This window comes from Streptomyces sp. NPDC042259 (genome assembly GCF_055582085.1).
In genome coordinates this window covers 169,901-369,324 of record NZ_JBVJDW010000007.1, presented here as the reverse complement: position 1 = coordinate 369,324, position 199,424 = coordinate 169,901, and the positions used below count along the sequence as shown (strand labels likewise).

Genomic DNA, 199,424 nt, shown 5'->3' with positions numbered 1-199,424 from the left:
CTCCTGGTGCGCCGCTACCTCCACGACCCCGTCGTCCACTCCGTCGACCCCTCCGCAGGTGCGGTCACCACGATGGAACACCACGTCCTGCACGTCCACGGGGCCGACAAGTACGCCACCACCACCGAGATCGCCGCCCGCGACGGCCGCGTGATCCTCTTCCTGGACACCAAGCACGCCGTGGACCAGCTCACCACCCACCTCCTCAACAGCGGTGTCCGCGCCGCCGCCCTGCACGGCGGCAAGTCCCAGCCCCAGCGCACCCGCACCCTGGCCCAGTTCAAAACCGGGCACGTCACCGCCCTGGTCGCCACCAACATCGCCGCACGCGGTATCCACGTCGACAACCTCGACCTCGTCGTCAACGTCGACCCGCCCAGCGACCACAAGGACTACCTCCACCGCGGCGGCCGCACCGCCCGCGCCGGAGAATCCGGCAGCGTCGTCACCCTCGTCCTGCCCAACCAACGCCGCGACATGACCCGCCTCATGGCCGACGCCGGCATCACCCCGCAGTCGGCGCAGGTGCGGTCCGGTGAAGCGGAACTGTCCCGGATCACCGGTGCGCAGGCGCCGTCCGGCATCCCGGTGACGATCTCCGCGCCGGTGGCCGAGCGCTCCAAGCGCCGGGGCTCCTCCTCGCGGGGCCAGCGCAGCCGGCCCGCCCAGGCCCGTCGCAGCGCCGCTTCCGCTTCCGTGCGGGAACGGTCCGGCGGCGCCCACCGGACGCCTCCGGTGAGCAACGCCGCGTAACAGCGGTCCCGCTCGGCCGTCCGTTCTTCCCTCGAACCCGAAGGTGCCCCTTGACCCTGATGCCGGTGGAACCGATGCCGACGGACAGAAGTGTTTTGACGGCGGGTGACGCCATGTCCTCACCCGGCCCGCAGGTCGGTGACGACATGGTCGTCGACCTGGCTCTGTCCGTCCTCGTCGGCGCCGGGGTCGGGCACCTCCTGGTCTGGGACGAGGACGGCCGGTGCGCCGGTCTCGTCACCCGGGCCCAGCTCGCCGCCCACCGCAGCGGCTCCTGGTACACCGAAAGCACCCGCCTGCGGGACGTCGGCTACGACCGGGGCCCCTTCACCGCCTCGGACGCGCCGCTGCCCCACGCGGAACGCGCACTGCGGGACCGGGCGCTCGACGCCTCACCCGTGATCGACGGGGACGGCCGCGCGCTCGGCATCCTCACCCTCGCGCACTGATCCGCTCGCGCGAGACCCTCTCTCCTCCCGGAGGCACCATGCGTTGTGTCATCGCCCGTTTCCCCTTCGATCTCCTCAAAAGCGATGTGCAGGCATCGATGAAGGGCATCAAGCCCGAACCCGTCACGGGTGACTCCGTCCGGATCGGCCGCCGCGCCTACCCCGTCAAGCAGGTCGGCGAAGTGATCACCCGACAGGACCGCCGCGACTTCACCGCCGGAGAGGTCACCCGGGCGCTCACCCGCCTCGGCTTCACCTGCGACGTGGCCGCCCCGCCCGCACCGGTGCGCGTGCTCACGCCCTTCCAGACCGCGTCCGCCCTGCTGGGAGCGCCGGCCGCCGCCTAGGCCGTATCCGGCGGATCTCCGGCTACCGACCGGCTTCGCCGCCTCTCGCCTGGCCGGCGTCTTTTTCGGCTGCGGGCCGTCGTGGCCGCCTACGGCGGCGGGGCGCCCTGCGGGCGCGTCCTCAATCGGCGGACGGGCTTAATTCGTGGCCGCTCGTGGGTAGCCGACCTTCAAGGGGAAAGCGACTTCGAAGGTGGTGGCCATGGGACGTCACAGCGACCGTTCGCAGCGGCCCGGCCGCACCCGCCGGGCCTGGTACGCCAGGTACGCGACGGCCTTGCGGCGCACGCCCGTCACCGCGTGGGACGACAACCTCACCGACTGGGCCGCCGCGCTGACGTACTACACCGTGCTGGCCCTGTTCCCGGTGATGCTCGTCGTCCTGTCGGTCTTCAGCCTCTCCCAGCCGGCCTCCACCACCGGACTGATCGACGACATCACCGACCTCGTCCCCGCCCAGAGCCGTGAGCTGCTGCGCTCCACGCTGCTGGAAATGGCCGGGCAGGACTCGGCGGCCTGGCTGCTGACGACCTTCGGCGCGATCGGCGCCCTGTGGTCGGGAAGCAGCTACCTGAGCGTCTTCCGCCGCGCCGTCTACGCCATGGAACGCACCGACAGCGACCGGCCGGTGCTGCGCACTGCGCCGCGCATCGTCCTGACGGCCCTGGTGCTGGTGGTGCTGCTCGTCATCAGCGCCCTGGCGCTCGTCCTCTCCGGCGGGCTCGCCCGCCGGATCGGCCGGATACTGCACCTCGGCGCCGGGCCGGTCACCGTCTGGGACGCCCTGCGGTGGCCCGTCCTCGTGATCATCGGCGTGACCCTGGTGCTGGTGCTCTACCGCTCCGGCCCCGCCCAGGCCCGGCCCGTGCGGCGCATGGCCCCCGGCGGGGCGCTGGCCGTCCTGCTCTGGCTGGCCTCCTCGGCCGGCTTCGCCCTCTACGTCTCGCACGCCGGGACCTACCCCCGCCTGTACGGCTCGCTGGCGGGGATGGTGGTGTTCCTGGTCTGGCTGTGGATCGCCAACCTGGTACTGCTGCTCGGGGCCCAGTTCAACGCCGAGCTGGCCAAACAGGCCGGGCACGACGGCGAACCGGGCCCCGAGGGCGTCGGGCGTCCCCCGGAGACGCCTGACGCCCTCCCGACGCCTGGAGCCCTCCCGGAGACGCCTGGCGCCCTCCCGGAGACGCCTGGCGCCCTCCCGGAGACGCCTGGCGCCCTCCCGGAGACGCCTGGCGCCCTCCCGGGGACGCTTGACGCCTGACGTCAGGAAGCGGGGATCGGCCCCGAGATCTGCTCGCTGATCCACTGGATGGGCCCGAGGCCCAGGTTCGGCGCGTACGAGGCGCCGTCGTGCCTGCCGCCCTGGATCGGACGCAGATAGGTGTGGACCTTGCCCTTGCCGGACTGGGCCATGAAGTCCTTCACCCCCTTCATGGTCGCCGCGCCCTCCCGCGTACCGACCTGGAAGGCGAGATAGACGTCCGGGCCCTTGGTGTCGTTCAGCCGCTTGGCCAGCACCGCCGGGGTGTTCTCCCGCTGCTCCTTCTCGTGCCCGCGCCAGAGCGGGGAGTCGGGGACGAAGTCCGGGCCGTTGGCGATCGCGGCCTTGAACTTGTCCGGGTGCTTCAGCACGGCCTTGAGACCCGCGAAACCGCCGGTGGACGAGCCCATGAACGCCCAGCCGTCACGCGACTTGATCGTGCGGAAATTGGCCTTCATCAGGTCCGGGACGTCCTCGGTCAGCCAGGTGCCCATCTTCGGCTGCCCCGGGATGTCACTGCCGTCCCAGTAGATGCCCTTGTCATCGGGGCCGGGGTTCAGGACCGGCATGGCGAGGAGGAAGGGCTTGCTCTTGCCCTCCTTGTACCACTTGGCCATGTTCTCCTGGAACTTGAACCCCGCCCACCAGTAGTTGGTGCCGAAGCCGGGGCCGCCGGGCAGGGCGATCATCACGGGGAAACCGCTCTTCGCGTACTTCGGGTCGTCCGTGTACTCCTTGGGCGCCCAGACCCAGACCTTGCCCTTGAAGCCGGACTTCTTGCCGTCCAGGGTGACGAGGCTGACGTGCGTGCCGTCGTCGAGGGTCCGGGCGTTCTTGAAGTTCGCCTGCGGGCCGGTCGGCATCAGGACCTTGGAGTCGACGACCTCCGGACTGCCGGTGTCGCCCGGGGTCTGCGGCTGCACGTCGCCGTAGCTGACGGGGTCGCCCTTGTCGGTGAAGGGGGGTATCTCGTAGTAGGTCATGACGGGCCAGGCGATCAGCCCGAGCGTGACCACGGACGCCACGACGATGATCCACCGCTTGGCACGGGACGGCCGGCGCCGCTCCTGCCTCGGGTAGGGGCCAGAGGGTGAATGTGTCATCGCGTCGCTCCGCATGCATGGTTCGGCTGCCCCACGGGGCCACATGACAACCTGCTGTGCCCTTGGGGATGTGCCCTTGTGGATGTCCCAAACGGGCCTCCGCGTTCCCGATGCATGCCATGAAAATTTCCACCGGCATACAAACCAACCCAAAAGGGGAGCCCGTCGCCTGCCCTTCCGTCCTCCGGACGGTGGTTTTCGCGGCCATGCGTGCCGGGCTGCCGGCTTCCGGGGCGACGCCCCAGGTCAGGGGCGCACCGGTGGGGTGGGCCCGGCCCACCGGCAACGTCGTCCGGGGCCGATTCGCCGATTCCAGGTTGCGGGGCGCCGACGGCCACCGCACGTTGATCAGACAGTCACCCATCAGACAGTCACGCACAACGAACCGATGAGGAGCGCCCAGCATGCGCATCAAGCTCGCATCCACCGCCCTGGCCGCCGTCTGCGGCTCGCTCGCCCTTGCCGCGCCGGCGTTGGCCACGCCCGCCCCGGCCTCGGCGCCGGAGCCCGGCCACACGGCCGTGGCCCCCACGCGGCCGGGCAAGGACCCGTCACCCCTCGACGATCTCAAGCAGGCACTGGACAAGCTGGTCAAGGACGTCAGCAAGATCGCCGGTGACGCGTCGAAGAAGAACCCGGGCGGGGGGACCGATGCGGGGGAGCTGGCCGCTGTGGAGCCGGTTGTCGTGACCGAATGACATCGTGGGCTACCGCCCGGTGGTGCCGCCTGCGGCGGCAGAGCGCCCTGCGGGCGCGTCCTCAAACTCCCCCAGCTACCGCTGGGAGGTACCCCCAGGGGCTGGATTTGGCTGGGCTCAGCCACAACCGCGCAGCGGGGGGCCACCTGCGGCGGTGAGGCGCCCTGCGGAGGCGGGGCGCCGACCGGTTCCCTGGCCGGGACACTGGTCGGGATTACGCCGATGATCCAGGGGGACACCGTGAACCGTGCCACGGAAGAGACCAACCGCCGCATGCTCCGGGCCCGGGACGCGATGGACCGCGCCTACGCCCAGCCACTGGACGTCCCGGCCCTGGCCCGCATCGCCCATGTGTCCCCGGCGCACTTCGCCCGCACCTTCCGGAACACGTTCGGCGAAACCCCGCACCGCTACCTCCAGCGCCGCCGCGTCGAACGCGCGATGTTCCTGCTGCGGGAGACCGACCGCAGCGTGACCGACATCTGCTTCGAAGTCGGCTTCGGCAGCCTGGGCACGTTCAGCCGCACGTTCAGTGACATCGTCGGCCGGTCACCGAGGACGTACCGCAAGGAAGCGGTACCGGCGGGCGTACCGACGTGCTTCACGATGGCGTGGACGCGGCCGAACGCCTGACGTCTCCGTCTCGGTACTGAGCCTTGGTACTGAGCAGTTTTAGATAAGTTTCCGTCCGGCGCACGCCGTAGCGTGATGCGCATGTTCAACGCCATCACGCACTCGCAGATATACGTCCTCGACCAGGACGAGGCCTTCGACTTCTACGTCAACAAGCTCGGTCTGGAGGTCGCCGCCGACATCGACATGGGCTTCATGCGCTGGCTGGCCGTCAGCGTTCCCGGCGACAGCGGCCGCCAGATCCTGCTGGAGAAGCCGGGCGCCCCGGCCATGTCCGAGGAAACGGCACAGCAGGTACGTGAGCTGGTCACCAAGGGGGCGATGGGCGGCTGGCTCATCTTCACCACGGACGACTGCCGCAAGACATACGAAACGCTGCTGGCCCGGGGCGTGGAATTCACCGAAGAGCCGACTGAGCGGCCGTACGGGACGGACTGCGGCTTGCGGGACCCGTTCGGGAACCGTATCCGCTTCACTCAGCCGAGGGTCTGACCGACGGTTGGCCGGCTACCGGGCTGTCTTCCTCTCGCCTGGCCGGCGGTCATTCGGCTACCGGCCGGTGGTGCCGCCTGCGGCGGCGGGGCGCCCTGCGGGCGCGTCCTCAAACGCCGGACGGGCTTGATTTGGCTGGGCTCAGCCGCAACCAGGCCGTCCAGGCTGATGGGGACGGGCTCAGCCACTCCAGCCCGTCCGGCGATTGAGGACACCACCGCGCAGCGGGGGTGCAGGCCACGGCCGGGCTCCGCCGCCGTGATCAGGTGCCGGCGCCAGCGTCCCAGGCCGCGCGGGACGCGGCGATCGCCGGGCGGTGGGCGATCGACCAGTCGGCCAGGGTCTTCACGAGGTGGGTGAGGCTGTGGCCCATCTCCGTCAGCTCGTACTCGACCTGCGGCGGAACCGTGGGGTACACCGTCCGTTCCACCAGGCCGTCGCGCTCCAGGCGGCGGACGGTGAAGGTGAGCATGCGTTGGGAGATGTCGCCGGGGATCGCGCGCTGCAATTCCTTGAACCGCTTGAGTCCGGAGGCGAGTTCGACCACGACGTAGACGGACCACTTGTCGCCCAGCCGGTCCAGCACGTCCCGGACCCCGCACTCGTCCTGAGGCGTCTCGCAGACGATCACGGGTTCGGTCGGCACGGGGGTGGTTACCGCCGTGTGCCCTACTGACATCAATGTGCCTCCTTACGCGATCGGAACTCGCTTCCGATGATGGAAACACACAGCTCAGCAGGGAGATCGCAATGATTTTGATCACCGGTTCCGGCGGCGCGCTCGGACAGCTCGTCGTCGGCGAACTGGCCGGGCGGGACGACGTCGTGCTCGGCACCCGCACACCCCGCTCCACCGCCGAACGGCGCGTCGACTTCGACGACCCGTCCTCGCTCGACTTCACCGGCGTGGACACGATGCTGCTCATCTCCGCCGGGTACGGCGAGGACGACGTCGTCATCGCCCGGCACGACGCGGCGATATCGGCGGCCGAGAAGGCGGGGGTGCGGCACGTCGTCTACACCAGCCTCAGCAGCGACGGCGACCACCTGACGTACGCGCTGGCCCACCGCTGGACCGAACGCCGCCTCGCGCGTGGCCCGCTGGCGTGGACCATCCTGCGCAACGGGCTCTACGCCGAGTTCCTCGCCGGCATCGCCGCCCCGGGCCCCGACGGGACGATCGCGGCACCGCTGGGCACGGGCCGCCTGGCCGCCGTCGCCCGCGCCGACCTCGCCGCCGTGGCGGCCCGCGTGGCGGCCGAGCCGGAACGGCACGCGGGGCGCGTGTACGAACTCGTCGGCGAACGGGCCCTGGGCGGTGCCGAACTGGCCGCCGCGATCGGAGGCTCGTACGAGCCCGGCACGCTCGGTGCCGCCCGCGCGGCGATCACGGAGGCCGGCCAGGCATTGCCCTACCAGGTGCCGATGCTGCTGAGCACGTACTCGGCGATCGCAGGAGGCTTCCTGGACGGCGGCGCGATCGAGGACAACGCCCTGCGCACGCTCCTCGGCCGCGCGCCCCGGCCCGCCCTGGACGCGTACAAGGCCGCGGTCACCGGCTGAGCCGCCCTCCCGCCGTCCGCGAAAACTTTTTGGGTCCACACCGCTGGAGCCGTCACATTCCCCCGATGCCATCCGTCAGGGCAGTGACAGCAACGCGAACAGCGATGCAAACAGCGATGCGAAACCCAAGGAGACAACAATGAACGCGCGTTCGATCACCGCAGAGGTCCTGATGACGCCGCGGCTCACCCAGGACCCCACGGAACTCGTTCCGGAGCTGGAGGAGGTCTCGGCGGCACTCTTCAAGGCCGTCGGCAACCACTCGGTGCCGCGCAGCACGATCAGCCTGGTCCACCTGCGGGCCGGCCAGATCGCCGCGAACACCTACCTGACCGTCCTGCACACGGGCTTCCTGCGCAAGGCCGGGGAGTCGGAGGAGCGCATCACCTCGGTGGCGTCCTGGCAGGACTCGCCCTACTTCACCCCCGCCGAGCGCGCCGCGCTGGCCCTGGTCGAAGCGGCGCTCCAGCCCTCCGCCCACGGTGAGCGCGTCTCCGACCAGCTCTACGCCGAGGTGGCCGAGCACTACGACCCCAAGGCGCTCACCACCCTGATGATCGCGATCGGGCAGGTCAACTTCTTCACGTCCATCGCCCTCATAGCCAAGCCCGTCCCCGGCCGGTCCTTCTCGGACCCGTGGAACTGATCCCTCCCGCTTTGCCGACCCGGCCCTGAAGGTCGTGGTGCCCTTCCCGGCACCCACGGCCGGCAGGGCCGGACTCATATCAATCCGTACGCACAGCGAAGTATTTTTCTTCGCGACATGCCCGGCAGAGGTAGCTTGCTGGGCGATCGCCCTTGACGAACAAGTAAGGCGTGCTTATAAGATAGGCTTCGTTCGTGGACGACAACCGACACACCACCGACCTGGCCCGGCAGACCCGCGACAGCGTGTCCGCACTGGCACGGCGCATGCGGAAAGAACGCCCCGCGCACGGTCTCGGGCTCACCGGCACCTCGGTGCTGAGCCGACTCGACCGCACCGGGGCCCTCAGCCCGAAGGAGCTGGCCGCGGCGGAAGGCGTCCTGCCGCAGTCGCTCACCCGTCAGCTCGCCTCCCTGGAGGAGCAGGGCCTCGTCACGCGCCGGCCGCACGACCGCGACGGCCGTCAGGTCCTCATGGAGATCACCGACGCGGGCCGCCACCTGGTGGAGGACGACCGGCGGACGCGCGACGCGTGGCTCGCCCAGGCGATCACCGAGCGCCTGACACCGGTCGAGCGGGAGGTCCTCGCCGCCGCGAACAAACTGCTGGACCTCTTGTCCGAAACCTAGGAGACCCCGAGGGGGCGCCGTGCCGTCACCGACCGCGCAGACCGCGACTCGAACGGCTTCCCCACCCCGTATCCCCCTCGGCTTCCTCACCCCGATCGTCCTGGGCACCCTGCTCAACGCCCTCAACTCCTCGATGATCGCGGTGGCGCTGCTCTCCATCCAGAAGGCGTTCGACGCCGGGGCGGAGGTCATCTGGCTGGTCTCCGGCCTCTACCTGGCCACCGCCGTCGCCCAGCCCACCATGGGCCGCCTCGCGGACGCCCTCGGCGCCCGCCGGGTCTTCGCCTTTGGCCTGGTGCTGGTCCTGGTGTCGGCGGCCGCCGCGCCCTTCGCCCCGACGCTCGGGTGGCTCATCGCCGCCCGCGTCGTGCTCGGCATCGGCACCTCGGCCGCGTATCCGGCCGGCATGTCGATGATGCGCGCCTGGGCCGCCGCCCACAGCGGTACGGGCTCCACACCCACCGGCGGGCTCGGCGCCATCTCCGCCACGTCCCAGGCCGCCGTCGCCCTCGGGCCGCCGCTCGGCGGCGTGCTCGTCCAACTCGCGGGCTGGCGCGCCATCTTCTGGGTCAACGTCCCCCTCGCCCTGACGGCCATGGCCATGACTTTTCTCTGCCTGCCCGCCGACGAACCGGCCCGCGGCGCCGCCGCCACCCTGCGCGAACTCGACTTCGTGGGCATGGCGCTGTTCACCGGTGAGCTGTGCGGTCTCATGCTCTTCCTGCTCTCGCTGCCCGACGACCCGTGGTGGTGGGCCCTGGCCGCCTTCGTCGTGCTGACCGCCGCGCTGATTTGGCACGAACTGCGCGCGCACCGGCCCTTCGTGGACCTCCGCATGATCGCCCGCAATGGGCCGCTCGCCGCGACGTACCTGCGCTGCATGGCCACGTACGTGGTCTTCTACTCCATCACCTACGCCCTGCCCCAGTGGCTCCAACAGGGCCGCGGGCTGTCCGAGTCCGCGTCCGGACTGGTCATGCTGCCGGTGGCCGCCCTCGGCTTCGCCACCACCATGTGGGCCACCCGGCTCGTCGAACGCGGTCTGCGCACCGTTCTGATCACCGGCTCCGCCGCCCTGTGCCTGGGCAGCGGCGCACTGGCCCTGTTCGGGGCGAGCGTGCCGATCTGGGAAGTCCTCGTCATCGCCGCGGTCCTCGGCCTGCCCAACGGCTTCAACAGCCTGGGCAACCAGACCCTGATGTACCGCACCGCGCCCCCGGACCAGATCGGCACCGCCTCCGGGCTCTACCGCACCGCCCAGTACATCGGCGCCAACCTCGCCTCGGCCCTCGTCGGCATCGCGGTCGGCCGCGACGCCGACGACTCGGGTCTGCACCTGCTGGCCGCCGTGATCACCGGCGTCAGCCTCGTCCTGCTCCTGAACGCCGCCACCACCCGGCACCTGCGCGGCACCGGCGAACGCGGCTGAGCCCGCCCCCGGTACGCGCGCTTCATCGGATCGGAAAGGAACACACCCATGCCCGTCGTGGAACTCGGCCCCAAGGCCGCCCTCGTCGTCCTCGACCTACAGGAGGGCATCCTCGGCTTCCCGCTGCAACCCCACCCGGCCGAACAGGTCGTGGCGAACAGCGCCCGGCTCGCCCACGCCTTCCGCGCGGCCGGCCTGCCCGTCGTCCTCGTCACCGTGGCCCACGGCCCCGATGGCGGCGCCACCCTCGCCCCCCGCGCCGACGTGCCCACCAACCCGCCCGCCCTGCACCCCGAGTACTCCCGGCTCGCGCCCGAACTCGGCCCGCAGCCGGGCGATCTGCTCATCACCAAGCGCCAGTGGGGTGCCTTCACCGGCACGGAACTCGACCTCCAGATGCGCCGCCGAGGAGTCGACGAACTCGTCCTCACCGGTGTCGCCACCAACCTCGCCGTGGAGTCCACGGCCCGCTCCGCCTACGAACACGGCTACCACGTGGTCGTCGCCGAGGACGCGACCAGCACGTTCTCCGCCGAACACCAGGAGTTCACCATCAAACGGATCCTGCCGCTGATCGCCCGCGTCGACACCACCGACGCCGTGCTCGCGGCGCTGGAAGCCGCTCGGAAGTAAGGGGAGGCCCGCCCACGCGGATGGGGTGCTCCCGGTATCGGGAGCACCCCATCTCGGCCGGCCTGACGGCCGAACGGCGGAGAGTGTGGGATTTGAACCCACGGTGACATCGCTGCCACGACGGTTTTCAAGACCGTTCCCTTAGGCCGCTCGGGCAACTCTCCCCTCGCCGCCCACAGGGCGACGCGGTGGACAGCCTACCGGGTCGGCGAATCCGCCGTGCGGCCCTGGTCCGGGGGGCGGGGCCGGCAGGCGTTCCGGGCGAGGCGCGCACGCCTCTCGCACTGTTCGAACGCGCGCCCATCCACGCATGAGGTGCCGCTGCCGGCGCTACCAGAACCGGGACAGTGCGCCTTCCTTGAACGCATCGGGGCTGACGCTGATGTCACCGGCGAACGGCCTGTCGAGGACCACTACAAGCAGAAGGCTGAAGCCGATGAGCGCGGCGACCGAGCCGGCGAACACCAGCCGGACGCCCCCGTTCTTGTTGCCGTACAGGAAGGTGAGCGGGACCATCACGAGCGCGCCGCCGTATACCAGGCACCGGAGGAGAAGAGGCAGCTGCTGCCGGGATTGCGTGATGCGGGCCCGTCGTTGTGCGACCACGTCGTTGAGGCGCTCGATGGTCTGGCCGTAGAAGGCCTTCTGGCTTTCCGTCTTCGGCTCGTAGGCCTGGAGGACTGTGTAGATTTTGTCGATTTGTCTCTGGCTGGCGGCGTAGTCGGCCCGGCCTTCCCGCATGAGGGGCCACTGCACCTCGACCACGGTGTGGGCGTAGGCGCCGACGGCGGTCTCTATCCGGTGCTGCTGGTCAGGTGGCAGCGCTCGGACGTTCCGGACGATCTGTGCCAGGTCGGATGCCTCGGTGGCGACCACCCCGTCGGCTACCTGGAGTTGGGTCCACAGCGTCACGACGACGAAGGCAAGGATGATGCCGTAAATGGCGCCGAACATACCGAGCACCACCCCCACCATGTCGTTGTGCTCACCTTCGGCCAAGGAGGGGAAGCGGCGATGGACCAGCACGTTGCCGGCCAGGGTCAGGACGACGAGGCCGCCGACCAGAACAGTCGCGGTAGACAAGGTCGACAGGTTGTTCAGCAACCACAGTTCCACGGCCACCTCGCGGCTCGGTTACAGCTCGTAGTCAAAGAGTCTCCAGATGAACCGGGCATGCGAATCCCCGCTGGTATGTAAACCACTCCATGGGATGGACACCGAAGGTCGTTCCGCGCGGCGTGTGACCGCAGTGGAACGGATCGCGCCGGATCTCGATCTACCCCGGTGCGCACCCCCACGCGGTGCGTCCGGGCGAGGAAGTCCGGTACGGGGTCCGGCAGAAAGTTCCTGAACCATGGGAATGACGAGTACCAATGTCGTGGTGTTGTCCGTGCTCGGCACGGTGCTGTTGTTCGCGCTCACCATCTGGTGCTGGCCACGCCTGGCCCGGCGGGGCTGGGGGGTGATCCTGGGCCGGGTGGGGCTGGTCTGCGCGGTTCAGGCGCTGCTGTTCTCCTCGGTGGGTCTCGCGGTGAACAAGGAAATGCTCATCTACGGGTCCTGGGACGAGCTGTTCGGCTGGGAGAAGGGCGTGGACTTCGACGGGAAGTCCGCCGGGGGCTCGGGCGTGCAGCTGGTCGGGAAGCAGAAACCCGATGTGCCGGGCACCAAGAAACCCCCCATCAGTGGCGAGATACAGAAAATCAACGTGCTGGGAGAGCGGTCCCGGATCGCCACCCCGGCCTATGTCTATCTGCCGCCGGAGTACTTCCAGAAGGGGAACGAGAAGAAGACGTTTCCCGCCGCCGTGGTGCTGACCGGTTTCCCGGGGACCGCGGAAAACCTGCTCAAGGGCCTGCGGTATCCCAAGACGGCGTGGACGCAGGCCAAGCAGAAGAAGATGCAGCCGATGATCCTGGTCATGATGCGGCCCACCGTCGCACCGCCGCGCAACACCCAGTGCGTCGACATTCCCGGCGGGCCGCAGACGGAGACGTTCTTCGCCAAGGACCTGACGAAGGCGCTCTCCGGCACCTACCGCACCGGCACCGAGCCGCGTAACTGGGGAATCATCGGTGACTCCACCGGCGGTTACTGCGCGCTGAAGGTCGGCCTCGAGCACCCGGAGACCTACGCGGCGAGCGTGGGCCTCTCGGCGGACTACAAACCGGAAATAGACAAGGACTCCGGCGACCTCTTCCACGGGAACAAGCGCGAGGAAAAGCGGGCCGACCTGCTGTGGAGCCTGGACCACCTGCCGCAGGGCAACTCGTCCTTCCTGGTCACCACGTCCAAGCAGGGCGAGTCCAATCTCAAGGCCACCCAGCGGTTCATCTCGAAGGTGAAAGCCCCCGCACGCGTCTCGTCGATCACGCTCGACAGCGGCGGCCACAACTTCAAGACCTGGAACCGGGAAATACCGCCCTCACTGAGGTGGCTCAGCAGCCGGCTCTCCGCGGGGTGAGCCGCACGCCTCCCCGCGCCGCCCGTTCGGGGCGACGCGGGGAGAACGGCCCGTAGCGGCCGGGCCGCCCGCTTCGGCGTCAGTTGTCGCCGTCGCGCTCGCCCAGGGTGATCTCCACCGTGGACGACTTGCCGTCGCGGGTGTAGGTGAGCTGGACCTTGTCGCCCGGCTTGTGCGTCCAGATCTCGCTGATCAGCGTCGGGCCGCTGTCGATCGTCGTGTCGTCGAGCTTGGTGATCACGTCGCCCGGCTTGAGGCCCGCCTTGTCGGCCGGGCCGTCGGGGGTGACGGCCGGGGTGTTCTTCGCGCCCGTGGGCGCGATCTTGGCGCCCGCGCCGGTGTCCTTCATGTTCACCGTGGCGGCGATCACCGGGTAGACCGGCTTGCCGGTCTTGATGAGCGTGTCCGCGACGTTCTTGGCCTGGTTGATCGGGATCGCGAAGCCCAGTCCGATGCTGCCGGACTGCTGCTGGCCGCCGCCGAAGCCACCGCCGGAACCGGCGGACTGAATGGCGGAGTTGATGCCGATCACCGCGCCCTGGGCGTTGAGCAACGGGCCACCGGAGTTGCCCGGGTTGATCGACGCGTCCGTCTGGAGCGCGCTCATGTACGACGCGTTTCCGCTGCCGCCGCCGTCGCTGGAGGCCACCGGGCGCTTCTTGGCGCTCACGATGCCCGTGGTGACCGTGCCGGACAGCCCGAAGGGCGCGCCGATCGCGACCGTCGCGTCACCCACCGCCGCCCTCTCGGAATCCCCCAGGGGCAGGGGCTTGAGCGAACCGGCGGGCGCGTCCTTCAGCTTGAGGACCGCGACGTCGTAGCCCTGGGCCCGGCCGATCACCTCGGCCTCGTACTTCTTGCCGTTCGAGAACGTGGCACGGAGCTTGCCGCCCTCGGCCGCCGACGCGACGACGTGGTTGTTGGTGAGGATGTGGCCTTCCTTGTCGTACACGAAGCCGGTGCCCGTGCCGCCCTCGCCGCTGGTGCTCTGCGCCTCGATGGTGACGACGCTCGGCAGGGCCTTGTTGGCGATGGCCGCCACGGAACCCGGGGAACGGCTCTCCACCTTCGGGTCGCCGGACGCGGAGATCGTCGTCGAGTCACCCGACTCGTTGCGGTCGGCGGCCCAGTAGCCGATACCGCCGCCGACACCGCCCGCGACGAGCGCCGCCGCGAGCACGGCCGCGACGAGGCCGCCGGAGCGCTTGCGCGCCGGCGGGGGCGGCGGGGCGCCCCACGCCATGCCCGGCCCCACCGGGCCGCCGCCACCGGGTCCGCCGTACGGCTGCTGGGGCGCGCCGGCACCGCCGGCACCGCCGTACCAGCCGCCACCGCCCTGGCCCGCGGCTCCCGCTTGCGCGTACATGGGGTGGGGGTGCTGTTGCGGCTGTTGTGGCTGCTGCTGGGGGTGCTGGGGGTGTGCCTGATGTGCGGCGGCGTCCTGTGCGGCGGGCGCCGTCGGTGCCGCCGCCGGCTCCACGGCCGGGAGCTGCGACGTCTGCTCGGCTTCCGCCGCCGCGGGCGGCTTGGTGGGGGCGGGCGGAACCGGAGGAGCCTCGGCGGGAGCGGCCGGAGTGGGGCGCTCCGCTTCGGCGGCCGGTGTCGAAGACTCCGTACCCCGCCCAGCCGCAGGCGGAACGGCGGCGCCCTCGTTCTCGGTGCTCACAGCTGTCTCCTCAATCAATTACAGAAAGTTTTCCGCTAACAGCTTTTCCCATGGCACGTCAGACCGCCGTAAGCGGAGACTGTGCCCTCGCCCATCGTCCTTTACTCCGGACAAATTGGACCGCATGCGCGATTGTGCCAGGCGGTGGCACGATAACGCGGTGACCCATGCACACCCGGCCCGGGACTTCCCTTCCGAACGGCGGCCACCGTCCGTCATCGCCCACCGCGGGGCCTCCGAAGACGCCCCGGAACACACCCTGGCCGCCTACCGCAAAGCGATCGAGGACGGCGCCGACGCGCTGGAATGCGATGTGCGGCTGACCGCCGACGGGCATCTGGTCTGCGTCCACGACCGCCGCGTCAATCGCACCTCCAACGGACGCGGGGCCGTCTCCACGATGGAGCTGTCCGACCTCTCCGCCCTCGACTTCGGATCGTGGAAGGGCCAGGCCACCGACGCGGAGGCGCCCGACCGCGACAGCACGTCCGTCCTCACCCTGGAGCGGCTCCTCGAACTCGTCGCCGACGCCGGCCGCCGGGTCGAGCTGGCCATCGAGACCAAACACCCGACCCGCTGGGCGGGCCAGGTCGAGGAACGGCTGCTCGACCTCCTCGGCCGCTTCGGGCTCGCCGCGCCGCCCCTGGGGCAGCCCTCGCCCGTACGAGTGATGAGCTTCTCCGCCCGCTCCCTGCACCGGGTGCGGGCGGCGGCGCCCGCCATTCCGACCGTCTACCTGATGCAGTTCGTCTCGCCCCGCCACCGCGACGGACGCATGCCACCGGGGGTGGGCATCGCGGGGCCGAGCATCCGCATCATCCGCAACAACCCCGGCTATGTGGCACGGCTCCACCGCGCGGGGCATCAGGTGCACGTCTGGACCGTGAACGAACGAGCCGACGTCGAGCTGTGCGCCGAGCTGGGGGTCGACGCGGTGATCACGAACCGGCCCAGGGCGGTGCTTTCGCAACTGGGCCGGGCGTAGATCTTTGCCGGCGGCTCTTCGGCCACCGGCCTGTCTCGCCGCCTACGCCTCTGCGCGGCGGGCGCGGTGGCCTCCGGCGGATCTACCGGCTACCGGTCGTCTCGCAGCCTGCGGCGGCATTGCGCCCTGCGGGCGCGTCCTCAATCGCCGGACGGGCTTGATTGAGCTGGGCTCTTCCGAAACCGGCCCGGACGGGCCGGAAGTGGCTGGGTCAGCCGACGCCAGCCCGATCAAGCCCGTCCGGCGATTGAGGACAACCACCGCGCAGCGGTGGCCTCCGGTGGTTCTCCGGCTGCCGGCCCGTCTCGCCGCCTGCGGCGGCATTGCGCCCTGCGGGCGCGTCCTCAATCGCCGGACGGGCTTGATTGAGCAGGGCTCTTCCGAAACCGGCCCGGACGGGCCGGAAGTGGCTGGGCTCAGCCGACACCCCAGGGGCTGGAGGTGGCTTGCCCATTACAAGGAGTGCACCGGCGCGTTCGGTGCGTATTCGGCCGCCACAAGTGCCTCACCCCGTGCAGGATGGCCGGTTTCCGGTCCAGGCCATTGGGGCATCCATCCCCTGACGTGGGGCAAAGGAGGTCTCGGGGGTGGCGTTGATGGTGGCACAGGAGGTGGCCACGTCGTCGATCATGGCCGTACCCCATGGTCCCGCCGGCGTGGGTGAGGCGAGACACCGGATGCGCAGGGATCTGCGCATCAGCGGGGTGGCGGACACGGTCATCGACGACGCGGTGCTGGTGCTCTCGGAATTGCTCAGCAACGCCTACCGGCACGGGCGCCCGTTGAGCCTGCCGGGCGGCGACTGCGACGGAGCGGAGAACGGCGGCATACGCGCCGCCTGGCACATGGACGGGCGCGGCCGGCTGACCGTGGAGGTCACGGACGGCGGCGGACCCACCCGGCCGTTTCCGGCCACTCCGTCGGTGACGGCGCGCGGCGGCCGGGGTTTGAACATCATCAGTGCGGTCTCCCAGGACTGGGGCGTCCGGGACGCCGGTGGCACCGGCGAGGTGACCGTCTGGGCCGCGCTCTCGTCGCGAGCCGACTTCGCCCCTTCGCGGGTCCCTCTCGACCCGGAGCTGACTTTCTCCGATATCGACGGTCTGATGTAGAAATGCGACGCGCGTAGACGGCGTTGCCCGCCTCGGACAGGCCCACCGCCGGGCGGCGGAGCCGCGCGCACGCTGCCGCGGGGCGCCAGTGCCCCCGCGCTAGGCTCGCGCCCGTACGAGCCGGCCCGTACGAGCCGGTAGGACCGATACGGGAGATACGCACGCCATGGCCAAGAAGCGCCGCCCCCAGACCAAGGCCGCCACGCCGCAGGCCGGCGACGGCACCGTCCCCGTCGTCGGTGCCCGTGAGCCCTGCCCCTGCGGGTCGGGGCGTCGTTACAAGGCCTGCCACGGGCGCGAGGCCTCGCACGCCGTCGTCGAGCTGGTGCAGCGGCCCTTCGAGGGGCTGCCCGGGGAGGCCGACTGGGTCGCGCTGCGCGAGCTGGTGCCCGCCGCGACCGTGGAACTCACGCTCAAGGGCGGGCTGCCCGAGGGCGTCCCGTCGGTGACGCTGGCCACCGTGCTGCCGATGGCCTGGCCGGCGCTGCGCCGTGACAACGGCGCCGTGCTGCTGGGCCTGCAGAACGACACCCCGTCGGGCGACCTGAGCCGCGACCTCGCGGCCACGCTCCAGCGCGCCCTGGAGGCCGCTCCCGGCAGCCCCGTCGCCGCCGAGCGCACCGCGGCCGAGGGGCCGCGCCTGCAGGACCTGCTGGACCCGGCGGGGCCGTTCGAGCCGGCCGTCCACACGGGCTTCGAGTTCTGGGTCGAGAACGCCGAGAACGCCACCGGTGACGTCGCCGCGTCCCTGGAGCGGGCCAACGCCGCCGCGATCCCCACGGTCCGGCTGTCCGGGGTCGACGCCGCGTACTGGTGCGAGGTGCCGGAGAAGAACCACCTGCGCTGGGTCATGACCCACCCGGAGGAGAAGCTGCTGGACGCCCTCGCCCGGCTGCACGTCACCGACGGGACCTCGCTCGGCGAGGGCACCCGGCTGGTCGGGTCGTTCCGCGCGCACGGGCTGATCGTCCCCGTCTGGGACCTGCCCGGCGAGATGAGCGCCCAGGACGTCGAGAAGCCGGCGGCGGCCTTCGCGGAGCGACTGGCCGGGGCGCTCGCCGACGAGTCGCCGCTGACCGCCGAGGAGCGGCGGGCGCGCGGTGGCCTCACCAGCCGTCAGGTGACCTTGAACTGACGGCTTCGGGCCCGTGTCACCGGACGGGCGGGCTGGTGCGGCCGGACCCGGCCGCATCAGCCCGTCCGGCGTTTGAGGACACCGCACAGCCGTCCGGCGCTTGAGGACGCCGTCGCGCAGCGGTGATCGCCCCCGCCGGGACTCCGGAGGCGTTCGGCCGACCGGCCGAACCGCTTCCGGAGGGCGTCATTCACGTGACTCCTGTCACAACTCCCGCTGTCAGCCCGGAAATCGGCGTCCGGAAATCCGCGATCGAATTTGCGAACCGCCAATCTCTTGTTACGGTTCTAGGAGCCCGGTCGCTGGTGCATCCCCCGTCGCCAGCGACCGGGCGTTTCCATGCCCGGATTCCGGCCCGTCCAGCGGTCGGCTCCCCGGCCCGGCCGTCGAGTGGCCGCACCGCCTCCCACGTGCCTGTTCACACGGCCCGCCCTGACGCCTTCCAGGCCCCGCGAGGGCCTTCGCCGTCGTGCCGGGCGGCCCGGGAGCGCCCGTAGGGGCGCGGCCCGTTAATCCTCTTCGGCTACCGGCGAGTTGCTCCCGGACCGGAGCATGAGGTTCCCCTTGGGCGCGGCGATCTCCGCGACCGCCGTATACGAGCCATGTCCGCGAACCGTCGGTTCACGGGGCGATTCGCAGGCGTCGGGATCGTCCGAGGCGCTCAGCCGGCAGTGCACCTCGACCGTCCGGCCGTCCGGGGCCATGAGGGTCAGCACGGTCGTCAAGGGCTTGCCCGTGGTGTTGCGGTAGTACGTGCGCGCCCAGGTCTCGCCGCCCTGCGTCAGGACGCAGGTCTGGGCCTCGGCGCCTTCGGGCGAGGAGAGTTCGGGGCCGCACCGGGCGGAACTGCGGGCCGGCAGGACGGCCACCCCGCCGTCGGGGGCACCGGCCGGCGCTCCGCGCTCCGGACGTCCGTCGCGCGGTTTGGCGTCGCCGTTCTCCGGAACCACGGAATTCCCGGCAGCCTCGCCGGCCCCATGCCCCTCAGAGGGCTCACCCGCTACCGAAGTCCCCTCCGCCTCACCGGCACCGCGGGCCGCGTCCCGGGTCATGTCCTGGGCCTTGTCCGGGCCCGGGGCGGCCCCGCTGCCCGCCGGGCCCGCCGTCGCGGCGGCCAGGGGCAGGACGACGGCCAGGGCCACCGCGCTGGCGAGCGCGACCATCCGCAGATTCGCCGCCCGTTGCCGAGCCGCGCTGGGCTCTGCGGGCAGACGGGACGCACGCTCCATGGGACCACCTGCAACTCGCCGCGGACGCTGGATCGCGGGGGCGGATTTCGACCCACACCCCCGCCGGACCGACGGCGCCCGGCACGGCATCCGACGCAGGCCCTCACCCGAAAGATAGCGGGCACGGTAGGGCGCGCAGGGTGTCCGCGCGGCCGTTCCCGGGGTTCTCCTGTCGGCTTTCACTCCAAGGAGTGAGAGCGCGTGCGTCTCCCGTCCGTACGCGCTCTCGTCCGCCTACAGGAACCTCACCTTTCGCCCCCGGACCCGGTCCACGAGGCGAGCGGATCAGTACGCGAGTTTGCTGCCGCCCCCGGGCGTGCCCGCGCTCTCCTCCACCAGGACGTCGACCACCGTGGCCACGTCGGGCAGCCACGGCCGCGCCGCCGGCTGCCCGGTCGTCCGGCCCACGCGGAGCGCCACGGCCGCACCGACCCGGCCGCCACGGGACGCGCCCCGGCCCTCCGGGTCCGCCGCCGGCGGTCGTTCCCAGCGGACCCGGCCCGTGCCGGCGGCCGAGGGCGGCAGGAGGACGTAGCCGCCCTCGCCGTGGAAGCGCAGCGACCCGGGCACCCAGTCCTGGCTGTGCAGCAGTTCACCGAGGACTTCGAGGGAGTACGGGGCCACCAGCAGGGACCAGCGGGTGGGGGTGGCGACCACGGGGCCGACCCGCACGCCCGCCCGGTCGAACGCCGCCAGCGCCCGCGCCCCGGCGACCGCCGGCAGGCTCACCGCGCACGGCGCCCGGCCACCCGTGGCGAGCACGACGGGGGCGTCGGGCCGGTTGGTCCACCACCAGCGGACCATCCGCGCGTCCGTGGTCGCGGCCAGCAGCCCGGGGTCGAAGGGGTGGGCGCCGGGGACCGGGCAGTCGGGCTGCGGGCAGCCGCAGGCGCGCGGCCGGCCGCCGCCCGGACGCGGTCCGACGCCGGGGAGTACGGGCCATTGCCATTCCGTGGCGTAGGCCAGGGCCGCGGTGAGTACCGCCGACCGGCCACCGCGCCGAAGCGAGAGCTTGCGTCGCCTTCCGAGGATCTCGCGCATGAGCGCTCGTTCCTTTCCGTAAACGCCGAAGGTGGGGCCCCGGTCCTGGACCGGGGCCGTATCGCACTACTTCATGGGACTACATGGCACTACGGGCACTGCGTGGCGCGTCGTACGACGCGCCGTGGCCCTTGCGAGGCCTGCACACCACATGGATCACGAGTCACTGCGCGTACGACGCAGCGCATCACGCCGCGGGCCGAGCGTGAAACCTGGCGAGGGGTGGCGCGCGCATGGCGCTTCGTACTGGGCTGTGCGCCCCTCGCCGCACCCCGCGCCCGCGGCGTGGGTTGCCCCGCGCCATTCGGGACGGGCGTGACCGTTGACGGTAAAGACGCCGGGGCCCGCCGCCGGGTTGCGGGGCGGCCCCAACTACCCCTGGCCTTCTCCGAGTACGTACCCGCCGCGGTCGGGCTGACGCACTGTCGAGCGACGCCAGTCGACCGCAAATCAAAGGCCTCAGGACTATTTTCCGGCCAACTTGGAAACCTCCCAGACACCACCAATCCCACTGGTCCAATGCTGGACATCCCCTTACTCAGGCGTGTACATGTGGAGGCACTGATAGCGCGCAACACGACAGGGGGTTTGCGATGCTATTGAGCAGCACGCACAGGCCGCTGGGCTGGTCACGATGGCTTGGCCGGGTGCCCCGAACCGTCCCCCGTCGCCCCTTCTCTCGCACTGGCGTACGCCGTGCACCGGGCAGCAGAGCATGACTGCCTCCCACCTGCCGAAAGTGGCCGGAATCGACTCTCCGGTCCCCGTACCGGCGCACACTTCCGCCTCTGGCGCGCCCTCGGCCCTCACCGGTGGGCCCGTCGGCCCGGCCCCCACGCCGACGGCCCTCCCCGCGCCCGCCACCGGCCCGCCGGAGGAGTCCCCGCTCTCCCCCCTCGCGCTGAACGCCCTCGTCCAGGACCGCCTCGCCGGCTGGATCTACGACCTGACCACGCTCCAGGAGCTGACCGAGCGGCTCGCCCGCACCGGCACGCTCGACGACGCCCTGCGCGAACTGCTGCGCGCCGGATCCACGCTCGTCGGCGCCCGCCGCGGCCTGGTCACCCTGCGCCCCGACGACGGGCTCGACCCGCCCCGCACCGTGGGCCTCGGCCTCGGCCGCTCCGACCTCGGCCACATCGAGACGATCCCCCGGCACCCCTCCTCGGCGCCTCCCTCCCCCGGCACGTCCCCGTCGTACGGGCAGTTGCTCGACGACCTCCCGCCCGTGGGCGACCGGTCCGGCACCGCCCACCCCGACATCGCGGGCGAGGAGGGCCTCGACCCGCGCCACCGCGAGGTCGCCGCCCGGCTGGGTTACGCCGCCAGCTACGCGGTGCCCCTGGAACCCGACCCGCCGGGCACCACCCCGGGCGCCCCGGAACGGCCCGCCCCGGACACCACCGGCAGACTCGGCGCGGCCGTCTGGCTCTACGACGAACCGGCCGAACCCACCGAGCGCCAGCGGCATCTGATCGGTCTCTACTGCGGTTACGCCGCCGAGCACCTCGCCCGCCTCGTCGAGCTGGACCGCGCCCGCGAGACCATCGCCGCCCTGCACGAAGAGCTGCTCCCCAGCCGGCTGCCCCAGGTCACCGGGGTGCGTCTCGCCGTCCGCCACCGCACCGGTCCGCGCGGCGGCGGTGCCTGGTACGACGCGCTGCCGCTGCCCGAGGGCGCGCTCGGTCTCGCGGTGGGCGCGATCACCGGTTCCGGTCCGGGCGCCGTCGCCGCGATGGGCCGGCTGCGCGCCTCCCTGCGCGCGTACGCGGTCATGGAGGGCGAGGACCCGGTCGCCGTCCTCTCCGACCTCGAACTGCTGCTGCGGCTGACCGAACCGGCCCGGGCCGCCACCGCGCTCTTCGCCTACTGCGAGACCGCCACGGACCCCCTCACCGGGAACCGGGCGCACAAGATGGTCCTGGCCGGGGCCGGGCACTGCCCGCCGCTGATCATCGGCGCGCACCGCGCCGAGTACGTGGAGACGTCGCTGTCCGCGCCGCTGGGCATGCTCGCCTGCTGGGAGGCCCCCAGCGTCGAGATCGAGCCCGCGCCGGGCGAAACGCTCCTCTTCTACAGCGACGGGCTGCTCAACCGCACCGGCGAGGCGATGGACCGGGCCTTCACCCGGCTGCACAAGGCGGCGGCGAGCGTGCCGCAGGCCCTGCGGCACGACCCGGACGCCATCGCCGACCACGTCCTGCGGGCCGTACTGCCGCCGGAGGGGCCCGCGCCGGACCCCGGGGCCGACGCGGAGCACGACCGGGCCGCCGGGGCCCTGACCGCCGCCGCGGCGGCGACGGGCGGGGACAGCGGCGAGGACGTGATCCTGCTCGTCGCGCACTTCGAGTGACGCCGTCCGAAAACCACTGATCCGTACCGCTGGTCCCCACCCCCGAACCGCACGGCTGATCCATATGACAGTCGGTACGGCCTTCCTTCCGACGTAACCTTCTCCGCCGCTTTCCTCCGCACTTACGATGGGTAGCGGCCCCGTCCGAGGAGGAATGCAGTGACCGAGCAGCAGCCCGCGCCCGAGAACCCCGAGGGTGACGAGCCGATCAAGCAGCGGAAGAACGGTCTGTATCCGGCCGTCTCCGATGAGCTTGCCGAGAACATGAAGTCCGGCTGGGCCGACACCGAGCTGCGCGATCTGCGGCCGATAGCCCAGGCGCCGGACACCGCACGCCGCCGCACGGACCTCTCCGCGCGCTTCCCCGGGGAACGTCTGGTGATCCCGGCGGGCAATCTCAAGACCCGCTCGAACGACACCGAGTACGCCTTCCGCGCCTCCACCGAGTACGTCTACCTCACCGGCGACCAGACCCAGGACGGCGTCCTGGTCTTGGAGCCCGCCGCCGGGGGACACGAGGCGACGCTCTACCTGCTGCCGCGCTCCGACCGGGAGAACGGCGAGTTCTGGCTCGACGGCATGGGCGAGCTGTGGGTCGGCCGCCGCCACAGCCTCTCCGAGGCCGAGCGGCTCTACGGCATGCCCTGCCGGGACGTCCGCGAGCTGGCCGAGGCCCTCCGCGAGGCCACCGGCCCGGTCCGCGTCGTCCGCGGCCACGACGCCGGCATCGAGGCGGCCCTGACCGACAAGGTCACCGCCGAGCGCGACGAGGAGCTGCGCGTCTTCATCAGCGAGCAGCGGCTCGTGAAGGACGCCTTCGAAATAGCCGAGCTGCAGAAGGCGGTGGACTCCACGGTCCGCGGCTTCGAGGACGTCGTGAAGGTCCTCGACAAGGCCGAGGCCACCTCGGAGCGGTACATCGAAGGAACGTTCTTCCTGCGGGCCCGGGTCGAGGGCAACGACATCGGCTACGGCTCGATCTGCGCCGCCGGCCCGCACGCCACCACCCTGCACTGGGTGCGCAACGACGGTCCGGTCCGCTCCGGCGAGCTGCTGCTGCTGGACGCCGGTGTCGAGACGCACACCCTCTACACCGCGGACGTCACCCGTACGCTGCCGATCAACGGCACGTACACCGACCTCCAGCGCAAGATCTACGACGCGGTGTACGAGGCCCAGGAGGCCGGTATCGCGGCGGTGCGGCCCGGCGCGAAGTACCGCGACTTCCATGACGCCGCCCAGCGCGTCCTCGCGGAGCGGCTCGTCGAGTGGGGTCTGGTCGAGGGCCCGGTCGAGCGCGTCCTGGAACTCGGCCTCCAGCGCCGCTGGACCCTGCACGGCACCGGCCACATGCTCGGCCTGGACGTCCACGACTGCGCGGTGGCCCGCACGGAGACCTACGTCGACGGCGTGCTGGAGCCCGGCATGGTGCTGACCGTCGAGCCCGGCCTGTACTTCCAGGCCGACGACGTGTCCGTGCCCGAGGAGTACCGGGGCATCGGCGTCCGGATCGAGGACGACATCCTCGTCACCGAGGACGGCAACCGGAACCTGTCCGACGGGCTGCCCCGTACGTCCGCCGACGTCGAGGCGTGGATGGCGAGCCTCAAGAGCTGACGCCTTCCGGGCGACCGCCCGGCCGAAGAGCCGCGTCCCGCACGAAGCCGGACGCGGCTCTTCGGCGTTCCGGCCGGGCTTTCGTCCGTCGGGCTTTCGTCCCGGGGCGCCGTCCGTGCGCGGCCGGCGGCGGGCGTTTCACGAGGCGCGGAGCAGGGCCGCGCCCTCTCTCCACTTGAGGATCTTGTCGAAGCTGACCACCGCGCCCTGCCGGCCCGGCCGGTTGCGGACGCGCACGTGGTCGGTGAGGGATTCGATCAGGAAGAGACCCCGTCCGTGCTCCTCGTGAGCCGATGCCGGGGTCTTCGCCTGCGGTGGGGGGAGCTGCCGCTTGGTGCGGCGCGGTTCGCGAGAGCGGTCGGCGAAGCCGGGGCCCGAATCGGTCACCTCGATGCGGCAGGTGTCGCCGTCGATGAAGGCGGTGACGCGGTAGTCCGCGGAAGCGTCACCGCCGTGCTCGACGGCGTTCGCACACGCTTCGCTCAGGGCCACCGAGAGGTCGTACGAGATGTCGGGGTCGACCCCGGCCGTCTCCATGGTGCCGATCAGGAGCCGCCGGGCGAGCGGGACGCTCGCAGCTTCGCGCCGCAAGTGGAGTGACCACCAAATGCTCATGCTCAGCCTCCTGGCTGCGGCTCGACATACCGATACGTATAGCCAGGGGCGGCGGCTCGTAAGCCTCCGGAGCATGGGAGTCCGCTCATTCGGACGACGCGGCGTGGCGGTGTACCGGTGTATATGAGACGTACACCGGCGCACTCCGGCGCGCCTTCTCGGCGCGAAAAGCCGGACCCCTGCCGTGGGTAGGGGGTGAGGACGGTGGGATGATGGCGCGGCCATGCCTCATCCCGTCGCGCGCGTCGGCGCCGATCTGCGACTGCTCCGGGCCGCGGTGTTCACCGCGGTCTGTGTTCTGCTGTCCGCGGGCGGGCATGTGCTGGCCTCCTGCGCGGGCGTCCCGCTGTGGACGCTGGGCGCGGGTTTCCTCCTCGTCCTCGCGATCGCCGTGCCGCTGGCCGGGCGGGAGCGTTCGCTGCCGGGCATCGCGACCGGGCTGGCCGTCGGCCAGCTCGCGCTGCACACCCTCTTCGCGCTCGGGCAGCGGTTCGGGCAGCCGGAAGCGGCGGTCACGCCCGCGCAGGCGCGGGGCGAGGGGCGGCTGATCAGCTTCGCCGCGCAGCTGGTCTGCGGCCGGTCCCACCAGCTGTCCGGCGCCGCCGCGCGCCGCGTCGTCTCGGACGCCGGGTTCGACCCCGCCGTCCACCCCGCGCGGATGGCCATGCCGATGCCGGACGCCCCGGCCGCCGGGGCGTCCCCGGTGGCGCACCTGCTGCCCTCGACGCCGATGCTGCTGGGACACCTGCTCGCGGCGCTCGCCGCGGGCTGGCTGCTGCGCCGGGGCGACCAGGCGCTGTGGCGCCTGGTGCGGCTGTCGCAGCGGTCGGCGCGCGGGGTCGCGGAGGCCACGCTCGTGCGGGCGTTGCGCGCCGCGTTCACGCTCGTCCGGGCCATGGGCGCCCAGCCGGGCCGGCCGCCGGTGACGGCGGTCCGCCGGGCGGCGGCACAAGAGGAGCGTCCGGCCACGGAGCCGGTGCTCCAGCACTTCGTGATCAGGCGGGGACCGCCGCGCTTCGACCTCGCGGCCTGACCACGCGACGCACTCCGGCATTCGGACGGGAGGGCGGTCGTGTTGTCACCGCACGCGCGCCATCACCCTCTCCGTCCCTCCTGCCTGTGGAGTACCCCCATGAACATCAAAAGCACTCGCCTCCGCCGTCTCTCCCTTGCCGGTTCCCTCGCCACCGGCACCGTCCTGCTGCTGGCCGGTCCCGCCTCCGCGCACGTGAGCATCCCGGGCACCGCCGAGAAGGGCGGCTACGGCACCATCGCCCTCAAGGTGCCGAACGAGAAGGACGACGCCTCGACGGTGAAGCTGGAGGTCACCCTCGACGCGAAGCACCCGCTGTCGTCCGTGATGCCGCAGCCCGTCCCGGGCTGGGAGGTGAAGGTCGAGAAGTCCAAGCTCGACAAGCCGCTCCAGACGCACGGCAAGACGATCACCGAGGCCGTCACCAAGATCACCTGGACGGGCGGAAAGATCGAGCCGGGCCAGTTCCAGCAGTTCCCGCTGTCGGTCGGCCAGCTGCCCACCGACACCGACGAGCTGGTCTTCAAGGCCCTCCAGACCTACTCCGACGACGACGTCGTGCGCTGGATCGACCCCTCCAAGCCCGGTGGCCACGAGGCCGAGCACCCGGCGCCGACCCTCAAGCTCGTCGAGAAGGCGGCCGCGAAGGGCGGCGACGCCAAGGGCGACAAGGCCCCCGCCGCAGACCCGGCGGCGAAGACCTCCGAGTCCGCCGGCTCCGACGACAAGGACGCCTCCGACACCACCGCCCGGGTGCTCGGCGTCGCCGGCATCGTCGTCGGCGTGGCCGGTGTCGCCTTCGGCATCGTCGCCGGGCGCCGTCGTAGCGCCTGAGCCAGGACCGCCCCTCACGTGACCGTCTGACGGAAACGACCGGGGCGGCGGCCCGCACGGCCGTCGCCCCGCATCCCGGACCGACCCCGGAGAAGAACTCCATGCGCACCAAGATCCTGAGCGCGGCACTGGCGACCGCCGCCGCGCTCACCCTGACCGCCTGCGCGGGCGGCGGGGGCTCCGACAAGAACGACGACGCCGTGGCCGACGTATCGGCGAGCCCCAAGAAGGCCGCCATCGTCCTCGACACCCCCAAGCCCAAGCCGGACCTGGTCCTCGACGACACGGCGGGCAAGAAATACGAGCTGCTCAAGGAGACCAAGGGCAGGCCCGTACTCCTCTACTTCGGCTACACCTACTGCCCCGACGTCTGCTCGACCGTGGTCGCCGACATCGCCACCGCCGAGAAGAAGCTGCCCAAGGCCGACCAGGACAAGCTGCAGGTCGTCTTCGTCACCACCGACCCCGAACGGGACACCCCCGAGCGGATGCGCAAGTGGCTCGACGCGCAGGGCGGGCAGGACATCGTCGGTCTGACCGGCGACTTCGACACCATCCAGGCGGCGGCCAAGCCGCTCGGCATCCTGGTGGAGAAGCCGCGGAAGGAGAAGGACGGCTCCGTCACCGTCAACCACGGCGCCTCCGTCACCGGCTTCTCGCCGAAGGACGACGCGGCCCACTGGGTCTACACCGCCACGACCACCGCCGCCGAATACACCAAGGATCTTCCCAAGATCGTCAAGGGGGAGAACCCGTGATCACCAAGTCCACCGCCGTCACCGCCGCCGCCCTGCCCCTCGTGCTCGCCGGGGGTCTGCTGCTGGTCACCGGCTGCCAGTCGGAGAAGAACGCCCTGGCCCGCGACAGGCCCGAGCTGACCGTCACCGGTGCCTACATCCCGCAGCCCGCCATGACGGACATGGCCGCCGCCTACCTCACCGTCACCAACGACGGCGGCAAGGCCGACCAGCTCACCTCCGTCACCAGCCCGCTCTCCCGCGACATCACCATGCACACCACCGAGGGCACGGCGATGAAGCACGCGGCGAAGCTGGATGTGCCCGCAGGCGGCAAGCTGACGCTCTCCCGCGGCGGCACCCACCTCATGCTCGGCAAGCTCGACCACAAGCCCAAGGTGGGCGAGCGGATCGAATTCACCCTGCACTTCGCCACGTCGGCACCCGTCAAGATCAAGGTGCCGGTCGAGACCGCGACCTTCCGTCCCAAGGACTGACGTGCGATGACGACCCCGACCGCCCTGCCCGCACCGGCCACCGGGCGGGTCCTGCCCGTCCTCGGCACCCTGCTCGCCGCCCTGCTGTGCGCGCTGACCCTCGGCGCCACCCCCGCGTCGGCGCACGCCGCGCTCACCTCCACCGACCCCGCCAACGGATCGGTGGTCCCGACGGCCCCGCAGCGGATCACGCTCCGCTTCTCCGAGGGAGTGCTGCTCAACGCCGACTCGATACGGGTCCTCGACCCCGGCGGCGAGCGGGTCGAGCAGGGCGGTCCCACCCACGTGGACGGAAAGTCCGACTCCGCGGCCGTCGCGCTGCGCGCCGGGCTCGCGAGAGGCACGTACACGGTGGCGTGGCAGGCCGTCTCGGCGGACAGCCACCCGGTGGCCGGGGCCTTCACCTTCTCCATCGGAGCACCGTCGAAGACGACGGTGAAGGCCACGGCCACCGTCACCGAGGTCGATCCGGCGGTCGAGATCCTCTACGGCACGGGCCGCTACGCGGCCTACGCCGGGTTCGTGCTGCTCGTCGGCGGCTGCGTCTTCGCGGGCGTGTGCCGCTCCGCGCGGTCCGTGCAGCGGATCGCGGTCGGCGGCTGGATCACCCTCTTCGCCTCCACCGCCGCGCTGTTGCTGCTGCGCGGCGCGTACACGAGCGGCAAGGGGGCGGGGGCCGTCCTCGATCTCGCGCTGCTCGGCGACGTGCTGGCCACCAAGCCGGGGGCGGCGCTGCTGTCGCGGCTGCTGCTGCTGAGCGCCGCGGCCGTGTTCCTCGCCGTCCTCTTCGGTTCGTACGCCCGCGAGGGCGACGGCCGCTCCCGCGGCGAACGCCGGGACGTCGCCTACGGGCTCGGCATCGGCGGCAGTGTCGTCGCCGTCGGCCTGGCGGCGACGTGGGCGATGGCCGAGCACGCGTCGGTCGGCATCCAGGCGTGGCTCGCCATGCCCGTCGACGTGTTGCACCTGGTGGCGGTCGCGGTGTGGCTCGGCGGGCTGGCCGCGCTGCTGGCCGCCCTGCGCTCCGACGAACACCTGCCGCGCGCGGCCGTGACCCGCTTCTCCCGGCTGGCGTTCGCGTCGGTGTGCGCGCTGGTCGCCACCGGGCTCTACCAGTCCTGGCGGCAGGTCGGCTCGTGGGACGCCCTCACCGGCACCTCCTACGGACGGTGGCTGCTGCTCAAGGCCGCACTGGTGATCGTCCTGGTCGGCCTCGCGTACGTCTCGCGGCGCTGGACCGGACGGCTCACGGACGGCCCGGAGCCGAAGAAGACCAAGCCGGCCGCACGGAAGGTGCCGGCCGCCGCCCAGGGCGGCGGCTCCGACTCCCCCGAGCGGACCGCCCAGCTCGCCCGGCAGCGGGCCGCGCTGGAGAAGGCCGCCGGGAAGCGGCGGCGCGACGCCGACGAGAACCGCAGCGGACTGCGGCGCTCGGTCGGCGCCGAGGCCGCCGTGGCCGTGGTGCTGCTGGCCGTCACCACCCTGCTCACCGGCACCCAGCCCGGCCGCGCCGAGGCCGAACAGCGGCGGGCCGCCCCGGGCGGGACGGCCCCGGCCGCGACCGGACCGGCCGAGGTACGCGTCGCCTACGACACCGGCGGGACGAACGGGCGCGGCACCGCCCGCATCACCCTCGACCCCGGGCGCTCCGGCCGCAACACCCTCGACGTCGCCGTCACCGGCCCCACCGGGCGGCCCGTGGACGTGCCCGAGCTGGAGGTGTCCTTCACGGAGAAGGCGAAGAAGATCGGCCCGCTGCGCGCCACTCTCGAGCGCCGCCCCGGCGGCCACTGGCGGGCCGACGGCTTCCAGCTGCCCATGGCGGGCGCGTGGCAGCTGTCCCTGACCGTACGGACCTCCGACATCGACCAGGTCACCGAGATCGAGAACGTGAAGATCAACTGATGGCTGAACAGACCAAGCGGACCGACCCGACCGACGCGACCGACCCGGCCGGCCGTGACGGCATCAGCCGCCGCCGGCTGCTGGGCACCGCCGGGGCCGCGGGCGCGGCCGGGCTCGTCGCGGGCGGCGCGGCCGGCGCGTTCGGCGCCGAGGCCGTCCGGGAGACGCCCGCCACGCTGGCCGGCGTCGGTTCCGCCGGCGTGCCCTTCCACGGCGCCCACCAGGCCGGCATCGTCGAGCCCGCGCAGGCGCACGGCCACCTCGTCGCCTTCGACCTCGCCCCGGGCGGCGACCGCAAGGCCGCCGCCGCGCTGCTGCGCCGCTGGTCGGCGACGGCGGCGGAACTGACGGCGGGCCAGGCGCCGAAGGGCGACGACACCGGCATCGCCCTGGACGCGGGCCCCTCCTCCCTGACCGTCACCTTCGGCTTCGGCCGCACCTTCTTCGACCGCACCGGTCTGACCGCGAAACGGCCGGCCGCCCTGGAGCCGCTGCCCGACTTCACCGCCGACGCGCTCGACCGCAAGCGCAGCGACGGCGACCTGTGGGTACAGATCGGCGCCGACGACTCGCTCGTGGCCTTCCACGCACTGCGCCTGCTCCAGAAGCAGGCCGCCGGCACGGCGCGCGTGCGCTGGCAGATGAACGGCTTCAACCGGGCGCCGGGGGCGACCGCGCGCCCGCTGACCGGCCGCAACCTGATGGGCCAGATCGACGGCACCAACAACCCGAAGCCGTCGGACGCCGACTTCGCCGCCCGCGTCTTCGTGCCCGACCGGGAGGGCGACTGGATGGCGGGCGGCTCGTACGCCGTCGTCCGGCGCATCCGCATGCTGCTCGACAGCTGGGACCACCTGTCGCTGGAACGCCAGGAGAAGGTCATCGGCCGCCGTAAATCGGACGGCGCCCCGCTGTCCGGCGGCACGGAGACGACTCCGGCCGACCTGAACAAGGTCGAGGAGAACGGCGCGCTCGCCATCGCGGGCGACGCGCACATCCGCGTCGCGGCACCGGAGTCCAACCGGGGCGCGGCCATGCTGCGCCGGGCGTTCTCCTACCACGACGGTTACCTGGACGACGGCGCACCGGACGCGGGCCTGCTGTTCGTGGCCTGGCAGGCGGATCCCCTGCGGGGCTTCGTCCCGGTACAGCGGAAGCTGGACCGGGGGGACGGGCTGTCCCGCTTCCTGCGGCACGAGTCGAGTGCGCTCTTCGCCGTGCCGGGGGGCTGCGCGCCCGGCGAGTATGTGGGGCAGCGGTTGCTGGAGGGTTGACGTTCGCGATGTCGGCGGCGTCGGAAGCGGTTCGGGCGCGCGCCCGGCCGGCTTCGCTGTCCTCAATCGCCGGACGGGCTGATTTTCAGCCCGTCCGGCGATTGAGGACAAGGCACAGCCAGCCCGTCCGGCGATTGAGGACCGGGGTCCGGGGCGGAGCCCCGGGACGACCAGCCCTCACCGCGGCCGGAAGATATCGTGACGACGCTGCCACCGAACCACCCGCGAGGAGCGCGAATGTCCCCCAGTCGCTATACCTACCTCGGCCCCGAAGGCACCTTCACCGAGGCCGCGCTCCGTACGCTCCCCGAGGCCGCGACCCGCGAACTCGTGCCCATGGTCTCCGTGCCGACGGCGCTCGACGCCGTGCGCAACGGCGAGGCCGCGGCCGCGCTCGTGCCGATCGAGAACTCCGTGGAGGGCGGCGTCACGGCGACGCTCGACGAACTCGCCACCGGCTCACCGCTGATGATCTACCGCGAGGTGCTGCTCCAGATCGCCTTCGCCCTGCTCGTACGCCCCGGTACCCGGCTTTCGGACATCAAGACCGTCACCGGTCACCCCGTCGCTCAGCCGCAGGTGCGCAACTGGCTGTCGCGGCACCTGCCGGAGGCGCTGTGGGAGTCGGCGGCGTCCAACGCCGACGGTGCGCGGCTGGTGCGGGAGGGGCGCTACGACGCCGCGTTCGCCGGGGAGTTCGCGGCGGCGACGTACGGGCTGGAGGCGCTGTACACCGACATCCACGACGCGCAGAACGCGCAGACCCGCTTCGTGCTGGCCGGCCGTCCGGCGCGGCCCGCGTCGCGCACGGGTGCCGACCGGACGTCGTTCGTCGTGTGGCTGCGCGACAACCACCCGGGCGCGCTGCTGGAGCTGCTGCAGGAGTTCGCCTCGCGCGGGGTGAACCTGATGCGGATCGAGTCGCGGCCCACGGGCGAGGGCATGGGGCAGTACTGCTTCTCCATCGACTGTGAGGGGCACATCACCGACCGCCGGGTGGGCGAGGCGCTGATGGGGCTGAAGCGGACGTGTCCGCAGGTGCGGTTCCTCGGCTCGTACCCGCAGGCGGGGGTGGACGCCGGGGTGCCGCCCCGGCCGGGGACGTCGGACGACGACTTCGTGGCCGCCGCGGACTGGCTGGCGCGCTGCCAGGACGGCCGGGCCTGACGGACCGCGACCGCGGCGGGCCCCGGACTGCGGCGTGGCGTTCGGCACAGCCGGTGATGTGGACAGTGGGCGAAGTTATCCACAGGGTGGAACTCGACCTGGGGATAAGTCGACACAGTAGCCCGTATCGACATCCGACGAATCGGTCAAGGTCGACAAATCTCTCTAGCTACGAGGCGACCGTCCACAGGTCGGGCCGCCGCCCTCATCGCCGTCTCGACACGCCTTCGTCACCCGACCGCCTTCGAATAACCCTTTAGGGCGAGCAATTACCACCCGAATGAGGATCTGCGCGACGTTTAACCGAAGAAACTCCGGCGTAGGACAGAAAAAACGGAACCATCCCTTCCGGCATCCACAGATTCCACGCACAGCCTGTGGACAAAGGAATCGGGCCTCCCACCCCCTGTGGACAAGAGGCGGTCAACTCCCGCCCGCCGCACGGTACGTCGAGGCACCGAGCCGCCCCTATGCCCCTTTTCAGCAAATGCGCGCGAATTCCCCGGGGCCCGCCCGCCCACCTTATTCACCGTCTTTTCCACCCACCGCAATACAGGACATACCGACACGAAGAGGAATATCGAGTGCGGCGGGCGCAGCCCGCAACGGTAGCCTGGAGGGGTGATTGACCTTCGCCTGCTTCGTGAGGACCCCGACCGTGTGCGCGCCTCCCAGCGCGCCCGTGGAGAGGACGTCGACATTGTCGACGCGCTGCTCTCCGCCGACGAACGACGCAGGTCGTCCAGCGTCCGCTTCGACGAACTCCGCTCCGAGCAGAAGGCGCTCGGCAAGCTCATCCCCAAGGCCTCCGGTGACGAGAAGGCCGAGCTGCTGAAGAAGGCGGGCGAGCTGTCCGCCGCCGTCAAGGCCGCCGACGCCGAGCAGGACGAGGCCGCGGCCGAGACGCAGCGCCTGCTGCTCCAGGTCGGCAACCTCGTCCACCCGGACGTGCCGCGCGGCGGCGAGGACGACTTCGTCGTCCTGGAGACCGTCGGCACCCCCCGTGACTTCGCCGCCGAGGGCTTCGAGCCCAAGGACCACCTGGAGCTGGGCCAGTCGCTCGGCGCGATCGACGTCGAGCGCGGCGCCAAGGTCTCCGGCTCCCGCTTCTACTACCTGACGGGTGTCGGCGCCCTGCTCGAGCTCGCGCTCGTCAACGCCGCCATCGGCCAGGCCACCGCCGCCGGCTTCGTCCCGATGCTCACGCCCGCACTGGTCAAGCCGCGCGCCATGGAGGGCACCGGCTTCCTCGGCCAGGCCGCCCAGGACGTCTACCACCTGGAGAAGGACGACTTCTACCTGGTCGGCACGTCCGAGGTGCCGCTCGCCGCGTACCACATGGACGAGATCATCGAGGCGGAGAAGCTGCCGCTGCGCTACGCGGGCTTCTCGCCCTGCTTCCGCCGCGAGGCCGGTACGTACGGCAAGGACACCCGGGGCATCTTCCGCGTCCACCAGTTCGACAAGGTGGAGATGTTCTCCTACGTCGACCCGGAGGACGCCGAGGCCGAGCACGCGCGTCTCCTGGAGTGGGAGAAGCAGTGGCTGACCAGCCTGGAGCTGCCCTACCAGGTCATCGACGTGGCCACGGGCGACCTCGGTTCGTCCGCCTCGCGCAAGTTCGACTGCGAGGCGTGGATCCCCACCCAGGGCAAGTACCGCGAGCTGACCTCCACCTCGAACTGCGACGAGTTCCAGTCCCGCCGCCTCTCGGTGCGGATGCGCGACGGCAAGCACGTGAAGCCGCTGGCGACGCTCAACGGCACGCTGTGCGCGGTGCCGCGCACCATCGTGGCGCTGCTGGAGAACCACCAGCAGGCCGACGGCACCGTGCGCGTCCCCGAGGTGCTGCGCCCGTACCTGGGCGGTCGCGAGTTCCTGGAGCCGGTCGCCAAGTGAGGCGTACGGGCGGCTCGCGCGCGGCCTCGCCGTCGCCGCGCGGGCTGCCCACGACCACCCTGTCCGCGCCGCCACGGTGCCGCGCGGGCGGAGAAACGAAGAGGAAGACGCCGTGAGCGCCGCCCCGCCGCCGTACCGCCTTGTCGCGACCGACCTCGACGGCACGCTGCTGCGCCCCGACGACACCGTCTCGGAGCGCACCCGCGCCGCCCTCGCCCGGGCCACGGCGGCCGGTGCCGCGCACATCATCGTCACCGGCCGGTCCGTCCCCTGGACGCGGGCGATACTCGACGCCCTGGACTACCGGGGCCTCGCGGTCTGCGGCCAGGGCGCGCAGGTCTACCACGCGGGCGAGCACCGGCTGCTGACGTCGGTGACGCTGGACCGGCAGCTCGCCGCGCTGGCCGTCGCCAAGGTCGAGGCCGAGGTCGGCCCCCTCTACCTCGCCGCCAGCCGGGACGGCATGGACGGTGACGTACTGATCGGCCCCGGCTACCGCATCCAGGACGGCCCGCTGCCGGCCGTCCCGATCACGGACCCGGCCGAGCTGTGGCTCACCCCCCTCAACAAGCTCTACCTCCAGCACCCGGAGCTGGGCGACGACGAGCTGGTCGAGGTGGCCCGGCGGGTCGCCGGTGACCTGGTGGGCGTGACGATGGCGGGCGCCGGGATCGTCGAGCTGCTGCCGCTGGGCCTGAGCAAGGCCACGGGCCTCTCGCTGGCCGCGCGCCGGCTGGGCGTGAAGGCCGTCGACACCATCGCCTTCGGTGACATGCCCAACGACATACCGATGTTCGGCTGGGCCGCGCACGGGGTGGCGATGGCCAACGCGCATCCGGAGCTGCGGGCCGTCGCGGACGAGATCACGGACTCGAACGAGAACGACGGGATCGCGGTCGTTCTGGAGCGGCTGTTCGGCTGACGCCGGGGGGCCGCCGGGCCGGCCGGTGTCCGGCCGGCCACCGCACCGGCCCCCAAGGGGTCCGGCCGCGCGTCAGCGGCCAGCAGGCCAGCCCCACGGCCACCGAGATCGCGTGCCCGAGGTCGGTGTACGTCCCCCCGGTGGCGAGCGGCAGCCCGAAGAACAGCGTGACCGCCGGGACATAGCCCCAGCGCCAGGGCCGGGGCAGCCGGTAGGCCAGCACCCCGGCGGACGCGGCGAGGCCGTAGGAGACCCCTATGTCGACCACGTGCTTCATCGACCGGGGCACGGAGTGCTCCTCGATCGACAGCAGCAGCACCTCCTGGCTGATGAGCGTCGCCGCCACGTGCGCCACGGCCACCACGCACAGCCAGCGCGGCGTGCCGAGCCAGCGTTCGACGTTGGCGTGGAAGACCTCGAAGAGCACGGCGTAGAGCAGGAACGACGACGGGCTCTCGATCCAGAAACCGCTGATGAGCAGCGACTGCAACGGGTGCTTGGTGAGGGCGTGGATGTTGCTGCTGGTGCGGTGGAGAAGGAACGTCTCCAGCCCCTCGCTGGCCGCCGCGATGACCAGGCTGGTGATGCCGATGATCAGCAGCCAGATGTGCGTACCGGGTGACGAACGGACCCAGCGGGATACCCGGTCGGCGGCTGTCACCATTCGAAGGTAGCCGGGCACCGGGAACTCCGCGCGCCGGCCGGGCCGAGCCGTGCGCATCCATGGGAGTCGGGGGCGAAGCCGGAGTCGTGGGCGGGCGGAGGCAAAGTCAGAGGCGGGGCCTCCGGAGAATGACACCGGGTGGCGCCATGTAGCGCCATCGCGCGCCATCCGGTGCCACGATTGACCCTCAGAGCGGCGTGGGTACGCGTGGTGCCACCATGACGCAGGCCATTCCTAGCAGGTTTCCGCAGGTCAGAGGCGGTCTCGCAAACCCCGGGCGCCACGTGACGCCAATCGGGGTTGCGCATGGCGTCACAGTGGTGCCATGATGGCGTTATGGACCTCACCCCGTATGTCGACACTCTCCGCCGCGAACTCGCGGTGGCCGCCGAAGCCGGCGGCGACGAAGCCCGCGAGCTGGCCGAGCGGCTCACCGCTCCGCTGGAGTCGGCGACCCGGCTGACCCTGCTCAACGTGCTCTCCGCCGCGATGGACGAGATCACCCGCGAACTCGCCCCCGGCTCGGTCGACGTACGGCTGCGCGGGCTGGACCCCGACTTCGTGGTGACACCGCCGCCCACCGACAGCGGCACCCACGCGGAGCCGGCCGCGCCCGCCGAACCGTTCACGGCCCCCGCCCCGGCCGAGGGCGACGACGGCGGCACCGCCCGCGTCAATCTCCGCCTGCCGGCCCACCTCAAGGCCCGCGCCGAGGAGGCCGCGACCCGCGAGGGCCTGTCGGTCAACGCGTGGCTCGTGCGCGCCGTGTCGGCCGCGCTCGACGGCGGCACCCGGCCGCAGCCCACGAAGACCCAGACCCTGGGGCAGAGCTTCACGGGCTGGGTGCGCTGACCGCGCTCCGCACCCGCGTCCCTTCGATCCACGCCCCTTCACCTCCCTTCACCGCCTTTCACCCACACCACGTCCCACCAGCGGGGACGCCCGGAAGACCCATGAGGACGGGACAGCCATGCCTTCTTTCGACACTCCCGAACCGATCTCGGCCACGGCACACGTGGAGGCCGGTTCCCTCCAGTTCATCGCGGGTGACCGCACCGACACCGTCGTCGGGGTTCGGCCCCGCAACCCGAAGAAGGACCGGGACGTGCGGACGGCCGACCAGACGGAGGTCAGCTACGCCGGCGGTGCGCTGACCGTCAGGACGCCCAAGTCCGGCCCGTTCGGCCGCACCGGCATCGTGGACGTGACGGTCGAACTGCCCACGGGCTCGCGCGTCGAGATGACCGGCGCCTGGACCCAGATGCTCGGCGAGGGCCGGCTCGGCGAGGTCCGGGTGAAGACCTCGTCCGGCGACGTCCGCCTCGACGCGACCGGTCCGCTGAACCTGACCGCCTCCCACGGCTCGATCACCGTGGACCGCGTCGAGGGCACGGCCGAGATCACCACCAGCTCCGGCAGCCTGCGCGTCGGCCTCGTCGACGGCCCCGCCGTCCTGAAGAACTCGCACGGCACCACGACCGTCGGCGCCGCGACCGGCGAACTGCGGGTGAGCGGCGCCAACGGCGACATCGAGATCCGGCGCGCCGAGGGTTCGGTCACCGCCACCACCGCCCACGGCACCCTTCGCGTGGGCGAGGTGGCCCGTGGCACCGTCCAGCTGGAGACCGCCTACGGCGCCATCGAGGTCGGCGTCCGCGAAGGCACGGCCGCCTGGCTCGACGCCGGCTCGGGCTCCGGCCAGGTGCGCAACGCGCTCACCGCCTCCGAGACCCCTGGGGAGAGCGAGGACACCGTCAAGATCCGCGCCCGCACCCGGTACGGCAACATCGACATCCGCCGCGCCACGGTCTGAGCCGCGCCCGTCCGGCCCGGCCTCTCCCTCCCCCTCACTCCCCCCTTACTCCAGCCTTCGAACGGAGGGCCTCATGCCTTCTTCTGTCATGCCCATGACCAATCGATCGGACGGTCGCGCGTCCCCGGTCGCCGTCTCCGCCGTCGGGCTGCGCAAGTCCTACGGTGACAAGACCGTCCTCGACGGCATCGACCTGCGCATCCCGGCCGGGTCCGTGTTCGCGCTGCTCGGCCCGAACGGGGCCGGCAAGACCACCGCCGTGAAGATCCTGTCCACCCTCGTCACCGCCGACGGCGGGCAGGCGCGGGTCGCGGGCCACGACGTCGCCACGGCACCGGACGGGGTGCGGGCCGCGATCGGCGTCACCGGGCAGTTCTCCGCCGTCGACGGGCTGATCACCGGCGAGGAGAACATGCTCCTCATGGCGGACCTGCACCACCTGCCCCGGCACGAGGGGCGGCGCGTCGCCGCCGAGCTGCTGGAGCGCTTCGATCTGACCGGGGCGGCGAAGAAGCCCGCCTCCACCTACTCCGGCGGCATGAAGCGCCGCCTGGACATCGCCATGACCCTCGTCGGCGACCCGCGGATCATCTTCCTCGACGAGCCGACCACCGGCCTCGACCCGCGCTCCCGGCACAACATGTGGCAGATCATCCGCGAGCTCGTCGCCGGCGGCGTCACCGTCTTCCTCACCACCCAGTACCTGGACGAGGCCGACGAACTCGCCGACCGCGTCGCCGTGCTCAACGACGGCAGGATCGCCGCCGAGGGCACCCCCGAGGAGCTGAAGCGGCTGATCCCCGGCGGACACATCCGGCTGCGCTTCACCGACCCGGCCGCGTACCGGAGCGCCGCCCTCGCCCTGCGCGAGACCACCAGGGACGACGAGGCGCTGTCACTGCGGATCCCCAGCGACGGCAGCCAGCGCGAGCTGCGTTCCGTCCTCGACTGGCTGGACGCCGCCGGCATCGAGGCGGACGAACTGACCGTGCACACCCCCGACCTCGACGACGTGTTCTTCGCCCTGACCGGCGACACCGAGCGGTCGACCCAGCCGATTCAGCCGACTCAGCCGACTCAGCCCAAGGAGGCTGTCCGATGAACTCCCTCTCCCTCGCCGTGCGCGACTCGTCCACGATGCTGCGGCGCAACCTCCTGCACGCGCGACGCTACCCGTCCATGACGCTGAACCTGCTGCTCACCCCGATCATGCTCTTGCTGCTCTTCGTCTACGTCTTCGGCGACGTGATGAGCGCGGGCATCGGCGGCGGTGCGGACCGCTCCGCCTACCTCGCGTACCTGGTGCCGGGCATCCTGCTGATGACCATCGGCGGCACCGTGGTCGGCACCGCGGTGTCCGTCTCCAACGACATGACCGAGGGCATCATCGCCCGCTTCCGCACGATGGCGATCCACCGCGGCTCGGTGCTCGTCGGGCACGTCGTCGCCAGCGTGCTGCAATCGATCGCGAGCGTGGTCCTCGTGGGCGCCGTCGCCGTGGCCATCGGCTTCCGGTCCACCGACGCGACCGTCCTGGAATGGCTGGCGGCGTTCGGGCTGCTCGTGCTCTTCGCCACGGCGCTCACCTGGATCGCGGTCGGCATGGGCCTGATCAGCCCGAACGCCGAGGCCGCCAGCAACAACGCGCTGCCGATGATCCTGCTGCCGCTGCTCTCCAGCGCCTTCGTCCCCCTCGACGCGATGCCGGGCTGGTTCCGGCCGGTCGCCGAGTACCAGCCGTTCACCCCCGCCATCGAGACTCTGCGCGGGCTGCTGCTCGGTGACGGGATCGGCCACAACGGGTGGCTCGCCGTCGCCTGGTGCCTGGGCCTGACCGTGCTCGGCTACTTCTGGTCGACGGCGAAGTACGGCCACGACCCGAAGTAAAACGCGAGGCAGTTGTAGGATGACTGGGCAACCGGGCAAGCACCAGCCCATTCCCCCTCACCGCCGGAGGACGACATGACCCTGCGAGCAGCCGGACGCCAGTCCCTCGTGGACACCGTCGTCGACCAGCTCCGCGCGCAGGTCACCGCCGGCGAATGGCCCGTGGGCGGCCGCATCCCGACCGAGCACGCGCTCGCCGAGCAGCTGCGGGTCGGACGCAACACGGTCCGCGAGGCCGTCCGCGTCCTCGTCCACGCCGGAATGCTGCGCTCCAGGCAGGGCGAGGGCACCTTCGTGGTCTCCACGGCCGACCCCGGCGCGATCATGCGGGGGCTGCGGCGTGCCGGGGTGCGGGACGTACTGGAGCTGCGCATCGCGCTGGAGGCGGAGGCCGCACGGCTCGCGGCGCTCCGCCACGAGCCCGCCGACCTGGAGCGGATGCGGGCGGCGCTGGACGCGCAGACGGCGTTCGAGGACCCCGACGGCCAGCCCGACTCCGGGAACCTGGAGCTGTACGCCGATCACGACATCGCGTTCCACCAGGCCGTCGTCGAAGCCGCGCACAACACCGCGCTGACCGCCACCTACACCTGGTTCAGCAGCTCGGTGCGCGAGTCGCTGGTCACCGCGCTCGGCGACCGCGAGATGCCGCGCATCGCCCACGGCGACCACCACGCGCTCATGGAGGCCATCGCCTCCAAGGACCCCGACGCCGCCGCGCACGCCGCCCGGACGCTGCTCGAACGCCCGAAACAGGCCGTCGAGTCCCTGCTCGCCGACCACTGAGCGGCCGCCCCGCTCACCCCGCACCACCTTCGGAAAGGCACCACCCATGTCGGAGACGAGGTCCGAAGCACCACTGATCGACGCGGAGGAGGCCCTGGCGCCCACCGCGCCCGTCGCCGCCGCGAGACGGCGGCTGCGCGCCCACCCCGCGCTCGTGATGCTCGGCATCGTCCTCGCCTCCCTCAACATGCGGGCCGCGCTCGCCGGAGTCTCACCGCTCCTCGGCGAGATCGGCGACCACTTCCACCTGGCCGCCGCCGCGAGCAGCCTGGTGACGACCATTCCGCTCGTCTTCATGGGCCTCGGCTCGATCTTCGCGCCGAAGCTCGCCCGGCGCTGGGGCACCGAAGCCGTGCTCTGCGGCGCGCTCGCGCTGCTGTGCGGCGGCATCGTGCTGCGCGTCGCGCCGCCCGTGGTGGCGCTGTTCGTCGGCTGCGCGCTCGTCGGTACCGCGATAGCCCTGCTCAACGTCCTCATGCCGGGACTGATCAAGCGGGACTTCCCGGACCGGGCCGCGAGCATGACCGCGCTCTACTCCACCGCGATGATCCTCGGCGCCACCGTCTCCGCCGCCTCCGCCGTACCGCTGGAGAACGCCCTCGGCGGCTGGCAGGGCTCCCTCGCCTCCTGGGCGCTGCTCGCGGCGCTCGCCGCGGCGGTATGGATCCCGCAGGTGGTCATCTCCCGCCGGGGCACCGGGCACGGCGCCCCCGCCGCGACACCCGTCGCCAAGGGCGGCACCAACCTCGTCCGCACGCCGCTGGCCTGGCAGGTCACCCTCTTCATGGGTTCACAGTCGCTCGTGGCGTACGTCTGCATCGCCTGGCTGCCGACGATCTTCACGGACCACGGCATGAGCAAGGCCGAGGCCGGACTCGTCTTCGCGTTCAGCACCCTGGTGCAGATGGCCGGATCGTTCGTCGTGCCGATGCTGGCCGGGCGGATGCGCTCGCAGCGCCTGCTGGCGGTCGTCGTGGTGCTGCTCATGGCGGCGGGCATCACCGGGCTGCTCGTCGCGCCGGTCGCCGGAGCGTGGCTGTGGGCGGTGCTGCTCGGCATCGGCCAGGGCGGTGCGCTGGGCCTCGCGCTGACGATGATGGTGCTGCGCACCCGCGACGCCCACACCGCCGCCCGGCTCTCCGGCATGGCGCAGACGTGGGGTTATCTGCTGGCGGCGGTCGGACCGTTCGCGCTGGGCGCCGTCCACCAGGCGACCGGTGGCTGGAACATACCCATCGTGCTGCTGCTGGTGGTGTGCGCGGGTCTGGTGATGCTCGGCCTCGGTGCCGGGCGCGATCGGAAGATCTGAGACGTTGAACGGGGTGGTGGCTCCCCCCACGACCGGGAGCCACCACCCCGTCCCGCGCCCGAGCCGAGGAGACCGACCGCCCCGTGACCGACGCTTCCGAGATCGTCGTCCCCGCCGCACTGGCGGAGTTCCACGCGTCGTACGACGACGAGGAGGGCCGCGCCTGGGTCGCCGGGCTGCCCGCCCTGGCCGCCGGTTTCCTGGACCGCTGGCAGCTGCGGCCCGACGGGCCCCCGGCGCACGGCGCGGTGGCGCTCGTCCTGCCCGTGCGCCGTACGGACGGCACCCCGGGCGTGCTCAAACTCCAGCCGGTCGACGAGGAGACCGAGGGCGAGCCGGCCGCGCTGCGCGCGTGGGGCGGTGACGGCGCGGTCCGGCTCCTCGACCACGACGCCGCCTCCGGCACGATGCTGCTGGAACGGCTGGACGCCGGCCGCTCACTGGCCTCGGTGCAAGACCACGAGGCCGCGCTGCTGACACTCGCCGAACTCCTGGCCCGCCTGGTCGCGGCGCCCGCCCCGGCCGGTCTGCGGACGCTCACCGACCTCGCGGACGGCCTGCTCGCCGAGACCCCGGACGCCCTCCCGGCCCTGGCCGACCCGGCCGAACGCGCCCTGCTGCGCTCCTGCGCGGCCGCCGTACAGGACGTGGCCGGCGAGGCGGGCGACCGGCTGCTGCACTGGGACCTGCACTACGAGAACGTGCTGGCACCGCTGCCGGGCGCCGACCGCGCTCCCTGGCTCGCCATCGACCCCAAACCACTCGCGGGCGACCCCGGCTTCGAACTGCTGCCCGCGCTCCGCAACCGCTGGGACGACGCCGTCGCCACCGGTGATGTGGAACGCGCGGTCCGCCGCCGCTTCGATCTGATGACCGACGTCATGGGTTTGGACCGCGGCCGCGCGGTGAACTGGACGCTGGCCCGCGTCCTCCAGAACGCCCTGTGGGACCTGGAGGACTGCGAAGAGGGCACGGAAACGCTTGATCCCGAACAGGTGGTGATCGCCCGGACGTTGCTGCCCTTGCGCCGTCCGGCGGTTCTTTGACCATCGGCCCGTCGCCCCCTGCGGCGGCAGGCGCCCTGCGGGCGCGTCCTCAATCTCCCCCAGCTACCGCTGGGGGGACCCCCAGCGGGCTTAATTCGAGCCCGTCCGGCGATTGAGGACACAGCACAGCAGCCCGTCCGGCGATTGAGGACGACCGCCGCGCAGCGGTGGTGCGGGTGCCGGAAGGCGAGAGGCGCGGGCCGCAGGCCAGGCGTCATTCCTCCCCGGCGAGCGTAAGCGCCCGAAGGCGGCGCCCCGCGCCCCACGTCGCTGCCACCGTGACGCCGATGAGCAGGACGAGCGCCAGGGACAGGCCGACGTCCGAGTCGATGGCGCCCTCGGCGCCGATCTTCTGGGCGAGGGCCAGGGACCACTGCTGGACGCTGAGCGTACGGGCGCCCGGGATGAGGCTGCCGAAGAGCGTCTCCCACACCAGGGCGTAGACGAGGCCGGCGACGACCGCGTGCCGGGTGACCGTGCCCAGCAGCAGGAAGACCGCGCTGTAGGCGATCGAGGCGACGGCGGCGGCAACCGCGTAGGCCACGGCGATCTGCTGGCTGTTGCCGTTGAGGATAAAGCCGGCGACGAGTGTGGGGATCGCCGAGAAGGCGACCGTCACCCCGATCGCGACGATCAGCTTGGTGAAGACGATCGTGGGCCGCTTGATCGGCTTGGCCAGGAGGTAGACCACCGAGCCGTCGTCGATCTCCGGGCCGATCGCCCCCGTACCGGCGACGACGCCGATGAGCGGGACCATCGTGGCGAGCGCGAAGCCGCCGAGGACGCTGGTGGCCGTCTCGTCGTCGGCGCCGGTCATCACGCGGATCACCGCGGAGATGATCAGCAGCAGGGCCGGCAGCGCGAAGAGGATCGCGGCCCGGCGGCGGCCGAGGAGGGCCCGGTAGGTGAGCCGGGCGACGGTGGGGTGGTACAGCCCGGAGGACGCTGACATCGCTGAGGGCTCCTTTCAGGCCGCGACGAGGTAGGAGAAGACCGATTCCAGCGACTCGTCGGAGGGCGAGACCGTCAGGAGGCGGATGCCCTGCGCGCGGGCGACGCGCGGCAGAAGCTCGGTGAAGCGGCCGAAGTCGACGGCCTGGACGCGCAGGGCGCCCTCCTGGACGTCCACTTCGATGCCCGACGTGGACGGGTCCGCGATGAGGGCGGCGGCGAGGGCCCGGTCGTCGCTGGAGCGCACGAGATAGCGGTGCGGGCGGTCCGTCATCAGCCGGCGGATCTTGCGGAAGTCACCCGACGCGGCGTGCCGGCCCGCGACGACGACCTCGATATGCGCCGCGAGCTGCTCGACCTCCTCCAGGATGTGCGAGGAGAACAGCACCGTGCGGCCCTCCGCGCCCATCCGCCGCAGCAGTTCCATCAATTGCATGCGCTGCCGGGGGTCCATGCCGTTGAACGGCTCGTCGAGGAGGAGCACCGACGGGTCGTGCACGAGGGCGGAGGCCATCTTCACGCGCTGGCGCATGCCCTTGCTGTACGTGGCGATCTTGCGGTCCTGCGCGTACTCCATCTCGACCGTGGCGAGCGCCTTCTGTGCCTCCTTCGCCCCCAGGCCGTGCAACTCGGCGTTGGCGCGCACGAATTCCTGCCCGGTCAGGAAGTCGTACATGGCTTCCCGCTCGGGGACGAGGCCGATGTGGCGGTAGATCTGCTCGTTGCGCCAGATCGTCGTCCCGTCGAGGGTGACCGTGCCGGTGGAGGGGGGCAGGAAGCCGCCCATCATGTTGATCAGGGTGGACTTCCCGGCGCCGTTGGGGCCGAGGAGACCGGTGACACCGGGGCCGATGACCATGGAGACGTCGTTGACGGCCACCACGTTGCCGAACCAGCGCGAGACGTTGTCGATGTGGAGGGAGCTCACAGCCCGACCTTTCGGTAGCGGCGCATCAGCATCCCGTAGGAGCCGGCGACCAGGGCGAGAAGGACGAGGAGATAGACCACGCCGGCGCCGGTGGAGGGGCCGTGGCCTTCGGGGAAGGCGGAGGTGGCGGAGAGGAACGCCGTCTGCACCCCGTCGACGAGGGTGATCGGCGAGAAGAGACCGAGCCAGCCGACCGCTTCGGGGTTGTCCTGGGACAGCGCGATGCCCTGGACGGTGGTCACGGCACCGTACGAGATCGTCAGCACGGCGATGACGGCGGCCACGCCGAAGCCCCGGCGCGGGGTGAGGGCCGCGACCACCAGGCCGATTCCGGCGAAGAGGAGGGAGAGCAGGGTCACGGATACGAGTCCTTGCGCGAAGCCCTTCGTCTGGTCGGCGAAGTCGAGCTTGGCGAGCAGGGCGCCCACGTACAGCAGCAGCAGGGGCGTGGCGGTCAGGACGAACAGTGCGGACGCCATCGCCGCGAACTTCGCGGCCACGTAGTCGACGCGCTCGATGGGGCGGGAGAAGTACAGCGGAACCGTCTTGAAGCGCAGGTCGCGCGAGACGGACTGCGGTGCCTGCGAGGCGAGGAAGAGACCGATGACGGCCTGGAGGAGGATCGCGTACCGCGTGTACTCCAGCGGCAGCTTGTCCATCTTCGTCGCCACGCTGACCGCCACGATGATCGCGGCGGGCAGCACCATGACTCCGAACAGGATCATCGGCAGGACCTTGGACTTCGCCGAACGCCCGAGGCCGTACGCGCCCCGCAGGCTCTGCGAGTACAGCGCGCGGCGGGCATAGGCGCGGCCGAGCCGGGGGCCCGTGTAATCGCGGTAGCCGATGTTGTGAATGACGTCCTGCGCCGGGGCGGTGGTCTCAGGCGGCATCGGGGGCGCCTCCGTTCTGCTCGTCGCGGAAGACCTCCGCGATGCGGTGGCGCCGCTGTTCCATGCGGACCAGGCCGAGGCCGAGTTCGGCGACCGCGTCGCGGACCGTGTCGTACGTGCCCTCGTCGACGACGTCCACGAGGAGCACCCGCCCGGAGGCGGGCGAACCGTCCGGGGCCCGGCCCGCGGGCTGCACCGTCAGCCGCGCCCCGGTGAGGGCGGCGCGCAGCGCGGCCACGCCGTCCGGGCAGGCGTCGGTGTCCGTGACCTCCACGGCCAGGGAACCCGTGGCCTGGGTGAAGTCGCTGGTGGAGGAGGACCGCAGCAGCGTGCCGCCGTCGATGACCACCACGTGGTCGCAGGTGCGCTCCAGCTCGCCGAGCAGGTGCGAGGTGACCAGCACCGAGATGCCGAAGTCGGTGTGGACCCGCCGGATCAGGCCGAGCATCTCGTCGCGGCCGACGGGGTCGAGGCCGTTGGTCGGCTCGTCCAGCAGGACCAGCTGGGGGTCGTGGACGAGCGCCTGGGCCAGCTTGACCCGCTGCTTCATGCCCGTCGAATAGCCGCCCATGGGGCGGTACCGCTCCTCGTAGAGCCCCACGTGGCGCAGGGTGTCGGCGGTGCGCTCGCGGGCGGCGGTGGCCGGCAGGCCCGACATGCGCGCCATGTGGACGACGAACTCGGTCGCCGACACGTCGGGCGGCAGACAGTCGTGCTCGGGCATGTAGCCGACCCGCTCGCGGATCGCGCTGCCCTCGGTCGCGACGTCGAGGCCGAGCACGGCGGCGCGGCCCTCGGTGGCCGGGGAGAGCCCGAGCAGGATCTTGATCAGCGTGGACTTGCCGGCTCCGTTGGCGCCCACCAGGCCGGTCACTCCCGGGGCGATGTCGACGGAGAGCCGGTCAAGAGCGGTCACCCGGGGGAACCGCTTGCTGAGGCTTTCGGTGGCGATCACAGTCACGTGTCCGACGGTAGTGGCGTGGGCCACAGGAGTCGTCAGACCTGAGGCTGGATCCGCCTAGTCCTCGGGTCTGACGTGCCCGTAGGGGAGCGGTACCCCCGGAGGGGCGCGGTCTGCGGGGTGACGGGACGGGCCGGTGGGGCGCCCGGGACGGACGCGACACGCATCGGGCGGGTTTTCCACAGGTACGGACGAACCCTTGACGCAGCCGCCGGACATTGTCACATTCATCATTGTCAACTTTCGCACGTGGTCAACTCGCGGGCACGTCCCCGGATTTCACCGTCCGGGGCCGCGCCCCGCACAGGGACGGACGGGTGGGCATGGCGGCTGTCGTGGCGGGACGGGTCGAGGGGCGAGGCCGGGGCCGTGACCCCGGGCGGCCGGCGGGCACCGGGGCCGCGGAGCTGCGCGGGTTCCGGGCGGTGCAGCGCCTGGCGTACGCGTGCGCGGAGGAGGTGGCCGCCCAGCTCAGACCGGGGACGACCGAGCGGGACGCCGCGCGGATGCAGCGGGAGTGGCTGCGCGGGCACGGCGTGCGGGACTGGTTCCATCTGCCGTTCGCGTGGTTCGGCGACCGCACGGCGTTCACCGGCTTCCGGGTGCCGCTCCAGTTCTTCCCCACCGGGCGGAGGCTGGAGCCGGGAATGCCCTTCATCCTCGACATGGCGCCGGTCCACCAAGGCTTCACCGCCGACATCGGCTACTCGGGCTGCCTCGGCCCCGACCCGCTGCACGACCGGCTGATGGCGGACCTCGAGGCCCACCGCGAGCTGATCCTGCGCGAGGTGCGCGAACGGCGCCCGCTCCGCGAGATCTACGAGGACGTGGACCGGCTCATGGCCCGCCAGGGCCACGCCAACCGGCACCGCGCGTATCCCTTCGGGGTGATCGCGCACAAGGTGGGCCGGGTGCGGGAGCGCCGGTGGTCGCCGCGGCTGCTCGGCTTCGGCACCCAGTCGCTCAAGGGGCTGGCGTCCGACGCCGTCCACGGACACCGCGAGGGCTGGTCACCGCTGTGGAGCCCGTACCGCTTCTCCGACCACCCGCCCACGCCCGGCCTGTGGGCGGTCGAACCCCACCTCGGATTCCGGGGCACGGGCGTGAAGTTCGAGGAGCTGCTCGTGGTCACCGATTCCCGGGACCCCGAGGAGAGCGCCTTCTGGCTCGACGACGATCTGCCGCACGTGCGGCGCTGGCAGGAGGAGAAGGCCGCATGAGCAGCAGCACCGACGGCACGGCAGGCGCGGGACTCGACGGCGCGCGCGAGCGATGGGTGCGGACGGGTGGCGTCGAGCTGTGCGTGGTGGAGCTGGGCGACACCGCCCGGCCCACGGTCGTGCTGGTGCACGGCTACCCGGACAGCAAGGAGGTCTGGGCCGAGGTGGCCGGCCGGCTGCGCGACCGCTTCCACGTGGTGCTGTACGACGTGCGCGGCCACGGCCGGTCCACCGCGCCGACGCCGCTGCGGGGCGGCTTCACCCTGGAGAAGCTCACCGACGACTTCCTCGCGGTCGCCGACGCGGTGAGCCCGGCCGCGCCGGTGCACCTCGTGGGGCACGACTGGGGGTCCGTACAGGGCTGGGAGTTCGTGACCGTCCCGCGCGCCGAGGGCCGCGTCGCCTCCTTCACCACCATCTCCGGGCCGTCGCTGGACCACTTCGCCCACTGGATCAACGACCGCGTCACCCGGCCCACCCCGCGCCGGGTGGCCCAACTCCTCGGCCAGGGCACCCGGTCCTGGTACGTGGGGGCGCTGCACACCCCGGCGCTGCCCGAGGCGCTGTGGCGCGGCCCGCTCGGCAAACACTGGCCGAAACTGCTGGCGCGGTCGGAGAAGCTGCCGGCCGGCGGCTACCCCACGGCCTCGCTGCCGACCGACGCGGCCCACGGCGCCTGGCTCTACCGCGACAACGTCCGCGCCCGGCTGCGCCACCCCCGCGCCGACGCCTTCGCCCATGTGCCGGTGCAGCTGATCACCCCGACCGGTGACGCCTATCTGTCCGAGCGGCTCTACGACGATCTGGAGCGCTGGGCACCACGGCTCGTGCGGCACACCCTGGCCGCCAAGCACTGGGTGCCGCGCACCCGGCCCGACCAGGTGTCCTCCTGGATCGCCGAGTTCGTCACCGCCCAGGAGGGCGGCGCCCCGGCCCGCCGCTCCGCGCCCAGCGGGCCGTACGCGCAGCGCTTCGGCGGGCATCTGGTGCTGGTGACGGGCGCGGCCAGCGGCATCGGCCGGGCCACGGCCTTCGCGTTCGCGGAGGCGGGCGCCCGGGTCGTCGCGGTCGACCGGGACGCGGCGGGTGCCGCCCGGACGGCGGAGATGGCGCGCCTGATCGGCGCGGCCGAGGCGTGGAGCGAGGTCGTCGACGTCTCGGACGAACAGGCGATGGAGAAGCTGGCCGCGAAGGTCGCCGCCGAGTACGGCGTGGTGGACGTGCTGGTCAACAACGCCGGGATCGGCCTGTCCGGCTCCTTCATGGACACCACCACCGAGGACTGGCGGAAGGTCCTCGACGTCAATCTGTGGGGCGTCATCCACGGCTGCCGCCTCTTCGGCCGGCAGATGGCCGAGCGCGGCCAGGGCGGCCACATCGTCAACACCGCCTCCGCGGCCGCCTTCCAGCCCTCCCGGGCCCTGCCCGCCTACAGCACCTCCAAGGCCGCCGTCCTGATGCTCAGCGAATGCCTGCGCGCCGAGCTGGCCGGGCGGGGCATCGGGGTCTCCGCGATCTGCCCCGGGATCGTCAACACCAACATCGCCGCGACGGCCCGCTTCGCCGGTGTGCCGGAGGAGGAGCAGCGGCGGCGCCGGGCCAAGGCCGCGCGGGCCTACGGACGGCGCGACTACCCCCCGGAGAAGGTCGCCGACGCCATCCTGCGGGCCGTCTTCCACGACCGGGCCGTGGTGGCGGTCACCCCCGAGGCCCGGGGCCTGCGGGTGCTGTCCCGGCTTTCGCCCCGGATGCTGCGCGCCCTCGCCCGGATCGAGCCCCGGCTGTGAACGGGCACCGGCTGTGAACGGGCCGCGTTCCCGGCCGGGGCCCCGGCAAGGGGCGCGGCAAAGGGCACCGCAAAGAGCGTGGCAGAGGCCGCGGTCGGGCCCCAGGAGAGGAGAAGGACCGAGATGACCCACCCCCACCAGGCCGGCAGCCATCGGATAGCCCCCAGACGGGTCTCGTTCGACTGGCGGGAGACCCCGCTGCACTGGATACCGGACGAGCCCACCGCCACCCACGTCATGAACGTCCTGCACCTTTTGCTCCCCGCGGGCGAGCGGTGGTTCGTCAAGGTCTTCAAGGAGGCCCTGCCGCTCGTCCGGGACGAAGCGCTGCTGAGGGACGTCAAGGGCTTCATGGGCCAGGAGGCCACGCACAGCGTCCAGCACGCGTACGTCCTGGAGCACCTCGCCGAACAGGGCCTGGACACCACCCCCTACACCCGTCACATCGACTTCTTCTTCGACTCGCTGCTCGGGGACACCCCGCCCTTCGGCCTGCCGGTCTCAGCACGGGAGTGGCTGCGCTTCCGGCTGTCGCTGATCGCGGCGATAGAGCAGTTCACGGCGGTCATGGGCAACTGGATCCTGCACGCCGAGGGGCTCGACCGGGCCTGCCCGGACCCGGTGATGCTGGACCTGCTGCGCTGGCACGGCGCGGAGGAGGTCGAGCACCGCGCGGTCGCCTTCGACATGTACGAGCACTGTGGCGGCGAGGGCGCCGGCCGCTACGCCCGGCGGGTGCTGGGCATGGCGGTCACCGCACCCGTGCTGTTCTATCTGTGGGGGTGGGGCACCCGCTATCTCATACGCAACGACCCGCCGCTCGCGGGTCGGCTGCGGTACATGCTCCGCCACCACAACCGTGCTGTGGCCAAAGGCCTGTTGCCGAGTTGGGGCGAGCTGGTCTCGGCCGTCCCCCGCTACCTCAGACGGTCGTACCATCCCTCGAAGGAGGGGTCGCTGCGCAAGGCCGTCGACTATCTGGCGACCTCACCCGCGGCACGGGCCGCGGCGGGCGCGATCGGGCGCTCCGCCCTGGCCTGAGGAGTTCGTAAGGAGCCAGCCCCCTTGAGCAAGCAGCCCCAACAGCCCCACCGGTCCGAGCGACCCGCCCGCCCGGCCGCTCCGGAACCACCCGTGCCACAGGGGCCTTCCGGACCGCCGGAGCGTTCAGCGCCACCGGAGCGGTCCGGGCCGCCGGCCGCCGAGTACCGCATCGAGGACCTGGCCCGGCACAGCGGCGCCACGGTCCGCACCATCCGCGGTTACCAGGACCGCGGGCTGCTGCCGAGGCCGGAGCGGAGGGGCCGGGCGAACGTCTACCGGGACACCCATCTGGCGCGGCTCCGCCAGATCGCCGGCCTCCTCGACCGCGGCTACACCCTGGCCAGCATCAAGGAGCTGCTGGAGGCCTGGGACGCGGGCCGGGGGCTCGGCGGCGTCCTGGGCCTGGTCGCCGAGATAGACCGCCCCTGGTCCGACGAGGAAGCCGGACGGATGACCCGGGCGGAGCTGGAGGCGACGTTCGGCGGCATACGGGACGACGCGGCCGTGGAGGACGCCGTGGAGCTCGGCGTGCTGGTCCGGGTGCCGCGGACGCCGGACGAGTTCCTCGTCCCCAGCCCGCAGGAGCTGGCCGTCGCCGCCGAGCTGCACGCCGCCGGGGTGCCGCTGCTCGCCATCTCCGGCCATCTGCGGGAGCTGCGCGCACAGGTCGAGCACATCGCCGGCCGGTTCCTCGACTTCACCACCGAGTACGTCTTCCAGCAGTACCTCGACCACCCCCCGACCGACGCGGAGGCCACGGAGGCCGCCTCGCTGGTGCGCCGGCTGCGGCCCCTCGCCCAGCAGACCGTCGACGCCGAACTCGCCCGCGCCATGCGCTCCCTGGCCACCAGCTATCTCCGCCGGCACCTGGGAGAAGCGGCGCCCGACACGACCGCGGCCCCCGCCCCGGACCCTGCTCCCGACCCCGATCCCGCCTCCGACCCCGCTCCCGAACCAGAGCCCCAGCCCGAGCCCGACACCACCGCAGAGGCCGTGCGGCTGCCGGCCGCGACCGTGGACGCCGTCCGTGAGCTGGTCGGCGCGGAGCACACCGCCGCGTTCATCGCCGCGGCCGCCGAACGCGAGGTACGGGCCCGCACCATGGACGCACTCGCCGCACGCCGCTGACCAGCACGTTCCCCTACCCGTCCGCACCAGCCGCTCTTACAGCCCGGGCGCGCCCCAGACCGGGAACCAGCGGCTCAGGTCCGCCTCGATCCGCAGGTCGTCGCCCAGCAGTGCCCGCGCCCGCAACTCCAGGGCGGTGTCCCGCCGTTCCACCCCGCCCGGCAGCGGCGCGAAGGGATAGAACGTCCCCCGCTTGTAGAGGTAGACGAGCGCGAGCGGCTGCTGCCGCGCGTCCCGGAAACCGAGCAGCGAACAGAGCAACTGCGGGCCGAAGCCGCCCTCCTGGAGAAGCGTATTGACCGCGTGCAGGTCGTTGACGAGGGCGGCGATGCCCTCCTGCCCCTCCTCCTGCCGCGCGAGCAGCCAGGTGTAGCCGTAGCCGTCCTGACGGAACTCCACCGGCACCCCACCACGCCCGGTATCGGCGTCCAGCAGGGCCCGTACGTCCTGCCTCAGCCGCTCGAAGGCGCCGCCCTCCACGCTCGCGAAGCACACCGAGCCCAGCCCGGTCGGGGTGAACCCGGCGCCCGCCTGGAGGGTGACGGCGGCGGACGGCAGGGCGAAGAGCCGGTCGAGATCGGGGCGGACCGGTTTACTGCGGCCGAGGAGGGCGTCCAGGAAACCCACCGGCACTCCTTCCGGACGGATCGAGGCTGTCAGGGCCGGCCGAGCCCGGCGGAGATCCGGCCGAGCTGTTCCAGTCGCTGTTCCAGCGTCGGGTGGCTGGACAGCAGACGGCTCACCGAGTCCTTCGAGAAGGCGGGCGCGAAATAGAAGGCGTTGAAGGGCTCGGCCTTGCGCAGGTCCCGCGTCGGGATCCGGGCCATCTGCCCGGTGACCTTGGTGAGCGCCGAGGCGAGCGCGGAGGGGCGGCCCGTCAGCAGCGCGGCCGCGCGGTCGGCGGACAGCTCGCGGTAGCGGGACAGCATCCGGGTGAGCAGATAACTGAGGGCGTAGACGACGGCGCTGACCAGCGGAATCAGCACGACGACCAGGGCGGCGCTGCTGTCCCGGCCGCCGGACTGGCGGAAGCCGCCCCACAGCCCGATACGGGTCACGAGACCGGCCAGTACACCGAGGAAGGAGGCGATGGTCATGACGGCCACGTCCCGGTGCGCGACGTGGGACAGCTCGTGCGCCAGGACGCCCTCCAGCTCCTCCGGCTCGAGTCTGCGCAGCAGCCCGGTCGTGGCGCACACCAGCGCGTTCTTCTGGTTGCGGCCGGTGGCGAAGGCGTTCGGCACATCGCTGTCCGCTATGGCCACCCGGGGCTTGGGCATGTCCGCGAGGGCGCACAGCCGGTCCACCGCGCCGTGCAGCCCGGGAGCCTGCTCCGGGGTGACCTCGCGGGCCCCCATGCCGAAGGCGGCGATCCGGTCGCTGAACCAGAACTGCGCGACGAACAGACCACCGGCCAGGAGCAGGATGACCGGCCACGCCCCGCGCACCAGCGCCAGCAGCACGCCGACGAAGACCACGTAGAGCAGCCCGATCAGGAACATCGTGCTCACCATGCGGGTGGTCAGCCCCCGGTCGGGGGCGAATCGGGTGCCTGGCATGGGACCTCCAAGGCTCTGCGGACGACGTCCCGGAAAGCGCCTCTGCCCCGATTCTCCCTCCTCGACCACCCATAACGGGATAAACACCTCTGCGATCGGCAAGACAAAGGGCGCCCGGAGCGGGTCGAGGACCCTGCCCCGGACGCCCGTGCGCCCGTCCGGCCCGTCAGCCCAGCTGGGCGAGGCCCTCGGTGGCGATCTTCTCGAAGACGTCGACGTCCGCCGCGAACACCGAGTCCGCGATCGGCCAGTGCACCACGATCTCGTCGAAGCCCAGCTCGGCGTGCGAGCCCGCGAAGTCGACGAAGGCGTCCACGGAGGCCAGCGGCCGGTCCGGGGTGAAGCCCGTGAGCAGCACCTTCTCCAGCTCCGCGACGTCCCGGCCCTCGGCCGCGCAGGCCGTGCCGAGCTTCTCGATCTGCCCGGCGATGGCCTCCCGGGACTGGGCGGGGGTGCCCGTCTCGGAGATCTTCGGGTCACCCGTGGTCACCCACGCCTGACCGTGCCGGGCGGCGAGCCTGAGCCCGCGCGGGCCGGTCGCGGCGACCGCGAAGGGCAGCCGGGGCCGCTGCACACAGCCGGGGATGTTGCGGACCTCGAAGGCGGAGTAGTGCTCGCCCGGGGCCGTGACGACGTCCTCGGTCAGCAGCCGGTCCAGCAGCGGCACGAACTCCGCGAAGCGGTCGGCGCGCTCCCGGGGCGTCCAGGCGCCCCCGCCGTCCTTCGACAGGGCCGTGGCGTCGAAGCCGGAGCCGCCCGCGCCGATCCCGAGCGTGATACGGCCGCCCGAGATGTCGTCCAGGGAGATCAGCTCCTTGGCGAGCGTCACCGGGTGCCGGAAGTTCGGGGAGGTGACGAGCGTCCCCAGGCGCAGCCGCGAGGTCGCGGCCGCGGCGGCCGTCAGGGTCGGTATCGCACCGAACCAGGGCCCGTCACGGAACGTGCGCCAGGACAGGTGGTCGTAGGTGTAAGCGGTGTGGAAGCCCAGTTCCTCGGCTCGCTGCCAGGTATCGCGGCCGCCCTCGGACCAGCGGCGGTCGGGAAGGATCACGGTGCTCAGTCGCATGGAACCGAGCCTACGGCCTGGCCGGCCGGCCTTGGATGTGGGGCTTGCCACCGTTTTCCCCCGGGGCACGCGCTGACGCGGCCCGCCGGGCCAAAGGCACACTTGTGCGCCATCGCGCCCGTCTGTCAACGAGAATGGGAGCGTGACTTCAGCGACCGAGCAGCCCGAGACCCCGGCCCTCCGCCGGCCAGCCGCCACGCCCCGGCTGATCGCCACCGACCTCGACGGCACCCTGCTGCGCGACGACAAGACGGTCTCCGACCGGACCGTCGCCGCCCTGGCCGCCGCCGAGGCGGCGGGCATCGACGTCTTCTTCGTCACCGGCCGCCCGGCCCGCTGGATGGACGTCGTCAGCGACCATGTGCACGGCCACGGCCTGGCCATCTGCGCGAACGGCGCCGCGGTCGTCGACCTGCACGACGGGGGCCGCTTCGTCGAGGTGCGCCCGCTGGCGCGGTCCGAGGCCCTGGCCGCGGTGGAAAGCGTGCGCGCCGCCGTCCCCGGCGTCTCCTTCGCCGTGGAGCACACCACCGGCATCCGCTACGAGACCCGGTACCCGCCCTTCTACCTCGACCCGGGCTCGGTCATCGACTCCGCCGAGCACCTGCTGGCGAACGGGTCCTCCGACGACGCCCCGACCGGTCCGATCCTGAAACTGCTCGCCCACCACCCCGACCTCGGCCCCGACGACTTCCTCGCCCGGGCCCGGGCGGCGGGCGGCGCGCACGGCTCGTTCACCCGCTCCAGCCCCACCGCCCTGCTGGAGATCAGCGGCCTCGGCGTCAGCAAGGCCAGCACCCTGGCCCAGTGCTGCGCCGCGCGCGGCATAGCCCCCGAGGAGGTCGTGGCGTTCGGTGACATGCCGAACGACCTGGAGATGCTCGGCTGGGCGGGCACGTCGTACGCCATGGCCAACGCCCACCCGGAGGTCCTCGCGGCCACCACGGGCCATACGGCCGCCAACACGGAGGACGGCGTCGCGGCCGTCATCGAGCAGATCCTGCGGGGTCTCCCCTAGGCAGGCCCGCACCACCGCTGCGCGGCGGTGTCCTCAATCGCCGGACGGGCTGGTTTTGGCTGAGGTCAGCCACATCAAGCCCGTCCGGCGCTTGAGGACGCGCCCGCAGGGCGCCCTGCCGCCGCAGGCGGCAGGGGACGGCCCGCACGCAGCCGAGCATCCGCCGGCCAGGCGAGAGGCGCCCCGCCGCCGCAGGCGGTACACACGTGCCTACAACCGCACGCCCCGGGCCCGCAGCCACGCCACCGGGTCGACGGCCGAGCCGAATTCCGGCTTGGTGCGGATCTCGAAGTGCAGGTGCGGGCCGGTCGAGTTTCCGGTGGTTCCGGACAGCCCGATCCACTCGCCCGTGCGCACCGGCTGCCCCGGGGCCGCGAACAGCGCCGACAGGTGGGCGTACTGCGAGTACCAGCCGCCGGAGTGGCGGATCACCAGGCTGATGCCGAACGGGCCGCCGCAGCCGGTGGAGACCACCGTCCCGGCACCGACCGAGCGCACCGGGGTGCCGGTGGGGACCGCGAAGTCCTGCCCGGTGTGCCCGTTCGCCCAGTTGCCGCCCGAACGGCCGTAGCCGGCCGACAGTTCGTAGGACACCACCGGGCGCGCCCACTCCGCGTCCTCGGCCGCCCCCGCGGTGTCCACGGCGGCCGGGCCGTAGGCGCCCGCCGCGGTGGTGAACCGCTCGCGGTCGACCGGCTCGCACCGCCCACGGGCGACGGCGCCGCGCGCCGTGGCGTTCAGTTCGCCGCGCGCCGCCGTCAGCCGCCGGTCGGCCACCCGGCGCTTCGCGCGCAGCCGCGCGACGTCCTCCTCGGCGGCGGGCCAGGAGGCCGCCGCCGCCCGCTCGGCGGCCGCCAGCTCCCGGCTCCTGCGGTCGGTCTCCCCCAGCGACGCCGCCAGCAGCTGCCGGCGGCGCCCGGCGGGCGACTGGCGGTCCAGCAGCTCCATCGGTCCGCCCGAGGCCGCCGCGGGGGCACCGGCGGCCGTGAAACCGCCCGTGCGGTACTGCGCCCGCGCCGCCGCCCCGGCGTCCTCGCGCAGCGCCGACGACACGATCTGCTGCTGTCGCAGCTGCCGGGTGAGCCTCCGGACGTCCGCCGACTGCTCCTTCGCCTCCCGCACCCCCCTCTCGTACCGCTGCCGCGCCCGCCCCGCCTCCTCCGCCAGCCGGAACACCGTGGAACTGACGCGGACGAGCCGGTCCGGCGGCCGGCCGGCGGCGGCGGAGGAATCCGGGACCCCCAGCGGCCAGACCACCACACCGAGCACACACCACACGGCGACACGATGTCGGTGGGACCAGCGAGACCAGCGGGAAAAACGGTACGGACTTCGCATGAACGCGATCGTTTCCCGCCCGCCACCGACACGCCCCCGCTCAAGCCCGTTCGGGGGAGCCGGTACCGCTACAAGAGCGGCCGACGGCCCGCCGGCGCCCTCCGGACGGCCTACAGGGGCGCCTCCCACACCACCCGCGTGCCGCTCCCGTCCGCACCGATCCCCGGCCCGTACGTACTGGAGCCGCCCAGCGACTCGGCCCGTTTCGCGAGATTGCGCAGCCCGCTGCGCCGGCCGCCCTCCGGGATGCCGACCCCGTCGTCGGCGACGGTCAGCCGGACCGCCTCCCGCCCGTCCGGCAGGGTGACCGTCGCGTCGACGACCACCTCGATACGCGAGGCCCGGGCGTGCCGGAAGGCATTGGAGAGGGCCTCGCGCAGGGCCGCGATGAGGTTCTTGCCGGTCAGCTCGCCGACCTTCGCGTCGACCGGGCCGACGAAGTTCGCGGACGGCTGGAAGCCGAGCGGCACGGCCGCCGTGCCGATCTCCCGCAGCACCCGGGTGCGCAGCCCGGCGGGCGCCTCCCCGGGGCCCTGCTGCAGGGCGAAGATCGCGGTGCGGATCTCCTGGATGGTCACGTCCAGCTCGTCCACCGCCTGCCCGATCCGCTCCCGCACCTCCGGGACGACGGCCTTGCGGGCGGCGCCCTCCAGCATCAGCCCGGTGGCGAACAGCCGTTGGATGACCAGGTCGTGCAGGTCCCGGGCGATCCGGTCGCGGTCCTCGAAGACGGCGAGCCGTTCCCGGTCGCGCTGGGCCTCGGCCATGACGAGCGCGAGGGCCGCCTGCGCGGCGAACTGTCCGGCCAGGGTGCGTTCGGCGTCGGTGAACTTCCGCGCGCCACGCGCGCGGGGCGTCGCGAGCGTGCCGAGGACCCGGTCGCCGCTCTTGAGCGGCAGCAGCATGCTCGGCCCGAACCGGGGCGCCACCTCGGTGATCATGCGTGGGTCGGTCGCCGAGTCGTCGATGAACACCGGCTCCCCCGCGAGAAGCCGGGAGACCACCGGGCTGTGCGGCGGTATCACCGTGCCCAGCAGCCCGGCCGGCTCGTCGGCGGAGACCGCCACCATCTCCAGCCCGCCCTCGCCGTCGGGCAGCAGCACGATGCCCGCCGCCGAGTCCGCGAGCCGCCGGGCCTGTTCCGCGACGACCGCGAGCGCGTCCTCGGCGTCGTTGCCCGCCAGCAGGGCCGTGGTGACGGCCACCGAACCGTCGATCCAGCGCATCCGCTGACGGCCCTGTTCGTACACGCGCGCGTTGCCGATCGCGATGCCCGCCTCGGTCGCCAGGATCTTCACCATGTGCAGGTCCGCGATGCTGAACTCGCGGCCACCGCGCTTCTCGGTGAGATAGAGGTTGCCGAAGATCTCGTCCTCGACACGGATCGGCACGCCCAGGAAGTTGCGCATCGGCGGATGCTCCGGCGGGAAACCGGACGACCGCGGGTCGTTGGCCAGGTCCTGGAGCATGACGGGCGCGGGCTGGTGGATGAGCGCGCCGAGCAGCCCGTGGTGGCCGTCGGGCAGGGCACCGATGCGCCGGTGCTGCTCCTCGGTGACCCCGTAGGTGATGAAGTCGGCCAGCCCCTCGCCGCTGGAGTCGATGACCCCGATGGCGGCGTACTCGGCGTCGGCGAGATCGGCGGCGGTCGCGGCGATCCGGTCGAGGACGCTGTGCAGCTCCAGCCCGGTGCCCACCGAGCGCATGGCCTCCAGCAGCTGCGGCACCCGTGCGCTCAGCTCCGTGGACATGCCCTGGAGGCTGCGGGTGGCCTCCGTGGCGATCTCCAGGGGGTCCATGCGCCGCGGCGCCTCCCGACCGCCGGGGGTGCCCGCGGCGTCCGCGGGGGGTTCTTCCGTCGCTGCCATGCCCCAGAGCCTAGTAAGTACCATTTGTCAGGGAAAGAGCGTTACGGCCGGTGTCCGCCACCAGTTCCCGTTCCAGCATCCGCCGGAACGGGCCGTCCGCCGCCGCCAGCTCCTCGTACGCACCCCGCTGCACCGCCCGTCCCCGCTCCAGCACGATCACCTCGTCGACCGCCGCCAGCCCGGCCAGCCGGTGGGTGATCAGCACCGTCGTCCGGCCCTCGGTGGCCGCCAGCAGATCGGCGGTCAGCGCGTCGGCGGTCGGCAGGTCGAGGTGCTCGGCGGGCTCGTCCAGCACCAGCACGGGGAAGTCCGCGAGCAGCGCCCGGGCCAGCGCGAGCCGCTGCCGCTGCCCGCCGGACATCCGCGCCCCGTGCTCGCCGACCAGAGTGTCGAGCCCGCGCGGCAGGCCGTCCACCCACTCCAGCAGCCGTGCGGTCCGCAGCACCGCGCGCAGCTCCTCCTCGTGGGCGTCCGGCCGCGCGAGCCGCAGGTTCTCCCGCACCGAGCTGTCGAAGAGATGCGCGTCCTGCGCGCACAGCCCCACCAGCCGCCGCACCGCGTCGCCGTCCATGGCGGCGGCGTCCTCCCCGGCCAGTGTGTACGCCCCGGACTCGGCGTCCAGGAAACGCAACAGCACCTGCGCGAGCGTGGTCTTGCCCGAACCGGACCGGCCCACGACCGCCACCCGGCGTCCCGGCACCAGCTCCAACGACAGCCCGTCCAGGGCCGGCACTTCCTGGCCCGGGTAGCGGGCGGTCAACTCCTTGACGCGCAGCGGGAACGGGGAATCCGGTGCGGGCCGCGAGCCGTCCCGCACCGGCAGGGGGGCGTCCAGCACCTCGTGCACCCGCTCGGCGGAACGGCACACGCGCTGCCGGTAACGGACCGCGAGCGGCAGCGCCGACACCGCCTCGAAGGCCGCCAGTGGCATCAGCACGACGACCGCGAGCCACAGCCCGCCGAGCCGGCCGTCGTGCACGGCCCCCACCCCCGCCCAGGCGGCGGCGGCCACGGTCAGCCCACAAGCCAGGGCGGACAGCCCGGCGCCGAGCGCCCCCGCCGCCGAGGCGCGCCGGGCGATACCGGTGAGCACCCCGTCGGCGTGCCGCACCCCGGCCAGCCGGGCGGGCAGCGCGCCCGCCGCCGTCAACTCCGGTGCCCCGGCCAGCAGATCCACCACCCGGGTCGCCAGCACGCCCCGCGCGGGTGACAGCCGGCGCTCGGCGCGCCGGGCGACCGCGGCCGACAGCGCGGGCACGGCCACCCCGGCGGCCAGCAGACCGACGGCGAGCACCGCGCCCGCCTCCGGCAGCAGCCACGCGGTGAACCCCACCGAGGCGACACCGACGACGACGGCCGTACCGAGCGGCAGCAGCCAGCGCAGGAAGTAGTCCTGCAGCGCGTCCACGTCCGCGACGAGCCGGGACAGCAGATCACCGCGGCGCGTCTCCCGCAGCCCGGCCGGGGCCAGCCGCTCCAGCCGCCGGTACACCTCGACCCGCAGCCCCGCCAGGGCCCGCAGCACGGCGTCGTGCGAGACCAGGCGCTCCGCGTAACGGAAGACGGCCCGGCCGATCCCGAAGGCACGGGTCGCGGTGACGGCGACCATCAAATAGAGCACCGGCGGCTGTTGCGAGGCCCGTGAGATCAGCCACCCGGAGACCCCCATCAGCCCGACGGCGCTGCCGAGCGCGAGACTCCCGAGCACCAACGCGAGCCCGAACCGCCCCCACCAGGGCCGGCCGGCGGCCCGCACCCGGGCGAGGGCCCGGGCCCGCGGCCCGGGCCCGCCGGGCGCGGCTGCCCTTTCGGCGACGCCTGCCCGGGCATCGGCGGAGCGAGCCGCGCCACCGCCGTGGCCGGCCGGCACGGCCGGACCACCCGCGGCGGGCGCCCCGGGCGCGACCGGCCCCATGTCGACAGAACCACCGGCGAGGCGGCCATCCGATACGACCGAACCGCCCGGCCGGATACCGACCGCCTCGGAGTGCACAACCGGGCCGGAGGCCAACGGCAGGGGGACCACTCGGTCGGCTACAGCCAGCAACGCCGGGCGGTGGGTCGCCAGCAGCACCGTGCGGCCCTCGGCCAGTCGTCGGACGGCCGCCACCACGGCGGCCTCCGTCTCGCCGTCCAGGCTCGCCGTCGGCTCGTCGAGCAGCAGCACGGGGCGGTCCGCGAGGAACGCCCGGGCCAGCGCCAGGCGTTGGCGCTGGCCGGCGGAGAGCCCGGCGCCGTCCTCGCCGAGGCGGGTGTCAGTGCCGTGGTGCAGCACGGAGACGAAGTCGAGCGCACCGGCCGCACGCAGTGCGTCCCGCACCTGCGCGTCCGTGGCGTCCGGCCGTGCCAGCCGGACGTTCTCGGCGACCGTGCCGGCGAACAGACGAGGTCGTTGCGGGACCCAGGCCACCTGGTCCCGCCAGCTTTCGGGGGAGAGCGATGACAGGTCCGCACCGCCCACGCACACCCGCCCGGCCGTGGGCCGCGCGAAGCCCAGCAGCACGTTCAGCAGGGTCGTCTTGCCCGTGCCGCTCGGCCCCACGAGCGCGACCGTCTCCCCGGGCCGCACCTCGAAGGAGACCTCGGGCAGCGACGGTGCGGCCCGCCCCGGGTGCCGCACCACGAGCGCCTCGACGCTGAGCGCGGCGCTCCGCGCGTCCGGTGCGGGCCGGGTGCCGGCCGGGGCGGGCTCGGTCTCCAGGACGGCGAAGACCTCGTCGGCGGCGGCCAGCCCCTCCGCCGCCGCGTGGTACTGCGCGCCCACCTGCCGCAGCGGCAGATACGCCTCCGGCGCCAGGACCAGCACCATCAGGCCGGTGGAGAGGTCGAGTTCGCCGTGCACGAGCCGCATGCCGATGCCGACCGCGACGAGCGCGACCGACAGTGTGGCCAGCAGTTCCAGGGCGAAGGAGGAGAGGAAGGCCAGGCGCAGCGTGCGCAGCGTCGCGCGCCGGTAGTCGGCGGTGATGGAGCGGATCGACTCGGCCTGCGCCTTGGCCCGCCCGAAGACCTTCAGGGTGGGCAGCCCGGCGACGACGTCGAGGAAGTGCCCGGAGAGCCGGCTCAGCAGCCGCCACTGCTTGTCCATCCGGGACTGGGTGGCCCAGCCGATGAGGACCATGAAGAGAGGGATGAGCGGCAGGGTGAGGACGATGACGAGCGCCGAGACCCAGTCGGCGGTGACGATCCGGGCGAGGACCGCGACCGGCACCACGACCGCCAGGCCGAGCTGGGGCAGATAGCGGGCGAAGTAGTCGTCGAGCGCGTCCACTCCGCGCGTGGCGAGCGCGGTCAGCTCGCCGGTGCGCCGCGTGGCGAGCCAGGAGGGCCCCAGCCGTGTCGCGTGCGCGAGCAGCCGGGTCCGCAGCTCGGACTTGACCGCCGCGCTCGCGCGGTGCGCGGCCAGCTCGGTGAGCCAGGACACGGCCGCCCGCCCCACGGCGACGGCGGCCAGCAGGGCGAGCGGCGCGCCCAGATCACCGGTGGTGCGCCCGTGCTGGAACGCCCCGGTCACCACGTCGGCGATCAGCATCGCCTGGGCGATGACCAGGCCGGCCCCCGCCAGCCCGAGCACGACGGAGGCGACCAGGAAGAAGCGGGTCGCGGTGGCGTACCTGAGCAGTCGGGGGTCGACGGGCTTCATGCGCGATCAGTCCTCGGTCGAGGTCGAAGGTCCTGGCGGGAGGGCACGTGAGCGGACCGAATCCAGCCCGTCCGGCGTTTGAGGACGCCGCCGCGCAGCGGTGGTGCGGGACGACACGACACGGCCTAGTGGACGGTGCCGGCGGCAGCGGGAATGTGCTGGGTGCCGATCCGCTTGCGGAAGACCCAGTACGTCCACGCCTGATACCCGATGATCAGCGGAGTCATCGGCACCGCGACCCACGTCATGATCTTCAACGTGTAGGGGCTGGAGGCCGCGTCGGCCGCCGTGAGGTTCCAGGCCGGGTCGAGGGACGACGGCATGACGTCCGGGAAGAGGGCCAGGAAGACCAGGGCGAAGACGGCCGCGACGGTCACCCCGGAGAAGGCGAAGGTCCAGCCCTCGCGCCCGAAGTGGTTCATGGCCAGCGCCGCGACCAGGGCCGCCCCGGCGACGATCAGCGCCACGAGGCTGCGGCCGTTGCCGGACTCGATCTGCGTCCAGCCGAGGAAGGTCACGCCGAGGACGGCGGAGGTCATGCCGAGGACGGTCGCCCGGGACCGCGCCCGGTGACGGATGTCGCCGACCGTCTTCAGCGTCGCGAAGACCGCGCCGTGGAAGGTGAAGAGCACGAGCGTGAGGGCACCGCCCAGCAGGGCGTAGGGGTTCAGCAGATCGAGCACGTCACCGGCGAAGTTCTTGTCCCGCCCGATCGGCACCCCGCGCACGATGTTGGCGAAGACCAGGCCCCACACGAAGGCGGGCAGCAGCGAGCCCCAGAAGATCGCGTGCTCCCAGTTGCGCTGCCAGCGCTCCCCGGTCCGCTTGTGGCGGTACTCGAAGGCGACGCCGCGCAGGATCAGACAGACCAGGATGAGCAGGAACGGCAGGTAGAAGCCGCTGAAGAGGGTGGCGTACCAGTCGGGGAAGGCCGCGAAGGTCGCGCCGGCCGCGGTGATCAGCCAGACCTCGTTGCCGTCCCAGACGGGCCCGATGGTGTTGATCAGCACCCGGCGCTCCGCGCGGTCCCTGGCGAGGAGCTTGGTCAGGACGCCGATGCCGAAGTCGAAGCCTTCGAGGAAGAAGTAGCCCGTCCACAGGACGGCGATCAGCAGGAACCAGAGGTCGTGGAGGTGCATGGTCGGTGTCTCCGTTCCGCCGCGTCAGTACGCGAAGGTCATCGGCTTGTCGGCGTCCTCGGGCCCGTCGGCCCCCGGCGAGGGGAGCCGCAGCCTCGGGTCCTTCGTGGGCGGCTTCTCGTCGGTGTCCGGACCGGCCGTGGCGTACTTCACCAGCAGCTTCACCTCGACGACGGCGAGGATCCCGTACAGCAGCGTGAAGATGCCCATGGAGGTGAGGACTTCGGCCTGGCTGACGCCGGGTGAGACAGCGTTGCCGGTCTTCATCAGCCCGTAGACGGCCCAGGGCTGACGGCCCATCTCGGTGAAGATCCAGCCGAAGGAGTTGGCGATCAGCGGGAAGCCCATGGTGAGGATGCCGATGCGCCAGGACCAGGTGGTGAAGAACGGGCTCATCTCGCGGGTCCGCGTCAGCATCAGCCGCGGGACCTCGTTCTCGCCGGTGCGGAAGCGGGGGGCCAGCCAGAACTTCTTGCGCGTGGTCCACAGCCCGATGAGCGCGGCCACGAACGACGTCATCCCGAACCCGATCATGAGGCGGAAGCCCCAGAAGGTCATGAAGATGCTGGGGATGTAGTCCTCGGGCGCACCGCCGTAGCGGGCGGCCTCCCGTGCGGCGATGTCGTTGATGCCGGGGACGGCGTCGGTGAAGTTGCTGTGGGAGAGGAAGGACAGCACGCCGGGGATCTCTATCTCGACGCTGTTGTGCCCCTTGGAGACATCGCCCACCGCGAACACCGAGAACGGCGCCGGTGCCTTGGTCTCCCACAGCGCCTCGGCGGCGGCCATCTTCATCGGCTGCTGCTCGAACATCACCTTGCCGAGGCTGTCGCCGCTGATCGCGGTGCCGAGCCCGGCGATGACCGCGACGACGAGCCCGACGCGCAGCGAGGTCCGCATCGCCCCGACCTGGTGCCGCTGCTTCTCGCCCAGCTCCTCGCCGCGCAGTTGCCTGCGCTTGGCGCGCCACAGGTGCAGGGAGGCGATGCCGACCACGAACGCGCCGCCGGTGAGGAAGGCCGCGGTGATGGTGTGGAAGACCACGACCAGGGTGGTGTTCTGCGTCAGCACCGCCCAGATGTCGGTGAGCCGGGCCTTGCCGGTCGCCTTGTCGATGGCGTAGCCGACGGGGTGCTGCATCCAGGAGTTCGCGGCCAGGATGAAGTAGGAGGAGAGGATCGTGCCGACGGCGACGATCCAGATGCACGCGCAGTGAATCTTCTTGGGCAGCTTGTCCCAGCCGAAGATCCACAGCCCGATGAAGGTCGACTCGAAGAAGAAGGCGAGCAGGGCCTCCATCGCGAGCGGCGCCCCGAAGACATCACCGACGAACCGCGAGTAGTCCGACCAGTTCATGCCGAACTGGAACTCCTGCACGATGCCGGTGACCACGCCCATCGCGATGTTGATGAGGAAGAGCTTTCCCCAGAACTTCGTGGCGTGAAAGTACTTGGCCTTGCCGGTGCGCACCCAGGCCGTCTCCAGCCCGGCGGTGATGGCCGCCAGGCTGATCGTGAGCGGCACGAAGAGGAAGTGGTAGACGGTGGTGATGCCGAATTGCCAGCGCGCCAGCGTCTCCGGCGCCAGAGCCAGGTTCACGTGGTCTCTCCTTGCCTCTCGCGTCACCGGCGGCTTCCGCCCCGATGGTTTTGCACCTCTTTGCCCCAGTGAAAGCGGGGCATAAAAGACGAGCTTGTGAACGCGTTCACATTCACAAGCATTATGGCGCACCGGTTTTTCGGACAATCACCGGGGGGTACCGTTTGGCCCTTGCGGGTCCGGGGGGCGGCTGTGCGGTGCCCTCTGACGCCGGACCTCCGCCGGCCAGGCGCCCGCACCACCGCTGCGCGGCGGTGTCCTCAAGCTCCGGACGGGCTGCCGTGCTCTGTCCTCAAGCGCCGGACGGGCTCAATCAAGCCCGTCCGGCGCTTGAGGACGCGCCCGCAGGGCGCTCGCCGCCGCAGGCGGCCAAGACGGCCCGCAGCCGAGCATCCGCCGGGCCAGGCAAGACGCGCCCCGCCGCCGCAGGCGGCACGGCACGGCCCGGCCCGTAAGGCGAAGGTCCCGCCGGGAGGGCTAAAGCTCCTTGCGGAACGTCTCAGCCGTCCGTACGAAGAGATCGTTCGCCTCGGTCTCGCCGATCGTCACCCGGACGCCCTCCGGGAACGGGCGTACGACCACGCCCGCCCGCTCGCACGCGGCCGCGAAGTCCTGCGAGCGCTCCCCCAGCGGCAGCCAGACGAAGTTGGCCTGCGACTCCGGCAGGTCCCAGCCCTGCGCGGCCAGCGCGTCGGCCACCCGGGCCCGCTCCGCCACCAGCGCGTCCACCCGTACGCGCAGCGCGTCCTCGTTGCGGAGCGAGGCGACCGCCGCGTCCTGCGCGAGCTGCGTCACGCCGAACGGCACGGCCGTCTTGCGCAGCGCCGCCGCGACCGGCTCGTGCGCGATCGCGAAACCGACCCGCAGCCCGGCCAGCCCGTACGCCTTGGAGAAGGTACGCAGCACACAGACGTTCGGCCGGTCGCGGTAGAGGTCGATGCCGTTGGGGACGTGCTCGTCGCGGATGAACTCGATGTACGCCTCGTCGAGCACCACCAGCACGTCGGACGGCACCCGGTCCAGGAAGGATTCCAGCTCAGCCCGTCGCAGGACCGTGCCGGTGGGGTTGTTGGGGTTGCAGACGAAGATCAGCCGGGTCCGGTCGGTGATCGCGGCGAGCATCGCCTCCAGATCGTGCACATGGCCGTCGGTCAGCGGCACCGGTACGGGCGTGGCACCCGAGACCCGCGTGATGATCGGGTACGCCTCGAAGGAGCGCCAGGCGTAGATGACCTCGTCACCGGGGCCCGCCGTCGACTGGATCAACTGCTGCGCGACGCCGACCGATCCGGTACCGGTGGCGATGTGCGTGACGGGCACCCCGAAACGTTCCGCCAGCTCCGCCATCAGGCCCGTACAGGCCATGTCGGGGTAGCGGTTGAAGGAGCCCGCGGCCTCGATCGCGGTCTCCAGCACCCCGGGCAGCGGCGGATAGGGGTTCTCGTTGGAGGACAGCTTGTACGCGACGGGGCCGTCGGCGGCGGCCGGCTTGCCCGGCTTGTAGGTGGGAACGCCGTCCAGCGCGGCGCGCAGCTTCGGGGTCTTCTCGGTCACCGCAGGTCCTCCTCGACATCCCGTGCGCGCGGGCGCCGCACGGGGAAAGCGCACACGAATAGCGGACATGAATACTGCACACCTTAAGAGGATTGCCCCGGGCGGCGTCCAGCATCGAGTGCGGCGGGCGTACGCGCGGCCAGGGCCCGCCGTATCCGTACGGCACGGCTTCCCGCGCCGGGGGAGCGCTCCCATTTTCCCCGCGCGCCGGTGGCGGGCGCCGTGGCGCGCATCCCTCGTGAAGGTGAGTTGAGACCTCTTCGAGACCTGAACCATTCACGAGACGCGGATATGCCAGAGGCGCGTGGGCCCTTATGACGTCCCCCAACTGTCTTTGTTTCCATGGTCATTACGGGGACGCGACCGTGCAGAAACGTTGCTGTCAACAGCGAAAACCGGATCCCCGCCAACGGACCAACCGAGCCCTACTATCGGCTCGCCATGACAGCAGCAGGGAAGCACCAGGTGAGCCGGACCGACCTCTCCCGCAGAGGCAGCCGGCAGGGCCGTGCGGGTATCCGGGACGTGGCCGCCGCCGCCGGGGTGTCGATCACGACGGTCTCCGACGCGCTCAACGGCAAGGGCCGGCTACCGGACGCCACCCGCCGCCATGTCCGCGAGGTCGCCGACCGGCTGGGCTACCGCCCGTCGGCCGCCGCCCGCACCCTCCGCACGGGCAAGTCGGGGCTCATCGGCCTGACCGTGACCACGTACGGGGATGAACCTTTCACCTTCACCGAGTTCGCGTACTTCGCCGAGATGGCCAGGGCCGCCACCTCCGCCGCCCTCGCCCGCGGCTACGCCCTGGTCATCCTCCCCGCGACCTCCCGACACGACGTGTGGTCCAACGTCGCCCTCGACGGCACCGTCGTCGTCGACCCCTCCGACCACGACCCCGTGGTCTCCGATCTGGTCCGCCAGGGCATCCCCGTCGTCTCCGACGGCCGCCCCGCCGGCACCCTCCCCGTCACCGCCTGGGTGGACAACGACCACGAGGCGGCCGTGCTCGGCATCCTCGACCACCTCGCCGCCGCCGGCGCCCGGCGCATCGGGCTGCTGACCGGGACCACCACCGACACCTACACCCGGCTCTCCACCACCGCCTATCTGCACTGGTGCGAGCGGGTGGGCCAGGACCCGGTCTACGAGGAGTACCCCGCCCACGACCCCTGCGCCGGGGCGGTGGCCGCCGACCGGCTGCTCGCCCGCCCCGACCGGCCCGACGCCGTGTACGGCCTGTTCGACCCCAACGGCACCGACCTGCTCGCCGCCGCCCGGCGCTACGGCCTGCGGGTGCCGGAGGACCTGCTGCTCGTCTGCTGCAGCGAGTCCACGGTCTACGCCACCACCGAGCCGCCCGTCACCACCCTCTCGCTCAAGCCGCGGCGCATCGGCACGGCCGTCGTCCAGCTCCTCATCGACGCCATCGAGGGACTCGACACCGGGCAGCCGGTGGAGCAGGTCATACCGACGGAGCTGATCGTGCGCACCTCCTCCGAGCGCCGCCCGCCCCGCACCACCATCAGTCCGCCGCGCGGCCCCGCCACGCCCTGACCGCAGCCGGTCAACCCACCACACGAGCCGGTCACCCGAAGCCCTGAACGGTCAACCCGAGCACTGGGCCGAAGAACCGGAGACCGCACCCCGACGGAACCCGCGGACCGAGCGGACCGAGCGAAGACCGAGCGGAAACGCCGTGACAACGGCGTATATCGGCCACGGCAGGGATCCGTCGGCCACAGGAGAGGTCCGTCACCAACCCCCCGGACGGCTTCTCCAGGCCCCCGCCAAGGGGAGCGAACGACCCAATTGGGGAGAAATGACCGGCGACCTCGGCCGTCCTCCTCGATTGGCAGCCCCTGGTGCGTGCACAAGCCACGACGGTCATTCCTATGATGGGCGCACGACACCACGGACCGCCGTCGACCAGGCAAGGTCCACAAGGTGCACGGCGGCGCGATGGTGGAGGGGTCGATGACTCAGGGGGCCGGTCAGGGACCCGTACGGACCACGGCGGCGGTGCCGCCCTTCCCCGGGTACGCCGCGCCGCCTCCCATGCCCGGGTACGCCCACGCGGCCCCGCCCGTGGAGCCGCCCTCGGAGTACCCCCCGGGCTACACCCCGACCGCCCGTGACCTGCCGGTCATCGGCCCGGGTGCCGCCCCTCGCGACCTGCCGACGGTCAAGCTGACGCCGCTCACCGACCCCCAGGCACCGGCCGTGCCCGGCGGCCCCGGCCCGCTGTTCGTCGTCGGCGACGTCCACGGCTACCTCGACGAGCTCTACGAGGCGCTCGCCGCCCAGGGGCTCATCGACGCGAACGGCCAGTGGGCCGCGGGCAACGCCCGGCTGTGGTTCCTCGGCGACTTCACCGACCGCGGCCCGGACGGCGTCGGGGTCATCGACCTCGTCATGCGGCTGTCCGCCGAGGCCGCGGCCGCCGGCGGCTACTGCAAGGCCCTCATGGGCAACCACGAGCTGCTGCTCATCGGCGCCAAGCGGTTCGCCGACACCCCCGTCCAGTCCGGTGCGGGCACCGCCTCCTTCCAGGCGGCCTGGCTGCTCAACGGCGGCCAGCGCACCGACATGGAGCGGCTCGAGGACCACCACATGCAGTGGATGTCCCGGCTCGACGCGATGGCCGAGGAGGACGGGCACCTGCTCGTGCACTCCGACACCACCGCCTACCTCGACTACGGCGACTCCATCGAGGCCGTCAACGACGCCGTCACCGAGGCCCTGCAGCGCAACGACCCGGACGAGGTCTGGGACCTGTTCCGCAAGTTCACCAAGCGGTTCGCCTTCCGCGACGACGAGGCCGGCCCGCTGGCCGTGCGGGAGCTGCTGGAGACGTACGGCGGCGGTCGCATCGTGCACGGCCACAGCCCCATCCCGTACCTCACGGGCGAGGTCGGCACCGAGGACGCCGACGGCGAGGAGGGCGGCGGCCCGCTCGTCGACGGCCCGCACCTGTACGCCGACGGGCTCGCGGTCGCGATGGACGGCGGGGTCACAATGGCCGGAAAGCTACTGGTGGTGCAACTTCCGCTGGGGGCCTGAGGATTCAGCGAACCGGCGCACGGGCAGGTACGGGGTTCCACTGGCGCGGGGTGATTCGGCAAACTCTCTGTCACCTCGCGACAGAACGGCTCTACCATCGGCTTATCCGTAGCAGGCTCTCCTCCGTTTCCGCCCACTGCCGGTGCAAGCCGGTGACAAGGCCCTACGGAGCATCGGGGGATGCACATGAACAGCGCTCCGCACCTGCTGGCCGAGGACCGCCCGGAATTCGAGCGCGTCCTCGACCAGGCGTTGCGTACCGCAGACCATGACCCGGAAATGGCCGCCGCGATAGGACAGCGGCTCGACGCAGAACAACTCCGCACGATGGCGCGGGACGCCATGGCCGCCATCGCGGCCTGTGCGGCGAACGAATACCAGAGCTTTCTGAAGGCGCGCGAAGAACTGCGCGCGCCCTCCAATGCCGCACTGCCCCAGCCGGTCGGCGGCGGCGCCCGCGAGGGGGACAGCGGTGGCGGGGTCGCCGCGCCGCTCACCGTCGTCGGCGACGTCTCCGAGGCGGCCGGCGCGGGCGCCGGCGCGGTGCTCGCCGTACTCGCCCCGGTCCTCGCCGGGATCGCGGCGCTCCTCTTCCTCCTCGTCGGCTACGTCCTGCGCACGGTCGCGTCCAACGAGGCGGTGGCGGACCCGATGATCACGGTCGGCTGGTGGTTCGCCGGCCTCACGGTCGCCGGGGTGTTCGTCGCCATGGCCGGCATGCTGGTCACCGCCCTGCGCAACGGCTCGGGTCTGGCGCAGGACGCGCGCGGCCTGCGGCTGGGCGAGGACACCGAGCGGGCCCGCGAGGTCTGGCGGCAGGCGCTGCTGGAGCGCGGCATGCTGCCGTTCCTGCGCGAGTCCCTCGCCAACGCCCCGGTGACACCGCGCACACCGCCCGCCCCCTCGCCCCCTCCGCCCACGCCCCCGCCCAGAATCCGCGACCCCCACAGCCGCACCCCGAACCTCGGCTACTCCCGCCCCGGCTTCTCCAGCCCGGACGACGAGTCCTCCCCCAGCCCCCGCCCGGGCTACTCCCGCCCCGACTTCACCAGCCCCGACTACGGCGGCCCGGACCACCGGCCCGACTAGGACCTGTCCGGCGGCCGATGCGGGCGGGCGGCGGTGTCCTCAAGCGCCGGACGGGCTTGATTGAGCCCGTCCGGCGGTTGAGGACAGAGCACAGCAGCCCGTCCGGCGCTTGAGGACGCGCCCGCGGGGCGCCCGCCGCCGCAGGCGGCCAGGACGGCCGGCAACCGAAGATCCGCCGGACACCGAAGGCCGAAGCCCGTGGACGTGCGGGCTCAGTCGGCCAGCGGCAGATAGACCCGGTTGCCGCTCGCCGCGAACTCCTTGGACTTCTCCGCCATGCCCGCCTCCGGGTCGACGGCCAGGTCCCCGCCGTGCTCACGCCGGATGTCCTGCGAGATCTTCATCGAGCAGAACTTCGGCCCGCACATGGAACAGAAGTGCGCGGTCTTCGCCGGCTCCGCCGGAAGCGTCTCGTCGTGGAAGGCGCGCGCGGTGTCCGGGTCGAGGGCCAGGTTGAACTGGTCCTCCCAGCGGAACTCGAAGCGCGCGTCGGACAGCGCGTCGTCCCACTCCTGCGCGCCCGGGTGCCCCTTGGCGAGGTCCGCCGCATGCGCGGCGATCTTGTACGTGATGACACCGGTCTTCACGTCGTCGCGGTCCGGCAGGCCCAGGTGCTCCTTCGGCGTGACGTAGCAGAGCATCGCCGTGCCCCACCACGCGATCATCGCCGCGCCGATCCCCGAGGTGATGTGGTCGTACGCGGGCGCGACATCGGTCGTCAGCGGGCCGAGCGTGTAGAACGGCGCCTCCTCGCAGATCTCCTGCTGGAGGTCGATGTTCTCCTTGATCTTGTGCATCGGGACATGGCCCGGGCCCTCGATCATCGTCTGGACGTTGTGCCGCTTGGCGATCGTGTTCAGCTCGCCGAGCGTCCTCAGCTCGGCGAACTGCGCCTCGTCGTTGGCGTCCGCGATCGAACCGGGGCGCAGCCCGTCGCCGAGGGAGTACGTGACGTCGTAGGAGGCGAGGATCTCGCACAGCTCCTCGAAGTTCTCGTACAGGAACGACTCCTTGTGGTGCGCCAGGCACCACGCCGCCATGATCGAGCCACCGCGCGAGACGATGCCGGTCTTGCGGCGCGCGGTCAGCGGTACGTAGCGCAGCAGCACGCCCGCGTGGACGGTCATGTAGTCGACGCCCTGCTCGGCCTGCTCGATGACCGTGTCCTTGTAGATCTCCCAGGTCAGTTCCTCGGCCTTGCCGTCGACCTTTTCCAGCGCCTGGTAGAGCGGCACGGTGCCGATCGGCACGGGGGAGTTGCGCAGCACCCACTCGCGCGTGGTGTGGATGTTGCGGCCGGTGGAGAGGTCCATGACCGTGTCGGCGCCCCAGCGGGTCGCCCAGGTCATCTTCTCGACCTCCTCCTCGATGGATGAGGTGACGGCGGAGTTGCCGATATTGGCGTTGACCTTCACCAGGAACTTCTTGCCGATGATCATCGGCTCGATCTCCGGGTGGTTCACATTGGCCGGGAGCACGGCCCGGCCCGCCGCGATCTCCTCGCGGACCGTCTCGGGAGAAACGTTCTCCCGGAGCGCCACGTACTCCATCTCCTCGGTGATCTCACCGCGGCGGGCGTACGCGAGCTGTGTCACGGCCGTGCCGGACCGGCCCCGGCGGGGCAGCCGGGGGCGGCCGGGGAAGACCGCGTCGAGGTTCTTCAGGCCCCCGCGCGGCGAGGTGTGCTTGAGCCCGTCGTCCTCCGGCCGCATCGGGCGGCCCGCGTACTCCTCGGTGTCGCCCCGGCCGACGATCCAGTTCTCCCGCAGTGGCAGGAGACCGCGCCGGACATCGGTCTCGACGGCCGGGTCGGTGTACGGGCCGGACGTGTCGTACAGCCGTACGTCCTGGCCGTTGGTGAGGTGGACCCGCCGTACCGGAACCCGAAGGTCCGGACGCGAGCCGGTCACGTAGTCCTTGTGCCAGCCGATCTGGCCGGTTTCGGACGTGCGTGCATCCTGCGAGGTCATGAGACCAGACTCCCTACGCCGGCATTACCCGGTAACAGGTTCGGCGGTCGGCGCAGCGGCTTCCGCACGGCGTACGTACGGAGGTCAGCGCCCTCTCAGCCCGGTGCTCCGAGCTCCCGCGATTGCAAAGGTGGCACCACGCTAGCGCTTCCCCCGTCCGGAGGACCAGTGGGGCTTGCGATGATGCGGGGCGTGACCAGCTCAGACCGCAGTCCCCAGTCCCGCGCGCACTCCCCCACGCATTCCCACTCGCACAGCCACGGCCCGGCCGCCCCCGTCTCCGCGAAACTGCGGAAGGTGATCGCGGCGGTGCTGATCCCGTTCGCCGCCGCGGTGGTCACCGGGCTGATCGTGCTCTGGCCCGACGGCGCGCCCGCGCACAAGCCCAGCGGGCTGGGCCTCGATCAGCAGACCCGGGCGGGCCGGGTCGTCAAGATCGAGGAGGTCGATTGCGCCAAGGTGGGCGCGCTGCCGCAGCAGGGGCGGCCCGGTGGCCAGGGCGGTTCCGGTCCGCCGGAGCCTCCTCCGGGGTCGTGCGAGACCGCGACCATCGAGGTCGCCGAGGGCCCCGACAAGGGCAAGACCTTCACCGAGATCCTGCGCCCGGACTCCTCCCGCCGCTACTCCGTGGGCCAGAAGGTGGTGCTCGCCCACGCGCCGAAGGCCCCGGAGAATCTGCGCTATTCGGTCACGGACGTGGACCGGACGATGCCGATGGCCCTCCTCGCCGCGCTGTTCGCACTCGCGGTCGTGGTCGTCGGCCGGCTGCGCGGCCTCTTCGCGTTGATCGCCCTGGTGATCAGCTTCGGCGTGCTGACGATGTTCATCCTCCCGGCGATCCTCCAGGGCTCGAACCCGCTGCTGGTCGCCGTGGTCGGCGGCAGCGCGATCATGCTCATCGCGCTCTACATGTGCCACGGCCTCACCGCCCGGACGTCCGTGGCGGTCCTGGGGACGCTGACGTCGCTGGTGGTCATCGGTCTGCTCGGCTCGCTGTTCATGGACTGGGCGCATCTGACGGGCAACACGGACGACCAGACGGCCCTGGTGCACGGGCTCTACCCGCGGATCGAGATCCAGGGCCTGCTGCTGGCGGGGATCATCATCGGTTCGCTGGGTGTCCTCGACGATGTGACGGTGACGCAGACGTCGGCGGTGTGGGAGCTGAAGGAGGCCGACCCGGGAGCGAGTTGGCGCAAACTGTATGGATCCGCCATGCGGATCGGCCGGGACCACATCGCGTCGGTGGTCAATACGCTGGTGCTGGCGTACGCGGGCGCCTCGCTGCCCCTGATGCTGCTGTTCACCATCGCGGACGCGGGAGTGGGCACCGTCGCGACCAGTGAGCTGGTCGCGGAGGAGATCGTACGGACGCTGGTGGGCAGCATCGGGCTGGTGGCCTCGGTGCCGGTGACGACGGCCCTGGCGGCGCTGGTCGTCAGCGCCGACCGCGGCCCGGCGAAGGGCCAGGGCAAGGGGAGGCCCGGCGCGCGCTCCGGGGGCAAGGGCGGCCGACGCCGCCGCGCGAAGTGACCCCCTGGCGAACGGCCTGAGCACGGACGCCGGCCGGGCGACGGCACGGGGACCGGGCCCCGGCGCGTGCTCGCGTTCGGGGTCGGCCGGGGAGGCGGCGGGAGTGCGCCCATGACGGCGGCGGGGAGGGCGCCGGCGGGATCGCGGCCCGGGGCGCGGACGGGAGGCCGATGGGGCGCCGACGGGGGCGCGGACGGGAGTGCCGGCGGGGGGCGAGGTCGCGTCGGGGCTCGCGCCGATGGGCGCGGCGCCGCGTCCCGGGTGGGCCCCCGTCACCGGGGGAAGTCCCGGCCATCGGGCCGAACCCGATGACCTGCTCGGTCCCACCGGAGGGGAACAAGCCCGCCGGGAGGGCGACCGGCCGGGAGGCGACCGGCCAGGAGGGCGACCGGCCGTTAACCGGCGTTCTGCCCCTCGGGGTTGCCGGCGAGGATGCTGTCGAGCGCGGCGGCCAGCTCGTAGTCGAAGTCGGCGACGGATCGCTCCTCACCGAGCGGGGCGATGCGGTCGGTCCGGTCGAGGAAGGCCACCAGGGCGGCGGCCCCGGCCCGGAACAGCGCACCTTCGCCGCCCACTTGCAGCCGGATGAAGACATCGGACAGGTGCTCGGCGGAGGCGGGCGAGATGTGCACATCGCCTTCACCGGACGGCTGGCTCAGCCCGTCGAGCAGCAACTCCCGTGCGAACGCCCAGGTCACAGGCGCGTCGCCGGGAAGGTGGAAGGTGAACTTCACCGCGTAGGGGTCGCTGCTGTCGTAATCCAGCGCCACCGGGATCCGGAAGGACAGCTCCTCGGAGACGAGGAACGTCATGATCACTTCCGCCTGAACTGTTTCGCGCATCGCCCAATGTCCCGTCTATGTCGGTTTTGGCCGGGATTGGATCCCCATGAACCTATTGGCGCCATAGTCTGACAACAACGCCTACCAGACCACAAGGAGTGATTTTTCAGATACTGATAGAGATCGTGAGTGAGCATACGAGCTTCCTGACTCTGGAGCGTAGCGACTCGACTACAGGGAGGAGTCGATCCGGGAGATTCGACGGTTGAGAAATCGCCAGAGTCGCCGGATCCATTGACGCCGAACCGGGACGGGTTCGGGTAGTCGGCAAAGGCGGCGGCAAGCGCGTGACGAGGGCGTATTCCCTTGCCTCGCGCTCCGGTTGACGTTACGGCGGGGTGGTCTCGCGGTGGAGCAGAGGGTACTTCTCCCCCACACTGTGCCGCATCAAGGGATATACCGGGAAGAGGGAGGGATGATCCCGCAAGTCCGCTTCGTCGAGTTGACTCCGTGTGACGGATGGGTCGCGTCGGGCGGAAGTCCCGAAGCGACACGCGGCAGATGGGCGTAAGCCAGAAAACGGAAAAACCCGCCTCGCGAGTTAATCGCGTGACGGGATTGCCGTGGGGCGGGACCGGGGCGGGCGCCCTGGGGCGCGACCGCAAGCGACGGGCGGGATGGTTTTGGCTGAGCCCGGTCACTCAGCCCGTCCGGTGCCCGGGGCCACCGCCGCGCAGCCGAGGTGCGCACGCCACGACCCGCCCGCCCGGCCCCCGGAGCCGGCCCCCCGGGGCGGGCCCGCCGCCGGCTACCAGTCGCCCTTCGAGGACGAGGAGGAGGTGAACTTCTTGACGACGAGGACCAGACCGCCGACCAGCGCCGCGAGCAGCAGCAGCTTGAAGGCGAAGGTGAGCACGAAACCGAGCACACTGACGATCAGGCTGCCGAACACGGCGAGCACCAGGACCGGCACGGCGATCCACTTCACCCACCAGGGCAGTCCTTCGAATATCCCCTTCTCGGCCATGTCGTCCCTGCTTTCCGCTCACGAGTCCGCACGGTTCACGCGTCCGTCCGGAGCCGGATGATCCGGCCTGTTTCCGATGCTAGGACGGACCGGTGGGTCCGTGGGGTGCCCACAGCCCCCGTCCATCCCTGAACGTCCCCCTACGGGTAGGCCGGGGGCGGGGTCAGCTCTCAGGCGGAGAGAAGACGACCACGACCCGGAGATCCTCGCTGATGTGGTGGAACTTGTGCGCCACCCCGGCCGGTACGTAGACGACGCTGCCCCGCGCGACCTCGGTGGTCTCCAGCCCCACCGTGATCGAGGCCCGGCCGCTGATCACCAGGTACACCTCGTCCTGGGCGTGCGGGCGCTGCGGGTCCGCGTCACCGGCGTCCAGCGCGTACAGCCCGACCGACATGTTCTTCTCGCGCAGGAACTGGAGATAAGCGCCCTCGTTGGCGGCCCGCTCCGCTTCCAGCTCGTCCAGCCGGAACGCCTTCATCCGTCGTTCACCCCTCGCAGTGCCGATCCTCACCGGGACGATCCCGTCTGCAACGATCTCATCATGAAGAATTTCGTAGTCAAGACGATCGCCAATGCGGCGGCCATGGCGGTCGCGATCTGGCTGCTCAAGGGCATCACGCTGTCCGGGGAGAACACCGCGCGCAAGGTGCTGACGCTGATCGCCGTCGCGCTCCTCTTCGGCGTGGTCAACTTCGTGGTGAAGCCGATCGTGAAGCTGCTGTCCCTGCCGCTCTTCATCCTCACGCTCGGCCTCATCACGTTGGTGATCAACGCGTTGATGCTGTTGCTGACCTCGTGGTTCGCGAAGCAACTGGACCTGGCCTTCCATGTCGAAGGCTTCTGGACGGCGCTGGTCGGTGGTCTGATCATCTCGATCGTGGCCTGGGCGATGCATGTGATCCTGCCGGACGAGCAGGACTGACGGGGGAACGCGCATGACCGGAGACGGGACGAGGGCCGTACGGGCGGGCCTGCCGGAGCCACGGGCGAACGAGCCGGCGCTGCCGGGCCCCTCCTTCGCCGCCCACTACCACCTGCCGGGCGAGGTCGCGGGCCCGTACACCTACGGCCGCGAGGGAAACCCGACGTGGACGGCGCTGGAGCGGGCGATCAGCGAGCTGGAACACCCGGCGGGCGATCCGCCGGGGGATCAGGCCGGGGGCCCGGCCGGCAGTCCGGCCGAGACGATCACCTTCCCGTCCGGCATGGCGGCGGTCTCGGCCGTGCTCCTCTCCCAGCTGCGCCCGGGCGACACGGCGGTCCTGCCCGATGACGGCTACCAGCTGCTGCCCGCCCTGCGCGCACGCCTGGAGTCCTTCGGGATCACGGTCCGCACCGCGCCGACCGCCGGTGACGCCCAACTGGGCGCCCTGGACGGCGCGCGTCTGCTGTGGATCGAGACGCCCTCGAACCCGGGGCTCGACGTCTGCGACATCCGCCGGCTCGCCGACGCCGCGCGCAGCCGCGGGGTCCTGGTCGCCGTCGACAACACCCTCGCCACGCCCCTCGCGCAGCGCCCGCTGGAGCTGGGCGCGGACTTCTCGGTCGCCAGCGGCACCAAGGCCCTCACGGGCCACGGTGATCTGCTCCTGGGCTATGTGACCACACTGGACCCCGAGCTGGCGGCGGCCGTACGGGCCTGGCGCAAGACCACGGGAGCCATCCCGGGCCCCATGGAGGCCTGGCTCGCCCACCGCTCCCTCGCCACCCTCCAGCTCCGCGTGGACCGGCAGGCGGCCAGTGCCCTCGCTCTCGCACGCGCCCTGCACGACCGGCGCGAAGTAACCGCCGTGCGCCACCCGGGCTTGCCGGACGACCCCGCGCACGCGGTGGCCCTGCGCCAGATGCACGGCGGCCGGTTCGGCTGCGTGGTCTCCTTCACCCTCCCGGACCGGGCCCACGCGGAGCGATTTCTGGCCGCGCTGCGACTTGTCGACGAAGCGACGAGCTTCGGCGGGGTGCGGTCGACGGCGGAACGCCGCGGCCGCTGGGGCGGTGACGCGGTCCCGGAAGGCTTCATCCGCTTCTCGGTGGGCGTCGAGGACACGCAGGATCTCGTCGACGACGTGCTGACCGCACTGAACCTCGCACAAGCGCCGGGAGCTTGAACGCCACGCGGAACGACGGCCCGCGCCACGGCTGGGGCCCGGCGGGGGGCGGGCCTGTCGGCACTGCGCGCCCGTGGTGCCGACACCACCGCCGCACAGGCGGTGTCCTCCCCGGAAGCCCCCGGCATGGGGACGGCTCGAGCCTCCCCCCTCTTGGCTCGAGCCGTCGCGGTTCCGACGCGCGAGGAACCGCGCGACCAAGGCTAGTTGACTCTGCGTCAGTGTCCAATCACGCTAGCGACACAGCCCTATCGACTTATTTATAGTTCCGATACGAGCGGTTGGCGGCGAGCCGGGGAGAAGACATGGATCTGGCCCTCTTACGCACGTTCGTCACGGTGCACCGGGCCGGGTCGTTCACCCGTGCCGCCGTGTTGCTCGGGCTGTCCCAGCCCGCCGTCACCGGTCAGATCCGGTCCCTGGAGAAGCAGTTGGGGCGGCCGTTGTTCGTCAGGCAGGCGCGGGGGGTGAGTCCCACGAGCATCGGGGACGAACTCGCCCACAAGATCGCGCCGCATGTCGACGCGCTGCTGGAGATCACCGAGACCGATCTCGACGAACAGTGGGCCAACCGCACATTGCACCTGGCCGGACCGCCGGAGTTCATCGCCGTGCGGGTGCTGCCCGCGCTCACGCCGCTCGTGGCGCAGGGACTGACCGTGCGGGCGGCGCAAGGCATCGCGGAGGACCTCTTCGAGCCGCTCGCGGCGGGCCACCACGATCTGGCGGTCACCACCTCACGACCACGCGGCCGGCTGCTGACGGCCACCCCGCTCTGCGACGAGGAGCACGTGCTGGTCGCGGCGCCGCGCTGGGCGGCCCGGCTCGGCGGGGCGGCCGTCGTGCGGGACAAAGGGGTACGGGCGCTGGAGCACCTGCCGGTGGTCGAGGTGCACGAGTCGCTGCCGTTCGTGGCGCGCTACTGGGCCGCCGTCTTCGACAGCGAGCCCATCACCGCCGGCACCGTCGTCGTGCCCGACCTCCGGGCCGTGCTCGCCTGCGTGGCCGCCGGGGCGGGGCTCGGCGTCCTGCCCAGGTATCTGTGCGCCGACGCCCTCGACACGGGCGAGATCGTGTCCCTGCTCGACCCGCCCGTACCCCCGCTGCGCACGTATTTCCTGGTCGTACGGACCGGCACGCTCGCCCACCCCCACCTGGCCCGGGTGCACGAGTGGCTGCTGCGCGCCGCCGTGTCCTGGTGAGCAGCCACCGGGCTCCGGTGCGAACTGGCGAGAAAGGGGTTGGCGGGAAAGGGTTTCGCCCGGGCTCTCGTGCGGCAGATGTCCCGTATGACCGAACGGCCAGTGGTCAAGCGCACCGCCCGTGCCATCCTGCTCGACGGCGACACCGGCACCACGCCCCACTCCGAACTTCAGATGATCCTCATCAAACGGACGAAGCCCGGCGAGGATCCGTATTGGATCACCCCGGGCGGCGGTGTGGAGCCGGAGGACGCGACCGTCGTCGCCGCGCTGCACCGCGAGGTCGACGAGGAGCTGGGCGCGAAGGTCTTCGACGTCGTCCCCGCCTTCGTCGACACCGTCTCGCACTCCCTCCACCACGCCGCGCACGGCGTGAAGGTGCAGCACTTCTTCGTCTGCCGACTCGCGACGATGGACCTCTCCCGGCGGCACGGCCCGGAGGTGGACGAGCCGTGCGGGACGTACGAGGTGGTGCGCATCCCCTTCACCAGGGAAGGCGTCACCTCCGTGGAGATGGTGCCGCCGTCGCTGCGCGCGTATCTGGAGGCGAACATCGAAGGCGTGCGGGCGCTGCTCGCGGACGACCTCGGCTGAGCGGTGTCCGGCCGCGCTCAGCCCGTCGGCGCCGTCATCGGCTCGTCGATCCCGTCGTGCCGTATTCGGTGGGACGGTATGCCGACGCCGACGAGGGTGTCGACACCGCTGCGGATCATGCCCGGCGGGCCGGACAGGTAGGCGTCGTAGGCGGGCCACGGCCCGTACTCGCGCACGATGTGGGTGAGCTGGCCGCTCAGGCGCCGCGTGGGGCCGTCGGAGACGACGGGGCGGACCGACAGCCACGGGTGGGACCGCTGGAGGCCGAGCATGGTGTCGATGTCGTAGAGGTCGTCGTCGTGCCGGGCGCCGTAGAAGACCTCGACCGGACGACGGCGGCCGTGTGCCGCGACGTCCTCCACGAGCGCCTTGATCGGTGCGATGCCGGTACCGCCTCCCAGGCACAACAGCCCGTTGTCGGTGGTGTGGTCGACAATCATGGAACCGGCGGGGGGCCCGAGGCGCAGGACGTCACCGGGGCGGGCGTGATGGACCAGGGCGTTGGACACCCAGCCGGCCGGTACGGCCTTCACATGGAAGGAGAGCAGACCGTCCGGGCGGGGGGCGGCCGAGAAGGAGTAGTTCCGCCAGACACGCGGCCACCAGGGCGTTTCCAGGGTGGTGTACTGCCCGGCGAGGAAAGGGTAGGGCTGCTCGGGCCGTACGGTCACGACGGCGATGTCCCGCGTGCGCAGCTCGTGGCCGACGACCTCGGCCTGCCACCAGGCGGGGGAGCTGCGCTCGTCCTCGGCGGCCGCGTCGATCATGATCTGGGAAACGGTCGTGTAGACGCGCACCCAGGCGGCCTCCGCGGCCTCGCTCCAGATGTCCGACGCGAAGCGGGTGAGGGCGGCGATCAGGCACTCGCCGACGGCCGGGTAGTGCTCGGGCAGCGTGCCGTATTTACGGTGTCCACGGCCGAGGTGGGAGAGGTAGGCGGTGAGCGTCGCGGTGTCGTCGGCGTGTTCGGCGGCGGTCAGCAGCGCCTTGAACAGACGGTCGCGCTGGACGTCCATCGCGACGGGGAACAGGGCCCGCAGATCGGGGTGGCGGACGAAGAGCAGCGCGTAGAAGTACGAAGTGGTCTTGTCGGCGACGGGCTCGATCGCGGCCAGGGTGCGGCGTATCAGCAGGGTGTCCGGCGAGGGCGCCGATCCGGTGGGACGGACCGGCAGTTGACCGGGTGGAGCATGTCGATCGGGCGGGGCCTGCCGTCCGGCGTGCGTCCGCTGCCCTGGCCGGTCCTGCGGATCGGGGCGGCCCTGTCGATGAGACGGTTCGGGCGGCGGCCCGGGCGGCTCCGCCCGAGCTGGTGAGGGGTACCCCGACCGGTACAGGGGCGCCCACCGACTCGAAGGCGCCACCGGGGGCGGTGGCGCCGGTCGCCATACCGCGCTGATCGGCGGGGCGGGGGCGTAGCCGGGGTCCCGCTCGCCCTCCGGCACCGCCGCGCGCGCCACGGGCTCCCACCCGGCCGGATGGTCCCCGGCCCCGTCGGATCGCTCGGGCGGCTCCCCCCGTGACGGCTCCGGCGCCGAGGCGTCCGGTACGGGACGCGGTGGGGTGAACCAGCCCCGCTCACCCGCGGTGCCGAACGAGCCTCCATCGGCCGACGTTGGGGTCGGAGCATCCATCAGTGCCTCGCCTCGAACATCTCTCGGTCGGTGTTCGCACTCCCGCCGGAGCCGGAAAGTGCCGCGATTCCCCGATTTGCCTCGGGCCGCTGTACCAGTCCGCGTAGCATGCCACCGTCTGACCCGACTACGGGCGATTAGCCGGAAGTCCCAGTGCCAGTGGGCCTGTTGGGGTTAAGCTGAAGCATTTCCCACCCTGCCGGCGGCCACGTGGCCGCCAAGTGACGGAGGGCCCGGCGGCGTTGACCCTACACGGCATGAGCCCTTCACAAGGCTGGCCTCGATGACGCCTGCCTTCGCACCAGTTCGTACGCCTCCCGGAGGTCGCGTCCGGTGTAGGCGTGCACGGCGACGTCCCGCACGTGGTGGTCCGCGTTGACGGCCACCGACACCGGGACCGCCTCGAACAGGCGCACATCCGACATCGAGTCCCCGTAGGCCACGCAGTCGCCCCGGCTCAGGCCGAACTTCGCACACAGCTCGTCCGCGATCCGCACCTTGGCCGCCGCGTCGAGGATGCCCGCCGGGTTCACCGGCTCGCTGAACGGCACCGCGGGCCAGAGCGAGCCGTGGGCCGCGTCGGCACCCCAGGTGAGCAGGCGCTCCACGAAGAAACCGGGCGAAAGGGAGATCACCGCGCAGCGTTCGCCCCGCGCCTGGATGTCCGCCCAGACCTCCCGGATGCCCGCGAGCCAGGGCGCGCCCTCGAACGCGGCCGCCACCTGCGCCTCGGTCAGGTCCGCCCACAGCTCGACGGCCAGCGCCGCGAACCGCGGGGGCATCAGCTTCCCCTCCGCGAACTCCCGCTCCAGCTCGGCGATCTCCCGCTCCACACCGAGCTGCCGGGATATCTCGATCGCCGCCGCCGATCCGTACATCAGCGTGCCGTCGAGGTCGAACACATGCAGTCTGGTCATGGGGCCGAGGATAGGCGGGGCCCGACGCCGGAAACGGCGCTGACCAGGCCGGTGCCCCGCCTGCCCCCGCCCTCCCCGGGGCCGACGATCAGTCGCCCAGCACGGACCCGATCGCCGACACCGCGAGGTGGTGATCCTGCTCGGGCGCACCGCCACCGACACCGATCGCGCCGACGAGCCGCCCGTCCCGGTGCAGGGGCACGCCCCCGGCGATGAAGAGGAGCGGACGGTCGAGAGCGGTCGGCAGGGTGTGGAAGGGGCCGCCGGGCTGGACGGCGTCGACCACATCGGCGGTCGGCGCGTCGAGCTGCAACGCGGTGAACGCCTTCCGCGTGCTCGTCTCCCCCGCGATCAGGACGGCCCGGTCGTCCCGGCGGAAGGCCAGCGGGTGACCGCCCGCGTCGAGGACGGTGACGGCGATCCGCAGGCCCTGCTCGTCGGCGGCCCGGCGCACGGCGGCGACGAGGGCGTCCGCGTCGTGGGTGGTGAGCGGTCGGACGGGGGCCGCGGCCTCGGTGTGGGTGACGGTCATGGGAAGTGCTCCTTGCGATGGTGCGGTGGGTGCGGTGGTGCAGTGGGTGCGGTGGGTGCGGCCGGGCGTTGAGGCCGGACGGTGGCCGCCTCAGCGCCCGGCCGTCACGGCCTCGCGCTCGGCGACGAGCCCGGCGGAACCGGCGGCGATACGACCGCCACGGGCACCGGTACGCCGCTCCAGCGAGGCCGACACGAGGGCCAAGACCAGGGCGGAGGCGGCCATCGCGGCGCCGACCCAGTTCGGCGCGGTGAAGCCGAAGCCGGCGGAGATGACGACGCCGCCGAGCCAGGCCGCGATCGCGTTGCCGAGGTTGAAGGCGCCGATGTTGACGGCGGAGGCCAGGGTCGGGGCGTCGGCGGTGTGGTCCAGGACCCGCTTCTGGAGGGGCGGCACGGACGCGAAGCCGAAGGCGCCGATCAGCGGGACGGCCACGGCGGCCGCGATCTTGTTGTGCGCGGCCAGCGGCAGCAGGGCGAGCACGATGGCGAGCGCGCTCAGCGTCACGTACAGCAGGGGCATCAGCGCCCGGTCCGCGTACCGCCCGCCGACCAGGTTGCCGACGACCATGCCCACGCCGAACAGGACGAGCAGCCAGGTGACGGACCCGGACGCGTAGCCCGCGACCTCCGTCATCATCGGCGTGAGGTAGGTGCTCATGGTGAAGACGCCACCGAAACCGAGGACGGTCATCGCCATCGCGAGCAGGACCTGCGGGTTGCGGAAGGCGGCCAACTCGCCGCCGATGCGGCCCGCTTCGGGCGTCGGCTGCCGTGGAACGAGCGCGGCGACACCGGCCAGGCCCAGGACGCCGAGTCCGGCGATGAGGAAGAAGGTGACGCGCCAGCCCGCGTGCTGTCCGACCAGCGTGGACATGGGCACGCCCACGACGGTGGCGGCGGTCAGTCCGGTGAACATCATCGCGATCGCGCCCGCCTTCTTCTCCGGCGCGACGAGCCCGGCGGCCACGATCGAGCCGATGCCGAAGAACGCCCCGTGCGCGAGCGAGGCGACGATCCGGCCCGCCAGCATCAGCCCGAAGACGGGGGCGACGGCGGACAGCAGATTGCCCGCGATGAACAGCCCCATCAGGACCATCAGCATCCGCTTGCGCGCGACACGCCTGCCGACGATGGCCAGCAGTGGGGCCCCGACGACGACGCCGAGGGCGTATCCGGTGGTCAGGAAGCCGGCCGTGGGGATGGAGACGCCGAAATCCGTGGCGATGTCGGGCAACAGGCCCGTGATCACGAATTCGGTGGTGCCGATACCGAAGGCGCCGATCGCGAGCGCCAGCAGTGCGAGAGGCATGACGGGGGTGTCCTTCAGCCAGGGGAGGTGGGGGGAGAGGGGGGTGGGCGCACTTCGTTGCATACGACCCTTACGAGCGCCCACAATAATTGCAGACGCATTTACTTGCAAACGCGGGCTATTGCGCGAGCGAGCTATCCTGGTCGGAACGAAGGCGAAGGAGGGAACGTCATGTCCCGCACCCCGGACCCCGCCCTGGTCGGCCTGGCGCAGGGCTGGTGCGCGCTCTCCGCGCTGCACGGCCGGATCGAGGCGCACATCGAGCGCGCGCTTCAGGCCGGGCACGGACTGAGCGTGCGCGAGTTCTCCGTGCTGGACGTCCTCAGCCGCCAGCACCACGGGGAGGGCGGCCACCTGCGGATGAACCAGGTCGCCGACGCGGTGGTCCTCAGCCAGAGCGCGACCACCCGGCTGGTCAACCGCCTGGAGGACCGGGGCCTGCTCACCCGCTACCTCTGCCTCACCGACCGCCGTGGCATCTACACCGACGTCACGGACGCCGGCCGCGCCCTCCTCGCCGAGGCCCGGCCGACCAATGACGCGGCGCTGAGCGAGGCACTGCGGGAAGCGTCGAAGCGCGCGGAGCTGGCACCCCTGGTCGCGGCCGTGGAGTCGCTGTCCCCCGCCGTGTAGGTCAATTGCCGGACGGGCTGGTTGGCCTGGCCCAGCCACATCCAACCCGTCCGGCCGTTCCTGATCGGAGATCACCGGCGCTAGGGTCCGGATCATGAGCGACATAGAGATCCGGCCCGCGACCGCCGATGACATTCCCGCCATCGTGGCACTGCTGGCCGACGACGCCCTCGGCGCGAAGCGCGAGTCCCCCGACGATCTGACGCCCTACCGCGCGGCCTTCGCCCGCCTCGTCGACGACCCCAACCAACACCTCGTCGTCGCCGTTCGCGACGGCCGGACGATCGGTACGCTCCAGCTCACGATCATCCCGGGGCTGTCCCGGCGCGGCGCGACGCGGTCCGTCATCGAAGGCGTCCGCGTCCACAGCGACGAGCGCGGCAGTGGACTCGGCACCCGCTTCATCGAGTGGGCCATCGACACATCACGCCGTGAGGGGTGCCACCTGGTGCAGCTCACCTCGGACGCCACCCGGATCGACGCCCACCGCTTCTACGAGCGGCTCGGCTTCGAGGCCTCGCACCTGGGCTTCAAGTACCAGCTCTGAATCAGGCGTCGGCACGGGCCCGGGCCCGCTCACGGTGCGCCCGCTGACGGCAGGCGCCCCCGCAGTACCGGGCGGGCCTGCCCGTACGCGCGGAAGGCACAGACGCGCCACAAACCGCGCATACCCCAGCAATACGGGTTTCGTTACGGCCGGAAGCGGCCGACGCCGGTAGTTTCGTTATATCCCGCCCCGGGCGGAGGCTGTCGCACACCAACGCCGTGATCCTCCCGGGAGGCCCGTCCGGGCCCCTGCGCAGCTCCATCGACAGACACCCGACGAGCAGCGTCATCACGTCATCGATCAGCACGTCTTTCCTTACCGCACGCGCTTTTTGAGCCCGCGTCAGCAGGACCGTCAGGGCCTCGCGGAAGTCCCGCTCCACACCCGGTGTCGGCGCGAAACGCCCCTCGGCGCTCGCCTCCAGCGCGTCACAGAGCGCCTTGTTGCGGGCCGACAGCCGTACGACCGACATCAGATAGCGAAAGAACACCACTCCGGGCTCGGGCGCATCCGCCAACTCCCTTGCCGTATCGGTGAAAAGCCGGATCCGGTCCACCACCGTCGCCCTGAACAGGGCTTCCTTGGACGGAAAATGCCGGTAGACGGTCCCGGCACCGACCCCCGCGCGACGGGCGATCTCATCGAGCGGCACCGCCAACCCGGCTTCCTCGAAGGCGGATCGGGCCGCTTCCAGAACGAGCGCCCTGTTGCGACGGGCATCCGCCCTGCGCCGCTGAGCGGGCAACACCGGTGGGGCCGGGGGCTGCCTGCGCTGTGCCATCTGGAAGCTCCGGGGGCGGAATGACGAAACGGGATCAGGGTTCCGATTGTATCCGTACGTCTGGACAAGGGGCTGTACGCCATCCCGGACGAACGCCGGGCGGGGCATGCGAAAGGCCGCCGTCGGCGCGAAAGCGCCGACGGCGGCCTGGGAAAGGGGCGCGGGGTCGCGGGGAGTACCCGAGTCGCGGGGAGTACCGGAAGAGCCTCAACCGCTACAAACAGGTCATATCAGATGAATCAGGCGGTGATCGTGGCGTCCCACGCCGCACCGGCGGCCGTCAGGGCCTCGTCCTCCGCCGTCACCTCGACGCCCAGCGCCCGCAGGCCCGCGCCCAGTGCCGCCAGCGAGGCCAGTACGACGGCGCGGTTCGCGGCGAGGCCGTAGTGGTTGACGCGGATCATCTCCTTGGCGAGCGTGCCGCCCGCCGCCTGCACGGGGACGGTGGCGTCGGCCAGGAGGGCCCGCGCGACGATCTCGCGGGCATCGACACCCTCGGGAGCGCGCAGCGTCGTGGCGGCCGGGGCGGCGTCCTGGTCCCGGACGACGTAGGGGGCAAGGGGGCTCAGTGCCCGGACGCCCGCGCGCGTGGCCGCGGCGGCGGCGCGGTGCCGGGCGATGACGGAGTCCAGGCCGTCCGCCTCGATGCGGTCGACGGCCTGTTCCAGCGCGAGCATTTCCAGCTGCGCGGGCGCGTGCGGCAGCACGGTCCGGCCGCCGTCGATCCACCGCTCCTTCCAGTCCAGGAGGGAGAGGTAGGAACGGCGGGGCGCCTGCTCGTTGGCGGCGATCCGCTCCCACGCACGAGCGCTGACCGACACGGCCGACACTCCGGCCGGTCCCGCCATCGCCTTCTGCGCGCCGATGACGCACAGGTCGACACCCCACTCGTCGGTGCGCAGCGGCTCGGCCGCGACGGACGCGACGGCGTCGAGCATCAGCAGCGCGCCGTGCTCCCGGACGACCGCCCCGATCTCGGCGACGGGGTTGGTGTTGCCGGTGGCCGCCTCCGCGTGGACGAGGCTGACGAAGTCGATGGCGGGGTGCGCGCGCAGCGCGGCGGCGACCTGCCCGGCCTCGACCGCACCGCTGAAGGGCGCGTCCACCGTGATCACCTCGGCGCCGCAGGAACGCAGCCAGCCGCCGAACGTCTCGCCGTACGGGCCGGTGATGATGTTCAGCGCGGTGCTGCCGGGGCGTACCGCCGAGCGGATGCACGCCTCCAACGGCAACAGGGCCTCGCCCTGCATCGCGACGACGCTCTCGCGCGTGCGCATCAGCGCGGCGACCTTGTCCTCGATACGCGCGAAGTGCCCGGCGCCGAGCGGCGCGAGGTCGAGCAGGACCGGTGCGGTGTTCGCAGTCACGGTGGCCTTCCGGGTTCTGTAGCGCCGTCTCCCGGCGCCCGCCAATCTCCCCACGACCCTACGTCCGCCGGTACGACCGCGCGGTGGCGAGCCCGCGCCACCGCCGCGCGGTGGCCGGCGGCCGAGGCCCGCCGGACGCGCCCTACCGCCAGCCACCCCCGGCCACGCCTCCCGGCACCGCGTCCCCCGGCTCATACGGCTCGCGCGTGAAGACGAACGTGCCGACGTCCACATGGCTCACCGCCCCGGTGTCCGTCCGGACGGCGCGCAGGGTCTCCCCCGCGTAGTACCCGTCGAGGCCCGTCCAGGTGCCGTCCGGCTCCGCGCGGAAGCGTGCCCCTCGGCCGCCGCCGCCGAGCGGCGACAGTTCCAGCCCGCGATCGCCGCGCAGCCGCAGCGCGAAGGGCGTCGCGCCCCAGTACCAGGGGCCGGTCAGCTCCAGCAGCCGCGGATCGGTCCCGTCCGCCGGCCGCCAGGGTGCCGGGATCCTGGGTTCGCGGTCGGCGACCGTGCCGACCAGGTCGGACGCCACGACGGGGACCTCGAAGCAGTTGGTGAGGTTGGCGAGCGCGACACCGGCCAGGGCCTCGTCCGGGCTCACCCACAGCGCCGACACGAAGCCCGGCATGGAGCCGCAGTGGCCAAAGAGGAATCGATCATTCTGGCGCGTCAGCTGCACTCCGAGCCCATAGCCCGTCACCCAGGCCGGGTCCTGCGGCCCGACCGCCGGCACCCGCATCTCCGCGAGCGTCCGCGCGCTCAGGACGGCCTCGTCACCGTTCAGCAGGAACGCCGCGAAGCCGCACAGATCCGCCGCCGTGGACCACAACTCTCCGGCGGGCGCCATCCGCCCGGTGGCCACGGCAGGCTCCGGAAGCAGCGCGTCCGCCCACGGGTGCACGGCCCGGCCCGACGCGTGCGGCATCTCGGGCGCGAGCGTCGTCCGGTCCATCCCGAGCGGCTCCAGCACCTCCCGGCGCAGCACCGCGCCCCAGCCGTCACCGCGCAGCCGCTCGACGAGCGCGCCGAGCAGCGCGTAGCCGGGATTGGAGTAGTGGAAGAGCCCGCCCGCCGGGTGACGCTGGGGGCGCTCGCCGAAGATATCGGCAAGCTCGGGGCGCAGTGCCCCGTCCGTGCGCTCCCACCACGGGCCGCGTGCCTCGGCGGCCAGCCCGGAGGTGTGGGCCAGGAGTTGGGCGATCGTGGCGTCACCGCCCTCGGGGGTGTCGAGGTACGTGCCCAGCCGGTCACCGAGATCGATCAGGCCCTCGTCGCGCAGCCGCAGGACGAGCACGGCGACGAACGTCTTGGTGATCGAGCCGATCCGGTACTGCGTATCCGCGCCCGGCACCTGCCCGTCGACCGCGCCATAGCCTTCGGCCCACACCATGCGCCCCTCACGCATCACCGCTCCCACCATGGAGGGGGCGCGGCCGTCGTTCTGACCGACGGCGAGGCGGTGCAGCAGGGCACGGCGGGTGGCGGGGAGCAGCTCGGCGAACCGCTCGTTCACCACGGGTACTTCGTACGGGGCTGTCATGCCCCGCACCCTAACCAGCGCCCGTGGAACGGCCGCGGGGGCGGGTGCGCCCCGCAGCCGCAGGCCGGTTCACGAACGCCCCGGCCGGCTCCTCACTCCTGGTCGGTGCCGTCCGTCTCAGGGGGAAGCAAGGGGAACAACCGGGTGATAAGGGCCACCGGCCGGGCGTCCTCGGGGCGGGCCAGGGGGCGTTGCTCGCGGTCCCGGTAGGGGGCGAGCGCCCGTCGGACGGCGTCCGCGACGCGGCTCATCTCCTCGGGGGTCAGGTAGGTGACGGCGCTGAAGGCCTCGTCGTGCCGCCATTCGGCCGGTGCCTGGTCGCGCCGGGCGAGCCAGCGCTGCCAGCTCTCGTCCTCCAGTCCCCGGGCCACGTCGCCGAATTGCTCCTCCGCCGGCGTCCCGACGGTGGCGTCCGGCTGCCGCAGACGCCACGGGCGGGCGCGGCCGCCGTTGTGCGGGGCCTCCTCGACGCGGCCGTGGCGCGCGAGCTGCCGGAGGTGGAACGAACAGAGCCCGGAGCTGTAGCCCAGCCGGGCGGCGGCCTCGGTCGCCGTGACGGTGCCGACGTCCGCCAGCAGGTCCAGCAGAGCCGTGCGGACCTCGTGCTCGCGCAGTTCGTCGCCCGTGTCCCGGGTCCGGCCGGGCCGGGGGGCGAGGTCATCTTCAGTCACTTTGCAAAGTCCGCTACTTTGCAAAGCTCTTGGCAAGGTGATCTTGCCGCAGGTGTCCAGGCCGCGTCCGCCCGCGGTCTGCGTGGCGTGCGTACGACTGGCGTGCGCGAAAGGGGAGACAGCGATGCCCGTTCGTCAGGACCGGTCCCGTCCCGTGGACCGGCGGGTCCGGCTCCAGGGCCGGCCCGTCGACTCCTATCCCGCTCTGCCACCGGAGGTGGCCCGGGGTTCGGTGCGCCGGGTCACCGTGGTGGGTGAGGAGATCCTGAGCCGCCCGTGCCGGGAGGTGACCGCGTTCGGCACCGCGGAACTCTCGGCGCTGATCGACGACATGTTCCTGACGATGCACGTGGCCGACGGCGCCGGTCTGGCCGCCAACCAGGTGGGCGTGGACCTGCGGCTGTTCGTGTACGACTGCCCGGACGACGACGGGATCCGGCATGTCGGTCACCTCGTCAACCCGGTCCTCGACCCGCCCGCTCCGGGCGCCCGCCGGCTCGTCGACGCGTCCGAGGGCTGTCTGTCCGTACCGGGCGCCACCATGACCGTCCCGCGTACCGACCGTGCCGTCGTTCGCGGATTCGACAAGGACGGCAACGCCCTCGTGGTCGAGGGGACGGGTTACTTCGCGCGCTGCCTGCAGCACGAGACCGACCACCTCTTGGGCCACACCTACCTCGACCGCCTGTCCAAGCGGGACCGCAAGGAGGCACTGCGACAGATGGCGGACCGCCGTGAGGAGGTCTTCGCGCGACGCGCGGCGAAGGCGGCCCGGCTGAGCCGGTGAGCCCCCGCGCCGCCCGCCCCTGAACGGCGCCCGTGCCGGGCCCCCGGCCGGATCAGACCCCGTCATCCGCCCGCCACGCGGGGTTCAGCCGGATCTCGATGTCGTCGGACACTGCCTCCCGCGCCGGGTCGGCGGTCACGCGGACCCGCACCGCCCGGCCGGTGCCGGTCTCGACGAACGACAAGGGCGGGCGGCCCTCCTGCAGATGCCGGTCGCCCCACTGCATCAGCGACAGGAACACCGGCAGCAGGTCCTCGCCGGCCTCGGTCAGCCGGTATTCGTCGCGGGCCCGCATGCCCGGCTCCCGGTAGGGGACGCGCGTGACGACCCGTGCGGACTCCAATTGTTTGAGCGCCCGGGACACCGCGGGCGCGGAGGTCCCGATCCGCGCCACGAAGTCCTCGAATCTGGTGGTGCCGTAGAAGCATTCGCGGACCACCAGGAACACCGTCTTGGTGCTCAGCAGGCCCAGCACCCGCTCCGCCGAACACCCGTCACCGATCGACCAGGCATCCCGGTCGCGCAGCCGCTCCTCGAACTCCATCGCCATCCCGCCATGATAGCCCGCGTGAATAACGCTTGCGTTACTCAGACCGCCATGCTTCCATCTCGCTAACGACAACGTTATTCAGAGGGAGGGTGCTGTGGTCGCGATAGCGGGCAAAGTGGCCGTGGTGACCGGTGGCCGGCGTGGGCTCGGCGCGGCGCTGGTGGATGAACTGCTGGCGCGCGGGGCGCGGAAGGTGTACTCCACCGCGCGCTCGGCGTACGCCGACGAGCGGCCGGAAGTGGTCACCGCCGAACTGGAGGTCCGCTCGGAACAGTCGGTCGCCGCCTTCGCGGGGATCGCCGCCGACGCCGAGATCGTCTTCAACAACGCCGGCGTCCTGCTGCCGGCCGCACTGCTGACGGGTGACCTGGAGAAGGCCACCGAGACCTTCGACGTCAACGTCTTCGGGCCGCTGCGGGTGGCACGGGCGTTCGCGCCGGTCCTGGCCGCCAACGGCGGGGGCGCACTCGTCAACATGCACTCCGTGCTGTCCTGGCTGGCCGGCGCCGGTGCCTACGGGGCGTCCAAGGCCGCGGCGTGGTCGGTCACGAACTCGCTCCGGCTCGAACTGGCGCCCCAGCACACCCACGTCGTCGGCGTGCACGCGGGATTCATCGACACCGACATGGTCTCCGCCCTCGAACGGCCGAAGGCCACGCCCGCCCGGATCGCCGCCCGGATCGTCGACGGCCTGGAGGCCGGGGAGACGGAGGTACTCGCCGACGACGTCTCCGTCACCGTCAAAGCGGCCCTTTCCGGCGCCGTCGAGCGGCTGACCTTCTCAGCCGCCGGCTGACCACCCGCCCCCATCTCAAGGAGGACCGCACCGCCATGCCCCTGTGGACCGTTCATCACACCCCCGGCATCTTCACCGCCGACGACAAGCACCGGCTCGCCTCCCGCATCGCCGACCACTACGAAAAGGTCGGGCTGCCGCGGTTCTACGTGGTCACGCTGTTCCACGAAACCCGGCCCGAGGACTTCTACGTCGGCGGGGAGCCCACCCCGGCCGGGGTCCGCATCACCATCGACCACATCGCCCGGCGCAACCCCGACCAGGAGGCCCGCCGCCGGACCGCCCAGTGGATCAAGGGCATGCTGCAGCCCCACCTCGAACAGCACGCGGGGCTGCACTGGGAGTTCCACGTCGACGAGACCAGCGAGGAACTCTGGATGATCAACGGACTCGTGCCGCCGCCGGGCGGCTCCGACGCCGAGAAGGCCTGGGCGGAGCACAACGCGGCGTCCCCCTACTGACCGCGCCGCCGGGGGCCCGGCGGCGCGAGCGTGCCGTTCGGCCGGCCGTCAGGCCCCCGCCATGTCCACGAAGCGGGAGTAGTGGCCCTGGAAGGCCACCGTGATCGTGGCCGTCGGACCGTTTCGGTGCTTGCCGACGATGATGTCCGCCTCGCCGGCGCGCGGTGACTCCTTCTCGTACGCGTCCTCGCGGTGGAGAAGGATGACCATGTCGGCGTCCTGTTCGATGGAGCCCGACTCACGGAGGTCGGAGACCATCGGCTTCTTGTCGGTGCGCTGCTCGGGGCCACGGTTCAGCTGCGACAGGGCGATGACCGGCAGCTCCAGCTCCTTGGCCAGCAGCTTGAGGTTTCGCGACATGTCCGAGACCTCTTGCTGACGGCTCTCGGCGCGCTTGGCGCCACCGGCCTGCATCAGCTGCAGATAGTCGATGATCACGAGCTTGATGCCGGCCCGCTGCTTGAGCCGGCGGCACTTGGCCCGGATCTCCATCATCGACAGGTTCGGCGAGTCGTCGATGAACAGCGGGGCCTCGGACACATCGGGCATCCGCCGCGCGAGCCGGGTCCAGTCCTCGTCGGTCATGGAGCCGGAGCGCATGTGGTGCAGGGCCACCCGGGCCTCCGCGGACAGCAGACGCATCGCGATCTCGTTGCGGCCCATTTCGAGCGAGAAGATCACGCTCGGCATCTTGTGCTTGATCGAACAGGCCCGGGCGAAGTCCAGCGCGAGGGTGGACTTACCCATGGCGGGACGGGCCGCGATGACGATCATCTGTCCGGGGTGCAGCCCGTTCGTCAGCGAGTCGAGGTCGGTGAAGCCCGTGGGGACACCGGTCATCTCACCGCTGCGCGAGCCGATGGCCTCGATCTCGTCGAGCGCGCCCTCCATGATGTCGCCCAGCGGCAGATAGTCCTCGCTGGTGCGCTGCTCGGTGACCGCGTAGACCTCGGCCTGGGCCTTGTTGACGATGTCGTCGACGTCGCCGTCGGCCGCGTATCCCATCTGCGTGATCCGCGTACCCGCCTCCACCAGGCGGCGCAGCACGGCCCGCTCGTGGACGATCTCGGCGTAGTACTCGGCGTTGGCCGCGGTCGGGACGGACTGGACCAGGGTGTGCAGATACGCGGCGCCGCCGACGCGGGCCAGCTCACCGCGCTTGGTCAGCTCGGCCGCGACGGTGATGGGGTCGGCGGGCTCACCCTTGGCGTAGAGGTCGAGGATGGCCTGGTAGACGGTCTCGTGCGCCGGGCGGTAGAAGTCGTTGCCCTTGAGGACCTCGACGACGTCGGCGATGGCGTCCTTGGAGAGCAGCATGCCGCCCAGGACGGACTGCTCGGCGTCGAGGTCCTGCGGGGGGACCCGCTCGAAGCCGCCCTGGGAGGACCACGAACCGCTGTCGTCACCGCCGCGGTCGTGCTGCGCGGCCTGGTCGCGGCGGCCACCGCCGTCACCGCGGCGAGGGCGGGAGACCGGGAGCCGGTCGCCGGGGCCGGCGTCCGCCCAGGGGTCGTCCATGGGCTCGGGGATGCTCAACCCCGCCACCTCCTCCCGTCCGCGACGCGGACCTCGCCGTGCCTGTCTTTCTTACGGCACGGCTCTGACAATTAGGACGCCCGACTCCGGTAATGAGGCGTCGAGTTCGTGCGGATCTCGCGAGGTTTCCGAGCCGGGAACGGACGGTGGGCGCCGGTCCACGGTAGGGCCGCGGGCACCGTCAGCCAATCTGGTTATCCACAGGGCATGTGGACGACGGGCCCCATCCTGTGGAGAAGTCCGTGGAACCTGTGCACGGCACGGGGGAAACCACTGTGGACAAACACACAATCACTTGGCGGGCACCCATCTGACCTGCGCTTTTGTCATCCACTGGCTGTTGAGGAGAAAAACTTTCCCGGCTGGCCGAAGATCACGACAAACGGCGCAGAGAAGATCACCCACAGCAGCGAACGGTAAGGGTCACAGATCAGTTGCACCGATTACCTGTGGAAGATTACTGTGCACCCATGACCCAGGCCCCCCTCCGCGAGCCACGCGGCCCCCGCCGGCACGACCGCGAGATCATCGCCCTGGCCGTGCCGGCCTTCGGCGCCCTCGTCGCGGAGCCCCTCTTCGTGATGGCCGACAGTGCCGTCGTGGGCCACCTGGGCACCCCGCAGCTCGCCGGGCTCGGCGTCGCCGCGGCGCTTCTGACGACGGCCGTCAGCGTCTTCGTCTTCCTCGCCTACGCCACCACCGCCGCCGTCGCCCGCCGCGTCGGCGCCGGGGACCTGCCCGCCGCCATCCGCCAGGGCATGGACGGCATCTGGCTCGCCCTCCTGCTCGGCCTCGCCGTCATCGCCGTCGTCCTGCCCACCGCCCCCGCGCTCGTGGACCTCTTCGGCGCCTCGCCCACGGCCGCCCCGCACGGCACCACCTATCTGCGGGTGAGCGCCCTCGGCATCCCCGCCATGCTCGTCGTGCTCGCCGCCACCGGAGTGCTGCGCGGCCTCCAGGACACCAGGACGCCGCTGTACGTCGCCGTCGGCGGCTTCACCGCCAACGCCGCGCTCAACGTCCTCCTCGTCTACGGCGCCGGGCTCGGCATCGCCGGATCCGCCTGGGGCACGGTCATCGCCCAGTGCGCCATGGCCGCCGTCTACCTCGCCGTCGTCGTACGCGGCGCCCGCCGCCACGGCGCCTCGCTGCGCCCCGACGCCGCCGGCATCCGGGCCTGCGCCCAGGCCGGAGTGCCGCTGCTCGTCCGCACCCTCTCGCTGCGCGCGGTCCTCCTGATCGCCACGGCGGTCGCGGCCCGGCTGGGCGACACCGACATCGCCGCCCACCAGATCGTGCTGACCCTGTGGAGCCTGCTCGCCTTCGCACTGGACGCCCTGGCCATCGCGGGGCAGGCCATCATCGGCCGCTACCTCGGGGCGGACGACCCCGACGGAGCGCGCGCCGTCTGCCGCCGCATGGTCCAGTGGGGCATCGGCGCCGGCGTGGTGCTGGGCCTGCTGGTCGTGGCCGCACGCCCCCTGTTCGTCCCCCTGTTCACCTCCGACCCGGCCGTACGGGACGCACTGCTCCCCGCACTCCTGGTCGTGGCGCTCGGCCAGCCCATCGCCGGCGTCGTCTTCATCCTGGACGGCGTGCTGATGGGCGCCGGTGACGGGCCCTACCTCGCCTGGGCGATGCTGCTCGTCCTCGCCGCCTTCGCGCCCGTCGCCCTGCTCGTCCCCACCTTCGGCGGCGGGCTGACCGCGCTGTGGTGGGCCATGACGCTGATGATGACCGTCCGCCTGCTGACCCTGTGGACCCGCACCCGCTCCGGCCGCTGGCTCGTCACGGGCGCGGTCCGCTCGTAACGCCCGGCCTTCCCTCCCGCCGCCCGTTCCTTCCGCCGCCCGTTCCTTCCGCCGCCGCGGGCCCGCGCCCGGGAACGGCGAAGGGCCGCACCCCCGAGGGGGTGCGGCCCTTCACATCGACTCAGCCGAGCGCAGCGATCAGGCGGCGACGACGTCGATGTTGATCTTGGCGACAACGTCGGCGTGCAGACGCACGGTCACCTGGTGCGAGCCCAGGGTCTTGATGGGCGAGCCCACCTCGACACGACGCTTGTCGACCTTCGGGCCACCCGAAGCCTCGATCGCCGCAGCGATGTCGGCCGGGGTGACGGAGCCGAACAGACGGCCGGCGTCGCCGGCGCGGGTGCCAAGGTTGACCTTGACGCCCTCGAGCTGGCCCTTGACCTCGTTGGCCTGCTCGATCGTCGCGATCTCGCGGATCTTGCGACCACGACGGATCTGCGCGACGTCCTTCTCGCCACCCTTGGTCCAGCGGATCGCGAAACCACGCGGGACCAGGTAGTTGCGAGCGTAGCCGTCCTTGACGTCCACGACGTCGCCGGCGGTACCGAGGCCGGAGACCTCGTGGGTGAGGATGATCTTCATTTTTCGGTCACCCTTCCCTTATCGCGCGGACGAGGTGTAGGGCAGCAGCGCCATCTCACGGCTGTTCTTCACGGCCGTGGCGACGTCACGCTGGTGCTGAGTGCAGTTACCGGTCACGCGACGGGCACGGATCTTGCCGCGGTCGGAAATGAACTTCCGCAGCATGTTCGTGTCCTTGTAGTCCACGTAAGCGGTCTTGTCCTTGCAGAACGCGCAGACCTTCTTCTTAGGCTTGCGCGGAGGCGGCTTCGCCATTGTCTCTCTCCTGTGTGATCAAGAAGTTTTTGTGCTGTCGCCCTCGGACCACCAGGGGTCCGGGCCCGTACGGGCCTAGAAGGGCGGCTCGTCCGAGTAGCCGCCGCCGGAGTTGCCGGAGCCGCCGCCCCAGCCACCGCCGCCGCCGCCCTGCTGGCTGCCGGACGGAGCACTGGTCGCCCACGGGTCGTCGGCGGGAGCCCCGCCGCCGCCCTGCTGGCCGCCGCCGGAGCTGTTGCCCCAGCCGCCGCCCTGCTGGCCACCACCGCCGCCGCCGCCGAAGCCACCCTGGCCACCGCGACCCGCGGTCTTGGTGACCTTCGCCGTGGCGTTCTTCAGGCTGGCGCCGACCTCTTCGACGTCGAGCTCGTAGACCGTGCGCTTGACGCCCTCGCGGTCCTCGTAGGACCGCTGCTTGAGCCGGCCCTGCACGATGACGCGCATGCCGCGCTGAAGCGACTCGGCGACGTTCTCCGCCGCCTGCCGCCACACCGAGCACGTGAGGAAGAGGCTCTCGCCGTCCTTCCACTCGTTGGTCTGGCGGTCGAAGGTGCGGGGAGTGGACGCGACGCGGAACTTCGCGACCGCCGCACCGGACGGGGTGAAGCGCAGCTCGGGGTCGTCGACGAGATTGCCGACGACCGTGATGACGGTCTCGCCTGCCATGGATGAACCTCTCGGCGGGTGTGCTGCTGGCTGCTTGCTACTCGTTGCGATGCAGCCCGATTACCTCTGAACCGCTGGGGTTCAGTGGGTCTCGGGACGGAGGACCTTGGTCCGGAGGACCGACTCGTTCAGGTTCATCTGGCGGTCGAGCTCCTTGACGACCGCAGGCGTGGCCTGCAGGTCGATGACCGAGTAGATGCCCTCGGGCTTCTTCTTGATCTCGTACGAGAGACGACGACGGCCCCAGGTGTCGACCTTCTCGACCTTTCCGTTGCCCTCACGGACGACGGAGAGGAAGTTCTCGATCAACGGGGAGACAGCGCGCTCCTCGAGATCGGGGTCGAGGATGACCATCACCTCGTAGTGACGCATGTGGAACCCACCTCCTTTGGACTCAGCGGCCACGGTCGTTCCGTGGCAGGAGGGTCGTGATGCGTGAACAACGGTATCGGCCGACACTGACAATCAGCGGAAGTCCCTGGGTCGCCCCTGGAGACCGAAGCTGGTCTGGGCAGACACCGGTGCAGACGGTACACAGTACCCGCACTCCGGCTTCCGGTTGAAATCCAGGCGTCCGGCACCGCAATCTGGACCCATCGGGTGTGACCGGCGCTACAGTGCGCCGCCTGCCTACAGGAGGTATCCCCATGGCACAGGATGCTCGACCGCAACAAGGCCCCCGCTCGCTGATCGGTTCCGTGCTGAACAGCGACGGCAAGGCCCACCCCGTCGAGAACACCTTGGCCGCCGCGACGGTCGTGCTCGGCGCGATCGCCATCATCTCGTCGGCCTTCCACCATCTGCACCTGCTCAGCTCCTGGACCGGTCTGGTCGGCATCCTCACCGGGGCCTGGGGGCAGTTCATCTCGGCCACGACGGGCGAGCGTTTCCTGCTGATCGTCGGACTCGGTGCCGCCGCCGTGGGCTTCTTCCTGGGCATGGCGCACGGCGGGCTCTTCGGCGGCGTCCTCGGGTAGCCATGGGGGCCGCCGGCCCCTGTGAGCCCCGCCCCGCCCGCCCCGCACTCCGGGTACAGGCGCGGGCGCACAGAGCCATGCGGCAGTACGCCCAACCGGGGCGCTCCCTGGTCGCAGTAGGCTTCGGCGCGAGAGCCGGAGCCCCGACCCTGGGGACACACCTGCCGAGGAGCGCCCCGCATGAGCCTGACCCTGAGGACCATTAGCCGTGAGCAGCATCTGGCGTACATCCAGAGCCTGCCCGCGGCCAGCCACATGCAGGTCCCGGCCTGGGCGGACGTAAAGGCGGAGTGGCGCTCGGAAAGCCTGGGCTGGTTCGACAAGACCGGCCAGCTCGTCGGCGCCGGTCTGGTCCTGTACCGCCAGCTGCCCAAGATCAAGCGATACCTGGCCTATCTGCCCGAGGGCCCGGTGATCAACTGGTTCTCCCCGCACCTCGACGACTGGCTGCGGCCCATGCTGGCCCACCTCAAGCAGCAGGGCGCCTTCTCCGTGAAGATGGGCCCGCCGGTCGTCATCCGGCGCTGGGACTCCAATGCCATCAAGTCCGGCATCGCCGATCCCGACGTCAAGCGCCTGCGGGACGTCGAGGCCACCCACATCGAGCCCCGGGCCTTCGAGGTCGCCGACCAGCTGCGCCGCATGGGCTGGCAGCAGGGCGAGGACGGCGGCGCCGGCTTCGGTGACGTGCAGCCGCGCTACGTCTTCCAGGTGCCGCTGGAGAACCGCTCGCTGGAGGACGTCCACAAGGGCTTCAACCAGCTGTGGCGACGCAACATCAAGAAGGCCGAGAAGGCCGGCGTCGAGGTCGTCCAGGGCGGTTACGAGGACCTGGCGACCTGGCAGCACCTGTACGAGATCACGGCGGAGCGCGACAAGTTCCGCCCGCGTCCGCTCAGTTACTTCCAGCGCATGTGGACCGCCCTCAACACCGAGGACCCCAACCGCATGCGGCTGTACTTCGCGGTGCACGAGGGCGAGGCGGTCGCCGCGGCGACGATGCTGATCGTCGGCGGCCACGTCTGGTACTCCTACGGCGCCTCGGCCAACCACAAGCGCGAGGTCCGCCCGTCGAACGCGATGCAGTGGCGCATGCTCCGCGACGCCTACGCCCTGGGGGCGAGCGTCTACGACCTGCGCGGCATCGGTGACTCCCTCGACGAGAGCGACCACCTCTTCGGCCTCATCCAGTTCAAGGTCGGCACCGGCGGCCAGGCGGCGGAGTACCTCGGCGAGTGGGACTTCCCGCTCAACAAGCTGCTGCACAAGGCCCTCGACATGTACATGTCCCGCCGCTGATCCGGGGGCCCGGCCGGGTGCCGGGCCACGGGGCAGCGCCGTCGGACACACGACCACGTCACACAGCAGATTCAGCGAAAGGTTCCGGGACCGGCCATGGCGCTCACGCTCTACGTCGACACCGCGCGTTGGCGGGCACACCAGCAGACCGTTCTGCAGCAGTTCCCGGGGATCGTCCCGGTCTGCAAGGGCAACGGCTACGGCTTCGGCCACGAGCGGCTGGCCGACGAGGCCACCCGCTTCGGCACGGACATCCTCGCCGTCGGCACGACCTACGAAGCGGCCCGCGTCAAGGACTTCTTCAGCGGTGATCTGCTCGTGCTGACGCCGTTCCGCCTCGGCGAGGAGCCGGTGCCGCTGCCCGACCGGGCCATCCGGTCGGTCTCCTCGGTCGACGGCGTACGGGGCCTCGTGGGCGCCCGTGTCGTGGTCGAGGTCATGAGCAGCATGAAGCGCCACGGCATCAGCGAGGAGGACCTCCCCAAGCTGCACGCCGCCATCGAGGACGTGCGCCTGGAAGGCTTCGCCATCCACCTCCCGCTGGACCGCACCGACGGCACCGACGCCGTCGGCGAGGTCGTGGGCTGGATGGAGCGGCTGCACCACGCCCGCCTGCCGCTGCACACCATGTTCGTCAGCCACCTCAAGGCCGATGAACTCGCCCATCTGCAGCAGCGGTTCCCGCAGACGCGCTTCCGCGCCCGGATCGGCACCCGGCTGTGGCTCGGCGACCACGACGCCACCCAGTACCGGGGCGCCGTCCTGGACGTCACCCCCGTCGCCAAGGGCGACCGCTTCGGCTACCGCCAGCAGAAGGCGGCCGGCGACGGCTACCTCGTCGTGGTGGCCGGCGGTACCTCGCACGGCGTCGGCCTGGAGGCCCCGAAGGCACTGCACGGCATGATGCCGCGCGCGAAGGGCGTCGCCAGGGCCGGACTCGCGACGATGAACCGCAACCTCTCGCCCTTCGTCTGGGCGGGCAAGCAGCGCTGGTTCGCGGAGCCCCCGCACATGCAGGTCTCCATCCTCTTCGTGCCCGGCGACGTCCCCGCCCCGCAGGTCGGCGACGAACTGGTGGCCCACCTGCGGCACACCACCACCCAGTTCGACCGGCTGCTCGATCACTGATCCACCCCCCTGACGCGGGGGCCGGAGCCGCGCGACTACGGTTCGCGGCTCGCGGCACCCCATTGGACGCGTGTGCCTTCGCGGGGCTCCGCGTGCCGTGCCCGGCACGCGGAGCCGAGGACGAATATGTCCGGAGCCCCGTCCAGCACCCCGCCCGAGGGGTCGTCCGAGCCGTCCCGCCGGACGACGTCACGCTCCGGCAGCAGGATGTCGCGCACGACGACCGCGCACAGGTACAGCGTGCCCAGCAGGTGCAGCACGATGGCCAGTTGGTAGCCCTCCACGGGGAGGCCCTGGTGCTTGTCACCGCTTCCCGTGTAGGCCAGGTAGAACCAGATGCCGAGGAAGTACAGGACCTCGCACGCCTGCCAGATGAGGAAGTCACGCCACTTCGGGCGGGCCAGCGCCGCGAGCGGGATGAGCCACAGCACGTACTGCGGCGAATAGACCTTGTTGGTCAGGATGAAGAGCGCCACCACCAGGAAGACCAGCTGCGCGAGGCGCGGCCGCCTGGGCGCGTACAGCCCGAGGGCCCCCAGGGCCAGACAGCCGAGGATCATCAGCAGCGTGGCGTAGGTGTTGGCGTCCTCCAGCGGGTTGCCGGTGCGCTGGGAGATCAAGAGCCAGACCGAGCCGAAGTCGACCGGCCGCTCCTGGCTGAAGGTGTAGAACTTCGCCCAGCCCTCGCGGATGTGGAAACCGCTCGCGTCGTGCGTCAGCATCACCGGCAGATTCACCACCAGCCACGCCACGACCGCACCGGCCACGGCCCTCAGGAACGCCCGGTGGCGCCCGGCCCGCCAGCACAGGATGAACAGCGGCCCGAGCAGCAGCGCCGGATACAGCTTCGCCGCGGCGGCCAGACCGATCAGGATGCCCGCCGCGAGGGTCCGCCCGCGTGACCACATGAGCATCGCGGCGGCCGTCAGGGCGACCGCGAACAGATCCCAGTTGATGGTGGCCGTGAGGGCGAAGGCCGGCGCGAGGGCGACCAACAGGGCGTCCCAGGGGCGACGGCGGTGCGTACGGGCCACGCACAGGGCGATGACCGCGGTGCAGACCATCAGCATGCCGGCGTTGACCAGCCAGTAGAGCTGCTCGCGGTGCTGGATGCTGCCGCCACCGGGGGTGAGCCGGGCGGCGGTCTCCATGAACAGCCCGGTCAGGACCGGGTACTCCAGATAGTCCATGCCCCCGGACACGGTCTGCGGGATCTTGTCGAAATACGGGATGAGCCCGAGATCGAAGCCGCGGCCGCTGTAGAGGTGGGGGATGTCGGAGTAGCAGGCGTGGGTGTACTGGGTGGTGGCGCCGTAGAACCAGCCGTAGTTGTAGCAGGGGAGCTTCTGCACCATCCCGAGCGCGAACATGCCGAGCGCGACCAGCGCGATCACCCGGACCGGCGTCCACCACCCCAGGCCGGTCAGGGCACGCCGCCCGGCCGGGCCGCCGATGAGCTCACTGCCCGCGGCGGCCACCTCGTCCTCGACGGTGGGCCGTACCTGCTCGTCGTCCCGCACGCTCCTCATGCGGACATCCTGCCGTAAGAGCCTGTCACCCGTCGGAGCCTGTGGATAACCTCGAGGGCCGCCCCGCGCGAACGCGGGACGGCCCTCGAAAAGGATCACCCCGGAGGGGTGTGGCGGCAGGCCCTAGGTGTGTTGTCCGGACACGGCCTAGTCCCCCGGGCCGCCGAACAGCCCGCCCGGCCGGCCCCGTGTCGGTTCCGGATCCGGGGACTCGCCGGGGCTCCCGGTGCCGCCGCCCGGGCCGCCGGGGCCGCCCGTCGTGCCTCCGTCACCGCCGCCGGGGCCACCGGTGCCCCCCGGCTTGCACCGCGGGTCGAGCGGATGACAGGTCCTGGTCGGCGTCGGGGACTTGCTCGGGCTCTTCGACGGGGTCGGCGAGGCGGACTTCGTCGGCTTCGGCGACGCGGACGCGCTCGGGGTCGGGCTGGGGGAGGGGCTCGCGCCGTCTCCGAAGATCTTCTTGCCGATCGGCTGGGCCTGCTCGAACTGCTCGATCGGCTTCCCCTTCAACGCCTTGCCCATGTAATCGGCCCAGATCTCGGCCGGGAACGAGGCACCGTGAATGGTCGGCTTGCCGCCCACACCGCGCATCGACAGGAATTCCTGCTTCTTCGCGTTGGGATTGACGCGGTACATGCCGATCGCCGTGGACAGCTGTGGGGTGTAGCCGGCGAACCAGGCCGAGCGGTTCTCGTCGGTCGTACCGGTCTTGCCCGCCACCGGGCGGTCACCGAGCTGCGCCGCGGTGCCCGTACCGTCCTGGACCACGGTCCTCAGCACGTCCGTGACGTTGTTCGCCACGTTCGCGTCGAAGGCCTGCGCGCTCTTCTCCTCGTGCTTGAAGAGCGGTTTGCCGTCCTTCTCCACCTTCTCGACCGAATAGGGGTCGATCTGCTTCCCGCTCGCGGCGAAGGTCGCGTAGGAGCCCGCCAGCCGGATCGCGCTGGGCGCCGACGTGCCGAGGGAGAAGGTCGGGGAGAGGGAGGCCAGCTGGTCCTCGTCCAGTCCCGCCTTGATCGCCGACTCCTTCACCAGGTCGGTGCCGATATCCATACCGAGCTGGATGAAGGGCGTATTCACCGAGTACTGCATCGCGGTACGCAGCGTGACGAGTCCCTTGTCCTCCCCGCCGTCGTTCTTCTGATGCCACTCGCTGCCGTTCTGGTCGTGCCAGACCTGACCGTTGTAATCCCGCAGCGTCAGCCCGTTGTCACCGTTGTAGACGCTCTCCGGCGAGACGACCGTGCGCTGGGCGTCGGTCTGGTGCGAGCCGAGCGCCGGATTGCGCTTGCCGTGCGTCATCGCGGCGGCCAGGACGAACGGCTTGAACGTCGATCCCACCTGGACGCCGGTGTAATCGGCGTTGTTGGTGAAATGCTCCAGCGCGTTCTCACCGCCGTAAATGGCGACGATCTTGCCGGTCTTGGGCTCCACCGAGGCCCCGCCGAACTGCACGTGCTTGTCGACCTCGCGCGCGTTCGGTTTGATGTTGGCCTTGCGGACGTCCGCCACCGACTTGGCCAGCGTGTTCACCTTTTTCTTGTCGAACGTGGTGTGGATCTGGAATCCACCCTTGTCCAACTGAGCCTTGCTGAGGTTGGAGTGGGCGACGATGTAATTGTCGGCGAGGCTGGTGAGATAACCGATCTGGCCGGCCCGGTTGGTCGCCGGCTTGGGCGGCTGGGGCTTCGGGAAACCCTTCGCGACCCACTTGTCACGGTCTTCCGGGGTCAGATACTTGTGATTGACCTCGACCTCTCGGTCCAGCGTCCACTTCCAGCGGTCCGTGGCCCGCTTCGTGTTCTTCTCCGGAGTCGCCGCGGGGCCCTGGCCGCCGTACGGGTCGTACAGGTTCGGGCCGTTCAACGTCGCCGCCAGGAACGCGCTCTCGCTCGGCGTCAGCTCCGTACAGTCCTTGTTGTAATACGCCCGAGCGGCGGCCTGGATGCCGTAGGCACCACGGCCGTAATAAGCGGTGTTGAGGTATCCCTCGAGGATCTTGTGCTTGTCCTCGGTCGCCCCCACCTTTATCGAGATCAGCAGCTCGGTGGCCTTACGCGTCAGCGTCTGGTCCTGGCTGAGATAGGTGTTCTTCACGAACTGCTGGGTGATGGTGGAACCACTCTGCGTCTCACCGCCCTGAGCCATCTTGACCACGGCTCGGGCGATGCCCATCGGGTCGACGCCCTTGTCGTCCCAGAACGTGGCGTTCTCGGCCGAGACCACCGCGTTCTGCATCGCCTCGGGAATCTTGGCGATCGGCACGATCTGACGGTTGAGTTCACCACCGCCGGCCACCACCATCTGATCGCCGTCGGCCCAGTAATAGACGTTCTTCTGGACGGTGGAAGCGGCCCGCGCCGTCGGCACCTGCACGATCAACAGCGCGATTCCGACGACACCGATGATCAACCCGAGGAATGCGACACACAACCCGGTGACCAGCTTCCACGACGGCAGCCAGCGCCGTGCCCCGACCTTGCCCGCACGCGGGTAGTCGATGAAACGCTTCTTGGCCGGGCGGCCGCCGTCCCGCCGCCCCCGGCCCGCTCCGGCGGACCCGGGGGCCGGGCGTCTGCGCCCGGCGCCGTCGCCCCGCCGGGCCCCGGACCTGCTGGTGTACTGCGACCCGGCCATACGGTCATGGCCGGGCTCGGCCGCGCCCCCCGGCGGTGCGGCGCGGCGGCCGGCACCCGGCTGCTGCGCCGCGCGCCGGGACGCGGCCCGTCCGCCGCCCTGGGACTGCGGCGGCTTGCGACGATGCTCGCTCATCGAACGACTACTCCTCGGGCAGGCACTATCGCCTGAAAGCGGCAGGTGGCTTCCGTTCCCCCCGATGCGCGATCCGGGCCCCCCTGAGCAACCGGGCGCACTGCATCCAGGACGAGGACGTCTGGCGACGTCACTCGGTTCCCGGTGGTCTGCATGGCGCACAGACTACGCACGGCCAAATCCCGCCCACTGGGGATGTTCACTCCAAATCAGGCGGGTTCTGTCCCACGAATCAGTGATGTGACCTCGTTCACCGTGCCCCCTCTTGTCGCAACAGGACGCTCGTTCTATCGTCTGGATGTATCGAGTCGATACATCAGCTCGGCATAAGGGACGTAGAGGACCAAGGAGGCGGGACATGAGCAGACGCTCGGGCATCCTTGAGTTCGCCGTCCTCGGCCTGCTCCGCGAGTCTCCGATGCACGGCTATGAGCTGCGCAAACGCCTCAACACCTCACTCGGGGTGTTCCGTGCGTTCAGCTACGGCAGCCTCTACCCCTGCCTCAAGACCCTGGTCGCCAACGGATGGTTGATCGAGGAACCCGGCAGCGCTCCGGAAGATGCCCTCGCGGCATCGCTGGCCGGCCGCCGGGCGAAGATCGTCTATCGGCTGACGGCGGAGGGCAAGGAGCACTTCGAAGAGCTCCTCGCCCACACCGGCCCGGACGCGTGGGAGGACGAGCACTTCGCCGCCCGTTTCGCGTTCTTCGGGCAGACCTCGCGGGACGTACGGATGCGGGTGCTGGAAGGCCGCCGCAGCCGGCTGGAGGAGCGCCTCGAGAAGATGCGCGCCTCCCTGGCCCGTACCCGCGAGCGGCTGGACGACTACACCCTCGAGCTCCAGCGTCACGGCATGGAGTCGGTGGAGCGTGAGGTCCGCTGGCTGAACGAGCTGATCGAGAGCGAGCGGGCCGGGCGCGACCAGCGCAACGGCACCGCCGCGCAGGACACAACCGGAGATACGGGCGGCCTGCCCCGGCACCGGGGTTCTTCCCGGCCGGATCCGTCCGATGACACCGCCAAGTGAGCTCTGCATTCCGCAGGGCTTTGTCGAGTACAAACAGGGAGCAACCGGAATGGGTTCGGTTCGCGTAGCCATCGTAGGCGTGGGCAACTGCGCCGCCTCGCTGGTTCAGGGCGTCGAGTACTACAAGGACGCCGACCCGAACAGCCGCGTGCCGGGTCTGATGCACGTGCAGTTCGGCGACTACCACGTGGGCGATGTGGAGTTCGTGGCCGCGTTCGACGTCGACGCGAAGAAGGTCGGCCTCGACCTCGCGGACGCCATCGGCGCCAGCGAGAACAACACCATCAAGATCTGCGACGTGCCGTCCTCGGGCGTCACGGTCCAGCGCGGCCACACCTACGACGGTCTGGGCAAGTACTACCGCCAGACCATCGAGGAGTCCGCCGAGGCCCCGGTCGACATCGTCCAGGTCCTCAAGGACAAGCAGGTCGACGTCCTGGTCTGCTATCTGCCGGTCGGCTCCGAGGACGCCGCGAAGTTCTACGCGCAGTGCGCCATCGACGCCAAGGTCGCCTTCGTCAACGCTCTGCCGGTCTTCATCGCCGGTACCAAGGAGTGGGCTGACAAGTTCACCGAGGCGGGCGTCCCGATCGTCGGTGACGACATCAAGTCGCAGGTCGGCGCCACGATCACGCACCGTGTGATGGCGAAGCTCTTCGAGGACCGCGGTGTCCGCCTCGAGCGCACCATGCAGCTGAACGTCGGCGGCAACATGGACTTCAAGAACATGCTCGAGCGTGACCGCCTGGAGTCCAAGAAGATCTCCAAGACGCAGTCCGTCACCTCGCAGATCCGCGACCGCGAGCTGGGCGACGACAACGTCCACATCGGCCCGTCGGACTACGTGGCCTGGCTGGACGACCGCAAGTGGGCGTACGTGCGTCTTGAGGGCCGTGCCTTCGGTGACGTCCCGCTGAACCTGGAGTACAAGCTCGAGGTGTGGGACTCCCCGAACTCCGCGGGTGTCATCATCGACGCCGTGCGCGCCGCGAAGATCGCCAAGGACCGCGGCATCGGCGGCCCGATCCTCTCCGCGTCCTCGTACTTCATGAAGTCCCCGCCGGTGCAGTACTTCGACGACGAGGCCCTGGAGAACGTCGAGAAGTTCATCAAGGGCGAGGTCGAGCGCTGAGCGAGGCCTGACGTGGCACGCTGAGCGCGCCGTGGCCACACTCCGCTTCCCCGCAGGCCCCCGGGTAATCCACCCGGGGGCCTGCGGGGTGTGTGAGGCTGTGGGCCATGCCTGTTGTGCGTGATCTGCGCGTCCTGCTGCGGCTGCGCGATTTCCGCCGTCTGCTGACCGTCCGGCTGCTGTCCCAGTCGGCCGACGGGGTCTACCAGGTCGCCCTCGCCGCGTACGTCGTCTTCGCACCCGAGAAGCAGGCCTCACCGGCGGCCATCGCCTCCGCCATGGCCGTGCTCCTGCTGCCCTATTCGCTGCTCGGCCCGTTCGCCGGTGTCCTGCTGGACCGCCGCCGCCGGCGCCAGGTGCTGCTGCACGGCAATCTCCTGCGCGCCGTGCTGGCCACGGGCACCGCACTGCTCATGGTCGCGCGCGTCCCCGACTGGCTCTTCTACGTCTCCGCGCTGTCGGTCACCGCCGTCAACCGCTTCGTCCTCGCCGGGCTCTCGGCCGCCCTGCCACGCGTCGTCGACTCCCGCCAACGCCTGGTCATGGCCAACTCCCTCTCCCCGACCGCCGGAACGCTCGCCGCCACCGCGGGCGGCGGACTCGCCTTCGTCGTCCGTCTGGCCTCCGCGGAAGGCCGCGCGTCCGACGCGCTGGTCGTCCTGCTGGGCGCCGCCCTGTACCTGTGCGCCGCGCTCTCCTCGCTTCGCATGCCCGTGAGCCTGCTGGGGCCGGATGGCGCACCGGCCCGGACCCCGCTGGGCACCACGGTGGCGGCCACCGTGACGGGGCTGATCGCGGGGCTGCGCCATCTGGCCGAGCGGCCCACCGCCGCCCGGGCGCTGGGCGCGATGACCCTCATGCGGTTCTGCTACGGGGCGTTGACGGTCACGTTGCTGATGCTCTGCCGGTACGCGTGGACCGATGACGACTCCGAAGGGCTCGCCCTGTTGGGACTGGCCGTCGCCGTGTCGGGCGCGGGATTCCTCGCCGCGGCCGTCCTCACCCCGTGGGCGGTCGCCCGGCTCGGCCCGCTCGGCTGGATCGTGGCCTGCGCCATGGCCGCGGCGCTTCTCGAACCCGCTCTGGGCCTGCCGTTCGAGCGGGTTCCGATGTTGATCGGTGCCTTCGTGCTGGGGCTCGTCACACAAGGTGCGAAGATCTCCACGGACACGGTGGTCCAGTCGTCCGTGGACGATGCCTTCCGGGGCCGGATCTTCTCGCTCTACGACGTCCTGTTCAACGTCGCTTTCGTGGGAGCGGCCGGAGTGGCCGCCCTGATGCTGCCGCCCGACGGCCGGTCGGCCGCGCTGGTGGTAACGGTGGCCGTGATCTACGCGGCGATTGCTGTGGCTATGACAGGTTTTCGTCGCCGATAAGTGTCACATCAAGGCTACAGCCGCCCTCTGAGCTGCGGAAATGTCCGAGTGGCCGGTTTCTTTACCTGTACCTTACGGGCTGCACTCCAACCGGATCAGGCTTCAGCCCGAGGGATTTCACGTGACCACTCCGCCGCCGCAGAACCAGAACCCGTTCGCCCAGCAGGGTGGAAACGCGTACGGCCAGCAGCCGCAGGCCCCGTACGGCCAGCCGCAGCAGAGCCCGTACGGTCAGCAGCCGGGCCCCTACGGCCAGCAGCCGATGCAGCCCTACCCGGGCACGCCCGAGCCGGCACCGCGTCGCTCCAAGCTCAAGATGCTTCGCAAGTTCGGCATACCGGTCGTCGTCATCATCATCGCGGTGGCCGGCTGGATCGCCTCGCGTGACGACGCGGACACCGCCGCCGTCGGCGACTGCGTCATGAACTCCGGCACCGCCACCAAGCCGGACGTCGAGGTCGTGGACTGCAAGGACGCCAAGGCCAAATACAAGGTCATCAAGAAGGTCGACGGGGCGAAGTCGGCCATGGCCACCTGCTCCGCCGTGGAAGGCGCCACGGGCGGATACGAGCAGTCGCGCGGAAGCGATTCCTTCGTCCTGTGCTTCAGCGACAACAAGGAAGCCGGCACCAAGTAGCCGCACATGACGGAGCCGGGTGACGTTTCACGTGAAACGTCACCCGGCTCCGTCATGTTTCACGTGAAACATGAGCGTCGGCTCAGGCCTCCTGCGCGGCCCACCAGTCCTTGAGCGCCGCGGCCGCCGCGTCGTGGCCCATCGGGCCGTGCTCCAGACGCAGCTCCAGCAGGTGCTTGTACGCCTTGCCGACCTGCGGACCAGGCCCGACGCCGAGGATCTCCATGATCTCGTTGCCGTCCAGGTCCGGCCGGATCGAATCCAGCTCTTCCTGCTCCTGCAGCCGGGCGATGCGCTCCTCGAGCCCGTCGTAGGCGCGCGACAGCGCGTTCGCCTTCCGCTTGTTCCGCGTCGTGCAGTCGGACCGCGTCAGCTTGTGCAGCCGGTCCAGCATCGGGCCGGCGTCACGGACGTAGCGGCGCACGGCCGAGTCGGTCCACTCGCCCGTTCCGTAGCCGTGGAAGCGCAGGTGCAGCTCGACGAGCTTGGAGACGTCCTTGATCAGCTCGTTGGAGTACTTGAGCTTCGTCATCCGGGCCTTGGTCATCTTCGCGCCGACCACCTCGTGGTGGTGGAAGGAGACCCGGCCGTCCTTCTCGAAGCGCCGGGTCCTCGGCTTGCCGATGTCGTGCAGCAGCGCGGCGAGGCGCAGCACCAGGTCGGGGCCGCCTCCGGGCTGGTCACGAGGAGCTTCGAGGTCGATCGCCTGCTCCAGGACGGTCAGCGAGTGCTCGTAGACGTCCTTGTGCCGGTGGTGCTCGTCGCTCTCCAGGCGCAGGGCCGGTAGCTCCGGCAGCACGAGATCGGCCATGCCCGTGTCGACCAGCAGGCGCAGGCCCTTGCGGGGGCAATCGGAGAGCAGCAGCTTGTTCAGCTCGTCCCGGACCCGCTCGGCGGAGACGATCTGCAGGCGGTCGGCCATGGCCGACATCGCCTCGATGACCTCGGGCGCGACCTCGAAGTCCAGCTGCGCGGCGAAACGGGCGGCCCGCATCATGCGCAGCGGGTCGTCGGAGAAGGACTCCTCGGGGGTGCCCGGGGTCCGCAGGACGCGCGCGGCCAGGTCCTCCAGGCCGTTGTGCGGGTCGATGAACTCCTTCTCCGGGAGCGCCACGGCCATCGCGTTGACGGTGAAGTCGCGGCGGACGAGGTCCTGCTCGATGGAGTCGCCGTAGGAGACCTCGGGCTTACGCGACGTGCGGTCGTACGCTTCCGACCGGTATGTCGTGACCTCAATCTCAAAGTCCGATTTGCGGCAGCCCACGGTGCCGAAGGCGATGCCCACCTCCCAGACCGCGTCGGCCCAGGGACGGACGATCTTCAGTACGTCCTCGGGGCGGGCGTCCGTCGTGAAGTCCAGGTCGTTGCCGAGCCGGCCGAGCAGCGCGTCCCGCACCGACCCGCCGACCAGGGCAAGAGTGAACCCGGCCTCCTGAAAACGGCGGGCGAGGTCGTCGGCTACGGGGGATACCCGCAACAGCTCGCTCACGGCACGTCGCTGCACCTGGCTGAGCTCGTTCGTCGACGGCGGGGTGAGGCTGTCATTGTTGGCATTCGACACAACAGAAGAGGGTACGTGGCCGCGCCCGCGAGGGCCTCTTCGTTCCCGGGCGCCCGTGGTCGGCCCCCGCAAACCAGGCGCAGCCAGGACATCGGGCCGCGACGGCGATCTTGTACAGCGGTCCGCAGCACTTCGTCACAGCGGGCCTCGTTACCATTCGTGGACGCACAACCGACGACCACTGACGACGACGAGGGACGGGCGAGCGCGTGGCCGAGGCGGCAGAGTTCCAGGGGACGAGGTCCGCTCCTGCCTGCCGGTGGTTCCGGCACCCCGCGACGCTGCTGCTGGGAGTGCTGCTGGTCCTCGGGCTGGTGCAGCTGCCCACGGCCCCCGCCGCGCACGCGGACACCGGTGGCTCCCGCACCGTCGGCGTGGCCGTGGACTCGATGACCCCCGTGGCCCCGAAGCAGGGCGACACGCTGACCATCTCCGGCACGGTGACCAACCACGGGAAGTCGACGATCTTCGGCGCCTATGTGGCCCTGCGGGTGGGGCCGCAGATCAGCGGCCGCAGTGACATCGACGATCTCGGCCAGCGGACCGGTTACGCGCCGGGCACCGACGGCAGCGAGGTCGGCGGCAACCACCGGCAGAAGATCGACAAGCTGCTCCCCGGGATCAGCCGTGACTTCACCCTCTCCGTTCCGGCGAAGGACCTGGATCTCGGCCACGACGGCGTCTATCAGCTCGGTGTCTCCGTCTCCGGGCAGACGGCCGACCAGCCCTCCGAACGGGTACTGGGCATACAGCGGACCGTGCTCCCCTGGCAGCCGTCCGCCACCGAGGGCAAGAAGACCCAGGTCACGTTCATGTGGCCGCTCATCTCCGCCACCCACCTCACCGCGCGGACCGAGTCGGACCAGCAGCAGACCCCCATCTTCCCCAACGACGACCTCGCGGCGGAGCTGGCGCCGGGCGGCCGGCTGTACCAGCTCGTCACCCTGGGCAAGAGCCTGCCGATCACCTGGGTGATCGACCCGGATCTGCTCGCCACGGTCGAGGCCATGACGAAGAGCTACGGGATCGACGGGCCGGAGGGCGAGAGTTCCGCCGGCAAGGGGCAGACGGTCGCCAAGCAGTGGCTCAACAAGCTCCAGGAGGCGGTGGCGGGCCACCAGGTGGTGGCGCTGCCCTTCGGTGACCCCGACCTCGCCTCGCTCGCCCATCGGGGCAAGGACGTCTCGGGCATCCTCAGCCACCTCCAGTCCGCCACCGAGCTGGCCTCGACCACCGTGGAGACCATCCTCGGTGTGAAGCCCCGTACGGACTTCGCCTGGCCCGTCGACGGCGCGGTCGACACCTCGATCGTCGATGTCGCCACCTCGGCCGGCGCACACAACGTCATCGCCCGCAGCGACAGCCTGCGCGACCCCGCCGGCAGCCCCTACACCCCCTCGGCCGCCCGCCAGATCGGCGGCGGCAACACGGCCGTCGTCGCGGACACGCGGCTCTCCACCGTCTTCCAGGGCGACATGCTCCGGGCCCACGACGCCTCGCTCGCCGTGCAGCGGTTCCTCGCCCAGAGCCTCCTGATCAACAAGCAGGCCCCGGACGACGAGCGCAGCATCGTCGTGGCCCCCCAGCGGATGCCCACCACCAGCCAGGCCCAGGCCATGGCCACCGCGATCGGTGCGCTGGCGGACGGCCGCTGGACGCAGCCCCGCGATCTGGGGGACGCCGCGAAGGCCAAGCCGGACGCGTCCGCGAACCAGGAGGTACCCGGCCCCGGCTCGTACCCGGGCTCGCTGCGCGCGCGGGAGATGTCCACCGAGGCGTTCCAGGAGATCCAGCGGACGCAGAACGCCCTGGACAGCTTCAAGGTGATCCTGACGTCCCAGGACCGGGTGGTCACCCCGTTCGGCAGCGCGATCATGCGGGAGATGTCCACATCCTGGCGCGGTGACCGGCGCGGCGCGGCTGACTTCCGCAACGCCGTGCAGTCCTATCTGGACCAGCTGACCCGCACGGTCAATCTCATCAGCAAGTCCGACATGACCCTCTCCGGACGCAGTGCGACCATCCCGGTGTCGGTCCACAACGGGCTGCTGCAACGGATCGACGGTCTGAATCTGGTCCTGCGGTCCAGCCAGCCGAATCGCCTCAAGGTCGACGAGTCACAGCCGGTCAAGATCGAAGGCGGGCGCAGCCAGACCGTCAAATTCGAGACGCGCGCGAACGCCAACGGTCCCGTCCAGGTCCGGGCCCAGCTCTACACGGACGACGGTGAGCCCTACGGCGAGCCGATGACCTTCACTGTGCATGTCACGTCCATCACCCCTATGGTGCTCCTGGTCATCGCCGGTGGTGTGCTCCTTCTGGTCCTCGCCGGGCTCCGTATCTACCTTCAGCGCAAGCGGTCGGCCGCTCGTGGCGGCGAAGGTGACGGGCCGGACGGCGAGGACGCGGGAGATACCGGGGACAGCGGGCCGGACGACGGCCGTCCCGAGCAGCCGGGTGACCCCGGTCCGGACACCGGATCACAGAACAGTGACCCATCCGGCTCAGGTGAGAAAGTGGACCGTTGACGTGTAGTGGGGCCGGACGGCCGCGGACGATGAGGTGGGGTAGCGATGAACGCGCCGTACGACGGTGACCGCGGTCAGGGCGCGGACGGTGCGCAGCGGGAGCCATACCCGCCGCGCCGGCCTGCCCCGAACCGCCAGGGGCGGCCGTACGCCCAGGACCCCTACCTCCAGGACGCGTATTCCTCCCATCCCTATCCGGAGCACGACCCGGCCGCGCAGGACCCGGTGACCGACGCGCTCTACGACCGGGCCGCGAACCCCCCGGCGCCCGGCCCCTACCAGCCCACCCAGCCGCTCCCCCCGCAGCCGCCCGCGGCCCATCAGGGCCCCGCCGCCCAGCCGTGGGCACCGGCGCAGCCGCACCGGCCGGAGGCCCCCGCCGTGCCGTACGGCGACGAGCCCACGGCCCAGTTCCCCGGGGTGGGCCCGCTCGCCGGCCAGGCCTCGGAGGAGCGCCCCGAACGGGACGCGTTCGCGCACCTGTACCGCGACCAGCAGCAGCCGTACGAGCCGCCGCGGCCCCCGTCGGGCCAGCAGGTGCCGCCCCCCGGCCAGTACCCCACGCCGCCCCCGCAGTCCCCCGCTCCGGACCCCGAGCCGGAACCGGTGGTGCCGCCCGCGGCCACGCCGAAGGGCGGCAAGGCCGCCAGCCTGCTCAAGTCGAGTGCGCTGATGGCGGCGGGCAGCCTGGTCTCCCGGATCCTCGGCTTCGTCCGCAACCTCGTCATGGCGGCCGCGATCGGCGTGGCCACCCTCAGCGACACCTACCAGGTCGCCAACACCCTGCCGACGATGATCTACATCCTCGTCGGCGGCGGCGCGCTGAACGCGGTCTTCATCCCGCAGCTCGTGCGGGCGATGAAGAACGACGAGGACGGCGGCGAGGCCTACGCCAACCGGCTCCTCACCCTGGTCGTGGTCCTCCTGGGCGCCGTGACCACCGTCTGTGTCCTCGGCGCACCGCTCTTCATCCGGATGATGTCGCCGAGCATCGCGTCCCACCCGGACCAGATGGACGTCGCCGTGGCGTTCGCCCGCTACTGCCTTCCGACCATGTTCTTCATGGGCCTGCACGTGGTCCTGGGCCAGATCCTCAACGCCCGCGGCCACTTCGGCGCGATGATGTGGACCCCGGTCCTCAACAACATCGTCATCATCGCCACCTTCGGCTCCTTCATCTGGGTCTTCGGTACCGCCTCCGCCAGTGGCGTCGGCACCGCCTCCATCACCCCCGAGGCCGTCCGGCTGATCGGCATCGGCACTCTGCTGGGGCTCGCCGTCCAGGCCCTGGCGATGGTCCCGTACCTGCGGGACGCGGGCTTCCGGATCCGGCCCCGCTTCGACTGGCGCGGCCACGGCCTCGGCAAGGCCGCCGGCCTCGCCAAGTGGACGTTCTTCTTCGTCCTGGCCAACCAGCTCGGCATGGTGGTCGTCACCCAGCTCGCCACCCGCGCCGGTGACCTCGCCGACAAGGCCGGCCACCCCGGTACCGGCATCACCGCGTACAACTTCGCCCTGCAGCTCTGGCAGATGCCGCAGGCCATCATCACGGTCTCGGTGATGACCGCGGTCCTGCCCCGGATCTCCCGGGCCGCGCAGGACGGGGAGGTCAGCGCCGTCCGCGACGACATCTCCTACGGCCTGCGCACCTCGGCCGTCGCGATCGTGCCCTGCGCGTTCGCGTTCCTCGCGCTCGGCCTCCCCATGGCCACGCTGATGTTCTCCGGCTCCGGATCCGATGGCGCCACCAACATCGGCTACGTGCTGATGGCCTTCGGCCTCGGCCTCATCCCGTACTCGATCCAGTACGTGATCCTGCGCGGCTTCTACGCCTACGAGGACACCCGGACCCCCTTCTACAACACGGTCATCGTCGCCGCCGTCAACGCCGCGGCCTCGACCCTCGCCTACTTCGTGCTGCCCGCCCGCTGGGCCGTGGCCGGCATGGCCGCCTCCTACGGGCTGGGCTACGCCATCGGCGTCGGTGTCGCCTGGCGCCGGCTGCGTACCCGGCTGGGCGGCGACCTCGACGGCTCGCACGTCGTCCGTACCTACGCCCGTCTCATCGGCGCGTGCGTCCCCGCCGCCCTGATCGGCGGAGCGGTCTCGTACGGAATCGGTCAGGTTCTCGGCAGCGGTGCTCTCGGATCGCTCGCCGCCTTGGCCGGTGGTGGTCTCATCCTGATCATCGTCTTCTACATCGCCGCGAAGCGGATGCGCATCGAGGAGCTGACTGCCATGGTCGGTATGGTCCGTGGACGGCTCGGCCGCTGACGGGAGCACAACCATCGCCCGCCGCCGCGTGTCGTGCATAGCGCCGGACTGTGGGCACAATTGTCGTGGCTGTGGACAGCGTGCAACGGATGGGGAGGCAGGAGCGACGGTGGCGGAACGGAGCACGGCTGCCGTCGACGTGGCTGACAACAGCGGTGACAAGCCGTTGGCCGCCAAGGCGGACCAGGCCACGACCGACGGGGTGGAGGCCGAGAACAAGGCCGGCACACACGAAGACACCGAGCGCGCGGAGCCCGAGGGCCCCGCGCGCGCCGCACAACCACCCGAGCTGCACAGCGGTCACAAGCTCGCCAAGCGGTACCGCTTGGAGGAGTGCGTCACCCGTCTGGAGGGATTCAGCAGCTGGCGCGCGGTCGACGAGAAGCTGCGCCGAGCCGTCGGCGTCCACCTGCTCCCGGCGGACCACCCGCGCGCCCGCCCGGTGCTCGCCGCGGCCCGGTCGGCCGCCCTGCTCGGTGACCCCCGCTTCGTCCAGGTCCTCGACGCCGTCGAGGAGAACGAGCTGGTCTACGTCGTCCACGAGTGGCTGCCCGACGCCACCGAACTGACTCCCCTCCTCGCCTCGGGCCCGATGGAGCCGCACGACGCCTACCAGCTCGTGAGCCAGGTGTCCCAGGCCATGGCGGCGGCCCACCGCGAAGGCCTCGCCCATCTGCGGCTCCACCCCGGCTCCGTCCTGCGTACCGAGTCCGGTCAGTACCGCATCCGCGGTCTCGCCGTCATGGCCGCCCTCCGCGGGATCACCTCCGAGCACCCCCAGCGCACCGACACCGAGGCCATCGGCGCGCTGCTGTACGCCGCCCTCACCCAGCGCTGGCCCTACGAGAGCAACGCCCACGGCCTGTCCGGCCTGCCCAAGGGCGTCGGTCTGATCGCTCCCGACCAGGTTCGCGCGGGCGTTCACCGCGGTCTCTCCGAGATCGCGATGCGGGCGCTCGTCAATGACGGGGCGACCGCGTCACGGCAGGAACAGCCGTGCACGACTCCGGAAGAGCTGGCCAAGGCGGTCGCCGCGATGCCGCGCATCCGGCCGCCGGAATCGGCCTTCGCCACTCCTCCGGCGTATCAGCGCACGAACTATCAGCGCGGCACCTACGGGAACCCCCCGCAGCACCCCGGCCGCGCCACCCAGCCCGTGGCCGTACCCCCGCCCCCGCTCCAGAGCCGCACGGGCAGGGCACTCAAGTGGAGCGTCTCGGCCCTCCTCATCGCGGCCCTCGGCCTCGGCAGCTGGCAGCTCGCGGACACACTCCTGAAGGACGGAAGCGAGTCGAAGGACGACCAGCACTCGCGGTCGGCGGGTGACGGTACGCCGAAGAAGGCGCCGCCCAAGCGGCTTCCGATCACCGCCGGCACGGAGTTCTCCCCCCTGACGGCTCCGTTCGCCGGGGAAAAAGCTCCCTTTGCTGTGGACAAGGACCCCAACACCGCGTGGGTCACGGGTGCTTTCTACAGTCACGCGAACTTCGGCAATCTGGGCAACCGCGCGGACGGCAGCGGCATCGTCGTCGACCTCGGTAGCGTCAAGGACGTCTCGCGTATCGAGGTGGCCATGTTCCGGCAGGGCCAGACCGCGGAGATCCTCGCGGCCGACCCCTCGGCGGACTCGGCTCCGACCAACCTCAGCGGCTTCCCGCAGCGTGTGACCAAGCTCGATACGGTCGGCCAGCAAATCAAGGTGGACATCAAGAAGCCCTTGAAGACACGCTACGTACTGATTCACATCACCGAACTGCCCCCGGACATCAACGGCAACGGATACCGCGGCGGCATTTCGGAGATCAAGGTCTCCGGGTAGCGCATTTCCGGGTGCCAGGGGGAGGGACTCGACGTTGGACGACGTCACACATGGCGGTGCGAGCGACGCCGATCTCCTCACCATGCACGTCAAAGGCGATCCGGACGCCTTCGGCGAGATAGTGCGGCGCCACCGCGACCGGCTCTGGGCGGTGGCACTGCGGACGCTCGGCGACCGGGAAGAGGCCGCCGACGCCGTCCAGGACGCACTGGTCTCCGCCTACCGGGCCGCTCATACCTTCCGTGGGCAGTCCGCCGTGACCACCTGGCTGCACCGCATCACCGTCAACGCCTGCCTGGACCGGGCCCGCAAGGCCGCCTCACGACGTACCTCGCCGCTCGCCGAGACCGAGCGGCTCGAGCAACTCCTCGAACCCCATGAGTCCGCCGCCGCCCCCGCGGAGCGCGGCGATCTGCACCGCGAACTGCTCCAGGCCCTGGCCACGCTGCCCCCCGAGCAGCGTGCCGCCCTCGTTCTCGTCGATATGCAGGGCTACCCCGTCGCGGAAGCGGCGAAGGTCCTGGGCGTCCCCACCGGCACGGTGAAAAGCAGATGCGCCCGAGGACGGGCCCGGTTGCTCCCGATGGTCACCCATCTGCGCCCCGAAGGCAGGGGTAGCCCACCCGTAGAGGGGGGAAGGAACCGGTCGCAGGGGACGTCCGTCCCACCACCGGCAGGACAGAACGACGCGGATCCAGTGAAGGACGGAGGTGGGCGAGCGTGACTTCAACGACCGGCACGGATGAGCACCCGGAGGTCGCGGAGATCTCCGCCCTCGCCGAGGGTGTCCTCTCCCCCTCACGAACCGCGGATGTGCGGGACCACTTGGCCGACTGCGAGCTGTGCGACGACGTACGGAACTCGCTGGATGAAATCCGGGGGCTGCTCGGAACCCTCCCCGGCCCGCTACGGATGCCGGCCGACGTCGTCGGCCGGATCGACGCGGCACTTGCCGCCGAAGCACTCCTCGCGGCCACCGCTCCCGCCACCACGTCCACCGTGGAGAGCGAAGAGAGCCCGGAAGACGTGGCGATCGCGGGAGCCCCCGTTTCACGTGAAACCACGCCGCGCGGTCCTGCGGCAAGCCATCTGCCGACGAGCGGCCCCATGGCGGTTTCACGTGAAACAGACGACCGCCCCCCGGCCCGGCCTCGCGCCACGACCGGCCCCGGCCGGCAGACGGCCACGTCGTCCGGCCCACGGGGCCGCCGGGCCCGCCGCTGGCCGAAGGTGCTGCTCGGCTCCGCCTGTGCCGCGGCCGTGCTCGGCGTGGGCAGCTTCTTCGCGCTGAACACCGACGGTGACGACCACCCGAACACCCCTCAGGCCGCGCCCTCCCCGACGGCTGTCGTCCTCGCCTCGGGTGAACTCACGAAACGGGTCCACGAACTTCTGGTCACACAGAAGGACCCCCAGACGCGGGGCATGAGTGCTCCGAACTCCTCCGGTACGACCCTGTTCGGTGCCGGCACCACCGCCCCGGCCTGTGTGCAGCAGGGCACCAAGCGCTCGGAGGCGATCCTGGCCGCGCACCCGGAGCGGTACAAGGGGGAGGAGGCATACCTCGTCGTCCTTCCGCACCCCGGGAACGAGACTCTCGTCGACGCTTATGTGGTCTCCGCCACCTGCGTCACCGCCTCCCCCTCGTCGCCCGGAAAGGTGCTGGCGAACCAGACCGTGCCGCGTGGTTGAACCGTTTCTCGCTGTGAGCTGTCAGCCGACGGGAATGCTCGCCCCGTAGGATCCGTTGGGTGGGGTGAACCCCTCAGGACCCCAGACAGCAGTCGGCAGAGACAAGGAAGACACCCGTGAGCGACGTCCGCAACGTGATCATCATCGGTTCCGGGCCTGCGGGCTATACGGCCGCGCTCTACACCGCCCGTGCCTCCCTGAAGCCGCTGGTCTTCGAGGGCGCCGTGACGGCCGGTGGCGCGCTGATGAACACGACCGATGTGGAGAACTTCCCCGGCTTCCGTGACGGCATCATGGGCCCCGACCTGATGGACAACATGCGGGCCCAGGCCGAGCGCTTCGGTGCCGAGCTGATCCCGGACGACGTCATCGCGGTCGACCTCAGCGACGAGATCAAGACGGTCACCGACTCCGCCGGCACCGTGCACCGCGCCAAGGCCGTGATCGTCACCACCGGCTCCCAGCACCGCAAGCTCGGTCTGCCCCGTGAGGACGAGCTTTCCGGCCGCGGTGTCTCGTGGTGCGCCACCTGTGACGGGTTCTTCTTCAAGGACCAGGACATCGCCGTCATCGGCGGCGGCGACACGGCGATGGAGGAGGCCACCTTCCTCTCCCGCTTCGCCAAGTCCGTCACCGTCGTGCACCGCCGTGACACCCTGCGCGCCAGCAAGGCGATGCAGGAGCGCGCCTTCGCCGACCCCAAGATCTCCTTCGTCTGGGACAGCGAGGTCGCGGAGATCCACGGTGAGAACAAGCTCTCCGGGCTGACTCTGCGCAACCTCAAGACCGGTGAGACCTCCGAGCTGCCGGTCACCGGACTGTTCATCGCGATCGGTCACGACCCGCGCACCGAGCTGTTCAAGGGCCAGCTGGACCTGGACGACGAGGGCTACCTCAAGGTCGCGGCCCCCTCGACGCGCACGAACGTCACCGGCGTCTTCGCCGCGGGCGACGTCGTGGACCACACATACCGCCAGGCGATCACCGCGGCCGGCACGGGCTGCTCCTCCGCCCTGGACGCCGAGCGCTACCTCGCCTCCCTCTCGGACAGCGACAGCGTCCGGGAGCCCGAGAAGACCGCCTGACCCGCCCCCTCCCCACCCCACGCAGAGAAGAAGTAAGGAGACCTCCGTGGCTCTCAAGACCGTTACCGACGCCAGCTTCGACGAGGACGTCCTCAAGAGCGACAAGCCCGTTCTCGTGGACTTCTGGGCCGAGTGGTGCGGCCCGTGCCGCCAGATCGCCCCGTCCCTGGAGGCGATTGCCGACGAGCACGGCGACAAGATCGAGATCGTCAAGCTGAACATCGACCAGAACCCGGCCACGGCCGCGAAGTACGGCGTCATGTCGATCCCGACGCTGAACGTGTACCAGGGTGGCGAGGTCGTCCAGACGATCGTCGGCGCCAAGCCGAAGGCTGCGCTCGAGCGCGAGCTCGACCCCTTCCTCAGCGTCAAGTAAGCAGCCGTTGTTTCACGTGAAACAGCGCGCGGCACGGCGATGGGCCCGCACCTCCTTCGAGGTGCGGGCCCATCGGCGTCTTCGCCGTCGTGGGCGATCCGCCACGGGGGATCTGTCGGTGGTCTGCTTAAAGCGGCCGCAACGCGGGTTCCTTTTGCACCGCCCCGAGCAGCCGGTCCAACGCCAGCTCGACGTCTTCCTTCCAGGAGAGCGCCGTTCGTAGCTCCAGCCGCAGCCGGGGGTAGCGCGGGTGCGGCCGGACCGTCTTGAAGCCCACAGCCAGCAGATGATCGGCGGGCATGACACACGCCGGTTCCGACCAGTGGGCGTCTCCGAACGCCTCGATCGCCTTGAAGCCACGCCTGAGCGCGTCCTTGGCCACGGTCTGCACCATCACCCGGCCCAGCCCCTGCCCCTGATAACCCGGCATCAGCCACGCGGTCATCAGCTGAACGGCGTCCGCCGCCACCGGGCTTGTGGGAAAGGCGGTCGACCGGGGCACATAGGCCGGCGGCGCGTAGAGAACGAAGCCGACGGCCACATCGTCGACGTACACCACCCGGCCGCAGGAACCCCACTCCAGGAGTACGGCGGAGACCCACGCCTCCTTCTCCAGCTCCGGGCGTCCCGCCCTCAGCGCGGCCTCGCCGCTGACCGGGTCCAGCTCCCAGAAAACACAGGAGCGACAGCGCTTGGGGAGATCCGGGAAATTGTCCAGCGTGAGCGGTACGAGCCGTCGCCCCATGGAGCCTGAACCTCACTTCCTTCGCGAGTCATAGCGCGGGCCGCCTGCAACACACCGCGTTCCCTGAGGAGACTGCCGACGAAGCCGCCGACCGCCCCCAGGCCCAATCCTGTTGCCACCAGTCCGGCCCGGTTCACCGTTCGCATGGCGCCGTCCCTCCGTGAACTGTGTCCAACGTGGATGTGCCATACCTCAACGCATGGTATCCACGCGGTCGTTGACCGGATAGCTGGACATGGCAAAGGGCGGGTCGTGTTCCACGTGAAACACGACCCGCCCCTCAAAGCGCCCGGTGAAGCACCGCCCGTCAGACGGGACTACTCCACGTCGTCGTCTTCCGCACCCGTGAGCTTCTGCTCCAGGACACGCCCCTCACCCGGGGCCAGCGTACCGAGGATCCGCTCCAGATCATCCATCGAGGCGAACTCGACGACGATCTTTCCCTTCTTCTGACCGAGGTCCACCTTCACCCGGGTCTCGAAGCGGTCCGACAGCCGGGAGGCAAGATCGGTCAGCGCCGGGGAGACCCGGCCCCCCGCCCGGGGGCCCTTCGCCTTTGTGGCGCCCTTCGACCGCGAACCCATCAGGGTCACGATCTCCTCGACCGCGCGCACCGACAATCCTTCGGCGACGATGCGATGGGCGAGCCGGTCCTGCTCCTCCGAGTCATCGACCGAGAGCAGCGCCCGGGCATGCCCGGCGGACAGCACCCCGGCCGCGACCCGACGCTGCACGGCCGGCGACAGCCGCAGCAGCCGCAGGGTGTTGGAGACCTGCGGACGCGACCGGCCGATCCGGTCCGCCAGCTGGTCATGAGTGCAGTTGAAGTCCTTCAGCAGCTGGTCGTAAGCAGCGGCCTCTTCCAGCGGGTTCAGCTGGGCCCGGTGCAGATTTTCCAGGAGGGCGTCCAGCAGCAGCTTCTCGTCATCGGTCGCCCGGATGATGGAAGGGATCTTCTCCAGCCCCGCCTCACGGCACGCCCGCCACCGGCGCTCACCCATGATGAGTTCATAGCGCTCCGGCGCCAGCTGCCGTACGACCACCGGCTGCAGGAGACCCACCTCGCGGATCGAGGTGACCAGTTCGGCGAGAGCGTCCTCGTCGAACACCTCCCGGGGCTGCCGGGGATTGGGCGTGATGGAGTCGAGGGGCAGCTCGGCGAAGTGCGCCCCCGCCGCTTCGCCCATCGTGGGCGCTTCGGCTGCCGCAGGGGCCCGAAGCTCCGTTTCACGTGAAACGGGCGCGCCCGGCGCGGCGGCACCGGAGACATCGTCCATCGGAAGCGTGGTCACCTTCGCGGCGGCCACCCCCCGCTCGGCCGTCAGGACCGGAACCGCGGTCGGCGACGTCGCACCGGGCACCACGGCCGGACCGCCGTTGTCCGATCCCTTCGGCGCCGGTGGAATCAAGGCACCGAGTCCTCGGCCCAGTCCCCTACGTCGCTCACTCACTGAAGCCCCTCCGACATGCTGTGCTGGTCTTGCTGATGTGGGCGGCCCGCCAGATGGGCCCTGCTGCCGTCGTAGTGCACGCCGATCCCCCGCAGCGCGATCTCCCGGGCCGCCTCCAGATAGGACAGCGCACCACTGGAACCCGGGTCGTACGTCAGAACCGTCTGCCCATAGCTGGGCGCCTCGGAGATACGGACCGAGCGCGGGATGCTCGTCCGCAACACCTCCTTGCCGAAGTGCGTCCGCACCTCGTCGGCCACCTGCGAGGCAAGCCTCGTCCGGCCGTCGTACATGGTGAGCAGGATCGTCGACACATGGAGCTTGGGGTTGAGATGCCCTCGCACCAGCTCGACGTTGCGCAGCAGCTGCCCCAGACCTTCCAGCGCGTAGTACTCGCACTGGATCGGGATCAGCACCTCGGCGCCGGCGACGAGCGCGTTGACCGTCAGCAGGCCCAGCGAGGGCGGGCAGTCGATGAGGATGTAGTCCAGCGGCTGCTCATAGGCCTTGATCGCCCGGTCCAGCCGGCTTTCCCGTGCGACGAGCGAGACAAGCTCGATCTCGGCACCGGCCAGGTCGATCGTGGCGGGCGCGCAGAACAGGCCCTCCACATCGGCGACCGGCTGCACCACATCGGAGAGAGCCTTGCTGTCCACCAGGACGTCATAGATCGAGGGCACATCGGCGTGGTGATCGATCCCCAGCGCTGTGGAGGCATTCCCCTGGGGGTCGAGGTCGACCACCAGCACCCGGTTGCCGTGCAGTGCCAGGGAGGCCGCCAGATTGACGGTGGTGGTGGTCTTACCGACCCCGCCCTTCTGGTTGGCGACCACCATCACCCGGGTCTGGTCCGGCCTGGGCATCGGGGGAGGCGGCGTTTCACGTGAAACGACCTCCCCGGAAGCCAGGTGTCCGGGGGCAGGCCCTAGCTCGGGGTCGGCGGGGCGGGGACCGGGGACCGGGTCGGCCATCGGCCCCGCGATGTTGGCGTCGGACCGCAAGGATTCACTCTCCTCGACATCAGGCTCGCAATGAACAGAGCCTGCCATGCTTTCGGGGCGGTGAACCAGCGAGGCCCGTTCTCCTGTGGATGAATCCACGTCACCTGTGGACAAACCCGCGTCGTGGGCCGGCCAACGGTCGCGCGGTGCTGCCGCACGGCCACGGCCGATGATTCCTTTGAGGAGGGAGCGGCGTTTCACGTGAAACACGATGCACCGCACAGGGCGCCACCCCGCGACGACACTCCGTTATGCGTAGTTTTGGCAGCTTGTATGGAGCATGGCCCGAGTCGTCAAGCGGCGACCCGGGCCGTCGAGCACCCCGGAATCAGCGGCGGCGACGCGTCCGGCTGACCCGCGCCGCCTTGGCACGCTTGGCCGCGAAGCGCACACCGCCCGGGCTCTCCCCGACCTCGACCCGCACCACGGTCGACATCGGATCCACGATGCCCTCACCGACCTGGAGCACCGACGTACGGACGACCCCGAGCTTGCTCAGCGCCGCTCGGGCCCCCTTGAGCTCCTCCTCGGCCGTATCGCCCTTGAGAGCGAGCATCTCGCCGTACGGACGCAGCAGAGGCACTCCCCAGCCGGCCAGCCGGTCCAGCGGGGCCACCGCACGCGCCGTCACCACATGCACCGGCTGCACCTTGCCGAGCATCTCCTCGGCCCGGCCACGCACGACCGTGACATGGTCCAGGCCCAGCAGCTCGACAACCTCCTGGAGGAAGGTCGTACGGCGCAGCAGCGGCTCCAGCAGCGTGATCTGGAGGTCGGGGCGGACCAGCGCCAACGGGATGCCCGGCAGCCCGGCACCCGAGCCCACGTCACACACCGACACACCGTCCGGCACGGCCTCGGAGAGCACCGCGCAGTTCAGCAGATGCCGCTCCCAGAGCCTGGGGACCTCACGGGGGCCGATCAGGCCACGCTTCACGCCCGCGTCGGCCAGCAGTTCCGCGTAGCGGACGGCCTCCGGGAAGCGGTCGCCGAATACCGCCTGCGCCTCGGGGGGCGCGGGGGGGAGCTCCGCTGCCTCTTCCACGGGGAACCGTCCTTCCGTACGACGTTGTCTAAGGGGCCCCGCACACGGTCGGGAAGCCCCTGCACACCAAAAGCTGCCGCACACCCCTGGTGGGTGCGCAGCGAAAGTCTCTGAAGATCAGTGTCTGCTGAAGATCAGTGTCTGACGAGAAGACCAGGGTCTGACTATCAGCCTGACAAGGATCGGCCCCGCCTGCGAGCAGACGGGGCCGTACACACCTGGAAGTGGGACCGGGTCAGGCCGGGAGTACGACCACTCGACGCTGGGGCTCCTCGCCCTCGGACTCGCTGCGCAGTCCGGCGGCGGCCACCGCGTCGTGGACGACCTTGCGCTCGAAAGGAGTCATCGGGTCGAGCTTCACCGGCTGACCGGTGCTCTTGGCCTCGTCGACGGCCTTGGCGCCCAGCGCGGTCAGCTCCTCGCGCTTACGGGCGCGGAAGCCACCGATGTCGAGCATGAGACGGCTGCGGTCGCCGGTCTCCCGGTTCACCGCGAGACGGGTCAGCTCCTGGAGCGCCTCCAGCACCTCACCGTCACGGCCCACGAGCTTCTGGAGATCACGGCTGGTCGAGTCGCTGATGATCGACACCGAGGCGCGATCGGCTTCGACGTCCATGTCGATGTCACCGTCGAGGTCGGCGATGTCCAGCAGACCCTCGAGGTAATCGGCCGCGATCTCGCCCTCCTGCTCCAGGCGGGACAAGGTGTCGGTGCCCTCGGCAGCGGCCGCACCGGTCTCACGCTGTGTGTCCGTCACAGTGGACTCCTTCGTCACTTCTTGGTCGGGTGCTTGGGCCGCTGCGGGCCGCCCTTGCGCTGCCCGGACTTGGCGCTGCGCGAGCCGCCGGCGGGCTTGGGCTTGGTGCCCTCGGGCTGCTTCTTCTCCAGCGAGGTCTTCTCGGCGCCGGTGGAGGTCTGCGTACCGGCCTGGCCCGCGAGCTGGCGCTTGGCCTTCGGCTGCCGCTTGGGCTGCTGGCGGTTGGCGCGCGCGGCCTCGACGGCCTTCTTCGCCTCGATCTGCTCCGGGGCCTCGACGATCTTGCCCTTGGCCCGCAGCCGCTCCTGGCGCTGGGTGAAGGCGATGCTGCCCGGAGTGGGGTTACGGCGGATGACGAACATCTGCTGGCCCAGGGTCCACACGTTGGTGGTCAGCCAGTAGACCAGGACACCGACCGGGAAGTTGATGCCGAAGACGGCGAACATGATCGGGAAGACGTACATCAGCATCTTCTGCTGCTGCATGAACGGCGTCTTGACCGTGAGGTCGACGTTCTTCGTCATCAGCTGGCGCTGGGTGAAGAACTGCGAGGCCGACATCAGCACGATCATGATGACCGTGACCACGCGTACATCGGTGAGGGTGGCGCCGAGCGCCTCGACCTTGCTCGCGCTGTCCATGAACTTCACGGAGAGCGGGGCACCGAAGATGTGCGCGTTACGGGCGCTCTCCAGCAGCGGGGCGTCGATGACACCGACGACCTTGCCCTGCGCGATGTGGTTCAGCACCTGGTACAGCGCGATGAAGAAGGGCGACTGGGCCAGAATCGGGAGACAGCTCGAGAGCGGGTTGGTGCCCGTCTCCTTGTAGAGCTTCATCATCTCTTCGGACTGGCGCTGCTTGTCGCTCTTGTAGCGCTCCTGGATCGCCTTCATCTTCGGCTGGAGCGCCTGCATGTTCCGCGTCGCCTTGATCTGCTTCACGAAGAGCGGGATCAGGCAGATACGGATCAGTACCACCAGCGAGACGATGGACAGACCCCACGCCCAGCCGCTGTCCTTGTCGAAGACAAGGCTGTACAGCGAGTGGAACTGGACGATGATCCAGGAAACAACGTAATAAAGAGGACCGAGGATCGTGTCCAACATTCAGGCTCCTTGGGCGTTGGGCTGAGTCTCGGGCTGTGCGGCGGGATCCACGGCGGGATGCCCACCCATGCGGCCCCTCAGCCGCTGATGCCAGACCGGACGCTTCCGGGGAGGGACGTGGTCGACGCCACCGAGCGACCACGGGTTGCAGCGCAGGATGCGCCAGGCCGTCAGCACCGTCCCTTTGACCGCGCCATGCACATCGATGGCCGTGTAGCCGTAGTGCGAGCACGATGGGTAGTACTTGCAGACCGGGCCCAGCAGGGGGCTGATGGTCCACTGGTAAATCTTGATCAACCAGAGCAGCGGGTACTTCACTGTGCGCTCCCTCCCGGTTCTCGTCCGGGACTCCGGGGGTCGCCCCCCGGGGGATTGCTTCGCGGTGCCCCTCCCAGCAGCCGCTGCAGCGCGGTGTCGAGATCACGGGCCAGTTGGCTGTGGTCCGCTTCACCCGCACCCGGCAGAGCCCGCACCACCACCAGGCTACCGGCGGGCAAAAGATCCAGCCGGTCACGCATGAGGTGGCGCAGGCGCCGCTTGACCAGATTGCGGACGACGGCACCGCCGACGGCCTTGCTCACGACGAAACCCGCACGCGCCTGGGGAGGGTTCTCCTCAGGCGTGTGCGGGTCCGTTGTACCGCTACGAAGGTGGACGACGAGGAGCGGGCGCCCGGCCCTGCGTCCTCGGCGAACCGCGGTCGCAAAGTCCTCGCGCCGCCTCAGCCGAGACTCGGAAGGCAGCACGTCATGGACCTTGACGTCAGGCTGATCAGGCCGACAGGCTTGCGCGACCCTTGCCACGGCGAGCCGCGAGGATCGCGCGGCCGGCACGGGTACGCATGCGCAGGCGGAAACCGTGGGTCTTCGCGCGGCGGCGGTTGTTCGGCTGGAAGGTGCGCTTGCTCACTCGGGGGCTCCAGAAATGAATCGTGTGATGGCGGGACACCGCCTGGCTGTCACCGTGCGCCCACGAGAAGCTCGCAATACGCCCAAGTGCACCGCTTCATGACCACGATCCCGATAAGAACGCGGCCCTTGCCCATCGGAGGCAGGCGGCAGCAGCCATCGACAACTCGACCTGGTCACGGTACGCGCGGTTACGCCATCCGGTCAAACCGGCAGCGCACCAGGGATACACCGTAGCCTCCCGCGGGCCGGGAAGTCGCCAGGCAGGGCACATGCCACGCGAGGCCTCTCCTCATGGCACATTTGTACACACCCTGTGGACAACGACTTGAACCGTGCGCCTCGCCCTGACTACCGTGACTGAACTCCGAATCCTTCCCGCCCGTCCCGAGAACCACACATTCGTGGGACTCCAGGGGCGCCCCCAGTGACTGAGAGAGCGTGCCCTGTGGCTGACCTGCCTGCCGATCTTGCCGCAGTGTGGCCGCGCGTGCTCGAACAGCTCCTCGGAGAGGGGCGGGGCCAGGGCGGCCAGGGGGGCGTGGAGAGCAAGGACGAGCACTGGATCAAGCGCTGCCAGCCGCTCGCGCTGGTGGCCGACACCGCGCTGCTCGCCGTCCCCAATGAATTCGCCAAGGGCGTGCTCGAGGGACGGCTCGCCCCGATCGTCAGCGAGACGCTCAGCCGCGAGTGCGGCCGCCCGATCCGGATCGCGATCACCGTCGACGACTCCGCCGGCGAGCCGCCCGCCCAGGCCCCCGCACCTCAGCAGCACCAGGACCGGCAGGACCGGCAGCAGTCGCGCTACGACGACTCCGCGGACCGCGTCCGCGACGCCTACGACGGCCGTGACGCGCGCGATTCCCGGGACGGCCGCGACTCCTACGAGAGCTACGACAACCACGGCGGCTACGACGGCCGCGAGAACTACGGCCGCCAGTCCCCGGCCGAGGAGCTGCCGTCCGTCCGGCCCGCCTACCCCGATTACCAGCAGCAGCGCACCGACCCGGGCGCCTGGCCGCGCCACTCGGCCCCGCCCGGCCCGCCGGCGCAGGACCGCGGCGACTACGGCTGGCAGCAGCCCCGGCTCGGCGGTTTCCAGGAGGGCGAGCGCGATCCCTACGCCTCCCAGCACGGCCAGCAGCACTCGCCGTCCCCCTACGAACAGCAGCAGTCGGACTACCGCTCCGCCGCGCCCGAGCGCCCGTACGAGCCGCAGCGCCGTGAGCTGCCCGACAGCCGTTCCCGCGGCGGCGGCCAGGGCGGCCCGCCCAAGCCCGGCCCGCTCTCCGCGCAGCCCGCGCCCGCGTCGGGCCCCGGCGAGCCGACCGCGCGACTGAATCCGAAGTACCTCTTCGACACCTTCGTCATCGGGGCCTCCAACCGTTTCGCGCACGCGGCCGCCGTCGCCGTGGCCGAGGCGCCGGCCAAGGCGTACAACCCGTTGTTCATCTACGGCGAGTCGGGGCTGGGCAAGACCCACCTGCTGCACGCCATCGGGCACTACGCGCGCAGCCTCTACCCGGGCACACGGGTGCGTTACGTGAGCTCCGAGGAGTTCACCAACGAGTTCATCAACTCCATCCGCGACGGCAAGGCGGACGCGTTCCGCAAGCGCTACCGCGACATGGACATCCTGCTGGTCGACGACATCCAGTTCCTCGCGAGCAAGGAGTCGACGCAGGAGGAGTTCTTCCACACGTTCAACACCCTCCACAACGCCAACAAGCAGATCGTGCTGTCCTCGGACCGGCCGCCCAAGCAGCTGGTGACCCTGGAGGACCGGCTACGCAACCGCTTCGAGTGGGGCCTGATCACGGACGTCCAGCCGCCGGAGCTGGAGACCCGCATCGCGATCCTCCGCAAGAAGGCCGTGCAGGAGCAGCTGAACGCCCCGCCGGAGGTGCTGGAGTTCATCGCCTCCCGGATCTCCCGCAACATCCGGGAGCTGGAGGGGGCGCTGATCCGCGTCACCGCCTTCGCGAGCCTCAACCGGCAGCCCGTCGACCTCGGGCTCACCGAGATCGTCCTCAAGGACCTGATCCCGGGGGGCGAGGACGCCTCGCCGGAGATCACCGCTCCCGCCATCATGGCCGCGACCGCCGACTACTTCGGGCACACCGTGGAGGACCTGTGCGGCGCCTCGCGCAGCCGGGTGCTGGTGACGGCGCGGCAGATCGCGATGTACCTGTGCCGGGAGCTGACGGACCTGTCGCTGCCGAAGATCGGCGCGCAGTTCGGCGGCCGTGACCACACGACCGTGATGCACGCGGACCGCAAGATCCGCGCGCTCATGGCCGAGCGGCGCTCGATCTACAACCAGGTCACCGAGCTGACCAACCGCATCAAGAACGGCTGAGGCGAACCACGGCCGCACCAGGGCCCGCTGACGCGCCCGTAGGCACTACGGAGGCATCGGCGGGCCCTTCGCGCTGTCACGGCCCGTCGCCTCCCCGAAGGGCCCGTTCCGGTGAATGTCGGGTGGGGAAGTGCGGTGCGGAGTTCCGTCAGATGCCCTCAGCCGGACGCCGGCGCACCCGGAAAACGCCTCTCAGGAGGGTGCCCGAAGCCCCGTTCTGCCGCCCCGGGAGCCCTCCCGGGGCCTTCCGGGAGGGCTCCGGCGGCGCTCCGGGCCCGGCGCCCTGTTCGAATAGGGCCTCCGCGGCGGAGGTTCTCCACAGATTCACCCCGGAACCCCCGTCCACACCCTGGGGACTCGTGAGTTATCCAGATCATGTCCACAGGCAGCCCTGTTGATAGGCCATCAGGGGAGGTCAGAGGGGTGTGGATTTGTGGCTGACGGACTTCCACAGCCTGTGGACGAAGGAATCGCACCCGGCCGCCCCGAGCGTTGTCCACCGATCGCCCACAGGAAGATCAACGTTGTACACAGGGTTTCCACACCCCTGTCCACTGTTCGGCAACGAAACGCCCGAGGTCACCGCGCCGAGTGAAAGGCGTCACACCAAGGTGCCGGGTTGGGCTGTGGGGAACGTGGGTAAAGCTGGGGACGGACCTGGGGAGAAGTGGGCCCCACCTGTGCACCGGGTGTGCAGAACTTTCCGCGGTCCACAGAAGACCCTGTTTATCCACCGCCTCCACCCACAGGCCCGGTGGACAAAAAATCCCTGCTGACCTGGGCAAAGGCAGTTTTCCACCGTTTCCACAGGCCCTACTACTACGACCACTGAGATGTAGCGAGGGACTGGTTTCGAAGTGGGCCCTGTGCACAACTCGGCCGCGGACCGTGGCACGGTCCTCGGCTCGACTTGACCCCGAGCCGCACCGACTGTCGGTGGCGTGCGTCAGACTGGTCTCCGGCAACTCAGCCGACGAACGACGCCAGCAGGGCGAGCCAGCAACAAGCAGGAGGCGGTTCCGGTGAAGATCCGGGTGGAGCGCGATGTACTCGCGGAGGCAGTGGCCTGGGCGGCCCGCAGCCTCCCGGCCCGTCCGCCGGTGCCCGTCCTCGCGGGCCTGCTGCTGAAGGCGGAGGAGGGCTCCCTGAGCCTCTCCGGCTTCGACTACGAGGTCTCGGCCCGCGTCTCGGTCGAGGCGGATGTGGAGGAGGACGGCACCGTCCTCGTCTCCGGCCGGCTGCTCGCCGACATCTGCCGCGCACTTCCCAACAGGCCTGTGGAGATCTCCACGGACGGCGTGCGGGTCACCGTCGTCTGCGGCTCCTCGCGATTCACACTCCACACCCTGCCTGTGGAGGAATACCCGGCGCTGCCGCAGATGCCGACCGCCACGGGCACCGTCCCGGGTGAGGTCTTCGCCTCCGCCGCCGCCCAGGTCGCCATCGCGGCCGGCCGTGACGACACCCTGCCGGTGCTCACGGGTGTGCGGATCGAGATCGAGGGCGACACCGTCACGCTGGCCTCCACCGACCGCTACCGCTTCGCGGTCCGCGAGTTCATGTGGAAGCCCGAGACGCCGGACATCTCCGCCGTCGCCCTGGTGCCCGCCAAGACGCTGCTCGACACCGCCAAGTCGCTCAGCGGCGGCGACACCGTGTCGATCGCCCTGTCCGGCTCCGGTGCGGGCGAGGGCCTCATCGGCTTCGAGGGCGCCGGTCGCCGTACGACCACGCGCCTGCTCGAAGGCGACCTCCCGAAGTACCGCACGCTCTTCCCGACCGAGTTCAACTCCGTCGCGGTGATCGAGACGGCCCCCTTCGTCGAGGCCGTCAAGCGCGTGGCCCTCGTCGCCGAGCGGAACACCCCGGTGCGGCTCAGCTTCGAGCAGGGCGTGCTGATCCTGGAAGCCGGTTCCAGCGACGACGCACAGGCTGTGGAGCGCGTCGACGCACAGCTCGACGGCGACGACATCTCGATCGCCTTCAACCCGGGCTTCCTGCTCGAGGGCCTGTCCGCGATCGACTCGCCGGTCGCCCAGCTGTCCTTCACCACCTCCACCAAGCCGGCGCTGCTCAGCGGCAAGCCCGCGCTGGACGCCGAGGCGGACGAGGCGTACAAGTACCTGATCATGCCGGTGCGCCTCTCCGGCTGAGCCGGCTGACGCGCCCGGGGCGGACGCCCCCCCGGCCGGGAGCGCGAGGGTCGCCCCTCGCAGTGCCGCGGAATGCCGGTGCGCCTCTCCGGCCGGGCCGGTCCGCGCCCGGCGCGCAGGGCTTCGGGCCGGTGGTGGCGGCATGCCCCGTCACCACCGGCCCGTTTCATCCGGTGAGCGGTTGAGCCCACAGGTGTGCACGGACCCTCGGGCGTAGGCTCGGGCTCAGGTCAGGTACGAAACGCAACGACTACGGCATAGAGGATCATGATGGAGCTCGGTCTCGTCGGTCTCGGCAAGATGGGCGGCAACATGCGTGAGCGCATTCGCCGTGCAGGCCACACCGTCATCGGATACGACCGCAACGCGGACCTCGCGGATGTCCACAGCCTCAAGGAGCTTGTGGATTCGCTGAAGGGTCCGCGCGTCGTCTGGGTCATGGTCCCGGCCGGTGCCGCGACCCAGTCCACCATCGACGAGCTGGGTGAGCTGCTCTCCCCCGGTGATGTCGTCGTCGACGGCGGGAACTCCCGCTGGACGGACGACGAGAAGCACGCCGAGGAGCTGAGGGCCAAGGGCATCGGCTTCGTGGACTGCGGCGTCTCCGGCGGTGTCTGGGGCCTGGAGAACGGCTACGCCCTGATGTACGGCGGCGACGCCGAGGACGTGGCGAAGGCCCAGCCGATCTTCGACGCGCTCAAGCCGGCGGGCGACCTCGGCGCCGTCCACGCGGGCAAGGTCGGCGCGGGCCACTTCGCCAAGATGGTCCACAACGGCATCGAGTACGCGATGATGCAGGCCTTCGCCGAGGGCTGGGAGCTGCTGGAGGCGGTGGACTCCGTCACCGACGTGCGCGAGGTCTTCCGCAACTGGCAGGAGGGCACGGTCATCCGCTCCTGGCTGCTCGACCTGGCCGTCCGCGCCCTGGACGACGACGAGCACCTGGACCAGCTGCGCGGCTTCGCGCAGGACTCGGGCGAAGGCCGCTGGACCGTCGAGGCCGCGATCGACAACGCCGTGCCGCTGCCCGCGATCACCGCGTCGCTCTTCGCCCGTTTCGCGTCCCGCCAGGACGACTCCCCGCAGATGAAGATGATCGCCGCGCTGCGCAACCAGTTCGGCGGCCACGCGGTCGAGAACAAGAAGTAAGAGGTAGCCGGGGGAGGTCGGCTCGCCACCATGCACGTATCGCATCTGTCGCTGGCCGACTTCCGCTCGTACGCCCGGGTCGAGGTCCCGCTCGACCCGGGCGTCACCGCTCTCGTGGGCCCCAACGGCCAGGGCAAGACGAATCTCGTCGAGGCCGTCGGCTATCTGGCGACCCTCGGCAGCCACCGGGTCTCCTCCGACGCGCCCCTGGTGCGGATGGGCGCCGAGCGGGCGATCATCCGGGCGGCCGTCACCCAGGGGGAGCGGCAGCAGCTGATCGAGCTGGAACTCAACCCGGGCAAGGCCAACCGGGCCCGCATCAACCGCTCCTCGCAGGTCAGACCCCGTGATGTGCTCGGCATCGTGCGCACGGTGCTGTTCGCGCCGGAGGACCTCGCCCTGGTCAAGGGCGACCCTGGCGAGCGCCGCCGCTTCCTCGACGAGCTGATCACCGCGCGCTCCCCGCGCATGGCGGGCGTGCGCTCCGACTACGAGCGCGTCCTCAAGCAGCGCAACACCCTGCTGAAGTCCGCCGCCATGGCCCGCCGGCACGGTGGCCGCGGGCTGGACCTCTCCACGCTCGACATCTGGGACCAGCACCTCGCCCGCGTCGGCGGCGAGCTGCTGGCACAGCGGCTCGACCTGATCGCCACGCTGCGGCCGCTCGCCGACAAGGCATACGAACAGCTCGCGCCCGGCGGCGGCCCCGTCGCGTTCGACTACCGCGGCCCGGCCGGCGTCGAGGGCGCGCACACCCGCGAGGAGCTGTACGAGGTGCTGCTCGGCGCGCTCGCCGAGGCCCGCAAGCAGGAGATCGAGCGCGGAGTGACGCTCGTCGGCCCGCACCGCGACGATCTGCTGCTGCGCCTGGGACAGCTGCCCGCCAAGGGGTACGCGAGCCACGGCGAGTCCTGGTCGTACGCGCTGGCGCTGCGGCTGGCCTCCTACGAGCTGCTGCGCGCCGAGGGCAACGAGCCCATCCTGGTACTGGACGACGTCTTCGCGGAACTGGACTCCCGACGCCGGGAGCGGCTGGCCGAGCTGGTCGCCCACGGCGAGCAGGTACTGGTGACCGCCGCGGTGGACGGCGACGTACCGGGCGTCCTGGCGGGCGCGCGGTACGCGGTCTCGGAAGGTGCGGTCGAGCGGGCATGAGCGAGCAGCGACCCGAGAAGCCCGGGGCGGGTGCCCCTGCGCCCGGGCAGCCCCAGCAGCCGAAGACGCCGGAGCACTCCGGTGTGGATCTGGCGCGGGTGGCGCTGCGCGCGGCCAAGGAGCAGGCGCGGGCGCGCGGCAACGCGGCCCAGCAGAAGAAGCAGGCGCGCCGCGGCGGCCTGCGCTCCGGTGCCCGGGCCGACGGCCGGGACCCGCTGCCGCTGGGCGCCGCGATCAGCCGGTTGATCACCGAGCGCGGCTGGGAGACCCCCGCGGCGGTGGGCGGGGTGATGGGCCGCTGGCCGCAGATGGTGGGCCCGGAGGTGGCCCTCCACTGCGAGCCGCAGAAGTACGACGAGGACGCCCGGGTGCTGACCGTGCAGTGCGACTCGACGGCGTGGGCGACGCAGCTGCGCCTGCTGGCGCCGCAGCTGGTGGCCCGGCTCAACGCCGATCTGGGACAGGGCACGGTCAAGATGATCAAGGTGCTGGGTCCGGGCGGGCCCGCCCGCCGGTACGGGTCGCTGCGCGCCCCCGGCAGCACCGGCCCGGGCGACACGTACGGCTGACGGGCCCCTGTCCCCAGGCGTCCCCAGGCTGTTCCCGGGGCCGTCCCGCTCCCCGTCCCCTCGCCGTTCCCGCTCCGCCGGTGCCGTCCCGCCGCCGGACCCGCCGGACTTCGCCGTCCGCCGGCACCGCTCGGACGGGTGAGGCGGCGAGCCGCATTGACGTCCGCGTCGACCCTTGAGGCCCCTGATGCCGCCCGGGACGGGCGGTGTTCGCGGGTGATCGTCGCCACCCGTTCTCGGCCGAACCGCCGCACCCCGCCCCGGGACAGCGCTCACGGTAGCGGGTGGTTGACAGTCGGAAGCGCTGAGTGCCGCCGTGAGCCTCTTGGAGCCCCAGGTCCCATATAGGGAGTCGGCTGATGCCGGTTCAGGGCGGCACATGCGGACTCAGGCACCGCCAAACCCCCATTCATGTCAGCGCTACCGGTAGACTGGTAGCAATCCCGCCGGCTCGCGGGACATGCCGACCAACGCAGAACGACGCAGCCTCTCCTGCCTGCCCAGGGTGGGGTCTCCCCGCCGCAGGCCGGGGATGGCCTGTGCTGTGCCAGAAAGGGCGCTTCGTGGCCGATTCCGGCAACCCCAACGAGAACACCACCCCTTCTCAGAACGGGGGCGCCCCAGCGGGCGCCCCCGGCGGTGAGCCGGTGTCGTACGACGCCAGTGCGATCACCGTCCTGGAAGGCCTGGACGCGGTCCGCAAGCGGCCCGGGATGTACATCGGTTCCACCGGTGAGCGCGGTCTCCACCACCTCGTGTACGAGGTGGTGGACAACTCCGTCGACGAGGCGCTGGCCGGGCACGCGGACACCATCGACGTGACGATCCTGCCCGACGGCGGCGTGCGCGTCGTGGACAACGGCCGAGGCATCCCGGTGGGCATCGTCCCCTCCGAGGGGAAGCCGGCCGTCGAGGTCGTGCTGACCGTGCTGCACGCGGGCGGCAAGTTCGGCGGCGGCGGCTACGCCGTCTCCGGTGGTCTGCACGGCGTCGGCGTCTCCGTCGTCAACGCCCTGTCGACGCGTGTCGCCGTCGAGGTCAAGACCGACGGTTACCGCTGGACTCAGGACTACAAGCTGGGCGTCCCGACGGCCCCGCTGGCGCAGCACGAGGCGACGGACGAGCACGGCACGTCGGTCACCTTCTGGGCCGACGGCGACATCTTCGAGACCACCGAGTACTCCTTCGAGACGCTCTCGCGGCGCTTCCAGGAGATGGCGTTCCTCAACAAGGGCCTGCGCATCTCGCTGACGGACACCCGCGCCGACCACGTCGACGAAGAGGGCAAGCCGCTGGCGGTGGAGTACCACTACGAGGGCGGCATCGTCGACTTCGTGAAGTACCTCAACTCGCGCAAGGGCGAGCTGATCCACCCCACCGTCATCGACATCGAGGCCGAGGACAAGGAGCGCATGCTCTCCCTCGAAATCGCGATGCAGTGGAACAGCCAGTACAGCGAGGGCGTCTACAGCTTCGCGAACACCATCCACACCCACGAGGGCGGCACCCACGAGGAGGGCTTCCGCGCCGCACTGACCGGTCTGATCAACCGGTACGCGCGCGAGAAGAAGCTGCTCCGCGAGAAGGACGACAACCTCACGGGTGAGGACATCCGCGAGGGTCTGACCGCGATCATCTCGATCAAGCTCGGCGAGCCGCAGTTCGAGGGCCAGACGAAGACGAAGCTCGGCAACACCGAGGCGAAGACCTTCGTCCAGAAGGTCGCCCACGAGCACCTCACGGACTGGCTCGACCGCAACCCCAACGAGGCCGCGGACATCATCCGCAAGTCGATCCAGGCCGCGACCGCCCGGGTGGCGGCCCGCAAGGCCCGGGACCTGACCCGCCGCAAGGGGCTGCTGGAGTCGGCGTCGCTGCCGGGCAAGCTCAGCGACTGCCAGTCCAACGACCCGACGAAGTGCGAGATCTTCATCGTCGAGGGTGACTCCGCCGGCGGCTCGGCCAAGTCCGGCCGGAACCCGCAGTACCAGGCGATCCTCCCGATCCGCGGCAAGATCCTCAACGTCGAGAAGGCGCGGATCGACAAGATCCTCCAGAACACCGAGGTCCAGGCGCTGATCTCCGCCTTCGGCACCGGTGTGCACGAGGACTTCGACATCTCGAAGCTCCGCTATCACAAGATCATCCTGATGGCGGACGCCGACGTCGACGGCCAGCACATCAACACCCTGCTGCTCACCTTCCTCTTCCGCTTTATGCGGCCGCTGGTCGAGGCCGGGCACGTCTATCTCTCCCGCCCCCCGCTGTACAAGATCAAGTGGGGCCGGGACGACTTCGAGTACGCCTACTCCGACCGCGAGCGCGACGCGCTCATCCAGCTCGGCCGGGAGAACGGCAAGCGGATCAAGGACGACTCGGTCCAGCGCTTCAAGGGTCTCGGTGAGATGAACGCCGAGGAGCTGCGCATCACCACCATGGACGTCGACCACCGTGTGCTCGGCCAGGTCACCCTGGACGACGCGGCCCAGGCGGACGACCTGTTCTCGGTGCTCATGGGAGAGGACGTCGAGGCACGGCGCTCCTTCATCCAGCGCAACGCCAAGGACGTCCGCTTCCTCGACATCTGAGCCTGTCGGCCCACGAGAAACAGCCGCAGCGCGAAAGGACTTTGAACAGCAATGGCCGACGAGACTCCCGATACCCCTGCCCCCGTGATCCCCGAGGTGACTCCCGAGGGCGCGCCCGCGCCCCTCGAGGGCGTCGGGATGCGCGTCGAGCCCGTCGGGCTCGAGACGGAGATGCAGCGCTCGTACCTCGACTACGCGATGAGCGTGATCGTCTCGCGTGCGCTCCCCGACGTGCGGGACGGCCTCAAGCCGGTCCACCGCCGGGTGCTCTACGCGATGTACGACGGTGGCTACCGGCCCGAGAAGGGCTTCTACAAGTGCGCCCGCGTCGTCGGTGACGTCATGGGTACGTACCACCCGCACGGCGACTCCTCGATCTACGACGCGCTGGTCCGCCTCGCGCAGCACTGGTCGATGCGCATGCCGCTGGTGGACTCCAACGGCAACTTCGGTTCCCCGGGCAACGACCCGGCCGCCGCCATGCGGTACACCGAGTGCAAGATGATGCCGCTGTCGATGGAGATGCTCCGGGACATCGACGAGGAGACCGTCGACTTCCAGGACAACTACGACGGCCGCAACCAGGAGCCGACGGTCCTGCCGGCCCGCTTCCCGAACCTGCTGATCAACGGTTCGGCGGGCATCGCGGTCGGCATGGCCACCAACATCCCGCCGCACAACCTGCGCGAGGTGGCGGAGGGAGCCCAGTGGTTCCTGGCCAACCCCGAGGCGACCTCCGAGGAGCTGCTCGAGGCGCTCATCGAGCGGATCAAGGGTCCCGACTTCCCGACCGGCGCCCTCGTGGTCGGCCGCAAGGGCATCGAGGAGGCCTACCGCACCGGCCGTGGCTCGATCACCATGCGCGCCGTCGTCGCCGTCGAGGAGATCCAGGGCCGTCAGTGCCTGGTCGTCACCGAGCTGCCCTACCAGGTCAACCCGGACAACCTCGCGCAGAAGATCGCCGACCTGGTGAAGGACGGCAAGGTCGGCGGCATCGCCGACGTCCGCGACGAGACCTCCTCCCGGACGGGCCAGCGCCTGGTCGTCGTGCTCAAGCGCGACGCGGTCGCCAAGGTCGTGCTCAACAACCTCTACAAGCACACCGATCTGCAGACGAACTTCGGTGCGAACATGCTGGCGCTCGTCGACGGGGTGCCGCGCACCCTCTCGATCGACGCCTTCATCCGCAACTGGGTCACCCACCAGGTCGAGGTCATCGTCCGGCGCACCCGCTTCCGGCTGCGCAAGGCCGAGGAGCGCGCCCACATCCTGCGCGGTCTGCTCAAGGCGCTCGACGCCATCGACGAGGTCATCGCGCTGATCCGGCGGAGCAACACCGTCGAGATCGCCCGCGAGGGCCTGATGGGCCTGCTGGAGATCGACGAGATCCAGGCGAACGCGATCCTGGAGATGCAGCTCCGCCGGCTGGCGGCCCTGGAGCACCAGAAGATCACCGCCGAGCACGACGAGCTCCAGGCGAAGATCAACGAGTACAACGCGATCCTCGCCTCGCCCGAGCGGCAGCGGATGATCATCAGCGAGGAACTCAACGCGATCGTCGAGAAGTTCGGCGACGACCGGCGCTCCAAGCTGATCCCCTTCGACGGTGACATGTCCATCGAGGACCTGATCGCCGAGGAGGACATCGTCGTCACCATCACCAACGGTGGTTACGTCAAGCGCACCAAGACCGAGGACTACCGCTCGCAGAAGCGCGGCGGCAAGGGCGTCCGGGGCACGAAGCTGAAGCAGGACGACATCGTCGACCACTTCTTCGTCTCCACCACGCACCACTGGCTGCTCTTCTTCACCAACAAGGGCCGGGTCTACCGGGCCAAGGCGTACGAGCTGCCGGACGCCGGGCGGGACGCGCGCGGTCAGCACGTGGCGAACCTGCTGGCCTTCCAGCCCGACGAGAAGATCGCCCAGATCCTCGCCGTCCGCGACTACGACGTGGCGCCGTACCTGGTGCTGGCCACCAAGTCCGGTCTGGTGAAGAAGACCCCGCTCAAGGACTACGACTCGCCCCGCTCCGGCGGTGTCATCGCGATCAACCTCCGGGAGACCGAGAGCGGCGCCGAGGACGAGCTGATCGGCGCGGAGCTGGTCTCCGCCGAGGACGATCTGCTGCTGGTCAGCAAGAAGGCCCAGTCGATCCGGTTCACCGCGACGGACGACGCGCTCCGCCCGATGGGACGCGCCACCTCCGGCGTCAAGGGCATGAGCTTCCGCGAGGGTGACGAGCTGCTCTCGATGAATGTCGTCCGGGCCGGTACGTTCGTCTTCACCGCCACCGACGGTGGCTACGCGAAGCGGACGAACGTCGACGAGTACCGCGTTCAGGGCCGAGGCGGCCTCGGTATCAAGGCCGCCAAGATCGTGGAGGATCGTGGTTCGCTGGTCGGTGCCCTGGTGGTCGAGGAGACCGACGAGATCCTGGCCATCACGCTCGGGGGCGGTGTGATCCGGACCCGGGTCAACGAGGTCAGGGAAACCGGCCGTGACACCATGGGCGTCCAGCTGATCAACTTGGGCAAGCGCGATGCCGTCGTCGGCATCGCCAGGAACGCCGAGGCCGGTCGCGAGGCTGAAGAGGTCGAGGAGTTGGCCGACGCAGCCGCGGGCGACGGGCCCGAGGTGGCCGAGGGCACGGAGCCCCCGGCCGAGGACACCGAGGAGTAATTCGTGAGTCGAGCCACGGGCGCCGCGGCCAGCGGTGCGGGTGCCAAGCGGCGCAGTCCCGCCGGACCCGCGACCGATGAAGCCGGCGCCCGTGGCTCCGGCGTATCCGCGCGCACTTCCGAGGCGAAGGGCGGGTCCGTGCCCGCCCCCGCCATGGGGGCGGACGACGCCCCGAAGGGTACGGAGACGGCCCCCAAGGACGCGGGTACCGCGGCCGAGGGCGCCGGCACCGCCCCCAAGGGGAGCGACACCGCGGCCAAGAAAGCGGACAGCGTTCCGCGGGCCGCCGGCACGGCCGCCGAGGGCGGGGCCGAGCCCGCCGGGAGTGGCACCACCGCTGAGGCCAAGGGGGGCCCTGTGACGGACACCAAGGGCCCGAAGCCCTACCACCCGCCGAAGGCGTACGAGCCTCCGGCGGAGCATTCCGCTTCTGCTTCCGCCGCGGGCTCCGACGGGGCCTCGTCGGCGGCGGCCGCCAAGGGGGCCGCGCCCAAGGGCCCGGCGCCCAAGAGCACCGCCAAGGCCGCCAAGGCCGACAGGAACCCCGGCAAGAACCCCGCCAAGGCCTCCGCGAAGGCCGAGCGGCCCGCCGGGCCGCAGCCGGGCGCGTCGGTGCCGCAGCAGCGCTCCGCGCCCCGCCCGGCGCCGCGTACGCGTACGGCACGGCTGCGAGTGGCCAAGGCCGACCCGTGGTCGGTGATGAAGGTCAGCTTCCTGCTGTCCATCGCGCTGGGCGTGTGCACGATCGTGGCGGCGGCCGTGCTGTGGGGCGTCATGGACGCCATGGGCGTCTTCTCGGCCGTCGGCGGCACGATCAGCGATGCCACCGACTCCAGCGAGGGTGGCGGCTTCGACCTCCAGTCCTTCCTGTCGCTGCCGCGCGTCCTGCTCTTCACCTCGGTGATCGCGGTCATCAACGTGGTGCTGGCGACCGCCCTGGCGACGCTGGGCGCCTTTATCTACAACCTCTCCGCCGGGTTCGTCGGCGGTGTGGAGCTGACGCTCGCCGAGGACGAATAACGTCCACGCCGACCTGGGGCCCGGACGATTTTGGGACTGGGCCCAAGGTGCGCTAATCTTTCGGTGCAGCGCGGGGCTATAGCTCAGACGGTTAGAGCGCTTCCCTGATAAGGAAGAGGCCACAGGTTCAAGTCCTGTTAGCCCCACCGGCACGATCGGCCCGGACGGAGAATTCTCCGCCCGGGCCGATCTGTTTTCCCGGCAGGGGGAGTTGGGGCCGCCACCGGGGTGGTGTTTCAGGTCACACGAGTCCCGGCAGGGCTCCGGCCACAGGTAACCGATCGGTATCGGCCGGTGTGTATCATCGGCCACCAGAGGTCCCCTTACGTCAAGGAAAGACGAGGTCGCGCGGTGAAGAAGCTGCTCCTGGTCGCACTGGCCGCCATCGGCGGACTCCTCGTGTACCGCCAGATCCAGGCGGATCGCGCCGAGCAGGATCTGTGGACGGAGGCGACCGACTCCGTGCCCGCAGGTTCGGGTGTGTGAGACAAACGAGTCCTCGACGGGGCCCGGCCGCTGAAGCGGCCGGGCCCCGTTGTCTTTCCCGTTGTCTTCCCGGCTTCCGGCAGCGGGTGTCCCGCGCCCCGGGTGCCCGCCACGACGCGAGGGATATTCGCTAGCGCAAATAAAATGATTGCGAAAGTGAATCAGCTGACGACGAGCGCCCAGACGCCCACCACCAGGCAGAGCAGCGCGAAGACCAGCACGGGGACCGCCACCTTCGGGGGCGGTCCCTGGCGCTTCGGCGGCACCGGGGGACGCCCGGGCACGGCACCGCGGCCCGGGGTGCCGGGAAGCGGCGGGAAGGGCCGGGGAAACGGCTGCGGGGCGGTGTAGGGGCGCGTGGGGGGATAGTCGGGCCGCGGGGGCGCGGGGGCCGGGCGCGCCGGCTCGGGGTGCCGTGGGCGGGCCCCCTCGGAATGCGGGCCGGCGGACGTCGACGGGGGCCGTGCCGGGGGCTCCGGCCGGGATGCCGGACCGGCCCCCGTACGGGCCGCCGGAGGCGTTTCCTCCGCCGCGTCGGGTGCCGGATCCCGCTGCGGGCAGGGGCCGTTCGGGCCGAATCCCGGCGGCAGCGGGCCGAGCTGGTCGAAGACCTCGATGGGCTCCTCGTCGGGGGCGGGCTCCGGCAGCAGCTCCACCGCCGCCGCGAGGGCCTTCCGGGCCCCCGTGGCCGTGCGGAAGCGCGCGTACGGATCGGGTTGCAGCAGATTGGCGACGACCTGCCAGAGCGGCTCCGGCACGCCCTCCGGGGCGTTCGGCGTGCCGTGTTCGGTGAAGCGCCGGACGAGCGCCTCGGCGTCGGGTTTGCGGCCTGTGAGGAGATACAGGGTCACCAGACCGACGGCGAAGAGATCGGCGGGGAAATCCGGTTCCTCACCCAGCATTTGCTCCGGCGCGAAGTAGCCGGGCGTGCCCATCACATAGTTGGTGTCCGTCAGCCGTGGCTCGCCCTTGCGCATGGCGATCCCGAAATCGGAGAGCCGTAAATGCGGACGCCCGGTCCCGGTGGCCTCCAGGAGGATATTGGCCGGTTTGATGTCCCGGTGCACCACGCCCTCCGCGTGCACCGCCGTGAGACCGGACAGCAACTGATCGAGCAGCACGCACACGAACCGCGGCGGCAACGGCCCGTAATCACCGATGAGATGGGCGAGCGACCCGCCGCTCACCACGTCCATGGTGAACAGCACCTTGTCGTCGTCCGCCGCCCAGCTCATCGGCGCCAGCACATGGGGATGATCGATCCGCAGCGCCTGTTCCCGGACGAATCTCAGCAGTGTGTGGGCGTCGCTCTGCTGGAGCACCTTGGCCGCCACATATCGCCGTCGGCGCTGGTCCCACGCCCGCCACACGGCCCCCACGCCGCCGCGTCCGATCGGGTCCACCAGCTCGTACCGTCCGGCGAAGACCTCACCCATCGCGCCGTTTCGCCCCCGCCCCAGCCCCGCTCAGTCCCACCCCGGCACGGTCAGCTCTGGTGCGCCTCGTAATGCGCGACGGCTTCGGCGGTCCGTCCGGCGCCGTAGACGCGGAGGAACTCGGCGAGTTCGGGGTGGGTGGGGGCGAGCGTTCCGGCGGCGTCGATGATGTCGCCGGCACCGGCGACGGACCGCAGCAGCGACTGGATCTCGCGGACCACCCGGCGGACGGTCGGCGCACCGCTGCTGGCCGTCGTCTGGGTGGAGTTGAGCACCGAACCCCCGGAGGTCTTCTTGACCTCCTCCATGCGCTCCGCGGCCTCGGCGGCGCTCACGCTGCCGTCGGCGACCTGGCTGGAGAGCTCCTGCAGCGCCTGCACCCGCTGGACCACCGCCGGGTTGCCGATCTTCGCCCGCTGACCGCTCATCAGCTGCGAGAGCATGGGCGCGGACAGACCGAGGACGGAGGCGAGACGGGCCTGGTTCAGGCCGAGATCGTCGATGAGACGGCGGAAGAGCGCCCCCAAGGGCTCCCCGTACCAGCTGCGCTGTAGCTCCCGTGCCCGGGCGGTGGCTTCCTGCTGTGCTGCGTCCATCTCGCTCTCCCCTTCGCTTCGCTGCCGCGAATCTTGCGGTGCATCCTACGGAGAGCGGTAGGCCCCGGCGATACCCGGTCGGGAAAGACCGCCGGTACCGGGTATCCTGATCGGCGAAGGGGCCTTAGCTCAGTTGGTAGAGCGCCGTCTTTGCATGGCGGATGTCAGGAGTTCGACTCTCCTAGGCTCCACAACCACAAGCCGCGAGGCGGAAGACCTGAGGGTCTTCCGCCTCGCGGCTTTTCAGCGCTCCGGCGCTATTCCCGCGTCGTTTTCGCTGGTCAGTGCTGGTCTTTGGGCTTGTCGGCCGGGTCGTCGCCGGCTTCGGCCTCCGCCTGCTTGGCCTGTACCTCGGGGTCCAGGGCCGTGCCGCTGCCGTCGACCGAACTCAGCGGAGCCCGGTCGGCGATCTCGGTGGGGGCCGGGGGCTCGACCAGCCAATCGGGGTTGGCCTGCTTGTCCCACCACTTCCATACGGCGTACGCGCCGCCCGCGAGCAGCCCGAACACCGCCATCCGCTTGGCCGCCCGGCCCATCCGGCAGCGCCGGTCGCGCCGCTTCACGAGCCGCTCGACATCGGCCGCCGACACCTGGCCGCGCAGCACGGCGAGGGTGGCCGCGCCCCGGGCGACCGCCTCGTCCCGGACCGGTTCGGCGACGGCGCGGGCGCGCGTGGCGGCCTGGTCCATCTTCGGCGGGAGGGAGCCGCGGGCCTGTTCGAGCCGCGGTGCCAGGTGGGCGTGGTACTGCTCGCCGGCGCTGATCCGGGCCTGCCGGGCGGCGGCCTCCATCTTCGGCGCGAGCTGGGCACGAGCTTCGTGCGCGAAGTGCACGGCCGCGTCCTTGGCCGTACCGGCGTAGGGCGCCACCACCTCCGCGGCGTGCCGCACGCTGTCCTTCGCCGTGCTGGTCGCGGCGAGCACGCTGTCCTTGCGGGTCACGAGAACCTCCTCCTCGGTGGCGTACGGTTTTCCACCTTTCCACCCAGTGGAAAATCATGCCTGGCGCTGTGTGGTCCGGCATGTGAGAGCGGGCATTCGGGTCATGGAGAGCCCCGTTCGACCATGCCATCTTTCGGCGCCGCGCGCGGGGGTTTGATGGCTACTCGCCACGATCCCGTCCGTGCGAGGATCGGTGGCTGTCAGTGAAGACTATGGAAGGTAGATCGTGGCCGAGCAGCTCTACGCCACCCTGAAGACCAACAGCGGGGACATCGAGATCCGGCTCCTGCCGGACCACGCCCCGAAGACGGTCAAGAACTTCGTCGAACTCGCCCGGGGCGAGCGCGAGTGGGTGAACCCCGAGACGGGTCAGAAGACCACGGACAAGCTGTACGACGGCACCGTCTTCCACCGGGTCATCGAGGGCTTCATGATCCAGGGCGGCGACCCGCTGGGCAACGGCACGGGTGGCCCCGGCTACAAGTTCGCGGACGAGTTCCACCCGGACCTGGCCTTCACCAAGCCGTACCTGCTGGCCATGGCCAACGCCGGCCCGGGCACGAACGGCTCGCAGTTCTTCATCACCGTCTCGCCCACCACGTGGCTGACCGGCAAGCACACGATCTTCGGCGAGGTCGTCTCGGACGCCAGCAAGAAGGTGGTGGACGCGATCGCCACCGCGCAGACGAACCCGCGCACGGACCGTCCGGTGAACGATGTCGTGATCGAGTCGGTCGTCATCGAGACGCGCTAGCCCTCCGGCGGTTCTTTCTCGAGGGGAACCCCCGGTCCCGCTCGTCCGTATGACGGGCGGGGCCGTGTCTCGCATACCGGTCCGCCGACCGGGACAAGGGGAGAGCATGAACGACCAGGTTGTCGGTTGTTTCCGGCATCCGGACCGGGCGACCGGCATCCGTTGCGTCCGCTGTGAGCGGCCGATCTGCCCGGACTGCATGGTCAGCGCCTCGGTCGGGTTCCAGTGCCCGGAGTGTGTGGCGGGCGGTTCGGGCACCGGACATCACCCGGGGGCGCAGGCGCCGCGCACGATCGCCGGGGGCACGCACGTCGCGGATCCGCGTCTGGTGACCAAGGTCCTGCTGGGGCTGAACGTCGCCCTGTGGCTGGTGGTGCTGGGCGTCGGTGACCGCGTCGTCGACGACCTGGAGCTCTTCGGGCGGGCGGCGCTCACGCCCTTCACCCCGTTGGAAGGCGTCGCCGAGGGGCAGTGGTACCGCCTGCTGACCGCGACGTTCCTGCATCAGGAGCCGATGCACATCGCCTTCAACATGCTGTCGCTGTGGTTCCTCGGCCCGCCGCTGGAGGCCGCGCTCGGCCGGGCCCGCTATCTGGCGCTGTACGTGCTGTCCGGTCTGGGCGGCAGCGCGCTGGCCTACCTCGTCGCCGCGCCGAACCAGCCGTCGCTCGGTGCCTCCGGTGCGATCTTCGGGCTGCTGGGTGCGACCGCCGTGCTGCTGCGGCGCATGAACTACGACATGCGCCCGGTCATCGCGCTGCTGGTGCTCAACCTGATCTTCACCTTCACCTGGTCGAACATCTCCTGGGAGGCGCACGTCGGCGGTCTGGTGGTGGGCACGGCGGTGGCCTTCGGCCTGGTGCACGCCCCCCGCCGGAAACGGGCGGTGGTGCAGTACGCGACCTGCGGCGCGGCGCTGCTGGTGATCGTCGCGGTGGTGGCCGTGCGGACGCTCCAGCTCGCGGCCTGAGCGAGGCCGCTCACCCGTGGACGGGGCCCGGCGGCACAGATGAGCGCCGGTTGTCCACAGCGAGCGTCGGATCGTGTGCACGATGTGGGGAACGCGTGTTCCTGGCGGCGCCGAACCGCGTTTCCCCAGCAAAACGCCGGTGTGACGGTGATACGCAGCGCTCGCGATCAGTCACACCGGCGTCAACGCCGAGGAAGTTATCCACAGATCTTCTGAGTTTTTCCCCACTGTGGACGAGGGTGTGGATAACTCGCTGGAAGGCTCAGGGGAGGGCTTGTGCGAGGGTGCTCGCGCCCGTCATGTCGGAGCCTTCTCCGGGGGCCGAGCCCGCCGCTACTTCCACTGCGTGGAGACCACGAACCCCGCCGCGATGAAGCCGAAGCCCACCACGATGTTCCAGTTGCGCAGCGACTCCACCGGCATGTCACCGCTCGTCACGTAGAAGAGCACGATCCAGGCCAGCCCGATCAGGAACATGGCCAGCATCAGCGGGGCCACCCAGCCGCGTCCGGTGGGGCCCAGCTTCAGATTCTGTGTCTTCACCGGCGGTGGAGTGAAGTCGTCCTTCTTGCGGATCCGTGACTTCGGCACGAGGAACTCTCCTGTCGATGCGCTGCGTAACCGCGCGGGGGATACAAGGCTGGCTGCCGGGGCGGGAGCGACGGGAGCTCTTCGTTCCCCCGGGCGTCCGTTAGCGTAGTGCTTCCGCGGCGTCGGAGAGGATAAGGGTACGTTGAGTAATTCTGCGGACTCCACCAGCACGCCTTCCCGGCGATTCCGCCCGGTGCGGCTGCTGACCGCCGGAGTCTTCGCGTTGGCCGGTCTGCTCTTCTTCACGAGCTTCAACACGGCCCGCGGGACGGACATCCGCACCGACGACTCGATGCTGCGGCTCTCCGACCTCATCCAGGAACGCAGCCGCAAGAACGCCGATCTCGACGAGAGCGCCGCGGGCATGCGCTCCAAGGTGGACGCGCTCGCCCGGCGCGACAACGGCAACACCGCCGCCCAGGACAAGAGACTCACCGCCCTGGAGCGATCCGCCGGGACCACCAAGCTCAGCGGCACGGGCCTGACGGTCACCCTCACCGACGCGCCGCCCAACGCCACCGCCCGGATCCCCGGCATCCCCCAGCCGCAGCCCAACGACCTGGTGATCCATCAGCAGGACCTGCAGGCCGTCGTCAACGCCCTGTGGCGCGGCGGCGCCAAGGGCATCGAGGTCATGGACCAGCGGCTGATCTCCACCAGCGCGGTCCGCTGCGTCGGCAACACCCTCATCCTCCAGGGCCGCGTCTACTCCCCGCCGTACAAGGTGACGGCCGTCGGCGACCGCGGTCTGCTGCGCAAGGCCCTCGACACCTCCCCCACGATCCAGAACTACCTCCAGTACGTCACCGCCTACGGGCTCGGCTGGAAAGTCGACCAGCACGACGCGGTGACTCTTCCCGGTTACTCGGGCACAGTGGATCTCCACTACGCGAAGCCCATGGGGTGACCCGGGAGGGGGCCGGCCGGTGCGAGCGCGACTGGTCGTCCGGACGTTCAGCGAGCTGTGCGTCACCGTCGGCACGCTGATCGTCCTGTTCGTCGTCTACGTCCTGTACTGGACCGGGGTGCGCGCCGACAGCGCCATGGAAGACGAGATCGGCCGGCTCCAGGACGAGTGGTCGACGGGACCGGTCGCCGGGCACGCGACCGGTGAGACGACGGCCGGAATGACTGGCGGAACGACGGCCGGAACGACCGCCGGAGCGCCGCCGCCCCCGGCGCGGGCCCGTCCGCCCGGTGCCTCCTTCGCCGTCATGTACATCCCGCGCTTCGGCGCCGACTGGGCCAAGCCCGTCCTGGAGGGCACCGGGCCCGAGCTGCTCAAGAAGGGCCTCGGGCACTACGAGCGCACCGCGCGCCTCGGCGCGGCGGGAAACTTCGCCGTCGCCGGCCACCGCCGCACCCACGGCGACCCCTTCAAGGACGTCCCCCGGTTGCGCCCCGGCGACGCGGTGGTCCTGACGGACGGCACCACCTGGTTCACCTACCGCGTCGACCGCCGCCCGTACCGGACCCGCCCCGACGACCTCGGTGTCCTCGACCCGGTCCCCGCGAAGGCCGGCTACCGCGGACCGGGCCGCTATCTGACCCTCACCACCTGCGACCCCGAGTGGGGACACAGCCACCGGCTGATCGTCTGGGCGCACTTGGACGCCACCTCGCCCGTCACCGGCGGCCGGCCGGCGGCTTTGTCCGGCTGACCACCCTCCGACGGTGCCGCCCTTTACCCTGGTGCTGCAATCGACTACGTCATCGGCGAGTAGGGACAGCATGTACGTCTGGATCTGGCGTCATCTGCCGGGCAACGCATGGGTGCGGGCGCTGATCTCGCTGCTGCTCGTGCTGGCGATCGTGTACGTCCTCTTCCAGTACGTCTTCCCCTGGGCGGAACCGCTGCTGCCGTTCAACGATGTGACGGTCGACAACGGAATGGCGGTGAACCGATGAGCGCGCGCATCCTCGTCGTGGACAACTACGACAGCTTCGTCTTCAACCTCGTCCAGTACCTCTACCAACTGGGCGCCGAGTGCGAGGTGCTGCGCAACGACGAGGTCGAGCCGCGCCACGCCCAGGAGGGTTTCGACGGGGTGCTGCTGTCCCCCGGCCCGGGCGCGCCGGAGCAGGCGGGCGTCTGCATCGACATGGTGCGGCACTGCGCGGGGACCGGGGTGCCGGTGTTCGGGGTGTGCCTGGGGATGCAGTCGATGGCGGTCGCGTACGGCGGGGTGGTCGGGCGGGCGCCCGAGCTGCTGCACGGCAAGACCTCCCTGGTGACCCACGAGGGCACGGGCGTCTTCCGTGGGCTGCCGTCGCCGTTCACCGCCACCCGCTATCACTCCCTCGCGGTCGAGCGGGAGACCTGGCCGGACGAGCTGGAGATCACCGCCTGGACCGAGAGCGGCGTGGCGATGGGGCTCCGGCACCGCGAGCTGGCGGTCGAAGGGGTGCAGTTCCACCCGGAGTCGGTGCTCACCGAGTGGGGGCACCGGATGCTCGCCAACTGGCTGGTCGCCTGCGGTGACGCGGGGGCGGTGGACCGCTCGGCGGGGCTCGCCCCGGTGGTGGGCAAGGCCGGGGCGTGACCTCGCTCCATCCCGAGCGGGACCCGTGGCAGTCGCCACCAGGCTCCGGGCAGAGCCCGTGGCACACGTCGCAAGGCCCCGAGCGGGACCCGTGGCAGATGCCGCAAGGCCCTGAGCAGAGCCCGTGGCTGACGCCACAACAGCACCAGGAGCCCTCCTGGTCCCCGGAGGCCCCTGTTGGCCCCACGGGGCCCGTAGCGGGCGCGCAGGGCCCCGTACGGGTGGTGTCCCAGCCACTGCCCCCCGAAGACCACGCGACGATGACCCTGCGCCGGGTCCGGGAGCCGACCACGGGGCCGGCCACCGGGGGGCGCGCGGAGCGGCGCAGAGCGGCCCGGCGGGCGCAGCGGGCGCGCAGGGACAGCGCCGGGGTGATCGCGGCGCGGCTGACGGGCGAGCTGTTCATCACCGTGGGCGTGCTGATGCTGCTGTTCGTCGCCTACCAGCTGTGGTGGACGAACGTCATCGCCCAGCGTCAGGCGGGCGGCACCGCGAAGAGTCTCCAGCACGCCTGGGAAGAGAACGGCGGTGCGGACCGGGCCGCCGGGGCGTTCTCGCCGGGCCAGGGCTTCGCGATCCTCTACATTCCGAAGCTGGACGTGAAGGCCCCCATCGCCGAGGGCATCGGCAAGCACAAGGTGCTGGACCGGGGCATGGTCGGGCATTACGCCGAGGGCCCCCTCAAGACCGCGATGCCCTGGGACGCGCGGGGCAACTTCTCGCTCGCCGGTCACCGCAACACCCACGGCGAGCCGTTCCGCTACGTCAACCGGCTGCGCCCCGGCGACAAGATCGTCGTGGAGACCAGCAGCACCTTCTACACGTATGAGATGACAAGCCGTCTGGATCAGACGTCGCCGGCGAACGTCGGGGTCATCGCCCCTGTGCCGGTGGGTTCGGGCTTCGGCAAGCCGGGCCGGTACCTCACTCTCACCACCTGCACTCCGGAATTCACCAGTACGTATCGAATGATCGTCTGGGGCAAGATGGTCGACGAGCGGCCCCGGAGCAAGGGAAAGCCGGACGCGCTCGTCGGGTGAGACAGCAGAGCGAATCGGGGTACGACGCGGTGGCACGGATCGACGACGACGGGCCCCGGCGCCCGGCCCGCCCACGAGGGAAGATCGCCGCCGCCGTCAGCCTCTTCGGTGAACTGCTGATCACGGCCGGCGTCCTGATGGCCCTGTTCGTCGTCTACTCCCTCTGGTGGACGAACGTGCTGGCCGACCGGGAGTCGGCGAAGCAGGGCGACCACGTCCGCGAGAGCTGGGCCAAGGGCCCGGGCGCCCTGGACACCAAGGACGGCATCGGCTTCCTGCACGTGCCGTCGATGAAGAACGGCGAGGTGCTCGTCAAGAGCGGCACCGGAAGCAAGGTCCTCAACGAGGGCGTGGCCGGCTTCTACCGCGCGCCGGTGAAGTCCGCGATGCCGTGGGACGCGAAGGGCAACTTCACGCTGGCCGCCCACCGGGACGGGCACGGCGCGAAGTTCCACAACATCCACAAGGTCAAGGTCGGTGACCCGGTCGTCTTCGAGACCCGCGACACCTGGTACGTCTACAAGGTCTACTCCGAGCTGCGGGAGACCTCGAAGTACAACGTCGAGGTCCTGGACCCGCTGCCGAAGGAGTCCGGCGCGAAGAAGCCCGGCCGCTTCCTCACCCTGACGACCTGCACGCCCGTCTACACCTCCGACTACCGCTATGTCGTCTGGGCACAGCTGGAGCGCACCGAGAAGGTCGACAGCGCGCGCACCCGGCCGAAGGAACTGCGCTAGGGCCTGTCCGGCGGATCATGTGGGCGGGCACTGCGGCCCGTAATCGCCGGACGGGCTTGATGTGGCTGACCTCAGCCCATTCAAGCCCGTCCGGCGATTGAGGACGCGCCCGGCAGGGCGCTCAGCCGCCTCAGGCGGCCGCAGGCCTCAGTGACGCCGGCCGAAGGGGCCGCCGAAGAGGCCGCCTCCGGTGTCACCGCCGGTGGTGCCGGGGGCGGGGTTGGTGGGGGTGCCGGTGTCGACGGGGCCGCCGCCGATGGTGGTGATGTTGACCGGCGTGTCCTTCGGCACCTGGGTGCCGCCCACCGGGTCGGAGACCATCACCAGGGCGTTGTCGTCCTGCGGCCCGGTGATGTTGCCGACCTTCAGTCCCGCGTCCGTCAGCGTCTTCTTGGCGTCCTTGAGCTTCTGGCCGACCACACCCGGCACGCTGATCTTCTGGCCCGCCTTGGCGACGAAGAGCGTGACCGTGGAGTTCGGCTGCGCCGTGGTGTTGCCGTCGGGGCTCTGCCGGACGACGTTGCCGGGCGGCTGGTCCGACTCCTCCTCGTCCTTATCGACCTTGAAGCCGAGGTCGGTGAGCTGCTTCTTCGCGGCGTCGAAGGACTGGCCGACCACGGACGGGACGGTCTTGGACGCCGGGGTCGAGGCGACGGAGAGGGTGATCTCCGTGCCCTTGGCGGCCTTGGTGCTGCCCTTGGGGTCCTGGTCGATCACGACGCCGGCGGTCCGGTCGGACTCCACCTGCTTCTGACGGACCGTGAAGCCCTTGGCCTTGAGGGTCGCCTCGGCCTCTTCGAACTTGGAACCCAGGACGTCGGGGACGGCGACCTTTTCCGCGCCCTTGGACAGCACGACCTTGACCTCGGCCCCACGGTCCACCTTGGCGTTGGCCTTGGGGTTCTGGTCGCAGACCTTGCCCTTGTCCTGGTCGCAGAACGTCTCGCCGTCCTGGACGACCTTGAAGTCGCCGTTCTCCCCCATCTTCTGGGCGGAGGTCAGCGTCTCGCCGGTCAGCGACGGGACCGTCACCTTGTCGTTGTTGCCGCCGCCGAAGAGCGACTTGCCGATGAAGATCGCCCCGACGAGCACCAGCACACCCGCGACGACCAGCAGGATCGTCGAGAGGTTGCTCTTCTTGCCACCACCGCGCCGGCCGTCGCGGTCGTCGTAGCCGTACCCGCCGTCGTCGTCGCGCACGGGCGGCAGCATGGAGGTCTGCCCCGCCGGGTCCTGCGGGCGGAGCATCGTGGTCGGCTGGTCCTCGCCGTAGCCGCCGGGGGCGCCGTAGCCGCCCGCGGCCATCGAGGCCGTGGCCGCCACGGGCTGGCCGTCGAGGGCCGCCTCGATGTCGGCGCGCATCTCGTCGGCCGACTGGTAGCGGTAGTCCGGGTCCTTCGTCAGCGCCTTGAGGACGATGGCGTCCATCTCGGGCGTGATCTCGGGGTCGTGGGTGCTCGGCGGGTTCGGCTCTTCCCGTACGTGCTGGTAGGCGACCGCCACGGGCGAGTCGCCGACGAACGGGGGCCGCACCGTCAGCAGTTCGTACAGCAGACAGCCGGTGGAGTACAGGTCGGACCGCGCGTCGACCTGCTCGCCCTTGGCCTGTTCGGGGGAGAGGTACTGGGCGGTGCCGATGACGGCCGCGGTCTGCGTCATGGTCATGCCCGAGTCGCCCATCGCCCGGGCGATGCCGAAGTCCATGACCTTGACCTGGCCGGTGCGCGTCAGCATGACGTTCGCCGGCTTGATGTCGCGGTGGACGATGCCGGCGCGGTGGGAGTACTCCAGCGCCTGGAGGACGCCGATGGTCATCTCCAGCGAGCGCTCGGGCAGCAGCTTCCGGCCGGAGTGCAGCAGCTCGCGCAGCGTGGACCCGTCCACGTACTCCATGACGATGTACGGGATCGAGACCCCGTCGACGTAGTCCTCGCCGGTGTCGTAGACGGCGACGATCGACGGGTGGTTGAGCGAGGCGGCCGACTGGGCCTCACGGCGGAACCGGGCCTGGAACGACGGATCCCGGGCGAGATCCACCCGGAGCGTCTTCACGGCGACGGTGCGGCCGAGCCGGGTGTCGTGGGCGAGATAGACCTCGGCCATGCCACCACGGCCGAGCACCGAGCCCAGCTCGTACCGGCCGCCGAGGCGACGCGGCTCTTCCATAGCTCCAGCCCTTCCGTTTTCCTGACCGCACCGGCGTGGGTCCGGCGGTGTGCTGTCCGGGCATACCGTACCCGGAGCACCGTGCGCCTCTTTGGCGCCACCGTCACCTGATATACGACCGGTACCGTCGCGGGGGCCGGACGGCTGCGGAGGTGAGCGGTGTCACTTCGCCGTCTTGAGTACCGCCTCCATGACGCTCTTCGCGACCGGCGCGGCGAGCTTGCCGCCCGCGATGTCGTCACGGGTGGTCTCCGAGCCCTCGATGACGACGGCGACGGCGACCGGCGAGCCGTTCTCCCCCTTGGCGTAGGAGATGAACCAGGCGTAGGGGTTGCCGCTGTTGTCGACACCGTGCTGGGCGGTACCGGTCTTGCCGCCGACCGTGACGCCGTCGATCTGGGCGTTGGTTCCGGTGCCCTTCTCGACCACGGTCTCCATGATCGACTGGAGCTTCTGCGCGTTCTCCGAGCTGAGCGGCTGGTCCAGCTGCTTCGGCGTGTGGGTCTCGATCACATTGAGGTTCGGGGCGCGCAGCTTGTCGACCATGTACGGCTCCATGAGCTTGCCGTTGTTGGCGACCGCGGCGGCGACCATGGCCATCTGCAGCGGCGTGGCGCGGTTGGAGGCCTGGCCGATGCCCGCCATGGCGTTCTGCGGGCGGTTGTCCTTGGGGTAGACGCTTTCGGCCGCGCGGACGGGCGTGTCGAGCTTCGGGTTGTTGAAGCCGAACTTCTCCGCCTGCTCCATCATCTTCTTGTTGCCCAGGTCGGAGCTGACCTTGCCGAAGACCGTGTTGCAGGAGTACTGGAGGGCGACCCGCAGCGAGGCGTCCTTGCAGGGGATCGAGCCCTCGTTCTGCAGCTGCACCCGGGTGTCCGGCAGGGTCCAGGGCAGCGGCGAGTCGGTCTTGGAGTCGACGTCCTTGTACAGCCCGTTCTGCAGCGCGGCCGCGGCCGTGACGACCTTGAAGGTCGAGCCCGGCGGGTAGGTCTGCTTGAGCGCCCGGTTCAGCATCGGCTGGTTCTTGTCGCTCGTCAGCTCCTTCCACGCCTTCTCGTCGCTGCTGCCCGCGACGCGCGAGGGGTCGTACGAGGGCGTGGAGGCGAGGGCGAGGATCTTGCCGGTGCGCGGGTCGAGCGCGGCGACGGCACCGCGCTTGTCGCCCAGGCCCTTGAAGGCGGCCTCCTGGGCCTTGGCGTTCAGGGTGGTGATCACGTCACCGCCCTTCTTGCCCTTGCCGGTGATCATGTCGACCGTGCGGTTGAAGAACAGCCGGTCGTCGTCGCCGGTCAGCACCGGGTCGTCGAGCTTCTCGAGCTGGTTCGCGCCGTAGACCTGCGAGGCGTAGCCCGTGACCGGGGCCCACATCTCGCCGTCCTTGTACGTGCGCTTGTACTTGAAGTCGGTGTTGTCGGTCTCCTTGGACCCGGTGATCGCCTGCCCGTCGACGATGATGTTGCCGCGCGGCTGGCTGTAGCGGGCGATCAGGACCCGGCGGTTGTTCTCGTGGGTCTTGAGTTCCTCGGCCTGGACGAACTGGATCCAGTTGTCGCGCATCATCAGGGCGAGGACGAGAAGGCCACAGAAGATCGCGATCCGGCGCACGGGCTTGTTCACGGGCGGACCACCTGGGTCATCTCGGCGTCGGGGGACGGTGCGGGCGCCGGGGCCGGGCGGCGCGCGGTGTCGCTGATCTTGACGAGGATGGCGACGAGGGCCCAGTTGGCGAGGACGGACGAACCACCCTGCGCCATGAACGGCATGGTCATACCGGTCAGCGGGATCAGGCCCATGACGCCGCCGGCGACGACGAAGACCTGGATGCCGAAGGCGGCGGACAGCCCGCAGGCCAGCAGCTTGCCGAACGGGTCACGGGCGGCCAGGGCGGTGCGCAGACCGCGCTCCACGATCAGCCCGTAGATCAGCAGTATCGCCATGACGCCCGCCAGCCCCAGCTCCTCGCCGACGGTGGCGAGGATGAAGTCGGAGTTGGCGGCGAAGCCGATGAGGTCGGAGTGGCCCTGGCCCCAGCCGGTGCCGAAGACGCCACCGGAGCCGAAGGCCATCAGCGCCTGGGCGATCTGGTCGGAGGAGCCGTCCTTGAACGCGTCGAACGGGTGCAGCCAGGCGTCGACGCGCTGCTGGACGTGCGGTTCGAAGGTGTTCACGAAGACCGCGCCGCCCGCCGACATCAGCAGACCGAAGACGATCCAGCTGGTGCGCTCGGTCGCGACGTAGAGCATCACGACGAACATGCCGAAGAACAGCAGCGAGGTGCCGAGGTCGGTCTCGAAGACGAGGATGAGGATGCTGACCGCCCAGACGACCAGGATGGGACCGAGGTCCCGGCCGCGCGGCAGATAGAGCCCCATGAAACGGCGGCTGGCCAGGGCCAGGGCGTCACGTTTCACCATGAGATAGCCCGCGAAGAAGATCGCCAGGATGATCTTCGCGAACTCACCGGGCTGCAGCGAGCCCAGACCCGGGATCGTGATCCAGATGCGCGCACCGAACTTCGCGGGGAAGAACATCGGCGCGACGAGCAGGATCAGCGCCACGACCATGGAGATATAGGTGTAGCGCTGGAGGATGCGGTGGTCCTTGAGGAAGATCAGGACTGCCACGAAGAGAGCGATGCCGAGCGCCGAGAACAGCAGCTGGTTGGGCGCGCTGGGGTGGAAGAACTTCTTCGCCATCAGCCGTGGCGCCTGGTCGAGCCGCCAGATGATGACCAGCCCGATCCCGTTGAGGAGGGTGGCCAGCGGCAGCAGCAGCGGATCGGCGTAGCGGGCGAACTTGCGCACCACCACGTGGCCGACACCGGCCAGCAGGCCGAGGCCGAGGCCGTAGCCGAGCATGCCGGAGGGCATCTCGCCGTCGAGGGCGAGACCGACGTTGGCGTACGCGAAGCACGGGATGAGCACCGAGAAGGCGAGCAGCGCCAGCTCGGTGTTGCGCCGGCTCGGCGGGCCCTGGGTGCTGATCGTCGTCGTGTTGGTGGTGCTCGACGACATGGATGGCATGGATGGCATTGATGGCATGGCTTTGATGGCCCCCTACGGCTTTACTGCTGAGCGCTGCTGCACTGCGGGACCAACTTCTGCTCTTCCTCGCTGAGGGTGGGACCCGGGGAGGGGACCGGGGTGGCCTGGACGTTCGTCCGGTCGCCGGGCTTGGGGTCCTTCGGGTCGTCCTGGGCGGCACCCGGCTTGCCGCCGGTCTTGTCGCCGTTCTGCTTCTCGGTCTCCCGCTGCTGCTGCTCGGCCTTGCGCCGCTCGTCGGCCTTCTTGCAGGCGCCGGCGAGCGTGCCGAGGTCCTTGACCTTCTGCCGGGCCTGGCCGAGGCTGCCGACCGCGATCGTGTCCTCGACACGGGTGCGCTGGTCCACGGGGAGGTACTTGAGTTCGATCTCGCGGTGGTCCTCGTAGATCTTGCTGAGGCCCACCCACGCCAGGTCCTGGTTGATGCCCTGGTAGACGGCCACGTGGTCGTTGTCCTTGGCGCCCACGTAGTACTGCGTCTGGGTCCATTGGTAGCCGGCGTAGAGACCGCCGCCCACGACGCCGAGCACGACGGCGATGATGAGCGACCGCTTGAGCCACTTGCCACCGCGGGGCGGCTTGACGAAGTCCTCGTCGGAGAACGATCCGAAGGAACCGTCCGGCGTGCCGCCTATGGCCGGCTCGCCGCTGCCGGGCGGGCCGAAGCCGCCGCCGGCCGCGCCGGGGCCCTGCGGTGGCACGGGCCGGTTGGCGCGGCCCAGCTCGGCGGCGCGGCCGGCCGGGGTCTGCATGGCGCCGTCGTCGCCCAGCTGGAGCTGGTTCTCGGCGACCGCGCCCACGATCACGGGGGTGTCGTTGAGCTGCGCGGTGAGGGTGTCGCCGCCGTCGATCTCCAGCACGTCCGCGACGATGCAGGTGATGTTGTCGGGGCCGCCGCCGCGCAGGGCGAGCTGGATCAGGTCCTGGATGGTCTCGTGCGGGCCCTGGTAGCTGGCGAGCGTCTCCTCCATCGTCTGATGGCTGACGACGCCGGAGAGCCCGTCGGAGCAGATGAGGTAGCGGTCGCCCGCCCGGACCTCGCGGATCGACAGATCGGGCTCCACGTGGTCACCGCTGCCCAGCGCGCGCATCAGCAGGGAGCGCTGCGGGTGGGTGGTGGCCTCTTCCTCGGTGATCCGGCCCTCGTCGACGAGCCGCTGCACCCAGGTGTGGTCCTGGGTGATCTGGGTGAGCACCCCGTCGCGCAGCAGGTAGGCGCGCGAGTCGCCGACGTGCACGAGACCGAGCCGCTGACCGGTCCACAGCAGCGCGGTCAGGGTGGTGCCCATGCCCTCGAGCTGCGGATCCTCCTCGACCATGGCGCGCAGCTGGTCGTTCGCGCGCTGCACCGCGGTGCCGAGGGAGGTGAGGATGTCCGAGCCGGGGACGTCGTCGTCCAGCGTCACGAGGTTGGAGATCACCTCGGAGCTGGCGACCTCGCCCGCGGCCTGGCCGCCCATGCCGTCGGCGATGGCGAGCAGCCGGGGGCCGGCGTAACCGGAGTCCTCGTTGCCCTCCCGGATCATCCCCTTGTGAGATCCGGCGGCGAAGCGCAGTGACAGACTCATGCGCACCTCGCCCGACGGCTCCGGGTACATCCGCACGGTGCCCACCCTCCGGTCGTCATGGTCCTACTACTTCCGCAGCTCGATGACGGTCTTGCCGATGCGGATCGGCGCGCCGAGCGGGATCGGGGTCGGGGTGGTCAGCCGGGTCCGGTCGAGATAGGTGCCGTTGGTGGACCCCAGGTCCTCGACGATCCACTGGCCGTCGCGGTCGGGGTAGATCCTGGCATGCCGGCTGGAGGCGTAGTCGTCGTCCAGCACGATCGTCGAGTCGTGGGCGCGGCCCAGCGAGATGGTCTGGCCCTGGAGGGCGACCGTGGTCCCGGTGAGGGTGCCCTCGGAGACCACCAGCTTGGTGGGAGCGCCGCGTCGGCCGCGCTCCGCACGTCGACCGCCGGACTGTTGCTGCTGTCGCTGCTGCGGCGGCGCGGTCTGCTGCGCACGCTGTGGCTGGCGGTCCTGGCCACCGCGGCGTGAGCCGCGCTGCGTGACCCGCGTGCCGAACAGGTCGCTGCGAATGACCTGTACGGCCACGATGACGAACAGCCACAGTACGGCGAGGAAACCCAACCGCATGACCGTGAGGGTCAGCTCTGACATTGCCCCCGCTTCACCCTTCGGCTTGCCGATAAACGATGGTGGTGCTGCCCACGACGACGCGCGAGCCGTCGCGGAGCGTAGCGCGCGTGGTGTGCTGCCCGTCCACCACGATGCCGTTTGTCGAACCCAGGTCCTGGATGGTCGCGGGGGTTCCTACCCGGATTTCGCAGTGCCGGCGCGATACGCCGGGGTCGTCGATCCGTACGTCCGCTTCGGTGCTGCGGCCGAGTACGAGGGTGGGCCGGGAGATCTGGTGCCGGGTGCCGTTGATCTCGATCCAACGGCGGGTCTGGGTGCCGGGGACGGCGCCCGGCCCGGGGCCGCCCGCACGGGGCGCGGGGCGGCCGGGAGCGCCGGGCGGCGGGGACGCGGGCATCGGCGGCGGACCCGCGGGCCGGTCCGGATAGCCCGCGCCGTGCGTGACCGCGCCACCGGCCGCGCCACGGGGCGCGGCGGGCTGCTGGCCCTGCGGATCCTGCGATTCGCTGGAGGCCAGGGTGCGGCTGCGCACCCGGTACAGCCCGGTGTCGAGGTCGTCGGCCTTCTCCAGGTGGACCTTGATGGTCCCCATGAAGGTGTACCGCTGCTGCTTGGCGTAGTCGCGGACCATGCCGGAGAGCTCGTCCCCGAGCTGACCGGAGTACGGGCTGAGCCGCTCGAAGTCCGGGGCGCTCAGCTCGACGATGAAGTCGTTCGGGACGACGGTCCGGTCACGGTTCCAGATGGTGGCGTTGTTGTCGCACTCGCGCTGGAGTGCGCCCGCGATCTCGACGGGCTGCACCTCGGACTTGAACACCTTGGCGAAGGTGCCGTTCACGAGACCCTCGAGACGCTGCTCGAAGCGCTTCAGTACTCCCACGGGGCACCTCCTTCCCTCAGTGACGTTCCTGATGCTCAGTGTCGTTCCTGATACTGCTTACTGATCGTATCCACGCGTCGGGAAAACGGCTGGTTCCCTTTCGGCGTCAGGAGTGACGAGTGTCGCCTTCACCGCGGCCCACCGTGCGCTCCACTAGGGATCGTAGAGGCGGCCGTGAGCCAGTGTCCCGCAACCGGTGCGGTCCCCGCCGGACCGGCGGACCGGGCGGCAGGGAAGTGGTGTGAAGGCACCCTCCACAGCGTGCTAATGTTCTGCATGTCGAAAGGCGAACGCACAAGACCCGGGCGGACAGTCCGAAGAAAGTGCCGGAGCCCCAGACAGCACCCATGCGCGGGTGGCGGAATAGGCAGACGCGCTGGATTCAGGTTCCAGTGCCCGAAAGGGCGTGGGGGTTCAACTCCCCCCTCGCGCACAGAGCGGGAACGGGTCTCTCCCGGTGATGAGAATCACCGGGAGGGGCCCGTTTCTCGTTGTCCGGAACCGGCCCGGTGCCGGGTGGGGTCGGGTGTGGCCGTTGCTGCACGTGGAAGGCGCCGCGCGCGTCGCGGGGCGTCGGAGTGACATGCGGCACGGCGGCGGGTACGCCGACGGGCCCGGCGCGAGGCGTCCGGGCCCGAGGGGGAGCGCGCGAGGCGCTCGGAGTCGCTTCGAACGCGCGGCGTCAGCCCGCGAGACGGGCGACCAGGGCCTTGGCCTTGGAGACGGCCTCCTCGTCGGCCTTGGCCCGGGAGGCCTCGGACTTGCCGACCAGCTCGGCCATCGCGGGCACGGTGGCGGCCAGGGTCAGCTCGGGGACGATGAAGTCGACCTCCAGGCCGAGCATGCCGGTCAGCACCTTCTCCAGGTAGGTCGTCACGAACTCGAAGGACTCACGCGGGGTGCCCGGCGCGTACGAGCCGCCACGGCTGGCGACGACGGTGACCGGGGTACCGGCGGCGGAGGGCTTCTCGCCGGCCGTGCGACCCATGATGATCACCTGGTCCAGCCACGCCTTGAGGCTGGAGGGGATCGTGAAGTTGTACATGGGGGTGCCGATCAGCACCGCGTCCGCCCGCTCCAGCTCCTCCGCCAGCTCGACGCGCAGGTCGTAGGCGGCGCGCTGCTCGTCGGTGAACTCGGCCGGGTCGACGGAGCCCACGCTGAGCGCGGTGGCGGATATGTGCGGCAGCGGGTCGGCGGCGAGGTCGCGGTAGACGACCGTGCCCTCCGGGTGCTGCTCCTCCCAGGTCTTGCGGAAGACGGCGGTCACGTCACGGGAGGCGGAGCCCTGGGGGAGGGCGGACGAGTCGAGGTGCAGCAGCGTGGCCATGGGTTCTCCAAACAACGGGCTGGGGCCGGCAACGGGCTGTGTCGCCCTGGGGCCTGCGGCGCACGGAAGTGCAGTTCCGTACGTGACTAGTATTAGCACAGCAGCTTACTTTTCTGCAGCACCTAAGTGGAACGCAGTACTCTGGTGGCATGGCGGACCACAGCGAGCAGGCATGCAAGAAGGCGGACGAGGGCATGGCGCGCGTCTTCGAGCTGTTCGGCAAGCGCTGGACGGGGCTGATCGTGGCCACCCTGCTGCCGGGGCACGCGCATTTCGCCGATCTGCGGCGGGCCATCCCGGGGATCAGTGAGCGGATGCTCTCCGACCGTCTCACCGAGCTGGCGGCGGCCGGTCTGCTCGTACGGGAAGTGGAATCAGGTCCTCCGCTTCGTGTCTCGTACCGGCTGACCGAGGCGGGCCAAGCGATGGAACCCGCGCTCACGGAGCTGGGCCGGTGGGCCCGGCGCTATCTGGGGGACCCCGCGGAGTGCCCCCGCGAGTTCAGCTGACCCGCCGCACACCACCGGTGGGTGTCCTGTGGAGGAACGCCGGGGCACCGGCTGACGTCGGCATCGCGTTGTACCGTCGGGGCAGTTGACGCTTGCCGCTTGACGCCGCGCGATGCCGCGCCATGGGTGGAGGGGGAGGTGGCGCGCGATGACGCGACTGCCGCACGTACCGGGGTTCGCGCGATCGGTGACCGGTGGGAGGGGCGGGACGGGCGCCGGCCGGACCGCCGCTTCCACCGCTTCGGGAACGTCGCCGAAGGCCGTCGGGAAGGCACTGCGGGCGCGGGTGCCGCGCTCCGCGCACGCCGAGTGGGAGGCCGGTGCGGGACGGCCCGGCGCGGTGGAGACGATCGAGGCGGCCAACGCGGGACGGCTGCCCGAGCTGACCCCGATCCGGGCCGGCCGGATGGCGGCCTCCCCCTTCGCCTTCCTGCGCGGCTCGGCCGGACTCATGGGGTACGACCTGGTGGGCACCCCGGTGACGGGGGTGGGCGCACAGATCTGCGGTGACGCGCACGCCGCGAACTTCGGCCTCTACGGCGACGCCCGCGGCGGCCTCGTCATCGACCTGAACGACTTCGACGAGACCCTCCACGCGCCCTGGGAGTGGGACGTGAAGCGGCTCGCCGCCTCACTGGTGCTGGCGGGCCGGGAGGCCGGGGCGGACGAGGACGTCTGCCGGGACGCCGCCCGGGACGCGGTGGGCGCCTACCGCCGCACGATGCGCCTGCTGGCCAAGATGCCGGCGATAGAGGCCTGGAACGCGATCGCCGACGAACGGCTCGTCTCGCACGCGGACGCCAAGGACCTGCTGGGCACGCTGGAGCGGGTCGCGGAGAAGGCCCGACGGAACACGAGCGCGCGGTTCGCGGCGAAGGCGACCGAACCCGCCGAGGACGGCGGTCTGCGCTTCCTGGACGCGCCCCCGGTGCTGCGGCGGGTGCCGGACGACGAGGCGGCACCGGTCGCCCTGGCCCTCGGCGCCTACCTCGGCACACTGCCGGAGGACATCGTCCCGCTGCTGGCGCGGTACGAGGTGCAGGACGTGGCGTTCCGCGTGGTGGGCACGGGAAGCGTGGGGCTGCGCTCGTACGTGGTGCTGCTGCTCGACCACCGGGGCGAGCCGCTGGTGCTCCAGGTGAAGGAGGCCCGCCCCTCGGCCCTGCTGCCCCACGCGGCGAAGGCGGGCTTCATGGCGCCGACGACCCGCCACGAGGGGCAGCGCGTGGTGCTGGGGCAGCGGCGGATGCAGGTCGTCAGCGATGTGCTGCTCGGCTGGACGTCGGTGGACGGGCGGCCGTACCAGGTGCGGCAGTTCCGCAACCGCAAGGGAAGCGTCGACCCCGCGGCGCTGGCCCCCGCCGAGCTGGACGACTACGGGCGGATGACGGGCGCGCTGCTCGCCCGGGCGCACGCGCACAGCGCCGATCCGCGGGTGATCGCCGGCTACTGCGGCAAGGGAGACGAGCTGGACGAGGCGGTCGGACGCTTCGCGGTGGCGTACGCGGACCGCACGGAGGCGGATCACGCGGAGCTGGTGGCCGCGGTACGGGGCGGCCGGGTGGCGGCCGAGACGGGGATATAGCCCGCGGACCGCCCGGGGCGGGGGCGGCCGGGAGTGTGGGGGCGGCCGGGGCGTCGGGGTACGTGGGGGCCCGCGGGGCACGGGGGAACTCGTAGGCTGGGCGGGTGACGAATCCGGAAGCCGAGCAGATCCAGCCCACCGAGCAGCCGGACACCCGGCGCCTGGAACAGGCCGTGCGGTCGGCCGAACAGGCACTGATCGAGTTCGAGATCGCGGTGGAGACCTTCCGGGTGGAGGTGGAGAACTTCTCCCGGCTGCACCACCAGCGGCTCGGCCCGATGTACGCGCGGCTCGACGAGCTGGACGCGCGGATCGCGGAGGCCGTCGCGGCCCGGACCGGCGACGCCGAGGACCTGCGGCGGGCCCGGGAGGCACGGGCGCTGGTGCAGCCGATGCCGGGTGTGGAGGAGCTGTTCGGCGGCTGGATGGACTCCGAGGGGCTCTCCCCCGAGGCGACGGCGATGCTCACGGAGAAGCCCGTGCGGCCGCCGAAGCGGGTGCGCCCGAGCGACGAGGCGCGGCGCGCGTTCCGGGAACTGGTGCGCAAGGCGCACCCGGATCTGGCGCGGGACGAGCCGGACCGCCAGCGGCGCGAGGCGTTCATCGTGCGGGTCAACGCCGCGTACGCGGACGGTGACGCGACGCTGCTGGCCGAGCTGGCGGCGGAGTGGGCCGCCGGGCCGGTGCCCGAGGAGCCCCTGCCGAGCCCCAGCGAGGAGCTGTACGCGCGGCTGGAATGGCTGGCCCGGCGCAAGGAGCTGCTGTCGGCGGTGGCCGGTGAACTGGAGGACTCCGCGATCGGCGCGATGATCAAGATGGCGCCGGACGACCCGGACGCGTTGCTGGAGGAGATCGCCGAGCAGCTCCTCGCCCAGGTCGCCGAACGGGAGGCCTACCTGGCCTCGCTGGTCGGGTAGCGTCGGGGACATGCATTTCGGTTCTGGAGTACCCACGGTCGGCGTCGACGCGCTCTCGTCCGACGATTTTCTGCTGGACGTTCGTGAGCAGGACGAGTGGGCGGCCGGGCACGCGGAAGGCGCGCTGCACATTCCGATGAGCGACTTCGTCGCCCGGTTCGGCGAGCTGACGGAGAAGGCCCCCGACGGTGGCCGGATCAACGTCATCTGCCGCTCCGGCGGGCGCTCCGCGCAGGTCACCACCTACCTCGTCCAGCAGGGTCTGGACGCGGTGAACGTCGACGGCGGTATGCAGCATTGGGAGGCCGCGGGCCACCCGGTCGTGGACGGCAACGGCGCTCCCGGCACCGTCATCTAGCCGCATCGCGCCCCGGGCGTCACCGGCGGCGGTCCGGTGCCGCCCGAGCCCGTCCCGCGCCCGCACTCACCCGAGGGGGTGGGTGGCCAGCAGGTCGCCCAGTGCCTCTTCATGGGCGGCGGCCGGGCCCAGGGAGAGTTCCAGCTGCTTGGCCCAGGCGTGGTAGCGGTGCAGGGGGTAGTCGGTGTCCGCGCCGAGGCCCCCGTGCAGATGCTGCGCGGTCTGCACGACCCGGCGGACCCCTTCCGAGGCCCAGACCTTCGCGACGGCGATGTCCGCCGCGACCGGCAGCGCCGTGTCCGCACCCGACTCGATGCGCCAGGCCGCCTGCCACAGGGTGGCCTCCATCGCGCGCAGATCGATATAGCGGTCGGCGGCCTGGACGGCGACCGCCTGGAACGTGGCGAGGGGGTGGCCGAACTGCTCCCGCTTCCCCGTGTACTCGCCCGTCATCCGGGACACCGCCTCGCCGAGGCCGAGCGCGAGGGCGCAGGTGCCGGTGGTGAGCACCCCGCGCAGCCACTCCCACGCGCCCTCGGCCGTGATGACCTCGTCGCCCTCGACCCGCACACCGTCGAGACGCAGCTGTGCGTACCGCTCGCCGTTGGTGGAGACCTGGTGGGCGAGGGCCACCCCGGGCCGGTCCGGGGGGACGAGGGCGAGGAGGATGCGGCCCTCGGCGGTGTGGGCGGGGACGAGGATCCGGTCGGCGCACGGGGCCCAGGGCACGGCCGTCTGTACTCCGTCGAGGGACCACCGGCGCTCGCGGGCGCCCTCCGGCCGTGCGGTGACGGCCAGTTCGGCCCCGTCGTGGCCGGTACGGCCGTTGGCGGCCACGGTGACGACCAGCTCGCCACGGCCGATCGACGGTAGCCACCGGCCCGCCGCGGCGCCGCCGTACCGTCCGAGGACGAGGGCCGCCCCGCCCGTCTCCAGCAGCGGTACCCGGGCCAGTACCCGTGCCGCCTCACGCAGCACCAGACACAGGGCGATGGGCCCGAGCCCCGCGCCCCCGTACTCGGGGGCGACGGTCAGGCTCAGCAGATCGGCGTCCGCGAGCCCGCGCCACAGCGCCCGGTCGAAGTCCTCCGCCACCGCGCCCCGGGCGAGCGCGGGGCTGGGCACGCCGTCGGGGGCGACCCCCGCGAAGACCCCCCGGGCCGCTTCGACGGCGGCCTGCTGCTCCTCGGTGAAGGTGAAGTCCACTGCCGGTCCTCCCGCACGCCGCCGGTCCCCTTAGACGCGCTCGGCCATGGTGCCCGGAGCCTCACCTGCCTGGATCACAGCTGCCGGGTCGCATTCCGGGACGCATCCGCCGGGGCCGCATCTGGTGGGCCCTGCCTGATGAGGCGTCAAGGTAGAACAGGTTGCAGGAATTGGGAACGGTCGTCAGCGGTCGAAGTCCAACTCCACCTCTTCGGTGGCCGGATGCGACTGGCAGGCCAGCACATATCCCGCCGCCAGCTCCTCCGGCTCCAGCGCGAAGTTCCGGTCCATCCGCACCTCGCCGGTGACCAGGAACGCCCGGCACGTTCCGCAGACTCCGCCCTTGCAGGCATAGGGGGCGTCGGCGCGGTTGCGCAGCACCGTCTCCAGCAGCGACTCCCCCTCGCGGGCCGGCCAGCTGCCGCTGCGGCCGTCCAGTTTCGCGGTCACCGTGCCGACCGGCGTCCGGGCCGTCCCGGCCACGGCCGCCATGCCGGGCCCCGCTTCCCCGCCCGCCACGTCCGCTTCCTCATCCACATGGAAGATCTCCTGGTGGACGCGGTCGCGGCCGACGCCCAGCCCGTGCAGCGCCCGCTCGGCGCCGCGCACCAGCCCATAGGGGCCGCACAGGAACCAGCCGTCGACGGAGTCCACCGGGAGCAGCGCCGGGAGCAGCCGGGACAGCCGCTCCTCGTCCAGCCGCCCGGACGGCAGCCCCGCCTGCTGTTCCTCGCGGGAGAGGGCGTGCACGAGCTGGAAGCGCGTGGGGTGGCGGTCCTTGAGGTCGGCGACCTCCTCCAGGAACATCGTGGAAGCGGCGGTCCGGTCGCTGCGGATCAGGCAGAAGCGGGCGTCCGGCTCCCGGGCGAGCAGGGCCGAGACCATGCTCAGCACGGGGGTGATGCCGCTGCCGCCGACGATCGCGGCGAAGTGCCCGGCGCGCGGCTCCAGCACGAACCGGCCGGCCGGTGCCATCACCTCCACCGTGTCCCCGACTGCCAGCTCCTTGAGCGCGTAGGTGGAGAACGCGCCGCCGTCCACGAGCCGGACCCCCACTTTCAGTGCCGCCGGCCCGTCCGCGCCCGGTACCTGGCCGCAAATGGAGTAGGTGCGGCGTATCTCGGCCCCGTCCACGGTGCGACGGAAGGCGAGGTGCTGGCCGGGGGTGTAGCGGAAGACCGGGCGCAGCTCGGGGGGCACGGCAAAGGTTACGGCGACGGCGTCGTCGGTGAGGGGTTCGAGGGCCGCCACCCGCAGCGGGTGGAAGGCGCCGTGGCGGGCCGCTGCCATCTACAACTCCTTGAAGTGGTCGAACGGTTCGCGGCACGCTTCGCAGCGGCGCAGAGCCTTGCAGGCGGTGGAGGAGAAGCGGCTCAGCAGTGTGGTGTCGGTGGAGCCGCAGTGCGGGCAGCGGATGGCGAGCTGGACGAGCACCGGGCCGGCGGCGCGGTCCCGGGCGGCTGTGGGCCGTGGGGGTGCCACCCCGAACTCCTCCAGCTTGCGGCGGCCTTCGGCGCTGATCGCGTCCGTGGTCCAGGGCGGGGAGAGGACCGTGCGGACCTCCACCTCGGGGATGCCGTGGTCGTGCAGGACCCGCTCGATGTCCGCCGACATGGCCTCGATGGCCGGGCAGCCGGTGTAGGTGGGGGTCAGCTCCACCTCCACTCGGCCGGGGCCGACGAGGTGCAGCCCGCGCAGGACACCCAGCTCGGCCAGCGTGATGACGGGCAGCTCCGGGTCGGGGACGGAACCGGCCAGCGCGCGAAGCTCTTCTTCGAGCGGGGTCGGGTGGGTCGGGGCGGTCACCATGTCGCCCCCGGGTGGCTGCGGTGCAGATGCTGCATCTCGGCGAGCATCCGCCCGAACGGCTCGGTGTGGATGCCCTGGCGGCCCGCACCCGCCGTCCAGGCGCCGAGCTGGGGACCGGTGGGCAGGGCCAGAGTGGCCCGGTCCACGGTGGTGGTGACGAGGGTCAGCCAATCGTCGCGCAGGGCGGACCAGTCGACGTCGAGCCCGTCGACGGGTTCGAACAGCTCACCCGTGAACCGCCAGAGATCATCGAGGCCGGTGCGCATCCGCCGGTGGCTCTCCTCGGTGCCGTCCCCGAGGCGCAGTGTCCAGTGCTCGGCGTGGTCGCGGTGGTAGGCGACCTCCTTGACCGCCTTCGCCGCCAGCGGGGCGAAGGGGCCGTCACCGGCCGCCAACTGCCCGTACAGCAGCTGTTGGTAGGTGGCGAAGTACAGCTGGCGGGCGATGGTGCGGGCGAAGTCGCCGTTGGGCTGCTCGACCAGCTGGACGTTGCGGAAGGCGCGCTCTTCGCGGAGGTAGGCCAGCTCGTCCTCGTCGCCGGCGAGCGAGAGCAGGGTCCGGGCCTGGCCGAGCAGATCCAGCGCGATGTTGGCGAGCGCGACCTCCTCCTCCAGGACGGGTGCGTGCCCGGCCCACTCCCCCAGCCGGTGGGAGAGCACAAGGGCGTCGTCCCCGAGGGCCAGCGCGGCGCTCAGCGGGATGGCGGCTGCGGGGGCCCCGGTCATAGGTGCCGCACCCCTTCCGGGATGTCGTAGAAGGTCGGATGGCGGTAGGGCTTGTCGGCCGCCGGTTCGAAGAAGGGGTCCTTCTCGTCCGGGGAGGAGGCGGTGATGTGGGTGGAGGGCACCACCCAGATCGACACGCCCTCCGAACGCCGTGTGTAGAGGTCGCGCGCGTTGCGCAGGGCCATCTCCGCGTCCGGTGCGTGCAGGCTGCCGGCGTGGGTGTGCGACAGCCCGCGCCTGCTGCGCACGAACACCTCCCACAGTGGCCAATCAGCGCTGGTCATGCCTGTGCCTCCCGGTGTGCCTCGCTGTGCTTCCCCGCGTACGCGGCGGCGGCCTCGCGCACCCAGGCGCCTTCTTCGTGAGCCCGCCGCCGTTGGTTGATGCGCTGGTCGTTGCACGGGCCGTTGCCTCGCAGGACCTCGTGGAACTCGTCCCAGTCGATGGCACCGAAGTCGTGGTGGCCCCGCTCCTCGTTCCACCGGAGGTCCGGGTCGGGGAGGGTCAGCCCGAGTGACTCGGCCTGGGGGACGCAGATGTCGACGAAGCGCTGGCGCAGCTCGTCGTTGGAGTGCCGCTTGATCTTCCAGGCCATCGACTGGGCGGAGTGCGCCGACTCGTCGTCGGGAGGGCCGAACATCATCAGGGACGGCCACCACCAGCGGTCCACCGCGTCCTGGGCCATCGCGTGCTGGGCCTCGGTGCCGCGACTGAGGGCGAGCAGCAGCTCGTACCCCTGGCGCTGATGGAAGGACTCCTCCTTGCAGATGCGGACCATGGCCCGGGCGTACGGACCGTAGGAGCAGCGGCAGAGCGGGACTTGGTTGGTGATCGCGGCGCCGTCCACGAGCCAGCCGATGGCGCCCACGTCCGCCCAGGTCAGGGTGGGGTAGTTGAAGATCGAGGAGTATCGCTGACGGCCCGCGTGGAGCTTGTCGAGCAGCTCGTCACGGCCGGTGCCCAGCGTCTCGGCGGCGCTGTAGAGATACAGGCCGTGGCCCGCCTCGTCCTGCACCTTGGCCATGAGGATCGCCTTGCGCCGCAGCGAGGGCGCCCGAGTGATCCAGTTGGCCTCGGGCTGCATACCGATGATCTCGGAATGGGCGTGCTGTGCGATCTGCCGGACGAGCGTGGCGCGATACGCGTCCGGCATCCAGTCCCGTGGCTCGATGCGCTCATCGGCGGCCACGGTGGCGTCGAAAACCGCCTCGTACGCCTCCGCTTCCGGCGCCGTCGTCGTCATGCCGTGCCCCCTCGATCTACGAGAACTCCCTACCGACCGATCGTTCGGTTCAATGGTGGGCCGAGGGCTCGGAGGGTGTCAAGCCTGTGGATAACTCCGCGGCCGCTGTGCCTGGTGGGGCGGCGTGGGTACGGTTCGGGTGCACGGCAACGGGTGGCAGGCGGAATCGGGGCGGGATATGGAGTCGGACGACGGGCACGAGCGGACGGCCGGCATCGCCGGGCTGTCGCTCCCCTCACGCATCGCCGTCGCCGTCGGGGTGGCGGGTGCGGCGGTCGCGGTGGCGGTGCATCTGTCGATGATGTTCCTGCACGTCGCGCCGTCGAACACGGTCAGCAAGCAGCACGGGTCGGCCATCGACGACTACGTGTACCCGGAGTTCGAACAGAACTGGAAGTTCTTCGCGCCCAATCCGCTGCAGCAGAACGTCGCGGTGCAGGCACGCGCCGAACTGCGCGGCCCCGACGGCCGGGCCCGGGTCACCCCCTGGTTCGATCTGTCGGCCCAGGACGGTGCCGCGCTGCGTCACAACCTTCTCCCCAGCCACACACAGCAGAACGAACTCCGTCGTGCCTGGGACTTCTACGCGGGCACGCACGACGCGCGGGAGCAGCCCACCGGGACGCGCGGGAAATTGTCCGAGGAGTACATCCGGCGCATCGCGGTGCTCCGTCTGGGTGCCGGGCGGGACGGCCGGGCGGTCCAGCGGGTGCAGGTACGGGCCGTGACCACGGCCATAGCCCCACCGCCCTGGAGCGACGAGAAGGTCGACACGCGGCCGGTGCACCGCCTGCTGGGCTGGTGGCCGGTCACCACCGCCGATCTCCCGGAGGCGAAGAAGCGGTGAACTCTCCCCAGCACACGGACGCGACCCGAGAGCCCGAGGCGACCCGAGAGCCCGAGGCGGCCCGAAAGCCCGACGCGACCGACGGGGCCGGGCTCGCGGCCCGCGCCGACAGGGCGCTCGCCCGTGGCGTCAGCCGCGTCACCGGCTCCGCCCTGGGCGCTTACCAGACGGCCGTGATGCGGATCGGCCTCTCCTTCACCTGGCTGTTCTTCCTGCTCCGCGAGTGGCCCCACCGCCATGAGCTGTACGGGCCCGAGGGCCCGTGGAGCTGGGACATGGCCCGTCGGCTGACCGACGACAACCGTGCCTTCACCGCCCTGATGTGGTCGGACAGCGGCGCCTGGTTCGAGACGGTCTACGTCCTGGCGATCGTCTCCAGTGCCCTGCTGATGCTCGGCTGGCGCACCCGGACCATGTCGGTCCTCGCCATGATCGGGGTGCTGTCGCTGCAGAACCGCAGCATCTTCGTCGGCGACGGCGGCGACAACGTCCTGCACCTGATGGCCCTGTACCTGGTCTTCACCCGCTGCGGGCGGGTGTGGTCCCTCGACGCGCGCCGCGCCGCCCGCCTTGCCGCCCGCCGGGAGGCGGGCTCCGAAGGCGCCGGGACGGATCCCGGCGCGGGTGGCCGGGATGTGACCGGCGTGGTGCTCTGGACCCTCTGCGGTCTCGCCCTCGTCGTCGCCCAGGCGGCCGGTGACACCCGGCTGGAGTGGACGGCCGACGGTCCGGTGCCGGGCATCGGATGGGCCACGGTCTTCTGGGGCCTGTGGGCCGCCCAGGGGCTGTGGCGGCTCGTGCGGCACCACGCTCCGGGTGAGCCCCGCACCGTCCTGGACGCGTTCGCGAACCTGGCGCACAACGCCGCCCTGCTTGTCATCATGGCGGAGGTCTGTCTGATCTACGCCACGGCGGGCTGGTACAAGATCCAGGGCTCGCGCTGGCAGGACGGCACCGCGCTCTTCTACCCGATGCACATCGACTACTTCTCGCCGTGGCCCGCGCTGTCCCACGCGCTGGCGAGCAACGGGACCATCGTCCTCCTCCTGAGCTACGGGACCGTGGCCGCGCAGGTCGCCTTCCCCTTCACCCTGCTGAACCGGCGGGTGAAGAATGTCCTGCTCGCCGTGATGATGGCCGAACACGTCGGTATCGCCGTCACCCTCGGCCTGCCGTTCTTCTCCCTCGCGATGATCGTCGCGGACGCGGTCTTCCTGCCCACCTCCTTCCTCCGCCGCCTGGGCGCCCTCATCGGCCGGGCCAGCGAGCGGCTGCCCCTGGCCCATGGGGGCGCGGTCCCGGGCCCGCGCGAGAGCGAGGACGGGCCGGCCGGCACCCGCACCCTGGTGGGCCGAGCCGGGGGAGCCGGGCGGAATCCGGCCCGTAGGCTGAAGGCATGATCGAGGACGAGGCCGGAAACGCCCTGCGGCTCTGGGGCGAGGCGACCGGCGAAGCCGTGCTGCTCGACGGCTTCCACGCGCTGAAGCACGCCCTGCGCTTCGGCGCCGATGTGCGGGTGGCGGTCACCGCCGACAAGAACTCCGCCCTGGAACTCGCGGCCGAGCTGGCCGACGACCTGACCGAGGTGCTCGCCGAGCGCCTGGTCGAGATCCCGGTGCGGACCCTGCGGGAACTGCTGCCCAGGGTCCACCCCACCCAGATGGCCGCCCTGGCCGTCCGGCCCGCCCGCCGGACGAACCTCGACACCATGTCGCGGGCGCCCCGGCAGGCACCCGTCGTCGTTCTGGACAACCCCCGCAACCTCGGGAACGTCGGTGCCGTGATCAGGCTCGCCGCCGGGTTCGGGGCCACGGGCGTCGTCACCACCGGTGACATCGACCCCTGGCACCCGAACGCCGTACGGGCCGGCGCGGGACTGCACTACGCCACCGCCGTGGAACGGCTGCCGCTGCCCGAACTGCCGCCCGGCCCGCTGTACGCGCTGGACCCGGAAGGGGACGACATCAGGTCCATCCCCCTGCCGGACGACGCGCTGATCGCCTTCGGCTCCGAGCGCCACGGGCTCTCCCCCGAACTCAGGGAACGGGCGACCCGGTTGGTCGCCCTCCCCATGCGGCCCCAGGTCTCCAGCTACAACCTCGCGACCAGCGTGGCCATGACGCTCTTCCACTGGGCCGGGCCGGGCCCCGGCCCGCGTACATAACCCCTCGCCCGTCCGGCCGGACCCGCCTTACGACGGGCGGCGTACCTCGACCGTGCGGAAGCGCGTCGCGACGAAGGCGCTGTCGCACAGCACCGCGTTGGCGGCGGGGTTGCCGCCCGAGCCGTGGAAGTCGGAGAAGGCGGCCGTCTGGTTGACGTACACCCCACCGGTGAGGTTCAGGGAGAGCTGGGCGCACTCCTCCAGACAGGCGTCCTCGATCAGCTTCTCGACCTCCGGCGAGGTGGTGTACGCGCCGACGGTCATCGCGCCCTTCTCCCGGATGGTCCGCCGTAGCAGCTCCACCGCCTCATGGGCCGAGTCGACGGCCACGGCGAACGACACCGGGCCGAAGCACTCCGACAGGTAGGCCGCCTCGGCGTCGGGCTTGGCGCCGTCCAGCTTCACGATCACCGGCGTACGGACCGTGGCCTCGGGGAACTCAGGGTGGGCCACCGGCCGGGAGGCGAGAGCGACCTCGCCGAGCTGCGCGGCTGCCCCGATACGCTCCTTGACCTGGTCGTTCACGATGGCGCCCAGCAGCGCGTTCGCCCGGGCGTCGTCTCCGAGCAGCGCCTCGACCGCGCCCGCCAGGTCGGTGACCACCTCGTCGTAGGACTTGGGCCCGGCGTCGGTGGTGATGCCCTCGCGCGGGATGAGGAAGTTCTGCGGGGTGGTGCACATCTGGCCGCTGTAGAGCGACAGCGAGAAGGCGAGATTGCCGAGCAGGCCCTTGTAGTCGTCGGTGGAGTCGATGACGACGGTGTTGACCCCCGCCTTCTCGGTGAAGACCTGCGCCTGGCGGGCGTTGGCCTCCAGCCAGTCACCGAAGGCGGTGGACCCGGTGTAATCGATGATCCGGATCTCCGGGCGCGTGGCCAGCGTCTTGGCGATCCCCTCGCCGTCCCGCTCGGCGACCAGCGTGACCAGATCGGGGGAGAATCCGGCACCGCGCAGCACCTCGCGGGCGATCCGCACGGTCAGGGCCAGCGGCAGCACTGCGCGCGGGTGGGGCTTGACCAGGACGGCGTTGCCGGTGGCGAGGGAGGCGAACAGCCCGGGGTAGCCGTTCCAGGTGGGGAAGGTGTTGCAGCCGATGAGCAGTGAGACACCGCGCGGTACGGCGGTGAACTGCTTGCTCAGCGCCAGGGGATCACGCTTGCCCTGCGGCTTGGACCACTCGGCCGCGCCCGGGGTACGGACCTGCTCGGCGTAGGCGTAGGCGACGGCCTCCAGGCCACGGTCCTGCGCGTGCGGGCCACCGGCCTGGAACGCCATCATGAACGCCTGGCCGCTGGTGTGCATGACCGCGTGCGCGAATTCGTGCGTACGGGCGTTGATCCGCGCCAGGATCTCCAGACAGACCGCCGCCCGGGCCTCCGGGCCCGCCTCACGCCACTCGGGCATGGCCGCGCGCATGGCCGGCAGCAGCCGCTCGACGTCGGTATGCGGATACTCGACGCCCAGCTCCGGCCCGTACGGGGAGACCTCGCCCCCCGTCCACCCCTGGGACCCCGGCTGGTCGAGCTCGAAACGCTCGCCGCGCAGCGCCTCGAAGGCCGCCTGGCCCTCGGCCGCGCTCAGGCTGTCGGGCACGGCGCCCTCCGCCCCGTACGCCTTCGGGTGCTCGGGATAGGGGGACCAGTAGGCGCGCGTGCGGATGGCGTCCAGGGCCTGGTCGAGAGTGGGGCGGTGCTTCTCGATCAACTGGGCGGTGGTGAGTCCGGCGGTCACGGCTGACCAACTCCTTGTCGAGCTGGGCTCGGAGAGGCGACAGGCTTCGGGCAACTTCGGAAACAAGGTCGGGCGAAGACTTCGGGGGCCCATGAACACCCCCCGATAGATACAGTAACCGAACGATCGGTCGGGACAAGGGGGCCCGGCGAAGCTGTGGACAACTCATCGGGGAGGATCACCGACATGACCGCAATCGAGCCGGACCGCGCCGTCGCCGTCGTCGGCACGGGCACCATGGGCCAGGGAATCGCGCAGGTCGCCCTGGTCGCCGGCCACCCCGTGCGGCTGTACGACGCCGCGCCCGGCCGCGCCGAGGAGGCCGCCCGGAGCATCACCGCACGTCTCGACCGGCTGGTGGAAAAGGGCAGGCTCGCGGCGGCGGAGCGTGACGCGGCCCGCGCCCGGCTGCGCCCGGCGACGCGGGTGGCCGAACTCGCCGACGCCTCGCTCGTCATCGAGGCGATTGTGGAACAACTCGCGGCCAAGCAGAAGCTGTTCACGGAACTCGAATCGGTCGTCGACGACGGCTGTCTGCTCGCCACCAACACCTCCTCCCTGTCGGTGACCGCGATCGCCGGCGCCCTGCGCCTGCCCGGCCGTTTCGCCGGCCTGCACTTCTTCAATCCCGCACCGCTGCTGCCGCTGGTGGAGGTGGTCCGTGGTGCCGCCACGGACGAGGCGGCGGCACACCGCGCGTACGCCACCGTGGCCGCCTGGGGAAAACGGCCGGTGCATTGCGCCGATACCCCGGGCTTCATCGTCAACCGCCTCGCCCGCCCCTTCTACGCCGAGGCCTTCCGCGTCCACGAGGAGGGCTTCGCCGACCCCGCGACGATCGACGCCGTCCTGCGGGAGAGCGGCGGCTTCGCCATGGGCCCCTTCGAGCTGACCGACCTCATCGGCCAGGACGTGAACGAAGCCGTCACCCGTTCGGTCTATGAGGCGTTCTTCCACGATCCGAAATTCACGCCGTCGCTCGCGCAACGACGGCTCGTGGAGGCGGGGCGGCTCGGCCGGAAGTCGGGGCGTGGCTGGTTCTCCCACGGGGAGGGCATGGAGCGGCCCGCGCCGTATACGGCGGAGCCCTGCCCGGCACCCGCCGCCATCGCCTTCCACGCGGAGCTGCCCGGTCCCGCCGCCGTCCTGCGCGAGATGGCCGAGGAAGCGGGAATCACGATCGAAAGCGAGCGCACGTCCGCCGCGGCCGAGGGGTTCATCGCCCTGCCCGGCGGGGCGAAGCTCGCCCTGACCAGCGGTGAAGCCGCCACCACCGAGGCCTGCGGGCCCTACGTCTTCTTCGACCTGGCCCTCGACTACCGCACCTGTACCCGGATCGCCCTCGCGCCCTCCCAGCTCGCCTCCCCCGAGGACGTCCGGGCCGCGATCGGCCTGTTCCAGGCCCTCGGCAAGAAGGTCAGCGTCATCGGCGACGCACCGGGCATGATCGTCGCCCGTACCGTCGCGATGCTCGTCGACCTCGCCCACGACGCGGTCGGCCGGGGAGTGGCGAGCGCCGAGGACGTCGACACCGCCATGCGGCAGGGTGTGAACTACCCCCGCGGCCCCCTGGAGTGGGGCGACGAGCTGGGTGCGCTCTGGGCGGACCGGTTGCTGCGCCGCCTGCACGACGCATACCCGGGCGGTCGTTACGCCGTCTGTCAGCCCCTGCGCCGCCGTGCGGCCGTCGAAGAGAGCCTGCTCTAATCATGACCATGGCCAAGCGCGACACCTACACGCCCGAATCGCTGCTCGCGGTCGCCGTCCAGGTGTTCAACGAGCGGGGCTACGACGGCACGTCCATGGAGCACCTCTCCAAGGCGGCCGGCATCTCCAAGTCCTCGATCTACCACCACGTCAAGGGCAAGGAAGAGCTGCTGCGGCTCGCGATAAGCCGCGCGCTGGACGAGCTCTTCGCCGTCCTGCGGGAGCCCGCCGCCGAGGAGGGCCGGGCGATCGACCGGCTGGAGTACGTCACCCGGCGCACCGTGGAAGTGCTGATGAGCGAGCTGCCGTATGTGACGTTGCTGCTGCGGGTCCGGGGCAATACGGACACCGAGCGCTGGGCCATGGAGCGGCGCCGCGAGTTCGACCACGAGGTCGCCGAGCTGCTCAAGCGGGCCGCGGCCGACGGTGATCTCCGGGCGGACGTGGAGGTGCGGCTGGCGACCCGGCTGCTCTTCGGAATGATCAATTCCGTAGTGGAGTGGTACCGCCCCGGACGCGGTGGTGCCGCGACGAGCGACGAGGTCGCCGACGCCGTGATCGCCACGGCCTTCGCGGGGCTGCGTACGTATCGCTGAGGCCGCCCCGGCGCCCGCCGGACACGGCCCCAGGCCGTGCCCGGAAAGTCCCGCCTGGCCCGGGACGCCTGGCGCTGGGGGGCCTCCCAGCGGTAGCTGGGGGAACTCGCCGCGGTCTCGGGCCCGCCCCAGTGCGTCCAGTACGAGGGCGGCCCTCCGCCTTGCGAACGCACGCACCGGACGCCCCGGGCCACGCCCTGCGGGCGTACGGCGCTACTTTCCGGACACGGCCTCGCCTCCGCCCTCCTGGAGATCGGTCTCCTCGAAGACCAGCAGCGTGCGGGTACTCAAGACCTCCTCCATGGCCTGGATGCGGGTGAGGACCAGCTCGCGCAGGGCGCGGTTGTCCTTGGTGTGGACCAGCAACAGCACATCGAAGTCCCCGCTGACCAGGGCGATGTGGGCGGCGCCGGGCAGTGCTTGGAGCTTTTCCCGCACGCTGCGCCAGGAGTTCTGGACGATCTTCAGCGTGATGTACGCCGAGGCGCCCTGTCCGGCCCGCTCCTGGTCTATCAGCGCGCTGAACCCGCGTATGACGCCGTCGTCGATGAGGCGGTTGATGCGCGCGTAGGCGTTGGCGCGCGAGACGTGCACCCGCTCGGCCACCGAGCGGATCGAGGCGCGGCCGTCGGACTGAAGCATGTACATGATGGAACGGTCGATGTCGTCGAGCGGGCGCGCCGGCGCCCTCGCTCCCGACGTGGCCATCTGTTCCTCCGGCATACCGTCCCGCCTCCCCTTCATGGACACCCTGTCCATATCTCAGGTTGTGGATAACCGTTTGTCCACAGGCTCGGGCCGCCTGTAGCCAAAATGCGCCGACGACCGAACAATCGGTAGGGAGCGCGCGGGTTTCCCTCGGTAACGCGTTCCGGTCAAGCTCGTCCTTGAGGAGGTGCTCGTCATGACGGTCCTGGAGCAGCCCGGCTCGTACCGGCCCGCCCCGCCCCCTGCCTGGCAGCCCCGCACCGACCCCACGCCGCTGCTGCCCGATCCGGAGCCGTTCCGCCTGCTGGGCACCGACGCCGCCGCGGACCTGGATCCGGAGCTGCTGCGGAGGCTTTACGGGCAGCTCGTGCGCGGCCGCCGCTACAACACCCAGGCCACCGCGCTGACCCGCCAGGGCAGGCTCGCGGTGTACCCCTCCTCCACCGGCCAGGAGGCCTGTGAGGTCGCCGCCGCCCTCGCCCTCCAGGAGCGGGACTGGCTCTTTCCCAGCTATCGCGACACGCTCGCCGCCGTCGCCCGCGGTCTGGACCCCGTCCAGGCGCTCACGCTACTGCGTGGTGACTGGCACACCGGTTACGACCCGCACGAGCACCGGGTGGCACCCCTGTGCACCCCGCTGGCCACCCAACTCCCGCACGCGGTCGGCCTCGCGCACGCCGCGCGCCTGAAGGGGGACGACGTCGTCGCGCTCGCCATGGTCGGCGACGGGGGCACCAGCGAGGGCGATTTCCACGAGGCGCTCAATTTCGCCGCGGTCTGGCAGGCGCCGGTCGTCTTCCTCGTGCAGAACAACGGTTTCGCGATCTCCGTGCCGCTGGCGAAACAGACCGCCGCCCCCTCCCTCGCCCACAAGGCCGTCGGTTACGGCATGCCCGGCCGTCTGGTGGACGGCAATGACGTGGCAGCGGTCCACCAGGTCCTGTCCCAGGCGATGCGACGCGCCCGCGGCGGTGGCGGCCCCACCCTCGTCGAGGCCGTCACCTACCGCGTCGACGCCCACACCAACGCGGACGACGCCACGCGCTACCGCACTGACGGCGAGGTCGAGATGTGGCGCGCGCACGATCCGATCCTGTTGCTGGAACGCGAGTTGACCGGCAGGAAGCTGCTGGACGAGGACGGCATGGAGGCCGAGCGGCAGGCCGCCGAGCGGATGGCCGCCGACCTGCGCGAGCGGATGAACCAGGATCCCGTGCTCGATCCGATGGATCTCTTCACCCATGTTTACGCCGAGCAGACCGACCAACTGCGCGAGCAGGCCGACCGGCTCCGGGCCGAGCTGGCTGCCGCCGAGGAACTCTCCCCCGGCCACCAGGAAGGAAGTCAGCGATGACCGCCGCGGCCCTCGACACCGCCCGTAAACCCGTCTCGATGGCACAGGCACTGGGCCGGGCACTGCGGGACGCCATGGCCGACGATCCGGCCGTGCACGTCCTCGGTGAGGACGTCGGCGCGCTGGGCGGGGTCTTCCGGGTCACGGACGGGCTGACGAAGGAGTTCGGCGAGGACCGGTGCACGGACACGCCGCTGGCCGAGGCGGGCATCCTGGGCGCGGCCGTGGGCATGGCGATGTACGGGCTGCGGCCGGTGGTCGAGATGCAGTTCGACGCCTTCGCCTACCCCGCGTTCGAGCAGCTCATCAGCCATGTGTCCCGGATGCGCAACCGCACGCGCGGCGCGATGCCGATGCCGCTCACCGTGCGGGTGCCCTACGGCGGCGGGATCGGTGGCGTCGAGCACCACAGCGACTCGTCCGAGGCGTATTACATGGCGACGCCAGGCCTCCACGTGGTCGCGCCGGCGACCGTCGCCGACGCCTACGGGCTGCTGCGGGCCGCGATCGCCTCCGATGACCCGGTGATCTTCCTGGAGCCCAAGCGGCTCTACTGGTCCAAGGCCGACTGGTCACCGGACCGGCCCGAGCGGGTGCCGGGCATCGGCCGGGCGGTCGTCCGGCGGGCGGGCACGTCGGCGACGCTCATCACCTACGGACCGTCCCTGCCGGTCTGTATGGAGGCCGCGGAGGCGGCCACCGCCGAGGGGTGGGATCTGGAGGTCGTCGATCTCCGGTCGCTGGTCCCCTTCGACGAGGAGACGGTCTGCGCGTCCGTGCGGCGCACCGGGCGGGCCGTCGTCGTCCACGAGTCGACGGGTTTCGGCGGGCCGGGCGGGGAGATCGCGGCCCGGATCACCGAGCGGTGCTTCCACCACTTGGAGGCGCCGGTGTTGCGGGTCGCCGGGTTCGACATCCCCTACCCGCCCCCGATGCTCGAACGGCACCATCTCCCGGGGGTGGACAGGGTGCTGGACGCGGTCGCCCGGTTGCAGTGGGAGTCGGAGTGGACCACGGGTTCCGAGGGGGGTACGCGCTGATGGCCGTGGTGCGTGAGTTCACGCTGCCCGACCTGGGGGAAGGGCTTACCGAGGCGGAGGTCGTCCGCTGGCTCGTCGACGTGGGCGACGTGGTCGCCGTCGACCAGCCGGTGGTCGAGGTCGAGACGGCGAAGGCGATGGTGGAGGTCCCCTGCCCCTACGGCGGCGTGGTGACGGCCCGGTTCGGCGAGGAGGGCACGGAACTCCCGGTGGGGGCGCCTCTGCTGACGGTCGCGGTCGGCGATGAGGCCCACTCGGGCGCCGGCCCGGAGGGCTCCGCCGGCCCCTCCGCCGCGACATCCCCCGCCGAGGGCGAGGGATCGGGGAATGTGCTGGTCGGGTACGGCACCCAGGCCCCCGCCGCACGCAGGCGCCGCGTCCGCCCCGAGGCGGCCGGCTCCCGAACGAACCCGGGCCCCGCCGACCGGCCCCCGGTGGCGACGGCGCCGAAGACGTCCACGTCCACCCCCACATCCGCGCCCGCCTCTGCCTCCACGGCGACGGCCGGAACCCCGTCCAGGCCTCCGGCCGCTGCGGAGTGCGCCTTGGACCCGGCTTCCGTTGCCGTGGCGGTGATATCGCCGCTCGTACGGCGGCTCGCCCGTGAACACGGTGTGGATCTGCGGCAGGTCCGGGGAAGCGGCCCGGAGGGGCTCATCCTCCGGGTGGACGTCGAGCGCGCCGCGCGCGCCCCGGAACAGGACGGGCGGACGGCCGGAACCGGGCCGGTAACCCACGTCGCCGCCACGCACCCGCACCCGGTGCGTACGGGCACGAAGGAAACCGGGGCCGAGCGCATCCCCCTGCGCGGAGTGCGGGGCGCGGTCGCGGAGAAGCTGAGCAGGAGCCGGCGGGAGATACCGGACGCCACCTGCTGGGTGGACGCGGACGCGACGGAGCTGATGGCCGCGCGCCGGGCGATGAACGCCGGTGACGGCGAGAAGGTATCGCTGCTGGCCCTGCTGGCGCGGATATGCACGGCCGCACTGGTCAGGTACCCGGAACTCAACGCGACCGTGGACACCGAGGCGAGGGAGATCGTGCGGCTGCCCGGGGTGCATCTGGGGTTCGCCGCCCAGACCGAACGCGGGCTGGTCGTCCCCGTGGTGCGGGACGCCCATACGCGGGACGCGGTCGGGCTGTCCGCGGAGATGGCCCGGCTCACGGAGGCGGCACGCACGGGCACGCTCGCCCCGGCGGAGCTGACCGGCGGCACGTTCACCCTGAACAACTACGGGGTGTTCGGAGTCGACGGCTCGACGCCGATCCTCAACCACCCCGAGGCCGCGATGCTCGGAGTCGGCCGCATCGTGCCGAAACCCTGGGTGCACGAGGGGGAGTTGGCGGTGCGGCAGGTGGTGCAGTTGTCCTTCACCTTCGACCACCGGGTCTGTGACGGAGGTACGGCGGGCGGCTTCCTGCGGTACGTGGCCGACTGCGTCGAGAGGCCGGCGGTGCTGTTGCGTTCCCTGTGACGGAAGGAGTGGGCCAATGCGGGCGGGACCGATGAGGGCGGGCCCTACGAATGCGGGGCCCTCGGCGGGCGGGTCCGTGAGTGACGGAAGGCCGGGTCTGCCGCCTCGCCGGGGTCCCGGCCCCGGCGGGTGGCGGGGCCGGGACCGGCTCAGGGCTGCCGGGAGAGCCATACTCGACGGATGACTGGTTACGACGCGGTGGTGCTCGCCGGCGGCGCGGCGCGCAGGCTCGGCGGGGCGGACAAGCCCGCCGTGCGCGTGGGCGGACGCACACTGCTGGACCGGGTGCTCGGCGCGTGCGCGGACGCGGGTGTGACCGTCGTGGTGGGGCCGCGTCGGCCGACCGCGCGAAGCGTCCGGTGGGCGCGTGAGGAACCGCCCGGCGGCGGCCCGCTCGCCGCGCTCGCCGCCGGCCTCGCGCACACCGCCGCGGCCGGCACGCTCGTCGTCTCCGCCGACCTGCCCTTCCTGCGGGCGGAGACCGTACGGGCCCTGCTCGCGGCCGCCGCCACCGATGACGTCGACGGGGTGCTGCTCCGCGACGCCGACGGCCGCGACCAGCCGCTCGTCGCCGTCTACCGCACCGAGTCACTCCGCCGTGCGCTGGAGTTGCTCGCCACCGAGCACGGCGGCCTCGCCGGGCTGCCGCTCCGGTCGCTCACGGCCGGATTGTCGCTCGGCCGGCTTTCCCACCCCACAGCCTCTTTCGATTGCGACACCTGGGAGGACGTTGCCGCCGCTCGCGCGCGCATCAGGGACGATGGGAGCGTGCTGGATGAATGGATTTCCGCGGCCAAGGCCGAGCTGGGCATCGATCTGGATGTCGACGTGACCGCCCTTCTCGATCTCGCGCGCGACGCCGCGCACGGTGTGGCCCGCCCCGCGGCGCCCCTGACGACGTTCCTCGTCGGCTATGCCGCCGCCCAGCGAGGCGGCGGGGCCGAGGCCGTGGCCGAGGCGACCTGCAAGGCCGTCGCGCTCGCCGCGAGATGGGCCGAGGAAGCCCAAGGAGAACCAGGGGCTCCAGGGGCGGGCGGCGCCGGCCGGACGGACAAGGCGGGGGGCGCGACGTGACCGAGCGGGACGCGGACGCCGCGCTGGACCGTGCCGCCGAAGAGGCGCTGGCGTTGTTCGCCGACGACCGCAGGGCGCGGGACGACCGTCGGGAGAGCCACATGCGCCGCCCGCAACGCCCCTCGGACCCCGCGGAAACCGTGCGCTGGAACGTGGCCGACTGGGACGCCGCGGACTGGGGCGGGCACCTGCCCCACGAAGCCGACGGCAGTGGTCCAGCCGAAAGCTCTTCCGGCAGCCCGTCCGACGCCTCCTCCGACGGCCCGTTCGCCTCCTCCTCCTCCTCCTCGTCCGACGGACCGTCCGACGCTTCCTCGCGCGGGACCTCCCAGGGTTCCTCGTTCCACGACGAGTTGTTCAACGGCGACCCCTTCCGCGACATGGCGCCCGCCGACGGGCCCATCTCCGACGCCGCCGCACCTACGGCCCCCGCCGGGGCGGCCGAGCCCACGGAGTCCGCTGAGCCCGGCCGTCCCGCCGACGTGCCGGGCGAGGCCGCCGTGGCCCGCTCCCATGCCAGCTCCTGGCACGCCGCCCGTGCCGCCGCCGCCCGTGCCGCCCAGTCGCTCCCGTCGGTCGTGCGCCCACTGGGCGAGGCTCTGGGCCATGTCCTGGCCGCGCCCCTCGCCGCGCTCACCGATCTGCCGTCCTTCGACACCTCCGCCATGGACGGCTGGGCCGTGGCGGGCCCCGGCCCCTGGCGGCTCCCGTCGGCGGACGCCGCCCCCGAAGGCCCCCACACGAGCCCGGACACCAGCACCGACACCAGCACCGGCATCCTCGCCGGGCACGCCGAGGCCGCGCCGCTCAGCGACGGCCGCGCCGTCCGGATCGCCACCGGCGCCCGCGTGCCCCCCGGTGCCACGGCCGTCCTGCGCAGCGAGCACGGCAAGGTACGGGCAGAGGGCCGCGAGCTGTACGCCAGCCGGCACATCACCCAGGGCCAGGACATCCGGCCGCGGGGCCAGGAGTGCCGCCGGGGTGACGAACTGCTGCCCGTCGGCGCCCTCGTCACCCCCGCCGTGCTGGGCCTCGCAGCCGCCGCGGGGTACGACGAGCTGTGCGTCACCCACCGCCCCCGGGTCGAGATCCTCGTCCTCGGTGACGAACTGCTCCGCGCCGGTCTGCCGCACGAGGGCCGGATCCGTGACGCGCTCGGCCCCATGCTCGCCCCCTGGCTGCGCGCGCTCGGCGCCGAGGTGACCGCGACCCGGCACGTGGGCGACGACCCGGAGGCCCTGCACACCGCCGTCTCCGCGTCGGACGCCGACCTCGTCGTCACCACCGGCGGCACGGCCTCCGGGCCCGTCGACCACGTCCGTCCCACCCTCCGCCGGCTCGACGCCGAACAGCTCGTCGACGGTGTGGAGGTGCGACCGGGCCACCCGATGCTGCTCGCCCGTCTCGCCCCCGGCCGGCACCTGGTCGGGCTGCCCGGCAACCCCCTCGCCGCCGTCTCCGGGCTGCTGACGCTCGCCGAGCCGCTGCTCCGTACGCTCTCCGCGCGCCCGGCCCCGCCTCCCTACCGGGCGCGGCTGACCGAGGCGGTCCAGGGGCATCCCGTCGACACGCGCCTGATCCCGGTGGTCTACCAGCACGGCGACCGGGTGCGCCCCGTCCGGTTCCACGGCCCCGCGATGCTGCGCGGCCTCGCCGCGGCCGACGCGCTGGCCGTCGTCCCGCCCGGCGGTACGGACAAGGGCGCCGAGGCCGAGATCCTCGACCTGCCGTGGACGGCCGACGGCATCGGCATCGGCGCCGACCTGCACCCCGGCCCCGGGGGCGCACGGTGAAACTGCCCCCTCATGACATCACCGACCGTTCCACGCACCCGGATCCGGGTGCCGCCCCGTCCGGCCAGCACGGCGTCTCCGCCGCCGACCGGGCCGGTCAGCACGACACCGAGCACCGGATCCTGTTGCCCCGCTACACGGCGGGCCCGCTGCGGCAGGTCGCCCGGCGGCTGCTCATGGCGCTGCTCGTCATGGTCGCGACGGTCCTCATCGTCTACTCGGACAGCGCCGGTTACCACGACAACTCCGACAACGAAGTCGACTTCCTCGACGCGGTCTACTACTCCACCGTCACCCTGTCCACCACCGGATACGGCGACATCGTCCCGTACAGCGACAGCGCCCGACTGAGCAATGTGCTGCTCGTGACGCCGCTGCGCGTTCTCTTCCTGATCATCTTGGTCGGCACCACGCTTGAGGTCCTCACCGAGCGGACCCGTGAGCAGTGGCGGCTGACCCGCTGGAGGTCCGCCTTGCGCGAGCACACCGTCGTCGTCGGATTCGGCACGAAGGGCCGGTCGGCCGTGCAGACCCTCACCGCGACGGGGCTGGCCAACGAACGGGTCGTGGTCGTCGACCCGAACCCCAAGGTCGTCGAGTCGGCGACCGCGCACGGCTACGCGGGTGTCGTCGGTGACGCCACCCGCAGCGATGTGCTGCTGCGCGCCGAGATCCAGAAGGCCCGTCAGATCATCATCGCCACACAGCGCGACGACACCGCCGTGCTCGTCACGCTCACCGCGCGCCAGCTCAACCGTGGCGCGAAGATCGTCGCTGCCGTACGGGAAGAGGAGAACGCCCCTCTGCTCCGGCAGTCCGGTGCGGACGCGGTGATCACGAGCGCGAGCGCGGCGGGCCGGCTGCTCGGGCTGTCCGTGCTCAGCCCCAGCGCGGGCACGGTCATGGAGGACCTGATCCAGCAGGGCAGCGGCCTCGATCTGGTCGAGCGGCCGGTGGTCAGGTCCGAGGTGGGTCTCGGGGTGCGGGACACGGGCGACCTGGTGGTCTCCGTCCTGCGCGGGCACCGGCTGATCGGCTACGACGACCCGGAGGCGAGCCCGCTGAAGGCCACGGACCGGCTGATCACGATCGTACGGGCGCGGCGGCCCAACGGGGCCGGGGAGTAAGCAGACCGTAGGCCCGTCGCGGGCCCATCCGTGAGTCTTCGCCCGCGCCCGCCCGCTCTCGTGAGCGGGGCGGGCCGCAGGCCACGCCAACGCCCTTCGCCGGCCCGGAATCCCGACGGAAACGGGCCGGCGCATCACGTGTGCACCACAGGCCCCGGGAGTAGCCTCGCGAGCATGCATGCGATCACCATTCCCGAACCCGGCGGACCCGACGCTCTCGTCTGGGCCGAGGTCCCCGACCCGGTACCCGACGGGGGAGAGGTCCTGGTCGAGGTCGTGGCCAGTGGCGTCAACCGCGCCGACCTGATGCAGCGGCAGGGCTTCTACGACCCGCCGCCCGGTGCCTCCCCCTACCCGGGGCTGGAGTGTTCCGGCCGGATCGTGGCGCTCGGCCCCGGCGTGAGCGGCTGGTCGGTGGGTGACGAGGTCTGCGCGCTGCTGTCCGGTGGCGGGTACGCGGAGAAGGTCTGCGTACCGGTGGGCCAGCTGCTGCCCGTGCCCGACGGCATGGACCTCGTGACCGCCGCCGCGCTGCCCGAGGTGACGGCCACGGTCTGGTCGAACGTGTTCCTCGTGGCCCAGCTGCGCCCCGGCGAGACGCTCCTCGTGCACGGCGGCGGCAGCGGCATCGGCACCATGGCCGTGCAGTTGGCGAAGGCCGTGGGGGCGCGCGTCGCGGTCACCGCGGGCGGGCCGGAGAAGCTCGAACGCTGCCGTGAGCTGGGCGCGGACATCCTCATCGACTACCGCGAGCAGGACTTCGTCGAGGAACTGGACAAGGTGACGGGCGGGGTCGGCGCGGACGTCATCCTCGACATCGTCGGGGCGAAGTACCTCCAGCGGAACGTGGACGCCCTCGCCGTCAGCGGCCGGCTGGCGATCATCGGCCTCCAGGGCGGCCGCAAGGGCGAACTGGACCTGGGCAAGCTGCTCACGAAGCGGGCGGCCGTGACGGCGACCTCGCTGCGCGCGCGGCCGCCGGCGGAGAAGGCGACGATCGTGGCGGCGGTCCGGGAGCACGTCTGGCCGATGATCGCCGGTGGGCGGGTACGCGCGGTGGTCGACCGGACGATGCCGATGCGGGAGGCCGCCGCCGCGCATCGGGTGCTGGAGGAGAGCTCGCACGTGGGCAAGGTGCTCCTCACGCCGTGACAGCGCGCCGGGCAAGCCCGGTGGCGAAGACGGGCCGGTGAAAGTCCGGCGGTGAAACGGGTGGGGCCGGTGCCGGGGGGCACCGGCCCCACCCCTTTCGTCCCCTCCTGTGCCGCCCTATGCCGCCTCTCCCGGCGCGCCCGTAAGCCGCCGTCACCCAGTGCCCTCCCGCCACCCCTTGTCAACCATTCGGCCCCCATGTCACCCACCTGGCCGTTCAGCGGGCACATGGTCCGGGGGCGTGTGAGGCTTGCCGTGTCGGGAGGGGTGGCTCCTGCGAAGGGTGGCGCCGTGGGTGGTGGAGTACGGACGACGTCCGGGACCAGAGGACGTATCAGCGCACGAGCCGGTGCACGAGGCGGGGCACAGGCCGGGCCCCGGACCGGGTGGCTCGCGCGGGCGGCCGGGCTGGCCTGCACCGCCGTCCTGCTCATAGCCCCCGCCGCGCACGGTGCGGACCGGGCCGTCCCCAGCGATCCCCCACCGTCCGAGCCCCCTGCCTCGGCCCCGCTCGCTCCCCTGCCCCCGCTCCGCGCGCTCCCCTCCGCGTCCCCTTCGTCCCCCCTGCTCTCCGAGCGGCTCGCCGGGAGCGTCGCCGGGGAGGGGCGCACCCACCCCGGCCGGGCCACCCCGCCCGTCGACAGCACGCCCGCGCCCACGGCGTCCGGCGGGTCCGACGCCCCCTCCGCTTCCCCTGCGGCCTCACAGCCGCCTGCCGAGAGCCCGCGGCCGGGCCGGGCGCCCGCAGTGTCGCCCAAGCCGCCCTTCAACACCCCGCCGCCCCGGGCCCGCCTCGAAGCCGCGCAGCCGTACGCCCCCGGGCCCGCCCCGGGGACGTACGAGCCGGGTGAGCCCCCCGTGGACGACGCCGGTGGGGCTGAGCACGCCGAGGGGGCGGCCGACCCGGTCATGCGCGTCCTGCCGCTCGGCACCGGCATGACCCTCACCGGCCTGGGCCTGGGATTCCTCGGGCTGCGTCTGCGCCGGGGCTGAACCGGACCCTCACCCCCCGGGGCCGGCCCGTGCGGGGAGCGGTCCGCGCATGGGCCGTGCATCGGTTCTGTCCTCCGAACGGGTGCGCGAGGTATACATAACCGCCGCGAGTACCACCGCGACCGCAGGCGCTCGTGGGCCCGGCCCCCGCCCGCCGACCGGCGCGCCGACCGGCCCACCGCCCGGCCCACGCAAGGGGAAGCACCGCACCATGACCGGTTCAGCGCCGCAGGCCAGGACGCCCCTGCCCGGACGGCCCGTACTGGAGCTCAGGAGCCTCACCCGCACCCATGGCACCGGGCCCGCCGAGGTGCACGCCCTGTGCGGCATCGACATGTCCGTGCAGCCGGGGGAGCTGGTGGCGGTCATGGGACCGTCGGGATCCGGGAAGTCGACCCTGCTGACGCTCGCGGGCGGGCTGGACGTGCCCACGTCCGGGCAGGTGATCGTGGAGGGGCGGGACATCGCGACGCTGAGCCGGCGCGCGCTGGCGGCCATGCGGCGCCGGTCGATCGGCTACGTGTTCCAGGACTACAACCTCGTGCCCGCCCTCACGGCCGCCGAGAACATCGCCCTGCCCCGCGAGCTGGACGGCGTGCCCACCCGCAAGGCCCGCGCCGAGGCGATGGAAGCGCTGGCCGAGCTGGACCTCACTGGCGTCGCCAAGCGTTTCCCCGACGAGATGTCCGGCGGTCAGCAGCAGCGCGTGGCCATCGCCCGCGCCCTCGTCGGCGACCGCCGCCTCGTCCTCGCCGACGAGCCGACCGGCGCCCTGGACTCGCGGACCGGCGAGGCGATCCTCGCGCTGCTGCGGGCGCGCTGCGACGCGGGCGCGGCGGGCGTGATGGTCACGCACGAGCCGCGCTACGCCGCCTGGGCCGACCGGGTGGTGTTCCTGCGCGACGGCACGATGGTCGACCAGACGCTGACCGCCCGCGCCGAGGCACAGCTCGCGGCCGGGGAGATGCGGTGAAGCGCGTATCCGGCATACGCGTGCCGCGCGTCACGGGCATCCCCGCCTGGCGCGCGGCCCTGCGGATCGCCCGTCGCGACGCGCTGCGCGCCAAGGCCCGCAGCGCCCTCGTCGTCGTCATGATCGCACTGCCGGTGCTGGCCGTGACCGTGGCGGACGTGACGTACCACAGCGCGGGCCCCACCCGGGCGCAGGAGATCACCCGGGAACTGGGCGCGGCGGACGCGCAGTTCAGCGACGCCGGTTACGGCCCGGGGCCGATCGTGCAGATGCCCGACGCGAGCCGCCTGGGCACCCCGCGCGGCAGCGCGGACGAAACGGCCGACGACCCCGCCGCGGGCCGGCCCGTCGACGTCGCGGCCGTCCTCACCGCGCTGCTTCCCCGGGCCACCCGCACCGTCACCTCCCAGGACGTCGACGGCCTGGTCCGCACGGCGCACGGGCTGCGGCGCGTCACCGTCCGGGAGATGCCCGCCGCCGACGCCCTGCTGCGCGGCAAGGTCGAGGTCCGTCGTGGCACCCTGCCCGACGAGCCCCAGGAACTGGCCGCCACCACCGCGTTCCTGGGCTCCTCCGGGCTGCACGTCGGCTCGCACACCCGGATCAAGGGCCTGGGCCGGGAGTTCCGGATCACCGCGGCCGTGGAACTGCCGGGCGAGCTGGACGGCGAGTACGTCATCGCCCGGCCGCACGCCGTCATCGAACCGTGGCGGGCCCAGGCGGAGCGCGACAAGCGGGCCGCGCCGCCGCACCCGCTGCCCAAGGAGTACTACGTCGCCGCCAAGGGCGGAGTGACCTGGCATGACGTGAGGGCCGCGAACGAGCGCGGCGTGCTCGTCCGCTCCCGTGCCGTGCTGCGCGACCCGCCGCCGGACGCGGCGGTGCCCGCCGCCCGGACGCCGGGCGTCGGCATCGGCCCCGGCTCCGCCACGGACACCGGCCTGGGCTCGCGCCGGGCCACCGTGGCGCTGGCGACCGTCGCCGCGATGGCGGTCCTGGAGATCGTGCTGCTCGCGGGCCCGGCCTTCGCCGTCGGGGCCCGCCGCGCCCGCCGTCAGCTCGGTCTGGTCGGCATCTGCGGTGCCGACCGCGGCCAGATACGGGCGGTGGTGCTGGCGGGCGGCGTGGTGCTCGGCACGGCCGGTGCCGTCGTCGGGGTCCTCCTCGGGCTCGGGCTGAGCGTGCTGTGCAGACCGTTGTTCGAGGAGTGGGCCGGGCAGCGCTTCGGGCCGGTCGACGCCGTTCCGTCGCACCTGCTGACCATCGTCGGCCTCGGGGTGCTCACGGGCGCGCTGGCCGCGCTCGTCCCCGCGCTCGTCGCGGGGCGGCAGTCGGTGCTCCAGTCGCTGGCCGGCCGGCGCGGAGTGCGCCACGGTTCCCGGCTGCTGCCGGGGCTCGGCCTCGCGGCGATCCTGCTGGGCGGCGGCCTGGCCCTGGTCGGCGGGGCGACGGGCAGCGGCTGGGCGGTCGTCGCTGCGGGCTCGGTCGTGGCCGAACTCGGCATGCTGGCGTGTGTGCCCCTGCTGGTCGGCGCCTGTGCCCGGTTCGGCGGCCGACTGCCGCTGGCCGCCCGGATCGCGTTGCGCGACGCGGCCCGCAACCGCGGCCGCACCGCCCCCGCCGTCGCCGCCGTGACCGCCGCGGTGGCCGGCACGGTCGCGATCGCGACGTACACGGTCAGCCTGGCCGCCGAGGACCGCTTCACGTACGAGCCGCTGCTGCGGCCCGGCACCGTCGCGCTGCTGGTCGACTCGTACGCGAACGAGGGCGGTCACCCCGAGAAGGCGCTGCCCGCCCTCCGCCGAGCCATGGAGCACGCGCTTCCGGTCACCGGCGAGCGCGCCGACGTCGACCGGGTCTGGGCGGGCGCCGACTGCTACACCCGCGCGGCCGGGGGCTGCGGCGAGATCGAACTCGTCCGCCCCGACATCCACCGCTGCCCGCTGGAGGGACCGGCCGGCCGGGAACTCGCCGAGCGCCTCGACGCGGCCGAGCACCGGCGGCTGCGGCGCGGTCCCGAGTGCGTGGACGCGGGCGGCTTCTCCTCCATCGGCGACGCCGGGGACAAGGTCCTGGTCGGGGACGCCCGGCTGCTGCGCACCTATGTCGGACTGCGCGACCCGGCGGCCGAACGGGCCCTGGCCGAGGGCAGACCGGTGCTGCTCAACAGCGCCTACGCGCAGGACGGCCGCGTCCAGCTGAAGATCACCGCGACCGGTGAGCCCCGCACGGCGCCCGGCCCGCACGACACGCCCGGCCCCGTCGGCCGGGGCGACCACGGCAGTAGCCGTAACAGCGGCCACAGGGGCGCCACAGCCCCCACCCGGCCCACCCTCCCCGAACGGGCCCGCAAGGTCTTCCTCGACGCCTACGTCGCCCCCGAGGCATATGCCGCCACGCCCGGTGTGCGGCTGATCCTGCCCGCCGTCCTCGCCCACCGGCTGAACCTGCACACCGCCCCGGCGGGATCCTTCTACGCCGTGCGCCACACCCCCGGAAAGGACGAGGAGGAACGGGCGAACGCCGTCCTCGACCGGGGCGACGCGGCGACCAGCCTCTACATCGAGCGCGGGCCCCAGACCGACGGGGACGACTTCCTCCTCATGGTCCTCGCCGTCTTCGCGGGCCTGGTGACCATCGGGGCCGCCGTCGTCACGACCGGGCTGGCCAAGGCGGACGCGGAGGCCGACCTGACCACCCTCAGCGCGGTCGGCGCGCCACCGGGCGTACGGCGCGGCTTCGCCGGCTTCCAGTGCGCGGGCGTCGCGGGGCTGGGCGTGCTGCTGGGCTCGGTCGCCGGAGTGGTGCCCGCCGTGGCGCTGCGCCTGGTCGACGGGCGCGACGCGCTGGCCGCCATGCGCCGCGATCCGCTGGTCCCCGCCCACACCCCGATCGAACTGCCCTGGCCCACGCTGACGGTGCTCGCGGTGGGCGTCCCGGTGCTCGCCGGTCTGCTCGCGGCCTGCTCCACGCGGTCCCGCACGACACTGCCCCGGCGCCCGGGCTAGGCCCCGACGCGCCGGAGCGCGACCCGGGGCGTGTGAGGAAGGTGGATCAGGCGTGTACGGGGGCATCAACCGGGGGAAACCACGGGTGCGAGAGAATGGCGGCATGGAGATGCCGAGGAATGAACGGTCGCAGGAGAGCCCCCAGGTCCTGGTCGTAGGCCCGGACGGGATGGCTCTCGGCAACGCCAGCCCCGGCGGCGGGGCGGGTGACGACGAGTCGCGCGAGGTCCCGGTGACGGAAATGGTCGAACAGCCGGCGAAGGTCATGCGCATCGGCAGCATGATCAAGCAGCTGCTGGAGGAGGTCCGGGCGGCACCTCTGGACGAGGCGAGCCGGGTCCGGCTCAAGGACATCCACCACAGCTCCGTCAAGGAGCTGGAGGACGGCCTGGCACCGGAGTTGGTGGAGGAGCTGGAGCGCCTGTCGCTCCCGTTCACCGACGACGCGATCCCGACCGAGGCCGAACTGCGGATCGCGCAGGCCCAGTTGGTCGGCTGGCTGGAGGGCCTCTTCCACGGCATCCAGACCGCGCTGTTCGCCCAGCAGATGGCGGCCCGCGCCCAGTTGGAGCAGATGCGCAGGGCCCTGCCGCCCGGCGTGATGGGCGAGGAGGACGACGAGGGCGGCCACCACGGCGGCGCCCGCTCGGGCCCTTATCTGTAGGCAGACGTCCCGGCCCGCGCCGGTGACCACAAGCGCCGGAGGGGCGGGCCGAACGCGGCCCGCCCCTCCGGCGTTCGAGGACGAAAGCCGGGCCTTACGAGGGGTCGCCCGTGGAGACGGTGAGCACGAACTGCGCGCTCGGCGACTTCGGGTCGAACGGGTCACCCGCGGCCGGCGTCTGGTTGAGCACCGTGCCCTTGCCCCAGGTGTTCTCGGCCTGGACGTCGACCCGGTACTTCCAGCCGGCGGCCTGCAGGCACTCCTTCACCGAGTCGATGTAGATGTACTTGAAGTCCGGCGCGGACTTCTTCGTCTTGTCGTTGTAGACGTCGTAGGCCTTGCTGCACTTCTCCGGGGAGATGGTCTTGGACTTGTCGCCGTCCTTGTGGCTGCTCTGCGGCGCGGTCCCGCCGGTGCCGCCGCCCGTCGTGGCCGCCACGGGCGACTGCGACGCCGAGTTCGCCTCGGCCTCGTCCTTCTTCGCGTCCTTGCCGTTCAGCGCGATGGCGGCGATCACCCCGATGACCGCGAGGACCGCGACGACACCCGAGCCGATCAGCACGCCCTTGTTGCCCTTGCCGCCCCCGCCACCGCTGTTGTGCGCGGCCGGGGCCGGGGAGGGGTTGATCGTGTACGGCGGCGGGGTGTGCGGGCCCGGGCCGGACTGCTGGTAGGGCTGTGCCGGGGTGTGGTAGCCCTGGCCGGCCGGTGCCGGGGTCCCGGGGCCGTAGCCGCTGTACGGGCTGGGGGTGTTCGGCTGGTACGGCGTCTGCACGCTCTGCGGACCGGGCGCCGGGGCCTGCTGGTCGACGGGCGGGAAGACCGCCGAGCCGACGCCCGCGCCGCTGCGCGCCGGCGGGCCGCCGGCGATGATGATCGGCGAGGGCGCGGCCTGCGCCGTGCCGGCCACGCGCGCGCACTCGTCCCGCATCGATTCGGCGCTGGGGAAGCGCTCGTTCGGGTTCTTCTTCAGCGCGCGGGCGACGAGCGCGTCGACGGCCGGGGGGATCGAGCTGTTGATCGTCGAGGGCGCGACCGGCTCTTCCTGGACGTGCGCGTAGGCGATGGCCAGCGGGGAGTCCGCGTCGAAGGGCAGCCGGCCGGTCAGCAGCTCGAAGAGCATGATGCCCGTGGAGTACAGGTCGGAGCGGGCGTCGACGCCGCGGCCGAGGGCCTGCTCGGGGGAGAGGTACTGCGGGGTGCCGACGACCATGCCGGTCTGGGTCATCGAGGTGACACCGGACTGCATGGCGCGCGCGATGCCGAAGTCCATGACCTTGACCACGTTGCGCTTGGTCATCATCACGTTGCCGGGCTTGATGTCGCGGTGGACGAGGCCCATCTCGTGGCTGACCTCGAGCGCCGCCAGCACATCGGCGGTGATCTTCAGCGCCTTGTCCGCGGGCATCGCGCCGTACTGGCGGACGTCCGCGTCGAGCACGGAGCGCAGCGGCTGGCCCTCGACGTACTCCATGACGATGTACGGCATGGTCGATCCGTCGAGATCGTCCTCGCCCGTATCGAATACCGAGACGATGTTCGTGTGTGTGAGTTTGGCGACGGACTGCGCCTCGCGGCGGAAGCGCTCGCGGAAGGACGCCTCTCGGCCCAGTTCGGTGTGCAGGGTCTTGATGGCGACCTGGCGGTCGAGGACACTGTCGTAGGCCAGGTGCACGGAGGCCATGCCGCCTTCGCCGAGCAGATCGCGCAGCTGGTAGCGGCCGCCGCCGACGGAACGTCCTGTGTAGCGGCCTTGTGCGCCGTCCTGGCTCATGGTGTTGCTTCCCCCTCGGCACACGGCCTGGCGTACTGACTGGCGTACTGATCCGGCGTACCGGTCCACCCGATCGACATATCTCGGCCAAGTCTGCCCGAGGGCGCGGGCACGTCAAGCCACGTGCCCGTTCCGTGACCGGATGCGCGACAAGCCGTCACGAGATTTGCCTTGCTCCGCCCTGTACGGGTTTCATAGCCGGTCCATCCCGGACCGATGCGCCTCGCGGAGCCTGTAGCGTGCCTTAGCGGAAGACAGCTTCATCGAGTTTCCCCCGCGCAGCGCCTCCCACGCGAAGCAGCGGCCACACACGACGGCGAGGACTGATGGCACAGACGCAGAGCGCCCAGGGTCCGTCCGACCCTGACGCCAACGGGGGCGGTATGCCCGATGTGCCTGAAATGTGGGGCAATGGCGGACTGGTCGGCGACGGACGCTACCGACTCACCCACAGACTCGGCCGCGGTGGCATGGCCGAGGTGTTCGCCGCCGAGGACGTCCGCCTCGGCCGCACCGTCGCGGTCAAGCTGCTGCGCTCGGACCTCGCCGAGGACCCGGTCTCCAAGGCCCGCTTCACGCGCGAGGCACAGTCCGTCGCCGGTCTGAATCACCACGCGGTGGTCGCCGTCTACGACTCCGGCGAGGACCACGTCGGCCGCAACGTCGTGCCGTACATCGTCATGGAGTTGGTTGAAGGTCGCACTATCCGCGACCTGTTGCTCGGTACCGAGGCCCCGCCGGTCGAGCAGGCCCTGATCATCGTCTCGGGTGTGCTCGAGGCACTGGCCTACAGCCACCAGCACGGCATCGTGCACCGTGACATCAAGCCCGCCAACGTGATCATCACGCACAACGGCGCCGTCAAGGTCATGGACTTCGGCATCGCCCGCGCCCTGCACGGCGCGGCCTCCACCATGACCCAGACCGGCATGGTCATGGGCACCCCGCAGTACCTCTCCCCCGAACAGGCCCTCGGTAAAACCGTCGACGCCCGCTCGGACCTCTACGCCACCGGCTGTCTGCTCTACGAACTGCTGGCGCTGCGCCCGCCCTTCACCGGCGAGACCCCGCTCTCGGTGGTCTACCAGCACGTCCAGGACACCCCGGTGCCGCCGTCGCAGGTGCTGGAGTCGGTGCCGCCGGAGCTGGACGGGCTCGTCATGCGCTCCCTCGCCAAGGACCCGGACGACCGGTTCCAGAGCGCCGAGGAGATGCGCGGTCTGGTCCAGTACTCGCTGCAGATGCTGCACGAGTCCGGCAGCCACACCGGCGCCTGGAACACCGGCCCGGTCGCGCACACCGGAGCCGCCACCTCGGTCATGGGTATGGCGAGCACCACCGCCCTGCCGCACCCCGCGAACGGCGACACCTCGCAGCAGCCGATCATCCCGTCCCGCAACGGCGGCGGTGACGAGGGCGGTTTCGACGGCTACGGCGCCGGTCACGGCGGCCGCAACGGCGGCGGCAAGGGCAAGATGTGGCTGGTCGCCGCGCTCGCGGTGATAGCGATCGCGGTGGGTGTGGTCTTCGCGGTGAACGAGAGCGGCAAGACCACCGGCACCGACCAGAAGAAGAAGCCGGACAAGACCACCACCGCGCCCAAGTCGCCGAGCCCCGGCAGCTCCAAGAGCCCCGAGAAGCACACGTCGCCCACCGCCGAGCCCGGCGGCAGCACGGGCAACACGGGCCAGGACGAGCCGGACCCCGAGTGGACCCGGGAGACGGGCAACCGTCCGACCAAGGACCCGACGACGGGCCCGACGACCGGCCCCACGACCGGTCCGACGACCGATCCGACCACCGGCCCCACGAACGACCCGACGACGGCGCCGACGGGCGACGACAAGCCGACCGTGCCCCCGACCAACGGCGGAGGTACGGAGGGCGGCGCCAACCAGGGTCCCGTCGGCTGACCGACGGCACACGGGAAGCAGTACGGCCGGGCCCGTCCCGGCCCGCCCCCGGTCCGCACGGGCCGGGAGCGGGCCCGGGGCGGGCCTGTGGCCGTTTCTGAGGGCCTCGCACGCGCCCGGCGTCCGAAACCCTCACCCGCTCCCGCTCAGTCCGTGAACGCCTCGCGTACGGCCTCGTACTCGCGCGTCCACCACACCGACAGCGCCGCCGACGCGGGAAAGCCGGGGTCGGCGCGGTGGTCGCCGAGCTGATAGCGCCAGCGCAGCATCCAGAAGTCGTTGAGCCGCTCCCACCACACCCGGTGCACGGCGGCGGCCAGTTCGGCAGGGCCCGCGCCGGTCGCGCCCCGGTACGCGCGCGCGTACGGGCGTACCTTCGCGAGGTCCAGCGTGCCGACGGGACGCAGGAAGAAGATCACGGCGGCCCGGACGGCCTCCTCCGCGCGCGGCTGGACCCCCAGCCGGTCCCAGTCGACGATCGCGGCGGGCTCCGCGCCCCGGTAGAGCAGGTTGAGCGGGTGGAAGTCGCCGTGCACCCAGCCCCGGGCGGGGGTGGCGCAGGGCGTCGGCCGGCGGTGGGAGTGCGCCTCCAGCAGGGCGCGGCGCTCGACGAGGCGGTGCTCGGCCAGCTCGTCGAAGGGGTCGCGGGGGCGGCCGTCCTTGCGGCGGACCAGCGTCAGGAGTTCCTCGATGAGGGCGTAGGTGTCCTCGGGGTCGGCCGCCGCGTCCGGGGCGGGCCCGGAGCCCTCGCCCGCCCCCGCCGGGCCCTCCATGACCTGCTCCAGGCAGGTGTGGACGTGGCCCAGCAGGGTGCCGAGACGGCGGGACTGGGCGGCGGTCAGCTCCTCGCCGTCGCGGTGCCGGCCGTCGACCCACGGGTGCAGGGCGTAGCAGCGGCCGCCGAGCACGGTGACCGTGGAGCCCTCGGCGTCGGCGACGGGCGGGGCGACGGGCAGGCCGAGCGCGCCCAGCCGCAGCGTCACGTGGTGCTGGCGGGCGATGGCGGCCTGGTCGCCGTCGAGGTGGTGCTTGAGGAAGAAGCGGCCGCGGGTGGTGGAGAGGCGGTAACCGCGGTTGAGGAGCCCCTCGGTCAGCGGTTCGCAGGAGACGGGCTCACCCGCCAGTCCGTAGCGGCCCAGCAGGGTGCGCAGGGTGCCGTTGTCGGGCCCCTGCGGTCCGGCGTGAACAGGTCCGGCATGAACAGGGGAGACAAGTGAGCGCGGCACGCGTCAAATGTTAGTTCACGGGGAGTGTGTGAACTGTCGCGCGGGGACGCCTTCCAGGTGATGCAGGCTGATGAACTGCGGTTCGATGCACAGGTATTCGGGCTGGAAGGGGGCGCCGTCCGCGGTGCGCGGGGGCCGGCCGAACCGCTCGATCTCGGCGGCGCCCGGCGTGAAGAGCCGTGCCATGCCGACGAATTGGACCGTCCACACGTCTTCCTCGCCCTCGCGGCGGCCGCTGAGGTTGTCGGCGCTGTACGCGACGACGCTGCCGTCGCACGCCTGGGCGTAACCGAAGCCGCCGTGCAGTCGCAGCAGGACGCGGGGCGAGGCCGACGAGGGGGTCTCCACCACGATGTGGCGGGCGACGGTGACGAAGGGGAGGGCGCGCATGCTGACCGAGGCCCTGCCGTAGGGCGTGCGGGCGAGCAGGTCGAGCGCTCGGCGCTCGTCGGAGGGGTCCGGGCGGCCGATGGCCGGGGACGGCTGGGGAAGCTCGGAAAGCATGGTCACCACTGTGCCCGTAGGGGGCGGTGCGAAGGAAGAGGACACCCGGCCCTTTCGTTTCGGGACGTTGGTCCCGAATCCCTGCGTTTTGCCTGGCCGGATGCGGTCGTCGTGCGCACCGCCGCTGCGCGACGGTTGTCCTCAAGCGCCGGACGGGCTTGATTCGGCTGGCCTCGGCCGAAACCAGCCGCCCCGAGCGGGCTGATTTCGGACGGCCTCAGCCACATCAAGCCCGTCCGGCGTTTGAGGACGCGCCCGCAGGGCGCCCGCCGCCGCAGGCGGCAAGGACGGCCCGCGGCCGAAGAGACCGCCGGCCAGGCGAGAGGCGGCGAACCGGGCCCGCAGACGGAGGACAAGGGTCAGCGGGACTTCTCCGCCTGGAGCCGGGCGACATACGCCGCGGCCTGGGAGCGGCGCTCCATGCCCAGCTTGGAGAGCAGGCTGGAGACGTAGTTTTTGATCGTCTTCTCCGCGAGGTGCAGCCGCTCGCCGATGACGCGGTTGGTCAGGCCCTCGCCGATCAGGTCCAGGATCCGGCGTTCCTGGTCGGTGAGGTTCGCGAGCCGGTCATCGCCCTTGGGGGCCTTGCCGTCGCGCAGCCGCTCCAGCACCCGGGCGGTCGCCACCGGGTCCAGCAGGGATTTCCCGGCGGCCACGTCCCGCACCGCCGAGAGCAGCTCGTTGCCCCGGATGGCTTTCAGTACATAGCCCGAAGCACCCGCCATGATCGCGTCGAACAGGGCCTCGTCGTCCGCGAAGGACGTGAGCATCAGGCATTTGATGTTTTCGTCCTGAGAACGGATCTCACGGCATACTTCTACGCCGCTGCCATCCGGAAGGCGAACGTCCAGAACGGCCACGTCCGGCCTGGTGGCGGGAATGCGCACGAGCGCGTCGGCGACCGTCCCGGCTTCGCCCACGACCTCGATGTCGTCCTCCACGGAGAGCATCTCGTGGACGCCCCGACGGACGACCTCATGGTCGTCGAGCAGAAATACCGTGATTTTTCGTTGTTCGGGCACACGATCAGTCTCACACATCGACTCTTCCCCTGCTCTTGTCCTCCGGGATAACGTGCGGTCGTTCCGGCAGCTCGCAAGGCTGTGCTCACAAGGCTGTGACCAGTAGCGGAACCCCGCTTTGCGCATTTACTTGGAAATCCAAGCAAAATCGCAGGTCAGTAGGGGTTTCGCAGGAATGCGGCCTTCTGGGTAACGTGCTTATTGCAGGCCTTTAGCCGGGGCGCCTGTCACGCCCGGTTCCGGCCTCGGCACACCCACCCCGTGTGCCGTCGGGGATCGAGCGAGCCTTCCCCTGTCTCACGGCGGGGGGACCCCCTCTGGCCGCCGGCGACCCCGGGGGCCGGACAGACGGAGGAGCACACGTGACCGTGGACAGCACTGCCGCGCGCAAGCCGCGACGCAGCAGCAGCAAGCGCGCCGGGAAGCCGGCCGCCGCGCCGGGGCAGCCGGAGCTGGTGCAACTGCTGACGCCCGAAGGCGTACGGGTCGAGCACCCGGATTACTCCATCGACCTGACGCCCGAGGAATTGCGCGGCCTGTACCGGGACATGGTGCTGACCCGCAGGTTCGACGCCGAGGCCACCACCTTGCAGCGGCAGGGCGAGCTGGGGCTGTGGGCCTCGCTGCTCGGCCAGGAGGCCGCGCAGATCGGCTCCGGCCGCGCCACCCGCCCCGACGACTACGTCTTCCCCACCTACCGCGAGCACGGCGTCGCCTGGTGCCGCGGGGTCGACCCGACCAATCTGCTGGGGATGTTCCGTGGGGTGAACCACGGCGGCTGGGATCCCAACGAGAACAACTTCCACCTCTACACCATCGTCATCGGCTCGCAGGCCCTGCACGCGACCGGTTACGCCATGGGCGTGGCCAAGGACGGCGCCGACTCCGCCGTGATCGCCTACTTCGGCGACGGCGCGTCCAGCCAGGGCGACGTCGCCGAGGCGTTCACCTTCTCGGCCGTCTACAACGCCCCGGTCGTCTTCTTCTGCCAGAACAACCAGTGGGCCATCTCCGAGCCCACCGAGCGGCAGACCCGCGTCCCGCTCTACCAGCGCGCCCAGGGCTACGGCTTCCCCGGCGTCCGGGTCGACGGCAACGACGTCCTCGCCGTCCTGGCCGTGACCAAGGCCGCCCTGGAGCGGGCCCGCACCGGCCAGGGCCCGATGCTCATCGAGGCGTTCACCTACCGCATGGGCGCCCACACCACCTCCGACGACCCGACGAAGTACCGCCGGGACGAGGAGCGCGAGCAGTGGGAGGCCAAGGACCCGATCCTGCGGCTGCGCGCCTACCTCGAGAGCGAGGGCAACGCCGACGAAACGTTCTTCGCCGGGCTGGAGACCGAGGCCGACGCCCTCGCCAAGCGGGTGCGGGACGCGGTCCGGACCATGCCGGACCCCGACAACATGGCCATCTTCGAGAACATCTACGCCGACGGCCACGCCCTCGTCGACGAAGAGCGCGCCCAATTCGCCGCATACCAGGCGTCCTTCGCAGAGGAGAGCAACTGATCATGGCTGCCGAGAAGCTCTCCATCGTCAAGGCCATCAACGCCTCGCTGCGCACCGCCCTGGAGACCGACCCCAAGGTCCTGATCAT

General features: G+C 71.3%; 179 protein-coding genes, 4 tRNA genes and 2 pseudogenes (1 of these 185 cut by a window edge). 110 read left to right on the top strand and 75 right to left on the bottom strand.

Going from position 1 to position 199,424, the window contains the following annotated elements; all coding sequences use genetic code 11:
- From ACZ6MA_RS21460 to ACZ6MA_RS21445, 4 genes are all read left to right on the top strand, one after another.
- Positions 1-753, top strand: a 753-nt coding sequence (locus ACZ6MA_RS21460; protein ID WP_469435482.1) for a helicase-related protein, incomplete at its 5' end; no start/stop codon positions are given.
- A 113-nt stretch (positions 754-866) separates the two neighbouring features.
- Positions 867-1,202 carry a CBS domain-containing protein gene (locus ACZ6MA_RS21455; protein ID WP_469435481.1) on the top strand — a complete coding sequence of 112 codons (336 nt, stop codon included), beginning with the start codon at positions 867-869 and terminating at the stop codon, positions 1,200-1,202.
- Between the two features lie 38 nt (positions 1,203-1,240).
- Entirely contained in the window at positions 1,241-1,549 is a 309-nt protein-coding gene (locus ACZ6MA_RS21450; protein ID WP_469435480.1) for an SCO5918 family protein, read from the top strand.
- A gap of 202 nt (positions 1,550-1,751) precedes the next feature.
- Positions 1,752-2,810: a YihY/virulence factor BrkB family protein gene (locus ACZ6MA_RS21445; RefSeq protein ID WP_469435479.1), complete on the top strand. Its 1,059-nt coding sequence runs from the start codon at positions 1,752-1,754 to the stop codon at positions 2,808-2,810.
- A 2-nt stretch (positions 2,811-2,812) separates the two neighbouring features.
- Here the strand turns inward: ACZ6MA_RS21445 and ACZ6MA_RS21440 are convergent, their stop codons facing one another.
- Positions 2,813-3,913 (bottom strand): alpha/beta hydrolase, encoded by a 1,101-nt coding sequence (locus ACZ6MA_RS21440; protein ID WP_469435478.1) that lies wholly within the window; start codon positions 3,911-3,913, stop codon positions 2,813-2,815.
- Between the two features lie 404 nt (positions 3,914-4,317).
- Between ACZ6MA_RS21440 and ACZ6MA_RS21435 the strand changes: the two genes are divergently transcribed.
- The 3 genes from ACZ6MA_RS21435 (at position 4,318) to ACZ6MA_RS21425 (ending at position 5,736) form a co-directional block, all read left to right on the top strand.
- On the top strand, positions 4,318-4,611 hold the full coding sequence (locus ACZ6MA_RS21435) for a hypothetical protein (RefSeq protein ID WP_469435477.1): 294 nt from the start codon (positions 4,318-4,320) through the stop codon (positions 4,609-4,611).
- Between the two features lie 240 nt (positions 4,612-4,851).
- Positions 4,852-5,244: a helix-turn-helix domain-containing protein gene (locus ACZ6MA_RS21430; protein ID WP_469435476.1), complete on the top strand. Its 393-nt coding sequence runs from the start codon at positions 4,852-4,854 to the stop codon at positions 5,242-5,244.
- 81 nt (positions 5,245-5,325) lie between these two features.
- Entirely contained in the window at positions 5,326-5,736 is a 411-nt protein-coding gene (locus ACZ6MA_RS21425) for a VOC family protein (protein ID WP_469435475.1), read from the top strand.
- A 262-nt stretch (positions 5,737-5,998) separates the two neighbouring features.
- Here ACZ6MA_RS21425 and ACZ6MA_RS21420 read toward each other — a convergent pair whose 3' ends face one another.
- Positions 5,999-6,415, bottom strand: coding sequence for a winged helix-turn-helix transcriptional regulator (locus ACZ6MA_RS21420; RefSeq protein ID WP_469435474.1), 417 nt, complete (start codon positions 6,413-6,415; stop codon positions 5,999-6,001).
- Between the two features lie 71 nt (positions 6,416-6,486).
- Between ACZ6MA_RS21420 and ACZ6MA_RS21415 the strand changes: the two genes are divergently transcribed.
- The 5 genes from ACZ6MA_RS21415 (at position 6,487) to ACZ6MA_RS21395 (ending at position 10,636) form a co-directional block, all read left to right on the top strand.
- Positions 6,487-7,299, top strand: a complete 813-nt coding sequence (locus ACZ6MA_RS21415; RefSeq protein WP_469435473.1) for an NAD(P)H-binding protein — start codon at positions 6,487-6,489, stop codon at positions 7,297-7,299.
- Between the two features lie 139 nt (positions 7,300-7,438).
- Positions 7,439-7,945: a carboxymuconolactone decarboxylase family protein gene (locus tag ACZ6MA_RS21410; protein ID WP_469435472.1), complete on the top strand. Its 507-nt coding sequence runs from the start codon at positions 7,439-7,441 to the stop codon at positions 7,943-7,945.
- Between the two features lie 194 nt (positions 7,946-8,139).
- The gene (locus ACZ6MA_RS21405) at positions 8,140-8,574 is read left to right on the top strand and encodes a MarR family winged helix-turn-helix transcriptional regulator (RefSeq protein ID WP_469435471.1); all 435 of its coding nucleotides are present in this window, start codon (positions 8,140-8,142) and stop codon (positions 8,572-8,574) included.
- Between the two features lie 19 nt (positions 8,575-8,593).
- A complete protein-coding gene (locus ACZ6MA_RS21400) occupies positions 8,594-10,003 on the top strand; it encodes an MFS transporter (RefSeq protein WP_469435470.1) in 1,410 nt (469 codons plus the stop codon).
- Positions 10,004-10,051: 48 nt separating this feature from the next.
- On the top strand, positions 10,052-10,636 hold the full coding sequence (locus ACZ6MA_RS21395; protein WP_469435469.1) for a hydrolase: 585 nt from the start codon (positions 10,052-10,054) through the stop codon (positions 10,634-10,636).
- Between the two features lie 77 nt (positions 10,637-10,713).
- Here ACZ6MA_RS21395 and ACZ6MA_RS21390 read toward each other — a convergent pair.
- Positions 10,714-10,800 (bottom strand) — tRNA-Ser (locus tag ACZ6MA_RS21390).
- Between the two features lie 166 nt (positions 10,801-10,966).
- Positions 10,967-11,752 (bottom strand): bestrophin-like domain, encoded by a 786-nt coding sequence (locus ACZ6MA_RS21385; protein ID WP_469435468.1) that lies wholly within the window; start codon positions 11,750-11,752, stop codon positions 10,967-10,969.
- A gap of 238 nt (positions 11,753-11,990) precedes the next feature.
- On the opposite strand from ACZ6MA_RS21385, the gene ACZ6MA_RS21380 reads away from it, so the two are divergent.
- Positions 11,991-13,100, top strand: a complete 1,110-nt coding sequence (locus ACZ6MA_RS21380; RefSeq protein ID WP_469435467.1) for an alpha/beta hydrolase — start codon at positions 11,991-11,993, stop codon at positions 13,098-13,100.
- 79 nt (positions 13,101-13,179) lie between these two features.
- On the opposite strand, the gene ACZ6MA_RS21375 is transcribed toward ACZ6MA_RS21380, so the two are convergent.
- Entirely contained in the window at positions 13,180-14,766 is a 1,587-nt protein-coding gene (locus ACZ6MA_RS21375) for a S1C family serine protease (RefSeq protein WP_469435466.1), read from the bottom strand.
- 160 nt (positions 14,767-14,926) lie between these two features.
- Between ACZ6MA_RS21375 and ACZ6MA_RS21370 the strand changes: the two genes are divergently transcribed.
- From ACZ6MA_RS21370 to ACZ6MA_RS21360, 3 genes and pseudogenes are all read left to right on the top strand, one after another.
- Positions 14,927-15,751, top strand: coding sequence for a glycerophosphodiester phosphodiesterase (locus tag ACZ6MA_RS21370; RefSeq protein ID WP_469435465.1), 825 nt, complete (start codon positions 14,927-14,929; stop codon positions 15,749-15,751).
- A gap of 500 nt (positions 15,752-16,251) precedes the next feature.
- A pseudogene (locus tag ACZ6MA_RS21365) lies at positions 16,252-16,863 on the top strand (ATP-binding protein).
- Positions 16,864-17,029: 166 nt separating this feature from the next.
- Complete coding sequence (locus ACZ6MA_RS21360; RefSeq protein WP_469435464.1) at positions 17,030-17,998, top strand: DUF5926 family protein; 969 nt, start codon at positions 17,030-17,032, stop codon at positions 17,996-17,998.
- Between the two features lie 509 nt (positions 17,999-18,507).
- Here ACZ6MA_RS21360 and ACZ6MA_RS21355 read toward each other — a convergent pair.
- Positions 18,508-19,227 (bottom strand): hypothetical protein, encoded by a 720-nt coding sequence (locus ACZ6MA_RS21355; protein ID WP_469435463.1) that lies wholly within the window; start codon positions 19,225-19,227, stop codon positions 18,508-18,510.
- Between the two features lie 285 nt (positions 19,228-19,512).
- The gene (locus ACZ6MA_RS21350; protein ID WP_469435462.1) at positions 19,513-20,268 is read right to left on the bottom strand and encodes a bifunctional DNA primase/polymerase; all 756 of its coding nucleotides are present in this window, start codon (positions 20,266-20,268) and stop codon (positions 19,513-19,515) included.
- A 715-nt stretch (positions 20,269-20,983) separates the two neighbouring features.
- Between ACZ6MA_RS21350 and ACZ6MA_RS21345 the strand changes: the two genes are divergently transcribed.
- Entirely contained in the window at positions 20,984-22,621 is a 1,638-nt protein-coding gene (locus tag ACZ6MA_RS21345; RefSeq protein WP_469435461.1) for a PP2C family protein-serine/threonine phosphatase, read from the top strand.
- A gap of 159 nt (positions 22,622-22,780) precedes the next feature.
- The gene (locus tag ACZ6MA_RS21340; protein WP_469435460.1) at positions 22,781-24,238 is read left to right on the top strand and encodes an aminopeptidase P family protein; all 1,458 of its coding nucleotides are present in this window, start codon (positions 22,781-22,783) and stop codon (positions 24,236-24,238) included.
- A gap of 138 nt (positions 24,239-24,376) precedes the next feature.
- Here the strand turns inward: ACZ6MA_RS21340 and ACZ6MA_RS21335 are convergent, their stop codons facing one another.
- Positions 24,377-24,853, bottom strand: coding sequence for an ATP-binding protein (locus ACZ6MA_RS21335; RefSeq protein WP_469435459.1), 477 nt, complete (start codon positions 24,851-24,853; stop codon positions 24,377-24,379).
- 223 nt (positions 24,854-25,076) lie between these two features.
- On the opposite strand from ACZ6MA_RS21335, the gene ACZ6MA_RS21330 reads away from it, so the two are divergent.
- From ACZ6MA_RS21330 to ACZ6MA_RS21290, 9 genes are all read left to right on the top strand, one after another.
- Positions 25,077-25,886: a hypothetical protein gene (locus ACZ6MA_RS21330; RefSeq protein ID WP_469435458.1), complete on the top strand. Its 810-nt coding sequence runs from the start codon at positions 25,077-25,079 to the stop codon at positions 25,884-25,886.
- 99 nt (positions 25,887-25,985) lie between these two features.
- Positions 25,986-26,720: a YcnI family copper-binding membrane protein gene (locus ACZ6MA_RS21325; RefSeq protein ID WP_469435457.1), complete on the top strand. Its 735-nt coding sequence runs from the start codon at positions 25,986-25,988 to the stop codon at positions 26,718-26,720.
- Between the two features lie 101 nt (positions 26,721-26,821).
- Positions 26,822-27,478, top strand: coding sequence for an SCO family protein (locus tag ACZ6MA_RS21320; RefSeq protein WP_469435456.1), 657 nt, complete (start codon positions 26,822-26,824; stop codon positions 27,476-27,478).
- Positions 27,475-27,954: a copper chaperone PCu(A)C gene (locus tag ACZ6MA_RS21315; RefSeq protein ID WP_469435455.1), complete on the top strand. Its 480-nt coding sequence runs from the start codon at positions 27,475-27,477 to the stop codon at positions 27,952-27,954. The genes ACZ6MA_RS21320 and ACZ6MA_RS21315 overlap by 4 nt, the downstream gene beginning before the upstream one ends.
- A gap of 6 nt (positions 27,955-27,960) precedes the next feature.
- Positions 27,961-29,859 carry a copper resistance CopC/CopD family protein gene (locus ACZ6MA_RS21310; protein ID WP_469435454.1) on the top strand — a complete coding sequence of 633 codons (1,899 nt, stop codon included), beginning with the start codon at positions 27,961-27,963 and terminating at the stop codon, positions 29,857-29,859.
- Entirely contained in the window at positions 29,859-31,133 is a 1,275-nt protein-coding gene (gene efeB, locus ACZ6MA_RS21305) for an iron uptake transporter deferrochelatase/peroxidase subunit (RefSeq protein ID WP_469435453.1), read from the top strand. The genes ACZ6MA_RS21310 and efeB overlap by 1 nt, the downstream gene beginning before the upstream one ends.
- A 237-nt stretch (positions 31,134-31,370) precedes the next feature.
- Positions 31,371-32,300, top strand: coding sequence for a prephenate dehydratase (gene pheA, locus ACZ6MA_RS21300; protein ID WP_469435452.1), 930 nt, complete (start codon positions 31,371-31,373; stop codon positions 32,298-32,300).
- A 621-nt stretch (positions 32,301-32,921) separates the two neighbouring features.
- A complete protein-coding gene (gene serS, locus ACZ6MA_RS21295; protein WP_469435451.1) occupies positions 32,922-34,199 on the top strand; it encodes a serine--tRNA ligase in 1,278 nt (425 codons plus the stop codon).
- Between the two features lie 112 nt (positions 34,200-34,311).
- Positions 34,312-35,121, top strand: a complete 810-nt coding sequence (locus tag ACZ6MA_RS21290; RefSeq protein WP_469435450.1) for an HAD family hydrolase — start codon at positions 34,312-34,314, stop codon at positions 35,119-35,121.
- Here ACZ6MA_RS21290 and ACZ6MA_RS21285 read toward each other — a convergent pair.
- Positions 35,063-35,785 carry a rhomboid-like protein gene (locus ACZ6MA_RS21285; protein WP_469435500.1) on the bottom strand — a complete coding sequence of 241 codons (723 nt, stop codon included), beginning with the start codon at positions 35,783-35,785 and terminating at the stop codon, positions 35,063-35,065. The two genes, ACZ6MA_RS21290 and ACZ6MA_RS21285, sit on opposite strands and share 59 nt — an antisense overlap.
- A 336-nt stretch (positions 35,786-36,121) precedes the next feature.
- Here ACZ6MA_RS21285 and ACZ6MA_RS21280 point away from each other — a divergent pair, with 336 nt between their 5' ends.
- The 7 genes from ACZ6MA_RS21280 to ACZ6MA_RS21250 all read left to right on the top strand — a co-directional run bounded on the left by ACZ6MA_RS21280 (position 36,122) and on the right by ACZ6MA_RS21250 (position 42,626).
- Positions 36,122-36,637 carry a toxin-antitoxin system HicB family antitoxin gene (locus ACZ6MA_RS21280; RefSeq protein ID WP_469435449.1) on the top strand — a complete coding sequence of 172 codons (516 nt, stop codon included), beginning with the start codon at positions 36,122-36,124 and terminating at the stop codon, positions 36,635-36,637.
- 118 nt (positions 36,638-36,755) lie between these two features.
- Positions 36,756-37,598, top strand: coding sequence for a DUF4097 family beta strand repeat-containing protein (locus tag ACZ6MA_RS21275; RefSeq protein WP_469435448.1), 843 nt, complete (start codon positions 36,756-36,758; stop codon positions 37,596-37,598).
- Positions 37,599-37,671: 73 nt separating this feature from the next.
- Positions 37,672-38,700: an ATP-binding cassette domain-containing protein gene (locus ACZ6MA_RS21270; RefSeq protein ID WP_469435447.1), complete on the top strand. Its 1,029-nt coding sequence runs from the start codon at positions 37,672-37,674 to the stop codon at positions 38,698-38,700.
- Positions 38,697-39,485 carry an ABC transporter permease gene (locus ACZ6MA_RS21265; RefSeq protein WP_469435446.1) on the top strand — a complete coding sequence of 263 codons (789 nt, stop codon included), beginning with the start codon at positions 38,697-38,699 and terminating at the stop codon, positions 39,483-39,485. The genes ACZ6MA_RS21270 and ACZ6MA_RS21265 overlap by 4 nt, the downstream gene beginning before the upstream one ends.
- Before the next feature lie 75 nt (positions 39,486-39,560).
- Positions 39,561-40,271: a FadR/GntR family transcriptional regulator gene (locus ACZ6MA_RS21260; protein WP_469435445.1), complete on the top strand. Its 711-nt coding sequence runs from the start codon at positions 39,561-39,563 to the stop codon at positions 40,269-40,271.
- A gap of 46 nt (positions 40,272-40,317) precedes the next feature.
- Complete coding sequence (locus ACZ6MA_RS21255) at positions 40,318-41,580, top strand: CynX/NimT family MFS transporter (RefSeq protein ID WP_469435444.1); 1,263 nt, start codon at positions 40,318-40,320, stop codon at positions 41,578-41,580.
- A gap of 83 nt (positions 41,581-41,663) precedes the next feature.
- The gene (locus tag ACZ6MA_RS21250) at positions 41,664-42,626 is read left to right on the top strand and encodes an aminoglycoside phosphotransferase family protein (RefSeq protein WP_469435443.1); all 963 of its coding nucleotides are present in this window, start codon (positions 41,664-41,666) and stop codon (positions 42,624-42,626) included.
- A 214-nt stretch (positions 42,627-42,840) separates the two neighbouring features.
- Here the strand turns inward: ACZ6MA_RS21250 and ACZ6MA_RS21245 are convergent, their stop codons facing one another.
- The 4 genes from ACZ6MA_RS21245 to ACZ6MA_RS21230 are packed head-to-tail and all read right to left on the bottom strand — an operon-like array spanning position 42,841 to position 46,359.
- Positions 42,841-43,560 carry an ABC transporter permease subunit gene (locus ACZ6MA_RS21245; protein WP_469435499.1) on the bottom strand — a complete coding sequence of 240 codons (720 nt, stop codon included), beginning with the start codon at positions 43,558-43,560 and terminating at the stop codon, positions 42,841-42,843.
- A 33-nt stretch (positions 43,561-43,593) separates the two neighbouring features.
- Positions 43,594-44,505, bottom strand: a complete 912-nt coding sequence (locus ACZ6MA_RS21240; protein ID WP_469435442.1) for an ABC transporter ATP-binding protein — start codon at positions 44,503-44,505, stop codon at positions 43,594-43,596.
- A complete protein-coding gene (locus ACZ6MA_RS21235) occupies positions 44,502-45,398 on the bottom strand; it encodes an ABC transporter permease subunit (protein ID WP_469435441.1) in 897 nt (298 codons plus the stop codon). Before ACZ6MA_RS21235 ends, ACZ6MA_RS21240 begins: the two co-directional genes overlap by 4 nt.
- Complete coding sequence (locus tag ACZ6MA_RS21230; protein WP_469435440.1) at positions 45,388-46,359, bottom strand: ABC transporter ATP-binding protein; 972 nt, start codon at positions 46,357-46,359, stop codon at positions 45,388-45,390. Before ACZ6MA_RS21230 ends, ACZ6MA_RS21235 begins: the two co-directional genes overlap by 11 nt.
- Positions 46,360-46,682: 323 nt before the next feature.
- Here ACZ6MA_RS21230 and ACZ6MA_RS21225 point away from each other — a divergent pair, with 323 nt between their 5' ends.
- The 4 genes from ACZ6MA_RS21225 (at position 46,683) to ACZ6MA_RS21210 (ending at position 51,538) form a co-directional block, all read left to right on the top strand.
- Positions 46,683-47,579, top strand: coding sequence for a M24 family metallopeptidase (locus ACZ6MA_RS21225; protein WP_469435439.1), 897 nt, complete (start codon positions 46,683-46,685; stop codon positions 47,577-47,579).
- Positions 47,576-49,366, top strand: a complete 1,791-nt coding sequence (locus tag ACZ6MA_RS21220; protein ID WP_469435438.1) for an SDR family oxidoreductase — start codon at positions 47,576-47,578, stop codon at positions 49,364-49,366. The genes ACZ6MA_RS21225 and ACZ6MA_RS21220 overlap by 4 nt, the downstream gene beginning before the upstream one ends.
- Before the next feature lie 123 nt (positions 49,367-49,489).
- Positions 49,490-50,407 carry a metal-dependent hydrolase gene (locus ACZ6MA_RS21215; RefSeq protein WP_469435437.1) on the top strand — a complete coding sequence of 306 codons (918 nt, stop codon included), beginning with the start codon at positions 49,490-49,492 and terminating at the stop codon, positions 50,405-50,407.
- Positions 50,408-50,500: 93 nt separating this feature from the next.
- Entirely contained in the window at positions 50,501-51,538 is a 1,038-nt protein-coding gene (locus tag ACZ6MA_RS21210; protein ID WP_469435498.1) for a MerR family transcriptional regulator, read from the top strand.
- 36 nt (positions 51,539-51,574) lie between these two features.
- On the opposite strand, the gene pspAB is transcribed toward ACZ6MA_RS21210, so the two are convergent.
- The 3 genes from pspAB to ACZ6MA_RS21195 all read right to left on the bottom strand — a co-directional run bounded on the left by pspAB (position 51,575) and on the right by ACZ6MA_RS21195 (position 54,163).
- Entirely contained in the window at positions 51,575-52,165 is a 591-nt protein-coding gene (gene pspAB / locus ACZ6MA_RS21205; protein WP_469435436.1) for a PspA-associated protein PspAB, read from the bottom strand.
- A gap of 29 nt (positions 52,166-52,194) precedes the next feature.
- On the bottom strand, positions 52,195-53,097 hold the full coding sequence (htpX, locus tag ACZ6MA_RS21200) for a zinc metalloprotease HtpX (protein WP_469435435.1): 903 nt from the start codon (positions 53,095-53,097) through the stop codon (positions 52,195-52,197).
- A 166-nt stretch (positions 53,098-53,263) separates the two neighbouring features.
- A complete protein-coding gene (locus ACZ6MA_RS21195; RefSeq protein ID WP_469435434.1) occupies positions 53,264-54,163 on the bottom strand; it encodes an LLM class flavin-dependent oxidoreductase in 900 nt (299 codons plus the stop codon).
- 142 nt (positions 54,164-54,305) lie between these two features.
- Here ACZ6MA_RS21195 and ACZ6MA_RS21190 point away from each other — a divergent pair, with 142 nt between their 5' ends.
- Positions 54,306-55,181 carry an HAD family hydrolase gene (locus ACZ6MA_RS21190; RefSeq protein WP_469435433.1) on the top strand — a complete coding sequence of 292 codons (876 nt, stop codon included), beginning with the start codon at positions 54,306-54,308 and terminating at the stop codon, positions 55,179-55,181.
- Between the two features lie 210 nt (positions 55,182-55,391).
- Here ACZ6MA_RS21190 and ACZ6MA_RS21185 read toward each other — a convergent pair whose 3' ends face one another.
- From ACZ6MA_RS21185 to hisC, 6 genes are all read right to left on the bottom strand, one after another.
- Positions 55,392-56,459 (bottom strand): M23 family metallopeptidase, encoded by a 1,068-nt coding sequence (locus tag ACZ6MA_RS21185; protein WP_469435432.1) that lies wholly within the window; start codon positions 56,457-56,459, stop codon positions 55,392-55,394.
- 170 nt (positions 56,460-56,629) lie between these two features.
- A complete protein-coding gene (locus ACZ6MA_RS21180; protein WP_469435497.1) occupies positions 56,630-58,318 on the bottom strand; it encodes a GAF domain-containing sensor histidine kinase in 1,689 nt (562 codons plus the stop codon).
- A gap of 79 nt (positions 58,319-58,397) precedes the next feature.
- Positions 58,398-62,030: a thiol reductant ABC exporter subunit CydD gene (cydD, locus tag ACZ6MA_RS21175; protein ID WP_469435431.1), complete on the bottom strand. Its 3,633-nt coding sequence runs from the start codon at positions 62,028-62,030 to the stop codon at positions 58,398-58,400.
- A gap of 125 nt (positions 62,031-62,155) precedes the next feature.
- The gene (gene cydB, locus ACZ6MA_RS21170; RefSeq protein WP_469435430.1) at positions 62,156-63,169 is read right to left on the bottom strand and encodes a cytochrome d ubiquinol oxidase subunit II; all 1,014 of its coding nucleotides are present in this window, start codon (positions 63,167-63,169) and stop codon (positions 62,156-62,158) included.
- A 24-nt stretch (positions 63,170-63,193) separates the two neighbouring features.
- Positions 63,194-64,768 (bottom strand): cytochrome ubiquinol oxidase subunit I, encoded by a 1,575-nt coding sequence (locus ACZ6MA_RS21165; protein WP_469435429.1) that lies wholly within the window; start codon positions 64,766-64,768, stop codon positions 63,194-63,196.
- A 477-nt stretch (positions 64,769-65,245) separates the two neighbouring features.
- A complete protein-coding gene (gene hisC / locus ACZ6MA_RS21160; protein ID WP_469435428.1) occupies positions 65,246-66,322 on the bottom strand; it encodes a histidinol-phosphate transaminase in 1,077 nt (358 codons plus the stop codon).
- Between the two features lie 441 nt (positions 66,323-66,763).
- On the opposite strand from hisC, the gene ACZ6MA_RS21155 reads away from it, so the two are divergent.
- The 3 genes from ACZ6MA_RS21155 (at position 66,764) to ACZ6MA_RS21145 (ending at position 70,471) form a co-directional block, all read left to right on the top strand.
- Entirely contained in the window at positions 66,764-67,876 is a 1,113-nt protein-coding gene (locus ACZ6MA_RS21155) for a LacI family DNA-binding transcriptional regulator (RefSeq protein ID WP_469435427.1), read from the top strand.
- Between the two features lie 420 nt (positions 67,877-68,296).
- Positions 68,297-69,382 (top strand): metallophosphoesterase, encoded by a 1,086-nt coding sequence (locus ACZ6MA_RS21150; RefSeq protein WP_469435426.1) that lies wholly within the window; start codon positions 68,297-68,299, stop codon positions 69,380-69,382.
- A gap of 180 nt (positions 69,383-69,562) precedes the next feature.
- Positions 69,563-70,471, top strand: a complete 909-nt coding sequence (locus tag ACZ6MA_RS21145) for a hypothetical protein (protein ID WP_469435425.1) — start codon at positions 69,563-69,565, stop codon at positions 70,469-70,471.
- Positions 70,472-70,683: 212 nt separating this feature from the next.
- Here ACZ6MA_RS21145 and thiC read toward each other — a convergent pair whose 3' ends face one another.
- The gene (gene thiC, locus ACZ6MA_RS21140; RefSeq protein ID WP_469435424.1) at positions 70,684-72,441 is read right to left on the bottom strand and encodes a phosphomethylpyrimidine synthase ThiC; all 1,758 of its coding nucleotides are present in this window, start codon (positions 72,439-72,441) and stop codon (positions 70,684-70,686) included.
- Between the two features lie 183 nt (positions 72,442-72,624).
- On the opposite strand from thiC, the gene ACZ6MA_RS21135 reads away from it, so the two are divergent.
- Complete coding sequence (locus tag ACZ6MA_RS21135; RefSeq protein ID WP_469435496.1) at positions 72,625-73,974, top strand: YibE/F family protein; 1,350 nt, start codon at positions 72,625-72,627, stop codon at positions 73,972-73,974.
- 395 nt (positions 73,975-74,369) lie between these two features.
- Here ACZ6MA_RS21135 and ACZ6MA_RS21130 read toward each other — a convergent pair whose 3' ends face one another.
- The 3 genes from ACZ6MA_RS21130 to ACZ6MA_RS21120 form a co-directional block, all read right to left on the bottom strand.
- On the bottom strand, positions 74,370-74,816 hold the full coding sequence (locus tag ACZ6MA_RS21130; RefSeq protein ID WP_130878532.1) for an SsgA family sporulation/cell division regulator: 447 nt from the start codon (positions 74,814-74,816) through the stop codon (positions 74,370-74,372).
- 748 nt (positions 74,817-75,564) lie between these two features.
- Entirely contained in the window at positions 75,565-75,783 is a 219-nt protein-coding gene (locus tag ACZ6MA_RS21125; protein ID WP_469435423.1) for a DUF5326 family protein, read from the bottom strand.
- A 163-nt stretch (positions 75,784-75,946) separates the two neighbouring features.
- Positions 75,947-76,264, bottom strand: coding sequence for a cupin domain-containing protein (locus ACZ6MA_RS21120; protein WP_469435422.1), 318 nt, complete (start codon positions 76,262-76,264; stop codon positions 75,947-75,949).
- Between the two features lie 63 nt (positions 76,265-76,327).
- Here ACZ6MA_RS21120 and ACZ6MA_RS21115 point away from each other — a divergent pair, with 63 nt between their 5' ends.
- From ACZ6MA_RS21115 to ACZ6MA_RS21100, 4 genes are all read left to right on the top strand, one after another.
- Positions 76,328-76,708 carry a phage holin family protein gene (locus tag ACZ6MA_RS21115; RefSeq protein ID WP_469435421.1) on the top strand — a complete coding sequence of 127 codons (381 nt, stop codon included), beginning with the start codon at positions 76,328-76,330 and terminating at the stop codon, positions 76,706-76,708.
- A 13-nt stretch (positions 76,709-76,721) separates the two neighbouring features.
- Complete coding sequence (locus tag ACZ6MA_RS21110; protein ID WP_469435420.1) at positions 76,722-77,894, top strand: cystathionine gamma-lyase; 1,173 nt, start codon at positions 76,722-76,724, stop codon at positions 77,892-77,894.
- Positions 77,895-78,199: 305 nt separating this feature from the next.
- Positions 78,200-79,096 carry a LysR family transcriptional regulator gene (locus tag ACZ6MA_RS21105; RefSeq protein WP_469435419.1) on the top strand — a complete coding sequence of 299 codons (897 nt, stop codon included), beginning with the start codon at positions 78,200-78,202 and terminating at the stop codon, positions 79,094-79,096.
- Positions 79,097-79,183: 87 nt separating this feature from the next.
- Positions 79,184-79,690, top strand: coding sequence for an NUDIX domain-containing protein (locus ACZ6MA_RS21100; RefSeq protein WP_469435418.1), 507 nt, complete (start codon positions 79,184-79,186; stop codon positions 79,688-79,690).
- A gap of 17 nt (positions 79,691-79,707) precedes the next feature.
- On the opposite strand, the gene ACZ6MA_RS21095 is transcribed toward ACZ6MA_RS21100, so the two are convergent.
- The 4 genes from ACZ6MA_RS21095 to ACZ6MA_RS21080 form a co-directional block, all read right to left on the bottom strand.
- Positions 79,708-81,324, bottom strand: coding sequence for a globin domain-containing protein (locus ACZ6MA_RS21095; RefSeq protein WP_469435417.1), 1,617 nt, complete (start codon positions 81,322-81,324; stop codon positions 79,708-79,710).
- Positions 81,325-81,590: 266 nt separating this feature from the next.
- Positions 81,591-82,241: an HAD family hydrolase gene (locus ACZ6MA_RS21090; RefSeq protein WP_469435416.1), complete on the bottom strand. Its 651-nt coding sequence runs from the start codon at positions 82,239-82,241 to the stop codon at positions 81,591-81,593.
- An 88-nt stretch (positions 82,242-82,329) separates the two neighbouring features.
- Positions 82,330-82,773 carry a GlcG/HbpS family heme-binding protein gene (locus tag ACZ6MA_RS21085; RefSeq protein ID WP_469435415.1) on the bottom strand — a complete coding sequence of 148 codons (444 nt, stop codon included), beginning with the start codon at positions 82,771-82,773 and terminating at the stop codon, positions 82,330-82,332.
- A 90-nt stretch (positions 82,774-82,863) separates the two neighbouring features.
- Entirely contained in the window at positions 82,864-84,084 is a 1,221-nt protein-coding gene (locus ACZ6MA_RS21080) for an MFS transporter (RefSeq protein ID WP_469435414.1), read from the bottom strand.
- A gap of 171 nt (positions 84,085-84,255) precedes the next feature.
- On the opposite strand from ACZ6MA_RS21080, the gene ACZ6MA_RS21075 reads away from it, so the two are divergent.
- Both ACZ6MA_RS21075 and ACZ6MA_RS21070 read left to right on the top strand, forming a co-directional pair.
- Entirely contained in the window at positions 84,256-84,717 is a 462-nt protein-coding gene (locus ACZ6MA_RS21075) for a MarR family winged helix-turn-helix transcriptional regulator (RefSeq protein WP_469435413.1), read from the top strand.
- Between the two features lie 94 nt (positions 84,718-84,811).
- Entirely contained in the window at positions 84,812-85,264 is a 453-nt protein-coding gene (locus ACZ6MA_RS21070; RefSeq protein ID WP_469435412.1) for a GNAT family N-acetyltransferase, read from the top strand.
- A 1-nt stretch (position 85,265) separates the two neighbouring features.
- Here the strand turns inward: ACZ6MA_RS21070 and ACZ6MA_RS21065 are convergent, their stop codons facing one another.
- The 4 genes from ACZ6MA_RS21065 to ACZ6MA_RS21050 all read right to left on the bottom strand — a co-directional run bounded on the left by ACZ6MA_RS21065 (position 85,266) and on the right by ACZ6MA_RS21050 (position 89,623).
- Positions 85,266-86,045, bottom strand: coding sequence for a TetR/AcrR family transcriptional regulator (locus tag ACZ6MA_RS21065; protein ID WP_469435411.1), 780 nt, complete (start codon positions 86,043-86,045; stop codon positions 85,266-85,268).
- 239 nt (positions 86,046-86,284) lie between these two features.
- Positions 86,285-87,412 (bottom strand): pyridoxal-phosphate-dependent aminotransferase family protein, encoded by a 1,128-nt coding sequence (locus ACZ6MA_RS21060; RefSeq protein ID WP_469435410.1) that lies wholly within the window; start codon positions 87,410-87,412, stop codon positions 86,285-86,287.
- Positions 87,413-87,554: 142 nt separating this feature from the next.
- Positions 87,555-88,952 carry a serine hydrolase domain-containing protein gene (locus ACZ6MA_RS21055; RefSeq protein ID WP_469435409.1) on the bottom strand — a complete coding sequence of 466 codons (1,398 nt, stop codon included), beginning with the start codon at positions 88,950-88,952 and terminating at the stop codon, positions 87,555-87,557.
- 92 nt (positions 88,953-89,044) lie between these two features.
- Positions 89,045-89,623 carry a helix-turn-helix domain-containing protein gene (locus ACZ6MA_RS21050; protein ID WP_469435408.1) on the bottom strand — a complete coding sequence of 193 codons (579 nt, stop codon included), beginning with the start codon at positions 89,621-89,623 and terminating at the stop codon, positions 89,045-89,047.
- A gap of 124 nt (positions 89,624-89,747) precedes the next feature.
- Here ACZ6MA_RS21050 and def point away from each other — a divergent pair, with 124 nt between their 5' ends.
- Positions 89,748-90,410 (top strand): peptide deformylase, encoded by a 663-nt coding sequence (def, locus tag ACZ6MA_RS21045; protein WP_469435407.1) that lies wholly within the window; start codon positions 89,748-89,750, stop codon positions 90,408-90,410.
- 52 nt (positions 90,411-90,462) lie between these two features.
- Here def and ACZ6MA_RS21040 read toward each other — a convergent pair whose 3' ends face one another.
- Positions 90,463-90,960: a winged helix-turn-helix transcriptional regulator gene (locus ACZ6MA_RS21040; RefSeq protein ID WP_469435406.1), complete on the bottom strand. Its 498-nt coding sequence runs from the start codon at positions 90,958-90,960 to the stop codon at positions 90,463-90,465.
- A 94-nt stretch (positions 90,961-91,054) separates the two neighbouring features.
- Between ACZ6MA_RS21040 and ACZ6MA_RS21035 the strand changes: the two genes are divergently transcribed.
- Both ACZ6MA_RS21035 and ACZ6MA_RS21030 read left to right on the top strand, forming a co-directional pair.
- Positions 91,055-91,756: an SDR family oxidoreductase gene (locus ACZ6MA_RS21035; protein WP_469435405.1), complete on the top strand. Its 702-nt coding sequence runs from the start codon at positions 91,055-91,057 to the stop codon at positions 91,754-91,756.
- A 35-nt stretch (positions 91,757-91,791) separates the two neighbouring features.
- Positions 91,792-92,217, top strand: coding sequence for a tautomerase family protein (locus tag ACZ6MA_RS21030; protein WP_469435404.1), 426 nt, complete (start codon positions 91,792-91,794; stop codon positions 92,215-92,217).
- Positions 92,218-92,265: 48 nt separating this feature from the next.
- Here the strand turns inward: ACZ6MA_RS21030 and dnaB are convergent, their stop codons facing one another.
- On the bottom strand, positions 92,266-93,753 hold the full coding sequence (gene dnaB, locus ACZ6MA_RS21025) for a replicative DNA helicase (RefSeq protein ID WP_469435403.1): 1,488 nt from the start codon (positions 93,751-93,753) through the stop codon (positions 92,266-92,268).
- 470 nt (positions 93,754-94,223) lie between these two features.
- Here dnaB and ACZ6MA_RS21020 point away from each other — a divergent pair, with 470 nt between their 5' ends.
- Positions 94,224-95,564, top strand: coding sequence for an MATE family efflux transporter (locus ACZ6MA_RS21020; RefSeq protein ID WP_469435402.1), 1,341 nt, complete (start codon positions 94,224-94,226; stop codon positions 95,562-95,564).
- Between the two features lie 138 nt (positions 95,565-95,702).
- Here ACZ6MA_RS21020 and rplI read toward each other — a convergent pair whose 3' ends face one another.
- From rplI to rpsF, 4 genes are all read right to left on the bottom strand, one after another.
- The gene (gene rplI, locus ACZ6MA_RS21015) at positions 95,703-96,149 is read right to left on the bottom strand and encodes a 50S ribosomal protein L9 (RefSeq protein WP_469435401.1); all 447 of its coding nucleotides are present in this window, start codon (positions 96,147-96,149) and stop codon (positions 95,703-95,705) included.
- An 18-nt stretch (positions 96,150-96,167) separates the two neighbouring features.
- A complete protein-coding gene (rpsR, locus tag ACZ6MA_RS21010) occupies positions 96,168-96,404 on the bottom strand; it encodes a 30S ribosomal protein S18 (RefSeq protein WP_004950692.1) in 237 nt (78 codons plus the stop codon).
- Positions 96,405-96,479: 75 nt separating this feature from the next.
- Positions 96,480-97,070 (bottom strand): single-stranded DNA-binding protein, encoded by a 591-nt coding sequence (locus tag ACZ6MA_RS21005; protein ID WP_130878562.1) that lies wholly within the window; start codon positions 97,068-97,070, stop codon positions 96,480-96,482.
- An 81-nt stretch (positions 97,071-97,151) separates the two neighbouring features.
- The gene (gene rpsF, locus ACZ6MA_RS21000; RefSeq protein ID WP_058045341.1) at positions 97,152-97,442 is read right to left on the bottom strand and encodes a 30S ribosomal protein S6; all 291 of its coding nucleotides are present in this window, start codon (positions 97,440-97,442) and stop codon (positions 97,152-97,154) included.
- 275 nt (positions 97,443-97,717) lie between these two features.
- On the opposite strand from rpsF, the gene ACZ6MA_RS20995 reads away from it, so the two are divergent.
- From ACZ6MA_RS20995 to ACZ6MA_RS20985, 3 genes are all read left to right on the top strand, one after another.
- Positions 97,718-98,047 (top strand): hypothetical protein, encoded by a 330-nt coding sequence (locus ACZ6MA_RS20995; RefSeq protein WP_469435400.1) that lies wholly within the window; start codon positions 97,718-97,720, stop codon positions 98,045-98,047.
- A gap of 180 nt (positions 98,048-98,227) precedes the next feature.
- Positions 98,228-99,346, top strand: a complete 1,119-nt coding sequence (locus ACZ6MA_RS20990) for a lipid II:glycine glycyltransferase FemX (protein ID WP_184734810.1) — start codon at positions 98,228-98,230, stop codon at positions 99,344-99,346.
- A gap of 96 nt (positions 99,347-99,442) precedes the next feature.
- A complete protein-coding gene (locus tag ACZ6MA_RS20985) occupies positions 99,443-100,474 on the top strand; it encodes an alanine racemase (protein ID WP_469435399.1) in 1,032 nt (343 codons plus the stop codon).
- Positions 100,475-100,509: 35 nt separating this feature from the next.
- Here ACZ6MA_RS20985 and ACZ6MA_RS20980 read toward each other — a convergent pair whose 3' ends face one another.
- Entirely contained in the window at positions 100,510-102,003 is a 1,494-nt protein-coding gene (locus ACZ6MA_RS20980; protein ID WP_469435398.1) for a glycosyltransferase family 87 protein, read from the bottom strand.
- 147 nt (positions 102,004-102,150) lie between these two features.
- Positions 102,151-104,775, bottom strand: coding sequence for a transglycosylase domain-containing protein (locus ACZ6MA_RS20975; RefSeq protein ID WP_469435397.1), 2,625 nt, complete (start codon positions 104,773-104,775; stop codon positions 102,151-102,153).
- A 358-nt stretch (positions 104,776-105,133) separates the two neighbouring features.
- On the opposite strand from ACZ6MA_RS20975, the gene ACZ6MA_RS20970 reads away from it, so the two are divergent.
- The 4 genes from ACZ6MA_RS20970 to ACZ6MA_RS20955 all read left to right on the top strand — a co-directional run bounded on the left by ACZ6MA_RS20970 (position 105,134) and on the right by ACZ6MA_RS20955 (position 108,947).
- On the top strand, positions 105,134-105,802 hold the full coding sequence (locus tag ACZ6MA_RS20970; protein ID WP_469435396.1) for a PadR family transcriptional regulator: 669 nt from the start codon (positions 105,134-105,136) through the stop codon (positions 105,800-105,802).
- Between the two features lie 49 nt (positions 105,803-105,851).
- Positions 105,852-106,934, top strand: coding sequence for an inositol-3-phosphate synthase (locus ACZ6MA_RS20965; RefSeq protein WP_469435395.1), 1,083 nt, complete (start codon positions 105,852-105,854; stop codon positions 106,932-106,934).
- A 107-nt stretch (positions 106,935-107,041) separates the two neighbouring features.
- Positions 107,042-108,310 (top strand): MFS transporter, encoded by a 1,269-nt coding sequence (locus tag ACZ6MA_RS20960; protein ID WP_469435394.1) that lies wholly within the window; start codon positions 107,042-107,044, stop codon positions 108,308-108,310.
- 121 nt (positions 108,311-108,431) lie between these two features.
- On the top strand, positions 108,432-108,947 hold the full coding sequence (locus ACZ6MA_RS20955; RefSeq protein WP_469435393.1) for an LppU/SCO3897 family protein: 516 nt from the start codon (positions 108,432-108,434) through the stop codon (positions 108,945-108,947).
- Between the two features lie 82 nt (positions 108,948-109,029).
- Here ACZ6MA_RS20955 and ACZ6MA_RS20950 read toward each other — a convergent pair whose 3' ends face one another.
- A complete protein-coding gene (locus tag ACZ6MA_RS20950; RefSeq protein WP_469435392.1) occupies positions 109,030-110,508 on the bottom strand; it encodes a CCA tRNA nucleotidyltransferase in 1,479 nt (492 codons plus the stop codon).
- Between the two features lie 209 nt (positions 110,509-110,717).
- Between ACZ6MA_RS20950 and ACZ6MA_RS20945 the strand changes: the two genes are divergently transcribed.
- The 7 genes from ACZ6MA_RS20945 to trxA all read left to right on the top strand — a co-directional run bounded on the left by ACZ6MA_RS20945 (position 110,718) and on the right by trxA (position 120,282).
- On the top strand, positions 110,718-113,036 hold the full coding sequence (locus ACZ6MA_RS20945) for a DUF6049 family protein (protein ID WP_469435391.1): 2,319 nt from the start codon (positions 110,718-110,720) through the stop codon (positions 113,034-113,036).
- 45 nt (positions 113,037-113,081) lie between these two features.
- Positions 113,082-115,310, top strand: a complete 2,229-nt coding sequence (gene murJ, locus ACZ6MA_RS20940) for a murein biosynthesis integral membrane protein MurJ (protein ID WP_469435390.1) — start codon at positions 113,082-113,084, stop codon at positions 115,308-115,310.
- A 109-nt stretch (positions 115,311-115,419) separates the two neighbouring features.
- Positions 115,420-117,129, top strand: coding sequence for a protein kinase family protein (locus ACZ6MA_RS20935; RefSeq protein ID WP_469435389.1), 1,710 nt, complete (start codon positions 115,420-115,422; stop codon positions 117,127-117,129).
- Between the two features lie 34 nt (positions 117,130-117,163).
- Positions 117,164-117,853 (top strand): RNA polymerase sigma factor SigM, encoded by a 690-nt coding sequence (sigM, locus tag ACZ6MA_RS20930; protein ID WP_469435388.1) that lies wholly within the window; start codon positions 117,164-117,166, stop codon positions 117,851-117,853.
- Positions 117,850-118,821: a hypothetical protein gene (locus tag ACZ6MA_RS20925; RefSeq protein WP_469435387.1), complete on the top strand. Its 972-nt coding sequence runs from the start codon at positions 117,850-117,852 to the stop codon at positions 118,819-118,821. The genes sigM and ACZ6MA_RS20925 overlap by 4 nt, the downstream gene beginning before the upstream one ends.
- A gap of 116 nt (positions 118,822-118,937) precedes the next feature.
- Positions 118,938-119,906 (top strand): thioredoxin-disulfide reductase, encoded by a 969-nt coding sequence (trxB, locus tag ACZ6MA_RS20920; protein ID WP_469435386.1) that lies wholly within the window; start codon positions 118,938-118,940, stop codon positions 119,904-119,906.
- Between the two features lie 46 nt (positions 119,907-119,952).
- Positions 119,953-120,282 (top strand): thioredoxin, encoded by a 330-nt coding sequence (gene trxA, locus ACZ6MA_RS20915; RefSeq protein WP_469435385.1) that lies wholly within the window; start codon positions 119,953-119,955, stop codon positions 120,280-120,282.
- A gap of 127 nt (positions 120,283-120,409) precedes the next feature.
- Here the strand turns inward: trxA and ACZ6MA_RS20910 are convergent, their stop codons facing one another.
- The 9 genes and pseudogenes from ACZ6MA_RS20910 to rpmH form a co-directional block, all read right to left on the bottom strand.
- Positions 120,410-121,027 carry a GNAT family N-acetyltransferase gene (locus ACZ6MA_RS20910; protein ID WP_469435384.1) on the bottom strand — a complete coding sequence of 206 codons (618 nt, stop codon included), beginning with the start codon at positions 121,025-121,027 and terminating at the stop codon, positions 120,410-120,412.
- 317 nt (positions 121,028-121,344) lie between these two features.
- Complete coding sequence (locus tag ACZ6MA_RS20905; protein ID WP_469435383.1) at positions 121,345-122,478, bottom strand: ParB/RepB/Spo0J family partition protein; 1,134 nt, start codon at positions 122,476-122,478, stop codon at positions 121,345-121,347.
- On the bottom strand, positions 122,475-123,527 hold the full coding sequence (locus ACZ6MA_RS20900; protein ID WP_469435382.1) for a ParA family protein: 1,053 nt from the start codon (positions 123,525-123,527) through the stop codon (positions 122,475-122,477). Before ACZ6MA_RS20900 ends, ACZ6MA_RS20905 begins: the two co-directional genes overlap by 4 nt.
- Positions 123,528-123,807: 280 nt before the next feature.
- Entirely contained in the window at positions 123,808-124,524 is a 717-nt protein-coding gene (gene rsmG, locus ACZ6MA_RS20895; RefSeq protein ID WP_469435381.1) for a 16S rRNA (guanine(527)-N(7))-methyltransferase RsmG, read from the bottom strand.
- 235 nt (positions 124,525-124,759) lie between these two features.
- A complete protein-coding gene (locus ACZ6MA_RS20890; RefSeq protein WP_469142647.1) occupies positions 124,760-125,281 on the bottom strand; it encodes a Jag family protein in 522 nt (173 codons plus the stop codon).
- A 14-nt stretch (positions 125,282-125,295) separates the two neighbouring features.
- Positions 125,296-126,387 (bottom strand): membrane protein insertase YidC, encoded by a 1,092-nt coding sequence (gene yidC, locus ACZ6MA_RS20885; RefSeq protein WP_469435495.1) that lies wholly within the window; start codon positions 126,385-126,387, stop codon positions 125,296-125,298.
- Between the two features lie 3 nt (positions 126,388-126,390).
- Entirely contained in the window at positions 126,391-126,708 is a 318-nt protein-coding gene (gene yidD / locus ACZ6MA_RS20880; RefSeq protein WP_398047681.1) for a membrane protein insertion efficiency factor YidD, read from the bottom strand.
- 59 nt (positions 126,709-126,767) lie between these two features.
- Positions 126,768-127,136, bottom strand: a pseudogene (gene rnpA, locus ACZ6MA_RS20875) (ribonuclease P protein component); the annotation flags it as partial.
- Between the two features lie 25 nt (positions 127,137-127,161).
- On the bottom strand, positions 127,162-127,299 hold the full coding sequence (gene rpmH / locus ACZ6MA_RS20870; protein ID WP_030059672.1) for a 50S ribosomal protein L34: 138 nt from the start codon (positions 127,297-127,299) through the stop codon (positions 127,162-127,164).
- 447 nt (positions 127,300-127,746) lie between these two features.
- On the opposite strand from rpmH, the gene dnaA reads away from it, so the two are divergent.
- From dnaA to ACZ6MA_RS20820, 10 genes are all read left to right on the top strand, one after another.
- On the top strand, positions 127,747-129,657 hold the full coding sequence (gene dnaA / locus ACZ6MA_RS20865; protein ID WP_469435380.1) for a chromosomal replication initiator protein DnaA: 1,911 nt from the start codon (positions 127,747-127,749) through the stop codon (positions 129,655-129,657).
- A gap of 1,022 nt (positions 129,658-130,679) precedes the next feature.
- Complete coding sequence (dnaN, locus tag ACZ6MA_RS20860; RefSeq protein WP_130878588.1) at positions 130,680-131,810, top strand: DNA polymerase III subunit beta; 1,131 nt, start codon at positions 130,680-130,682, stop codon at positions 131,808-131,810.
- A gap of 270 nt (positions 131,811-132,080) precedes the next feature.
- Positions 132,081-132,959, top strand: a complete 879-nt coding sequence (gene gnd / locus ACZ6MA_RS20855; protein ID WP_184735067.1) for a phosphogluconate dehydrogenase (NAD(+)-dependent, decarboxylating) — start codon at positions 132,081-132,083, stop codon at positions 132,957-132,959.
- Positions 132,960-132,989: 30 nt separating this feature from the next.
- Positions 132,990-134,114: a DNA replication/repair protein RecF gene (gene recF, locus ACZ6MA_RS20850; protein ID WP_469435379.1), complete on the top strand. Its 1,125-nt coding sequence runs from the start codon at positions 132,990-132,992 to the stop codon at positions 134,112-134,114.
- Positions 134,111-134,683: a DciA family protein gene (locus ACZ6MA_RS20845; protein ID WP_469435378.1), complete on the top strand. Its 573-nt coding sequence runs from the start codon at positions 134,111-134,113 to the stop codon at positions 134,681-134,683. The genes recF and ACZ6MA_RS20845 overlap by 4 nt, the downstream gene beginning before the upstream one ends.
- A gap of 539 nt (positions 134,684-135,222) precedes the next feature.
- Positions 135,223-137,271, top strand: a complete 2,049-nt coding sequence (gyrB, locus tag ACZ6MA_RS20840; RefSeq protein ID WP_469435377.1) for a DNA topoisomerase (ATP-hydrolyzing) subunit B — start codon at positions 135,223-135,225, stop codon at positions 137,269-137,271.
- 51 nt (positions 137,272-137,322) lie between these two features.
- On the top strand, positions 137,323-139,953 hold the full coding sequence (gyrA, locus tag ACZ6MA_RS20835) for a DNA gyrase subunit A (protein ID WP_469435376.1): 2,631 nt from the start codon (positions 137,323-137,325) through the stop codon (positions 139,951-139,953).
- Between the two features lie 357 nt (positions 139,954-140,310).
- Positions 140,311-140,973: a DUF3566 domain-containing protein gene (locus ACZ6MA_RS20830; protein WP_469435494.1), complete on the top strand. Its 663-nt coding sequence runs from the start codon at positions 140,311-140,313 to the stop codon at positions 140,971-140,973.
- 72 nt (positions 140,974-141,045) lie between these two features.
- A tRNA-Ile gene (locus tag ACZ6MA_RS20825) sits at positions 141,046-141,119 on the top strand.
- Positions 141,120-141,324: 205 nt separating this feature from the next.
- The gene (locus tag ACZ6MA_RS20820; RefSeq protein ID WP_003958712.1) at positions 141,325-141,459 is read left to right on the top strand and encodes a DLW-39 family protein; all 135 of its coding nucleotides are present in this window, start codon (positions 141,325-141,327) and stop codon (positions 141,457-141,459) included.
- A 161-nt stretch (positions 141,460-141,620) separates the two neighbouring features.
- Here ACZ6MA_RS20820 and ACZ6MA_RS20815 read toward each other — a convergent pair whose 3' ends face one another.
- Together ACZ6MA_RS20815 and ACZ6MA_RS20810 are read right to left on the bottom strand one after the other, a co-directional pair.
- Positions 141,621-142,895 (bottom strand): serine/threonine-protein kinase, encoded by a 1,275-nt coding sequence (locus tag ACZ6MA_RS20815; protein ID WP_469435375.1) that lies wholly within the window; start codon positions 142,893-142,895, stop codon positions 141,621-141,623.
- Positions 142,896-142,945: 50 nt separating this feature from the next.
- Positions 142,946-143,491, bottom strand: coding sequence for a helix-turn-helix domain-containing protein (locus ACZ6MA_RS20810; RefSeq protein WP_130878594.1), 546 nt, complete (start codon positions 143,489-143,491; stop codon positions 142,946-142,948).
- Positions 143,492-143,609: 118 nt separating this feature from the next.
- Here ACZ6MA_RS20810 and ACZ6MA_RS20805 point away from each other — a divergent pair.
- A tRNA-Ala gene (locus ACZ6MA_RS20805) sits at positions 143,610-143,682 on the top strand.
- Between the two features lie 90 nt (positions 143,683-143,772).
- Here the strand turns inward: ACZ6MA_RS20805 and ACZ6MA_RS20800 are convergent.
- Entirely contained in the window at positions 143,773-144,432 is a 660-nt protein-coding gene (locus tag ACZ6MA_RS20800; protein WP_469435374.1) for a DUF5324 family protein, read from the bottom strand.
- A 226-nt stretch (positions 144,433-144,658) separates the two neighbouring features.
- On the opposite strand from ACZ6MA_RS20800, the gene ACZ6MA_RS20795 reads away from it, so the two are divergent.
- Positions 144,659-145,186 carry a peptidylprolyl isomerase gene (locus ACZ6MA_RS20795; protein ID WP_469435373.1) on the top strand — a complete coding sequence of 176 codons (528 nt, stop codon included), beginning with the start codon at positions 144,659-144,661 and terminating at the stop codon, positions 145,184-145,186.
- A 106-nt stretch (positions 145,187-145,292) separates the two neighbouring features.
- Complete coding sequence (locus ACZ6MA_RS20790; RefSeq protein WP_469435372.1) at positions 145,293-146,156, top strand: rhomboid family intramembrane serine protease; 864 nt, start codon at positions 145,293-145,295, stop codon at positions 146,154-146,156.
- Between the two features lie 333 nt (positions 146,157-146,489).
- On the opposite strand, the gene crgA is transcribed toward ACZ6MA_RS20790, so the two are convergent.
- A complete protein-coding gene (crgA, locus tag ACZ6MA_RS20785; RefSeq protein ID WP_469435371.1) occupies positions 146,490-146,747 on the bottom strand; it encodes a cell division protein CrgA in 258 nt (85 codons plus the stop codon).
- A 142-nt stretch (positions 146,748-146,889) separates the two neighbouring features.
- On the opposite strand from crgA, the gene ACZ6MA_RS20780 reads away from it, so the two are divergent.
- The 6 genes from ACZ6MA_RS20780 to ACZ6MA_RS20755 all read left to right on the top strand — a co-directional run bounded on the left by ACZ6MA_RS20780 (position 146,890) and on the right by ACZ6MA_RS20755 (position 151,067).
- Complete coding sequence (locus tag ACZ6MA_RS20780) at positions 146,890-147,654, top strand: DUF881 domain-containing protein (RefSeq protein WP_469435370.1); 765 nt, start codon at positions 146,890-146,892, stop codon at positions 147,652-147,654.
- Positions 147,655-147,673: 19 nt separating this feature from the next.
- The gene (locus tag ACZ6MA_RS20775) at positions 147,674-148,408 is read left to right on the top strand and encodes a class E sortase (protein WP_469435369.1); all 735 of its coding nucleotides are present in this window, start codon (positions 147,674-147,676) and stop codon (positions 148,406-148,408) included.
- Between the two features lie 70 nt (positions 148,409-148,478).
- Positions 148,479-148,655: a hypothetical protein gene (locus tag ACZ6MA_RS20770; RefSeq protein ID WP_165451561.1), complete on the top strand. Its 177-nt coding sequence runs from the start codon at positions 148,479-148,481 to the stop codon at positions 148,653-148,655.
- Positions 148,652-149,290, top strand: a complete 639-nt coding sequence (locus ACZ6MA_RS20765; RefSeq protein ID WP_469435368.1) for an aminodeoxychorismate/anthranilate synthase component II — start codon at positions 148,652-148,654, stop codon at positions 149,288-149,290. The genes ACZ6MA_RS20770 and ACZ6MA_RS20765 overlap by 4 nt, the downstream gene beginning before the upstream one ends.
- Entirely contained in the window at positions 149,287-150,330 is a 1,044-nt protein-coding gene (locus ACZ6MA_RS20760) for a class E sortase (RefSeq protein ID WP_469435367.1), read from the top strand. The genes ACZ6MA_RS20765 and ACZ6MA_RS20760 overlap by 4 nt, the downstream gene beginning before the upstream one ends.
- Positions 150,331-150,359: 29 nt before the next feature.
- Positions 150,360-151,067 carry a class E sortase gene (locus tag ACZ6MA_RS20755; protein ID WP_469435493.1) on the top strand — a complete coding sequence of 236 codons (708 nt, stop codon included), beginning with the start codon at positions 150,360-150,362 and terminating at the stop codon, positions 151,065-151,067.
- A 147-nt stretch (positions 151,068-151,214) separates the two neighbouring features.
- On the opposite strand, the gene pknB is transcribed toward ACZ6MA_RS20755, so the two are convergent.
- The 6 genes from pknB to ACZ6MA_RS20725 form a co-directional block, all read right to left on the bottom strand.
- Entirely contained in the window at positions 151,215-153,233 is a 2,019-nt protein-coding gene (gene pknB / locus ACZ6MA_RS20750; RefSeq protein WP_469435366.1) for a Stk1 family PASTA domain-containing Ser/Thr kinase, read from the bottom strand.
- A 162-nt stretch (positions 153,234-153,395) separates the two neighbouring features.
- The gene (locus ACZ6MA_RS20745; RefSeq protein ID WP_469435365.1) at positions 153,396-154,850 is read right to left on the bottom strand and encodes a peptidoglycan D,D-transpeptidase FtsI family protein; all 1,455 of its coding nucleotides are present in this window, start codon (positions 154,848-154,850) and stop codon (positions 153,396-153,398) included.
- Positions 154,847-156,247, bottom strand: a complete 1,401-nt coding sequence (locus tag ACZ6MA_RS20740; RefSeq protein ID WP_469435364.1) for an FtsW/RodA/SpoVE family cell cycle protein — start codon at positions 156,245-156,247, stop codon at positions 154,847-154,849. The genes ACZ6MA_RS20745 and ACZ6MA_RS20740 overlap by 4 nt, the downstream gene beginning before the upstream one ends.
- Positions 156,248-156,297: 50 nt before the next feature.
- Positions 156,298-157,842 carry a PP2C family protein-serine/threonine phosphatase gene (locus ACZ6MA_RS20735; RefSeq protein WP_469435363.1) on the bottom strand — a complete coding sequence of 515 codons (1,545 nt, stop codon included), beginning with the start codon at positions 157,840-157,842 and terminating at the stop codon, positions 156,298-156,300.
- Between the two features lie 66 nt (positions 157,843-157,908).
- Positions 157,909-158,439 (bottom strand): FHA domain-containing protein FhaB/FipA, encoded by a 531-nt coding sequence (locus ACZ6MA_RS20730; protein WP_130878628.1) that lies wholly within the window; start codon positions 158,437-158,439, stop codon positions 157,909-157,911.
- A gap of 10 nt (positions 158,440-158,449) precedes the next feature.
- A complete protein-coding gene (locus ACZ6MA_RS20725; RefSeq protein ID WP_469435362.1) occupies positions 158,450-159,298 on the bottom strand; it encodes an FhaA domain-containing protein in 849 nt (282 codons plus the stop codon).
- 349 nt (positions 159,299-159,647) lie between these two features.
- Between ACZ6MA_RS20725 and ACZ6MA_RS20720 the strand changes: the two genes are divergently transcribed.
- Positions 159,648-159,731 (top strand) — tRNA-Leu (locus ACZ6MA_RS20720).
- 249 nt (positions 159,732-159,980) lie between these two features.
- Here ACZ6MA_RS20720 and ACZ6MA_RS20715 read toward each other — a convergent pair.
- Entirely contained in the window at positions 159,981-160,628 is a 648-nt protein-coding gene (locus ACZ6MA_RS20715) for an FMN-dependent NADH-azoreductase (RefSeq protein WP_469435361.1), read from the bottom strand.
- 149 nt (positions 160,629-160,777) lie between these two features.
- Between ACZ6MA_RS20715 and ACZ6MA_RS20710 the strand changes: the two genes are divergently transcribed.
- The 4 genes from ACZ6MA_RS20710 (at position 160,778) to ACZ6MA_RS20695 (ending at position 163,997) form a co-directional block, all read left to right on the top strand.
- Positions 160,778-161,137, top strand: a complete 360-nt coding sequence (locus ACZ6MA_RS20710) for a winged helix-turn-helix transcriptional regulator (protein WP_469435360.1) — start codon at positions 160,778-160,780, stop codon at positions 161,135-161,137.
- A gap of 148 nt (positions 161,138-161,285) precedes the next feature.
- Positions 161,286-162,722, top strand: coding sequence for a DUF2252 domain-containing protein (locus ACZ6MA_RS20705; protein ID WP_469435359.1), 1,437 nt, complete (start codon positions 161,286-161,288; stop codon positions 162,720-162,722).
- 104 nt (positions 162,723-162,826) lie between these two features.
- Positions 162,827-163,639, top strand: coding sequence for a hypothetical protein (locus tag ACZ6MA_RS20700; RefSeq protein WP_469435358.1), 813 nt, complete (start codon positions 162,827-162,829; stop codon positions 163,637-163,639).
- A 10-nt stretch (positions 163,640-163,649) separates the two neighbouring features.
- Positions 163,650-163,997 (top strand): rhodanese-like domain-containing protein, encoded by a 348-nt coding sequence (locus ACZ6MA_RS20695; protein ID WP_469435357.1) that lies wholly within the window; start codon positions 163,650-163,652, stop codon positions 163,995-163,997.
- Between the two features lie 66 nt (positions 163,998-164,063).
- On the opposite strand, the gene ACZ6MA_RS20690 is transcribed toward ACZ6MA_RS20695, so the two are convergent.
- The 6 genes from ACZ6MA_RS20690 to paaA all read right to left on the bottom strand — a co-directional run bounded on the left by ACZ6MA_RS20690 (position 164,064) and on the right by paaA (position 168,980).
- On the bottom strand, positions 164,064-165,203 hold the full coding sequence (locus ACZ6MA_RS20690) for an acyl-CoA dehydrogenase family protein (RefSeq protein ID WP_469435356.1): 1,140 nt from the start codon (positions 165,201-165,203) through the stop codon (positions 164,064-164,066).
- A gap of 183 nt (positions 165,204-165,386) precedes the next feature.
- Positions 165,387-166,493, bottom strand: a complete 1,107-nt coding sequence (locus tag ACZ6MA_RS20685; RefSeq protein WP_469435355.1) for a 2Fe-2S iron-sulfur cluster-binding protein — start codon at positions 166,491-166,493, stop codon at positions 165,387-165,389.
- The gene (gene paaD, locus ACZ6MA_RS20680) at positions 166,494-167,012 is read right to left on the bottom strand and encodes a 1,2-phenylacetyl-CoA epoxidase subunit PaaD (RefSeq protein WP_469435354.1); all 519 of its coding nucleotides are present in this window, start codon (positions 167,010-167,012) and stop codon (positions 166,494-166,496) included.
- The gene (gene paaC, locus ACZ6MA_RS20675; RefSeq protein WP_469435353.1) at positions 167,006-167,737 is read right to left on the bottom strand and encodes a 1,2-phenylacetyl-CoA epoxidase subunit PaaC; all 732 of its coding nucleotides are present in this window, start codon (positions 167,735-167,737) and stop codon (positions 167,006-167,008) included. Before paaC ends, paaD begins: the two co-directional genes overlap by 7 nt.
- Positions 167,734-168,021, bottom strand: coding sequence for a 1,2-phenylacetyl-CoA epoxidase subunit PaaB (paaB, locus tag ACZ6MA_RS20670; RefSeq protein ID WP_469435352.1), 288 nt, complete (start codon positions 168,019-168,021; stop codon positions 167,734-167,736). Before paaB ends, paaC begins: the two co-directional genes overlap by 4 nt.
- Positions 168,018-168,980 (bottom strand): 1,2-phenylacetyl-CoA epoxidase subunit PaaA, encoded by a 963-nt coding sequence (gene paaA / locus ACZ6MA_RS20665; protein ID WP_469435351.1) that lies wholly within the window; start codon positions 168,978-168,980, stop codon positions 168,018-168,020. Before paaA ends, paaB begins: the two co-directional genes overlap by 4 nt.
- 124 nt (positions 168,981-169,104) lie before the next feature.
- Here paaA and ACZ6MA_RS20660 point away from each other — a divergent pair, with 124 nt between their 5' ends.
- The 3 genes from ACZ6MA_RS20660 to ACZ6MA_RS20650 are packed head-to-tail and all read left to right on the top strand — an operon-like array spanning position 169,105 to position 171,991.
- Positions 169,105-169,827: a DUF5819 family protein gene (locus ACZ6MA_RS20660; protein ID WP_469435350.1), complete on the top strand. Its 723-nt coding sequence runs from the start codon at positions 169,105-169,107 to the stop codon at positions 169,825-169,827.
- Positions 169,824-171,227: an HTTM domain-containing protein gene (locus ACZ6MA_RS20655; protein ID WP_469435349.1), complete on the top strand. Its 1,404-nt coding sequence runs from the start codon at positions 169,824-169,826 to the stop codon at positions 171,225-171,227. The genes ACZ6MA_RS20660 and ACZ6MA_RS20655 overlap by 4 nt, the downstream gene beginning before the upstream one ends.
- Complete coding sequence (locus tag ACZ6MA_RS20650) at positions 171,224-171,991, top strand: TrmH family RNA methyltransferase (RefSeq protein WP_469435348.1); 768 nt, start codon at positions 171,224-171,226, stop codon at positions 171,989-171,991. Before ACZ6MA_RS20655 ends, ACZ6MA_RS20650 begins: the two co-directional genes overlap by 4 nt.
- Positions 171,992-172,018: 27 nt before the next feature.
- Here ACZ6MA_RS20650 and paaN read toward each other — a convergent pair whose 3' ends face one another.
- Positions 172,019-173,722, bottom strand: a complete 1,704-nt coding sequence (paaN, locus tag ACZ6MA_RS20645; RefSeq protein WP_469435347.1) for a phenylacetic acid degradation protein PaaN — start codon at positions 173,720-173,722, stop codon at positions 172,019-172,021.
- A 186-nt stretch (positions 173,723-173,908) separates the two neighbouring features.
- Here paaN and ACZ6MA_RS20640 point away from each other — a divergent pair, with 186 nt between their 5' ends.
- Both ACZ6MA_RS20640 and ACZ6MA_RS20635 read left to right on the top strand, forming a co-directional pair.
- Positions 173,909-175,429 carry a 3-hydroxyacyl-CoA dehydrogenase gene (locus tag ACZ6MA_RS20640; RefSeq protein WP_469435346.1) on the top strand — a complete coding sequence of 507 codons (1,521 nt, stop codon included), beginning with the start codon at positions 173,909-173,911 and terminating at the stop codon, positions 175,427-175,429.
- A 2-nt stretch (positions 175,430-175,431) separates the two neighbouring features.
- Positions 175,432-176,025, top strand: a complete 594-nt coding sequence (locus tag ACZ6MA_RS20635; protein ID WP_469435345.1) for a TetR/AcrR family transcriptional regulator — start codon at positions 175,432-175,434, stop codon at positions 176,023-176,025.
- Positions 176,026-176,238: 213 nt separating this feature from the next.
- Here the strand turns inward: ACZ6MA_RS20635 and ACZ6MA_RS20630 are convergent, their stop codons facing one another.
- Entirely contained in the window at positions 176,239-176,748 is a 510-nt protein-coding gene (locus ACZ6MA_RS20630) for an Lrp/AsnC family transcriptional regulator (RefSeq protein WP_469435344.1), read from the bottom strand.
- Positions 176,749-176,929: 181 nt separating this feature from the next.
- On the opposite strand from ACZ6MA_RS20630, the gene pdhA (ACZ6MA_RS20625) reads away from it, so the two are divergent.
- The 11 genes from pdhA (ACZ6MA_RS20625) (at position 176,930) to ACZ6MA_RS20575 (ending at position 191,386) form a co-directional block, all read left to right on the top strand.
- Positions 176,930-178,087 (top strand): pyruvate dehydrogenase (acetyl-transferring) E1 component subunit alpha, encoded by a 1,158-nt coding sequence (gene pdhA / locus ACZ6MA_RS20625; RefSeq protein ID WP_469435343.1) that lies wholly within the window; start codon positions 176,930-176,932, stop codon positions 178,085-178,087.
- On the top strand, positions 178,084-179,127 hold the full coding sequence (locus ACZ6MA_RS20620) for an alpha-ketoacid dehydrogenase subunit beta (protein ID WP_469435342.1): 1,044 nt from the start codon (positions 178,084-178,086) through the stop codon (positions 179,125-179,127). Before pdhA (ACZ6MA_RS20625) ends, ACZ6MA_RS20620 begins: the two co-directional genes overlap by 4 nt.
- Positions 179,127-180,602: a dihydrolipoamide acetyltransferase family protein gene (locus tag ACZ6MA_RS20615; RefSeq protein WP_469435341.1), complete on the top strand. Its 1,476-nt coding sequence runs from the start codon at positions 179,127-179,129 to the stop codon at positions 180,600-180,602. The genes ACZ6MA_RS20620 and ACZ6MA_RS20615 overlap by 1 nt, the downstream gene beginning before the upstream one ends.
- A gap of 180 nt (positions 180,603-180,782) precedes the next feature.
- Positions 180,783-181,676, top strand: coding sequence for an NTP transferase domain-containing protein (locus tag ACZ6MA_RS20610; protein WP_469435340.1), 894 nt, complete (start codon positions 180,783-180,785; stop codon positions 181,674-181,676).
- Between the two features lie 380 nt (positions 181,677-182,056).
- Entirely contained in the window at positions 182,057-183,469 is a 1,413-nt protein-coding gene (locus tag ACZ6MA_RS20605; protein WP_469435492.1) for a molybdopterin molybdotransferase MoeA, read from the top strand.
- A 119-nt stretch (positions 183,470-183,588) separates the two neighbouring features.
- Positions 183,589-184,596 carry a potassium channel family protein gene (locus tag ACZ6MA_RS20600; RefSeq protein ID WP_469435491.1) on the top strand — a complete coding sequence of 336 codons (1,008 nt, stop codon included), beginning with the start codon at positions 183,589-183,591 and terminating at the stop codon, positions 184,594-184,596.
- 174 nt (positions 184,597-184,770) lie between these two features.
- Positions 184,771-185,748 carry an NAD(P)H-quinone oxidoreductase gene (locus ACZ6MA_RS20595; protein ID WP_469435339.1) on the top strand — a complete coding sequence of 326 codons (978 nt, stop codon included), beginning with the start codon at positions 184,771-184,773 and terminating at the stop codon, positions 185,746-185,748.
- Between the two features lie 291 nt (positions 185,749-186,039).
- On the top strand, positions 186,040-186,741 hold the full coding sequence (locus ACZ6MA_RS20590; protein WP_469435338.1) for a hypothetical protein: 702 nt from the start codon (positions 186,040-186,042) through the stop codon (positions 186,739-186,741).
- 211 nt (positions 186,742-186,952) lie between these two features.
- A complete protein-coding gene (locus tag ACZ6MA_RS20585; protein ID WP_469435337.1) occupies positions 186,953-187,714 on the top strand; it encodes an ABC transporter ATP-binding protein in 762 nt (253 codons plus the stop codon).
- A complete protein-coding gene (locus ACZ6MA_RS20580; RefSeq protein WP_469435336.1) occupies positions 187,711-190,722 on the top strand; it encodes an FtsX-like permease family protein in 3,012 nt (1,003 codons plus the stop codon). Before ACZ6MA_RS20585 ends, ACZ6MA_RS20580 begins: the two co-directional genes overlap by 4 nt.
- Before the next feature lie 103 nt (positions 190,723-190,825).
- Positions 190,826-191,386 (top strand): bacterial proteasome activator family protein, encoded by a 561-nt coding sequence (locus tag ACZ6MA_RS20575; RefSeq protein ID WP_469435335.1) that lies wholly within the window; start codon positions 190,826-190,828, stop codon positions 191,384-191,386.
- Between the two features lie 94 nt (positions 191,387-191,480).
- Here the strand turns inward: ACZ6MA_RS20575 and ACZ6MA_RS20570 are convergent, their stop codons facing one another.
- Entirely contained in the window at positions 191,481-193,160 is a 1,680-nt protein-coding gene (locus ACZ6MA_RS20570) for a protein kinase domain-containing protein (protein WP_469435334.1), read from the bottom strand.
- Between the two features lie 326 nt (positions 193,161-193,486).
- Between ACZ6MA_RS20570 and ACZ6MA_RS20565 the strand changes: the two genes are divergently transcribed.
- Positions 193,487-195,073, top strand: coding sequence for a protein kinase domain-containing protein (locus ACZ6MA_RS20565; RefSeq protein WP_469435333.1), 1,587 nt, complete (start codon positions 193,487-193,489; stop codon positions 195,071-195,073).
- A 146-nt stretch (positions 195,074-195,219) separates the two neighbouring features.
- Here the strand turns inward: ACZ6MA_RS20565 and ACZ6MA_RS20560 are convergent, their stop codons facing one another.
- The 3 genes from ACZ6MA_RS20560 to ACZ6MA_RS20550 all read right to left on the bottom strand — a co-directional run bounded on the left by ACZ6MA_RS20560 (position 195,220) and on the right by ACZ6MA_RS20550 (position 197,825).
- Positions 195,220-196,299 carry a phosphotransferase gene (locus tag ACZ6MA_RS20560; protein ID WP_469435332.1) on the bottom strand — a complete coding sequence of 360 codons (1,080 nt, stop codon included), beginning with the start codon at positions 196,297-196,299 and terminating at the stop codon, positions 195,220-195,222.
- Positions 196,300-196,314: 15 nt separating this feature from the next.
- A complete protein-coding gene (locus tag ACZ6MA_RS20555) occupies positions 196,315-196,803 on the bottom strand; it encodes a pyridoxamine 5'-phosphate oxidase family protein (RefSeq protein ID WP_469435331.1) in 489 nt (162 codons plus the stop codon).
- A gap of 359 nt (positions 196,804-197,162) precedes the next feature.
- The gene (locus tag ACZ6MA_RS20550) at positions 197,163-197,825 is read right to left on the bottom strand and encodes a response regulator (protein WP_469435330.1); all 663 of its coding nucleotides are present in this window, start codon (positions 197,823-197,825) and stop codon (positions 197,163-197,165) included.
- Between the two features lie 362 nt (positions 197,826-198,187).
- On the opposite strand from ACZ6MA_RS20550, the gene pdhA (ACZ6MA_RS20545) reads away from it, so the two are divergent.
- Entirely contained in the window at positions 198,188-199,336 is a 1,149-nt protein-coding gene (gene pdhA / locus ACZ6MA_RS20545; protein WP_469435329.1) for a pyruvate dehydrogenase (acetyl-transferring) E1 component subunit alpha, read from the top strand.
- A 2-nt stretch (positions 199,337-199,338) separates the two neighbouring features.
- A protein-coding gene (locus ACZ6MA_RS20540) for an alpha-ketoacid dehydrogenase subunit beta (protein ID WP_469435328.1) crosses the window boundary here: on the top strand, positions 199,339-199,424 show its beginning. Its footprint extends 895 nt past the window's final position; 86 of the gene's 981 nt are visible here — the first part of the coding sequence; the start codon lies at positions 199,339-199,341; its stop codon lies off the right edge, out of view.

What these genes read in the sequence shown, in the direction of transcription:
- ACZ6MA_RS21455 (WP_469435481.1), top strand. Translation starts at nt 867, where the DNA reads ATGTCCTCACCCGGCCCGCAGGTCGGTGACGACATGGTCGTCGACCTG.
- ACZ6MA_RS21450 (WP_469435480.1), top strand. Translation starts at nt 1,241, where the DNA reads ATGCGTTGTGTCATCGCCCGTTTCCCCTTCGATCTCCTCAAAAGCGAT.
- ACZ6MA_RS21445 (WP_469435479.1), top strand. Translation starts at nt 1,752, where the DNA reads ATGGGACGTCACAGCGACCGTTCGCAGCGGCCCGGCCGCACCCGCCGG.
- ACZ6MA_RS21440 (WP_469435478.1), bottom strand. Translation starts at nt 3,913, where the DNA reads ATGACACATTCACCCTCTGGCCCCTACCCGAGGCAGGAGCGGCGCCGG.
- ACZ6MA_RS21435 (WP_469435477.1), top strand. Translation starts at nt 4,318, where the DNA reads ATGCGCATCAAGCTCGCATCCACCGCCCTGGCCGCCGTCTGCGGCTCG.
- ACZ6MA_RS21425 (WP_469435475.1), top strand. Translation starts at nt 5,326, where the DNA reads ATGTTCAACGCCATCACGCACTCGCAGATATACGTCCTCGACCAGGAC.
- ACZ6MA_RS21420 (WP_469435474.1), bottom strand. Translation starts at nt 6,415, where the DNA reads ATGTCAGTAGGGCACACGGCGGTAACCACCCCCGTGCCGACCGAACCC.
- ACZ6MA_RS21415 (WP_469435473.1), top strand. Translation starts at nt 6,487, where the DNA reads ATGATTTTGATCACCGGTTCCGGCGGCGCGCTCGGACAGCTCGTCGTC.
- ACZ6MA_RS21410 (WP_469435472.1), top strand. Translation starts at nt 7,439, where the DNA reads ATGAACGCGCGTTCGATCACCGCAGAGGTCCTGATGACGCCGCGGCTC.
- ACZ6MA_RS21395 (WP_469435469.1), top strand. Translation starts at nt 10,052, where the DNA reads ATGCCCGTCGTGGAACTCGGCCCCAAGGCCGCCCTCGTCGTCCTCGAC.
- ACZ6MA_RS21380 (WP_469435467.1), top strand. Translation starts at nt 11,991, where the DNA reads ATGGGAATGACGAGTACCAATGTCGTGGTGTTGTCCGTGCTCGGCACG.
- ACZ6MA_RS21360 (WP_469435464.1), top strand. Translation starts at nt 17,030, where the DNA reads ATGGCCAAGAAGCGCCGCCCCCAGACCAAGGCCGCCACGCCGCAGGCC.
- ACZ6MA_RS21355 (WP_469435463.1), bottom strand. Translation starts at nt 19,227, where the DNA reads ATGGAGCGTGCGTCCCGTCTGCCCGCAGAGCCCAGCGCGGCTCGGCAA.
- ACZ6MA_RS21350 (WP_469435462.1), bottom strand. Translation starts at nt 20,268, where the DNA reads ATGCGCGAGATCCTCGGAAGGCGACGCAAGCTCTCGCTTCGGCGCGGT.
- ACZ6MA_RS21345 (WP_469435461.1), top strand. Translation starts at nt 20,984, where the DNA reads ATGACTGCCTCCCACCTGCCGAAAGTGGCCGGAATCGACTCTCCGGTC.
- ACZ6MA_RS21335 (WP_469435459.1), bottom strand. Translation starts at nt 24,853, where the DNA reads ATGAGCATTTGGTGGTCACTCCACTTGCGGCGCGAAGCTGCGAGCGTC.
- ACZ6MA_RS21330 (WP_469435458.1), top strand. Translation starts at nt 25,077, where the DNA reads ATGCCTCATCCCGTCGCGCGCGTCGGCGCCGATCTGCGACTGCTCCGG.
- ACZ6MA_RS21325 (WP_469435457.1), top strand. Translation starts at nt 25,986, where the DNA reads ATGAACATCAAAAGCACTCGCCTCCGCCGTCTCTCCCTTGCCGGTTCC.
- ACZ6MA_RS21320 (WP_469435456.1), top strand. Translation starts at nt 26,822, where the DNA reads ATGCGCACCAAGATCCTGAGCGCGGCACTGGCGACCGCCGCCGCGCTC.
- ACZ6MA_RS21310 (WP_469435454.1), top strand. Translation starts at nt 27,961, where the DNA reads ATGACGACCCCGACCGCCCTGCCCGCACCGGCCACCGGGCGGGTCCTG.
- efeB (WP_469435453.1), top strand. Translation starts at nt 29,859, where the DNA reads ATGGCTGAACAGACCAAGCGGACCGACCCGACCGACGCGACCGACCCG.
- pheA (WP_469435452.1), top strand. Translation starts at nt 31,371, where the DNA reads ATGTCCCCCAGTCGCTATACCTACCTCGGCCCCGAAGGCACCTTCACC.
- ACZ6MA_RS21285 (WP_469435500.1), bottom strand. Translation starts at nt 35,785, where the DNA reads ATGGTGACAGCCGCCGACCGGGTATCCCGCTGGGTCCGTTCGTCACCC.
- ACZ6MA_RS21280 (WP_469435449.1), top strand. Translation starts at nt 36,122, where the DNA reads ATGGACCTCACCCCGTATGTCGACACTCTCCGCCGCGAACTCGCGGTG.
- ACZ6MA_RS21275 (WP_469435448.1), top strand. Translation starts at nt 36,756, where the DNA reads ATGCCTTCTTTCGACACTCCCGAACCGATCTCGGCCACGGCACACGTG.
- ACZ6MA_RS21270 (WP_469435447.1), top strand. Translation starts at nt 37,672, where the DNA reads ATGCCTTCTTCTGTCATGCCCATGACCAATCGATCGGACGGTCGCGCG.
- ACZ6MA_RS21265 (WP_469435446.1), top strand. Translation starts at nt 38,697, where the DNA reads ATGAACTCCCTCTCCCTCGCCGTGCGCGACTCGTCCACGATGCTGCGG.
- ACZ6MA_RS21260 (WP_469435445.1), top strand. Translation starts at nt 39,561, where the DNA reads ATGACCCTGCGAGCAGCCGGACGCCAGTCCCTCGTGGACACCGTCGTC.
- ACZ6MA_RS21255 (WP_469435444.1), top strand. Translation starts at nt 40,318, where the DNA reads ATGTCGGAGACGAGGTCCGAAGCACCACTGATCGACGCGGAGGAGGCC.
- ACZ6MA_RS21235 (WP_469435441.1), bottom strand. Translation starts at nt 45,398, where the DNA reads ATGCCGCCTGAGACCACCGCCCCGGCGCAGGACGTCATTCACAACATC.
- ACZ6MA_RS21225 (WP_469435439.1), top strand. Translation starts at nt 46,683, where the DNA reads ATGGCGGCTGTCGTGGCGGGACGGGTCGAGGGGCGAGGCCGGGGCCGT.
- ACZ6MA_RS21220 (WP_469435438.1), top strand. Translation starts at nt 47,576, where the DNA reads ATGAGCAGCAGCACCGACGGCACGGCAGGCGCGGGACTCGACGGCGCG.
- ACZ6MA_RS21215 (WP_469435437.1), top strand. Translation starts at nt 49,490, where the DNA reads ATGACCCACCCCCACCAGGCCGGCAGCCATCGGATAGCCCCCAGACGG.
- htpX (WP_469435435.1), bottom strand. Translation starts at nt 53,097, where the DNA reads ATGCCAGGCACCCGATTCGCCCCCGACCGGGGGCTGACCACCCGCATG.
- ACZ6MA_RS21195 (WP_469435434.1), bottom strand. Translation starts at nt 54,163, where the DNA reads ATGCGACTGAGCACCGTGATCCTTCCCGACCGCCGCTGGTCCGAGGGC.
- ACZ6MA_RS21180 (WP_469435497.1), bottom strand. Translation starts at nt 58,318, where the DNA reads ATGGACCCCCTGGAGATCGCCACGGAGGCCACCCGCAGCCTCCAGGGC.
- cydD (WP_469435431.1), bottom strand. Translation starts at nt 62,030, where the DNA reads ATGAAGCCCGTCGACCCCCGACTGCTCAGGTACGCCACCGCGACCCGC.
- cydB (WP_469435430.1), bottom strand. Translation starts at nt 63,169, where the DNA reads ATGCACCTCCACGACCTCTGGTTCCTGCTGATCGCCGTCCTGTGGACG.
- ACZ6MA_RS21155 (WP_469435427.1), top strand. Translation starts at nt 66,764, where the DNA reads ATGACAGCAGCAGGGAAGCACCAGGTGAGCCGGACCGACCTCTCCCGC.
- ACZ6MA_RS21150 (WP_469435426.1), top strand. Translation starts at nt 68,297, where the DNA reads ATGACTCAGGGGGCCGGTCAGGGACCCGTACGGACCACGGCGGCGGTG.
- ACZ6MA_RS21145 (WP_469435425.1), top strand. Translation starts at nt 69,563, where the DNA reads ATGCACATGAACAGCGCTCCGCACCTGCTGGCCGAGGACCGCCCGGAA.
- thiC (WP_469435424.1), bottom strand. Translation starts at nt 72,441, where the DNA reads ATGACCTCGCAGGATGCACGCACGTCCGAAACCGGCCAGATCGGCTGG.
- ACZ6MA_RS21135 (WP_469435496.1), top strand. Translation starts at nt 72,625, where the DNA reads ATGCGGGGCGTGACCAGCTCAGACCGCAGTCCCCAGTCCCGCGCGCAC.
- ACZ6MA_RS21130 (WP_130878532.1), bottom strand. Translation starts at nt 74,816, where the DNA reads ATGCGCGAAACAGTTCAGGCGGAAGTGATCATGACGTTCCTCGTCTCC.
- ACZ6MA_RS21125 (WP_469435423.1), bottom strand. Translation starts at nt 75,783, where the DNA reads ATGGCCGAGAAGGGGATATTCGAAGGACTGCCCTGGTGGGTGAAGTGG.
- ACZ6MA_RS21120 (WP_469435422.1), bottom strand. Translation starts at nt 76,264, where the DNA reads ATGAAGGCGTTCCGGCTGGACGAGCTGGAAGCGGAGCGGGCCGCCAAC.
- ACZ6MA_RS21115 (WP_469435421.1), top strand. Translation starts at nt 76,328, where the DNA reads ATGAAGAATTTCGTAGTCAAGACGATCGCCAATGCGGCGGCCATGGCG.
- ACZ6MA_RS21110 (WP_469435420.1), top strand. Translation starts at nt 76,722, where the DNA reads ATGACCGGAGACGGGACGAGGGCCGTACGGGCGGGCCTGCCGGAGCCA.
- ACZ6MA_RS21105 (WP_469435419.1), top strand. Translation starts at nt 78,200, where the DNA reads ATGGATCTGGCCCTCTTACGCACGTTCGTCACGGTGCACCGGGCCGGG.
- ACZ6MA_RS21100 (WP_469435418.1), top strand. Translation starts at nt 79,184, where the DNA reads ATGACCGAACGGCCAGTGGTCAAGCGCACCGCCCGTGCCATCCTGCTC.
- ACZ6MA_RS21095 (WP_469435417.1), bottom strand. Translation starts at nt 81,324, where the DNA reads ATGGATGCTCCGACCCCAACGTCGGCCGATGGAGGCTCGTTCGGCACC.
- ACZ6MA_RS21090 (WP_469435416.1), bottom strand. Translation starts at nt 82,241, where the DNA reads ATGACCAGACTGCATGTGTTCGACCTCGACGGCACGCTGATGTACGGA.
- ACZ6MA_RS21085 (WP_469435415.1), bottom strand. Translation starts at nt 82,773, where the DNA reads ATGACCGTCACCCACACCGAGGCCGCGGCCCCCGTCCGACCGCTCACC.
- ACZ6MA_RS21080 (WP_469435414.1), bottom strand. Translation starts at nt 84,084, where the DNA reads ATGCCTCTCGCACTGCTGGCGCTCGCGATCGGCGCCTTCGGTATCGGC.
- ACZ6MA_RS21075 (WP_469435413.1), top strand. Translation starts at nt 84,256, where the DNA reads ATGTCCCGCACCCCGGACCCCGCCCTGGTCGGCCTGGCGCAGGGCTGG.
- ACZ6MA_RS21070 (WP_469435412.1), top strand. Translation starts at nt 84,812, where the DNA reads ATGAGCGACATAGAGATCCGGCCCGCGACCGCCGATGACATTCCCGCC.
- ACZ6MA_RS21065 (WP_469435411.1), bottom strand. Translation starts at nt 86,045, where the DNA reads ATGGCACAGCGCAGGCAGCCCCCGGCCCCACCGGTGTTGCCCGCTCAG.
- ACZ6MA_RS21055 (WP_469435409.1), bottom strand. Translation starts at nt 88,952, where the DNA reads ATGACAGCCCCGTACGAAGTACCCGTGGTGAACGAGCGGTTCGCCGAG.
- def (WP_469435407.1), top strand. Translation starts at nt 89,748, where the DNA reads ATGCCCGTTCGTCAGGACCGGTCCCGTCCCGTGGACCGGCGGGTCCGG.
- ACZ6MA_RS21040 (WP_469435406.1), bottom strand. Translation starts at nt 90,960, where the DNA reads ATGGCGATGGAGTTCGAGGAGCGGCTGCGCGACCGGGATGCCTGGTCG.
- ACZ6MA_RS21030 (WP_469435404.1), top strand. Translation starts at nt 91,792, where the DNA reads ATGCCCCTGTGGACCGTTCATCACACCCCCGGCATCTTCACCGCCGAC.
- ACZ6MA_RS21020 (WP_469435402.1), top strand. Translation starts at nt 94,224, where the DNA reads ATGACCCAGGCCCCCCTCCGCGAGCCACGCGGCCCCCGCCGGCACGAC.
- rplI (WP_469435401.1), bottom strand. Translation starts at nt 96,149, where the DNA reads ATGAAGATCATCCTCACCCACGAGGTCTCCGGCCTCGGTACCGCCGGC.
- rpsR (WP_004950692.1), bottom strand. Translation starts at nt 96,404, where the DNA reads ATGGCGAAGCCGCCTCCGCGCAAGCCTAAGAAGAAGGTCTGCGCGTTC.
- ACZ6MA_RS21005 (WP_130878562.1), bottom strand. Translation starts at nt 97,070, where the DNA reads ATGGCAGGCGAGACCGTCATCACGGTCGTCGGCAATCTCGTCGACGAC.
- rpsF (WP_058045341.1), bottom strand. Translation starts at nt 97,442, where the DNA reads ATGCGTCACTACGAGGTGATGGTCATCCTCGACCCCGATCTCGAGGAG.
- ACZ6MA_RS20995 (WP_469435400.1), top strand. Translation starts at nt 97,718, where the DNA reads ATGGCACAGGATGCTCGACCGCAACAAGGCCCCCGCTCGCTGATCGGT.
- ACZ6MA_RS20990 (WP_184734810.1), top strand. Translation starts at nt 98,228, where the DNA reads ATGAGCCTGACCCTGAGGACCATTAGCCGTGAGCAGCATCTGGCGTAC.
- ACZ6MA_RS20985 (WP_469435399.1), top strand. Translation starts at nt 99,443, where the DNA reads ATGGCGCTCACGCTCTACGTCGACACCGCGCGTTGGCGGGCACACCAG.
- ACZ6MA_RS20980 (WP_469435398.1), bottom strand. Translation starts at nt 102,003, where the DNA reads ATGAGGAGCGTGCGGGACGACGAGCAGGTACGGCCCACCGTCGAGGAC.
- ACZ6MA_RS20975 (WP_469435397.1), bottom strand. Translation starts at nt 104,775, where the DNA reads ATGAGCGAGCATCGTCGCAAGCCGCCGCAGTCCCAGGGCGGCGGACGG.
- ACZ6MA_RS20970 (WP_469435396.1), top strand. Translation starts at nt 105,134, where the DNA reads ATGAGCAGACGCTCGGGCATCCTTGAGTTCGCCGTCCTCGGCCTGCTC.
- ACZ6MA_RS20965 (WP_469435395.1), top strand. Translation starts at nt 105,852, where the DNA reads ATGGGTTCGGTTCGCGTAGCCATCGTAGGCGTGGGCAACTGCGCCGCC.
- ACZ6MA_RS20960 (WP_469435394.1), top strand. Translation starts at nt 107,042, where the DNA reads ATGCCTGTTGTGCGTGATCTGCGCGTCCTGCTGCGGCTGCGCGATTTC.
- murJ (WP_469435390.1), top strand. Translation starts at nt 113,082, where the DNA reads ATGAACGCGCCGTACGACGGTGACCGCGGTCAGGGCGCGGACGGTGCG.
- ACZ6MA_RS20910 (WP_469435384.1), bottom strand. Translation starts at nt 121,027, where the DNA reads ATGGGGCGACGGCTCGTACCGCTCACGCTGGACAATTTCCCGGATCTC.
- ACZ6MA_RS20900 (WP_469435382.1), bottom strand. Translation starts at nt 123,527, where the DNA reads ATGGCAGGCTCTGTTCATTGCGAGCCTGATGTCGAGGAGAGTGAATCC.
- gnd (WP_184735067.1), top strand. Translation starts at nt 132,081, where the DNA reads ATGGAGCTCGGTCTCGTCGGTCTCGGCAAGATGGGCGGCAACATGCGT.
- recF (WP_469435379.1), top strand. Translation starts at nt 132,990, where the DNA reads ATGCACGTATCGCATCTGTCGCTGGCCGACTTCCGCTCGTACGCCCGG.
- ACZ6MA_RS20845 (WP_469435378.1), top strand. Translation starts at nt 134,111, where the DNA reads ATGAGCGAGCAGCGACCCGAGAAGCCCGGGGCGGGTGCCCCTGCGCCC.
- gyrA (WP_469435376.1), top strand. Translation starts at nt 137,323, where the DNA reads ATGGCCGACGAGACTCCCGATACCCCTGCCCCCGTGATCCCCGAGGTG.
- ACZ6MA_RS20815 (WP_469435375.1), bottom strand. Translation starts at nt 142,895, where the DNA reads ATGGGTGAGGTCTTCGCCGGACGGTACGAGCTGGTGGACCCGATCGGA.
- ACZ6MA_RS20810 (WP_130878594.1), bottom strand. Translation starts at nt 143,491, where the DNA reads ATGGACGCAGCACAGCAGGAAGCCACCGCCCGGGCACGGGAGCTACAG.
- ACZ6MA_RS20790 (WP_469435372.1), top strand. Translation starts at nt 145,293, where the DNA reads ATGAACGACCAGGTTGTCGGTTGTTTCCGGCATCCGGACCGGGCGACC.
- ACZ6MA_RS20770 (WP_165451561.1), top strand. Translation starts at nt 148,479, where the DNA reads ATGTACGTCTGGATCTGGCGTCATCTGCCGGGCAACGCATGGGTGCGG.
- ACZ6MA_RS20765 (WP_469435368.1), top strand. Translation starts at nt 148,652, where the DNA reads ATGAGCGCGCGCATCCTCGTCGTGGACAACTACGACAGCTTCGTCTTC.
- pknB (WP_469435366.1), bottom strand. Translation starts at nt 153,233, where the DNA reads ATGGAAGAGCCGCGTCGCCTCGGCGGCCGGTACGAGCTGGGCTCGGTG.
- ACZ6MA_RS20740 (WP_469435364.1), bottom strand. Translation starts at nt 156,247, where the DNA reads ATGTCGTCGAGCACCACCAACACGACGACGATCAGCACCCAGGGCCCG.
- ACZ6MA_RS20735 (WP_469435363.1), bottom strand. Translation starts at nt 157,842, where the DNA reads ATGAGTCTGTCACTGCGCTTCGCCGCCGGATCTCACAAGGGGATGATC.
- ACZ6MA_RS20730 (WP_130878628.1), bottom strand. Translation starts at nt 158,439, where the DNA reads ATGTCAGAGCTGACCCTCACGGTCATGCGGTTGGGTTTCCTCGCCGTA.
- ACZ6MA_RS20715 (WP_469435361.1), bottom strand. Translation starts at nt 160,628, where the DNA reads ATGGCCACGCTGCTGCACCTCGACTCGTCCGCCCTCCCCCAGGGCTCC.
- ACZ6MA_RS20710 (WP_469435360.1), top strand. Translation starts at nt 160,778, where the DNA reads ATGGCGGACCACAGCGAGCAGGCATGCAAGAAGGCGGACGAGGGCATG.
- ACZ6MA_RS20705 (WP_469435359.1), top strand. Translation starts at nt 161,286, where the DNA reads ATGACGCGACTGCCGCACGTACCGGGGTTCGCGCGATCGGTGACCGGT.
- ACZ6MA_RS20695 (WP_469435357.1), top strand. Translation starts at nt 163,650, where the DNA reads ATGCATTTCGGTTCTGGAGTACCCACGGTCGGCGTCGACGCGCTCTCG.
- ACZ6MA_RS20685 (WP_469435355.1), bottom strand. Translation starts at nt 166,493, where the DNA reads ATGGCAGCGGCCCGCCACGGCGCCTTCCACCCGCTGCGGGTGGCGGCC.
- paaD (WP_469435354.1), bottom strand. Translation starts at nt 167,012, where the DNA reads ATGGTGACCGCCCCGACCCACCCGACCCCGCTCGAAGAAGAGCTTCGC.
- paaC (WP_469435353.1), bottom strand. Translation starts at nt 167,737, where the DNA reads ATGACCGGGGCCCCCGCAGCCGCCATCCCGCTGAGCGCCGCGCTGGCC.
- paaB (WP_469435352.1), bottom strand. Translation starts at nt 168,021, where the DNA reads ATGACCAGCGCTGATTGGCCACTGTGGGAGGTGTTCGTGCGCAGCAGG.
- paaA (WP_469435351.1), bottom strand. Translation starts at nt 168,980, where the DNA reads ATGACGACGACGGCGCCGGAAGCGGAGGCGTACGAGGCGGTTTTCGAC.
- ACZ6MA_RS20650 (WP_469435348.1), top strand. Translation starts at nt 171,224, where the DNA reads ATGATCGAGGACGAGGCCGGAAACGCCCTGCGGCTCTGGGGCGAGGCG.
- ACZ6MA_RS20640 (WP_469435346.1), top strand. Translation starts at nt 173,909, where the DNA reads ATGACCGCAATCGAGCCGGACCGCGCCGTCGCCGTCGTCGGCACGGGC.
- ACZ6MA_RS20635 (WP_469435345.1), top strand. Translation starts at nt 175,432, where the DNA reads ATGACCATGGCCAAGCGCGACACCTACACGCCCGAATCGCTGCTCGCG.
- ACZ6MA_RS20630 (WP_469435344.1), bottom strand. Translation starts at nt 176,748, where the DNA reads ATGCCGGAGGAACAGATGGCCACGTCGGGAGCGAGGGCGCCGGCGCGC.
- pdhA (WP_469435343.1), top strand. Translation starts at nt 176,930, where the DNA reads ATGACGGTCCTGGAGCAGCCCGGCTCGTACCGGCCCGCCCCGCCCCCT.
- ACZ6MA_RS20620 (WP_469435342.1), top strand. Translation starts at nt 178,084, where the DNA reads ATGACCGCCGCGGCCCTCGACACCGCCCGTAAACCCGTCTCGATGGCA.
- ACZ6MA_RS20615 (WP_469435341.1), top strand. Translation starts at nt 179,127, where the DNA reads ATGGCCGTGGTGCGTGAGTTCACGCTGCCCGACCTGGGGGAAGGGCTT.
- ACZ6MA_RS20610 (WP_469435340.1), top strand. Translation starts at nt 180,783, where the DNA reads ATGACTGGTTACGACGCGGTGGTGCTCGCCGGCGGCGCGGCGCGCAGG.
- ACZ6MA_RS20605 (WP_469435492.1), top strand. Translation starts at nt 182,057, where the DNA reads ATGGCGCCCGCCGACGGGCCCATCTCCGACGCCGCCGCACCTACGGCC.
- ACZ6MA_RS20595 (WP_469435339.1), top strand. Translation starts at nt 184,771, where the DNA reads ATGCATGCGATCACCATTCCCGAACCCGGCGGACCCGACGCTCTCGTC.
- ACZ6MA_RS20585 (WP_469435337.1), top strand. Translation starts at nt 186,953, where the DNA reads ATGACCGGTTCAGCGCCGCAGGCCAGGACGCCCCTGCCCGGACGGCCC.
- ACZ6MA_RS20575 (WP_469435335.1), top strand. Translation starts at nt 190,826, where the DNA reads ATGGAGATGCCGAGGAATGAACGGTCGCAGGAGAGCCCCCAGGTCCTG.
- ACZ6MA_RS20570 (WP_469435334.1), bottom strand. Translation starts at nt 193,160, where the DNA reads ATGAGCCAGGACGGCGCACAAGGCCGCTACACAGGACGTTCCGTCGGC.
- ACZ6MA_RS20565 (WP_469435333.1), top strand. Translation starts at nt 193,487, where the DNA reads ATGGCACAGACGCAGAGCGCCCAGGGTCCGTCCGACCCTGACGCCAAC.
- ACZ6MA_RS20555 (WP_469435331.1), bottom strand. Translation starts at nt 196,803, where the DNA reads ATGCTTTCCGAGCTTCCCCAGCCGTCCCCGGCCATCGGCCGCCCGGAC.